This window comes from Paenibacillus sp. SEL1 (assembly GCF_054602535.1).
Genome location: NZ_CM137723.1, coordinates 2,925,172 through 3,122,500, shown reverse-complemented (window position 1 = coordinate 3,122,500; position 197,329 = coordinate 2,925,172). Strand labels below are relative to the sequence as shown.

The 197,329-nt window shown below is 44.9% G+C and carries 144 protein-coding genes, 4 pseudogenes and 1 riboswitch (1 of these 149 cut by a window edge); of the genes and pseudogenes, 36 read left to right on the top strand and 112 right to left on the bottom strand.

Annotation, left to right across the window (positions count from 1 at the left end; genetic code table 11):
* Positions 1–117 precede the first annotated feature (117 nt).
* Positions 118–236: pseudogene (locus ACYCSE_RS14160) on the bottom strand (amidohydrolase family protein); the annotation flags it as partial.
* A 38-nt stretch (positions 237–274) separates the two neighbouring features.
* Positions 275–1,426 (bottom strand): epoxide hydrolase family protein, encoded by a 1,152-nt coding sequence (locus tag ACYCSE_RS14155; protein ID WP_069291225.1) that lies wholly within the window; start codon positions 1,424–1,426, stop codon positions 275–277.
* Positions 1,427–1,965: 539 nt separating this feature from the next.
* Between ACYCSE_RS14155 and ACYCSE_RS14150 the strand changes: the two genes are divergently transcribed.
* A complete protein-coding gene (locus ACYCSE_RS14150; protein ID WP_322176398.1) occupies positions 1,966–3,282 on the top strand; it encodes an erythromycin esterase family protein in 1,317 nt (438 codons plus the stop codon).
* 122 nt (positions 3,283–3,404) lie between these two features.
* On the opposite strand, the gene ACYCSE_RS14145 is transcribed toward ACYCSE_RS14150, so the two are convergent.
* The 3 genes from ACYCSE_RS14145 to ACYCSE_RS14135 form a co-directional block, all read right to left on the bottom strand.
* Entirely contained in the window at positions 3,405–3,671 is a 267-nt protein-coding gene (locus ACYCSE_RS14145; protein ID WP_061831736.1) for a dihydrofolate reductase family protein, read from the bottom strand.
* Between the two features lie 174 nt (positions 3,672–3,845).
* A complete protein-coding gene (locus tag ACYCSE_RS14140) occupies positions 3,846–4,598 on the bottom strand; it encodes an alpha/beta fold hydrolase (RefSeq protein WP_459698450.1) in 753 nt (250 codons plus the stop codon).
* A 574-nt stretch (positions 4,599–5,172) separates the two neighbouring features.
* Positions 5,173–5,859: a TetR/AcrR family transcriptional regulator gene (locus ACYCSE_RS14135; protein ID WP_235307428.1), complete on the bottom strand. Its 687-nt coding sequence runs from the start codon at positions 5,857–5,859 to the stop codon at positions 5,173–5,175.
* Positions 5,860–6,005: 146 nt separating this feature from the next.
* On the opposite strand from ACYCSE_RS14135, the gene ACYCSE_RS14130 reads away from it, so the two are divergent.
* Entirely contained in the window at positions 6,006–7,358 is a 1,353-nt protein-coding gene (locus ACYCSE_RS14130) for an MATE family efflux transporter (protein ID WP_459698449.1), read from the top strand.
* 124 nt (positions 7,359–7,482) lie between these two features.
* Here the strand turns inward: ACYCSE_RS14130 and ACYCSE_RS14125 are convergent.
* Positions 7,483–7,875: pseudogene (locus ACYCSE_RS14125) on the bottom strand (SUMF1/EgtB/PvdO family nonheme iron enzyme); the annotation flags it as partial.
* 323 nt (positions 7,876–8,198) lie between these two features.
* The gene (locus tag ACYCSE_RS14120) at positions 8,199–8,837 is read right to left on the bottom strand and encodes a glycoside hydrolase family 11 protein (protein WP_061831741.1); all 639 of its coding nucleotides are present in this window, start codon (positions 8,835–8,837) and stop codon (positions 8,199–8,201) included.
* Between the two features lie 441 nt (positions 8,838–9,278).
* Between ACYCSE_RS14120 and ACYCSE_RS14115 the strand changes: the two genes are divergently transcribed.
* Positions 9,279–9,566 (top strand): DUF6809 family protein, encoded by a 288-nt coding sequence (locus tag ACYCSE_RS14115; protein WP_039272531.1) that lies wholly within the window; start codon positions 9,279–9,281, stop codon positions 9,564–9,566.
* Between the two features lie 166 nt (positions 9,567–9,732).
* Here the strand turns inward: ACYCSE_RS14115 and ACYCSE_RS14110 are convergent, their stop codons facing one another.
* The 5 genes from ACYCSE_RS14110 to ACYCSE_RS14090 form a co-directional block, all read right to left on the bottom strand.
* Positions 9,733–10,338, bottom strand: a complete 606-nt coding sequence (locus ACYCSE_RS14110) for a TetR/AcrR family transcriptional regulator (protein WP_069291221.1) — start codon at positions 10,336–10,338, stop codon at positions 9,733–9,735.
* 6 nt (positions 10,339–10,344) lie between these two features.
* Positions 10,345–10,950: a VC0807 family protein gene (locus ACYCSE_RS14105; protein WP_061831743.1), complete on the bottom strand. Its 606-nt coding sequence runs from the start codon at positions 10,948–10,950 to the stop codon at positions 10,345–10,347.
* A 270-nt stretch (positions 10,951–11,220) separates the two neighbouring features.
* A complete protein-coding gene (locus ACYCSE_RS14100) occupies positions 11,221–11,973 on the bottom strand; it encodes an amino acid ABC transporter ATP-binding protein (RefSeq protein ID WP_459698448.1) in 753 nt (250 codons plus the stop codon).
* Positions 11,974–11,988: 15 nt separating this feature from the next.
* Positions 11,989–12,648, bottom strand: coding sequence for an amino acid ABC transporter permease (locus ACYCSE_RS14095; protein WP_023987212.1), 660 nt, complete (start codon positions 12,646–12,648; stop codon positions 11,989–11,991).
* Positions 12,649–12,688: 40 nt separating this feature from the next.
* Positions 12,689–13,456: an amino acid ABC transporter substrate-binding protein gene (locus ACYCSE_RS14090; protein ID WP_028542078.1), complete on the bottom strand. Its 768-nt coding sequence runs from the start codon at positions 13,454–13,456 to the stop codon at positions 12,689–12,691.
* Between the two features lie 317 nt (positions 13,457–13,773).
* Between ACYCSE_RS14090 and ACYCSE_RS14085 the strand changes: the two genes are divergently transcribed.
* From ACYCSE_RS14085 to ACYCSE_RS14070, 4 genes are all read left to right on the top strand, one after another.
* A complete protein-coding gene (locus ACYCSE_RS14085; RefSeq protein ID WP_459698447.1) occupies positions 13,774–14,700 on the top strand; it encodes an ABC transporter permease in 927 nt (308 codons plus the stop codon).
* Between the two features lies 1 nt (position 14,701).
* Positions 14,702–15,652 carry an ABC transporter permease gene (locus tag ACYCSE_RS14080; protein ID WP_459698446.1) on the top strand — a complete coding sequence of 317 codons (951 nt, stop codon included), beginning with the start codon at positions 14,702–14,704 and terminating at the stop codon, positions 15,650–15,652.
* Between the two features lie 196 nt (positions 15,653–15,848).
* Complete coding sequence (locus ACYCSE_RS14075) at positions 15,849–17,492, top strand: peptide ABC transporter substrate-binding protein (protein ID WP_442436421.1); 1,644 nt, start codon at positions 15,849–15,851, stop codon at positions 17,490–17,492.
* A complete protein-coding gene (locus tag ACYCSE_RS14070) occupies positions 17,492–17,872 on the top strand; it encodes a DUF3899 domain-containing protein (protein ID WP_459698445.1) in 381 nt (126 codons plus the stop codon). Before ACYCSE_RS14075 ends, ACYCSE_RS14070 begins: the two co-directional genes overlap by 1 nt.
* Before the next feature lie 245 nt (positions 17,873–18,117).
* On the opposite strand, the gene ACYCSE_RS14065 is transcribed toward ACYCSE_RS14070, so the two are convergent.
* From ACYCSE_RS14065 to ACYCSE_RS13990, 16 genes are all read right to left on the bottom strand, one after another.
* Positions 18,118–18,795, bottom strand: coding sequence for a vWA domain-containing protein (locus ACYCSE_RS14065; protein WP_061831748.1), 678 nt, complete (start codon positions 18,793–18,795; stop codon positions 18,118–18,120).
* Positions 18,796–18,838: 43 nt separating this feature from the next.
* Positions 18,839–19,384, bottom strand: a complete 546-nt coding sequence (locus tag ACYCSE_RS14060; protein WP_061831749.1) for a hypothetical protein — start codon at positions 19,382–19,384, stop codon at positions 18,839–18,841.
* Positions 19,385–19,722: 338 nt separating this feature from the next.
* Positions 19,723–20,823: a toxic anion resistance protein gene (locus ACYCSE_RS14055; protein ID WP_061831750.1), complete on the bottom strand. Its 1,101-nt coding sequence runs from the start codon at positions 20,821–20,823 to the stop codon at positions 19,723–19,725.
* Between the two features lie 98 nt (positions 20,824–20,921).
* Positions 20,922–21,602, bottom strand: coding sequence for a hypothetical protein (locus ACYCSE_RS14050; protein ID WP_459698444.1), 681 nt, complete (start codon positions 21,600–21,602; stop codon positions 20,922–20,924).
* A gap of 58 nt (positions 21,603–21,660) precedes the next feature.
* On the bottom strand, positions 21,661–22,692 hold the full coding sequence (locus ACYCSE_RS14045) for an ATP-grasp domain-containing protein (protein WP_459698443.1): 1,032 nt from the start codon (positions 22,690–22,692) through the stop codon (positions 21,661–21,663).
* A gap of 17 nt (positions 22,693–22,709) precedes the next feature.
* Complete coding sequence (locus ACYCSE_RS14040) at positions 22,710–23,546, bottom strand: HAD family hydrolase (protein ID WP_235307418.1); 837 nt, start codon at positions 23,544–23,546, stop codon at positions 22,710–22,712.
* On the bottom strand, positions 23,543–24,694 hold the full coding sequence (locus ACYCSE_RS14035) for a cysteine protease StiP family protein (RefSeq protein WP_250267542.1): 1,152 nt from the start codon (positions 24,692–24,694) through the stop codon (positions 23,543–23,545). Before ACYCSE_RS14035 ends, ACYCSE_RS14040 begins: the two co-directional genes overlap by 4 nt.
* Positions 24,691–26,037 carry a phosphoribosyltransferase family protein gene (locus tag ACYCSE_RS14030; protein ID WP_459702519.1) on the bottom strand — a complete coding sequence of 449 codons (1,347 nt, stop codon included), beginning with the start codon at positions 26,035–26,037 and terminating at the stop codon, positions 24,691–24,693. The genes ACYCSE_RS14035 and ACYCSE_RS14030 overlap by 4 nt, the downstream gene beginning before the upstream one ends.
* 52 nt (positions 26,038–26,089) lie before the next feature.
* Positions 26,090–27,277 (bottom strand): HpcH/HpaI aldolase/citrate lyase family protein, encoded by a 1,188-nt coding sequence (locus ACYCSE_RS14025; protein ID WP_061831755.1) that lies wholly within the window; start codon positions 27,275–27,277, stop codon positions 26,090–26,092.
* Positions 27,278–27,444: 167 nt separating this feature from the next.
* Complete coding sequence (locus ACYCSE_RS14020) at positions 27,445–28,179, bottom strand: TerC family protein (RefSeq protein WP_023987196.1); 735 nt, start codon at positions 28,177–28,179, stop codon at positions 27,445–27,447.
* A gap of 26 nt (positions 28,180–28,205) precedes the next feature.
* Positions 28,206–29,474, bottom strand: coding sequence for a TerD family protein (locus tag ACYCSE_RS14015; RefSeq protein WP_459698442.1), 1,269 nt, complete (start codon positions 29,472–29,474; stop codon positions 28,206–28,208).
* A gap of 102 nt (positions 29,475–29,576) precedes the next feature.
* Positions 29,577–30,158: a TerD family protein gene (locus tag ACYCSE_RS14010; RefSeq protein ID WP_023987194.1), complete on the bottom strand. Its 582-nt coding sequence runs from the start codon at positions 30,156–30,158 to the stop codon at positions 29,577–29,579.
* A gap of 32 nt (positions 30,159–30,190) precedes the next feature.
* Entirely contained in the window at positions 30,191–30,766 is a 576-nt protein-coding gene (locus tag ACYCSE_RS14005) for a TerD family protein (RefSeq protein ID WP_013308970.1), read from the bottom strand.
* A gap of 46 nt (positions 30,767–30,812) precedes the next feature.
* A complete protein-coding gene (locus tag ACYCSE_RS14000; RefSeq protein WP_013308969.1) occupies positions 30,813–31,406 on the bottom strand; it encodes a TerD family protein in 594 nt (197 codons plus the stop codon).
* A 28-nt stretch (positions 31,407–31,434) separates the two neighbouring features.
* Positions 31,435–31,881, bottom strand: a complete 447-nt coding sequence (locus ACYCSE_RS13995; RefSeq protein WP_160789139.1) for a tellurite resistance TerB family protein — start codon at positions 31,879–31,881, stop codon at positions 31,435–31,437.
* Positions 31,882–32,362: 481 nt separating this feature from the next.
* Positions 32,363–34,150: a hybrid sensor histidine kinase/response regulator transcription factor gene (locus ACYCSE_RS13990; protein ID WP_254351895.1), complete on the bottom strand. Its 1,788-nt coding sequence runs from the start codon at positions 34,148–34,150 to the stop codon at positions 32,363–32,365.
* Positions 34,151–34,296: 146 nt separating this feature from the next.
* Here ACYCSE_RS13990 and ACYCSE_RS13985 point away from each other — a divergent pair, with 146 nt between their 5' ends.
* From ACYCSE_RS13985 to ACYCSE_RS13975, 3 genes are read left to right on the top strand one after another with little or no spacing between them, the layout of a single operon-like run.
* Positions 34,297–35,208 carry an ABC transporter ATP-binding protein gene (locus ACYCSE_RS13985; RefSeq protein WP_025679827.1) on the top strand — a complete coding sequence of 304 codons (912 nt, stop codon included), beginning with the start codon at positions 34,297–34,299 and terminating at the stop codon, positions 35,206–35,208.
* The gene (locus ACYCSE_RS13980; RefSeq protein ID WP_254351894.1) at positions 35,205–36,140 is read left to right on the top strand and encodes an ABC transporter permease; all 936 of its coding nucleotides are present in this window, start codon (positions 35,205–35,207) and stop codon (positions 36,138–36,140) included. Before ACYCSE_RS13985 ends, ACYCSE_RS13980 begins: the two co-directional genes overlap by 4 nt.
* A gap of 35 nt (positions 36,141–36,175) precedes the next feature.
* A complete protein-coding gene (locus tag ACYCSE_RS13975; protein WP_254351893.1) occupies positions 36,176–36,874 on the top strand; it encodes a DUF4097 family beta strand repeat-containing protein in 699 nt (232 codons plus the stop codon).
* Between the two features lie 119 nt (positions 36,875–36,993).
* Here ACYCSE_RS13975 and ACYCSE_RS13970 read toward each other — a convergent pair.
* The 7 genes from ACYCSE_RS13970 to ACYCSE_RS13940 form a co-directional block, all read right to left on the bottom strand.
* Positions 36,994–38,354, bottom strand: a protein-coding gene (locus tag ACYCSE_RS13970) for an IS1182 family transposase (RefSeq protein WP_459698441.1) whose coding sequence is annotated in 2 segments (ribosomal slippage) — positions 36,994–37,787 and positions 37,787–38,354 — 1,362 coding nt in all. Because the reading frame shifts where the segments join, the coding sequence is not laid out codon by codon here.
* Positions 38,355–38,531: 177 nt separating this feature from the next.
* The gene (locus ACYCSE_RS13965; protein ID WP_254351114.1) at positions 38,532–39,839 is read right to left on the bottom strand and encodes an MFS transporter; all 1,308 of its coding nucleotides are present in this window, start codon (positions 39,837–39,839) and stop codon (positions 38,532–38,534) included.
* A gap of 29 nt (positions 39,840–39,868) precedes the next feature.
* Positions 39,869–52,411 carry an amino acid adenylation domain-containing protein gene (locus ACYCSE_RS13960; RefSeq protein WP_459698440.1) on the bottom strand — a complete coding sequence of 4,181 codons (12,543 nt, stop codon included), beginning with the start codon at positions 52,409–52,411 and terminating at the stop codon, positions 39,869–39,871.
* Positions 52,412–52,421: 10 nt separating this feature from the next.
* Positions 52,422–60,188, bottom strand: coding sequence for an amino acid adenylation domain-containing protein (locus tag ACYCSE_RS13955; protein WP_459698439.1), 7,767 nt, complete (start codon positions 60,186–60,188; stop codon positions 52,422–52,424).
* A 16-nt stretch (positions 60,189–60,204) separates the two neighbouring features.
* Positions 60,205–75,954, bottom strand: coding sequence for an amino acid adenylation domain-containing protein (locus tag ACYCSE_RS13950; RefSeq protein ID WP_459698438.1), 15,750 nt, complete (start codon positions 75,952–75,954; stop codon positions 60,205–60,207).
* An 80-nt stretch (positions 75,955–76,034) separates the two neighbouring features.
* Complete coding sequence (gene fabD, locus ACYCSE_RS13945; protein WP_459698437.1) at positions 76,035–77,246, bottom strand: ACP S-malonyltransferase; 1,212 nt, start codon at positions 77,244–77,246, stop codon at positions 76,035–76,037.
* Positions 77,247–78,052: 806 nt separating this feature from the next.
* A complete protein-coding gene (locus tag ACYCSE_RS13940) occupies positions 78,053–79,084 on the bottom strand; it encodes a WXG100 family type VII secretion target (protein WP_459698436.1) in 1,032 nt (343 codons plus the stop codon).
* 198 nt (positions 79,085–79,282) lie between these two features.
* Here ACYCSE_RS13940 and ACYCSE_RS13935 point away from each other — a divergent pair, with 198 nt between their 5' ends.
* Both ACYCSE_RS13935 and ACYCSE_RS13930 read left to right on the top strand, forming a co-directional pair.
* Positions 79,283–80,065, top strand: coding sequence for a Cof-type HAD-IIB family hydrolase (locus tag ACYCSE_RS13935; RefSeq protein ID WP_254327137.1), 783 nt, complete (start codon positions 79,283–79,285; stop codon positions 80,063–80,065).
* A gap of 89 nt (positions 80,066–80,154) precedes the next feature.
* The gene (locus ACYCSE_RS13930; RefSeq protein ID WP_039272492.1) at positions 80,155–80,943 is read left to right on the top strand and encodes a formate/nitrite transporter family protein; all 789 of its coding nucleotides are present in this window, start codon (positions 80,155–80,157) and stop codon (positions 80,941–80,943) included.
* A gap of 76 nt (positions 80,944–81,019) precedes the next feature.
* On the opposite strand, the gene ACYCSE_RS13925 is transcribed toward ACYCSE_RS13930, so the two are convergent.
* From ACYCSE_RS13925 to ACYCSE_RS13870, 12 genes are all read right to left on the bottom strand, one after another.
* Positions 81,020–81,265, bottom strand: a complete 246-nt coding sequence (locus ACYCSE_RS13925; protein WP_023987189.1) for an HPr family phosphocarrier protein — start codon at positions 81,263–81,265, stop codon at positions 81,020–81,022.
* Positions 81,266–81,355: 90 nt separating this feature from the next.
* The gene (locus tag ACYCSE_RS13920; RefSeq protein ID WP_459702518.1) at positions 81,356–82,303 is read right to left on the bottom strand and encodes a DL-endopeptidase inhibitor IseA family protein; all 948 of its coding nucleotides are present in this window, start codon (positions 82,301–82,303) and stop codon (positions 81,356–81,358) included.
* 111 nt (positions 82,304–82,414) lie between these two features.
* Positions 82,415–82,648: a hypothetical protein gene (locus ACYCSE_RS13915; protein WP_023987187.1), complete on the bottom strand. Its 234-nt coding sequence runs from the start codon at positions 82,646–82,648 to the stop codon at positions 82,415–82,417.
* 174 nt (positions 82,649–82,822) lie between these two features.
* Complete coding sequence (locus tag ACYCSE_RS13910; RefSeq protein WP_459698435.1) at positions 82,823–84,688, bottom strand: rhamnogalacturonan lyase; 1,866 nt, start codon at positions 84,686–84,688, stop codon at positions 82,823–82,825.
* Positions 84,689–84,845: 157 nt separating this feature from the next.
* Positions 84,846–85,403 (bottom strand): SLOG family protein, encoded by a 558-nt coding sequence (locus ACYCSE_RS13905; RefSeq protein ID WP_039272489.1) that lies wholly within the window; start codon positions 85,401–85,403, stop codon positions 84,846–84,848.
* Positions 85,404–85,612: 209 nt separating this feature from the next.
* The gene (locus ACYCSE_RS13900) at positions 85,613–85,954 is read right to left on the bottom strand and encodes an iron-sulfur cluster biosynthesis family protein (RefSeq protein WP_069291208.1); all 342 of its coding nucleotides are present in this window, start codon (positions 85,952–85,954) and stop codon (positions 85,613–85,615) included.
* 218 nt (positions 85,955–86,172) lie between these two features.
* Positions 86,173–88,095 carry an IucA/IucC family protein gene (locus ACYCSE_RS13895; RefSeq protein ID WP_459698434.1) on the bottom strand — a complete coding sequence of 641 codons (1,923 nt, stop codon included), beginning with the start codon at positions 88,093–88,095 and terminating at the stop codon, positions 86,173–86,175.
* Complete coding sequence (locus tag ACYCSE_RS13890) at positions 88,055–89,308, bottom strand: type III PLP-dependent enzyme (protein WP_459698433.1); 1,254 nt, start codon at positions 89,306–89,308, stop codon at positions 88,055–88,057. The genes ACYCSE_RS13895 and ACYCSE_RS13890 overlap by 41 nt, the downstream gene beginning before the upstream one ends.
* Positions 89,305–90,081: an HpcH/HpaI aldolase family protein gene (locus ACYCSE_RS13885; protein ID WP_459698432.1), complete on the bottom strand. Its 777-nt coding sequence runs from the start codon at positions 90,079–90,081 to the stop codon at positions 89,305–89,307. Before ACYCSE_RS13885 ends, ACYCSE_RS13890 begins: the two co-directional genes overlap by 4 nt.
* Positions 90,078–91,862: an IucA/IucC family protein gene (locus ACYCSE_RS13880; RefSeq protein WP_459698431.1), complete on the bottom strand. Its 1,785-nt coding sequence runs from the start codon at positions 91,860–91,862 to the stop codon at positions 90,078–90,080. Before ACYCSE_RS13880 ends, ACYCSE_RS13885 begins: the two co-directional genes overlap by 4 nt.
* The gene (locus tag ACYCSE_RS13875) at positions 91,850–93,568 is read right to left on the bottom strand and encodes an IucA/IucC family protein (protein WP_459702517.1); all 1,719 of its coding nucleotides are present in this window, start codon (positions 93,566–93,568) and stop codon (positions 91,850–91,852) included. The genes ACYCSE_RS13880 and ACYCSE_RS13875 overlap by 13 nt, the downstream gene beginning before the upstream one ends.
* A gap of 311 nt (positions 93,569–93,879) precedes the next feature.
* Positions 93,880–94,905: an ATP-grasp domain-containing protein gene (locus ACYCSE_RS13870; RefSeq protein WP_459698430.1), complete on the bottom strand. Its 1,026-nt coding sequence runs from the start codon at positions 94,903–94,905 to the stop codon at positions 93,880–93,882.
* A gap of 600 nt (positions 94,906–95,505) precedes the next feature.
* Between ACYCSE_RS13870 and ACYCSE_RS13865 the strand changes: the two genes are divergently transcribed.
* Complete coding sequence (locus ACYCSE_RS13865; protein WP_459698429.1) at positions 95,506–96,138, top strand: GNAT family N-acetyltransferase; 633 nt, start codon at positions 95,506–95,508, stop codon at positions 96,136–96,138.
* A 22-nt stretch (positions 96,139–96,160) separates the two neighbouring features.
* On the opposite strand, the gene ACYCSE_RS13860 is transcribed toward ACYCSE_RS13865, so the two are convergent.
* The 22 genes and pseudogenes from ACYCSE_RS13860 to ACYCSE_RS13755 all read right to left on the bottom strand — a co-directional run bounded on the left by ACYCSE_RS13860 (position 96,161) and on the right by ACYCSE_RS13755 (position 128,171).
* Positions 96,161–96,970: a MerR family transcriptional regulator gene (locus tag ACYCSE_RS13860; RefSeq protein ID WP_061830581.1), complete on the bottom strand. Its 810-nt coding sequence runs from the start codon at positions 96,968–96,970 to the stop codon at positions 96,161–96,163.
* Positions 96,971–98,196: 1,226 nt separating this feature from the next.
* Positions 98,197–98,979, bottom strand: coding sequence for an IucA/IucC family C-terminal-domain containing protein (locus ACYCSE_RS13855; protein WP_459698428.1), 783 nt, complete (start codon positions 98,977–98,979; stop codon positions 98,197–98,199).
* Positions 98,948–99,769: an ABC transporter ATP-binding protein gene (locus ACYCSE_RS13850; RefSeq protein ID WP_025722914.1), complete on the bottom strand. Its 822-nt coding sequence runs from the start codon at positions 99,767–99,769 to the stop codon at positions 98,948–98,950. Before ACYCSE_RS13850 ends, ACYCSE_RS13855 begins: the two co-directional genes overlap by 32 nt.
* Before the next feature lie 13 nt (positions 99,770–99,782).
* The gene (locus ACYCSE_RS13845; protein WP_348621657.1) at positions 99,783–100,826 is read right to left on the bottom strand and encodes a FecCD family ABC transporter permease; all 1,044 of its coding nucleotides are present in this window, start codon (positions 100,824–100,826) and stop codon (positions 99,783–99,785) included.
* Positions 100,823–101,836: a FecCD family ABC transporter permease gene (locus ACYCSE_RS13840; protein ID WP_459698427.1), complete on the bottom strand. Its 1,014-nt coding sequence runs from the start codon at positions 101,834–101,836 to the stop codon at positions 100,823–100,825. The genes ACYCSE_RS13845 and ACYCSE_RS13840 overlap by 4 nt, the downstream gene beginning before the upstream one ends.
* 93 nt (positions 101,837–101,929) lie before the next feature.
* Positions 101,930–102,931 carry an ABC transporter substrate-binding protein gene (locus tag ACYCSE_RS13835; RefSeq protein ID WP_061830591.1) on the bottom strand — a complete coding sequence of 334 codons (1,002 nt, stop codon included), beginning with the start codon at positions 102,929–102,931 and terminating at the stop codon, positions 101,930–101,932.
* A 1,001-nt stretch (positions 102,932–103,932) separates the two neighbouring features.
* Positions 103,933–105,450 carry a glycoside hydrolase family 30 protein gene (locus ACYCSE_RS13830; RefSeq protein WP_459698426.1) on the bottom strand — a complete coding sequence of 506 codons (1,518 nt, stop codon included), beginning with the start codon at positions 105,448–105,450 and terminating at the stop codon, positions 103,933–103,935.
* Positions 105,451–105,625: 175 nt separating this feature from the next.
* Positions 105,626–108,355 (bottom strand): glycoside hydrolase family 3 C-terminal domain-containing protein, encoded by a 2,730-nt coding sequence (locus ACYCSE_RS13825; protein WP_459698425.1) that lies wholly within the window; start codon positions 108,353–108,355, stop codon positions 105,626–105,628.
* Between the two features lie 609 nt (positions 108,356–108,964).
* Positions 108,965–109,948 carry a Gfo/Idh/MocA family protein gene (locus tag ACYCSE_RS13820; protein WP_459698424.1) on the bottom strand — a complete coding sequence of 328 codons (984 nt, stop codon included), beginning with the start codon at positions 109,946–109,948 and terminating at the stop codon, positions 108,965–108,967.
* A 141-nt stretch (positions 109,949–110,089) separates the two neighbouring features.
* Positions 110,090–110,584 carry a GNAT family N-acetyltransferase gene (locus ACYCSE_RS13815; RefSeq protein WP_459698423.1) on the bottom strand — a complete coding sequence of 165 codons (495 nt, stop codon included), beginning with the start codon at positions 110,582–110,584 and terminating at the stop codon, positions 110,090–110,092.
* 234 nt (positions 110,585–110,818) lie between these two features.
* On the bottom strand, positions 110,819–115,786 hold the full coding sequence (locus ACYCSE_RS13810) for a DUF5724 domain-containing protein (protein ID WP_459698422.1): 4,968 nt from the start codon (positions 115,784–115,786) through the stop codon (positions 110,819–110,821).
* 15 nt (positions 115,787–115,801) lie between these two features.
* Positions 115,802–116,221 (bottom strand): hypothetical protein, encoded by a 420-nt coding sequence (locus ACYCSE_RS13805; protein WP_254329646.1) that lies wholly within the window; start codon positions 116,219–116,221, stop codon positions 115,802–115,804.
* A 345-nt stretch (positions 116,222–116,566) separates the two neighbouring features.
* Positions 116,567–117,424, bottom strand: coding sequence for a MetQ/NlpA family ABC transporter substrate-binding protein (locus tag ACYCSE_RS13800; RefSeq protein ID WP_061830605.1), 858 nt, complete (start codon positions 117,422–117,424; stop codon positions 116,567–116,569).
* Positions 117,425–117,700: 276 nt separating this feature from the next.
* Positions 117,701–118,372 carry a methionine ABC transporter permease gene (locus tag ACYCSE_RS13795; protein WP_459698421.1) on the bottom strand — a complete coding sequence of 224 codons (672 nt, stop codon included), beginning with the start codon at positions 118,370–118,372 and terminating at the stop codon, positions 117,701–117,703.
* A complete protein-coding gene (locus ACYCSE_RS13790) occupies positions 118,365–119,090 on the bottom strand; it encodes a methionine ABC transporter ATP-binding protein (RefSeq protein WP_013308946.1) in 726 nt (241 codons plus the stop codon). Before ACYCSE_RS13790 ends, ACYCSE_RS13795 begins: the two co-directional genes overlap by 8 nt.
* Before the next feature lie 139 nt (positions 119,091–119,229).
* On the bottom strand, positions 119,230–120,021 hold the full coding sequence (locus ACYCSE_RS13785) for an energy-coupling factor transporter transmembrane component T family protein (protein WP_459698420.1): 792 nt from the start codon (positions 120,019–120,021) through the stop codon (positions 119,230–119,232).
* A complete protein-coding gene (locus ACYCSE_RS13780; RefSeq protein ID WP_459698419.1) occupies positions 119,996–121,447 on the bottom strand; it encodes an ABC transporter ATP-binding protein in 1,452 nt (483 codons plus the stop codon). The genes ACYCSE_RS13785 and ACYCSE_RS13780 overlap by 26 nt, the downstream gene beginning before the upstream one ends.
* Complete coding sequence (locus ACYCSE_RS13775; RefSeq protein ID WP_061830613.1) at positions 121,447–122,043, bottom strand: ECF transporter S component; 597 nt, start codon at positions 122,041–122,043, stop codon at positions 121,447–121,449. The genes ACYCSE_RS13780 and ACYCSE_RS13775 overlap by 1 nt, the downstream gene beginning before the upstream one ends.
* Before the next feature lie 404 nt (positions 122,044–122,447).
* A pseudogene (locus ACYCSE_RS13770) lies at positions 122,448–123,244 on the bottom strand (TatD family hydrolase).
* A 20-nt stretch (positions 123,245–123,264) separates the two neighbouring features.
* A complete protein-coding gene (locus ACYCSE_RS13765; RefSeq protein ID WP_459698418.1) occupies positions 123,265–125,874 on the bottom strand; it encodes a polynucleotide kinase-phosphatase in 2,610 nt (869 codons plus the stop codon).
* The gene (locus ACYCSE_RS13760) at positions 125,871–127,331 is read right to left on the bottom strand and encodes a 3' terminal RNA ribose 2'-O-methyltransferase Hen1 (protein WP_459698417.1); all 1,461 of its coding nucleotides are present in this window, start codon (positions 127,329–127,331) and stop codon (positions 125,871–125,873) included. Before ACYCSE_RS13760 ends, ACYCSE_RS13765 begins: the two co-directional genes overlap by 4 nt.
* A 21-nt stretch (positions 127,332–127,352) precedes the next feature.
* Entirely contained in the window at positions 127,353–128,171 is an 819-nt protein-coding gene (locus ACYCSE_RS13755) for a nucleotidyltransferase domain-containing protein (protein ID WP_459698416.1), read from the bottom strand.
* A gap of 316 nt (positions 128,172–128,487) precedes the next feature.
* On the opposite strand from ACYCSE_RS13755, the gene ACYCSE_RS13750 reads away from it, so the two are divergent.
* Together ACYCSE_RS13750 and ACYCSE_RS13745 are read left to right on the top strand one after the other, a co-directional pair.
* On the top strand, positions 128,488–129,813 hold the full coding sequence (locus tag ACYCSE_RS13750; protein WP_459698415.1) for a helix-turn-helix transcriptional regulator: 1,326 nt from the start codon (positions 128,488–128,490) through the stop codon (positions 129,811–129,813).
* A complete protein-coding gene (locus ACYCSE_RS13745; protein ID WP_459698414.1) occupies positions 129,788–130,588 on the top strand; it encodes a WYL domain-containing protein in 801 nt (266 codons plus the stop codon). Before ACYCSE_RS13750 ends, ACYCSE_RS13745 begins: the two co-directional genes overlap by 26 nt.
* Positions 130,589–130,746: 158 nt before the next feature.
* On the opposite strand, the gene ACYCSE_RS13740 is transcribed toward ACYCSE_RS13745, so the two are convergent.
* Positions 130,747–131,724 carry an aldo/keto reductase gene (locus ACYCSE_RS13740; RefSeq protein WP_459698413.1) on the bottom strand — a complete coding sequence of 326 codons (978 nt, stop codon included), beginning with the start codon at positions 131,722–131,724 and terminating at the stop codon, positions 130,747–130,749.
* 132 nt (positions 131,725–131,856) lie between these two features.
* The gene (gene cysK / locus ACYCSE_RS13735) at positions 131,857–132,780 is read right to left on the bottom strand and encodes a cysteine synthase A (RefSeq protein WP_459698412.1); all 924 of its coding nucleotides are present in this window, start codon (positions 132,778–132,780) and stop codon (positions 131,857–131,859) included.
* 216 nt (positions 132,781–132,996) lie between these two features.
* Between cysK and ACYCSE_RS13730 the strand changes: the two genes are divergently transcribed.
* The 3 genes and pseudogenes from ACYCSE_RS13730 (at position 132,997) to ACYCSE_RS13720 (ending at position 134,725) form a co-directional block, all read left to right on the top strand.
* Complete coding sequence (locus tag ACYCSE_RS13730) at positions 132,997–134,205, top strand: MFS transporter (RefSeq protein WP_459698411.1); 1,209 nt, start codon at positions 132,997–132,999, stop codon at positions 134,203–134,205.
* 174 nt (positions 134,206–134,379) lie between these two features.
* Positions 134,380–134,553 (top strand): annotated as a pseudogene (locus ACYCSE_RS13725) (hypothetical protein); the annotation flags it as partial.
* Positions 134,554–134,572: 19 nt separating this feature from the next.
* A complete protein-coding gene (locus ACYCSE_RS13720) occupies positions 134,573–134,725 on the top strand; it encodes a hypothetical protein (RefSeq protein ID WP_250267512.1) in 153 nt (50 codons plus the stop codon).
* A gap of 354 nt (positions 134,726–135,079) precedes the next feature.
* Here ACYCSE_RS13720 and ACYCSE_RS13715 read toward each other — a convergent pair whose 3' ends face one another.
* The 3 genes from ACYCSE_RS13715 to ACYCSE_RS13705 form a co-directional block, all read right to left on the bottom strand.
* Positions 135,080–136,078: a glycosyltransferase gene (locus ACYCSE_RS13715; protein ID WP_025721310.1), complete on the bottom strand. Its 999-nt coding sequence runs from the start codon at positions 136,076–136,078 to the stop codon at positions 135,080–135,082.
* Positions 136,079–136,132: 54 nt separating this feature from the next.
* A complete protein-coding gene (locus ACYCSE_RS13710; RefSeq protein WP_172828343.1) occupies positions 136,133–137,170 on the bottom strand; it encodes an aminoglycoside phosphotransferase family protein in 1,038 nt (345 codons plus the stop codon).
* Between the two features lie 145 nt (positions 137,171–137,315).
* Positions 137,316–138,008: a pectate lyase gene (locus ACYCSE_RS13705; RefSeq protein WP_061830632.1), complete on the bottom strand. Its 693-nt coding sequence runs from the start codon at positions 138,006–138,008 to the stop codon at positions 137,316–137,318.
* Between the two features lie 554 nt (positions 138,009–138,562).
* Here ACYCSE_RS13705 and ACYCSE_RS13700 point away from each other — a divergent pair.
* Positions 138,563–139,135, top strand: coding sequence for a shikimate kinase (locus ACYCSE_RS13700; RefSeq protein WP_029517614.1), 573 nt, complete (start codon positions 138,563–138,565; stop codon positions 139,133–139,135).
* Between the two features lie 104 nt (positions 139,136–139,239).
* On the opposite strand, the gene aroD is transcribed toward ACYCSE_RS13700, so the two are convergent.
* The 3 genes from aroD to ACYCSE_RS13685 form a co-directional block, all read right to left on the bottom strand.
* A complete protein-coding gene (aroD, locus tag ACYCSE_RS13695) occupies positions 139,240–140,004 on the bottom strand; it encodes a type I 3-dehydroquinate dehydratase (RefSeq protein WP_459698410.1) in 765 nt (254 codons plus the stop codon).
* 103 nt (positions 140,005–140,107) lie between these two features.
* Positions 140,108–141,370: an MFS transporter gene (locus ACYCSE_RS13690; RefSeq protein WP_459698409.1), complete on the bottom strand. Its 1,263-nt coding sequence runs from the start codon at positions 141,368–141,370 to the stop codon at positions 140,108–140,110.
* A 130-nt stretch (positions 141,371–141,500) separates the two neighbouring features.
* Entirely contained in the window at positions 141,501–142,412 is a 912-nt protein-coding gene (locus ACYCSE_RS13685; protein ID WP_459698408.1) for a LysR family transcriptional regulator, read from the bottom strand.
* A 216-nt stretch (positions 142,413–142,628) separates the two neighbouring features.
* Between ACYCSE_RS13685 and ACYCSE_RS13680 the strand changes: the two genes are divergently transcribed.
* Positions 142,629–143,819, top strand: a complete 1,191-nt coding sequence (locus ACYCSE_RS13680) for an MFS transporter (protein ID WP_459698407.1) — start codon at positions 142,629–142,631, stop codon at positions 143,817–143,819.
* A 29-nt stretch (positions 143,820–143,848) separates the two neighbouring features.
* Positions 143,849–144,739 (top strand): shikimate dehydrogenase, encoded by an 891-nt coding sequence (locus ACYCSE_RS13675; protein ID WP_023987138.1) that lies wholly within the window; start codon positions 143,849–143,851, stop codon positions 144,737–144,739.
* A 116-nt stretch (positions 144,740–144,855) separates the two neighbouring features.
* Here the strand turns inward: ACYCSE_RS13675 and ACYCSE_RS13670 are convergent, their stop codons facing one another.
* The 9 genes from ACYCSE_RS13670 to desA form a co-directional block, all read right to left on the bottom strand.
* A complete protein-coding gene (locus ACYCSE_RS13670) occupies positions 144,856–146,082 on the bottom strand; it encodes an RtcB family protein (protein WP_459698406.1) in 1,227 nt (408 codons plus the stop codon).
* Positions 146,083–146,308: 226 nt separating this feature from the next.
* A complete protein-coding gene (locus tag ACYCSE_RS13665; protein WP_459698405.1) occupies positions 146,309–147,748 on the bottom strand; it encodes a purple acid phosphatase family protein in 1,440 nt (479 codons plus the stop codon).
* Between the two features lie 323 nt (positions 147,749–148,071).
* Positions 148,072–149,073 carry a Gfo/Idh/MocA family protein gene (locus ACYCSE_RS13660; RefSeq protein WP_459702516.1) on the bottom strand — a complete coding sequence of 334 codons (1,002 nt, stop codon included), beginning with the start codon at positions 149,071–149,073 and terminating at the stop codon, positions 148,072–148,074.
* Positions 149,074–149,263: 190 nt separating this feature from the next.
* Positions 149,264–150,184, bottom strand: coding sequence for an Rpn family recombination-promoting nuclease/putative transposase (locus tag ACYCSE_RS13655; RefSeq protein WP_459698404.1), 921 nt, complete (start codon positions 150,182–150,184; stop codon positions 149,264–149,266).
* A 205-nt stretch (positions 150,185–150,389) separates the two neighbouring features.
* Entirely contained in the window at positions 150,390–151,031 is a 642-nt protein-coding gene (locus tag ACYCSE_RS13650; RefSeq protein WP_459698403.1) for a deoxynucleoside kinase, read from the bottom strand.
* Complete coding sequence (locus ACYCSE_RS13645; RefSeq protein WP_061830657.1) at positions 151,031–151,651, bottom strand: deoxynucleoside kinase; 621 nt, start codon at positions 151,649–151,651, stop codon at positions 151,031–151,033. The genes ACYCSE_RS13650 and ACYCSE_RS13645 overlap by 1 nt, the downstream gene beginning before the upstream one ends.
* A gap of 146 nt (positions 151,652–151,797) precedes the next feature.
* Positions 151,798–152,397 carry a response regulator transcription factor gene (locus tag ACYCSE_RS13640; protein WP_017426246.1) on the bottom strand — a complete coding sequence of 200 codons (600 nt, stop codon included), beginning with the start codon at positions 152,395–152,397 and terminating at the stop codon, positions 151,798–151,800.
* On the bottom strand, positions 152,394–153,527 hold the full coding sequence (locus ACYCSE_RS13635) for a sensor histidine kinase (protein ID WP_250259325.1): 1,134 nt from the start codon (positions 153,525–153,527) through the stop codon (positions 152,394–152,396). Before ACYCSE_RS13635 ends, ACYCSE_RS13640 begins: the two co-directional genes overlap by 4 nt.
* 68 nt (positions 153,528–153,595) lie before the next feature.
* Entirely contained in the window at positions 153,596–154,657 is a 1,062-nt protein-coding gene (gene desA, locus ACYCSE_RS13630) for a Delta(5) desaturase DesA (RefSeq protein WP_013308916.1), read from the bottom strand.
* Between the two features lie 213 nt (positions 154,658–154,870).
* Positions 154,871–154,955, top strand: a riboswitch (ZMP/ZTP riboswitch).
* Between the two features lie 111 nt (positions 154,956–155,066).
* On the opposite strand from desA, the gene ACYCSE_RS13625 reads away from it, so the two are divergent.
* Together ACYCSE_RS13625 and ACYCSE_RS13620 are read left to right on the top strand one after the other, a co-directional pair.
* Positions 155,067–155,933, top strand: a complete 867-nt coding sequence (locus tag ACYCSE_RS13625) for a bifunctional 5,10-methylenetetrahydrofolate dehydrogenase/5,10-methenyltetrahydrofolate cyclohydrolase (RefSeq protein ID WP_322174343.1) — start codon at positions 155,067–155,069, stop codon at positions 155,931–155,933.
* Positions 155,930–156,565: a cyclodeaminase/cyclohydrolase family protein gene (locus tag ACYCSE_RS13620; protein ID WP_459698402.1), complete on the top strand. Its 636-nt coding sequence runs from the start codon at positions 155,930–155,932 to the stop codon at positions 156,563–156,565. Before ACYCSE_RS13625 ends, ACYCSE_RS13620 begins: the two co-directional genes overlap by 4 nt.
* Positions 156,566–156,784: 219 nt before the next feature.
* On the opposite strand, the gene ACYCSE_RS13615 is transcribed toward ACYCSE_RS13620, so the two are convergent.
* Both ACYCSE_RS13615 and ACYCSE_RS13610 read right to left on the bottom strand, forming a co-directional pair.
* A complete protein-coding gene (locus ACYCSE_RS13615; RefSeq protein WP_235307361.1) occupies positions 156,785–157,777 on the bottom strand; it encodes an ABC transporter substrate-binding protein in 993 nt (330 codons plus the stop codon).
* A 194-nt stretch (positions 157,778–157,971) separates the two neighbouring features.
* Positions 157,972–158,364 (bottom strand): winged helix-turn-helix transcriptional regulator, encoded by a 393-nt coding sequence (locus tag ACYCSE_RS13610; RefSeq protein ID WP_165179453.1) that lies wholly within the window; start codon positions 158,362–158,364, stop codon positions 157,972–157,974.
* A gap of 143 nt (positions 158,365–158,507) precedes the next feature.
* Between ACYCSE_RS13610 and ACYCSE_RS13605 the strand changes: the two genes are divergently transcribed.
* Complete coding sequence (locus tag ACYCSE_RS13605) at positions 158,508–159,182, top strand: NAD(P)H-dependent oxidoreductase (RefSeq protein WP_061831600.1); 675 nt, start codon at positions 158,508–158,510, stop codon at positions 159,180–159,182.
* 111 nt (positions 159,183–159,293) lie between these two features.
* On the opposite strand, the gene ACYCSE_RS13600 is transcribed toward ACYCSE_RS13605, so the two are convergent.
* The 5 genes from ACYCSE_RS13600 to ACYCSE_RS13580 all read right to left on the bottom strand — a co-directional run bounded on the left by ACYCSE_RS13600 (position 159,294) and on the right by ACYCSE_RS13580 (position 166,982).
* The gene (locus ACYCSE_RS13600; RefSeq protein WP_459698401.1) at positions 159,294–162,161 is read right to left on the bottom strand and encodes an S-layer homology domain-containing protein; all 2,868 of its coding nucleotides are present in this window, start codon (positions 162,159–162,161) and stop codon (positions 159,294–159,296) included.
* 421 nt (positions 162,162–162,582) lie between these two features.
* Positions 162,583–163,290, bottom strand: coding sequence for a hypothetical protein (locus ACYCSE_RS13595; protein WP_440723390.1), 708 nt, complete (start codon positions 163,288–163,290; stop codon positions 162,583–162,585).
* Between the two features lie 878 nt (positions 163,291–164,168).
* On the bottom strand, positions 164,169–165,548 hold the full coding sequence (locus tag ACYCSE_RS13590) for an amino acid permease (RefSeq protein WP_061831603.1): 1,380 nt from the start codon (positions 165,546–165,548) through the stop codon (positions 164,169–164,171).
* Positions 165,549–166,019: 471 nt separating this feature from the next.
* Positions 166,020–166,466, bottom strand: coding sequence for a GNAT family N-acetyltransferase (locus ACYCSE_RS13585; protein WP_459698400.1), 447 nt, complete (start codon positions 166,464–166,466; stop codon positions 166,020–166,022).
* A gap of 48 nt (positions 166,467–166,514) precedes the next feature.
* Positions 166,515–166,982 (bottom strand): MarR family winged helix-turn-helix transcriptional regulator, encoded by a 468-nt coding sequence (locus tag ACYCSE_RS13580; protein WP_459698399.1) that lies wholly within the window; start codon positions 166,980–166,982, stop codon positions 166,515–166,517.
* A gap of 199 nt (positions 166,983–167,181) precedes the next feature.
* On the opposite strand from ACYCSE_RS13580, the gene ACYCSE_RS13575 reads away from it, so the two are divergent.
* The 6 genes from ACYCSE_RS13575 to ACYCSE_RS13550 all read left to right on the top strand — a co-directional run bounded on the left by ACYCSE_RS13575 (position 167,182) and on the right by ACYCSE_RS13550 (position 172,543).
* Positions 167,182–168,057, top strand: a complete 876-nt coding sequence (locus tag ACYCSE_RS13575) for an SDR family NAD(P)-dependent oxidoreductase (RefSeq protein WP_459698398.1) — start codon at positions 167,182–167,184, stop codon at positions 168,055–168,057.
* Between the two features lie 169 nt (positions 168,058–168,226).
* The gene (locus ACYCSE_RS13570; protein ID WP_250259333.1) at positions 168,227–168,907 is read left to right on the top strand and encodes a hypothetical protein; all 681 of its coding nucleotides are present in this window, start codon (positions 168,227–168,229) and stop codon (positions 168,905–168,907) included.
* Positions 168,904–170,319 carry a phage baseplate assembly protein V gene (locus ACYCSE_RS13565; protein WP_061831607.1) on the top strand — a complete coding sequence of 472 codons (1,416 nt, stop codon included), beginning with the start codon at positions 168,904–168,906 and terminating at the stop codon, positions 170,317–170,319. The genes ACYCSE_RS13570 and ACYCSE_RS13565 overlap by 4 nt, the downstream gene beginning before the upstream one ends.
* 12 nt (positions 170,320–170,331) lie before the next feature.
* Positions 170,332–171,594: a pentapeptide repeat-containing protein gene (locus ACYCSE_RS13560; protein WP_459698397.1), complete on the top strand. Its 1,263-nt coding sequence runs from the start codon at positions 170,332–170,334 to the stop codon at positions 171,592–171,594.
* Positions 171,591–172,121 carry a hypothetical protein gene (locus tag ACYCSE_RS13555; RefSeq protein ID WP_459698396.1) on the top strand — a complete coding sequence of 177 codons (531 nt, stop codon included), beginning with the start codon at positions 171,591–171,593 and terminating at the stop codon, positions 172,119–172,121. Before ACYCSE_RS13560 ends, ACYCSE_RS13555 begins: the two co-directional genes overlap by 4 nt.
* A gap of 5 nt (positions 172,122–172,126) precedes the next feature.
* Entirely contained in the window at positions 172,127–172,543 is a 417-nt protein-coding gene (locus tag ACYCSE_RS13550; RefSeq protein ID WP_013308879.1) for a DUF4280 domain-containing protein, read from the top strand.
* Between the two features lie 104 nt (positions 172,544–172,647).
* Here the strand turns inward: ACYCSE_RS13550 and ACYCSE_RS13545 are convergent, their stop codons facing one another.
* Complete coding sequence (locus tag ACYCSE_RS13545) at positions 172,648–174,126, bottom strand: protein adenylyltransferase SelO (RefSeq protein ID WP_459698395.1); 1,479 nt, start codon at positions 174,124–174,126, stop codon at positions 172,648–172,650.
* A 101-nt stretch (positions 174,127–174,227) separates the two neighbouring features.
* Entirely contained in the window at positions 174,228–174,674 is a 447-nt protein-coding gene (locus tag ACYCSE_RS13540; protein ID WP_459698394.1) for a VOC family protein, read from the bottom strand.
* 112 nt (positions 174,675–174,786) lie between these two features.
* Here ACYCSE_RS13540 and ACYCSE_RS13535 point away from each other — a divergent pair, with 112 nt between their 5' ends.
* Complete coding sequence (locus ACYCSE_RS13535) at positions 174,787–175,725, top strand: helix-turn-helix transcriptional regulator (RefSeq protein WP_459698393.1); 939 nt, start codon at positions 174,787–174,789, stop codon at positions 175,723–175,725.
* Between the two features lie 91 nt (positions 175,726–175,816).
* On the opposite strand, the gene ACYCSE_RS13530 is transcribed toward ACYCSE_RS13535, so the two are convergent.
* From ACYCSE_RS13530 to ACYCSE_RS13520, 3 genes are all read right to left on the bottom strand, one after another.
* Positions 175,817–176,188 carry a hypothetical protein gene (locus tag ACYCSE_RS13530; protein WP_231109497.1) on the bottom strand — a complete coding sequence of 124 codons (372 nt, stop codon included), beginning with the start codon at positions 176,186–176,188 and terminating at the stop codon, positions 175,817–175,819.
* 160 nt (positions 176,189–176,348) lie between these two features.
* Positions 176,349–178,523, bottom strand: coding sequence for a 1,3-beta-galactosyl-N-acetylhexosamine phosphorylase (gene gnpA / locus ACYCSE_RS13525; RefSeq protein WP_459698392.1), 2,175 nt, complete (start codon positions 178,521–178,523; stop codon positions 176,349–176,351).
* A 12-nt stretch (positions 178,524–178,535) separates the two neighbouring features.
* Positions 178,536–179,555 (bottom strand): glycoside hydrolase family 88/105 protein, encoded by a 1,020-nt coding sequence (locus tag ACYCSE_RS13520; protein WP_459698391.1) that lies wholly within the window; start codon positions 179,553–179,555, stop codon positions 178,536–178,538.
* A 317-nt stretch (positions 179,556–179,872) separates the two neighbouring features.
* On the opposite strand from ACYCSE_RS13520, the gene ACYCSE_RS13515 reads away from it, so the two are divergent.
* Complete coding sequence (locus ACYCSE_RS13515; protein WP_459698390.1) at positions 179,873–180,814, top strand: helix-turn-helix domain-containing protein; 942 nt, start codon at positions 179,873–179,875, stop codon at positions 180,812–180,814.
* 305 nt (positions 180,815–181,119) lie between these two features.
* Positions 181,120–182,550: a pyridoxal phosphate-dependent decarboxylase family protein gene (locus tag ACYCSE_RS13510; RefSeq protein ID WP_459698389.1), complete on the top strand. Its 1,431-nt coding sequence runs from the start codon at positions 181,120–181,122 to the stop codon at positions 182,548–182,550.
* Between the two features lie 250 nt (positions 182,551–182,800).
* On the opposite strand, the gene ACYCSE_RS13505 is transcribed toward ACYCSE_RS13510, so the two are convergent.
* From ACYCSE_RS13505 to ACYCSE_RS13475, 7 genes are all read right to left on the bottom strand, one after another.
* On the bottom strand, positions 182,801–183,370 hold the full coding sequence (locus ACYCSE_RS13505) for an SF0329 family protein (protein ID WP_459698388.1): 570 nt from the start codon (positions 183,368–183,370) through the stop codon (positions 182,801–182,803).
* A 54-nt stretch (positions 183,371–183,424) separates the two neighbouring features.
* On the bottom strand, positions 183,425–184,414 hold the full coding sequence (locus ACYCSE_RS13500) for a tRNA dihydrouridine synthase (RefSeq protein ID WP_459698387.1): 990 nt from the start codon (positions 184,412–184,414) through the stop codon (positions 183,425–183,427).
* A 360-nt stretch (positions 184,415–184,774) separates the two neighbouring features.
* Positions 184,775–185,071: an N-6 DNA methylase gene (locus ACYCSE_RS13495; protein ID WP_459698386.1), complete on the bottom strand. Its 297-nt coding sequence runs from the start codon at positions 185,069–185,071 to the stop codon at positions 184,775–184,777.
* 13 nt (positions 185,072–185,084) lie between these two features.
* Positions 185,085–186,680 carry a 23S rRNA (uracil(1939)-C(5))-methyltransferase RlmD gene (gene rlmD / locus ACYCSE_RS13490; protein ID WP_459698385.1) on the bottom strand — a complete coding sequence of 532 codons (1,596 nt, stop codon included), beginning with the start codon at positions 186,678–186,680 and terminating at the stop codon, positions 185,085–185,087.
* A gap of 222 nt (positions 186,681–186,902) precedes the next feature.
* Complete coding sequence (locus ACYCSE_RS13485; protein WP_013308843.1) at positions 186,903–187,784, bottom strand: diacylglycerol kinase; 882 nt, start codon at positions 187,782–187,784, stop codon at positions 186,903–186,905.
* A 173-nt stretch (positions 187,785–187,957) separates the two neighbouring features.
* Positions 187,958–188,746: a sirohydrochlorin chelatase gene (locus tag ACYCSE_RS13480; protein WP_459698384.1), complete on the bottom strand. Its 789-nt coding sequence runs from the start codon at positions 188,744–188,746 to the stop codon at positions 187,958–187,960.
* Positions 188,746–189,036: a YerC/YecD family TrpR-related protein gene (locus tag ACYCSE_RS13475; protein WP_007428885.1), complete on the bottom strand. Its 291-nt coding sequence runs from the start codon at positions 189,034–189,036 to the stop codon at positions 188,746–188,748. The genes ACYCSE_RS13480 and ACYCSE_RS13475 overlap by 1 nt, the downstream gene beginning before the upstream one ends.
* A 228-nt stretch (positions 189,037–189,264) precedes the next feature.
* Here ACYCSE_RS13475 and ACYCSE_RS13470 point away from each other — a divergent pair, with 228 nt between their 5' ends.
* Positions 189,265–189,780: a hypothetical protein gene (locus ACYCSE_RS13470; protein WP_061830840.1), complete on the top strand. Its 516-nt coding sequence runs from the start codon at positions 189,265–189,267 to the stop codon at positions 189,778–189,780.
* A 6-nt stretch (positions 189,781–189,786) separates the two neighbouring features.
* Here the strand turns inward: ACYCSE_RS13470 and corA are convergent, their stop codons facing one another.
* From corA to ACYCSE_RS13450, 4 genes are all read right to left on the bottom strand, one after another.
* Positions 189,787–190,746: a magnesium/cobalt transporter CorA gene (gene corA / locus ACYCSE_RS13465; protein WP_459698383.1), complete on the bottom strand. Its 960-nt coding sequence runs from the start codon at positions 190,744–190,746 to the stop codon at positions 189,787–189,789.
* A gap of 170 nt (positions 190,747–190,916) precedes the next feature.
* Positions 190,917–191,345: a GNAT family N-acetyltransferase gene (locus ACYCSE_RS13460; RefSeq protein WP_459698382.1), complete on the bottom strand. Its 429-nt coding sequence runs from the start codon at positions 191,343–191,345 to the stop codon at positions 190,917–190,919.
* A gap of 318 nt (positions 191,346–191,663) precedes the next feature.
* Positions 191,664–192,392: an amino acid ABC transporter ATP-binding protein gene (locus tag ACYCSE_RS13455; protein ID WP_061830844.1), complete on the bottom strand. Its 729-nt coding sequence runs from the start codon at positions 192,390–192,392 to the stop codon at positions 191,664–191,666.
* Positions 192,385–193,833, bottom strand: a complete 1,449-nt coding sequence (locus tag ACYCSE_RS13450) for an amino acid ABC transporter substrate-binding protein/permease (protein ID WP_250267478.1) — start codon at positions 193,831–193,833, stop codon at positions 192,385–192,387. The genes ACYCSE_RS13455 and ACYCSE_RS13450 overlap by 8 nt, the downstream gene beginning before the upstream one ends.
* Before the next feature lie 63 nt (positions 193,834–193,896).
* On the opposite strand from ACYCSE_RS13450, the gene ACYCSE_RS13445 reads away from it, so the two are divergent.
* On the top strand, positions 193,897–194,040 hold the full coding sequence (locus ACYCSE_RS13445) for a hypothetical protein (protein ID WP_318628219.1): 144 nt from the start codon (positions 193,897–193,899) through the stop codon (positions 194,038–194,040).
* A 32-nt stretch (positions 194,041–194,072) separates the two neighbouring features.
* Here the strand turns inward: ACYCSE_RS13445 and ACYCSE_RS13440 are convergent, their stop codons facing one another.
* The 3 genes from ACYCSE_RS13440 to ACYCSE_RS13430 form a co-directional block, all read right to left on the bottom strand.
* Positions 194,073–195,062 (bottom strand): inorganic phosphate transporter, encoded by a 990-nt coding sequence (locus tag ACYCSE_RS13440; RefSeq protein ID WP_039272398.1) that lies wholly within the window; start codon positions 195,060–195,062, stop codon positions 194,073–194,075.
* Between the two features lie 14 nt (positions 195,063–195,076).
* Positions 195,077–195,691 carry a DUF47 domain-containing protein gene (locus ACYCSE_RS13435; protein ID WP_007428879.1) on the bottom strand — a complete coding sequence of 205 codons (615 nt, stop codon included), beginning with the start codon at positions 195,689–195,691 and terminating at the stop codon, positions 195,077–195,079.
* A 188-nt stretch (positions 195,692–195,879) separates the two neighbouring features.
* Positions 195,880–196,974 carry a DUF3048 domain-containing protein gene (locus ACYCSE_RS13430; protein ID WP_459698381.1) on the bottom strand — a complete coding sequence of 365 codons (1,095 nt, stop codon included), beginning with the start codon at positions 196,972–196,974 and terminating at the stop codon, positions 195,880–195,882.
* A 249-nt stretch (positions 196,975–197,223) separates the two neighbouring features.
* Here ACYCSE_RS13430 and ACYCSE_RS13425 point away from each other — a divergent pair, with 249 nt between their 5' ends.
* Positions 197,224–197,329, top strand: partial view of a DoxX family membrane protein gene (locus ACYCSE_RS13425; RefSeq protein WP_459698380.1) — the start only. It continues 413 nt past the right edge of the window; the window shows 106 of its 519 coding nt (coding positions 1–106); the start codon lies at positions 197,224–197,226; its stop codon lies off the right edge, out of view.

The window sequence follows — 197,329 nt, the reverse complement described above, 5'->3', positions numbered from 1 at the left end:
TCCTATCGGCCTCAGCTGGTAAGTTGGTCCTACTAGACCTAACATAAAATAGCTGCCACGGCAACCTTTTTGTTTCAACTTAATGTACCCGTTAGCGTGTCAGTGCGCATTTTAAAATTATTCGAAATACCTTTTAATAGCATTCGAATAAAAGATTTTATCCGTAGTTTTTTCATCAAACAAACGCTGAATCAATTGGATGTTCGCACATACTCAAAAGGTCTTTTTGCTCTTGAATATTATTCTAAGGTATCTGCTCCATCATAAACACTCACTATTCCACTCTATAAGGCTTGTAGAAGGTACGAATTTCTTGGGCTAAAAGCTCTGGCTCTTCCATGGCCGTAAAATGTCCACCACGAGCCATGGTAGTCCAGCGAGTTATATTTAAATTGCGTACTGCCCAGTCTTTTGGTGGTAATACTATATCTGCTGGGAATAATGCAACCCCAGTTGGTACTTTTATATAGCCTAATGACGGCAGAGAATGTGAATTTTCGTAATACATCTGCGTTGACGACCCGATTGTGTTAGTAAGCCAATAAACCATGATATGCGTAATGAGTTCATCTTCGCTAAATCTTTGACGGAGGTCACCTCCACAATCACTCCAAGCTCGGAATTTTTCAATAATCCAACCGGCTAAGCCTGCTGGTGAATCAGAAAGTCCATACGCAAGAGTCTGTGGACGTGTCGATTGTATCGACATGTACCCTCCCTCTAGAGAAAGCCATTCTAATGCTCTTTTCTTGTATTGAAGTTCTTCCTCTGAAAGTTTTACCTGCTCATGGGACGTAAGTAGATCTCTTATGATACCAATATCTGTTAGGTGAATCCCGAATAAAAGTTCAGGATGATTCGATGCCAGATATCTCGTAACTCCGGAACCTATATCCCCACCTGCTGCAGCAAACTTATCGTATCCTAATTCTTTTGTCATTAATTTAGCCCACATCTCGGAAACCTGATAATTGTTGACACCAGGATGGTCAGGAGAGCTAGAGAACGCAAAACCAGGTAATGAAGGGACAATGACATCGAAAGAATCCTTAGGATCACCTCCATAGCTAGCTGGATCTGTAAGAAGAGGAATAATCTTCTGATATCTAAGGTAACTATCTGGCCATCCGTGGGTTAGAATAATGGGCATGGGATTGGGACCCTTTCCGTACTCATGAACAAAGTGCACATCAATTCCATTGATGTTGCAGCGAAACTGGGAAAAACGGTTTAACTGAGATTCTTGTTCGCGCCAATCATACTGTTCTCGCCAATACGAAACAAGGGATTTTAAATAAGTTAAATCAACACCTCGATCCCAGCCTGAGTTTTCCAATTGATCCGGCCAGCGGATGTGGTGTAATCTTCTTTTCAAATCATCAAGGACTTCATCTGCAATGTGAATATGAAAACGTTCAACGGACATTATATTTCTCCTCCTTTTTTGCGCACATCTTAATGATATCCCTTGAACTGCTGTGGTACTATGCTAAAAATCGGGCATCTTTTTCGCCGTGGAGGACTTTAGTAACCTTCCTTATCCTCAACGTTTTACAATTATCTTAATTACTTCATCCTTTTGTTATGATTTCCAATTTCTCAACACCATATCACTTTCCGAAGCGCAAGGTTATTTTCCAACTGGTCCGAGAATACAAACAGGTCTTTCGCTGTTTCAACGCGATCCTCTCTTTTTAAGCGTTCCCCATGTAACCGAAAAAGCATATCCAATTTTATTTGAATGGTTTTTAGACTAATGCAAATGGCATCCGATTTTCTGAATCAGCTGTGCCTCTATTTATTTATCGAGATTACTTCGTCACGCTATCCTGCCCGTTAGATCAATTCAAATTTTGCCCGGACCAGACTTACCCGGGCTTATCACTAAGGGAGGCATGTTTTGGGTTAATGAATGGACAAATCGGAAATAATTCACTCATACCGTCTAAAGGAGGGAACAAATTCATGAATTTTAATGATAATCTATCAGAGCAGAATGCATATTTGAAAGAGCTGAATGCCTTATTTATCCCATTGGACGGAATGGAGAATCTAGACCGCATAGTTAAGGCCATCGGAGATGCAGATATTGTGCTGCTTGGCGAGGCGAGCCATGGGACGTCTGATTTTTACCGAGTTCGGGCCGAGCTTTCGAAGAAGCTAATTGCAAGCAAGGGATTTAACATTATCGGCGTGGAAGGAGACTGGCCCTCTGCTTATCGATTGAACCGGTATGTTAAAGGAATGAAGGGGGCCGATTCTTCGGCAACCGATGCACTGGGTGATTTTACTCGCTGGCCGACCTGGATGTGGGCGAATACGGATATTCGTGATTTCGCGGAGTGGCTGAAGGATTACAATGAGGTAAATCAAGGGGGCGGCAGTGGCTGTCCCAAGGTTGGATTTTATGGCATCGATATGTACTCGTTATGGGAATCGATGGAGGCAATCATCGGTTATTTGGAGGAGACCAAGTCTCCCCAGCTGGAACAGGCCCGCAGGACATATGCCTGTTTTGATCCATATAGCAGGGACCATCAGGCTTATGGCATTGCGGCAGGATTGCTCTCGGAGAGCTGTGAGAAAGAAGTGGTTGAGCTACTGAAGCAGATTCAGAGCCGGCGCATGACGTATCCGGGAAGTGAGGAAGAGCTGAATGCGGAGGTGAACATGCTCGTCACTTCCAGTTCGGAGGCCTATTATCGTACGATGGTCCAGGGAGGCCCGCAGTCCTGGAATATACGGGACAGACATATGGTTGAATCACTGAAGCGAATCATGTCCTATTACGGCGCCTCGGCAAAGGCTATTGTCTGGGAGCATAATACGCATATCGGTGATGCGCGGGCAACGGATATGATGGCTGATGGCATGGTCAATGTGGGTCAGCTGCTGCGGGAGGATCCAGAACATCGTGTGTTTGCTGTTGGCTTCGGGACCTATCAGGGCGAGGTACTGGCCGGAAGAGCTTGGGGAGCTCCGGTTGAGAAAATGACCGTGCCGCCCGGACAGCCAGGAAGCTGGGAGTATTGCATGCACCGGGCGGGAGGCGGCCGGAATGGCGTGGTAATGCTCTCCGATGCATCTTCCATGCTGCATACGGTCATTGGCCACCGTGCCATCGGTGTTGTATATGAGCCTGCTCATGAGCGATTCGGCAATTACGTGCCTTCCAGCATGGCGGATCGTTATGATGCGTTTGTTCATCTCGACCGGACCATCTCCCTTCAGCCACTGCCTATCCTTCAGCCGGTTGCAACGGATGCTTTATTTTCAGAATAACAGCTCGCAAGAACCGTCTGTGGGATGCAGGGTAGCTGGGTATAGTTTACCGTCAGGCTCCGGATTATAATTATAAGACTGGCTCCAATATAAAACAGCGGCAGGCTCAGACTTTGTTTTTATCAGTCTGAGCCTTGGTGAAAAACGTTATCTTCTTTTGATGGAGGGTACGTCAATTCAACTGCTCCCGAATGTAAGGTCTTGGTATAGACATGCTTAAGAGACATCGTCTTGATGTTATCTGTAAACAAACGCTTTCCACTCACCCATATAAACGGAAAGATCATGATCCGAAACTCGTCGACGAGATCATGCTTCATCAGCTTCCTAACTAACTCGCCGCTTCCAAGCACCAAGATGTTACTTCCGGGTTGCTCTTTGAGGTTCAAAACTTCTTCCTTGAGATCCCCTTGAGACGAGGGTTGCGTCCAATTTATCTGGTGTTGCGTTTTCCTTCTTTAAAATGATTCGAGCAAAGAATCCAGTTTCAGAAGTGGAAATTTCTTATCACCCCATTATAATACTTTGATTCAAGAGAGACCCAATCTATTCATGTATGGTTCTCATCTGTGACAAAACTGTCGGATACTAGTTGCTAGTTCTTCCGCATGAGTAAGAACAAGCATATGATCAGCTCCTTTGATTTCGGCAAACCTAATCTCAGGTACACGCTTGAAGTGCTCGGCGATATTATACATATCCGGCCATTCTATTGTTCCTTGTATAAATAACGTACTCGCTGCAATGTTCTCTAAACGTTCAATCGAAGGCGGCTCTGGCCAAAGGACATCAAAGCTCCTCCACTCGGTAAATACCCTTGTCATGTAGTGAGTATGCATTTCACTCAGAAATCTCCGGTGGGGGCTAGCCATCGTAGCCCGATAGATCGGTCCGGCTAAAGACAACTCTACAAGTTTTGAAATATCGGGAGCGGCCGCATTCACCGATGCTATATAATTGGTAAATTCTTGCGAATATGCAAACCCCGTTAATGAAGGGGCAATCACCACTAGCCGCTCAACCATAGAAGGATATGATAACGCAAAATCAGTCGCGACTTGCCCACCGATGGAATGGCCAACAAGTGTGACAAGATCCAGTCCGAGATGTTCGAGAAGTTTGCGCAAATCCTCCACAAGTGAAGTCGGCTCTTGCATAGCAGGCGAGCGGCCGGTTCCTCGACCATCGAAGGTAATGACCTTGAATGATTTTGCCAATTCAGGCACCATATATCTCCATACCCTTGAGTCGACACCTCCCGAGTGAATCATGACTATAGGGACTCCATTCCCTTCGATTTCGTAAAAAAGTTCCACCTTGTTCCCCTCCCCAGTGAGGTAATATTTTCTTGATTAGCATTTTAATCATGACTGAACATACAGTCTATATTAAAAAAAGATATCCACATCGAAAAAAAACAATATCTCATTGAATGCCGCGTGATTTGCGGCTTGGAGAGCTACTTTACGTAAATCAGAAGTTCTTACAAGACTTAAAACACCGAAATCCTTGAGCGGGTAAAACTTACATTGATATGAAGTCACTTTGAATAACTGCCCTTTAGTTGAATAGCGGCGGATATCAAAAGCGAATTCTTCGCTATTACGTGCTAAAAAAATCGGTGATAAAGTTCTCTTTTCTGTAATGTACTCCAGTACTAGTTAATCTATCATTATTTTATATGACAATAACATCAACTTTATAAATGCTTCTTTTGATTTTATGCTTAGTAATTGAGTTGAAGATACCTATTTCCTGTCTTGATGATTAATACAAGTAAATCACGTTTACAAAGGACAAAAGACAGACAGAAGATTATAAATTCACTAACAATTTAGGGTAAACGTAACCTAATTGAAACCGCCCATCCAATAACCGGATGGGCGGTTTTTACATACTACTTTCCTGCTCCTTTATCACCTGCTCAACCCCCAACAGAATCAGCTTCAATCCGAACTCAAACGCTCCGTCGGTCCCCATCAGCTCGAACAGCCCGTTCGTGAACATCCTCCGGAATAGTCCCACTTCTGTCTCGCTCATGGAATTCAGAAGGTGAATCATCTCCTCACCCGGAAGCGCTCCCTGGTCCTTGAGGATAGCGGAGACATTACGCTCATGCTGATAATCGTCTAGGACGAAGTAGGAGACATAGTTCACAAGCGTAGTAACCACTTGTATTTTCTGCTCTTGCTCAAGCGGCGTCGACTCCACGCAGAGTAGCATACGGTTGGTGAACCGGATGATGTCCGGTTCGTGGGGCAGCGTCATCATCATGAGCTGCGTGGAGCAGGGGTACCGGTAGAGCACACTCCGCATCGTTACCGCAAGCCCCGTCAGCTGCTCCTTCCAGTCCCCCTCGGAATGAAACTCCTCCAGAATCATTTTCGATACCTGGTTGGCCAAGCGCTGATAGAGATTCTGCTTGCTCTTGAAGTACCAGTACAAAGAGGGAGCCTGAATCCCTAGCCGGTCGGCCAATCGTCTCATACTGAATTTCTCGATACCCTCCTCTCCAAGAAGCTCCCACGAGGCTTCCAAAATCTTATCCTCCGAAATTTGAGGCTGCTTTTTTTTCATCGGTATCCGCCCTTTTATCTAACAGTGTAAGTTTATGCTTTACAGGTTCATAGGTTCATAGGTTCATGATATCATCTAACACTGTAAGGCACAACCTAACAGTGTTAGACTGAAGGACAAAATAAATAAAGAAAGTAGTGACTCGCATGGATGCAGAAAACCTCCATTACTTTGAAAAAGCACCGGTCGCAAAAGCCGTAGCTCACTTCGCTGTACCGATGATGCTAGGTACGTCAATGAATGTCATCTATTCCATCTTAAATGCCTATTTCCTTGGTACACTGGGCAATACTGCCATGTTAACCGCACTCGCACTAACCTTGCCGTTATTCGCGATCATTATGGCGCTAGGCAACTTGATAGGCATGGGTAGCGGCACATTCATCTCTCGTTTGCTGGGAGAGAAAAAATATGACGATGTGAAGCATGTGTCTTCATTCGCCTTTTACAGCAGTTTAGTTCTCGGTCTTATCGTGATGGCGGTCGGTCTCCCGTTGATCGATCCAATCGTTCATGGCCTCGGGGCAACAACTAGCTCCTTCGGATTCACGAAGGACTATGTCACGATTATGCTTATTGGTTCACCATTCGTCGTATTATTCTTCACGCTAGAGAATATCGTGCGCTCCGAGGGTGCAGCAATCACATCGATGATCGGAATGATTCTCAGTGTTGTCGTGAATATTATTCTCGACGCGCTAGTCATCTTCGTCTTCCATTGGGGCGTGATCGGCGTTGCGTCTGCTACGGTCATCTCTAACTTGGTTGCGAGTGCATTCTACACCTTCCATATGGGATATAAGAGCCAATTCTTAACCGTCTCCGTAAAATGGTTTAAAGCTACCACGGATATTCTGAACAATGTATTCAAAATCGGAGTTCCCGTCTTTGTTATGAGTAGCTTCTTGGGTGCAATGTCGCTCATCTTTAACCATTTTCTTGTCGATTATGGGGATCAGGCCGTAGCGGCTTACGGAATTTCATCACGCTTATTGCAATTTCCTGAGTTTGTTCTGATGGGCTTATGCGAGGGAGTCGTGCCGTTGATTGCCTTCTCTTTTACAGCGAATAAATTACGCATGAAACATACCATTGGATTTACAATCAAAGCTATTGTGGCGTTTGCAATCGTGTTTGGTGTTATCGTCTATCTGATATCCGACCACTTAATTGGTTTATTTACGAGTGACCCGCAATTAATTGAAATGGGTAGCTACATTCTACATGTGACGTTCTTATCCTTGTTCATTACAGGAATGACCTCGCTGTTTACCGGTATCTTTCAAGCAACAGCGCAAGGAACCGCCGCGTTTATTATGTCAGTTATTCAAGGAGTTACTCTGATTCCTGTGTTGTATATTGCTAATCGAATGAACGGATTCCACGGGGTGGTCTGGTCGCTTGTCATTTCGGATGCCGTTGCGTTCCTTGTTGGTGCCACCATGCTGTATGTTCTGCGGACCAAATTGCAGCCGGATTTGGATAATTTAGTACAGTAAAAAACATATAACACGCAAGAAGGCAGGATAGGACACTCCCCGACCCTGTCTTCTCGGTGGGGTAGAACTGTACTAACCTAAACTGCCCGTTAGTTTAACCTTCATTTGTAGTGCCTTATTCCGACTATTCTCTACGAGCTATACGAAACCCTTGATCGGGACCAAAGCCATTCGCATCGAACTTGCCTCGGAATGATATCTCGTTGTTGCTGACGTTGCCGGACATATCGTATATTCCTAACTCGTTGGGTTTCTGGGTACCTATTGATTTTGTTTTATTATTGTTGCTCTCGATGATAGGCCAGTTCCAGTCTCCAGATAAGTATTTGTCTCCGGCATTTTTCCAATACCATGCGACCTCGTCGGCATTATTGCTTCCGCTGTATGTGTAGCCCTTGCTCGCCTGACCTCCGCCTGCTGCATATTCCCACTTTACTTCTGTAGGCAATCGGTAACTGTTAGCTCCCTCGTTGATCGTTGCTGTCCATTTTATATTATCGTTATCATTCTTATTGTCGCTATTAAAATAAACATTAATAGCTTTCTCATGGATAGATATCCTTTAAGCTGATAGGAAAAATAGTAGGCCGTGATGGCCTGCAACTCGCCTCCAGCAGCGTCGAAGGCCGTTCGCCTGGCAGGAAACGGCCTTCAACGCATCCGCACTGACGGATAGACTGGAGGGGAACGGTCATCGGCCTGTCTACAATACTTAGGGCTCGGTGAGTCCTCCATGATCGATTCATTTAAACCCTATCTATCAGACAGCTCTCAAAACCCGCTTATCCCGTGAGACAGTCCCAACCGCGCCTGTTCGTTGAACAGCTTGCAGTTGAGTGGTTACCACACCGTTACGTTAGAGCTCCCGCTACTCTGATACCCCTCTGTCGCCAACACCTGGTAAGACCAGTTACTTCCCAGATTCATTCCTTTGCTCGCCCATGCTTTCACGTGGTTGCTGAAAGTGATTGTGGAGTTGCCCCCGGTCGGTCTCTTCGACTGTCGAACACTCCAGTACTGAATAAACGTCGTTTTTTCGCCTTCAATGGAAGGTGCGTCGTATCGCATTGTTGTGTAGATATCATATGTGCCCCCATCACTGGTCACCGTACCTTTATACGTTCCGGTAGGTCGATAAGTACCCCAGCTATCAACGACGTAATATTCGATGAGTGAGTTTCTCGTCCACCCGTAGAGAGCCAAATATCCATTACCGGACGGCGCCCAGACACCGGCATTGTAGTTGATCGTTCTGTTTGGCGATCCAGTAGTCCAGCCTTTGCCGACAACAAAATTCCCGGTATCCTTCCATGTTACGCTGTAATTACCGCCTGATCCATTAACAGCATTGACCGTCCCACCGCCATCGGTCCAATTTTGCCAATAGTCTGTCGCTGCACTTGAGGTTGTTGCAAACAACCCAAAACTCATGGAAGCTGCAAGAACTACCGTCATCATTTTCTTACTAAAATTAAACATACTCTACCTCCTAAAATTTTTGTGTTTGTCCCTACACTTGCTTGTTGGTTGGTTCTCTTTGCAGTATATCATCTATACGTTCCATATTCCGTATTTTTTTACTTTAACCTCCTTTCTAAGTGAAATTATAGAATAATAGCGTTTGCATATAAACCTAGCAAATTAAAGCTTTAACTCTATTATGTTTAGCTTTCTTTGAATTTTATAGAATAATTCCAGTATTACAGCGATGGGAAGCAACACCCGGCAGCGTAGTGGCGCCTCATGTACATTTACAACTCAGCTTATATACTAAAAAAACTTTATGCAAATAACGCATAAATATCAATATGCATCCATCACATGCTGTAAAATGTGCTTGGGTGATTAGCAGTGCATAATGGGAATTCTCGATTCACGTGAGGACAAACACTTAACTTTTCATAGGAGGTATGATAAAAAATGATTTTGGAGGATATGTATTATGGGAAATGGCGTCCTAGTGAACAGATAAATTCAACCGACCCTGAATCTCAAAAAGTGAATCAAAAAATTAGTGATCTCATGGAGATGTTGAAAAGCAAATTACCAGCAGTCGAGTTTGAGTCAATTGAAGTCATGTTTGATTTATTAAGCGAGTCAACTTCCCTGCACTCCGCAGCAGCATTCATTCACGGGTACCGGGCGGGGGCATTAACGATGATTGAAGTATTTAGCGAGGACAAAGAAATTGTTGATCCTAATAGATAGATAATGGAGGAGTTATGGTGGTGAGCCCGCTACGCATGCAGATTGTTCTTCCGATCGCTGTTATCCCTAGATTTCTCCTCAGTAGAATATAAACTTAAAGGTAAAATCCAGGGATAGCTGAACGAATGGAGTACTTTAAGAGAATTTCAGACGAATGGAGGGGCTCCTAGCCTCTTCCTGCGCCCAGCGCATTCATCAAGAACTCATAAATTTCCAGTTCGTTGATTTTATCGCCATCGGTCACTATGTTATGCTGAACTTGCAGTCCGTTCTTGAACACGGTGAACATCCGAGCTGTCCTGTCCGCATCGATTGAAACAGGGATAGCTCCATTCTGCTGTCCGACTTCGATCCACGTTTTGGCAGTGAGGATAGATGCTTCATGATAACGTTTCAGAATGCCAGCCACGGCGGGCTTATCCTGTTGGCTGAGTAGATAAATAAAAATCAGGCTGGCAGCGCTGTCCCCACTACCGATGTTACGAAGCCGTTCAGTTAAGGTGTTAAGCGGGGATTTGATTCCTTCTGGTCCTGCGGGAGTCCGGGCGACAGATTCAAAAAAGCGCTGATTGGTTTTCTCCATTCCCGCCTCCAGAATCATACCGAACAATTCATCTTTGCTTTTGACATAATGGTAAATGGCTCCTTTAGTCAGTCCGCTGCGATCCGCAATATCCTGTAGTGTCGTCGCCCGACAGCCTTTCTCCATAATCATCTTTTCGGCAATCTCAAGCAGCTTTTTTAGACTGTCGTTCATCGCTTTATCTTGCATAATCTTTTACCTCCCGTTTGTCTGTCTTTTTATTCGTCTAATGAAGCTCATATTCCACCAAATCGTCAATCCAATAAGCCCATAGGTGAAGAACGGCGATACGACCAGAAAGGTCGATATCGACAGGGAATACACCAGCACTACTTTGATGAAGGCTTCCAACAGCAGGCTAAATCCCCACACCGCCGTTATCAGGCGAAAGTTAAACCGATAGCGCGGAAGTCCCTCCCATTTATCGTTCATCTGAGGATCATGGCCTGTAAATCTCTCGGCAAAATAATAAATCAATGGTCGGCCAAAAAACAGCGAGCCTAGAAACACCATTCCCATAATACCAGTTACATAAGACTCACGCAGCAAAATGAAGCGTTCGTCACCGCCCAAGAGAACGGCCACGACGCCAAGAATCAGGCCGAGAAAGATGAAACCGGAGAACGCATCCGCCTTGCGCGTCCGTATAAGGCTGTAGAGCGAGTCGCATAGCGGTACGAGGGCAGCGATGGACAGAGCGATCAGACTGCTTGTGTGCGGAATTAACAAACGGTAAGCCAGATAAGGCAGTAAAATATTGATGATTAACGTAAAGATGATTTCGTTGCGAGATTTATTCATGGTCGATTCATCCTCTCATGGTTCAAAACCTACCTTCGGTAGGTATCTTTCATTTTACATACCTTCGGTAGGTATGTAAAGATTAAAAATAATAATCTGTATACGAACCTCAATCTACATATTGCCCAAATGTGGCTACACAGTTCGCATACTCTATGACTACAAAAAGGAGATGGCATTTGCCATCTCCCTTGCTTTTATTCTTCCCTCATACTTCCTGCTTAAAAACATATTGCTCACGGACACACACTCTAACAAGCAACTATATTTTTAATCCCCCACCCGATTCAAAAACACCTTCGTCCGTTCCAGCTGAGGATTGCCAAAAATCTGCTCTGGTGTACCGGATTCTGCAATTTCGCCATTATCCATAAAAATGACACGATCCGCCACATCTCTCGCAAAGTTCATCTCGTGGGTCACGATGACCATCGTCATATGTTCCTCAGCCAGCTTTTTGATAACTCGCAGCACCTCACCCGTCAGCTCGGGATCAAGGGCCGAAGTTGGCTCATCAAACAGTAAAATATCAGGGTTCATCATCATTGCCCGGGCAATCGCCACGCGCTGCTTCTGCCCTCCCGACAGTCGGGATGGATACGCATCTGCTTTATCTGCCAAACCGACTTTAGTCAGCAACTCAGCGCTTTGACGACGTAGCTCAGCCTTGCTCACCTTCTTCACCAGCTTCGGAGCCAGCTCCAGATTATCCTGCACCGTCAAGTGAGGGAACAGATTAAAATGCTGGAACACCATGCCCATACCGGTGGTAATGCCCTTAATGTCGCCTGCCGGAGCGTACTGACCGTTTTCCACCAGTGCTTTATCATGAATGCGGATCGTCCCGCCTGTCACATCTTCCAGGTGTACCAAACTACGGAGCATGGTACTTTTTCCTGAACCTGAAGGACCGATGACGGCTACAACCTCGCCGGCTTTAACGTTAAAGCTCACTCTTTTCAGAACGTCGAGCTTGCCGAATGATTTTTTCAAATCGGTTACTTCTATTGCGTTAGTATTCATATCCCGACATTCCTTTTACTCGAATTTAAAACGTTTTTCCAGCGCCCTGAAGAATAGCGTCAGCACCAAAGCTAACAACAAATAAATAACCGCCGCTACAACATAAGGTACAATCGAGAAATCACGGTTTACAGCCGTATTGGCAAAATGCAGCAGTTCTGGTACCGCTACTGCATACAGTAGTGCCGTATCTTTTACCAGTGTTGTCGCTTCATTGGTCACCGCAGGCAAAGCAATCCGTACCATTTGCGGCACAATGACTCTAATCAGCGTCTGCGACTTGCTCAAGCCCAGCACTTGCGAAGCCTCGTATTGCCCTTTATCAATCGACAACATCCCGCCTCTAAAAATTTCTGCAAAATAAGCCGCATAATTCAGTACAAACGCCAGTACCGCAGCCGTTGTCCGGTCCAATACCAGATACTCCCCAATGACAGGCAACATCGGCAGACCAAAACAAAAGAACAATAATTGCAGCAATAGCGGCGTACCGCGTATAACATAAATGTACGTATGCATCAGCCAGGCGATTGGCTTAATCCGGCTTTTGGCCAGCAACGTAACGATAAAACCCAATGGAATAGACAAGATGAGCGTGATGAAAAATAAAATAACCGTCATCTGTGCCCCTTCAAGCATAGGCTTCATAATTCGCAAAATATATTCCATACTCATGACCTTCGACTCCTAAACCCTTAGTTCAATACACTACATATTAATTTAATACTTTATCTTCACCAAACCACTTTTTCGAAATTTCAGCAGCTTTTCCGTTCTTGTGCAGCTCATCCAAAGCAGATTGCAGCTGCGTCAACAGCTCTTCATTTCCTTTTTTCACGCCGATGCCGTATTCCTCAGGGGCCAATGATTCATCAAGCAGCTTATACGTCCCTTGTTCCTTCGACATATAATACTTGGCAACGACTTCATCAATGACAACCGCATCCAGACGTCCGGTTTTCAAGTCTGTCAAAGCGAGAACATTATCCGGGAACTCGGACACTTGCTTCAATTTACTTTTGATCGGATTTGCATCCAATGCATCGGCTGCTGAAGACAGCGTCTGGAGTCCGACCGTTTTGCCCGTCAGATCAGCCAGCTTGGAAAGACTGGAAGTAGCCGGAATGACAATCACCTGACTGTTTTTCAGATATGGCTTCGTGAACAGCACTTTTTCCTTACGCTCATCCGTAATGGTGTATCCATTCCAAATGAGATCAATACGTCCGCTGTTCAGCTCGGATTCTTTGGCAGACCAGTCAATCGGCTGAAATTCCACCTGTTTACCCATTTGTTCCCCGGCCGCTTTCGCATAATCAATATCAAAGCCGGTCAGCTCGTTATTTTCATCTCTAAAGCCCATCGGGGCGAATTTATCATCAATTCCAATAATCAATTTACTGTCATCCTTACCACCGGAACATCCGGCCAACACGATCATCATCAATCCAATTAACATCGTAAACATGGCTGCTTTTCTCATCTTATTCCCCTCCAACAATGGTGACCCCCGTATCCAAGAACAGGTGGCAAACGCTTTAGTTCGTTAACACGTTATCAGAGTATCATCATAACATACCGCAGGATACTCGTCGAGAGGAATAAGCGGAATCTTAGCCTTATATAAATGGAAAACCTGTGACGAAAATTTGACCTGTGTTCTATAATGTAAAACTTACCTTGACATGTCACCTAAACCGTCTTATCATTTCCTAGTATTCTTATATACTTTTATTTATTTTAAAATTTCAACAGCAATAGTATGTAAATCAGCTTGATAGACAGGAGAAATAAAGCCCCATGTACATTTTAAAACGTCTCTTTACGATGTTCATTACGTTGTGGATTATCGTCACTTTAACGTTTATCATCATGCACATCATTCCGGGTGATCCGTTCTCGAACGATTCCAAAACCATTCCGGAAGCGGTATTGCATAATATGCGTGCCAGGTACAATCTGGACAAGCCGCTCGCTGTGCAGTATGTGTTGTATCTCAAAAATCTGCTAGTGCTGGACATGGGCCCGTCTATTCAATCGAAAACGACGGACGTCAATATGCTCATTGCCCGAGGTTTTCCACCTTCTGCATTGCTGGGTATTCAATCCATCGTGGTCGCAATTATTGCCGGTATTTCGCTCGGAACGCTGGCTGCTCTACACCATAATCGACCACTGGATTATATCTCGATGTTTATCGCGATTGTTGGTATTTCCGTACCCAGCTTCATATTGGCACCGCTGTTAATCAAGTATGTTGCCGTCCAATGGCATCTGCTTCCGGTCGCCTCATGGGGAACCTGGCAGCATACGGTACTTCCGTCGCTGGCTCTCGCTGTTTCACCGCTTGCCGTTATCGCCCGTTTTATGCGGACGAGTATGCTGGAAGTCATGCATGAGGAGTACATACGCACTGCCAAAGCGAAAGGGTTGTCCTCTTGGGCAGTAGTCCTTCGTCACGGATTACGCAATGCGTTGATTCCGGTGCTTTCCTTTATCGGACCGCTATTCGCTTCCGTCATTACAGGTACCTTTGTCGTTGAAAAAATATTCGCCATTCCCGGCATCGGTAAATACTTCGTAGATAGTATCTTTAACCGGGATTATCCAGTGATTATGGGGACGACCATTTTCTACAGTGCCATTCTGGTCGTCACTTTATTTTTAATTGATATTTCCTATCGCCTTGTCGATCCACGAATTAAATTAGTCAGCAAAGGAGATTAACATGAAAGCAGCACCTACTGTCGAAAAGGACAGCCTGTTCAGTCTTGTAGATCGTAGCCAGATCCCCACCCCTACGTTGACCAGACCCAAAGAATCACCCTGGCGAGATCGGCTACGCAGACTTTTTAACAACAAGCTTGCTCTGTTGGGGCTTTCCCTACTAATCATGATTATTGTGCTGGCGATTGTTGGACCTTCCATGGTTCCCTATGCACCCAGTGATCAATCCCTTTTGAAAACGAATCTCTCTCCTTCGAAAGAGCATTGGTTTGGCACGGATGATCTGGGGAGGGACGTATGGGCACGGACATGGGCCGGAGCTAGAATTTCACTCATGATCGGCTTTGCCGCTGCCGCCATTGATTTGGTACTTGGTATTCTCGTCGGCTGCATTGCTGGCTATTGTGCCGGGCACGGCAAAACGGGCGACCGAATCGACAATGTCCTAATGCGTATTATTGAAATTCTGTACAGTATTCCTTATCTGCTGGTCATCATTCTGCTGCTCGTCATTATGAAGCCGGGACTGCTCACGATGATTATTGCATTATCCATTACTGGCTGGGTCGGTATGGCCCGTGTAGTGCGTGGGCAAATCTTACAGCTGAAGCAGCAAGAATATGTGTTAGCAGCCCGTAGCTTGGGGACATCTCATTCGCGTATTATCTTCAGACATTTGCTACCAAACGCAGCGGCAATCATTATCGTGAATTTGACGTTCACTATTCCGTCGGCTATTTTTGCCGAATCATTCCTGAGCTTTCTCGGTCTGGGGATTCAGTCTCCTTCGGCCAGCTGGGGGACGATGGCTAACGATTCACTTGGCGTTATTTTAAGCGGTCAATGGTGGCGCCTATTTTTCCCCGGGCTGATGATATCGCTCACCATGCTGGCGTTCAATACACTTGGAGACGGGCTTCAGGATGCACTTGACCCGCGCTCACAACATTAACAATGTAGAGATCGAAATTGGACAAGGAGGGGTGTCACCATGATCCGCAGCTTCTTGCCTAACCGCAGGAAAAACGGCAATTCCTTTATCGAAGTGCGCACACGCGGCATACCTGCGGGAAAGGAGGATGAATAACCCCCGATATGGTGTACCTTATTTTTGGCATAACTAATCACAGTAATGGAGGAAAACCACGATGAAAAAAATGCATTGGATGACGATCATCTTACTTTTGGCCGTAACGGCTTTGGCTGGATGCTCTGGCACCACGGACAAAACAGCAAGCAACGACCCGTCCGCTGCGCCTCAAGCAGATATCCCGCAAGAAATTACTGCCAACCTGGCAGGTGGAGAGCCTTATACGCTAGACCCTGCTTTCGCATCAGATACAACGTCCTACTTTGTAATTGATAACTTGTACGAAGGGCTATATACATACGATAAGGCCGGTAAAATCGTAGAAGGCGCTGCCAGCAAAGTAGACGTATCTCCTGACGGTAAAACCTACACCTTTACGATCCGTGACGGCGCAAAATGGTCGAATGGTGACCCACTGACAGCTAAGGATTTTGAATACTCCTGGAAACGGGTACTGAATCCGAAAACAGCTGCCTACGATCCTTCTGCCCTCTACTACATCAAAGGTGCCGAAGCTTACAACACAGGCAAAGGTAAAATTGAAGACGTGGGTGTTACAGCCAAAGATGATAAAACTCTGGTAGTTGAGCTGAAATCACCGCTGAGCTTCTTCCCAACGATCGCAGTGGGTCATGCCTATCTGCCAGTAAACCAATCGGTTGTTGAGAAAAATGACAAATGGGCAGCAGAAGCGGGCACAATGGTCGGCAACGGTGCGTATGTAGCCAAGGAATGGAAACATAACGAGCAGATTACGCTGGCGAAAAACGATCAATTCTGGAACAAAGATGCCATTACAATGGCAACGATTAATTTTAAAATGGTTCAAGACTCCACAACTTATTATCAAATGTATAAAACGGGCGATCTGGATCTGATTTTGAGCCTTCCCGTAGATACCCTGGATCAGGAAAAGAGCAACAAGGAATTCCTGTCGCATCCATCTTTCAGTGTGTATACCTATTCTTTTAACGTAAAACAAAAGCCGTTTGACAATAAAAAAATCAGACAGGCCATTGCCTACGCGATTGACCGCGAAGCACTGGCTACCAGCGTAACCAAAGGTGGCGAAACTCCGGCTTACGGTTATGTTCCATACGGAACAACAACGCCATCCGGCAAGGACTTCCGTGATGAAGCACCGAAAAAATACTATGAGTTTGACGCTGCGAAAGCGAAGCAATTGCTGGCCGAAGGTCTGAAAGAAGAAGGTTTGACCCAGCTGCCACCGATTACCTTTAAATACAACACTTCGGACAAGCATAAAAAAGTAGCTGAAGCGATTCAGGAAATGCTGAAAACGAACCTGGGCGTTGCAGTGACGCTGGAGAATCAAGAATGGAAAACGTACATTGATACCTTTAAACAAAAGAACTTCCAGATCGCTCGTATGGGCTGGGAAGGAAACTTCCTGGATCCACTCGGCGTATTGGGGCATTATACTTCCAAAAATTCGAACAACTTTACCAACTGGAGCAACCCGGAGTATGACAAACTGATCGAATCCTCAACCTTTGAGCTTGATCCGGCAAAACGCTTTGAACAGCTTCATCAGGCAGAAGACGTATTGATGGAAGATCTGCCGATTATTCCGATCCAGTTCTCTGCGGACACTGCATTAATCAGCCCTAAGATTCAAGGTATCGTATTTGATGCTCGTTCGAACCCAGACCTGCGCTTTGCGAAACGGGTCGAAAAATAATGATTTTACGTTTCGGGCTCACTGCCCTGATTGTCGGTACTTTAGGATTTCTGTACGCCATCCCCCATCTCTTGTATGGTCGTGAAAACATGGCTACTGCAAATCTGCTATTCCTGTTGGGGTTGCTGGGCTTGGTGATCGGTGCAATCTCCCACGTTCTGCAAAGTGGTTTTCTAACCCTCTTCCTGCGGGGATTTGCCGACATCAGACAGTTGTTCATTCGTCAATCCAAGGCATTGCAGGAGGAAAATGAACGTTTGCGTTCCGATGAATCTCTGTCAGCCTGGAAAACATCCATGATCCGCCACCTTAAGGTATATACTTCGGGGTGCGGGGCGGGGCTTATCCTTTGCTCGATGATATTAATGGGGATAAGTTAGGGGGGTATGAGAAGCTTTCTTGCGGTTGATGGGCGCTGCGCGTGCAGATTGTTCTTCCGATCGCTTCGCTTCTTCAGAACAATTCTGCCCGCTCCGCTGGCAACCGCCGTAGAGCTTCTATACGTTTTAGAGGTGTGTAAAGAAAAGAGAGAGTTTCGCAAAGCGTTTGCTAGCGTAACTCTCTCTTTTTGCATTTTTTATATATTAAGCTTTGAGAAGGGCTCATAGTACAACACTTAGTAGCCTTAATAAATCTGCTTTTCCTTCGCTTCCTGTAACCATGATGGGAACTCGTTAAGCAATAGTTCGTACAATTCATTGTCTTCCATAGATTCGATATCTTGAATTTGGAAGAAGTTAGCGTTATCTACCACACGGCCTTCTATATTGTCCAGCTTCTTTAATACGCCAAAATCGGATTCACCCACACCGATAAATTGCCAGAAAATCGGCTCTCCTGACGAATCAATGACTGCGTTGTCGATATTATCTCCTTTTCCACGCTTCACACCGCCATCATTAATAAAAATAACAAAGGCCGGATCAGAAGAGGGTTCTTCCTTGGTGTATTTGGCGATAACATCGCGCATCACAGGTGGCTCATCATTACGACCGAACTTGGGCAAATAATCATTGGACAAAATATGTTTTTCAACATAGTTGTCAACGTCATTTTCGGTAACGGACGGCAAACGTGAAAAACGGTGATCATACACCCATACGTCCAGTACACCATCATCATCCAAAGAACTCGCTACTGCAACAATTCGTTCCAACACCTTTTGAACAGTACCATTTTTGTACAAACTTCTCATAGATCCTGAAATATCGAGCACCAATCCAACTCTTGCAGTTACATTTGTTAGATTCTTTTTAGTCAGTACCAGTTGCGCATTCTTTTTAAGTAAAGAAATACTGCTCATGTTCCCCACGCTCCTCTATGATGTATACCCTAGCCCGTCTAGTCTACCATCTGCGTCGTTCGTCGCCTCTCAGGGGAAAGTCGCTCAATTCTCCGAGTTGGTCATGTGCAGCCTTATAAATGCGAAGAATAGCTTGTACCTTGTTAAAATCATTGTCTTCCGGGCCGAATCCTTCCATATACATTTTTTGAATGATGTTTTGGAAGAAATCTATACGCTCGCGAACGGAATCCTGCTCTATTTGCAGTACCTCTTCAAAGCTGTGTGTCTCAGCAAAATCAGACAGCTCATCAAATTCCTGTTCCTGATATCGATCTCCCCGAGTTTCGGGGTTGAGATCAATAGAGGTACGCAAGGTTGATAATAAAATATTTTCGCGCGCCAGCATGACATGAAAATCTTTGTTCTTAAACAGATCCGTAACGATCAGACGGCACATTTCCTTGTTCTGCAGTAGAATCCCGTCAAAAGGATGCAGCGTCCACACACCGTAGTTAAAAAATAAATTAAAATTGAAGCTACTGCTTCCATACTGATATACAATGTTGATTTTCGATTCGTCGATGATTTCAAATGAAAATTCCAGCATGCATTCTCCTTTGGGATTCCAATATTTAACTCTATCCTATCAGAAAATGCATGATTTTCAATAAAAAATTTTATTTCACAGAATCATTTAACTCCACAATTGAATCTGCTTTTTCGCTACTGACAGCTACGAGTAAATAGACAATCACACACCCTAAAATAAAGGACATCATACGCTCGCTCTCTCCTTTTGTCATTCGCTTTTTAAGAGTTTATGCACGAGAATGCTATGTATGTTCATCATGTCCTTTATTAGCTGCTGCCAAACCAAAAAAAGACGCCTTTCGGAGTCATCCTGGCGTCTTTTTCATAGATTGGGTCTATTATTCTACATTGTCATCAGTTCAAAAACGAGCTTAGACCCTCAGAGGAATTGCTATCCTTCAGCGGTTTGGATGGTTCTTTCCCTTCGATCCCCAGACGTTGGCTAAGGTTGGCATTAATTGCTGTCATTTTACTTGTATAATCGTGGCAGCTTTCAATAATCCGACGGTTTGATTTTTCAGACAGATCCAAAGCAGATACCAAATCACCAATCGCCTGATTCACAGCCTCCAGTGACATAGAAGGCTTGCTAAGCAAATCTGTCGTTCTCTCGGTCGTCGTTTTGAGAAGCTTCGCATTTTCCTTGAATTGATCTTCAATCGTACGGTTGGTCGCATCGACGGCTGAAATGATTTTATCCTGATCCGCCAGCGCCATCGCGATCATAGCCGATACAGTGATCAGATTCGATGTTTTATCAATCGCATTATTTACAGAATCAATCAGTTTATCATTATTATCATTAATAATATCCGTTGCTGCAATCGCCTGATTGTATAATAAAATCATTTCAGTCATTGACTGCGTACGAGTAACCACCTTGCGTAATCCCCGCTCCAAATGAGGCTTACGGTTTTCGTTTTCCGGCTTGGCAATCTCGGTCTCAAACAGTTCTTTCAAGCGATTACCAAAGGCAATCTTCGTCTGTAAATTGTAGATTTCTTCAATGGAAGCCTTCTTCAACTGTCTCATGCTGACGATGTTTTCTTCCAGATTATCCTTACCATCTCTCAAGGCAGTAATGATTTTCTCGATGTTCGTCTTCACCGACTGATACTTGTAAATGTAGTTTTTTAACGGGCTTTTACGCAGAAGCTTGCCAAAAAAGCTCATATTTTTGCTCTGCTGGAGCGTTTCGCATTCATCACGTAGCTTTAAGATCATATTGGATACCTCAGCCCGATCACCGGACATGAGGTCGTTTACCGGACGATCCAGCATTTTAAGGGTCTGCCCCGCACGTTCCTGCGTTTTAACCCCCAGCTTACCGATATCATCCATTAAAGTATCCAGGCTCATGACATCGCTTTGTGATACCTTCTGAATCAGCTGTGAAGCCTCCTCAGTCACCTTTTGTTCATCTTCTTTTTTCAATTCAGCCCATGGGGTCGCCATACGCTACCTCCTATTCTGAAAACAACTGTTACCCAAATCTAATCGTTGTTATTCAGAGCAGCTATTCTGCTACTTTTTTTATTTTCTCAAAAAATCGCCTACAATTCGGAACTGCTATATCGCTGGTGAATAAGCTCCGCTTTGCTCTGTAATTCCAGCAGATCCTTATGCTCCACCGTGGACACAATTACCGATATTTTGCTGTCCACATCCCGTAATCCGTTTAATAACGTCCTCCGGTTGGTCCGCTTCGCATCGCCGCTGAGCCGAAGAAACGGATTAATCAGTCCGTTCAAATCCTTCAAAATCAATCTCCGAACCGTATGATTCACTTCGCTGTTGTTCAGTTCATGCAAAAGCGGAATGACCCGCTGCAAACGTGCAAATAGAGCCAGCGCCTTCTCGACAATCTCGTTATCAAGCGCATCCTTCTGTCCCTCGGAGATCACCATATCCTCCAGTACCTCCAAATACTCCATCACCTGAGCAAATTCACTACTCACCTGATCTGGTTGACGTACTTGTCCTGTCATAGACTCCGGTCGAACGGCAGCTTCCTTTTCATGCTGCTGTGTCTCATCGACCTGCTCTTGCACCACCGGAATCACGGAACCGGTCAGATTGGGGCGAGGATGGCGAACAGCCATGATGGCGCTGTATCCTCCCAAACCAATGATCGGAATCGCCAAACACACAAACAGTGGCAACCAAAAACTTAGTAAAAGCGCAATCAGGTAGCTGACCACAGCAATCGTGGCACCCCACATTTTTGACGTCATAGCTTGTACCTCCTGACGTAAACCCTTACCATATTGTAGAAAACAATATTTGTGTGTGTCAATGTACGGATTTACGTATGGTGATTGGCTGCTCGATATGACTGGCTAAAATGTCGTATTGCGGATGAAGTGAACCGATCTCATGACCCAAAGCCGATTTCACCGCTAGATAAGGAAAATTGATACCCGACAAACATGATACATGAAGTCCTCCGGACATCCGCGGATTGATCTCTAGCAACTTGGCATGCTCGCCGTTATATTTTACCTGAATGTTATAATTGTACGGAATGTGATACGCCTCAGCGACCTTATGTGCCACCTCCAACAGCTCGGGATGCTGCTCCAGCAGCCGTAATCGTCCTCCTGCCTTCCTACGCGGAACTGCCGCTAGCAGCTTTCCGTTCCGGTGAGCCAGGCAGTCAATACTGTATTCGTATCCCTCCAGCAGCTCCATCACCATCAGATTGGGAAATGATTCTGTGGATGACAATACGCGATGTGCCTCCTCGAACGAAATATGATTCAGCGCATGGCCGAACAGCTCCTCCAGCGGATTACGTTCATTGTTAATGATACGAAAGCCCATCCCGCCTTCTGCATTACATGGCTTGAAGCATACCTTATGCCCAAGTGCTATTAACGACTCATAAGCCTGTTTAAACTGCTCGGCATTGCTGGCAATGGCATAATCGGGAATCGTGACAATATTCTTTTGACGAATGGATTCATAAAACATATCCTTTTCCATCAGTTGCTCCAGCAGTTCGGTATCTTGGCATACCATTACTTTTGTCCCAATATCATCGAACAAATAAAGATGCTTGCTAATATCGAGCATATTCCACCGTGGGATAAAGACATCAATTCCGTGCCGCCTGCAAAAATCAGCGCAAAACCGTGCGTACTCCACACCACTTGTGCGAGGCTCTACTTCAGCTACATCACTGGCCTGTAGCGCCATGTGCTGCGGATCAGAGTGCGTCGCATAGATCTCGAACGGAATACCGTCCTCATTGTTACGAATAGCATTCATATAATGATACGCCACTGAAAACCAGCGGTTAAAATACACCTTAACCTTCTTCACAGAGCCACGTCCCCTATCTATTCTGAAAATGAAGTTTGAGCTGCGAATACACTCCGGTGTATTGCATGAACATACGCCATGATTTCGTCCGCTGCATAAACCCCCGACACTTCTGTAAAACGGTAATTGACCTCCAGCTTATCCCGTAGCTGTTCCCGATACAATTCACCATGACGCGGAGCAATCGCATAATCGGCATAGTCCAGCAGACAACGGTCTAGCAAAGAGTCACCGGACGCAACCACGGCCCCTCCATTCGTGAGATTGCGGATGTGCTCCACGGCTGCTTGTTTATTCACGGCCGCAGGTACCAGATACACCTTACGACCTTGAATGGATACCTCCCAGCCCATTTCACGCATGATTCGCGCCTTCTCCAGCACCTGTTCCAGCGGCATACGATCCCGTTCAATCATGAAAGCATAGAATAACTCATCGCAAAAGCGCTCGTTTACCACCCAGTCTTCATGCAGCACCTGTCCGAACACCTGACGTGCTTCTTCCGCATGAGCACCATCACGGCGTACTTGTTCATGAATACGCCGATTCCACTCTCGATCCACCTCGCCTCCGACGATGATGTTTCCACCATTACTCGTCACGGCATATGCGGGAACCAACTCCGTCTGAAACACAGTGATTCGTCGATACTGTTCTATCGTCCGAGTTGTCACGGGCATAAACATCACATCTTCAGGCAGTGTCTTTAGCCATTGCAGGGCTTGTTCAGAAATAAAAGCCGACGTTGCCCCGTCTATCTGTTCCGCAGGCAACAGCCCAGGGGACTCCAGCGGTACGCCAAGCGAACGCTTGGAGTAAATCAGTGTCTGATCCAGATCACTTGCGTAGATCATTCTTGTCCCCCCTTGAGCGGCTTGATAATTCCGCAGCAGGAATAAGTCAATCCTTCAAATACCTCTACAGGCACTCCACGGTCCTTGGCCAGCAGCATAATATGCTGAAGATTCGGATTATCTTCGCGGTCAATCAGAATTTTCCATGGCACCCTGCGCAGCAGTACACGAGTCGTCTCCCCCACTCCGGGCTTGACCAGATTGATATCCCGAATACCAAATGCCTGCTGAATCGCCTCTATATCCCGTAAGCCCTGCCATGTCACCGCAGGCGGATTCAATGTCATTTGTTCTGCATATGCAACTGCCGTTTCAGCCACGTCTTGAAAGTACCCAGATATCGTATCCACAAACGTATTAGACTGATCCACTGACCGCCAGGATTCATAAAATTTGGCTCCATGGAAATCGTCCGGGCCTATAAGATCATCGCGTAATACCGTCCGACTCATCAAACCGGATACAGTCGAATTCAGACAAGCACTTGGGATCAAATAATCTTCTCGTGTACCGAAGGTCTCCGAACATCTGCCCGGATCGGCCAACACCGCCAGATCATCATTTAGACGCAACCCGTAATCCGCGTTCATCTCACGACAGGCCTCAATCAATACCTGGCGAATCGCCCCTTTCCCCGTCCAGCCATCGACAAACTGAAGTTCAATCCCCAGCCCATGCTGCTGTAAAATGTATAAAATCGCATTCCGGTCAATGCCTTTGCCACGAATAATAGAAATGCTGTAATGCGGCAAGGATACGCTATACTTCCAGTCAATATAACGCTTGATCAGGATACCAATGGGCGTCCCTGCTCTAGCCAGAGAAACAATCGCCGTGTTCAGGCCTCTTTTTCTCACAATCATCTCAGCCACAGAAGCTGCCGCTAATGCAACCTTTTTGGCAGATTGGGCAAGCGTTTCGTGAAACAGTGCAATATACTCTGCTGTGGGCTCGTATTCCACTGGTAGCATTTCTGAATAATGGACTCCCGACTGAATCGCCTCTTCACGATCCTCCGTCCCTTTTTCCAATGTAACCCGGCTCAAATCCTTCAATAAAAAAGTGACATCCGAGGCAGGATAACTGCCCAGCGGTTCGGGCGGATGAATGTTCTTCTGCTGTATTTGCTCCATAAGTGCTTGCTTCATATCCGCGCTCCTTTACTCTCCTGTCTAGTTAAACCGTTAAAATAAACAACATGCACTTTATCGCAGCCCAGACGGGTCAAAGCCTCCAGCATGGGGTTCATCCGCTCTGGGTCTGACTCCCTTTCCATCAAAACGAATATTTCGTCATACTGACCGGGGTCTACATTATAAATAAAATTGCGTACCGTACTGTCCTCAGGCGAAGGATATGTCACCCCACAAGCGACGCCATACCCTTCTTCTCGGTGGGGATACACCGGGCTGCGTGTCGTCGATTGAAAATACACATCCGGGCCTAACTCTGCTGCAATCCGCATTGGAATGTACATGAATTCCCCCGTGCCCATAACCAGCGTGCGTTGCCCAGAACGAAGTTGGTTCAGTCGTTCAGCTGTACGCGTGATTTCTGCATCCAATGCTGAATTGTCAGCGGATTGTAGACCAAAACGGCCTGAATATTTTAGATAAGGAGCTGTATTGGCATACCCGTCTGTTGACATGGAGCTGTGTACTACCCGTTCAAAACTTGAAGTATCCTTTTCAAAACGGTGGTCAATTACTCCAGAAGCGTCTTTATTAACCTCTGCCATGCTAGTGGCTGCATGTTCTGAGTGCCCAGCCTGTCCGGCATATTCTACGTGATCTAGGATCGGTACACCCTGTACCTCAATCTTTCCTTTGAGCAAGCTTAAAGGCGTAATCGTAATGCCTAGCTCTGCCTCCAGGTCAGTGAAAGCCTGCTCGTCGCTGTCTGTCCGCCAATCCAATAACGAAGCAATCATATACTGTTTACGCGGAAAATGCTCCTGAATATCCCGTATGATATTAAGCGTTGTTTTTCCCGTCGTAATTTCATCATCTACCAGCACAATCGGGCCATCTCCCGCAAAAGCATCTTCATCCAGTGCATAGCAACGATGATCAACAGCGTGCGAATGCTCTTCTTCAAACCGAATAATAGGCCGAAGGCCCGGAATATCCTCGCGCGTCGTATGAATATACGAGGCTCCGTCGTCAAACAACCGATACATGCTGTGTCCCAGTGCTGTAGCCGTCTCGGCAAAACCAACAAACTTGATCGGCTCTGTAAAAGCAAAAGCTAAACGCTCATCCATCAACTTTCGGTAGGCCTCTTTCGCATAGTCCGGGTCAAGAAGTCCTCTCACGGCCTCTCCTATCAGTTCATCCATCTGTTGTCCTGCTTGTGGGACAAGCTCCTTATATAGTAGAATCGCCAGCGCCGCACCACTGAGCAGAGAGGTGTATGGGTTTACCGGAATATGCTTGCCCAGCACCTTGCTGACAAATAAAAACGAACGCTTTTTATTGACCCGTGCCGCCATCGCAAACAGCTTGTCCACAGGAAGGCGGAATGGATTATGTGTCTCCGTAATTTTAACGCTGAACTGCTCCAGAATTGGCAGCAGATGTGTTTTCGTGGTTGGGTAAGAGACTGACAAAATGTTGTTGTTCATGTAACACCCCGTATACTTTTGATCTATTGATAATACGATGAGCCCAATTCAAATGCGGCTTAATTTCATTCATTTTGTTGGCATAGGTACTTTTGAATACACCCAGACTACCGTCGTTACGCTCAACAATTTCAAGTGCATCCATATACTCTTCATGTGTCACCGCATACATGGCCTGTACCGGTTTAATATGGGAGGGATGGATAATCGTTTTGCCAATAATCCCATTCTCTTTGTCCATCATGACTTCTCGAATCAGTCCATCTACGGCATCTGAGATGAAGTCCAACCGCAAGTGTCGTCCCGGCTTTCCAAGTGCATCTTCGAAAGGAGACACTCTTAATTGAGGTTTAAAGACACGTTCTCGGTGAGAGAAATATTCCCATACAGGACCGGAAATGACATAATTTGAGCCCACGCGTCCAAACAAGTTAATAATATCTGCGATGCAATCCCGAATGACGGCAATTTCATAAATCGTAATATCCGGGCTGCGTCTCAGTCCATACAGGCTGGAGAAATCAGTTGCCCCAATTCGTACATTGAGCACATATTCCTGGTACTCGTCCAAAATTTCTTTAATCGACAGTAGCTCATTCCAGCGGGTTTCCCGATAAATAATTTTGGAGCTTTCAAGAATCGGTAATCCATACAGCACAGGCATGTTGCTTTCGCTTCCTGCCCCTGTATGCATATTCCGGTTATATTCAGCAATGAGTGCAAAATACGCTCGTCCATTATCCGAAGAGAACTTGGGTAAGACAAAGCCCGTGAGCAGCGACAAAGATTCACCCAAACCGTTCAGTAGTCGTTCCAACTGCTCCACAGAGCGCACACGCACAAATAACAAAGGTAATTGCTGTTCACTCATCATCCCCGTCCGTACATAGGACAATAGTTGAAGCAGCTGCTGTGCCAGCGATTGTTCTGCCTGTCCGACCTGCTGATCCCCTATAGCATCCTCCAGATCCAGAATGACCGTTGTTAGTCCTTCATGTTTTCCATTTTTGATCTCTTCTGCTACTTCCGAGCGGGTCGCTGGCATGTACAAAGCCGCTCCTATCGCATAAGCCAATATACTTTTGGGAGAACGGTTATGAAACTCCAACGGTGGAGTATAAAAGATCGCTTCTACTTCCTCAGAGGTTAAATCATTAAAATATTTCAGGGCCCTTCCCCTCCTCTTGCTCTTTCTTGCCTGACTGAAGCCCTGTGCTTCGGGTATAAAAGAAATCCCCCCTTAGTTTCAGGAGGGATTTCGCTATACTTTGTACATTAAGCCTCTTTGTCGGCCTTTTTCTTTCTTTTCGCCGAGCTGATAACCATTGTGCCTACAAAGACAGCAATCAAAATGCCGAAGAATAAAACCTGCGACATATGAAAGCCAAAAGCAGCAGCCAGCATTTTACCCCCGATAATGGCGATCATAATAAAGGCTGTCTGTTCCAGTTCCGGAAATTTATCAATGAGCTTGAGGAACACTTGAGCAACACCACGCATCATCAGAACGCCGAGAATACCACCCAGGAACAGAACCCATACTTTCTCGCTCACACCGAAAGCGGCAATGACGCTGTCAATACTGAAGGCAATATCCATCAGTTCGACCATTAATACGGTTTTCCAAAAAGAAGTAGGTTTGTTTTTCACTTCTCCATCACCTTCGGACTTGAATAAGCCCTTATAAGCGATATAGAGCAAATAAGCCGCACCCAGTACCTTAATCAGGGTGAACTTAATCAGGAATGTACCCAAGCCGATAGCCAGGAACCTGAATATATATGCACCCAAAATCCCGTAAAATAAGGCTCTCTTCTGTTGTTCCTTAGGTAAGTGTTTAACCATAACTGCGAGAACCAAGGCGTTATCCGCCGATAAAAGTCCTTCCAGCAAAATGAGAGTTCCTATAATCCCCCAACTCACTGGATCAGTAAGCGTAGCTACAACATCACTCCATGAAAAGAAATGGCCGTAGTTTTCGCTGATATTTTTAAACAAATCATTCAACATGAAAAGAGTGCCTCCGATAATTCAATTTATTTGCTGCCCTGCGACCAGCGCATGCCCCAGTTATATGCCCGATCCAACTCACGATGACCGCCATAGAACTGCACGAGTCTTTCAATGCTGAACGTTTCATCGTTTACATTTTGAATCATGGCAATTGCACACATCCCTTTGCGATTGTCATGTTCATTCATGTGAACGATAATGTCCGGCCCATCCTTCTGGTACAGCGTGACTACCCCGTCCGCTTGTGACCAGTTCGTGACTCCTTCATAGATGAAGGTAAACACCAAAATTCGCTTAATTTCAGAAATTTTAGCACCATTAATGCGAAGATTTTCCCCTGTTTTCACAGAGCCTGTACGGTCGTCGCCATCCAGAGCAATGTACGGGAAGCGATTTAGAGAACCGAAAACTTCCCCGAGCGCCTGCACAACGCCTTTATCTCCGTTCTTCATCTCATACAAGCAGCCCAAATCCAGATCGACACCCTTGGAGCCGCGATTGAAAAAGCCCTTGCTTTGCTGCACCTGGTTCCAGTTTAGATTGATCAGGATTTCACCCAATCCGCCTGAGCCTTTTTTCAGGTTGATGGTATCGCCCTTCTTCTTCAGCTCAATTTTCCGCAGATTCAGATTCTCCGGTGTTGCAGATGGCTCTGGCTTCGGAGCAGGTGGTACTGGTGGCGGCGTTGGTGCTGGCCGAGGCGCTGGAGACGGAGGTGTAGGCACTGGCGTGGGAGGAGCCGGATTATTTTCCACTTCAATCCCAAAATTAACGCACAACGCATCCAATCCACCGGAAAAGCCTGCGCCAATCGCGTTGAATTTCCATTCCCCGTTATGACGATACAATTCACCAATGACAATCGCCGTTTCCACGGTAAATCCACTGTCCAAATTAAACCGCAAAACCTCTCCGCTAACCGGATGAGCAAAACGAATGAACCCACCTTGAACCTGTCCAAAATTTTGCCGTTTCTGATCCGCATCATAAATCGTCAGCGTAAACGCAATCTTCTCAATATTTGCAGGAATTCGCGTCAGATCAAGGGCAAATTGCTTTTTGTCACCGGACTGTTGTCCGTCTGAATAGGTGATAAAGGGCGTGGTCGGATTGTTATAAAAAATTAAGTCCTCATCGCCCGATACTTTTCCTCCAGGCCCCAGCAAAAATGCCGAAGTATCCAGCTCCAGAGACGCTGGGGACTCCCAGCCAATCCCTACGTTGACATGGGTCAGGCCCGGATTTGTTTTCGTCAAATCCGCCTTCTGTCCCTTTACTACGATAACAGCCATGATTGTGTCACCTTTCTGTCGGTTTGTCATGTGCCAGCGTACGCTAATGTAATAGCTTAAAAAGAAAGGGTAGCGCCCTATGGACACCACCCCAAGTGGATATTATTGAGCGTCCAAGCCATAGTTTTTAGCAAGCGCACCCAATCCACCAGCAAAGCCACTACCGATAGCCTGGAATTTCCAGTCCGCATTCTGACGGTAAAATTCACAGAATACGACGGCCGTTTCGGTGGAGAAATCTTCTCCCAAATCGTAGCGCAGCACTTCACGATCTGTTGCCGCATCTACCACACGTACAAAAGCATTGGACACTTGACCAAAGTTTTGCGCGCGAGCCTCGTAATCATAAATGGTAACCGTGATCCCGATACGGTGGATGTTCGCAGGAATCTTCGAGAAATCAACGATGATTTGCTCGTCATCCCCATCGCCCTCACCTGTTCGGTTATCGCCCGTATGAGTAACCGATCCTGCTCCGCCTGTCGGGTTGTTGTAAAATACAAAATCATCCGCTGCTTTGGCTTTACCGTCTTCATAAAGTAGGAAAGCCGAAGCATCTAGGTCAAAGTCTGCGCCACCACTGTATTTATTCGTATCCCATCCAAGACCTACAACGACACGAGTCAAGCCGGGATTCGTTTTGGTCAGATCAATACGTTGTCCTTTGGAAAGGCTAATGGTCATTCCGCATACCTGCTTTCGTTGTATAGATTTTTTTATGCCAAACCGTAATCGCGCGTCAATCCTGCAAGACCATCTTGGTAGCCGCTACCAATGGCATTGAACTTCCACTCACCGCTATGACGATACAGTTCGCCTACAACAACGCCTGTTTCGATTGAGAAATCTTCTCCCAGATCAAAGCGGACCAATTCTTCATTGTTTGCTTCGTTTACGATACGAGCGTAAGCACGGGACACTTGTCCAAAGTTTTGGCTGCGTTCTTGTGCTTCATAGATTGTAATCGTAAAAGCGATCTTTTCAACGTTAGCTGGCACGCTACCCAAATCAATTTTAATTTGCTCGTCATCTCCGTCGCCATCACCTGTGCGGTTATCCCCTGTATGAACGACAGAACCGTTCTCATTTTGTGGGTTATTAAAAAAGACAAAGTTCTTATCGGATTCTACTTTACCTTCCGCATTAGCCAAAAATACGGATACGTCCAGGTCAAAATCTTTTCCGCCATCATATTTGTTTGTGTCCCAACCGAGACCAACCGTGATTTTGGACAAACCTGGATTTGTTTTCGTCAAATCAATTTTTTGACCTTTGGATAAGTTAATTGCCATGAGTAAGAACCCCTTTTCACATTAAGTTTTGTATGAGTAACTAACATTACATATAACGCTGAGCCAGCACATCAATATGTACGGCATGGGTTCCTTCACCGATTGCAGCAAACTTCCATTCGTTGTTATGACGATAGAGTTCTCCACAGACCAGTGCGGTCAGCCCCTCATAATTATCAGATAAATTAAACGTCACCAGTTCCTTGGAATTAGCACCATCCAGAATGCGGATATACGCCTTCTCGATCATGCCGAAATCCTGTTTCCGGTTTACGCAATCATATATATTCACAACAACAAGCACTTTGTCGACATTGGCAGGAATACGTGCCAGGTCAATCGCAATTTGTTCATCATCACCGTCGCCTTGTCCGGTCAGATTATCACCGGAATGCACGACAGAACCGCATGGACTTTTTTTATTGTGGAAACACACTACGTTATCTGACTGAGTCAGTTTTCCGTTGGCGTCCAGCAAAATGGCAGAAGCATCACAATCAATATTGGGTTGCTTCTTGAAGCCAAAAAATCCTTTGGACTGTACAGGGTCCCAACCCAATCCTGCTATAACCTTGGTTAGTCCTGTGTTTCCCTTGGTCAAATCAATTTTCTGGCCCTTGACCAGATTAATTACAGCCACTGATTAACACACCTCCCTTCCGTAAAATTTACAGACTAAATTCAGACGGATTCAAACCAAGCGCGCCGCAAATCTCAGCCACAACTCGCTGCTCATTGGCATCAAAGTCACCATCAGCTGCGCCAATAGCGCTACATACGCCAACGACGAGTCGGCCTACTTCAGGCTTGCCATTCAATTTACCAATCGCTTTCAGTGCTTCCTGTTTACCGATTTGAGGTGAAAATTCAAAGTTCGCTACATAGTGATTGAAACGGTTAATGACCTCACCCATATCAAACACTTTCAATTCTTCACTGATATTTATGTATCCGGCCATTTTTGTTTTCTCTTCCGGACTAATCGTACCGTCAGCAAATGCTACTAATGCACAGCCTGCAACAACAGCTTCCATAAAATCTTTATTCTTAAATTTTTTAACTTGGTCTCCAAGTCCTTTTTTAGTTGTATTCAACCAATTTTTAAATGTACTCATGGTTACCTCCACAATTACGTATTTGAGTAAAATGCATCCTAGTTAATTTCTTCCTTTACTATAACCTGAATTACGATCTTTTTCTACAATAATATACAAAAATACGGTAAATACGATCTATTTATTATTGGTATCCTCTCTATCTTTAGCCCTATTTTCTACATAAAACTCTCTCTTCCATCATCCATCATTTGGTACCCCAATTGCAAGTCTGTGAAATGGTAGAATCATATGAATATGTAGCAAAATACAATTCTGTTCTACAATACGGATTGACTAGGCCGGTTGCTGCACACACCTGCTGGATATCAACTGGCTACAAAAACAGCGTCGACCAAGTACAGGACGACGCTACTTAAATCTATTCAGGTCTATGATATAGCTACTCTTCTAATCCCCTAAGCTGAAAAGTCCTGTTTGACTCAGGACATTCTTTTTATGTTCTTTGAACAAGAACGCGTGTAGTCTATATATCTTGTTTTTACTTAGAGTCTGTGAGCAACTCAGTTTTAGCTTTTTCAATCGCTTCGTCACGACTCTGTACTTGCATTTTTGAGTATATAGTTGAAATGTAGTTTCGAACGGTTCCTTCAGACAAATGAACCTTACCTGCAATTGCTTTATAACGGTGCCCTTCAGTTAAACACTGTAGAATTTCCAACTCACGCTCTGTCAGTCCATAAGGGTTCTTCATCGTCCCCGTCATTTGCTGAAACAGTGTACTTGCTACTTCTTGCGTTATCATCGTTCCTCCATGGTGCACAAGCCGTATCGTATTAGCCAGCTCTCTTGGATCAATTGATTTTAGTAGATAACCTTCAGCACCCAAAGCAAGTGATTTCGTAGCATACGAAATGTCATCAAAGGTTGTGATCATAATTACACGTATGTTAGGCCAGCTTTCTTTAATTAACTTCGTCGCAGTAATACCGTCCATCTGGGGCATATGTACATCCATTAATACAACGTCTGGCGGATCGCTGGCACATTGATCTACAGCAACGTTTCCGTCTTCTGCCGTTTGAATTCGAAAATCAGGTTCGTTTTTGAGCAACAGGCCTAAACTGTCCCGAATGAGTAATTGATCATCCACCAACAATACCTTGATCTCTGGATTACTAACATCTGTATCCTGAAGTAATGGTATAGAACAGGTCACAATCGTTCCTTCACCTTCTTTGGAATGAAGGTATAGCTTGCCTTGAAGAGACGAAAGTCGCTCTTTCATTCCTGAAAGACCAAACCCGGACTTAATTTCGTCACTTCCCTTCCCATTGTCCTGCACCTGCAAAATGATCTGGTTACGGTCGTAGTGAAGAAGCACCTGAATAGAATTGGCATGCCCATGTCGGCTCGCATTAGTCAATAATTCTTGTAAACAGCGGTACAAGGTCAGTTTTGACTGTTTTAGTACAGGAAGCGGCTCCCCCATCGTTCTGAACACAACACGAATGGCAGTATTTTTTTTGAATTCATTAATTATATTTAGCAAGGATAAATCCAAAGAAGGATCTTCCTCCATAGGGTCCATCTGATGAACTTGCTTTCGGATATCTTCGAGCCCTGTTCGACCAAGTTGAAGAACAGATTGCAATCTTTCAATCCCCTCTCCAGAAGAGATATAAGGACGTAATGTTTCCATACCTAAGATAATGGAAGTGAATGTATGACCAATCGAGTCATGAAGCTCGCGTGACATGCGATATCTTTCTTCCAATAGTGTCATCTGTTCGACCTGAGTTGAATACTGCTCAAGGGTTTGATACTGCTTTTTTATTAATTCGAGTTTTTGTTTGATCCGATCTATAGAACGAAATGCCATTTGTAATCCGAAACCAATACCGTATACAAACGAAGCATCCACTAGGTTCTGGAATACGTCCTCTATCGTCCAATGAAATGCCCCTCTTCCTCCCAGACAAAACATCATCAACGCAAGAGGAAAAGTTGCCGCATGTGAACGGCCGCGGCTATAAAACGCAATCGTAAAAACAGCTGGCAAAAATAGCCGGACAAGCTCATATTGATGAGCAAATAGCAATGAAATTCCACCCACTAGAAATACTTCAGCCAACAAATACCATCGGTAATGAATTCGATCAATGAACAAAGGTAATGAATAGCAAACGAGAACAGTGATAAATACAACAGTGAAAGGGAAAGATGGGCGGTCTTGATACGATAGCAAAACAAAGCAAATCAACCACAAGATTCGGAATACAGCAACAATCCATTCCTGCCAAGACCAGCGCATATTGCATCCAAGCATGTAAGTACCCCATTCTTCTTTAATTAAGGTAATTTTTTCAATCTTTTCACATCATAACAAGGTCATGACATTTTGTCACTAGGGAGTATGACTGCGCTTCTGATACTTTATAGACAATCAAACTGTTGGCGGGGAGGGAATCGTTGTTGTCACTATTACAGATTCGTAATTTAAGTAAAAAGATTGGGAAGAGAACCATTGTTGAAGGATTGTCCTTGGATGTGAAGGCGGGAGAAATCATGGGTCTTGTTGGCCCAAATGGAGCGGGCAAGACGACCACTATTCGGATGATCGTAGGTTTAAGTTCAAAATCAGGAGGCCAGGTATTTATCCACGGCCAAGATATCGATCGCTCCTTCGAAAAGGCAATGAGACATGTAGGGGTTATCGTCGAAAACCCAGATCTGTACAAATATCTATCCGGCTATGACAATCTGATTCATTTCTCAAGAATGTCTCCAGGGGTTTCTTCGGAACGTATTCAGGAAGTAATCTCGCTCGTTGGACTTGAGGACAGCATTGATAAGAAAGTGGGAACTTATTCTCTAGGAATGAAGCAGCGACTGGGATTAGCCGTTGTTCTGGCCCATAAACCTTCCTTACTTGTGCTTGACGAGCCTACCAATGGTTTAGACCCAGCAGGAATAAGAGAGCTTCGGGAACATTTAATTAATCTGTCTCAAAAGGAAGGCGTTGGTGTTCTTATTTCTAGCCATCTTATGGCTGAAATGGAACTGATGTGTGATCAGGTAGCGATTTTAAATAAGGGAAAACTGATTGGTATTCATAATGTAGCTGAGATGATGGATAATCGGCTTGCTCCTGTTCGGTTTGAAGTAGACAGACCCGAATTGGCTCTTCCGGTATTCCAGTCCATGCTAGCGGGGAAAGAAATTATTGCAGATCAACAAACCCTACAAGTTGACATTACAAAGGATCAAATTCCGGGTATTACAAAAAAACTTATGGATACGGGGGTGAACATATACAGCGTTCAGATCACGAAACAGACACTAGAGGATAAATTTATTGAAATCACAGGGGGAATTGAAAAGTGATTCAGTTAATTTGCAATGAAAACATGAAGATTTATAAGCGTAAACGTACCTGGTTTATCATCATACTGCTTATTTTGTATGTATTAATCCAGATGGCCAATTTAAAAAGTTCTGGTATGACTGAGTACAATGAAGGCTGGAAAACGCTTTTACAGCATGAAAATTCGAAGCTAACGAGAGATGTAGCAAAGTCAGACGCTCTACCCATTGAGAAAAAAATGGCAGCAGAAAAAATTTTGATGAATCAGTATTATTTGGACCATAACATCGCTCCTCAATCTAATGCTTGGAGTTTTACAGTAAGTCAATCCAGAAATTTAATTGTAGGTATCTCTCTTTTAGCTCTTATCGTGGCTGGCGATATTGTAGCCTCTGAGTTTTCTGCCGGTACAATCAAATTTTTACTGACACGTTCAGCTACACGCTCGAAAATTTATTTTTCTAAATATATTGCAACTCTCTTGTTTGGGATATTTTTGGTTCTGCTCACTTTTCTGGCTGCCATATTTTTTGGTGGTTTAATGTTTGGCTTCAAGGGGATCGGCGATCCCTACTTATTCGTCAAAGATCAAACCATTCAGCAGGCAGATATGATTCAAGCCTTGTTAGGTGGGTTTTTATTTAATATACCTTTTATGGTTATCGTGTTGACATTTGCATTTATGATTTCTGCAGCATTTCGCAGTGTTACATTTTCTATTGTATTCTCTATGCTGGCAGCTATAGCAGGATTCGTCTTGAGTATCACCATGAATGGATGGTCTTGGACAAAATATTTTGTGTTTTCCAGCACAGATCTCAATCCTTATTTTTTTGGAACGACACCAGTGGAAGGAATGACCCTGGGCTTCTCACTGTTCCTCCTTCTACTTCATCTGGTCGCTATGCATCTCGTTTCATATCCTATTTTTACAAAACGGGATGTAATCTAAATCTATACTAACTATTTTGAAATGGAGTGATTGAAATGAAATGGCTCACTACTTTAGTGATAATCTCAATGTTACTGTTAACTGCGGCTTGTTCATCCAAACCTGCAACATCTTTAAACAAGGAACTTGAATTATCATCTGCCGGTATTTCCAGCTTAGTTTTAGATAATAGCAACGGTCAAATTGAAGTTGTCGGAAAAAACAATACAGATAAAATACAAGCCAGTGTCGTTGCTAATGGCAGCAACATGGATAAGCTAAAATTAAGTCTGGAGGGAAAAGATGGTGTAGCTACGCTTAATACTTTTTTCGAAGGCCAATTCATGTCAACAGGTCCCCAAACGGTTGATGTCAAGCTCACCATTCCGGAACAAATGAAACTAGAAATTAAACATCCGCACAGAGATGGAGATATTCAAGTAACGAATTTAGCCTCGGATGTAAGCATTGAAAATGTGAATGGTAATATCACGCTTAAAGAAATCGGTGGAGCCATTGATTTAACCAACAGAGATGGGGGAATTACTATTCAAAATAGCTCATCCGATGTCAATATTGAGAATGTAAACGGACATATTCAAGCAGATAAAATAGGGGGTACTGCATATATTGAGTTAGGTGACGGCTCTCTGGATATTGATCAAGTTGCAAAAGATGTTGTCATTATTCAGAGCGGCAATGGAAAAGTAAGCATCGGTGATGTGAAGGGGAAAGTGACTCAAAGCAAAAAATAACTGAAAGACCAAAAGGCCAACTTAAGTTGGCCTCAGATTGTCGAGAAACCCCGTCTTTTGAGACGTGGGTTTCTTTTTCTTTACATCATAAGGCTCTGGTCTCTGGAGAAACAGGGGGGTTACCCCTGTTTCTCCAGGCGATCCAGGTGGATCGCCATCTTCTTCATGTTCTGCACGGCTGCCGTCATAAGGGCTTGTTCCCTGACGTTTGGTAGACCGCGCAAACGGCAATAGCGAAACCCATGGAGCTCTTTGGCATCCGCGAAGCTTCGCTCAATCGTCTCTTTTCGTTTGCGGTACAGCCGTTTCCCGGATGGGCTTAGCCGGTTGCTCCGTACCCACTCTTTGCTGTCTTCCCAGACATGCCGAGTCACCACTTTGCGGTGGTTTCGAGACTGGGTACACTGGTCTAGCAGTGGGCAATGCTGGCACTGAGCTGGGTCAGAGGTATACTGCCGGTATCCCTTACGGTCCGTCGTTCGGTAGGGCAGTTCCTGTTGGGCTGGGCATCTATACACATTGCGTTTGGCATCGTATTCAAACTTCCATTTCGGAAACAGCCCTTGTCTGGGATGGAATCTTCGGTGAGCAATCACGGCAAAAATCTTTCGGTTTTGCAAACCTCGGCAAATCGGCGTCGTTAAATAACCTGAATCTAGCGCAACAGCTTCTACTTGAAAACCAAAGCGTTCTCTTTGTCGATCCAAACGGGACAAATAGGGGACAGAATCATGTACATTCCCCGGCGTCACATGCACATCCGTAATCAGATTGTACTTCATATCCACTGTGCGGTGGTCCAGATAGAAGAAGCCTTCAGGCTTGCCATCACGGATCATATAGCCGCTGTCCGGGTCTGTTTTGTTCACTTTAATTTCTTTTTCTTCGTTCACTTCCTCTCGGGATTTTAAGGCTTTTTTCCGTGGCTTTTCCGGTCCTCCTTCACCGCTTCGTTAAGCTCGTCCATATAGTCTTTGGTATTCTGCAACACTTGTTCTTTGGTGTACTGGTGCCTGTTAGCATTGGCTTTGACGTGTGTGGAATCGGTGACGAGAACACGCCCACCCACCATTCGGTGAGAGATCGCCTGCAGCACAATTTCATCGAAGATATCTTGAAAGATCGTGGTGTCTTTAAAGCGAGTGCGACGATTCCAGCTAATCGTCGTATGGTCTGGAACTTTATCCGTTAAGCCCAGCCCCAGGAACCAGCGATAAGCCAGGTTCGTCTGAATTTCACGCTCGAGTTGCCGTTCTGAGCGAATGCCATAGAAATAACCGAGAAAGATCATTTTAAACAACACGGTAGGATCAATGGCAGGACGCCCGTTGTCCGCACAATACAGCGGGCTTACCTTCTCATGAATAAAGGAGATGTCTATATATGTATCCACTTTACGAAGCAGATGATCTTGCGGTACCAGTTCTTCCAGAGAAACCAATTCAAAAGATTGTTGTTGGTCTCGATGAGGTCGCAGCATATCAACACCGTCCGTTCTACAATAGTTACCTATATTATACAACATTAACGCGGTGTCGTCTTAAATAAAATGAACATAAAAAAGCTGTCGAGATTTTCTCGACAGCCTGAGGCCAACTTAAGTTGGCCTTTCCATTAACATCAGGTCCTTCAATCACATTATAAGCAGAAATTCAGTTTATAATGCTGATACCCGTTCTTTTTCACCTACGCTATTAAGGACTGGTTCGGCATTTTGACTGAAAAAGTTACGTAATTCTTTGTTCTTATGAGCCATGATACCCATCACCAGAGCAACTATTCCCGAAGCCAGAGGAAGGTATACCCAATGGATTCTATCCAACAGTATTCCGTACAACCCGATTCCAAGCGGAGTTGCTAGCATAGTGATCGAGCTGATTACACCAAACACCCCGGCTCTGATATGGTCTGGAGTATACAGCTGCACATAAGATATCATGGGGACATTGCTCATCGAATTAAAAAATCCGGTTACTGCCAAAATCATAATGAAGATGAACGTCATCTGTATCAGGCTTCCTGCTGTTGAGGGAAACAATAATGGAAAACACCATGTTAGGAATAAGATGGCTTGAAGCTGAAACAGGATGAATATTTTGGTAATAACAAATTGATGTACTTTTCGACGTGAAACCACAATGGCTCCTGCAATGACTCCTATGAACCAGGCTCCTTGAATAACAGACAGTTGTTGAGCTGAAAGTTGAAGTTCCTGATAAGTCACATACGGTAGTACAACCTGGATTAATGGAGCGAGCATAAAATTGATGCCAACAAAGATGACAAGTAAATACATGATGGCTTTTTGCTTGTTTATATACGCAAACACGTCTTTTACGCTGTCTAAATAACTTGAGGATACCGTTTGTTCATCAGATTTCCTGAATTGTAACCATAGTTGCATTAATCCAGCCGAAATAAATGTTATTCCGTTAATCATCACAATCGTTTCCAAGCCCCAAGCTCGATAAGTAATTGCACCCAGGATCGGGCCAAGTACATTTATGATTGCTCCTATGCTTTGATAGGAAGAGTTTACGCTATGAACGTTTTCTCTTTCCACTAAGTTAGGAATTGAAGCGTTCAGCGTTAGGAACGTAAATGATTGAATTAAGCTTAATATAACGGAAAACACGGCGAGTAACATAACATTGGTTGAGTCCAACAAGAAAATGGGTAAAAAGATTAGTAACGCTATGCCGCTTAATATTTCGGTTATGACAAGCACTTTTTTCTTATTACTCCGGTCTATAACTACACCTGCAAAAATATTGACAAATACTCCGGGCAGAATGGATAAGCCTAACACCATTGAAAATACAGTGGCCGATCCGGTGATATCCAAAATATATAGACTTAAAGCAAACTTAAAAATCGAACTTCCTAGCTCGGATATAAGTCTGGTCACAGAAAAAATAAATAGATTCCGGCGAGCATAAAACAAGAATTCCTTTGGCTGATTCATGAGATCCCCCTATTCGGTTAGGGCAAGAGTTACAGAACGGTTGCCCAGCGTCTTTCCAATTGCTCCAAGGCACTTTGTAAATGATTCCGTACTATACTTTCGTCTTCTGAAAAAGGTAGAGTTAGTGCCACAAACAGATTAGACTCGCTATCATGCCAAACTTCGCATAAGATTCGTGTTCTTCCTTCAACATTGACATTACCCAGATCCACCGTTTGTAGGAGTTGATGCTCACTTCTCAGCTCACCAAGGAAATTAAATACAATTGGCATTCTATCCAAAGCCTGCTGCAAGTATCCTCCAGATAAAGGATAATCGTTCTGTACATCCGGATTATACATTAAGTTAGCAAAGCTGATATTATGTTCAGCTGCCCATTGAACACTTTGGCGAACCTGTTGTTCTAGAGATACCAGGTTTTGGTCTAAGTTAGTTAGTATCGGGATATGATCCACAAATTCACCAATAACATCATAGTAACGCTTTTCTCCAAAGCTTCGGCCATACTGCGTTACCCAAATTGGTACCTGACTAAGCTCGAAATACATTTTACAAAAAGCAGTAAACGTAAAGAATGCGATCTCCCAATGACTAGTGTTGTCCAAGTGAACTGCTCTCTCGGAAGATTTCAAATCCCAAATAACGGTTGTATGCCCTTCAAGTACTGCTTTTTGATCGACAAAATCAGTTATACGACCAATTGCACGATCAAACTTATCTAGACTATAGGTAGTTGCTAGTTCCAGATCGTCAACACCCTGAGGTCCTCCCATAATATGAGCTGTAAAATCAGAGTAACGATTTTTGCTCCCTTCAGGCGTTTCCTTTCCAGCTCGAACACATTCATAATAAGTGTTGAACTGGTGCTTAATAATCTCACTGCTCATAAAGTCAAAGATCGAGTGCGAAAAAGGTAATATGAGGATGTAGTCTTTCAGATTCTTTTTCACAATCAATATCCGATATAAGAGTGAATTGCTCAATTCATGCTTCTTGTAAAAATAAGGCCAGATGATATTATTCAGAATCACTTGCTGTGTATCTTCGTCATACATAGAGATATCCACCAGTGGTACAGGAAGATGATCCGGTGCTTCCCTTACCTGCCATTGCAAATCTCCGTTTTCTTCACACAGCGTACTTCTCATCAAATCTTGCTCTCGAATAATCTGCAGAATCGTTTCTTCCACATATTCCATGTTCATATGTTTTTCTAGTGGAATAATCGTGCCAGAAATATCACTGTGTTGGAGATGGTAGCGTTGTGTTGGAGAAACAGGCAGTCTCTCTATCACTCCTGGGTTTAGAATAGCTTTGGAGAAAACGTCCAAATCATTGTCAATTCTTTCTGTCCATATGCTCTTAATGTCTTCAAGATTGACCTTTTCTAGTCTCAGGGTTTCTTCTCCATGCCAAGTGATGTAATGAGGCTGGATCGATTCATCGCAATTCATGTCCAACAGTTCTATAATCTCTTTTTCGAAAGAAATGGCTCCATCTTCTAAATGCAGAACAATATAAGATTTTCCATTGAATTGCTCTTGTTGTATCCATCCCTTAACGTTCAGCTTTTGATGCAGCAACGCTATAATCTGATCAAATTGTTGGGCAAGTGCAGAATGGTTCTCTTCCATTCTTTCCACATGTAATGCCAACTCTCTGACCGTAGGGTATTGATAGATACTGCTCAACCGTAATTCACTACTCAAAATCCCCTGTAACCTGGATGCAAGCTGAATAGCCGTTAAAGAATGTCCTCCCAATTCAAAGAAGTTATCGTCGATACCCACATGTTCAACACCGAGTACACTCATCCAGATCTCAACTAATTCCTTTTCCAGTTCACTGCTAGGCTCTACATATTCCGTTCCGGTGCCAAACTCCAGCTCAATTTCTAATAGCATACGACGATTAATCTTACCACTCGACGTGAGCGGCATCTGATCCAAGAATACAAAATAAGCTGGAATCATATACTCTGGAACTGAGACAGATAGATTTTGTCGCAACATTGCCGTTGTCACATGAGGTTCGGCAACAAGATACCCACCCAAACTAGGCGTCCCCGTTCGGTCATCAGCACGGGCAAGCACTGCCGCTGCCCGAACTCCATCATGTGCAAGCAAAGCCGCCTCAATCTCACCCAGTTCGATCCGATACCCGCGGATTTTCACCTGATGATCGATTCTGCCCATATATTCGATATTTCCATCCGGCAACCATCTGGCCAGATCTCCTGTTCGGTACATCCGTCCTCCCGGCTCGTATGGATCTTCTACGAACTTCTCTTCCGTCAATTCCTCCCGGTTCACATATCCTCGTGCTACACAGTCGCCTCCAATATGCAGTTCACCAGGTATCCCTATCGGTTGCAAACGGTCCTTCTTGTCCAAAACGTACAATTTTACGTTATCAATCGGCTTCCCGATCGGAATGCTCTCCGGTTCATGCTCGGCAGGACAATCATAATACGCCACCTCCACAGTCGCTTCCGTTGGGCCATACAGATTGTGCAGCGTGGCACCTCCGCCGCCTATCAGGCGGTTAAACCGACGAACCTGCTCTGTCATCAGCGCTTCTCCGCTGGCAAATACACGTCGTACACTGTGCATTTTCCCCGCAGCTCCGCTGTGTTCCATATATTCCAGAAACGCTCCCAGCATCGACGGCACAAAATGCAATGCCGTTACCCGGTTAGCCTCAACCGTATCAGCTATTGTTGCCGGGTCCTTCTCTCCTCCCGGCTCCAAAAAGCATACCGTTGCCCCTTGGATAGCCCACGAGAATAATTCCCACAACGATACATCAAAGGTATACGGTGTCTTTTGCAGGATCACATCCTCCGCTCCAAACGGAATCCGCTTTTGCATCCAGTGCAGACGATTGATCAGCGAGGCGTGCTCAATCATGACTCCTTTGGGCTTACCCGTAGATCCCGAGGTGTAAATCACATACACCAAATCCGTCGAGCGATTGATTGATTCCGGATTCTTTTCTCTTCCTGTTTGCTCCTTTTCCTGTACCAGCATATCTTCGATAGCGATCAGTTCCCGGGTTGTTCCATGACAGCGAAGCTGCTCCGCTAACTCCTGCTGGGTCAATAAAATGGATGCTCCACTGTCCTCCAGCATGAACGCTAGTCGTTCTTCAGGGTCCTCTGGATTCAGCGGCAGATAGGCTCCACCTGCTTTCAAGATTCCTAGTAATCCGATAATCATCTCCAACGACCGGTGAACCGCGATCCCCACCACACGATCAGGTCCTACTCCTTTTTCCCGCAGCACATGAGCCAACCGATTCGCTTGGGCATTCAGCTCCTGATACGTTAGTTGCCGTCCTTTATAAAGGGCTGCCGGATGTTCCGGTGTTCGCTCCACCTGCTCCTCAAACAATTGATGGATTGTCTTCTCTCGCGGATAGATTGCTTTCGTATTGTTAAATTCATTCAAAATCACTTCTTTCTCTGGTAAAGAAGTTACTTCAATCGAGGATATACTCATCTCTGGATTATCCACGATTTGTCGGACTACGCCATTTAAATGATTTTTTATACGTTCCACAAATTCTCTACTTAAGGTATCAGCATTGTACAGAAATTTAATGTTCAGTTCTTCTTTCAGGGAAACAATAAGATTAAAGTCATAGTTTGTCTGTTCATAAAAGGCCATATCTCGCACGTGAATTTTCAGATTGTGCTTCTGAAGCGCCTCTTCTTCGCCATACTCAGGGTAATTTTCAAACACAATAATATGATCTAACAGGCTTTGCTTCAGCGTAGATATGGATTGAATGTCCGCTAACGATGTGTACTCATACTTAACAGAATCAATGGAGCTTTGTTGAGCTCTCTTGGCCATTTCAATGAAGCTTTCATTCTCCTCGCCATAAATTCGCACGGGAATAGTATTAATGAAAATACCTACCATGCTCTCAATGTCTGGGATTACTGGCGGTCGCCCTGAAACGACTGCTCCAAATACTACATCGTTGGTATTGTTATATCTTTGAAGCAATGCCCCCCATATGGATTGGAACAACGTGTTGACCGTAATCCGATTATGAGATGCAATCTCTGTTAATCGTCGTGTCAATGTTTGGTCTAACGAAAATTCCAGCTGACTCGTCTGGTAACCACCTTCTTTAGCCTGCAATTTGGACGTCTTTGGTATAACTGCACATTGCGTATATCCATCCAAAGCCTGTTTCCAATATTGCATGGCCTCCTCTTTGTCCTGCTTTTCCAGCCAACGAATATAAGTTGAATAAGCAGGGGCTGTTTCAGACTTAAGCGGTCTAACATTTTTCAATTCTAGATACATACTCATAAAATCGCGGTAGACAATTCCTACGCACCATCCATCCATAATCATATGATGGAAGGTCCACATCATAAGGAACTTATCAGGAGTTGTTTTTAATACATTTATACGTATTAGTGCTTCATTGGATAAATCAAATCCACGCAGAAGATCTTGCTTTTTGTAATCCTCTAGATAAGCGGTAATTTCTTGCTCATTCATCCCGGTAAGGTCATAATACCGAAACTCTGCATGCTGATGTTTACGCACTACTTGCCGAGGTTCACGTATACCGGTAAACACAAAATTCGTACGCAATACTTCATATTTTGCCAACAATTCTTGAAAACTCTGTTCCAGAAGTTCCTGCTGTAGTTCACCTTCCATTTCAATCGCGACTTGCTCCACATAAGCTGTAGTTTCCGGCTCCATCATGTAATGGAACAGCATTCCCTGCTGCATAGGTGTTAACGGGTAAATATGCTCTACCTGTTCAGTCCCACCAAACTGTGTGAGGATCTGATCTAACTCAGGAATAGAGAGAGTATGGTCTTGGTAATCAGATGGTGTGAGAACCTTCTGTGAAATGCTTGTACAGTGATTAATTAACATTTTTAAATGTTCAATATACATAAGGGATAATTGTTCAATAGCATGGTCTTCATGCTCGCCATGAATATATCCAAATTCAAGTAACAGTTGGTCTTGGGAAACAATACTGTTGATGTCCAGTGTAAAATGGCTTTCTCCCCCTTCACCAACAGAACGTCCCGGCGATAACGGTGACGATTCAAAGCTTCCCTCTTGCGTACCATCCATAAATTGTCCCAGATAATTAAAACTGATTTGTGGCTGTATGTTAAAATCTAAATCTTGAATATGCTCCACATCGGTCAAATACTTCAGAATTCCGTATCCAATCCCTCGATTAGGGATATGCCGAATCATTTCCTTAGTTCGCCGAATAACAGATGAAATATCTTCACCATCCCTCATATCCAGAACAACAGGAAACATCGAAGTAAACCAACCTATGGTTCGAGTAACATCAATCTCCTCCATAATCTCTTCCCTGCCATGTCCTTCAAGATTAATAGCGAAGATTTTACTACCCGCCCATTGCTTAATAGCCAATCCAAGCGCTGATAACAATAAGTCATTAATTTCGGTATTATAGGCCTGATGAGCAGTTCCAAGCAGTAGCTGTGTATCTTGCTTGTCCAACCGGACAGCTATACTCGTTCTTTCTTTTTTCACTCCACCCTCTTTAGTAACTGCTCTCTTCTGAGGAAATGGAGACTCACATTGAACACCTTCAATTTGCTGCCAATATGCCTTCTCCTTTAGCAAAGCCCGACTATTCGAATACTCTGCAAGTCGGTCAGACCAATACTGAAAAGAGTCCGTTTTATCCGGCAAAGTGATAGTCTCACCTTGTAATGCCTGGGTATATGCGCTCTCCAAATCCTCTAATAAGATTCGCCAGGAGACCCCATCAATAACTAAATGGTGAATAACAATCAGCAAATGCTGACCTTGATCTGTTTGGAACAAGCCAACCTGGATAATCTCGCCTGCTCTTAAGTCCATGGTAGCCTGTAGCCGACTAGCCTCTTCCTCAATCTTGCTTTCAGCATCGTTACTTCCTTGTAAATTATAAATATTTACATGAAGAGGCTTTAACTGCATTTCCGTATGATATTGGCAAACAGAACTCTGACCGATCTCATACGCCATTCGTAGGGCATCATGGTGAATAATAATATTCTCCAAAGCAGTTTTTAGGGCTTTTTCATCAAATACAACACTAGTAAACAACATAACCGCTTGATTAAAATGGTTCCGATCATCCTGTACATTTTCGAAGAACCATCTTTGGATTGGAGTTAGCTGTACCTCACCTGTTACCGCCTTCTGGTCAATGATTCTGGAACGACGTTGGACATATGGTGCTACTTGCTGAACAGTAGGGTGCTGAAATATGTCCTTCATATCCAGCTTTAATCCCTCTTGACTCAACCTTGCGATAACTTGAATGGCCTTAATAGAGTCTCCTCCAAGATCAAAAAAACTGTGACTAATTCCAATTCCCTCTTGTCCCAGCACGCCTTCCCAAATTTTGATCAACTTCTCTTCCGTAGGGCTTGTCGGTGGTTCATACAGCGTGCTTAAGTCTAAGTTGATATGAGGCTCTGGCAATTTCTTCTGATCCACCTTGCCATTAGCGTTGAGCGGCAAACTATCCAGCAGTATTAAGCTAGATGGCAGCATGTAATCTGGTAAATACTTCGCCAAGTAACGGCGAATAGCTGAAGTATTTAAATCCCCATCTGTCACCATATATGCAGAAATACGATTTTGACCGGATTGATCCAGTTTAGCTACAACTATTGCCTCTTTAATGCGTTCATGGGATAGTAGTTGATTTTCAATTTCTCCAAGCTCTATACGAAAACCCCTAATTTTCACCAGATGATCTTGGCGGCCTACAAATTCAATATTTCCATCTGGAAGCCATTTTGCAATGTCACCTGTTTTGTACATTTTCTCGCCTGGATTAAATGGATTGTCTATAAACTTTTCTTTTGTAAAATCAGGTAGGTTCAAATAGCCCCGGGATAGTGCATCCCCTGCTATACAAAGTTCTCCCGGTATACCAATAGGCTGCAATTTGAGATTTTTATCCAGAATATACACAGTAGTACCTGTAATCGGGACTCCAATTGGAATTGTACCTTGCCGTTCATGAATCCGATCTACACCATAACAGGTAGCAAAGACCGTGCTTTCGGTAGGACCGTACATGTGCAGCATTTTATTGGGCCCGATATGTTCAAACAACTTACTCACATGCGAAAGCGAAACCCGCTCTCCTCCAAAAAGTACTTTGCGAATTGTAGTAAAACATTCAATATTTGTTTCTATCAACGTGTTAAACAAGGCGGTAGTAACAAAAAATACCGAGACATTTTCATATCGAATTAAGGAAGACAGTTTTTCTGGATTCAGCATATTTTCTTTACGTAAGAGAACCAGCTTCGAACCATTGACCAGAGCACCGAATATATCAAAGACCGATCCGTCAAAGGCATAGTTAGATAGCTGCAAGAGAATATCCTGATCAGTAAGATCGATATAATTGGAATTTTTAATCAATCTTCCCACGTTATAATGCATGGTCAGATTTCCTTTTGGTTTACCTGTTGAGCCCGAAGTGTATAGCACATATGCCAAATCATCCGGTTCATTCACATAAGGTAAATTACTAGAATCTGAATCCTTAACGATAGTATCGAGCTGGTCCAAATCAAGGATTTCCCCTGTAAACCAATCTGCTTCTGCATCTTTCATAAAAGTTGATTCAGTCAGAACACGATTGGAAGCCAGTAATAGGGCTACCTTGCAATCGTATAGCATCAGACTAATTCGCTCCGCCGGATAATCTGGTGCCAGAGGGACATATGCACCCCCAGCCTTTAAAATCCCTAGGATTCCGGCTATCATTTCGAAAGATCGCTCTACCATAATGCCTACAAGCGTATTGGCCTGTACTCCTTTTTCTCTAAGCACTCTAGCAAGCTGATTCGCTTTTTCGTTTAACTCGCTGTAAGTCCATTGTTGTTCCTCAAACGATACCGCAATTCGATCGGGCGTCTTCGCTACCTGCTCTTCAAAGAGCTGATGCAGCAATTTTCGATCCTCTTTCTCGTTATAAGCAGGTACCGTATTAAATTTCCTTAACAGGATTTCTTCTTCAGATGTAGTAACCATGTTAACATCACTAATCTGGAGATCCGCAGAATCCACAATTGTCTGCAAAATCTGCAAATAATGCCTTGACATTCTCTCAATGCTTTCTTTGTGAAACAGCTTATTACAATAATCAATTCGAAAAGAGATTCCCTCTTGATTCGCTTCTGCTGTTAATGTTAAATCTACTTTGGCTATGCCAATTTCAACAGAATACGGCGATATGGATATCCCGTCAGCTTGCAGGTTTACCGAATCGGTATTTTCTAGAGAGAACATCGTATCAAACAGAGGATTTCGGCTTAGATCCCTGTGCAGTTCGAGCTTATCTACAAGATCTTCTATTGGGTAATCCTGATGTTCGAATGCTTCCAGGCTGTTTCTTTGCACCTCCAGTAGAAATTGCTTAAGCGTTTTGTCAGCAGCTGGGTGGTTACGCAACACAAGTGTATTAACGAACATCCCCATAATATTTTCTAAATCCGTATGATTACGACCTGCTATTGGAGACCCTATCACGACATCTTCCTGGCCTGAATATTTATGCAGCAATACGTTGTAAGCCGATAGCAGTACCATAAATAAAGTGGTCCGATTCTCTGCAACAAATTGTTGTAGATTTTCACTGAGTGTCTTGTCAGCTTGAAAAGAATACCGATCACCTTCAAAGCTTTGAACTTGAGGTCTCGTGAAGTCAGTTGGTAGATTTAGTACAGGAAGTTCATCCGAAAACAAGTCTAGCCAGTACTGTTCCTGCTTTATCAAGTGTCCCTCTTTGATCCACTCACTGTTCCAAACGGCGTAGTCTTTATATTGAATACGCAATGGTGACAGCGAGCTCCCGTGATACAATTTTGTGAAATCGTTAGCCAAAATGCTCATGGAAACGCCATCTGCAATAATATGGTGCATATCTACCATTAAGATGTGTCTATTGTCCGAAATACGCACCAGCTTCGCCCGCAACAAAGGAGCCAGACCTAAGTTAAACGGTCTTACAAACGTCTTGAATATCGCTTGAATCTGTTTGTCCTGTGCTTCTTTCCCGTCTTCATCAGCCTGTTGGAAACTCAGTTGAAATGGAACCTCACTATGGATTTTTTGTACTGGCTCCTGTGTGCTCCACTCAAATGATGTCCGCAATGCCTCATGTCTACGTACTAGATCCCTGAACACTCGCTCCAGCCGCTTAATGTCCAGATTTCCTTCCATCAGTAAGGCAAAGGGCATATTGTACGCTGTTTCTGCTCCTTCAAACTGTTGTAAAATCATTTGTCTCTTTTGAACGGATGTCACCGGATACGAATCACGTAGCTCAGTAGGAGCAATATCCACCATCTTCCCGGCTGCAACCTCTGGTCTGCAGATCAAAACACTCATTTCTTCGATTGTCGGATGTACAAAAATATCACGGAGCGGAATTTCAACTTGTAACAGCTTATTGATTCGAGACATGAGTCGAGTCGCCGTTAGTGAATGTCCACCCAGTTCAAAAAAGTTGTCATGTATACCGATGGAGGATATGTCTAACATCTTCTCCCAAATCTCCGCCAGTTTTCTTTCCGTTTCGTTCCTTGGTGCAACATATCTAGTGGTTCGCATCCTATGATCCGGTTCGGGTAGCGCTTTACGATTAACCTTACCACTGGACAGGTGCGGCATAACATCTAGTCGAACGAAATGACTCGGCACCATGTAATCCGGTATTAATGCCTTCAAGTGAGTCCTTAAAATAGATGTGTTCAAACCCTCTCCGCTTTCGAAATATGCACATAAATATTTGCCGCCATTCCGGTCATCAAGGGCCAGTACCGTCGCTGCCCTGACACCTTCGTACGCGAGCAAGGCCGCTTCAATCTCACCCAGTTCGATCCGGTAGCCCCGAATTTTCACTTGATGGTCGATCCGTCCCATATATTCAATGTTTCCATCCGGCAGCCATCTCGCCAAGTCTCCTGTCCGGTACATCCGTCCACCCGCCGCATATGGGTCCTCTACGAACTTCTCCTCCGTCAGTTCTTTTCGATTCACATATCCCCGGGCTACGCAGTCCCCTCCAATATGCAGTTCGCCCGGTACACCTATCGGCTGCAATCGATCTTTACTGTCCAAAATGTACAATTTCACGTTATCAATCGGCTTCCCGATTGGAATGCTCTCTGGCTCCTGCTCGACAGGACAGTCGTAATACGCTACCTCTACCGTCGCTTCTGTCGGTCCATACAGATTGTGCAGCGTGGCTCCTCCGGCTCCCAGCAAACGGTTAAACCGCCGGACGTGCTCTGTCATCAGCGCTTCCCCGCTGGCAAACACTCGCCGTACACTGCGCATTTTCCCGGCGGTTCCACTGTGCTCGATATACTCCAGGAACGCTCCCAGCATGGATGGCACAAAATGTATCGCCGTTACCCCGTTGGCCTCCACCGTTTCGGCTATCGTTGCCGGATCTTTTTCTCCTCCCGGCTCCAAAAAGCATACCGTTGCTCCCTGAATCGCCCACGAGAACAGCTCCCACAACGATACGTCAAAGGTATACGGTGTTTTTTGCAGAATGACATCCTTCGCTCCAAACGGAATTCGTTGTTCCATCCAGTGCAGACGGTTGATCAACGAAGCGTGCTCAATCATGACCCCCTTCGGCTTGCCTGTGGAGCCTGAGGTATAAATCACGTACACCAAATCGGTCGAGCGGTTAATAGGTTCCGGGTTCTTCTCGCATTCTTCTCCTGTAAGTTCCATCCCCTCCATCAGCAGATCTTCGATAGCGATCAGCTCGCGATCGGCTCCGTGCGGACGAAGGCGGTCCAACTGATCCCGCTGGGTCAGCAGGATAGATGCCCCGCTATCCTCCAGCATGAATCCCAGCCGTTCTTCCGGGTCCTCTGGATGTAGCGGCAGATACGCCCCGCCTGCCTTCAAAATCCCCAGCAGACCAACGATCATCTCCAGCGATCGATGAACTGCGATGCCCACCATCTGGTCGGGCCCGATCCCTTTCTTCCGCAGGACGTGAGCCACCCGATTCGCTTGGGCATTCAGCTCCCGGTACGTCAATTGCCGATCTTTGTATAGGGCTGCCGGATGTTCCGGTGTTCGCTCCACCTGCTCCTCAAACAATTGATGAATCGTCTTCTCCCTTGGATAAGGCGCAGCCGTCCCGTTGAATTTCTTCAAAATCAATTCTTTTTCTTCTGGTAGAATAATATCTATTTCGTTCAAAACTACATCAGCAGATGAAACCACAGTGCGGGCGATTTCTTCAACATGTCGACCTAATCGATCTATATATGCTGGTTCGTATAATAGACCGTTATAGCTGAATTTCATCCGCAGTTTCTCACCGGGGACAACGTTAAGGTTGAAGGAATAATTAGTTTGTTCAAAGCCAGCCATCTCCGAAACCGCTAAACTGTTTTCGTCCGCGTGATCGGGGGCCTCCTCCATACCCGGAAAGTTTTCAAAAGCCAAAATATGGTGTATCAGATTACTCTTCAACAAACTCCCCGCCTGAATATCAGCAAGAGGCACATAATGGTGCTCCCCCGCCTCCATAACCGAATGTTGTACATGCTGGACGAATTCCGAAAAAGCAAGATGATCCTCTTCACTTGATATACGCACTGGAATAGTATTGATAAATAGGCCCACCATATTTTCTGCTCCCGGAATATCTGACGGACGACCGGAAACGACAGAGCCAAATACCACGTCGCGGGTGTTGTTGTATTTCATCAATAGCAGACCCCAGATGGAGTGAAACAATGTACTCAAAGTAACCTTGAGTTCTTTGGCCAGTGATTCCAACTGACCTGTTAATTGCGAATCAAAGCTAAAGATTTGCTGCTGTGGATCGTAATCAACGTGGCTCCCTTTACCACTCGTAGGCAAGATGCTTTGCTGTTCAAAACCATCCAAATATCGCTCCCAAAACATAAGCGCTGTATCTGTATCCTGCTTGTCCAGCCATTTGAGGTATTTTTCATAAGAAGGAGCTTCACCTAGCTGAACTGGCTCATTTTTTTTCAATGATGTGTAGATCTGGAACCATTCTTTCAGAACGATTTCTAAGCACCATCCATCCATAATGATGTGATGAAAGCTAACGATCAGCTTGTATACATCAGACGCACACTGCAATATGGAGACCCGGAATAACTCATCCCGGGTGATATCAAATCCGTTGGCCTTATCACGTTGAACAAACTGTTCTATATAGGCCACCTGGTCAGATTGCGTTAGTGAAGAAATGTCTTCAAAGTGAATGGATGGATGCTTCTGCCGGAATACGATCAATTTAGGCTCTTCAATATTGACGTGAAAAACATTGCTGCGCAATATCTCATGGCGCTCAAATAGAACAGAAAGACTTTGGTCCAGAAGCTCTACCTCGAGTAAGCCGTTCAGGGTAAGACTCACTTGTTCAAAATAGGCGTACGAAGTTTGATCTAGCAGGCTATGGAACAAGATTCCTTGTTGCATCGGAGTTAATCGGAATATACTTTGAATTTGCAGATCTTTACTCATAAGCCACCGCCTAGGAAGATGTATTATTTTTATAGTAGGCCATAATCTCATCCAAATCGTTAATTGAAAGATTCTCATCGCTCACATCTGCGGGAGTCCATTCCTTCTCCTTCTTTTCAGAGCAATGCTCAATAATTTCTAGCAAACGACTTTGCAAGAAATTTCCCAATTTTTGAATACTCGATTCAGCATATTCACGACTGCTATACTCAATCCCGAGGGTTAATATCCCCTGTTCGATACTTCCATTAATATCAAGCACAAATGGTGTCTCGGTCTCCTCACTTACTGTTCGACCCGCAGAATACTTTGATTCGACAAATAAAGGCGCAACGGAGCCTGAATCAATCTGGCCGTGATAATTAAAGCGAATTTCAGGTGCAAAATTTCCCTGATTAGTACTTTTCAAATCGTGTAGGGTCATATATTCCAGAATTCCGAAGTCAATGCCCTTATTAGGAACACGTCGCAACGCTTCCTTGGTCAGCTTAATTTGGTAAGCTAAATCAGTATTATGCTTCATATCCAGATGAATAGGATACATCGTAGTAAACCAGCCGACCGTTCTGGTTATATCTATATCATCAAAAATCTGTTCCCGTCCGTGCCCTTCCAACAAAATGGTAAATTCGTCATCATCAGTCCAGTCTCTCAATGCCAGTCCAAAGGCTGTCAACAGTAGATCGTTTACATTCGTACTATAAGCCTTGTGTACATCCTTCTGTAGACGATCTGTTTGTTGCTTGGAAAGCCTTACGTTGCAGATTTCCAGGTCTTTCCCTCTTCTGTCAGCGGCCGGATAGTCTTTATGAAGCGGTTTACTGGCATGACGGATTACATTCTCCCAATAACGTTTGTAACGAGCTGGACGCCCACCCTTTGCATCATCACCAAGGCGATGGGTCCAATCCTTCCACGAATGGGTCTTCGCCTGAAAGAGGATTTCTTCATTATTAAGTGCCTGCATATACCCCTGCTCCAAATCTTCCAATAGAATTCTCCAAGAAACTCCATCTACCACCAAATGATGAATCGCGAGTAGTAAGTGATCACCTTGAGCGGTGTGAAACAACCCCGCTTGCACAAGCGGACCGTTTTCTAAATTCATGCGCCGCTGAATCGCTTCGCTGAGGGTCTGGATTGCTTCTTCAATGGATGACTCATGGCTTACATCCAGAGCAGTAAGAGCATATGCCTTTCGATTCGTACCATGAATGATGGGAATAATTTTGTCCTGATTCGCTGTATATGTCATTCGTAAGGCATCATGATGCTCAGTCAGCTTACACAACACCTGATCGACCAGTTCTTCCTTCCACCCATTTTGGCTATACAACATAACGGCCTGGTTCCAATAGTTGGATTCCGTGAACTTTTGCTCAAAAAACCATCGTTGGATAGGGGATAGCTCAGCCTCTCCTTCAATAATCCCTTGCTCGGCTTGAACACTGACTGCTCTTAGATCTGGAGTCAGGCTACCTATCGTTTGATGACGGAAAAGGTCCTTAATTTCCATGCGATATCCGTGCTTGCTTAGACGTGTGGAAATTTGAATAGCTTTAATCGAATCCCCGCCCAATTCAAAAAAGTTATGATTCGTTCCGATAGGAGCATAGCCAAGAACCTCTTGCCAGATTTCCACCATCAACGTTTCAACCTTATTGGAAGGAGGAATATAATCTACCTCAATCGACAGACTGTGATCAGGCTTAGGCAATGCTTTTCTGTCGATCTTGCCGCTCGATAGATAAGGCATAGCTTCCATAGATACGATATAAGCAGGCACCATATACTCGGGAAGGACTTCTTTAATACGAGCCTTTAATGCTTGTACATTGAATTCCTGGGCATGTTCAACATAGGCGCATAAATAACTTCCCCCAGAACGGTCATCACGAGCAAGCACTACGGCCGTCTGGACCCCTTCGTAGGCCAGTATTGCCGCTTCAATCTCACCCAGTTCGATCCGGTAGCCCCGAATTTTCACCTGATGGTCGATCCGACCCATATATTCAATGTTTCCATCCGGTAGCCATCTCGCCAAGTCTCCCGTCCGGTACATCCGTCCCCCTGCCGCATAGGGATCCGCTACGAACTTCTCCTCCGTCAGTTCTTTCCGATTTACATATCCTCGGGCTACGCAGTCCCCTCCAATATGTAGCTCGCCCGGTACGCCTATCGGCTGCAATCGGTCTTTATGGTCCAAAATATACAATTTCACGTTATCAATCGGCTTCCCGATCGGAATGCTCTCCGGTTCCTGCTCGGCAGGACAGTCGTAATACGCCACCTCTACCGTTGCCTCTGTCGGTCCATACAGGTTATGCAACGTGGCTCCTTCGGCTCCCAGCAAACGGTTAAATCGGCGGACATGTTCAGTTATCAGCGCTTCCCCGCTGGCAAATACTCGCCGGACACTGCGCATTTTCCTAGCGGCTCCGCTATGCTCGATATACTCCAGAAATGCTCCCAGCATGGATGGCACAAAATGAATCGCTGTTACCCCGTTGGCCTTCACCGTTTCGGCTATCGTTGCCGGGTCTTTCTCGCCTCCCGGCTCCAGAAAGCATACCGTCGCTCCCTGAATCGCCCACGAAAACAGCTCCCACAACGATACGTCAAAGGTGTAAGGCGTTTTTTGCAGGATCACATCCTCCGCTCCAAACGGAATTCGTTTTTCCATCCAGTGCAGACGGTTGATCAGCGATGCGTGCTCAATCATGACCCCCTTCGGCTTGCCGGTGGAGCCTGACGTATAAATCACGTACACCAAATCGGTTGAGCGGTTAACGGGTTCCGGGTTCTTCTCGCACTCTTCTCCTGTAAGCTCCATCCCCTCCATCAGCAGATCTTCGATAGCAATCAGCTCGCGATTGGCTCCGTGCGGATGAAGGCGGTCCAACTGATTCCGCTGGGTCAGCAGGATAGATGCCCCGCTATCCTCCAGCATGAATCCCAGCCGTTCTTCCGGGTCCTCTGGATGTAGCGGCAGATACGCCCCGCCTGCCTTCAAAATCCCCAGCAGGCCGACGATCATCTCCAGCGATCGATGAACTGCGATGCCCACCATCTGGTCGGGCCCGATCCCTTTCTTCCGTAGGACGTGAGCCACCCGATTCGCTTGGGCATTCAGCTCCCGGTACGTCAATTGCCGATCTTTGTATAGGGCTGCCGGATGTTCCGGTGTTCGCTCCACCTGCTCCTCAAACAATTGATGAATCGTCTTCTCCCTTGGATAAGGCGCAGCCGTCCCGTTGAATTTCTTCAAAATCAATTCTTTTTCTACCACTGTTAACAAATCGGTATCACCTATGGTTTGTGTGCTATTAGCTACAAACGACCTTAGCACCACCACCATATGATCCAAGAAGCGTTCGACAGTGTCCTTTTGGAACAAAGCACTGTTATACTCCAAATTCAAATGAAGGTAGCTACCTGTTTCTTCCGCACTCAAGGTTAAATCAAATCGGGAAACACCTGGATTGAACGGAAATGGTTTGAATTCCAATCCACTAGATTGTAGTGGCTGTCCTTTTGTATTTTGCATGACAAACATGGTGTCGAAGATCGGGCTTCGGCTCACATCTCTCCGCAGCGCAAGCTTTTCGACCAATTGCTCAAAGGGATATTCCTGATGCTCAAAAGCAGATAAAACCGTTTCCTTAACTTCGTCCAGAAAAGCTGAAAGACTCTTCTCCGCTGAAGGGCTAGTACGTAGTGCCAACGTATTAACAAACATGCCGACGATCTTTTCTGTATCTGGATGTCTTCTCCCAGCAACCGGTGTACCGATGACAATGTCGTCTTGTCGTGCATGCTTGGACAAAACAACGTTATATACAGCCAGTAAAATCATGAACAATGTACTTTGAGTTTCAGCTGCAAGTTTGTGAAGTGGCTCTGTTATATCATCGCCCAGGATTCGGGATACCGTGTTACCTTCATAGCTTTGAATAGACGGTCTTGGGAAATCCGTTGGTAGCTCCAGTACAGGCGGCTCATGTTTAAAGAGATCCAGCCAGTAGGATTCCTGCTCTTTAATAAATCCATGATTTATTTGCTCATTATGCCAGTTAGCATAATCTTTGTACTGAACGGATAGAGGCGGAAGCGCCCGTCCATCATATGATTTTACAAATTCATCCATAATAATAGACATAGAAACGCCGTCCGAAATAATATGGTGTAAATCAACCAGCAGCATATTTTTGTTCTCTGCCAACGGGATCAGCTCGCCTCTTAATAAAGGGGCACGGCTCAGGTCAAACGGTTGAACGAATTCACTTAGCACCGTTTCTATTTGCTGTTCCTCTGAATCCTCTTTGTTGGTCAGACTATGAATTTTCAACTCAAATTCTACTTCGTCATGTACGCTTTGAACCGGCTCTCCGTTGATCCATGAAAAAGAAGTGCGCAATGCTTCATGCCTGTGAATCAGAGTGTTGAAAGCCATTTTCAACCGTTCCTGATCCAGATGGCCTTGAACGAGCATGACAGAAGGCATATTGTAAACCAGTTCCGCTCCTTCAAGTTGATGCAATATCATCTGACGTCTTTGCGAGGAGGAAACTGGATAATAAGTTTGATCAGAAAGTAGAGCAATTTCGGTAAATGTACCTGCCCCTCTCCCGATTGTACATTCAATGAGTTTGCTCATGCTTTCCACAGTTGGGTACTCAAATATTTCACGCATAGGCAACTCGACCTGGAATTCTCGAATAATTTTCCCGATCAGTATTGTAGCCTTCAGCGAATGTCCACCCAGTTCAAAAAAATGGCTGTGTACACCTATGGGGCTCACATGCAGAATATCCTCCCACAAACGTACTAGACGAGTTTCTGTATCTGTTCGAGGAGCTACAACCCCCTGCTCCCGAATCACATGATGGGGCTCAGGAAGCGCTCCTCCGTTCACCTTTCCATTAGGCGTAAGAGGTATCGTAGCAATCTGTATCAGATGAGCAGGTACCATATACAAGGGCAGAGACGCTTTCAAATAGGATCGTATTTCCTGTGTTAAGAGTTCACGGTCCGAAACAATATAAGCGCATAAATACGTTTCGTCTTCTTGGTCTTTTCTAGATAGAACAACGGCTTCTCTGATGTCATGATGAGAGAGCAGGACCTTTTCGATTTCTCCAGTCTCAATACGATATCCACGGATTTTCACCTGGTGGTCTGTTCTTCCGAGATACTCCACATTGCCGTCGGGGAGCCACTTTGCCAAGTCCCCTGTCTTATACATGCGCTCTCCGAAAACGAATGGACTATCCGTGAATCTTTCGTCCGTTAGATCGGGTTGATTAATGTAGCCTAGGGCTACTCCTGTGCCAGCAATATGAAGTTCCCCCGGAATACCAACAGGAAGCAGTCTCCTCTCCTGATCCAAAATGTACAACCGGGTATTGTCAATAGGCTTACCAATTGGAATACTCTGCAAATCATCTCCATCCGGGCAATCAAACCATGTTGCATCCACTGTTGCCTCCGTTGGTCCGTATAAATTATGCAGAGTTGTGCCATTCGGCTTTCGAAGCAGAGTATTAAACCGTCTGGCTTGCTTTACTGTTAGTGCCTCCCCGCTAGCGAAAACTCGTTTAATACTGCTGAGTTTCCCCTCTGCTTGGTGCTGCTCAACATACTCCAAAAAAACAGACAACATGGAAGGCACAAAATGAAGGGTTGTAATTTTCTGTTCTGCCACCGTGTCCACCAGTAGCTTGGGATCCTTCTCCCCATCAGGTGGAAGAAAGTAGACTGAAGCTCCGGCTATAGCCCACCAAAATAGTTCCCATACAGAAACATCAAAAGTGTAAGGTGTTTTCTGTAAAATGATATCGTCCACACCAATCGGATACTTTTTTTGCATCCAATGAAGTCGATTCACTATAGAGGTGTGACGAATCATAACTCCTTTAGGCTTACCTGTAGAACCGGAAGTATAAATTACGTAAGCTACATCCTCCGGCCCACTGTAAGGTTCAAGATTAGTTTTTTCAGTTGCCCAGTCTGCTCCGATCGCAAGCACGCTGATATTCTGTGAAAGATCCTTCAATGTAGATTGGATTTCCTGCTGCACCAGCAGGATGGAAGCTCCGCTGTTACCCGCTATATATTGAATTCGTTCCAGAGGATCCTCTGGATTGATTGGCAAGTAAGCCCCTCCTGCCTTAAGAATAGCCATGATCCCGACTAGCATCTCCGGTGAGCGATAGGCTGCAATCCCAACAATCTGGCCGGTATGCACCCCTTTCATCCTCAAGACGCGAGCCAAGCGGTTAGCCCGTTCGTTCAATTCCAGATAAGTTAACCGCTCATCAGCGAATGCTGCTGCCAAACGATTCGGCGTCAGCGCCACCTGCTCTTCGAATAGCTGTTGAATCGTTTGACTTTGAGGATATAAGGCATCTGTATCATTAAAATCTCGCAGGATTCTGTATTTTTCCTCGCCAGAAAGCAAATCAATATCATCCACATTCATGTGCGGATTAGAAACTACCTGTTCAGCTATTTGTTTTAGGTGCAGTTCAATTCTTTCAATATCTGAAGCTTGATAAGCAATACTGTTATAGCCAAACTTAACCTTCAATTCTTTACCAGGAATGACTCCAATATTAAAATCATAATTCGTTTGCTCAAAGCCCTCGGTTTCCACAATTGAAACAAGCTGTTCTCCTTCACCACCAGCAAGCTCTTCAGTAATTGGATAGTTCTCGAACGCTATGATATGGTGGATCAAGCTCTTACCCAGTGGGGTTAGCATCTGAATATCAGCCAAGGATAGAAAATGGTACTTCCCCGATTCCATCATATTCTGCTGAAATTGCTTGATTATCTGGGAAAATGTTTGTGCTTCTTTATGACAAATACGTACAGGAATCGTATTAATAAATAATCCAACCATTTTCTCCGACCCTTCCAGCTCAGCTGGACGGCCGGAAACAACGGAACCAAATACCACATCTTTGGTGTTATTGTATCTTTGCAGCAACAGACCCCATATCCCATGAAATACAGAACTTAAGGTTACCTGATTTTGTTGTGCTATCATTTCCAAACCACGGGTTAACTGCTCGTCCAAGGTGAAAATATGGTTGTTCAGCTTGTAGCTTCCATCCTCAGTTGACTTGCTGCTAAGAGGTAAGCCACTTTGCTCTTCCACACCTGATAATTGTTGTTCCCAATAAGCAAGAGCTGTCTTCTTATTTTGCTGCCCTAACCAACTGATATACCGGCTATATGGAAATACTGCGTCCAATTTTGGCTTCTTCCCGAGAGAATAAGCTCTGTAAATTTGGAACAGATCCTTCGCAATTGTACCAATACACCAGCCATCCATAATGATGTGATGAAAGCTTAGAACCATTTTGCAGCTTGTATCACTTAATGCAAGAACACTTATCCGAATAAGGAGATCCTTTTCCAGATCAAAACGCATTTTTCGATCATTAATCGTAAAATTATCAACATATAAACGTTGTTCTGCTTCATTTAATTCTGTAATGTCTCTATAATCAATCGTTGCCTCTTTATTAGCCAGCACGACTTGTAACGGTTGGTCTGTTTCTTTAAAAACAAACACAGTCCGTAATACATCATAACGGTCAATTAGGGTTTGGAAGCTTTCCTTCAGCGTCTCTGCATTCAACCGTTCCTTTAAGGTAATGACCGTCTGATCAAAATATGCTTCTGAGTGCTCGTCTAAAATGGAGTGATATAGAAGCCCCTCCTGCATGGGTGTCAATGGATAAATGTTTTGAATGAGTGCGTTTCTCATACGGCTCACCACTTTGCTACAAGTTTAGTTTGTTACTTAAAAGTTGGGACAGGTTCTGAAACTCATCGATTGACAACTTGTCATAGAGAAAATCAGTTGGACTTTGTTCCGTTACTTGTTTGCTGCAGCAATGGTCGATTAGATTCGTCAAATGTTTTTGGAATAAATATAATAGTTGTTCAATGGTTTGTTGCTGGTATTCTTGCTTGTTATAGTTGCATGTAATAATTAACTGTTCACTCTCATTAATAATGCAGTTGATATCTAACGCTACGGATCTTTCCGTAAAGGGACTAGCCTCTTCTCCTGAAGAAAATTTAGAAAGTGTAAATACATCTGTATCTAGTTCCGTATCAAAACGCCCCATATAATTAAAGGCAATTTCAGGAGCGACTTGAAAGGCAGTCACACCAGACTCATTCACTTGAGCATAGTTTAATACCCCATACCCAAAGCCCTTGTTCGGTATCCTTCTAAGGCTATCTTTGATGTTCTTAATCTGATATGAAAGATCATGCGCATTGTCCACATCCAGTAAAAATGGATACATTGTTGTGAACCAACCAACGGTTCTGGAAATGTTCATTTCCTGAAACACTTCTTCTCGCCCATGCCCTTCAAGATAGATCAACACACGAGACTGCTGAGTCCATTCTTTGATACTTAATCCAAGAGCAGTGAGCAAAATGTCATTAATTTCAGTATTGTAGGCCTGGTGCACCTGTCTTAATAATTTACTAGTGTTCTCATTATCAAGTGAGACACTTACATTTTCGCTATCACGCAACATATTGGTTTCATAGGAGCTATCTTTAGGTAACGTTCCAGACTCGGTTTGCTCCAGCTGTGTCCAGTATTCCAGTTCTTGTGCCAGCTCCTCGCTTGTTGCATATTGGCTTATTTCTTGTGCCCAAGAGCGGTACGAATCTGTTTTGTCTGGCAAGAGTAGTGCTGCCCCCTGCTGATATTGCTGATAAAGGGACGTAAAATCTTGTAAAATAATTCTCCACGAAACCCCGTCAACTACCAGGTGATGAACTGCAATGAGCAGGTGATCTCCCTCAGCAGTCCGGAATAATCCCAGCTTCATTAAAGGGCCGATTGTGAGATCGAAGCTACTTTGAATAGCCGTTGCTTCTTGCTCAATCCATGCTTCTGCTGGTAGACCTTCAGGCAGTGATTTTATCGTCAAGGATAGTGGTTGATTATTTAGCCCTTCATTGTATTGAACGACGCGATCTTCTCTCTGACAGAATGTCATTCTTAAGGCATCATGCTGTTTAATGATGCAGTCAAATGCAGCCACAATCCCTTGCTCATCAAAACCGTCTTCGGAAAATAGCATGACGGACTGATTAAAATGCTGAGGACTTATCTTCTGTAGGTGGAAGAATCGCTGCTGTATTGGCGTTAAAGGCAGCTCTCCCTCAATAGCTTCCTGACTAATTTTCCGACGGATCACCTTAACGAATGGGCTCAATTGTCTAATCTGAGGGTACAAAAATAATTCTTTAATGCTTAGCTTGTAGCCATGTGTGTTCAAACGCGAGACGATTTGCAGACCCTTAATAGAGTCTCCTCCCAAATCAAAGAAGTTGTGAGTTGCACTCACGCCTGTTACGGCAAGCACTTCCTCCCATATTTGGGCCAGCAATACTTCAGTCTCACCTGTTGGTTCCACATACTCCACTTCTAAGGCACCACTCCAGTCAGGTTCAGGTAATGCTTTACGGTTAATCTTTCCGCCAGGTGTAATGGGGATCACGTCAAGCGGAACATACACCGAAGGTATCATGTAATCAGGAAGCTCCTTAGCCAACTGCATTTTGATATGATCCGTATCTAATGGATTAGCTGATACCACATACGCGCATAAATAAGAACTTCCCTTATTCTCTTTGACCATTACGACAGTTTCCTGAATATCAGCTATGCCTAAAAGATGATATTCAATTTCACTAAGCTCAATCCTGTAGCCGCGAATTTTGACCTGAAAATCGGATCTACCCAGGAAAGCAATGTTACCGTCAGGCAAGTATTTAGCTAAATCCCCCGTTTTATAGAGCTTTTCATAGCCAGGCATTGAATAAGGATTATCTATAAAGCTGGCCTTCGTTTTAGTCGGATCATTCAAATATCCAATCCCAAGCGGTGTACCTGCAATATACATTTCTCCTGTGATTCCTACGGGAACCCTTTTTAGTCCAGGGTCCAATATATAAATCTTGGTATTGGCAATTGGCTTTCCGATAGGAATTCTGTCTTCATCTCCTGTCACTTGATAAGCAACACAGCCTATACTTGCCTCCGTTGGACCATACAGGTTCGTGATTTGAACATGAGGAAAAATGGTTAAAAACGTATGAACCGTCGATGGCGTAATTTCTTCACCACCAAGAATAACTTGTTGAAGAGAATCCAATTGCTTGGTTCGAGGTGAATTTGGGTCCAACTGGTTGACAATAGCATTAAATACGGATGGAACGAAGTCTGTAAAAGAAATACGCTCCTGTTCAATGATATTCGTCATGTACGTAGCATCCACCGTCATGCCTGTTTCCGGCAACACGGTCGTTCCGCCGTTCATTAATGGCCAAAACAATTGCCATACCGCGCTGTCGTATACATGATGAGTCGTCTGGAGAACACTTTGTGCAGCCGATGTTCCAAAATAGTCGTTCATCCATAGAAAACGATTGGTGATTCCTTTATGGGCAGCAATAACTCCTTTGGGTTTGCCGGTTGAACCCGAAGTGAAGATTACATAGATTGGTGATTCCATATCTACATCTACTGCCGGGTTACTGATAGCGTTACTCCTCTTTTCGACTACAGAGCAGTCTATAACTAGATACTCTTCAGCATTTATTTCTGAACTGATAGGTGTACTTGAATTGACCAATAAGGTAGAACTTCCCAAATCCTGCAGGGCGCTCTGTAAGCGGTCAATAGGCCACTCTGTATCAAGAGGCGAAAAAGCAGCACCTGTTTTCATAACAGCCAGTATGGATACTACCAGTTCCAGGCTCCGTTCCATGAGTATAGGCACATAACTTCCTAGTCCAATTCCTTTAGCCAACAAATTGCTTGCTATCGCGTTCGCCTGATCATTTAACTCCTTGTAGGTCAGCACCTGATCTTGATAGATAACAGCTTTAGCATCCGGTCTTCTATCAGCCTGCTCCTCAATATAATGATGTATGGGTCTTGGCTGTGGATAAGCTGTATGAGTGCTGTTATACCGTTCCTCCATAGCAGCCGCTTCTGTTGCGCTTAGAAGATTAATATCAGTCAATGCCATATCAGCGTTTTGGACTACTTCCTCCAATACATTCAGGTAATGCTCGACGAGAAGCTCAATTGTTTCTTTTTTATACAGTTTTGTACTGTACTCAAATTCCAGATGAACTCTCCCAGCCTTTTGTTCGGCATTCAGTACAAGATCGAATTTGGAAATCCCCGTTTTAAACGGATATAGCTCAAAATTAAGGTTATCGGCTTGCCACTGCTGTGCATCCGTATTCATAAAGGAGAACATCGTGTCAAACAACGGATTTCGACTCAGGTCCCTCTTGATGGACAGCTTATCGACCAGTTCGGCAAATGAATACGATTGATTTTGCAGAGCTTGCAGCGTGTTTTCTTTTACTTCGTTCAAAAAGGTTTTGAAGCTCTTATGACTAACCGGATGGTTTCGAATAGCCAGGGTATTGACGAATAACCCTACGATCCCATTGGTATCTGCATGCGTCCGTCCAGATGTTGGAATGCCGATTACGATATCTTCCTGTCCCGCATATTTCCCCAGCAGCACATTATAGGCAGCAAATAGAAGCATAAAGAGTGTGCTATCTGTTTGAATACACGTGAGATTCAACTGTTCTATAAGCTTTTCGGACAGCTCGACTTTCACCATATCTCCAACAAAACTCTGCAATTGTGGCCGCTGATAGTCTGTAGGCAGATCTAGAACGGGAAGTTCTCCTTTATATTGATCAAGCCAATACTGTTCTTGCTTTGCATGAATTTCTGTATTCGATCTGAGCCAAGCAGAGTAATCTTTGTATTGAAGCGGTAAAGCGGGAAGTTCTTCTCCCTTGTACAGCTTGTTCCATTCGTTAATAATAGTGTCGATAGAAGTACCATCAGCTATCAAATGGTGCATATCAATAAGAAGCATAAACTTATCACGATCCATTTGAAGAAGCTCCGCCCGAAATAGTGGGGCTTTACCAACATCAAAAGGACGGATGAAATTATGGATCAATGTATCTATGCCCTTTGTCGTAATATCACCAGCAGCCCGGGCAAAGCCAAGTTCAAAGCTTACCTCTGGTTGTACAAATTGCACCGCTCTATCATCCACGTATCCGAACGAGGTCCGAAATGCTTCATGCCGGGCTAATAATTGTTCAAAGGTACGCTCCACTCTTCTTCGATCTACATGACCTTCGATCATCAATGCTGCCGACATGTTGTAAGCCACACCCGTCTCATCTAGCGGTAGCACGGCCAACAATCTGGATTGTGCTGGAGAAACCTCATAATAAGCTCCCTCAGTCACTGCCTCAATTCGTTGGTAATCTGTGGGTTTGGCAGCAAGAATCTTCTTGGAGAGCGCTTCGATTGTTGGTGCCCCAAATATATCTTGAGTTGAAATTTCGATATGAAAGACCTCGTTGATTTTCGCAGTCAACAGGGTCGCTTTCATCGAGTGCCCACCTATTTCAAAAAAATGATCGTGTATACCAATCGGAGAAATCTCCAGCAGATCCTGCCACATTTCGATCAATAGCTGCTCCGTTTCATTATTGGGCCCAACGTGCTGTAATTCTTCGCTAGAATGCTCCCCTGGTTCAGGTAATGCACTTTTACTAACTTTGCCGTTTGCTGTCAGCGGCATCGCATCCAACAAGAATACATGGGCTGGTACCATATAATGAGGCAGGCTTGACGACAGATAGTCTTTCAAAACATCTACTGTAACCGATTCCCGCAAAACGGCATAAGCGCATAAATACGGATTGTCATCTGTTCCTTTAATCACTACTGCTGCCTCTTTTACCGCTCTATGAGCCAACAATGTGCTTTCAATTTCACCTGGCTCAATCCGGTAGCCCCTGATTTTAACTTGTTGATCTGCGCGGCCAAGATACTCTAGCGTTCCGTCAGGTAACCATCTCGCTAAATCTCCTGTTCTGTAGAGCTTCATATTGTCCAAATAAGGGTGTGGGATAAATTTCTGCGCCGTAAGCTCAGGACGATTACGATATTCTCGCGCAATTCCTTTACCCCAAACGCATAATTCTCCTGGAAGTCCTATGGGCCGCAACTGCAAGTATTGATCCAGAATGAGAACGCCCGTATTAGGAATCGGCTTTCCAATACACCCCACTTCTTCAGGCCCAATATCTCGTAACATCGTTGTAACTACACTATTTTCTGTTGGACCATACTCATTGAACAATTGAATGCCAGGATGTTTGGCTTGGCTGGCTTCTATCAACCGTTTCGTTGCTTTCTCACCGCCTAACGTTACAACCTTGAGAGACTTGGCTTCATCTGGAGTCAGACCCTCTATAATAGACATGTACATGGAAGGAGTACACACGAGATGTGTAATATGATTTGATAAAATTAAGGTCTTCAGAGCCGATAATTCACTCAGTTCCTCATTCGTAGGCAGCACTACCGTACTTCCAGACAGCAGCGGAGTAAAAAAGGCACCCACAAAAGCATCAAATGAGCTAGACAGCATTGGCAGGATACGGTCTGCTGCTTCTAGTGCATATTCATTTATTCTCCAAGATAACGTATTTAATATCGCTCGATGCTCAATACAAACTCCTTTAGGAGTACCGGTTGAGCCCGATGTATAGATCACATATGCCAAATGACTTGAATCCGATTCCCACTTTGAAGACAACTTGCATTCTGTTTTATACCACTCATCATCGTCCATATTTAGGACTAAACCTTCATAAGTAGTAGCATTGTAATTAGATGAGTCATTCAACAACAGGAGAGCAGCCCCGCTATCCTCAAGCATAAAGTGAATTCGTTCTTCTGGATAAGAACTGTCGATTGGAAGATAGGCGCCACCGGCTTTTAAAATAGCCAACATACCAACGGCCAAATCTAATGAACGGCCCGCCATTAAGCCGACTACAGTTTCTGCCCCTACTCCCCGCTTCATTAATGCCCTCGCCAGCTGATTTGACTTCTCGTTCAGCTCTTTATAAGTAATTCCATGTCCCTGATGAATAACAGCCATATGATCAGGATTTTTGAGGGCTTGCTCTTCGAATTGCAAGTGCAGCGTCCCTGTTTTCTCCATCACAGATGAAGTGGGCAGATCGAAGGTATTAAAGCCATGTATTAGCTTCAACTTCTCTTCCTCAGGTAACCACTCCAACTTCGCAATCTCGCTCCAAGGTTGTTCTAAAATAGAACGTAATATTTGTATATAAAGGCTAGCAAGGCGGTCAATCGTTTCTGATCGGAACAATTGGGTACAATAGTTGAAACGTAAGGCTAGGCCCTCCTGCCATTCGTCAGCGCTTAACACCAAATCGAATTGGGAAATCCCTGGATTGAATTCACTCGGATGAAATTTTACTCCATTCGCTTCAAGAGAACTCATCTCAAAATTCTGCATGACAAACATCGTATCAAACAAAGGGTTTCGTCCTTGGTCACGACGGATATCCAGTCTCTCAATCAATGCCTCAAAAGGATAGTCCTGATAATCCATAGCTCGCAGAGTCGTTTCCTTGACCTCTTGCAAAAACGAATGAAAACTCCGCTGAGGAGACGGACGATTCCGCAAAGCTAACGTGTTGACAAACATTCCGATCATTGTTTCCGTGTCCGGATGCTGACGCCCTGCCACCGCCGTTCCTACAATAATATCTTCCTGACCCGTATACTTCGCGAGCAGTATATTATAAGCCGCAAGCAGGATCATAAAAGCCGTAGTCCCCGTATTTTTGGCAAGTTTTTTTAATTCTTCTGTCATTGTCGGAGTGATGCTATACGACAACACAGCCCCTTCGTAGCTTTGATGTAATGGTCTAGGGAAGTCCGTAGGCATTGCCAGTATAGGTAATTCTCCGTTCAAAACATTTTTCCAATAGTGTTCCTGTTCAAACAAACGGTTGCTAGTATATTGTTCCTTTTGCCAGACGACAAAATCTTTATATTGGATTTGTATTGGAGCTAATATTTCACTCCGATACAGTTGCACGAGTTCATTGAGGAAAATGGATAACGAAAGCCCATCTGCAATACTGTGATGCATATCCATAACCAACATATGTTTATTAGCTGCAAAGCGAAACAATTCTGCTCGGAAGAGTGGCCATTGGCGCAAATCAAACGGACGGACAAACAAGCGGCTCATCTCGTTTGCATCTTTCTCCAGTATTTCTGTGACTTTGATTTCAAAAGCCGACTCTTCATGAATCACTTGTACAATTTCGCCATCCACGATATTAAAAGAAGTACGAAATGATTCATGACGCCGAATCAAATCCAGGCAAGCCTTCTGAAGACGGGGGATGTCTAGATCCCCATCAATACGCACCTGGCCCGTAATATTGTAAGCTGTACCTATCCCCATATCCTGCAAGACAAACATACGTCTTTGAGCATCAGATATTGCATAATGCGTACATTCTTCAAGCTTTTTAATAGAGACGACTGTTCCTTGTTTTGCCCCTTCGATCACTTTGGCCAAAGCCGAAACTGTCTGTGAATGAAAAAGTACATTCAAGGGGATTCGTTTGCCAAACTCTTGATGAACTCTAGCAAGCAAGAGAGTCGCCTTTAACGAATCTCCTCCTAGATCAAAGAAATTGTCATCGGACCTAACACGATTTAATCCCAGCACCGTTTCCCAAATTTCCCCTACTCTTCTCTCCGTGGTACTAACTGCCTCAACAGCTTCTTTGCTAACAACTTGTTTCATAGTAGAAAGTTGCGACAAGTCTACATATCCCTTCGAATTCAAGGGCATTTGTTCAAGCTTAATGATCTGTTGAGGTACCCATTGTTCTTGCAAATGATTTCGCAATTGTTTGCGAAGGATATCCTCTATTCCATCATTAAGACTCGTAATGTAAGCAATCAAATGTGTGTCTGCCGTGCTCTCTGTACTCTGTGCTATAACTTGGCACTCGCTAATTTGTGGAATAGAGGTAATAAATCGTTCAAGCTGTTCAGTATATATGGCATGTCCTTTTATATAGGCTCGCTTCTGAACAGGTCCCAACAATCGCAATTCACCGTTTGCGGTTCGCAAAGCCAGGATTCCTGTCGGTAAATACCCTGAATTTTCGTAAGGAGATTCGTTTTCCTGTACTACATGCAATTCCCCGATCGTCCCCACAGGTGCAGGTTGCAGATAAGAATCCAGTAAATAGATGGCTCTTAGTGAATCATTGTCCGTGATGCCGCTGGATTCGAGTTCCACATAGTCACTGTAGTTTTTAACCCCATATTTCAGTTCATCCTGATTTAAGAGTGAGATATCTACAAAATCCCGTTCCTGCCCATCAGCAATCGTATTCAGGATGTGTAAAAAATACTCTGCCCAAATCTGCATTGTTTCCGGTGCGGCCAAGCTGGCTTTAATATCAAAATCAAACCAAAGCTCTCCCTCGACCTCCATCACATTGAGAAACATGTCATATTTGGAGTACAGGATCGTCGTCGGTATCAATTCCACGTCCAGTCCATGAAAATGAAAATTCTGTATCGGTCGATCCATATTGAAGATGACATTCATCTCAGGTATCCGTATGTTCTCAATACGCTCAATCAGATCAGCAAAAGAGTAGCTTTGAAGCGGTTCGACCTCCTGCATGACTCGCTTAACTTGTGCCATATACTTAAATAATGATTCTTTGCTGGTAATATGGCTCACAATCGGCAACATGTTAACACAGTTTCCGATCAAATTAATTTGTTCCATTCTAGACTGTCCAGAGGTAGGGATACCCACTACTATCGTTGTGTTTGCAGTTAAGCGATGCAGAAACACCTTATATGCAGTCAGCAGTGTAACAAACAAGCTGTTACCCGCTTTAATGCTAAGCTTTTTCAACTTTCTCGCCAGCGTACTGTCTGCCCGAATATTTATTCTTCTTCCTCTATACGATGGTTTCTTCATACCACCGTCCTCAGACGGAATGTCCATGGCGACAGGGACGGAATCCAATGTCCGTGTCCAGTAAGAAACTGCCTCACTCACTCCTGCATGTTCTAGTTCCAACTGTTGCCAAGCTTGAAATTCTCTGAATTTTGGCGGTACAGGCAACGTGACTATATTTTCACCTTTGCAGAAAGAAGTGTAGGCTTGCTCCCATTCACGGATAAACACTACCATCGACCAACCATCAGCAACAATATGATGAAATGTGAACACCACAATATGTTCTTCCGGTTGTAAACGTAAAATGTGAGTACGGAACAGTGGTTCTTTGGACGTCAAATCAAACGCCCTTTTCCCCTCTTCCTCAAACCATTGCTTGACCTTTTCTTCATGCTCTGATGGAGGAGATCCTGAGAGATCACTTAGTGATATGACCACATTCACGTTGTCAAGAACATGCTGTTCTTCGCCATCGAGGTCAATAACCGTCCGTAGCGACTCATGCCGGTTCACAATTGCTTGAACTGAACGTTTTACAGTATCAAGCTGCAGTTGACCCTGCATCCGCAAAGCTGCTATTTCATTGAACGCAGTGGATGAATCACTTCTGGATTGCGTAGCAAACCAAATTTGCTGCTGCTCCTTTGTTAAAGGGAACGATGAGGATTCGATGGGAACCACATTATTTTTTCGGTTTCCATTTCCATCCGGTGATGGCGTATTGTCAGGTAAGAATCCCCCTTTTCTCAATTCCTCCACGCTTTCCTTTACAGCCTGTGTAATTTGTTGAAGGTCCCCATCTGTATGAGCAGTCGATAAAAAGCAATTGCGACCTTCCCAAATGTAAATTCCCTTGTCAATCAGCAGATGGAAAAAGAGCTCAATGTCGCCAAACGAAACAAACCGGAATAGTGAGCCATAGTTCACCATGTGGATAGGTACACTATTTTGTTTAAAATAAGTATTCAGTGCTGCTACCCATTCGTTGGTTTTTCGGTTCAGTTGTTCCTGAAGATTCGACCCTTCAGACTTCAAATATTTCAAAGTCGCTAGAGCCGTGTGCATGGTCAGCGGATGCGTGCAGAAAGTACCGCCTACGAACGTTTTAATATTCGTATTTTCCGGATAGGAGTCGTCTCCGAACGACCATACACCTCCATCTACAGTGTCCATAAACTCTGAGCTTCCGGCGACAATGCCAACAGGCATACCTCCACCCGCCACTTTTCCGTAAGTAACTAGATCAGCTTTAATTCCAAACCAGGCCTGAGCACCTCCTGGATGAATTCTAAATCCTGTAATTACTTCATCAAAAATAAGTGCCGTTCCCGAATTTGCTGTTATCTCGCGAATTTGCTTCAAGAACTCCTTTGGTTGCAAATCCGGTCTGCGACTCTGTACAGGCTCCACCAATACGGCAGCAAGTTCATGTGCATAATGCCTGATAGTTTTTATAGAATCCGGATGATTATAAGGGAGTACAATTACATCCTCCATCATGCTCGAAGGAATTCCCGGTGCCATGGGCAAAGCCTCTCCCCCGCTTGAGTTCGGATCGGACACGGCCAGTACACCATCGAATGTTCCATGATAAGAACCAGCAAACAGCACTATTTTGGAGCGTCCTGTAGCCGCTCTAGCCAAACGTAAAGCGACCATAACAGCTTCTGACCCCGAATTGTAAAAGGCAACCCGCTCCACACCTGTCAGCTCGCTAATCAAGGCAGCAACCTCGCCTGCTGTATTCGACATAGGGCCGATCGAAGGCGTACGGTCGTGCACATTGCTCCGTAAAGTATCGGTTAGCCAAGCTGGGTTATGACCCAGTAAATGAACCCCGAAGCCCATAGTTAAATCAATGTACTCATTCCCATCCACGTCCCATATCCTTGAACCCGAAGCGCTCTCTGAAATGATTGGATATACGATTTCTTTCCAATAGGATCGGAACCCAGACACATGACGATTATTAGCATGAACCAGTCGACTTTCCTGTGTGTATTTCTTGGACCCGAGGGTTCGTTGAGTATATCGTTTAATAAAACGCTGTAAGAAATCATTTTGCCGCGCACTGTATCCACTTTCCTCACCGATCAGTAGAGGTTGATAGGGTACAAAAGGTTTGGATTCAGTAGTTGGATTCACTTTAATTGTAGAAGTGATAGGCACGTCAGTTGCCACAACATGCAGAGATGTAGGCTGAGCACTGACTGTGTCTTTGTTTGTGGTTAACGATGCTGCCTGAATAGTTCCTCCTTGGCCGCCACTAAGCATCTCCAGTTGTTTGGTCAACACTTGAGTAAGTCCCAGCTGTTGGTTGTTCAGTAATTCAATTTGTTGAGAGAGTAACTTTTCCAGGCCACCCAACTCGGACGAAGACTTTGCAGCAACCGTATTTTCCGGATTGGCTTCTATCCGATCATCGACCGTACTTAGAGCATCGGCAGCCGCAACTGATTGGGTGGTATATGTCAAATCTGAAATAAACGTTGTTAGACGATCCAGGTTTGTGACACTTTCAAAGAAATGGTTCATGGGAACATCCACATTAAATTGTTCTCTAATTTCTTTTTGAACTTGAACTAGCATAATGGAATCCAAGCCCATCTCTAGAAAATGCATCTGCTCATCCAGTTGTTCCACCGTAAAACCAGAAACTTTACTGATTACATCTTTTAATACTTTGGAAATCTTCGCTGTGTAGTCGATCTGATCTATAGCTTGCAGCTCTTTTGGATACGCGGACTCCATACGTCTCTCCTCCCTGCCTACGTTACTTATCTGCACTACTTTTGGAGTAAACCAGCAACGATTTTGTTCAAAAGGGTACAAAGGCAGCGACTGGATTATTTTAATATCATCCGCATAAAGCGCTTGCCATGGAATAGCCATACCTTTGACGTACAGTTCACCCAATTGACGTAGAGCGTGAATATCTGTATGTGCACTTGCTCTGATAGCTGTAATCAATCGACCTACCGTATCATCTTTTTCCCGTTTATGATCAACGCTCTGTTTATGAGAACCTATATACATATCAGGAACATTCTCTTGTTGGTTCCCTGAAGTCCATCGCTCCAACTTGTGTAATAAATCCTCTAGGCTGGAAGTAATAACTGCTAATTTATGCTCCATATGAGCTCTGCCGATATGTGTGGTATAGCACACCTGCTCCAAGGAAACCGCTGGATTTAGGCGTAAATAGTCCACATATTCCTCAACCAAATGATGCAGGCTTGTCTCATTTTTTGCGGAAACCGTGAAAAGATGAACACCATCTGGCGTGTTTACAGAATCATTATCTGTTCGCGTTTCTATAAACTCCTCCATAACAACATGAGCATTGGTCCCACTGAATCCAAAAGAACTTACTCCGCAGCGAAGTGGGGCATCATTTGAACTTAAATCGGCTACTTCTGTCGTCAAATAAAACGGCGACAATTCAAAATTAATACGGGAACTAGGTTTCTTAAAATGAACCAACGGAGGATTCTTCCTCGTTTGCAGCATCAGAACTGCTTTAATAAGACTGGATATTCCTGCTGCTTCAAATAAGTGACCAATATTGGGTTTGACAGAACCGATTGCACAAAATTGTTTTTTGTCCGTATATTTTTCAAAGGCTTGTGTCAATCCCGCAATCTCAATAGGGTCCCCCAGTTTAGTTCCCGTTCCATGAGCTTCGATAAATGACAGAGTTTCCGGGTGAATAGCCGCATCATTCCAAGCCGCCTCCACCACTTCTGCCTGTGCGGAAGGACTAGGCGCAGTAATTCCTACCGTTGTACCATCCTGATTCACCGCACTTCCTTTTATTACTGCATAAATACGGTCTCCGTCTTGCAAAGCTTGATCGAGAGGCTTCAACAGAACCGCTGCAACCCCTTCTCCTACACCTGTTCCATCCGCTTCTGCATCAAAGGTACGAGCTCTGTAATTTGGCGATTCCATATCTAGTCCCAGCTTCACTGGTAATAGCATCGTTCGGATTCCTCCGGCAATCGCCATCTTGCAATCCCCCGTCGCTAACGCCTTACAAGCCATATGAATCGCGACAAGTGAAGAGGAGCACGCCGTATCCACTGTTACTGCTGGACCTTTTAAATTAAGAAAGTAAGAAATCCGACTTGCCAGCACTGACGGTAAATTTCCAACAATATACTGGTGAAATTTGTCCGGTTCTCCTTTAGAGAGCATCCGCTCATAATCGTAGCCCACTTTTGAGAAGCCGACGTAAACTCCTACCTTTTGTCCATGAATTCGATCCCCTGCATAGCCCCCATCCTCAAGTGCATGCCATGCAGTCTGAAGGAATAATCTCTGATTTGGGTCCATATAGCTTGCTTCCACAGGACTCAGCTTGAAGAACGCATAGTCAAATTTATCAATTTCTTCTAGGAAGCCGCCTTCTATAAACTCTTCTTCTCTCTTCCTTTGATCCACAACTGATAAATAATCAATGGCGTCTTGCTTACGTTGAGAGCTTAAGTTCCCGATACAGTCATCGCCTTGAACAATATGATCCCAATACTGTGAAACAGATGAAGAACCAGGTAAGTCCAAAGAAAGCCCAATAATAGCCACGTCCTTGCTATGATTGTCATCCGTATCATCTGTAGGAATATGCTGTTGTTCAGAATCGGCAGGGTTCGCCAAAAATTCTGCCAAGTGAGCTATTGAGGGATGATCAAACAAATCGGTAACTGCAAGCTTAATCCCCAGCTGATTTTCAATTTTGTCTGTAATCTGAACCAGTTGTAGGGAATTGGCTCCTAAATCAAAATAGCTATCTCTCGTATCAACCTCTTCCCTAAGTAATACCTCGCAGCAAATATCGTGAAGTACTTTTTCGATCTCAAACGAAAGTGTAGGCAATTTTTGATTTTTGTTTTCTTGCTCCATGATCCCTTTTAAAATTATTGAAGTCTCCTGATAATGTCCCGCTTCATACTGAGCCGCAAGCTTATACCTCTGTAACTTCCCACTGGTCGTTTTGGGCATTTGCTTAATAGGTATAATATCGTGAACCGTCCATCCTCCATGACGATACAAATGTTTTTTTAATTGAGTTGCAATTGGAGAAAATTTTTCTATCGTCTTTTTGGATACGACAAATACCACAATTTCCTCTGATTCCATCCCATTTACACGAACTCCACACGCCGCCACACGATTAAGTTCGACTCCTTCTACTTCCTCAGCGATACGCTCGATGTCATGAGGGTAAACATTCTGTCCATTTACAAAGATAATATCCTTTGCTCTCCCTGTGACGACTAATTGACCTTCACGGAAGAATCCCAGATCGCCAGTTCTCACCCATCCGTCTAACGTCAAAAGTTTGAATGTCGAATCCTCGTTGTTATAGTATCCCTTTGTAACATTTTCACCTTTGATTTGTATGTGCCCAATAACGCGATCCGCCACTTCCTCATCCTCGTCATTGCATATTCTGATTTCACAATAATCTAACGACTCACCGACCACGACAAATGGCAGAGCATTATGAAAAGTCTTGTCTACCTCCAAAACGGACTCTCCAATGTTTAAGTGCTTACGATCAACATAAACGGTTATATATTCAGTATCGATTGGCGGGATAGCAACTGCAACCGATGCTTCTGCTAAACCATATGATGTTCGCATAGTCGTTTTTTTTAATCCAAAAGGAGCTAATTTGTCAAGAAAGGTGTCACACAATTCAGGAGAGATAGGTTCAGCACCATTTATGATGGCACGGATCTTGGACAGATTCCAGTTATTTACTTTTTCAGGTTTGAAAAATTGCATGAAATACTTATATCCGAAGTTTGGCGATGAAATAATGCTTACTTCATGTTCACTAGCTTTTTTTATCCAGAGTGCCGGCTGACGAATGAACAGCGAAGTCGGCATAATGTACTGATTCACTCCGGCAACTAATGGGGTAATATGATTGTAAATTAAACCCATATCATGGGTTAGAGGCATCCACTGCAAGAACGAATCTTTCTCTGTGACGACTGTCCTATTTATAATTCCACTTGTGTTATGAATGAGATTATGATGTGTAAGGATGACTCCCTTAGGATCACCTGTGGAACCGGAGGAAAACTGAATAAATGCTATATCCTCCAATTGAGGGGTGTGTATCTTTGCAAAGGATTGCTCGGGTTGTTCATGGTCTTGAAGAAGTAATTGATGACGATGGCGGATGTTTTCGAATAGGTCATCTTGGTTGCTTTTCAAAGTATATTTCTCAAGGTCTTTTAATATTTTGGGCTCGATGAGTAAAAAAGGATCGTTAAGAACATCCCAAATTTTAAAAAGTTTCATTCTATGCTCATCATTATTACCTATGCTGACAGGTACCGGGATCATGCCACCAAGAACACAAGCCCAAAATGCTTTTACAAAATGCCGATTACTTTCTATTTGAAATACAATTTCTTGTCCCTGTTTAACCCCTGCATCCTGAAGATTCTTTAAAAATGCTAGAGCTTCCCAATATAAATCTTTATAAGTAAGCGTAGTTTCGTTTTGATCCGACTCAATAAAGGTAATAAATTTATTGTCACACTTTCCCCGTTCTGTAATAACATCAACCAGTGTTTTAAACCTATTTGTATACATGCTATTCCCCCCGTATATCGTAAGATTTATTAGCTTCCAGCAATAAATTTACAATTTCCAACATCATTGATGAATCTTGTTTAGATCATATTAAGAATCGTCTGTTGTTCTTGTTCGGGAACTTGCTTGGTAGTGAGAATAGTACGGATTAACTCTAACACCTCTGTATTAACTGCATCATAAACGGTATCATTCTTATTATCTTGAAGTTGATTGATCCAATTTCTAATCTGCTGACTAGGGTAAACAACCCCCTCCATATGTTGTTTGTAATCCCCATTTCTATTTCGTGCAATAAGCGCCGCTGCAAATCCTTCTTCCAGACACTCAAGTGTAACTTTGCGTGTAGTTTGTCGCTTACTTAACCACTGTTCCACTTCTTTGAAAGAAGAACTTGTATTAACAGAAAAAGTGGAGATACTAGGATACCTTTCTTTCATCAGCTGTCCAAGTACTTTCCTTGGGCCTAATTCTAACGCTATGGCGATGCCGTTCTGGTATAAATAATCCATCGTATCTGTCCAGCGTACGGGACTTATCATTTGCTTGTACAGCAAGTCATAAATTGTGAATTCATCGTGTGGTAAGGCTGTTACATTGGAAACAACCGGCCACCGCCCCTTGCGCAGCGGGAATTTTCTTAGTTCTACGGCAAGCTTATCTGCTGCAGGCTTCATTAAAATACTGTGAAAAGGCCCGCTTACTGTTAAATAGTTAACTTTACTATGTTCTAAGCGATTTATTTGCTCCACTATTCGACTCATAGGTTCTTTATGTCCCGATAGCACGTACTGATTGTCCGAATTGTGACAAGCAATAGATACAATACCACTATCTGTAGATATCTCTTGACATAAGCTCTCCAGGATGGAAACAGAAACATTCCCAACAGCAACCATAGTCCCTACACCGTTAACTAGAGTCTGCTGCATGAACATTCCTCGTTTTCTTACAATTTGAAGTCCATCTTGAAAAGAGAAAAACCCGCTACACACCAATGCTGAGTATTCTCCTAAACTATGTCCGGCCAACAGTTGAGGTTCTAGTTCCAGTATCTCTCTGCTAGCATAATATGCAGCAAGGCTGGCAGTAAGCAAGGCTGGTTGGGCATTCATGGTCTGAAGAAGATCATCAGGCTCTCCCTCAAAACAAAGTTTTGAGAGTTTAATTCCTAAAGTATCATCCGCTTCTTCGAATAAACGCTTTACCATAGTAAAATTATTCCATAGTTCTTTACTCATTCCTACAAATTGCGAACCTTGTCCAGGAAAAATGAAAGATACTTTATTCATCTGAAAACCTCTTCTCCAGTAAGCTTGTAAGATATCCTGAATATGTGCACTTTTCAAATTTAACTTCTGTTGCAAGTTATACCCTTTATAGTATTAAAGCAGAAATTAATCATATACATAAAAATAAACAAATAATTATTTTAAAATAAAATAGATAATATGTAAGAATCACGCTCTTTTAACACTTAGGCAGTTCGTATTAATAATTTATAATTCGCTATTCCAACCAATGTTTTACACCTTTTACGAATTAAAATAACTATTTATTTCAATAAAGTCAATGAATAAGTCAACCTTCAAATGTTACATTTTTGTAAATAACAGGTCATAAAATGTAGAAATTTGTTGATTGTTATTACATAACGTCGTTTTCTTGAAAGAATAGTTTTTTTTCATTATTTTCATTACATAAAAATAAATAAAATTAAAATATGCATCTGTTAAATATTTTTAAATAGATGATATATATACATTAATATTATATTTTGTATTTATCCGAATTATAATATTAAACTCTTTTTTTGAACCTTGCTCTTGAGCTAAGTTCACTCTAATTTGGAACTAAAAAAATTAAAGAAATATATTAGTCATATGTTCTTTACTCCATGAAGTTACTGCTTAGATCATAAACACTATTTATCATTTAAATAACTCAAATGAATTTTAAAAATGTATGCACAAAAAATCTACAGACTTCTCCAGCTAGCGAGTTGACAGTTTCCAACTGCCGCTCACCTGTTCCAGAAAAAAGACTGTAGATTTTATAGATACTCCTATTCACGTTATTATCGTTCACAGCTCAAGACCTAATTATAATCCTCCCAATAGCGATACTCCATTTCATTCTCACCTTTGGTGACGATGATCATATTTTCAATATGTCCCGTTTCTTTATTCGTTCGGTAGATCATGGTACGGGTTTCGCCCTCATCGGGTACAGAGAAAAGTACTTTGTCACTGAGCATGCCGCCGCCAATGCCGACGACGTGTTCCCCCCAGCCGGAGGCTGCGCCAGAACCGATGCCCGAACCTGCCCCACTAACTCCAGCCCCGCGCGACAAAATAAGACCTATTCCATATCCGGTGACGGTCTGGGCCGTTTTACCTAGAGCATGCTCTCCGGCGGATTGGGTATGCTTTTGGACCCAGTAATCGTATTTATCCGTATTTTGCTCGTAACTCACAACATTCCCTTTTTTATCTATAGATATATCCGTCTTGCTTCCGTCTTTACCTGTCAGTTCGGTGACGGCGACAAGGGAATCGGATGTGATCTTAGAGGTCTCTCCTGTATTGTAATCTGTACGGGTAACCGAGTCTTCATATTGCAGCTGCAGGACATTCATCTGATCGTGAATTTTCTGCATAACCTGCTTGTCGCCGATGGCCTCGGCATTTTTCAGTAGCTCCTCATATTGATGATATTTATCCGCGTCTGCCTGATCCCATTCGTCTATGTTTTTTGGCTGCTTGGCAATTTCTCCACCATGATCTCCAGCCTCTCCACTGCCTGCCAGCGCTGCGCTAGCGTTCATTGCCGCTGCTAGGGCTGTCCAGAAGCCACGTGTGCTTTCACCATCCGTATTTCTAAATTTCGAAGCGATGCTTTTCAGTTCAATTTCAATGGATTGAACCTTATGTAATACCGAAGAAAGTGTATATTTAGCCGTACGATAGTCATTATAAAAACGATTCCTCTCCATACCATCCCACTGGCTGTGAAGGCGGTTCATTGTGCTATCCAGGCCGTTTAACTGGTTATACAGTGTGCCGTGGGCATTGGCAAATTGGGAAGCCACGTTGTCCAGCTGCTCCGGTGTGACTTGGATTTTTGTCATGGTGATCACATCCCATCTAAGAAAATAGGAGATAGAAATTATATTTTACAGTAATCCTTATTTCATATTGTAAGCTATAGAGGTCGGACATTCATGAGGATTTATACGTATTTGTGTATTCAGAAGCAGTTCCTTTGATATAATGAATCCATATGAGTTCATTTCGACAATACATTATTGAAAGTCAGGTGTATGGACATGTCAGACAAAAAAATTATCTTTTTTGATATCGACGGTACGTTACTGGACGATGACAAGAAAATGCCATTAACGGCAGAAAAGGCCGTCTTTGCTTTGAAAGAGCTGGGACATGAGGTGGCCATCGCAACAGGCCGTGCGCCTTTTATGTTCAAAGATATCCGCGAGCAGTTAGAAATTGATTCCTACGTTAGCTTTAATGGGCAATATGTCGTGCTTCGCGGGGAAGTGGTCGCTACCAATCCGCTGAACAGAGAAGCCTTGCAAGCGATGACCGATCTGGCTCTCACACATAATCATGCTCTCGTATATATGGATCATATGGATATGAAGGCCAATATTCCTAACGATGAGCTTGTGGAGAGATCGGTCCAAACGCTTAAGGCCAAGATTTCAGTTGGATACGATCCACTCTATTTCCAGGGAAGAGATATTTATCAGACGCTGTTGATGTGTACAGCAGAAGAAGAGCCTTTCTATGAAGCGGTATTCAAAGCGTTTGACTTTGTGCGCTGGCATCCGAGTTCTGTGGACGTTGTTCCTCATTCTGGCTCCAAAGCGAAGGGCATCCGCGAAATTACGTCCAGACTGGGTATTGCCGATGAAAATCAATACGCCTTTGGCGATGGCTTAAATGATGTGGAGATGCTGACAGCTATACATAACAGCGTCGCGATGGGCAACGGCTGTGATGAAGCCAAAGCCGCAGCTAAAATGGTCACAAAACGCGCAGATGAAGACGGTATTTTGTACGGACTGCAAAAACTTGGTTTGTTAAGCTAACAGGATTGCTGATAGACTGGACATGTTTTGGAAAAAATAAAGTCTGTTTAAAGACTTACATATGAGAAAATAGGAGGTTGTCCTTAAATATGGAGACGGAAGGCTTACGCAATGTCGAACAGCTAGCCATGAAGAAGTACAAAATTTACAAGCAGAGCCTACTCCGGTATTTGGCACGTTCCATGCTGGCGAGTATGTTCATCGGGTTCGGCGTTATTGTAGCCTTCAAGACGGGCAACTTTTTTTACATGGAGCATTCTCCATTCACTTATCCCATGGCGGCACTCACGTTCGGAGCGGCCATCATTCTGATCGCTTACGGCGGCGGGGATTTGTTTACAGGTAACACCTTCTATTACACTTATGCTGCGCTCCGTAAAAAGCTGCGCTGGGGGCAGGTGCTTCGATTATGGGCTGCCAGCTATGGCGGTAATTTGCTGGGTGCGGGGGTATTTGCACTCCTTATTTACTTGACCGGGCTGTTTGACTCCTCCAGCGTGAACAGCTTTCTACTGAGTGTGGTTGAGCATAAAATGGAAGCGCCTGCAATGCAGCTATTCTTCCGAGCTATTTTGTGTAATTGGCTGGTCTGTCTTGCCTTTTTTGTTCCAATGTTTATGAAGGAAAATGGCGCAAAGATGTTTGCCATGATGCTGTTTGTATTCTGCTTTTTCATTTCGGGATATGAGCATAGTGTGGCTAATATGTGTACTTTCGCCATTGCGCTCGTACTGGACCATCCGGGTACGGTTTCTGTCGCTGGCGTGATCCATAATCTCGTTCCGGTCACGCTCGGAAATCTGGTTGGCGGCGTGCTGCTTATGGGGGTTATGTACTATTCGGTGAATCTCCCGTTTTTAGACGAGGAAGAACACTAAAAAAAGAAGCCGTGGGACTTAGGTTCCACGGCTTCTTTGCGTTATTTTAGTAATAGAGCAGGTGCTTTCTTGCCTTTTATCCTTCTTGAGCAGGAAAATGGATAAATTCCTCCAACTCCTTGAACAGCTTCTTGGGATTAACATTGTCAGGTACAACCAGAGTTAGCGGTTCATCCAGCTTCAGCACATACATGCCTAAAATGGATTTGGCATCTGCCATGCCGCTTTTGCCATGAATCCAGATATCATAGGTATAATTCGAAACGATTTGATTGATTTTTTCAATATCCTTAACGTCTTTTACCTTGATGGGTGTCATCATTGCACAGCACTCCCCTGCATTGAATTGGGGCTTATGAAACAAGCCTTAACATCACTTTACCCCATATGAAGCTTGTTGCAAAATCTTAATTTAGAAAATGACATGCGGCGCGGAGCTGATTTTCCAGTAGCTGCCGACCTTTTCAAAATTCACGGTGATTTTCTCATTCGCCTGCTTGGTTTCTGCCGGATAAGGCACGGTCAGCAGATAGCTGCGCTTCACCGGAGTCATGGTCACCATTTTCGCCGTAGCCCGGTTGAACTCTAGCAAATTGCCACCATCTGCGTTCAACTGAGCTAGTCTGCCGTTAACTTCAACGAAAAATTTACCGACAAATTGCTCACTGGCCTGCTTTGTGTAGGCCTGCGTCAGATAGCTGATCAGCTTGGTCTTCGTGCCGATATCCTCGGACAGATAGCAGTAGCTTTTACCATTCAACTGGAACGACTCACCCACCGGGCTGCCACCACTGATCGCATACTGATAACGAGACTGCGCCTCCAGCACAAGCGGAACCGCACTCTCGTGATTCAGCTTGTCCAGCTGCGTCGGTTTCACGCTGGAAGCCGCGGCTGCTGGCGCCGAAGTGGACGGCTGTTGCGGCTTAGACGGCTTCACAGTCGACGGTACGGACGGAGCAGCCGCTGGCGCTACCGATGTAGATGGACGCTGTGCTGGTGCAGACGGAGCTACTGGTGTAGATGGACGCTGTACTGGTGCAGACGGAGCTACTGGTGTAGATGGACGCTGTACTGGTGCAGATGGAGCTGCGGGTGTAGCGGCTTTGGCAGAACCTGCGGCTGCGGCCGGGGTCGAGGCGGCTGGAACCGACGGCGCTTGCGCCGGGGCTGGCGTCGTAGCCGACGCAGACGCTGCTGGTGCTGGCACCTGAGCCGGGGCGGATGCGGACGGACTGGCCACGCTCGGTTGCGTCGCTTCCGCTGGAGCGGTCACGACGGGCGCGGCAGCGGCGGCCTGCGCCACGCTCATAAGTGTGGCCGCAATGCATAGTGCGGATAGCTTCGTATTTATTTTCATACTCATATACACCTCCATAATCATATGTCTGCATAAACTGCACACGTCTCTATTATAAGAATTTCACTTCTCGATTGGGTTGCTAAATTGTTTCTTTTTGCCTTTTTTTGTTCATTCTGCACGAAGTTTGTCCGTATTTGCCGGGGACGGTTGTTCTGACTGTTTCAACTGCTTTGCCTCCATCTCTTCCAAGGATAGCGACAGTTGCTTAACAGATCGGTCCAGCTCCTCCAATCTGCGACTCAAAGTGACGAGGATGTATTTTAACAGAATTAGACTTAATGCAGCAGGGAATCCGACATTAGTTACGAGCTCGATCATGCCTTCAGTCGTTAAAGAACTCACAGATTCCGCCTCCTTTTTCATACATATGTTCCACCAATAAGAACTAACGTTCCCGTTTTTTATGGAAATCATACTATCTTGTGGGCTGTCATGGCAAAAAGAGCTCCAATTAGCTTGGAGCCCTCTCTGTTTTTGTTCATTCTACCTGCTTTCAGACCACTACCGAACGACATATCAAGGAGTATATATATTCGGCTGCTGGGGCTTGGACATCCCTTCTCCCAGATAAAATCCGGTGTGCGGCGGCTGATTATAAGCTACGTTCTGCCAAACAACACTCAGGCGATACACTGGATCATGCATAAGCGTATAGAATCGATGTTCTGACTCGTATGGTGTTGTGTAGATACGCAGCGCCGAATTATCACTTTTGCGCCAAATGACTTCCTCACGCCAGTCACCGAACAGATCGGCCTGCAAGGACGGCGTTCCTTTGGTTCCGTTATTGGAACTCGTTCCTGTTGCCGTAAGCAAGTTGGAAGTAGTGGAGTTCATATAGTTCCACTTGTCTATTTTTCCAGCGCTTGATGAGGTATGATCCAGCAGTTCACGGAAGAGATCCCCATCCCACCAGATGCCAAAATTAATGGAAGACGGTAGCGTGTTGGTAATGAGCTGCCCCTTAGCTGAACGCAAACCAATACCCGGTGCCCACTGCTCGTTCCCTCTGGTCCGCGGGTCAATGTCTGCCGACATGCCTCTTCCAGTATCCTTGCCTGTATTTACGCCCCATAAAATATTTCCATTACGCGGGTCGTACATGGCAGCTCCGTAGGTGGCATTTTTGTCCTCGTTCACCTTGAACACTTCATAACCTGAACGGTCGGGGTCCAGATCGCCAACATGAAGTGCATCTCCATGTCCCATCCCCGTGTTAGCCAGCTTCGCTCCGTTATCGTCTACAACCAGTGAGCCATACACGATCTCATCCTTATCATCTCCATCCACATCCGCCACGCTCAAACTGTGGTTCCCCTGTCCAGCCGTTCCAGCATTGGTGGAGCTGTTGCTGTCAAAGGTCCAGCGTCGGCTCAGGTTGCCGTTCCGCCAATCATATGCGACCAGAACGGTGCGGGTGTAATAACCACGTGCCATCACAATGCTGGGTCTCACGCCATCCAGATAAGCAGCCCCGGCGAGAAAACGATCTACACGGTTACCATAATTATCTCCCCAGCTCGATACCGTTCCGCGCGGTGGCACATAGTCGATCGTACTAAGAGCCTTGCCTGTATCACCTGAGAACACAGTTAGAAACTCGGAACCTTTTAAAATATATCCACTCGTGTTTCGATGATCAGCCGAAGCGTCCCCAATCTTCACACCTGCACCATCTACCGTGCCGTCTGCTGTTTTACATACGATCTCTGCTTTACCATCTCCATCAAAATCGTAGACGAGAAATTGTGTGTAGTGGGCTCCAGCCCGTATGTTACGTCCCAGGTCGATCCGCCATTTGCGTGTTCCATCCAGCTCATATCCGTCCAAAAATACATTTCCCGTATAACCGGATTGCGAATTATCCTTGGCATTGGAAGGGTCCCATTTTAACACAATCTCATACTCGCCATCTCCATCGAGATCCCCTACGCTGGCATCATTGGCGTGGTACGTGTAGTTCACATTATCCGGGGTGGTGCCTCCCGCGGGCTGCTGGATCGGAACATCCAGATAGTTGTTGTTCCATACCTTCACCGCAGGGGAAGCGGCCTGCTCTGCTCCATTGACCACGGCACGAACGGTATACGAAGATGAGGTCGTACCTGCCTTGTCCAAAAAGTTGGTTCTCGATGTAATCGGCGCATCGTTCACCTTGCTTGTCCCTCTGTACAAATTAAAGCCGACCGAATCCGCTTCCGTGCCCAGCAAGCGCCAGCTCACCAGTACACCCTCAGGCACCTTAACAGCGACGGCTCCACGGTTTAGCTTTTCCATTTGCCTCGTAGAGGCAGCAGAGACCTGGCTATCCATCGGGGTGACCACTCCACTCAACATGACACCGAGACAGAGCAACGCAGCATACCGAAACCTTTTGTTCATCTGAATCATTAGCTCCTTTCATGGTTTGTATTTTCAATAAATTTATTTTATGTGACTGATAAGTTATTGTTGTTTAAATTTTATGATAGCGCTTACATAAATGTAAAGGGACGAGCACGTCCTTTTTGTTCAAAAATCCGGGCTAATGCTTTAAAAATCAGAGGTCCATGAATAATCTTTCTTCATCCGCGATGCTCTGGATATCCTCCGAGCTGATGCTGATATACTGATAGCCCTCTGCCTGTTGTTTTTTCAATGCAAGTTCCTTCATAAAACGTGGACTGCCCTCTCCGGCATCCTCATCGTAAACAAGCAATAAACCGTCTGTTTTACGGAAAAGGAGTTCATCCCGTGCCTTGAGTTGCCATATTCCCTGATAGGGCTGACGACTGACTACTCCCACATAGTCAACTTCGGCACAAATCTGCTGAAAATATTCCTTTTTGTCCTCTTTCCATTTCTCTTCCATATTTTGATAAGCCATCATAATAGAGCATTTCAGGTGGGGATATTGCTGTTTTAGTGCAGTAACGACCTCACAGGCCCACAAATCCACCCCGTATTGACCGGGGGTAATCACCCATTCCAGCCCTTCTTCAATCAGGGGAATAAGCCTGCCTGCAATCGCCTTTTTAATATATGGAATGCCTTCGTGCTTCTGACTGAAAATATTCAGCTCATGGGCACGATAGCCCGAAACGAGCAAGTTTTTCATCTTCTCAACGTCCTTCTCCGATTATCATAAAGGTTATTGTACCACTTCAGAGCAGCCTACTAAACACTTCGTTTTTTGGAGGAACGAATTGTATATAACGCAAAAGACGAACCTCTTCCAATTGGGCTGGATCAGGTTCGTCTTTTGGAGTTTGGTGCTAGTTCTGAATGGATGGTTTACCCATCGCTATTATCCTTTTCCATTCCATATCACTCCTCAGACGATTTTATGCGGACATCTTTAATTCTAATGTTGCTACTAAATATACCGGCATCACTGCTTAGCTTGAATGACGGGTAACTAGGGTCTGCCTCAAGCCGCATTCTGCTATCGAACTGCTGCTCCTGCTGGCGATCTACCCAAAAAGAATAAGGCTCAGACTGAACTACTTTATCAGTTGCATTCGGCGTAGTGACAACCAAGATGACAAGTACGCCATTGCATCCGCAATCCTCGGTGTCATAAAACAACTTGAACATTCCCGGTCGTCCTGAAAGGGCCATTTCTAGCCTTTCAACGGACAAGGAATCCAATTCTAAATGTATGCTCATGAGATGAATTCTCTCCTTTGTAAATGAGATGTTTGGAACCGTCAGCTCCATAAAGACTAAATTTTAACTATGTGTTCATTATAGTCATGTTTTAGTATGTGTCTATGTGACTGCACTCACTGCTATCAATGAACTCTTACCTAAAAAAGGCAACCCGATTACACCGGGTCACCTCCGTCATCGCTCACCCTATCTAAACTAACATTCTAGCCACAACTCTACCCTTTGTAAAAAGGATTATGACCTGTGCCTTTGCCCGATGGCATCGCCCCAGGCACACCGTCCGCTTCCAGCAGCGGACGGACAATGAGCTTCACCGGCCACTCCCTGCTCTCGAATACCGCTTGGAGCAGCTCGGCCCGGTCAGCTTCGGGAAGCGGCACCACCCGTAGCGCTTCCTTCCACGCCTGCTCGGTAATATCCCATAACTTCGCTTCCGGGATAGGATACACCTCGCTTAGCGCTTCCATGATTGCAGCCAGGTTCACCTGCGTACCCAGCGACTGCACGTAGAAGATCAGCTTGCGGATCGTCTCATTATACAAGCTGTTCGAGTATCCTGGCCGAATATGATAACCTGGGTCCGCAATGCCGTGTTTGTCCAGATACGGCTGATGCAAACGAACGGAGTCGTGGTCACGGAATAACAGGCTGTTCACCTGTCCGTCCTGCAAGACCACGCAGCAGTTCTGACCGTGAATTTCGGGTACAACGCCTACCTTGAACAGCCGCATCACCACATCATAGAATAACGCCGTCAGATCGGTGTAGAATCCTATAACCTCTTCACTGGTTAATTCTCTGCCCAGCAGGTCGGATAACATATGGCGACCTTCCAGCGTCACCCCAAGCGCAGCCATGGGAATGACCTGCACACCTTCTTCCAGCAACTTTGGCGGATAGATGCGAATCTGGGCGGCCAGATGGCGAGGATGATCATCGAACAATCCCATGGATTCAGGCATGTATCCCCACCAGTTCCGTTCCTCGCAGAGCCACACTTTACCTGCGAGCGATTCATCACAGGCCACCGCCTGTCGTAACATCTTCTCCCCAGCCAGACCATTCAGCAGCTTCACCACCGGGAGATAGCGGGCGGCCCCGAGAGACAACACACTGACCGGAAGCTTGAGCATCTGTGTGGATTCCTCCATCGGAGCCATCGAGCGCAGGGACGATGTCGCCTGCACCTCTCCCAATTCGATATCCAGTACAATGATGGTGCCGTCCGCGATTTCTCCAGTAAAACGCGGCAAGATGATATGCTCCATCTGCCATGGATGTACTGGCATGGGCATGTATTCTTGCAGATTCAGGCCTTTCCGGGCCAATTCTGCTTCCAGCCTGCTCCGCTGTTCTTCATCCAGTACATCCAGTGTGGACAGCCCTTCCTCACATCCCTGTTGTACGGCATCCCAACGCACCGCCACCCATCGCAGCGGGATCTCCTTCCTGAATTCCGCTGCATACCGGACCACATCCGCTTCCACGAATCCCACCTTGGCCTTAGAGGTGGGGTGAAATGGACGATCTCGCAGCGCTGCAACCTGCTCTCCCTTGATAAACCAATCGTAGGCATTGAACGGAACTTGTTCTCCCAGCCCTTGCACCTGCTGGAGTCCCAGTGCCAATTGCTCGGTGGCTATTTCCACGCCTGCCAAGAATTCCACAACCCCGGGATGCGCGTATGCTTCATCGGAAAGCGTCATCCGAAGCACAGCCTGTCCTACGACTGCTGGAGATTCAAGAAGCTTCCAGCCTCCATCCGGTGTCTCTCCATAGACAGGTGAACCTTGTACCCATTGATATCCCTGCCTTTTTCCTGCTTCCACCAGAAACAAAATCCCTTTCAGATGCAGCATAAGCTGTCCACTATGCCTACCTGTTCCATTCTCATCCTGCTTATCCTTGCCTGCGACATTGCCGTCGAGTCCGTCAGCTATTCCTCGTCCGCTCTGCGGAGGACCTCCATTACCATCCCCCAGAAACATTCGGCGGAACGGTTCTGGTGAAGTAGAGAGTTTAATGAACGGATGCCCTTCCAGCGGAAGTAATTTCTCGGCCAGAAATGCATTGATCAGATCCTCCATAATCCGCCGCTCAGCGTCTTGCAGACTGGCACGCTTCATCACTGTTGACATGGTTGTTGTCCTCCGTCAAATAATGGAATGCCGGGTGCGGATGACCCAGAAAATCATGATGCGAGATGGTCCAGCAATAGGCTCCCGACTTCTCGAACACAACAACATCGCCTACACGTAGCCGCTCTACTTCCGCATCTGAATGCATACGATCCTTGGGTGTGCATAGTTCTCCGACCACGTGAACTTTGTTGTCCCGTACCTCTGGTCTTGCAAACGAATGCCCCCAACGGTCCGTAGACATAATGTGAAATGGATGGTTGTGTCCCCATGACGCGGGCAGACGATTATGATGTGTACCTCCTCTTAACACGGCAAAATGCTGACCATGCGATGTTTTGATATCCGTAACCTCTGCCGCATAATAACCGTGGTCAGCGACAAGCATGCGACCCGGCTCGAAATACAACTGTATGCCGCGTGAAGCAAGGCGCCCTCTAGCTTCACTTCGCTCAATCAGGGATGTGAACAGGGACCAGTCGAACCCGGGGCTACCATCATATGTGACACCAAACCCGCCTCCAGCGTTAATTACTTCAAGATGCAGGTCATATGTCTGCTGCCACATCTCCGCCTTTTGCAAATACAGCTCGATCATCTCGGCATGCAGTCTTGCGTCCACATTGTTCGATAACGAGTGAAAATGAAATCCGCATAAACGCACCGAACCCGCACCTTCCTCACGAATGACCCGGACTGCTTCCTCCACGCTCTCCTCATCCATGCCGAATGGACTCGGACCACCGCCCATTACAATCCGGGTCCGTGGCAATGTGCTACTTCTCAGATTGATCCGCAGCAGAATGCGAACTTCCTCTCCTCTCCTTGTAGCAATGGCGATGACACGCCGCAGTTCCAGCAGGCTCTCCACATGAATAAAACGCACCTTATGCTCGATAGCCTGCTTCAACTCATTCTCTTTTTTCCCCGGACCACCAAACAGGATTGGAACCTCGCTACTTACGCTCCTCACCTTGAGCAACTCGCCAATGGAAGCTACCTCGAACCCGTGAACCCAGGGCAGCAAAGCCTCAATAATTCGAGAATCGGGATTGGCCTTTATGGCATAGAACAACCGTATGCCTCCGGGCAGCGTGTGCAGCATGTGACGGACCTGCTTCTGAATACCAGCCAGATCGTAGACATAAGCACATACCGGGTCTTCACTATCTCTTTGCAGTTCATGGATCATATTCCATACGCTTGATTTCATATCAGTCCACCCGCATTTCCATAGTCATTCCGTTTCTGTTCGTACGCCCGAAAAGCCGTATTCCGGTCATCGCCCAACACGTATATGTATACCCCCCGTTCCGCCCACAGCGCCATGCCTTCCTTGCTTCTGGCCACCGTTGCATACGGTACCTGGCACTGCTTCGCGGCTTCATGTAATGCACCTAGCGAACGTTGCACGTCTGGATGTTCCGTCTGCCACGGTACGCCAAGTGATTGCGACAGATCTGCCGCCCCCTCTAGGACCCAGCTCACCTGGGGATGAGATAGAATGCTCGCACTTTGCCGGACGCCCTCCACACTTTCGATCATCGGTACAACCATCACCTGTTCATTCGCTTCCTGAATATACCCAGTGAGTGGATACTTGCCGAATACCCCCGGACGCCCACTGTTCAGACTCCGCATGCCAAGCGGATGATAATACGCATGACGAACCGCTTCCTCCACCTGCTCCCGCTGTTCCACATGAGGTATGACGATGCCTTGTGCGCCGCAGTCCAATACCTTTAGAATCTCTGCTCGCTCTACCTTCGAGATGCGTACCAGCGGGGTCATCCCTGCCAGTTCCGCAGCACGAACCAGCTCTTCCACCGATTCCATATTCGTTACGGCATGTTCCAGGTCGATAATTACAAAATCATACTCCGCATGTCCAATCATCTCGATGATGACTGGATGCGGGATAGAGACAAAAAGGCCGAACACTGGCTGTTTACGTTCAATTTTCTCCTTCAGCGTGTTGGTTCTCATCCGAAAACGTCCTTCGCCAACTTCAACGGATTGCTGACCTTACGGAAATACAACTCCCCGTCCCCATACAGGCGGCGCTTGGTCATCTCTTCAATCAGCGCATCCTCGGCAAAAAGATCAAACCAGTCGAACCGCTCCTCATACTCCGGGTGCTCCCGCTGGTAGTCCATAATCGTAGCCGCGCACAGTTGCCAGAACGCTTCTTCCGTCAGACCGAACTTCTCCAGCGTCAGCGCAATATCCGTCATGCAGATAAAAAAGAACGCATCATACGTATAGTCCCGGACTTCCGACACATCACTTGCGTAGATAAAGGAATACCGATTGAACTTGCGATGGGTCTCCGGTTCGGGGTGCAGCTTCGGGGCTCTTTCTGGGTTCAGCAACTTCTCGGGTACATAGCGGACACCATCGTGAAGATCCTTGATGATGATCCGTTTCGGTAGTTCATTTTCCAGCACCAGAATGATATTCTGGGCATGCGATTCCAGCGCAATGCCGTGTGCATAGAGCAGATGAATAATGGGCAGCGATACCGTTCGAACGAGGGCTTCACTCCACTTCTGAATGCCATGACGCTCAACTGCACCCTGGATAAACGGTACCCCGTTCGACTGTACTAGCATAAGTGCATTTAAGGGCCAAGCTGTCTCGCCTTCTTGCAGATGAACAGATACATTTTCACGCCAGATCGCCCCGATTGTGCCATACGCTCGTTCATACTGGATTGCAGGCAAGTTCTCGTACCGGAGCGTGAGTCCCATGATTTCTTTCAGAATGGCAAACTGTTCCCGTTGCAGCAACTCATCCTCCCGAATCAGTGCTTCCAGCCAGTCGCTGATCAGCGGTGCATTCTGGGTCGTGTGTTGTGCGAGAATACGTGTACTGGACGTATTGGTAATACTCAGTGCCAGCTTGAGATAAGGCGCTTCTGGATTCATTCGGTTCGACAGGGAACGAATGGACTGCTGGGCGCGATAAGCTGCTGCCGAAGGGCCGAGAAAAACGATATCTTTGTCCATTCGTTGCCGGGCAAACACCGATTCCAGCTGGTGTTCCCATTGCCATGGATGAACAGGAATGAATATATAGCGATTCCCCTCAGTATCTTCCGACTGAAGCATCCGATCAAATCGGCTGATATCCGCCTCTGTGAGATGTTGTCTCACCAACTGTTCTGACGTGTAGCCTGTGGAGAGAGCCGTTTGCACAAGTCCTTCTTTCACGGCAATCCAGTATACGGTCACATCCGAGTTAAACTCTGGACCGTAAGCAAGATTGTCTTTTAGGGTGAAGCCAAGCCTCGACTTATAGCTTGGATGGTAGAGATGACCGTCGCTCATATGGCTTTCGAGGGCATCATAGTGTCGGTCTTTATCCGGAATCTTCTCAGGCAGCAAAGCCCGGCACTGGCTGTCCTTCGCCATCGTCTCCAGCAATTCCTGAATGAAGGCCGTCACATTCGCACCCTCTAGAAGGTTCAGTACCATTTCCTCCAGAAACAGATCCAGATCGGTGCAGGGCACGCCCTCTCTTCGAATCGAGCCCTTCGCCACCTTCACTCGGCCAAATGAAAATTTCTGCACCGCCTCACAGCTGTATGTCACAGCCTGCCCTGACGTATTCCGCCCCACAGTGCGCCATTCGTTCCCATCCACCTTACAGTCAAGGATACCCTCGAACCACATGGCTTCCAGCGTCTGCCGCATGATCCGTTCCTGTACATCCGTGTATACTGCCGTCTTGTGATCTTTCTCAGCCCTGTACCCTATGAACCCCACGCCACTTCACTCCCTATTCGGTTCATTATATTGCTCACCGGCACATACGCCGGGGTCTGACTGATCCCCCTGAGACAGCTCACCAGATTTTGTTTCGCCAGAAAACTGTCCGCGGTCAGCAAATGCTGCACATATACGTTTCCAGTTCGGTCTAGTTCCTCCACCAGCACTTCGCGGACCTTTGCCCAGAAATGTTCCTCCGGTACGTTCACATCCCTTGCCATCGCATGAATGAGGGAACCCAAATGATTGATGATAAAGTAATAGGATGTCCTCCCCCAAGCCTTGTCCCGTGGATAAAACAACAATCTAGAGGGATCGGTATCCACCTCATGCATCAGCTCCTCATCGACACTGACTCCTTCCAAGTCACGCACGATAAATGCCTCAGGCATTCCGTCTCTTAGCGTCACGAGAGTATTTTGCAAATGAGCTTCAAAGTGAATGCCTCGCTCTCCGGCCGCTCGTACAATGGGCAGCAAAGACAAGGTCAGATAACGTGCAAACCAGCGCTCGGCTTCAGCACGTACGCCACCCAGCATCGTCATGAGTCGTGATTGCATTCCCGGCAAGGGAGCTTCTACCAGACTCGACAGGACATATGTACATTCCGGGTCAAACTCAATCGGTCTGTATGCGACAGTAAAAAAACTCGTTAATTCTTCCCCCTGAAAATCACAAGTGGCTACACCTGTCTCATAGGCAATCTGCGTATGCTGATCTGGACCGAAGCAATTCTGCTGCCTCACGTACCTGGAGGCGTCCAGCGTCCTTCGCATCTGCTCCGCACTATTGGTGCGAATCATGTTGGTAATCTGTATGTTCAGCGACAGCTTGATATTGCAATTTAGCTCTGGAATATAGACGGTGCGTACCGAGGAGGTCGGATAGGCCTTCGGTCCACAGCTGCCTATCGGAATGAGTTTCCTGTCCAGAATATACTGCTGGACCTCGGACAAGCTCAACACGTACGTATACTGCCAGGGATGGACAGGCAGCAGTTCATACTCATCCCCATGCTCACCGCACTCCGCTTCCCAAACTTGTTCCACATGCCCGTGCAGGCTGGCATGCAGATTGATCCTGGTGGGATCATCTACCCATTCCTGCCTATATACGTCCTTCCTCACAGCAACGTAACAGAGTTGGAACGAGGTACGCAGTTCCGGGCTGTACATCCGTACGTCGTGTTCAGTGAAACCTTTGGAGTTTTTGGGAAACGGGTGAAAGGGATGTCCATACACCAGAGACTGTTCGGAAGTACAGTAATCATATATGCCAAGTCCAGCAGCCTGCTCGATATACAGCGCAAGATTATTCACACTGTTATCTACCTTTTCCGCAAAATCACGCACAGCAGCCACACGGGTCAACCCACCTTGCTCATGCCGACTGTTTCCATACGCCGTGTCTTTACTCAGCTCCCGGGTGATCCAGCGAACCAGGTCCTGATAATGCACCGCTTGCCCGTGAAGCTGTTGTATGCTTCGGTACTCATGCTCACCCATAGCCGAGTAATACGCGAATTGTCCGGTTATCGTCACCCCGCTGGCCTGAAAAGCAACTGCGTACGTCATCGCATCTGGATTAATCCGAATGTCGCCCTCCTTCTCCACCGCAAGCTCCCGGATATAACAATTGAGCAGCAACTTACAAGAGTGTACATTCGCCTGCTGCTCTGCTTCAGACCTGAGCCTGTTTTCCATCTCGAACAATGTTGCCAACCTTCTTTCGGGTTATAAATAAAACGAGGGACAAGGCCAACAGGATGGCACAGCCGAGAGCCTACTAACCTCTTTCAGTGCCGCCCATCGGGCCATATTCGCTGGTGTTCCGACCCCGGCAAGTCTTTAGCAGACCTATCATCCAGAGACCTGCACTGGTGACCGGCAGCAGAATGCTGGATGGATGCCACCGCTTGCGGCGGGTGGGCACCACATTCGAATGTACCGACCACACCATAGGAGCGAGAACAAAGTAAGCGGGACATTGAGCCACAACAGGCAATGAATTGCCCTTATTCTGCAATCGACTTTTCGAAATGATGTTCCATTTGAAAAAGATATTCCAGGTACAATCGGACGACATCACGTGTGGTTCCCCCAAAGGGAAAGACATGGTGCGTCAGGTCCGGCAATGCGTTGACTTCCAGAATGCCTCCCTGATCTGCTGTCAGCGGCTGGCCGATATCCCCACAACGGATATCAATGCCAGCCACATCAATCTGGAGAGCTTCTGCGGCTTTAATTGCCATTTGTGCATTATCAGGAAAAATCGCTTCCGTACAGTCCACATAAAACTCACTAATGTTTCCGGCGGCCGAATTGCGAAGATCATATAGCTCGATCTCTCTTCCTGCCGCAGGTACCTCCTCCAACGTGATTCCCTGTCCAAGCAGAACCTTTCGCAAAGGCTCTGCGTCTTCATCAATCTTGGGAAAGGCCTCGAACTTCCCTATACGGGTCTGCTGGATTCGCTGCTGATTCAACATTCGAATCAACGCCCCGATGGTTGAGGTGCCGTCCCCTTCTACAAAGACAGGCCGATACTCATTTACTGCTGCCACTTCCCCGTTAATGATCAGTACCCTATAATCCAAACCCGTTATGAATTGCTGTAGCATGATGCTGTTACTATGGGTACCCGCCCGGGCAATAGCCGCTTCCAGTTCCTCGTTTGTTCGAACGTCCAGTGTCACACCTGCACTGCCGCTTGCGTCCAGCGGCTTCACTACAATGGAACGATGCAGTTTCAGAAACTGCGCTGCCTTGTCACCCATTGCCTCGATAACGATAAACGGCGGCACAGGCATTCCCCGCTCATGCAGTAGCATATTACATACCTGCTTGTTCTTAGCGAGCAGTCCAGCGATCAAGGGTAGACGATGCGATCTGGTTTTATTAATGACTCTGCGCTTGTCCCCATAGGACAATTCCAGAAAATCTTCACATTCTGCGAGAAGTGGCTCGCAGGTCATTCCCATTTCTCTTGCTTTGCTTATGATGAGTCGGTTTTGCAGATTATGAATTCCTTTCGGAAACAATGAAAATCCTCCCCGACCGAATGAAGGCGTTCGCTCCTGGTTGTGCTTTCATCGGATTGATTTGATAGAAACAATATTGATAATGATTATCAGTTTCAAACAAAATCTATTTTATGGCAATTTCATTCACCTTGTCAATAATAAGCTTTTTAGGAAAAAAAAGATGTTTTTGCAGGGAGAGAATCCCCAAATGAAGGATTGTACATGGAACAATGGGCACAATGTGGGTTATAACATCAATTGAGACTAATTAAATTATCGAATGAGACAGCTTATAACATCCAAATGAGACAACGCAAATGCCCGTAAAGCGAGTAAAGACGGGAATAAAATGAAAAAAGATATTTTAACAAGATGAGTATCGACTTGTGGTATTAACCGTCGGCAGAATTTTGTTCTTTTTCAATATACTTACGGGCCTATTTTAGGGAATTTACATTTTTATTATACTAATGACGGCTTTCCTGAAATAAGGAGAGCTTTTTTTATTCAATAAACGGTTAGTTGAAAAAAAGCATTGCAATAAATACTTGACTCTCCCCATTAGAGGAGACATTAAACTCAATTTGTAAGCTAATCAATTAAAAGGAGGAAGTCAAAATGAACTTAGATATTAGAGACATTAGAAAAGAGGATATAGAACCTATTAAAGCAATTATTGCAGATACTTGGAACGCAAAAGATTTTATCGAGGATGAGAGCATCATAAATGCAGCAGTTACAATGATGTTCATAAGTCCAATATTAAACAGAAGTACTTTTGGAAGAGTAGCTACATTAGATGGAGAAGTCATTGGTGTAATTTTTGGTTCAAGAGTTGGTGAAGCAACATCTTATAGATTGCTACAAGAAGATTATACAAGTGAATTGCTACAACTCTTAAATCTAAATGACATAGAACGAAAAGTATTTGTTGAACTCACCTCCATGACTAATGAGGCAAACAGCAAGTTAATTAGAGGAAAAGAAAATGAGTTTCAGGGTTGCTTAGAATTCTTTGCTGTTTCTGAAGAAGCTAGAGGAAAAAAGGTAGGAAAAAAATTATTTAACGGGCTCATCTCTTACTTAAGAGATACAAAAGCAAATAAAATTTATCTGTATACAGACACAATGTGTAACTATGGATTCTATGACCATAATGGGTTTGTCCGTCTTGATGAAAAAGCAACTGTATTTAATCTACCTATCGGTAAACTCGAAAATACAAATTTTATTTATGAATACAAACTTTAAGCTAAAAGTCAGTCCACTTCATTTACGGGGTGGGCTTTAGACTTATTTGAAATTGGGAGAAGTGATTATATTGATTAAAAACATCTGTCACTAAATAAAACATATAAACCTTATTACACGTCAAACTGTTTTTCTTCAAATATTCTTTTACTAATTGAAATGTTTCAATTTCAGTATCTCTCGTACAATTAACAGTTAAATATTCTCCCTTGGGTAATTCAGGTACATTAGAGGTATCTTTAAGTAGTCTATAATCATCTGATGTTATTAGACGAAATACATCACTGATTTCCCAATTATCATAGTGACATGAAAAAATTAATCCATACTGAAACGTATGGGCTGCAAATTCGCCTAATTTTTCATCTAATTTATCGAATGACTTTATCTTATTAAGTTCTCCACCTTGTGTAGGTAAACTTAAAAAGTATCTGTCTTCAAATGTCTGAATATTAAATCCATTGTTCATAAGTTCATCTTCAGATGAATGAATAGCTGCCCTTAATAGTTCTATTCGTTTATTAAGTTGTTCTAATTTCTTTATTTCTTTATGAATTTCTTCTTTTTTCTGTTCTAAGTAAAGTTTAAGGTAATTAGTATCGGCTTTAGCAAATAAGGCTTTAATTTCTTTAACACTTACATTACTTTGCTTACAAATTTTTATAATATCCAGATAGATGAATTGATCAATTGTATAATAGCGATAACCGTTATTGGAATTAATGTATGCAGGTATCAACAAGCCAATATTATGATAATAACGTAAGGCTTTTATCGTAACATTTTTTAATCTAGAAACTTCCCCAATTGAAAAACACCTTTTATTATCCATAAATTCCTCCGATAAGTCTTATGTGCGAAAGTCGTTCTGCTGATGCATCAATTCCTGTCCTCCTAATAAATCACAAATTGTACTCTTATTCAACTAACAGGGAGGTTAGTAAAATAGGAATTAAACGGTTACTATCAAAAAGAAGTTCAACATTTGCTAATAAACTTACCGAAACGTGAGAGAGGACCACGCGTCCATAAAAACATTAATACATTACTAGCTAAATATCTAAAAGACTGTGAAAAACAAAATAGATTGTGTTCTATGGAAGATTTCTTTGTTCAGAGTGGTATTTCTCCTGGAACACTACATGATTCTGGTTTAAATCATTTGATTGCTGCTTCAAGAAAGTCTTTTTAAGAGAAAGATGACGAGACTCAAATATCTAAGTGTTGGAAAGCTGCTGAGCAATTTGAGTCACAATAGAGAACAAAGAAAAACTCAAAAAAGCAATCGAATATTTGAAAAATCATGATATAGCTATTTCGAAATCTTCCGTTATGAGAATTTCGGGTATTCCAGCTCATAAATTAATGGGAGTAAATGGAATATCCGACTACTATAGTGAGTTATTGGAGAGAAAATAAGAGTCCTAAAAAGTTTTTTTATATTTCAAACTAGGCTGTGTCCTCAAACTGCTCAACGAGGAATAAATAGGTTAAAAAAATTAGATGAATACACGATACGAAATCCAAGATGTTTCCACCTGAAAGAAAACCACAAGTAGGACATACCTCCGTGGACAAGCGACACATACTAAATACTATGCTTTGGGCGGCTCAATTGGTGCTCCATGGAGAAATCCACCAGATACCTTAAGAAGCATGTCCTTAGACAATCCGCCCAAATGGCGGATTGGGCATATCCTTACAAGACGGCTCCTATTCATAATTTTGATGAACAAAGCCCCAACACATTTGTGCGGCTACTTTACTTAAACCCAGAAACAGTTGAAAACACCTCCAAAAATAGGATTAAACAAGTAATCATAATGTCTCACTGCATCTTATAGAAAAAGCACGTTTATCCTACTAGATGTTATAAATATATTTGATTAATGTTATAAAAACATTCTAGGCATGGTTTAGTCTCAATTGATGATATAACCCCCACACAACAAATAAGGCAAGTTCTGAATTTCGTTATGTCATAAGCTTGCCTGTGCTATTCGCTGTATTGAGATGCAATGAAGTATAGGCTGGGGATGTGGATGATAATCATCGGTATTAATGCTTTAATTTGGGGCAGGTGGGGCAGTAATCTTCTGGATCATCTGCGGCGAGATAATAGAAACAACAAGTTTTGCGTACACGAATAGGTGTATCTGAGACAGCTGTTGCCCGTTTGGGCGTATTAAACTGCTTGAGCGGGTTACGAGATTCACCAAAGAGATGCGCAGGTGCATCACAAATTAGATAATGGAGGTCCTCTTCGACACGTTGCTTTTCTTCAGGCGTGGCTCCTTCGGCAAACTTGTTCTCATAGAGCCAGTATACGTAAATGGCCGTGTTCTCCCACAGGACTGAACGGGAAATCCGGGTTGCCTTGGACAGCGATTGCCATACCTTAGCCAGATTGCCGGCGAACATCTGTTCAATCACCTGATCTCTCCATACGCCACGCTGATCCGCCTCTGGTGAGGTCGTCTGCCAATCGGTCAGCCGAGCCTTGGGAAGCCATGCCTCTCCCTGATAACTGGATTCAATCGTGCCGTTGGCAATCTCATAATTCAGGCCTTTGTTGAAGCGTGACATGGCATAGAGACCCGAAGCTGTGATCAAGTAAGTATATCGTTTAGCAAAGAGCGATACAGTAGCCGTTTCGGAGTCCGTCTCAAAGATGCCTCTCACCCCTTGCAAATAGTTCAGGCTTTTGGACGGGTCCAGCAAGTCCGTAAATGGCATCGAAAATGTACGATCTGTCGAAGGCTCCCAGGTCAGACGGTATTCGGCAGCCAAGGCCTGCATCTCTTGATCATCAAGCCAAGTGGCTGTAGCGTGTGGTTTCATTTAACTTCCTTCCCTTCCCGTGCGGAATGCACATGGGTGTGCCAAACAGCGGATCAACCGCAATGTCGCACTCCATCTGGAAGACCGCGCGGACCATGTCCTGCGTAACAATGTCTTCCGGTTTTCCTTCCGCGTAGATGGACTTGTTGTGGACAGCCACAATATGGTGAGCATAGCGACACGCAAGATTCAGATCATGAAGCACCATCACTATGGTGCGCCCCTCCTGTTCATTCAAATCGAACAGCAGATCCAGAATATCAATCTGATGGGTCATATCCAGATAAGTCGTTGGTTCATCCAGCAGCAGGGTTTCTGTTCCCTGTGCGAGTGTCATCGCAATCCAGGCGCGCTGGCGTTGTCCGCCAGATAATGCGTCCACGGGCCGATCAGCCAGAGCAGTCAGATGTGTGGATTCCAGCGCAAGCCTGACCATGCGTTCGTCCTCACAGGACCACTGTTTCAGCCATGTCTGGTGTGGGTACCGCCCTTGCCGAACCAGTTGGTTTACCGTCAGTCCCTCTGGAGCAGAAGGACCTTGCGGCAGAATAGACATACGTCTTGAAATTTCCTTGGTAGGCAACTTCGCAATCTCCTCGCCATCCAGCAGTACCGAGCCTGAACTGGACTTCAGCAGTCGCGCCATCGTTCGCAGCAAGGTGGACTTCCCGCAACCGTTGCTGCCAATCAGGACAGTAGTTTTCCCCTTGGGAATAGTCAGGTTCAAATTCTCTATAATAGGCTCTGCGCCATAGGCGATCGTAAGGTCCTTGGCTTCCAGAATACTCACAGCATTCTCCTCCTCAAAACTGATTTCGATTCTTGAACAACAGATACAAGAAAAACGGTGCTCCTACCCCGGCGGTAAATACCCCTGCCGGAACATCGAGCGGCAGAAATACCGTACGGGCAATCAGATCAGCAGCAAACACAAGCAGGGCACCGACCAGTCCCGAAACGATGAGCATGCTGCCAAACATGCGCCCTACCAGCTTCCGGGCAATATGCGGCGCAATCAGACCGACAAAACCAATCGTCCCCGCGACAGCTACAGCAGCCCCGGCCAGCAGTACACTGCACAGTAGCAGCGCTGAACGATGACGCTGTACAGTGACCCCCAGCCCGGTGGCCAGATCATCCCCGAATTCCTGTGCGTTCAGACTGCGGGCAAACCAAATCGCCAACGGAAGCACGATTACAATCACCGGGATGATCGTTCTAACATCGGTCCACGATGCGCCATACACACTCCCCGTCAGCCAGATATACGCCTGACCAGCCGTATAGAATGGACTAAGGATCAGCATGAAGGTCGTCCCGGCCCCCGTAATGGCTGACACTCCGATTCCGATCAACACCAGCCGAATCGGGCTAACTCCTTTTTTCCAGGCAAGAAGATAGATGATGATTGCAGTAATCATCGCCCCCATAATGGCAAACAACGGCAACAGCTTGATACTGATGGTTCCACCCAGCAGGGTGACAAAACCTACAGCGGCAACGGCAGCTCCTCCCGTTATCCCGATCACATCCGGTGAAGCGAGCGGATTACGGATAATCCCCTGCAAGAGGGCACCAGACATGCCTAGTGCTGCACCAACAAGCAACGATAACAGCACACGCGGCAGCCTTAGCGTCAACACGACAAAGTCATGATCACCTGCGCCCAGACCGAAAATCGTCTGTAGCACATTCAGCGGAGATATAAAATCATTACCCACACTGGTTCCTGCAATGGATGCAATCAATACCAAAACCATACAGATTCCGATGATGAGCAGCGATTTGCGCTCCATTTGCAAGGATAACGTATCTTTTTTATTGCGAAAAGTAATCATCTTCCTCATATCTTCGTCCCCCCTTTGCGGGCAATATAGACGAAGAAGGGACCACCAATGAGCGCTGTCATAACGCCAAGCGGAACTTCCTGCGGCATGATGATCAGCCGTGCAACCACATCCGCTGCCAATAACAAAATGGCGCCGCCCAGAATACAGTAGGGAACAAGCCAGCGGTAGTCGTTGCCTACAAACGCCCGCATGATATGCGGTACGACTAATCCTACCAGACCAATCGAACCGGCCACCGCAACAGAACCACCGGCCAGTAATACTGTAACGGCTCCCATAAGTACCTTAACCAGTAGCACGTTCTGTCCCATGCCTTTCGCGATATCATCACCGGTCAAAAGCAGATTGATCGCCCGACCCATAAACAGGGATATCACAGCGGCAACCGTCATATATGGCAGTACAGGATAAAGCATATCAAGTGTTCGACCGCTCACTGAACCTGCAAGCCAGAACAACACGTCCTGTAATCCCGTTCCATCCAGCACCAGGATTGCCTGTGTGAACGAAGCAAAAAGTGCAGAGATAGCGGTACCCGCCAGCACAATCTTGATGGGAGTCAGACCATCACGACCGATGGACCCAAGCGCGTACACAATCACTGTTGCGAAGGTTGCCCCAGCAAAACCAAACCACATCATCGTACTGAGCGAGGACACCGACAGCACCACGATGGCAATAACGATAAAAAAAATGGCACCCGCATTGATCCCAAACACACTTGGTGAAGCGAGCGGATTACGAGTTAGCGCTTGCATGAGTCCTCCCGCCACCGCCAAACTTGCACCAACAACAGCGGCAAAAATTGTGCGTGGCAAACGTTCTGTCAGAAGTACGACATGCTCCACGGAGCTTTCGTCATAGTGTTGTAGTGCATTCACTGCTATTTGAAATGTTATGTGTGTACGCCCCAGTATCATGCTGGCTACACAGGCGAGTAATAGCAAAATGAATAAGCCGGATAGTCCATAAATTTTCGTACTTGCCTTCGTAAAAAGGGGAAACATATTCTCACTCTTTCATCCGTGAAATGCAAAAAGACCTGCCTGCCCATACGCTTCGTATACGAATGTCCTGGTACATGGCAGGTCTTGCTCCCATTAGTTCAGATTGAACTGCTTGTATAGGTCGTCCAGCATCATGTTGGCCGATGTGTATCCGCCCCCCATGTTCCAGGCCACTTCATCAACCTGTACTAGCTTATTATTCTTCACTGCATCGAGATTTTTCCAGAGCGGACTGCTGGTCCAATCCTTATAGTTTTTCTCAATAGCTTCTGTTTCCGTGCCTGAATTGAAGTTGAAGATCATATCTGCGTTCATATCCGGGATGTTCTCTTTCGAGGTCAACTCCACCCCCCAGGTGTCTTCATCATGTCCAGGCGGTCTGGTAAATCCAAGCTCTTTCAATATTTTTCCGGCGTATCCCATATAGAAAATGCGAACCTGATCGGCTCTAAAATTCGTAATAGTTGCTTCAATGGGAAGACGGTCACCCATTTTGCCTTTAAAATCCGCTACCCTTGCATCCCAATCAGCAAGCAACTTGTCCGACTGTTCCTTCATATTCATCGCTTCACCAGCCGTCTTTACCGTCTCTTTCCAGTCAAACAAAGTCTCGGTAACTACCGTTGGAGCAATCTGGGACAGTTGATCATAGATATCTTCATGTCTTGTTTTGGTGGCAATGATTAGATCCGGCTTCAATTTGTTGATCTCTTCCAGGTTCGGCTGTGATTCCTGACCTACTTGCGTCACACCATCCAGATCATCTCTCAAATATTTATATACGGGTTGCTGAACCCAGGATTCCACAACACCCGTTGGCTTAACACCAAGTGCAACAACAACATCATTGGCACCCTGGAACAAGGTTACAATCCTCTTCGGAGTTCCCTTAACTGTCGTTTCACCCATGGCATGTTTGATAACTCTGGTCTGCTCGTCCGCACCACTGCCTGCTGCATTGCTCTCATTACCACTTGCAGACTTACTTGAAGGGTCTGTTGTCCCTGTAGTTCCACCCGAGGCACAACCAGCCAGCACCGATATCAACAGAATAAGTGCTGTATAAATATGTAGCTTTTTGGTCAATCCAAACATGTAGTCCAACTCCCCCTTTTCATTCTAATTGATATTAAAAATCATTATCAATTGTATTGTAATTCAGTTGGGTACATTGTTCAAGCATATTGATACTGCTGCGGAAGAACTCCCCATGCCCCTGGTTTCATGTTGAAAATCTCCTTGTACAGTAAAGGCTTGGATCAATACAAAATGCTCAGTATTCAAAAAGGCGTAACCCACGATAGTTGATGGGTTACACCTTTATAAGAATTCATGACCTGTCTTCAAAAGACAGCGAGCTCAGACAAACACATCGATTAAGGTGTATGCCTGCCTACATATTGATAAGTACCTTTCGGGTATAGTTTCATGATATTTGAGTACATATGCGACCGTATTAAATTCATTTGGGTTATAGAAATGACCCTCTTGATTAAAATAGGCAACATTCGTCACATCCATGAAATCGTAAAAGGGGCTATTTATGATCAGATACGGTATTACTGGATTAACCGGATATAGTGCTATGCTGGATACGTTCATACGGTTCGTGTTTTTCATGAATTGGTGAACCTCCAGCTCATATCCTTCTAATTTATGAGAGAAGTCACATTCTCGGTTGTAAAACAATTGCAGCACGATGCGACCGTCTCCACCATCGACATATTGTAAAAAAACAAAAGAGATGCCTCCTGTGGTTCCTGATGAACCTGAAATATAGTCGCTCTGCCAGCAACTCCTACGACCTACTTAAGCTGGACTCTTAAAAAAGTCAAATAATGGGGTCCCCATGCCATACCTGCCAGCAACGTCACCATCAGCACTTTTTGCCATTCTTTATTCGTTTCTTGATTCATCAGACTATCCCCCGTAAACGGTTCATTCTTGTTATTAGTGAAAAGATCTTATCATCCGCCTCTGAATCAATTCTGAACAATATTAAAATTTTTTTCGCAGTCTGGGTTTTGTAGCAAATGAAAAAAAGAGCGCTCAGCCAGATGGGCTAAGCGCTCTAAAACGTTGATGTACAGGCCGTGTCAGGAAGCCGTAGGATTCCATTGAAAGGTAGCCGCGGACTTGGATGGAAGGGTAGATTTGAAAACCTTATTTCCATGCCGAACCTTAAATGTCTTTGTCTTCTCTCCCGTATTGGCGGCAATCAGGACAAGCGTACCGTCGGGGTTGCGATAGGCGACCGTTTCAATACTCCCACTATAATGTGTAGAATCAATACGTACCGCACCTGGACGGACGAATTTGCTGGCGTGCCCAATCGCATAGTACTCCACATTTTTCGTAACGGCACCGCTTAACGGGTCGATGGTTACTACACCTCTACAGTTGGCGCAACCTCCATTGGTCGGACCCCCGGACGGGTCAAGTGCGATATTCCAAAAGAGGACATTTTGCGACCAGTTTCGGGGTGCACCAATGATCAGCTTGGACATATCCCAGCTCAAATTATCTCCAAAGCCCGGACTCCACGCTCCCCCACTACATTCTGTCATATATACAGGCTTATCAGGGAAAGCATTATGCACATCTGTCATCGCTGTGGGCTCTCCTTTGTAGCAATGAAAGGCCGTTCCGTGCGTATAGTTTCGAGCCTGTTCATCTCCTAACACGGTCTTGGCATATTCGCTCCCTGTATCCCAGTTATGGTCAAAGGCAATAATGTGAGTAGATAAATGGTTTCGATTTAGGGTGGGACCCAGATATTGTTTAATAAAATTCGCCTGTTCTGCTGCTCCCATACTCATGCTGGGATACTTGGGCGTCGTGAATTCTGGCTCATTTTGAATGGAAATCGCCTGAATCGGAATTCCCTCGTTCGCATAAGCCTGTAGATAACGAACAAAATAGTCAGCATACGCCTGGTAGACGCGCGGATCGGTATAATCCAAATACCAGCCGTTATAAATCTGCTCCCCATATTTCATCCAGGGCGGAGCTGTCCATGGGGTTCCCATAATCTTTAAATCCTGGTTTCTTCTCAGGATTTGCTTCAACACATCGATCACATCCCGATCCTTGGCGATGGAGAAATGATTCAGCTCATAGTCCTTGCCTGTTGCCACATCGTCATAGGTATAGCTACCAGGCTGTCCCTGTTCATCTACGGAATAATCTGAGGCTCCAATGGTATGGCGAATATAACTTAGTTGAATGCCACTGGCTGTAAACAAATCATTTAGCAGCTGATCACGCTGATTGGCAGACATGCCATGATTCATCAGGTATGCGGACGAACCGGACACCGCTGCGCCAAATCCCTCCATCGTCTGATAATGAATATCTGGCTTAATCTCAATCGTCAGTGTATCCGCATTCGCTGCATTTTCTTTACTGTTATCCTTATCCCAACGGATCGGGGTTTGTTGGGTTAAGCGATTCGCCGGGTCGGGTGTTGTTAGCCACATGTTGACGTTATTTTCTGCTTTCGGCCCCGGAACATTCCGTATAGCCATATTGGCCAGGACCGCACAGATCAAAATGGCTACTGCAGCTATAAGCAGCCAGATGTCAGTACGTCGTTGCTTTTGGAGTTTTTTCATCTATATCCTCCTCTCCCCATCATTATCCTGTCCCCATCCTCCCTACTATTTCAGCTTTCACTTGGGTTTCCCTTTGCATACCTGTTGGACGTTTACATACCGATAGCAAAAAGAGAGCCGGTGCTTGTGCCCGTGCTCTCTTGAATATAACCATTTTAAAACAAATGTAACGGGATTACTTTTTTGCCTTTTCTGTAGAGGTTGCCGGAATCGTAACACTTCCTGTCAGTCGTAAATCCTGTGAGGAGCTGCCCACATAAATGGGCACTTCACCCGCTGGCATAACCCATGCTTTGGACTTTTCATCCCAATAAGAGAAAGCTTTCGGGTCGAGCTCAATGCGTACCTTCTTCTCTTGCCCCGGCTTTAACTCTACCTTGGACCAGCCTGCCAGTTGACGGGATGGAGTCTCTACGTTTGTCGGAAGCTTACCGCTGTACACCTGTACAACCTCAGCTCCGGCTGTTTTGCCAGTGTTCTTCAATTTTAGCGAAACTTCTACGGAACTCGTACGATCGGATTTTTTTCCACTCGCATGCTGTTTTGTTTTCAGATCACTATATCCGAATGTCGTATAGGATAAACCGTGTCCAAAGGAGAACGCCGGTTGAATACCCGATTTCTCATACCCACGATAGCCTACAAAAATACCATCTGAATAGTCACCTATACCGTTCACACCTGGAAACTTCTCTGGTGAGGACACGGGTGTAGACTGCTCGTTAACCGGGAAAGTTACCGGCAATTTACCAGAAGGATTCACATCACCGAATAAGACGCGCGCTATAGCATTTCCTTGCTCTTGTCCAGCAAACCATGCTTGTACGATGGAAGGGACTTTGTCCTGCCATGTATCCATTTGCACAGCTCTGCCACTCATTTGTACGACAATGGTTTTCGGATTTGCAGCCGCAACCGCACGGATCAGCCGATCCTGATTGTTCGGTAGTTCCATATCGGAACGCTCAACATATCCTTCGCTCTCATACGTACGCGTAACAACAATCGCAACATCCGATTTTTTCGCCAATTTCACAGCGTTGTCAATCAACTTATCTGACGTATCTGCCGGAGGTTCCCAGCCCAGACGAACCATACCACCGGAATCACGACCATTTGTCGGATAATCAGCGCGGTATTCAATACGTATCTTGTGCTTTTCACCCGCTTTAAGGGAGATGTTTTTCTTCGTAGTGCCCAGCTTTTCACCTTGATTATCCACCAATAGCTTATCGTCGAGATACAGCTTGCTTGATCCCAAACTGGTTAATGACAATGCATAGTCACCATCCTTGGGAGCTGCAATTGCCCCTGTCCAGCGTGCAGATATCAAGCCGTTCAGTGTCGTTGGTGTATTGGGAACTTTAGGGGACTTCGCATTGAAGCCCTGATAATTATAAAATCCAAGGTTCATATTGACTTGGTCATCATTGCGTACAAGAATCGGATTGCCTTCCATCTTGTTATTCTTCCAGTATTCGCCTCGAAGCCCCTGTTCGCCATCTCCATAAGTCGCATATCCAACACTGATATCCTCTTTCTGATCAGATGTAGTCAACAGTGAAGACGGAACAGCAGATGGCCCTGGCATAATGTCTCCTGCAGAGATCGGGTCTGTGCCCGGTGCATATTGGACGGTAACTCCTTTGCCGACACGATTGCGGATGCCCTCTAACGGACTCACGGTATACGTCGGGTTCACCAACGAACTGCCTCCGCCTGCCACAGTGCCGTTATCTGCATCGGGGCCAATCACAGCAATGGACTTGAGTTTATCTTTAGACAACGGTAATGCATTGTTTTTATTTTGAAGCAGTACCATACTTTCCTCAGCCAATTGACGGGCTGTCTTGCCATGGTCACGGGCATCAATTTGATTATTTTGAGCCGGGCGATCGAATAAACCTTTGCTGAACATTTGCACCAGAATGCGCCCAGCCTTATCATCAATCGTTTTTTCACTTACCTTGCCATTCTTAACAGCCGCCAGCAGCTGATCTCCCCATTTACCATATGGTGTCCCCGGTGTTTCCAGGTCCAATCCGCTATTTGCTGATTCGACTGTACTCAGGTTCGCACCGTAATCACTCATCACGAAGCCCTTGAATTGCAGCTCCTTCTTCAAGAGGTCCGTCAAAAGAGTTTTGTTCTCACAAGCAGACTCGCCGTTGACCTTGTTAAAGGAGCACATGGCCCCTCCCAAATCTGCCTTGGCGATGACTTCTTGGAACGGGCGTATGTAAATCTCATGCAACGCACGGTCACTGACTTTGACATTCGTCGTGAAGCGCTCCGTTTCCTGATTATTCATAAGGTAATGTTTCGCAGTCGCCAAAACAGGGTGGCTTTGTATACCTTTGACATAAGCGGTCGCCATTTGCGATTGCAGTAGCGGGTCCTCACCCATAGATTCAAAGTTTCGCGATCCCCATGGAATACGGGCAATATCCATCCCCGGTCCAAGCGCAACATTATGAGTTGTATTAAAAGCCTCGTCTCCGATCAAATCACCATACTGTTTGGCAGCTTGGGTATCCCACGTTGCAGCCAACGCAATTGGAGCAGGCAACGCAGTAGATTGCTTGTCCTGCACATCTGGATTGGCGATGCGCACACCCGCAGGTCCATCTGCCATCGTCAGCGCCGGAATACCCAACCGCTCCATCGAATTATTATAAAATCCATAGTAATTGTTGACCTTACCAGTCACCAAATCTATTTTTTCTTCCAGCGTCATTTCTTGCAGCAGCAACGCTGTCCGTTTCTCAGCCGACAGGGCCGTGTTCATCCAAGGCCGATCTGTCTGGCTTCCTGCCGCTCCTGCAATATTCATAGGTCCGATCACAACAGCCGCGATAACTGTCATCATCACCATACGGAACAACCATGTTGATTTCACTTTCACGTTTGTAACTCCTCCTTGATGTTAGGTCATGAGGTGAATGTCTATTCAACTCTCACAGGCTTGCAAAGGCTCTCGATCCTGCGAGCTCCGACAAGAATCGAGAGCTACGGGATAAGCAAGCAAGTCAGCAAAAGCCGCAATGGCTCAAGTGACACGTTTACCACCCTACCGTACATTTTCGAAAATTTCATTGAAAGTTTTTGGAAGTACAGCACTAGGACCTTCATTCTTCTCCATAAAAAGAGAGCGCTCACAATTCACTTAACTGATAATAAAATTACACTTTTGTAACTTTTTAATGACTATTTTTTAACTAATTTAAATTACAAAAAATGATTCATATGTCCCACTCTTGATTGACTCATATGGCGTTACCTATCGTGCGACCAAAGTCGCTATTTGGGAATTGGAAATAATTATGTATGAGGATTTTTCAAAAATCCCATAAGCGACTTCCAATGAACAAGATATAGATCGCAATGTTAATTCGTCTATATCTTGCACTTCGGAGCGACTGGAATCGAATTTTGCAAAATCCTAGTATAAAAAATAACGCTCACAAACAAAAAAAATTCCAGAGAACCTGAAAGGTCCCTGGAATTAATGTGATTATTCAAACGGATACCGAAGCCCCCACTGTGAACGAATCTGATCCATCAGTTTCATAATTCCTAATGATTCATCCAAAGAAATAGTAGAACTTTCGAGCAAGCCTTCGTGCAAGCAACGCCCGACTTCTTCTGCTTCAAAGGCATAGCCTGTAGAGGATCGGTCATCCTGAAAGTTTTGTGCCTCTTCACCGTCCACAACTAAAGTAGCCGATGTGCTGTTCAGGAATGACGGAATGTGGATATAGCCCTTTGTTCCATGGATGTATGCCTCATTCGTCAATCCGAGACGGACTGCCCCGTTAAGCATAGCCGTGCGTCCTTTTCCATAATCCAGCAAGATCGAAAATGTCTCGTCAACGCCTGTCTCCCCGATATGAGCAGTGCTCCATACATGCTCAGGTTCAGGGCCGAAGACCATTGAAGCAAAAGAAACCGGATAAATCCCTGCATCCAATAGAGCACCTCCGCCCAGCTCAGGGTTCAAAAGCCGCCCCTCCGGGTTCCAATCTATCCGAAAACCAAATTCCGCCTTAACCAGCTTTACCTCACCAATGTGTCCCGCATGTATCCACTCCCGCACTTGGCGAATCGGAGGCAAAAAACGTGTCCACATTGCTTCCATCAGGAATAGCTTACGCTCACGTGCAAAGCCGATCAGTTCCTCCAATTCTTTACTATTGACGGTGAAGGGTTTCTCACACAAGACCGCTTTCCCCGCCCGAAGAGCCGTCAGAACATTTTCTTTATGAAAAGGATGAGGAGTCCCTACGTAAATAGCATCTATCTCGGGATCTTGTGCTAATTCCTCATAGCTCCCGTAAGCCCTTGATATTTGATGCTTAGCTGCAAATTCGGTAGCGCTTTCAATAGTGCGTGATCCAACAGCATACCCTTCTCCATTCGTAACATGCGCCAAATCCGCCACAAATTGATCTGAGATCCAGCCTGTGCCGACAATTCCCCATTTAATCTTTTTGCTCATACGTATGTCCCTCCCAGCAATTTGGTTAACGTTGACTTACAACATACCCTTTTATTCTAGCAAACGCCTGTCCTAAACAAAAGAAGCATCTGCTAGACGACGGTTTCTTTTGTGGCCTAGCAGCATCTTCATTTATACCCATTATTGAATGACGTATCTGTAAAACTTTTTATCCACTTTCATGACTGGAAAACCAAGCGGCAATTCTCCAGGAGCTATACTAACAAAGCCGTTCTTCTCATAAAAACGATGAGCTGCTACGAATTGTGGTGTTGTTCCAAGATAGATTTCTTCAATAGACCTTTCCCTAGCCCATCCTATGGCATGATGCAATAATTGATTCGAAACATTGAATGTTTTACCTCTATAGTTTTGTTTTACAAACATCTTTCTGAGTGCTGTCTTACGGTTCCCAATATCTAACAAAGCTATAGTCCCTACTACGTTTCCTTCACTAAGAGCCACCCAGAAGTTGCCGTTACCACGCTGATAAAAGTTTTCAATATCAAGCAAATCTGGCTGATCTTCTTTGGTTATGGCGATATCATATTCATCTTTTTGAATATGTAAAATTAAATCAACAACTTGTGATTGATATTCGGTTGAGTACTCTTTTAGAAAGATATTATTAAACATCGTTATGTTCTCCTATGATCGTCAATTGTTATACTGTTAGATTCCTATCAAACCACAGAACCTAAAATATTACCCATATCTCCTTATTCGTGCTCGATAAACGCTCAATATTAAATAACTCAACCTCCGCAACTAAACTAAGTTTCCACCTACACAGTCGAGGATGCAAAATCATTGTTTAGGTGCGAACGTTGAGTTAATTATGAATCTATATATATATATCAGAATTCTATTCTACGCTTGAAGCTGTGTAAGAATTTGCGGGTCCTTGATCTTCTGATCCTCCGCCAACAACACAACTTTGGATAGAATCTCAGCTGTTCTTGGGTCCTCGTCCAGAAACGGCAGGAAGATGCGTCCACGATGCTGCGAATGCACCGGGATAATATGCAGTGCTCCCTTCGCTTGCTTGTAGACACCCCCGCTTCCCAGATGCACAGCATATTCGCCAAGAGTCCCATCTACACGTGCATAATTCCCATCCAAGCGTACATTGCTAATTTTCAGCAGGCGAAGTGATTCCTGCACAATAACCCTACGCATTTCAATGGTCGTCAGACTGGCCTCTGGATCAACGCCACCTACATGGGCAACACTGACGACCAGATCCACATCCCGCATAACTTCGGAGAACAGAACAGGAGGAACTTCGTTCAACGGTACGCTCTTATACGTTGTCCGATCAAAGAACTGCACTGTCTCCAGTGTAGGAGCCTCGGTATCCGCTGGTGAGAACCAGTCCGCCATGGCATACAGGTTCGCAATCAGATTCTCAGCATAGTACACCTTCTGAAGTCCGTCCTCATAGCTGACTGTCCATTGGCGACCTTTCAATAGGGATACCGTTTTATTCGGCTGTACCTGGTGTCCTGCATATCGACGGGAAACGGTCGCACTTGCACGTTCATCAGCATTCAGCAAGTACAGCTCACGGAACACCTGCTTAAATGGCTGGCGTATCTGGCGGTCGAATAAGTCCTTCTGGAAGTCGCTCCAACGACCACTTTCGAACAAATGAAGGGGATGGGCAATAATCAGCTTGTCCTCTTCTCCTATAGTATGCTGTTCAGCAAAAGAAGCCGTCAATACCAACGTTTCCTCATTAAAATATCCGAGGTGATCATCAGCCTTGAACACCAGTGTCCGCACCAACGGAGCAAGCACAGGATTACCCAGCAATCCTCTCAATTCCTTCACCATAAAGGTCGTACCAGACTCCATAGAGCGTTCCAATTCTTTGCGAGCTCTGCGGTACTGATCCACTAGATCTCCTTTAAGCTCCTTCAGCGACGTAACATACTCATCCTTCTTGAAACGAGCCGGAATGGATTTCAGCATCTTGCCTTTGCTGACAATTTCAATATCTGCCGCTCCTTCAGCATCAATGAAGAGCTGTACTGTTGTAGCCTCGTCCAAAGCATGTGGCTCAAAATAAGACCGAAGATCATCCAGCTTACGAGCTTCCATATCCCATACGAGACGGGTTACGTCATCATAGCCTGCGTTACGTGCCAAATTCCCGAGCGCAATCCGTGAAACGAGTGCCTCACTGGCCTTACGCTGTGCGCCGAATTTTTTGCTTTGTTCCAGAAACCTCTGGATAAAATCATAACGTTCGCGTACATCTGGTTCAGGCGGCTGAGCAAGTGGAATCAGACTGTAGGTCAGCAAATGGTCTTTGTTTCGCTTGTCCTCCACTGATTTTTCCATTTCACTCCGTTTGAGCTTACCCAGCGTCGCATCTGCAAACAACTGGGATCGACGATGATTGGCTCCAGCCGAAATATACTTGGCACAATCGTACAGCAGGTCAAAACGTTCCTCGCCCAACGTCTCATAGGCCTCATGAAACCAGTGAATATCGAAGGCACCATCATTAAAATCTTGTGGAGCAATCGGCGAGTAATGAGCTACAATCGTTTCCTTCTCGGCCGAAAAACCTTCATTGATATGCGCATGGAAATACCATGCCGCACTGCGCAGCCCTTCCCAACCGAGATAGTCTGCTACAATCTCAATCCACTGCGGTGCATACATAGCCGCCTCCAGCAGACGTTTATCTGTAATTTTAGTGTTCTTCAGCTTTTCCTTGAGCAACGTGGCATCCTCGCCATCACTCGGATAACATGCCTTGAGCAAGTGGCTGAACGATTCCTTTTTGGTAATACGATCACCGTAGCCGTACACATAACCACGCACAAACGTTTCCTTGTCGAGACCCTCCAGAATACGGATGAAATAATCCATACCTTCAAATTGGCTCAAGCCCATAACCTTTGGCGTAGCCTCGGTAGGCAAATCGCCTCGAACCAATTCAATCTCTAGCAGTCGATCAATAACCGTACGACGTATCTCCAAAAATTCTGGTCTGCTAGAAATCCATGTATTGCGGGCATTGGTTAAGGAACTCATATGTCTTCTGCTTTCACTACCAGCCAGCAGCTCCCGATACACTTCACCTACACCAATCAACCCTTTTTCATATGCTTTGAAGTAATCCTCCAGATCCAGCGGAGAATAAAAACGATTTTCCGCTCCTGGCAGTTCTGCGTAGTTCACAAAGGTATGGAAAAAGCGCTTAAAGGACTCATCATCATGGACCTGCCCCTTCTCCAGTGCCACCCACGGTCCAGACAATAGATGGAGCATTCCCATATCCTCTTCAGGTCTGTCCTTAGGCATGCCTTGCATTAGTGAATTTAAAGCAAGGTCAATTACGTCAAATGTTTGGTCACCGGATGTGTCCATAAAATAAGCATTAACTAGTGTGCTTACCTGATCGGAATAGGTCAGCTCTGCCATCCACTTCTGCACCTCGTTAATGCGATCCAAAGAATACATTTGCTCAGCGAAATCTTTACGCCATCCTTCCAGCAGCTTGTGCTTGCTTTGTTCTGAATAGTCCATGTTAAAAGAAAAGTATCGATAATAGCGATCCAGCGTTCGGTCCATAGGCTCTAATCGGTCATAAAAAACAAGCTCCAGCAGTTCACGCGCTTCCATGCCGCTTTCCTGCAAATAACGGTCCCACTCCTCATAGAGAGGATATAAAGACAGTCTGGAATCTACTTCTTCATCGATCTGAACCAGCCGTAGAGGGCGAAGGTTCGTCCCAATAAGCAATGTATCTTTGTAGCCCGAATAATACTCCGCAGTATATTCCACATCACGATGATGATGAACAAGCTCATCCAGTCCACTCAAGAACTGCTTGAGCTTCTCCAATGGACTAACAAAAACATCGGCCAATCGAAAATCACCCAGATCAACTTTCTCTTCCAACCAAGCTTCCTTGACATTCGGATCGTACAGTCCAAAACCGTTAGCCCCTGTATAAGCATCCTCCTGTCCCAGCTTGGACAGCAGTTGCTCCTCTTTGGTTGTAGGTTGCTGAATGATATCCGCCAAAGTCCGCAGGCTTTCATACTGTTCGGCACGATCCGGGTCTGCATATATCTTCGTCAATACTTCCAGTCCACCCAATCGTTGCAGCTCCACCTTAGCACGCAGCAAGCGTTCCAATGAGCCAGCGAGCGGCTCTTCCGATTGTGAGAGCAACACACCAATGACACTTTGGCGCAATGATCCCGTCTTGAGCTTTAATAAGGCTTCCATTTGTTGCATTTCTGGTTCCGACAGCGTCAGCTTACGCGCCTTGGCCACAGCGAACTCACGGATACTCATACTTTTGTCAGACAAACTGGAAAAAATAAAATCACGTTGTACCGCATCCTCAGGTTTTTGCACAAAATGGTTCAACAGTTCGCCACGCAGATTAGGGCTAATCTGTTCCTTTAAGGCTATGATTTCCCCAATCCAGGAAGCATCCATATCATAACCAGCGAGATACAGCATTTTTTGAATAGGTGCATCTGAGCGGTGATACAGATTAACAAAATCCAGCACCTTGGAGGGCTCGGTGGACTCACCCTTTTTCATATGTACAAACAGGTTATGAAGTCGTTCAAAATCCTTACGCCGCTCCTCTTTGCTCTCCAGCAAAGGAGTACGCACCACTTTAACGATCCGATCCGCGACCGTCCCGCCTTCTACCCATTCATAAAAATAATTGCTTGTATAGTTCGTCAGTATCCAATATTGAAGCTCTTGGTCCGTTTCACCCAGATATTCTCTCGCAATTCCGAGGCGCACATCCTTGTTGTCACTGTTAGACAGTACATACAGTGCTACGATCTTCTGGTAAGTTACTCCTTGTTCCATGAGTTTCCGAACCTGTCCATACAAATCACGTTCCTCATGTACTGCCGTAGCCCACAAACTCATATAAACTTCATTAGCATTTGAGCTGGTCAGCCATTCCTGGCGCAGTTCACTACGAGTCAATGCTTCATATGCCTGCTCGATCAGTTGGCGAACGACCCGCTGATTGGCGGATTCCAAGCCCATTCCCGTCCATACTGCAAGCGCCCGCACCACCGAACTGTAACGAATGAAGCCTTGGTCGATGATTACCTTCAACAGATATATTAGAGCCTCCGGGGTTCCTTCATCCATTTGTTCCACGATACTTTGGCGCAATCCCTCCTGGAGTTTGGCGGCTGCCAAGAGCTCGCCGATCATGCGATAATTCTCCTCCTGATGACTCAGGAGCATGCCTTTAATCATATTGCGCGTAAGTAACGCCGCCTGATTATCCCCATAAATAATAGCTTTTAACGCCTCAAGCACCTGTGAATTACCGTGATCCAGCTCATAAGCAATCCAGTCACCAATCGTTTCCTGAATCCGGTAATCTCTGCCTGGTTCATAATCCTTTTTTGTTAAATAATCCATTACGGAGAACCCGATACAGTCCATTCGGATCAACTGCACCATTCTTTTATAAACCCGGGAAGTATGGGCCGTAATATCCGAAGTGCGAAACGGTTTGCGCGCATACCCTGTGCTGTATGGATATTCAGTCACATGCTCCGTTAGATGTGCGAATACATCGCCTGCTGTTTGTCCAATTAGAGCATATAATACCTCTGTCAGTGGCTTAAACAGCGGTTCTCCGCTTTCTGTCGCCCGTTCTTTTAATATTCGCTGACATTCATTAAATGGCTCCTCGTTCTCCTGTATGTAATGAAGCTTACCTAGTTCCACAACATACTGAGCCAACTCCTGTTGTGGTCCATCCAGTTGCGCCGCGCGCTCCTTCAGTGTGGTGAAATATTCTTGCTCATTGTTCTCTTGATGCATGTTTCGTTTCCCCCTCTACCATAGGCCTCCAGCCAGCATTGTGAAGCGTATAAATACAATCTCATTCCCATCCTTAAGTGACAAAGGAGTATCGAGTTCAATAGTTTCCTCGTCACATACAAAAACTCTGTATAAACCATCTTCAAAAGCCTGCATCGCCGTGTTCACGGCATCCTTAATATCCGGGACACCATCATTATATATGGAACCGAATCCTACTTTGCCTATCTCGCCTTGTGCCTGTACTTCTTCTCCCGTAAGGAACGGAATCAGCGCGACACTCTCCTGCTTTTCCCGCAGCTTTTGAACATTCAGAGCAACGGTTGCAGTAATCAAATCTCGCAATGTTTCTGGAGCAGGACTCAGCTCTATTTCCTGTCGTGCGAGTGCGGGCTTGCGCTTTCCCAGACTTTTTACAGTTACAAACAGCTTCATGTCGTTCCCCTTCCTTTTTATTCACGCTTTTGGCCCGTTGTCAGCTGAATTTTTTGACCCATATAAAAACATCGTTAACAAAATCGAAAACGAATGTTTGTTCGTATTTTTATTTTAATATGTTCCTTATCATTACTCCATCGCCCTTTATGACCAAAATTCGCAGCGGTGCAACACCCTAAAACCTTAAAAAATAAGACTTTATACCCTGTTTTCGATAATTCCTTTCCATATTAAGGGTGAAGAAAAGACCTGCACAAGGGAGACCATCTGCTCTTCACAGACTTCCTTCCATTATACAGGTCGTATTTCATCATAAAACGATGTTTCAACATACTTATTTATTTAAAATGCTGGAACAACGCTGTCCTTGTAATTGTCCTCAAAAAATTTACGTACTTCCGGTCCAGTCATTCGCTTTGCCAGCTTTTGAATAGCATCGGAATCTGCATTATCCTTACGCGCTACCAGATTAATGGCAAAGTGCGTATCGTCTTTTTCGGTAATCAGCGCGTCCTTCTTCGGTGTCAGACCGAGCGGCTTGGCATATGCGGGATACATGGCAGCCATGTCCACATCATCCAGTGACCGCGCTAGCATCAACAAATCCACTTCTTTAAACACAAATTTTTTCTTATTTTCAATAATATCAGCCTGTGTAGCATTATAGCCTACGCCTTCTTTAAGCTTGATCAAACCATTTTGCTCCATCATTACTAAAGAACGTCCAGTATTGGCCGGGTCATTGGCAATGGCAATAGTCGCACCTTCCGGCAGGTCTTTAACGTTCTTGTATTTTTTGGAGTACGCGCCGTAAATGGCGTTGTAAATAGGTTTTATCGCCACCAAATCAGACTTGTTGCTTTCATTATATTGTTGCATAAAAGGAGCATGCTGAAAGAAGTTAGCATCTACTTCCCGGCTTGCCAATGCGTTGTTCGGTTGGATATTGTCTGAAAGCACGACGATTTCCAGATTGACTCCGTCCTGTTTAAGCAGCGGCTTCACGATATCCAGCACATCTGTCATCGGTGGGATTAGCGTTGCCACTTTCAAGGTCACTTCTTTTTGGGAATTTGCTTCTTTAGACTGTGTTTCTGGAGCAGCCTGCTTTTGACCACCGCATCCAGCAACCAGTAGCATAACGACAGCAAATAGTGTAAGTAATTTCAAGTTCGTTTTCATGTTGTTTTTCCGACTCATTTGATGAGGAACCTCCAAGTAAATTGTGATTAGGAAGATAAAAAATGAGTTACAGTGGGAGCCGCAGCCGCTTCGCGAATGATTGTTCTTCTGATCGCTGTTGAAATGGGATTCTCTCTGATTTGTAACACAATTTATAGGTTAGAATCCCATTTCAAAGGCGAACGCTGACGCTTCTCCAGAACAATTCTGCCCGCTCCGCTTTTGGGGTACTGTAAAGTCATTTTTATTTCCCATAGTGAGTTGTGCAAGTATAGTGAAAGTTACAATTCCACCTTACCGCTTGTCGATCCGGCGGGATATGGTGCTTCCGGTGAACTGGATCGTTTGTACGAAAATAATCATGACAACGATGGTGAACGTCATCAAGCCTGTTTCAAAACGCTGGTAACCGTAGCGGATGGCAAAATCGCCTACCCCGCCGCCGCCCACAATGCCCATCACCGTGGAGTAGGAGATGAAGCTAATGGTGGACGTGGTCAAACCCAGTACAAGCCCGGAACGAGCCTCCACGTACAGAAATTTAAAAATAAGCTGGAGGGTGGATGCCCCCATAGAAGTAGCGGCTTCAATTACACCTTTGGGCACCTCGAGCAATGATTGCTCCACCAGCCTCGAATAATAGGCGATGGCCACCACTGACAAGGGAACCGTTGCAGCCATCGTGCCCAGCGCCGTCCCTACGACCAGACGTGTAAATGGAATCATAAACACGACGAGCAGCAAAAATGGGAATGAGCGGATAATATTGACCACACTGTTCAATAGGGTGAACAGCAGTCGATTTTCATATTTTTGCCCTTTACCACACAAATACAAAATCGTTCCTGCCGGAAGCCCTAACAGTACAGCTGCTGCGATAGAAATCCCCACCATGATAAACGTCTCTCCGATGGCTTTCCATATCTCAGACTGATATTGCGCAATGATGCTCAGCATTTCATTCATCAGCTTCACCTGCTCCCGCTGTTGAACCTACCGCGGTGTCAGCTACACGCTGCGTTGAAAGTAGCTGCCCATCTCGCATTTCTGATACACGGGTACAAATATTGCGTACCACGTCCATATCGTGCGTTACGATTACAATAGTAACTCCCAGTTCACGGTTGATCTCCCGTAACACGCCCAAAATATCCGCGGTCGTCTGCGGATCAAGCGCCGAGGTTGGCTCATCACACAGCAGCACCGCAGGTCGATTCGCCAGCGCTCTGGCTATCGCCACACGTTGCTTTTGGCCTCCGCTCAGTTGTGCCGGATACTGTTCTGCTTTATCAGCTAAACCGACGAATTGCAGGCATTCGCGCACACGTTCCGCTCTCTCTTTTTTCGCGACACCTGCCAGCTCTAACGGCATTGCCACATTTCCACTGACCGTCCGATTGTGAACAAGATGATAATGCTGAAAAATCATCCCTATGGATCGCCGCGCTTCTCGGAGACGTTTTTCCGGCATGCGAGTCAGATCTTCCCCGTTTACAACCACGTTTCCCTCATCCGGCCTTTCCAATACATTCATCAACCGGAGCAACGTAGACTTGCCGGCACCGCTGGCACCTATGATACCGTGAATTTCCCCCTCTTCCACTTGAAGGGACACGGATTGAACCGCATGAAATTGGCCGCTTGAGGTGGTATAATGCTTGCTTACCTGATGCAGCGTAATCATGAAACTTGGCCTCCTGATGATCCATTTCTCAGGGAAAATGTAATAAGCCCGCCAGCCCGGGCGGGTCTGTACGAGCCGTCAATTCCCATTGCATTAATATACCACAGAGCAGAAAACGGGCAAAGCATTTTGACAACAATTAACGTACATCCCATACCCCTACATAAGGAAGGCGGATACCGAATCCCCAAGCCAGCGTAAGCATCAACACAAAATAGAGAATAAATAAAATATCTACAGCCGAATAGCCAATCGCATAATAATACGTGCGCTTGGTTTCATTAGCAAAACCCTTGGCTTCCATAGCAATAGCAATGCGCTGCGCACGCCGGATACTTTGAGCGAGCAGCGGAATCGCATATCTGCGGAGTGTGGCATACATATTCCATTTGGACACATGCTGATGCAAGCCTCGAATGCGATGAGCTTGTCTCAATGCCTGGAATTCCTCCACCATCATGGGCATCAACCGCATGGCTGCCAAGAAGCTGTACGCATACTTCGGAGGGAGCCTCCATTGCTGCATCAGTGAATAAAAAAGGTCCACCGGACGAGTCGTTAAACCAAACAGCAACCCTACCGCAGCCATACTCAGCGCACGAAAGCCCAGATGCATGCCTCGGTAAAAGCTTTCCTGCGTCACATGGATCAAGCCCCATGACCACCAGGTCGTCACCCCTTTGCCGAACATCATCATGCCCGTTGAAGTTGAAATAAACACCAATATAAAGGGAGATCCGTACAGCAGCAGCCGCTTCCATGGATGGCCTGACCAGGCAAGCAGCAGCAGCATAGTACACGCAACATTAAACATGACATTCGGATCATGGATGACTATAACGACCACAAACAGTATGGAAAACATAACGAGCTTTAAGCCCGGATTCACGCGATGCAGCCATGTTTTATGATGGGGAAAGGACAGGTTCATACTGTAGTTCCCCTTTCTGAATCCGCCATATATCGGTACAATATCGACGGACAATTTCCGGGTCATGCGTGACCATCACAATGGCCGTGCCTGCCGCTCTCAGCTGCTCCAACATATCCAGCATGACAAAGGTATTTTGCGCATCCTGACCAAAAGTCGGTTCATCCAGTAGCAACACTTCCGGCTCACGGATCATGGCCGTAGCAATACTCAACCGCCTTTTTTGGCCTAACGAAAGCTGATACGGATGACGCTCGTCCAGCCGCTCCAATCCGAACTGTACGAGCATCCGATCCACCCGCTCCCGGCACTGTTCAGCACTAAACAAGCTCTTGGGTAACGAATACTCTAGTTCCTTTCGTACGGTATGCGCTACGAATTGCAGCTCGGGATTTTGAAATGCGAAACCGATACGCTCTGCCAGTTGTTCCGTACTGCCTGCCTCAATCCCACACACGCTATAACGTCCCTGTGTGCGAAGTAAACGCATCATGGAGAGCAGCAGCGAGCTTTTGCCAGCCCCGTTTTCACCGACCACACCAATCCAGTCTCCAGGCTTCACCTGCGCATGCTCCACATAAATCACTGGACTTAAACTTCGGAGGCCGCTAAAATGTTCCAGCTCCAGCAAATCAGTCCCCGCACCATTCTGCTGTGTCACTGATTCACTCCAACGCGGCGAAGACGATTCATTCCATACTCCCGGGTACCACACCCCGTACTCAGACAATGCCTGCCGATGCACATGAAATACTTCTTCTGCCCTTCCATCCGCAATGATCTCCCCTTGAGCAGAAAGCACCACAATCCGATCCACATCATGGACGATTTCATTAATTTTATGCTCTACGATCACCAGTGTCTGGTCTACCGAAATATTGCGAATGGTATCCCACACCTGTGTAGTGCCTTCCTCGTCCAACAAAGCCGTCGGCTCATCCAGAAAAAGCACTTCTGGCTCCATAGCCAGCACAGACGCAATCGCCAAACGCTGCTTCATTCCCTGTGACATGTTGCCAATGGGCATGTGTATATCATCCGTCGATAGACCCACCTGTATCAGCAGCTCGCGAATACGGGATTGCATCTGTTCCCGGGGAACCTGATTATTTTCCAACACAAAAGCCAGTTCCTCGTCTGCATATGACATACAGAACTGCGTATCAGGATCTTGAAATACAATACCTGAGACACTTGGGATTACAGCAGCATCGCATTTCATGGGCACTTCTATCGTGCGTGGAATCAGACCGCTTAACACTTGGAGCAGCGTTGATTTACCGCATCCACTCGGTCCCAGTAGCAGCAGCTTTTCCCCCTTGTGGACAGACAAAGACATATTGTGAAAAAGCAGCTCTTGCTCACCGGGAAATTTCAACCGTAGACGGGTGATCGAAGCCACCACATCTTCGGTTGCCCGGCTCATCAATCCAGCCCCTTATAATCTTGTTCCGTTGCAGGTCTCAAACTTCGTGTAACTCCGGTTACCTCCAATGCCTTAGCCAGATAGAACGCGAATACCCCGGCAATCACAATACTGCCAATCATCCGAAAGCCAATATACAAAACATAGTTCCAGGTCGATAGCTGATCAATATACCCGTAACTGAAGTCTAAAATCAGAGAAGTGACAGCCGCCCCAGCCGCAGCTAGCGAAGCAACCCATAGGTTTGCGTTCCGATACAGAAAAGCCGCAAAAAACAGCTCCGCTCCCAAGCCTTGCAGCAGGCCATAGTATAAGGTGGACATGCCCCATTCGCTTCCCAAAAAAGCGCTGACCGTTGCCGCTGCCACCTCTGCCAAAATCGCAACACCCGGCTTGCGAATGATGAGATAAGCAAACGTGCCTGCCATAAACCACATGCCATACATCAACTGCTCGGCGTGTAGACCAAATGGTTTCATCAAATCATAGGCAGGTCCCCATATTTTGTAGACCAACCCGAACACAACAGATATCACAATCGTGACCAAAATATCAGTCAGCTTCAACCCTTTGGACGCTCTTACAGCAGTATTCATTATTGCGTGCTCCCCTTTTTCCTTATAATTGGCCTCTTGGCCGTAAAAAAAAGCTTGTCTGGAGCTGAATCTCCAGGCAAGCTTTATGCGCAGTAAAAGGTGAAGCACCATACAAAACATCATTCGTCGATATGCCTTATATAACCAGTAGTCTAAGCTACTACACTGATACCAAGCCAAAGTCAGGGTCAAGGTAAAATGCTAGGACATACATTGAATCTATCGACAACCGCAAAACAAGCGGCATTCCTGTATAGTGTTCTTGGTTTCTCTACGCTGGCATTACCCAGATCAGATTTCACGGTCAGTGGCAAGGGCCACCCTCTCAGCCTGACTTTCTCAAGCTCCCGACAATGCTCTTTTAATTCACTATAATATATACCACATCTATGGCTTTGACAATCCTATAATCCGAAGAAACGTTTGGCTGTCTCCGTCGTGGCGATTTCGATCTCCATCATGCTTCGACCTGTACATTCGGCAACCGTAGCAGCAATATGAGCGAGATACACGGGCTCATTACGCCCTTCTTTGGGCTTCACGGGCAAATTACGCGGGGTCAAAAATGGAGCATCCGTTTCAATCATCAGACGGTCCAAGGGAATATCTCTGACCAGTTCACGCAGATGTTTGCCACGCCGTTCGTCGCAAATCCAGCCGGTGATCCCGATATACAGTCCCATTTCTACATACGTATGCAATTCCTGTTCAGTGCCAGTAAAACAATGCACTACCGCTTTATCGACAAGCCCTTGATACTCCCGAAGCATAGCGACAAAGTCCTCATGTGCATCTCGTTCATGCAGAAATAACGGCATATTCAGCTCACCCGCCAGTTGGATTTGCTCCCCAAACCATCGACGCTGCACATCACGTGGCGAAAAATCACGGTTATAGTCCAATCCGCATTCCCCTATGGATACAACCTGCGGCTGACCCGCCAGCTGGCGGAGCTGCTGAATCGTGTCTGCGTTGCAGTCTTTGGCATCATGGGGATGCACGCCAGCTGTCGCATACAGCTGGCCCGGATAACGTGCTGCATACTGAGAAGCCTCCCGACTGCTGCGGACACTGGTCCCGGTAATAATCAGCGTGAAATCCCTACAGCCGCGGCTCTCTCTACCACCTGTTCCCGATCTGCATGAAACGAACGGTGCATCAAGTTCACACCAATATCAATTAACGGTGTACCCCTTTCCATCTCAATCCCTCCTTCGCAAACTACAATCTCGGATCAATCGGCTCCGATTCCAGAGATAGCGCGGCAAGGACGCATTCATGAATACGATCTACCGTATCCTTGCGGACAAAACGTTCCACGCCTTCCATACCAAGCGCTCCTTCCATCAGGGCATGACGCTCCTTTTTGTTCGTTCGACGCTGCTTCAGACGCTTTAAATTCTTAGGGGCAAGATAATCCATACCGTAAATGATGTGCAAATACTTGCGGCCTCTCACCTTGATTGCAGGCTGAATCATCTTGTCCCGATTTTTCATCAAAAAGCGTTCCGGTTTGATCACAATCCCCTCATGACCATCCTCTGTCATCTCGTTCCACCAGCGAATGACCTCTTCCTCGCTTGCTTCGTCCGTAATCACGCGATACTCTGTCTCCATAAACAGGGAAGACAGCCCAGCCAGCTCCCGGTTTTTCTCCATATGCCAAATATGAGAATGGTCGAAAAAAGTCTTTCCGCTGTGTGCCAGCGTATGGAACGGTGCGATACGAATTTCATCCAGACCGTCCACATCCCAGCAATATTTTTGAAAAGCCTCTTGAAAGGTTACAGCATTCGCGTACTTCTGTTCCATTTCCTCCAACCAGTCTCCAACCTCTCGACCTGCAACCTTCGCCTGCTTCAGCTTGTCTACCAGCTTACTGCGATCCAGCAGAGCTGCTTCCCCCACATGCGCATACTGTGCAGCAATCAGTTCCCGAGCCTTGAGATTCCACGGTACAATTTCCGCATCCAGCAACACAAAATCCGTCTGGTTCCGATCAAAATATCCAGCAGTCTGTAGATCCACATTCAGCTTCTCCAGCACTTGCTTCCCAAGGCTTTGTTCAAAGAAAGCTCTCCCGCTCCGACTGTAGATCGTGCCCAATGTCGGGTAGCCTACATGTTGAACAGCGGCCTGTTCGTTTTTGAATAATAGCAAAATAGCCCGGCTACCCATATGTTTTTTCTCGGCCACCATCGTTTGTACTCCTTGTCCACGATAATAAGCTAGCGCCTCACGGGGATGCTCCAGATATCCTGCCTCTGCAGACACCGCTGGAGCAGGACTCATCGTCGGTGGAATATACACCAGCTCCTCCATGGATACAGTCACATGTGACACGGTATCTATAGCGGATTTGATCCATTCTCCTTGTACGCGCACTTCGCCATACGATTCCGTCAGCACACTGTAACCAGCGATGAGCTTGCATAAATTCGGCGGGGAAAACCGTTTTCTCTGCCACCGGACAAGTGGGCTATCGGGATCATTCGCATAGTTCTCATGTGCCGGAACGCTGACAAATTCCTTTTCCGGATAACGATAAGCGGTCAGCATACCGCCAAATACCACACCCTGATCAATATTCACCGTCTGGTTCACAAGGGTAGGCTGCGGTCTCGGATCATGTCCCCATACTACTATTTCTCCCGATTCATGGTCTACGAACCAATCCTTACGGATCGGTCTTCCGTTCGCATCCTGCCCTTCCGTATCTCCATAGCGGCAATAATCAGAAATACGTGCCGACTGTTTGCCAATAAAATGATCCTTAATCCCGGCATGAGCCACGACCACGTGTCGCAATCCATTTCTGCCAAAAATAAGATGAGAAGGTGCATGTAGCAGAAAATCTCTCAACTCACTTCTAAGCTGTTCCGCCGCTACCTTGCCCGCTTTTTGTTCATACTTGGCCAGTTCCTCTGCAAATCGTTCATCCCCATGACTGAGAGTCACCTTTCTTCCATCGAGGTAACGGCAGATTTTCCAGCCATGATTGCTGTCAATCATATACGCTAGTCCAGCATCCACGTGCTTTTTCCAGAATTGCACCGCTTGTAACGATTCTGGACCACGGCTCATCACATCCCCGACAGATACTAGTCTTCTGCCATCTGGATGGTGGTATAGTCCTTCCGTATCTTCCGTATAACCTAGCCGCTCTATCACTTCCAGCATCTCACGGTAGCACCCATGGATATCACCAATGATGTCAATACCTGAGCCAATCTCATGAAATAGTGGCTGCGCACGGCGAACAAAGTTCATATCTTCTACATCCTTAAGGATATAGCAAGCGTTAAAGCCTTCCTCACGGATACCACGCAGGTTCCGCTTTAACAGCTGTGCCTGCTGCTTGACCCGTTGGCGGCCACGCGGATGCTCCCTGCCTAAATCACGTTCCAGCAGCACAGCTTCGGGTACATCCAGTACCCAGGCCATAACAGGAACATGCGCCTTGGCTGCCAGCTGTACATATTTTTGACGGTCCTCAGCATACAAATGGGTGGCATCCACAACCGTCAGTTTATTCAAGCGACAGCGCATAGCCAGAATCGTATCCATCGCCTCAAACGCCTTAGCTGACATTTGCTGATACTCATAGAACAGTACGTCCGATTCCAGCCTTGGAAGTCCACTCCAGTCTATAAATTCCGTATCTCCGACCAGCTTGCGAAAATGATCCGAGGATACCACTTCTGTCTCCAATAGAATCCCTTCGCTCACCAGCCTGTCCAATAATGTGGTTTTGCCACTGTTGGAGGCCCCAACCAACACAATCAGTCCAGCATGCGGTAAATGAATCGTACGTTTGGATGAATTGCTCATGCTTCCTTCTGCTCCTTTCTGCGCGTAAATATAGCCATTTGGGTCGGTTGTCCAAAGCCTTCGACCTCTTCTCCGATCCCCTTCAGCGCTACCGAATAAGGAGCTTCCGCAATCCACTGCTCACATCGTTCCTGAAACTCGCTTCTACTCCATTCAAAACGGTGATCGCCATGCCGCAGCTCTTGCTGATTCATACGATACACTTCATTATATTCACGATTGGGAGTCGTCACGATCAGCACGCCCGGCTGATACTCCGTCACAATCGTCTTCATCACCCGGTTCAGACGATGCTCATCCACATGCTCAATGACCTCACATAGAATCATCACATCTTTGCCCCGCAATTGTTCATCATAATAAAAGAGAGAGCCCATCATGGGTGTAGGGCTGATCGCGTCAGCATGCCTTTCCAGCTTGGCAAAACGCTCCATGGCTCTCACTTGTGCATACGCAGACGGCTCGACAGCCCAAATCTCTTCAATGCCCGTCATTCGGGCCATCCGAGCCGATAGCTTCCCTTCCCCTGAACCAAAATCTACGATTTTCTGTCTTCGAGGCAGCTTGCGAATCACATCCATAATGGCTTGATATCGCAGTTCATTCAGCCGTACAGTAGGCTGTTGCTTCCCTTCCTCCTGTGGCTGTTCTTGCTGTTGAACCTGTTCATGCTTATCCTTTTGAGCTTGGACAGTATCCTTTTCAATATGTTTTTTAGTGCTTTTTGTTTCAGCAGAAGCAGAATCAGATTGCTCAAATTGCTCAATCAGATTGGTAAAACGAAGCGTGCGTCGAATGATCAGCTCGCGTAATGGATGCTCTGGCAGCCAGCCCTCACCGTAACGTCTCAGCTTGTCAAACTCTTCTTCACTAATATAGTAGTGCTTATAATTATCCAGCACCGGAATCAACAGCAATAACTGACGAAGCGCATACTGCACCGTCTGATGACCATTTAACGTGACATATCTGACGGTGCTTCGATTTTTTAGCTGAAAAGAATAGTCCGCTTCCCCTCGTTCTATGGCCACTTGATAGCCCAGCGGAGCAAATAGTCCCTCCACCACAGAATCCGGCAAATCCGAAGCAACGGGCCCAAACGATAACTCCAGCGCAAAAGGGTGCGTCACCCATCCTACATAGTCTTCCTTGGGTTTGCCGTTCAGGGCCGTGCCAAGCGAGCCACGAATATAAGTGCAAAATAAGCTGCTGGTTACAAACTCCCGGTCATTAATATATTGTGTAATGTCATAGCTGTCTGGACTGTTTTTGACCAAATCAATCGAATCTGGCGAGGCCTGAATGACGATCTCAGCCTCTTCCTCGGTAAAAACGGTGTACACCATGCGTACACGTGCGCCTTTTTCTGTGCGATCATACGTATTGTAAGGATTCTTAGCAAGCAAATGCGAAATCACCCCTGCATGGGTTCCGGTTGCTTTTAGCGTGATGTGCATACTCCACTTCTCCTTCCCAGCTTATGCTTTCCATACTTCATTCACCGCAGCGCGGAACAAATCATCCAACTGCTGATCCCGTCCACTCTCCACTTGCTGAAGCAAGGGCGCCTTTTGTTCAAAATAAGCAATTTGCTGCTGGATAAAATCATTCACCACCGAAAGCTGTGGCTCAATATCCAGTTCCTCACCCGCTTTTTTACGTTGCAGCAAATGCCCGATCACCTGATAAAGTTCTGTATCTGACGGAATTAATTCCTCTAGCAAGTCTCCAAATTCAATCGGAGGCATGCTGTTGTAACGTTCAATCCAGCCACAGGCCAGCAGGGGGCGCAGCACGTAAAAATACTTTTTAATCTTCACCTGCTCTCCTTGCAAATAATCCCGATAGTTTCCTCGCGCCATATTCAGATAATGGTACATACAGGACTTCGGAGAGAAGGTTAACGGCGATATCGCACGAATCTGGTCAGCCACTGAATACTGCTCCAGATAGGGAATCGGAGATTGCAGCCATTCCAGCAAAGGCGGATTGGATTTGCGAAACAAATGGAGTGCCTTTTTCAAATCCCAGCCGTTCATATCCAGCAAATTGCTGATTGGCCGCTCAATTACATCCCGCTTATCAAAAATAGACAAATACCATTCTATGGGTCTTACATAGATAAATCGTACATCATAGTCACTGTCCTGTGAAGGAAACCCCCATGCCCGACTGCCTGATTCACAGGCGTATATAATACGTATTTGCTCCTCCTGCTCCAACGCGCGCAGCTCACGCAAAATCGTTTCGCGCATTTCTGGTTGAATGAAACCCTGCCCATGCTTCACATCTGTCATGTTGTTCCCTCCCTTATCATTAAAGTATTTCCCGAATCTGTTCTCTAATCGACTCATCCGTTTCATCTATTAATAAGCGGCGAAGACGCATAGCCGTTTCCTCTCCCGTCCAAACATGTTGCATCACCCTTCTGTTATGTATTGCTTCTTATTTCATCGTGCTATCTTATATCCCTATGATGCTTTATTTTGGAAGTCGTGAACATGGTGAAAGTATTACAAAGATGAATAAATTCCCTTTTTCCTGCATCCCTTCCCTGTTAGAATAAAGGGATACTTGCTTTCGGAGAACGGCAACAGAAACGGGGAATGCATCATGGCGAGAGAGAGTTTTGATAAAGAAATTCAATTCCTGCGTATGCTCACACTGACCAGCGGCGCTTATAATCGGCAGCAATTTGCAGACAGACTGGGCATTTCAGTGCATACCTTTGATAAAACAATCCGGCGTCTCAAGGAAATCGTCCAATCCGTACAACAACAGTTGCCTGAGGACCAAGGACATGATTTTAATGAGATGCTGCGCTTTAATTATTACGAATCCGCTGATCCATTACTTTTATTCTTGTTTCGGGCTAAATCGCTCAAGGAATCAGAAACCGTCCGCTTATCTCTTCTGCTGACAGCGCTACAGTCACAGCCTCTGACCACTATGGAATTGCTGGATGCTTGCTGCAACGGGCTGCCTTCCGACAGTTCGCTGCCAGATGAAAAAACGATTCGTTCCGATCTGAAATATCTGGTCGAAGTGGGCGTGGTTCGCAAGGAGCCCGGCGGCAGACCTTACCGCTATGCTGTCCGCAACGATCTGGTGACAGGACTGACGGACGAGGAATTACTGGACTTATATGATTTTGTAGACATTATGGCCAACACCCAGCTTCCCTCTGTTCAGGGATATCTGTTGCGAGATCATCTAAAAAAAGCTATGCGCCGTCAAGCCGGAGATCGGGATATGATTGAACCTTTTTTATATAAATACCACTATTATTCACGCATTCTGGACGAAGCCCATATTCATCCGCTTCTGCATGCCATTCGGCAACGTCGCTGTGTAACTTTTTTATATTTTTCGACATCCAAACGAAGCATGTACGGGTCACAGAACACAAACCCGCTGTTTGAAAAAGAGACGGAGGGCCGTGAACATACCATTCTGCCCCTGCAAGTCATCTATGATCATCAATATGGACGTTGGTATGTTCTTGGTCATGTAGGTGGTAAAGGAATCATGAAGTTTCGTATGGAGGGCATGACTCAATTGGTGGAGGGCAAGCCTGTACCAGAGCAGTTTCATGCCGATCTGCTAGCGTTGTTGGAAGAAAAAATGCGGTACAGCTGGCTTGTTGATACCGGTCGTCCTGTGAAGGTACGGGTACGTTTTTTTAATCCTGAGGGCGCGAAGCGTAACTTTATTCGGGAACGTGTGCTGTCACAGGGACAGTGGGGTATGATTGCGGAGGAAGAAAGTGAATCCTTTATCTATGAAATCACAGTGAATGGAATCACCGAGATTAAGCCGTGGATTCGCAGCTTTGGATCAAGCTGTGAGGTATTGGAGCCCCAGCGGCTGCGTAAGGAATTCAGACAGGAATGGAAGGAGCTGCAAGCCTATTATGAGCCTGTTCGAGAAAATATTTAACTATCAGATCGTCTCTCGGCTGGATGAATCGGGCGCTTTTGCTACCACATCACAGGAAAGAGTCTGGCTCCAATCTATGCTGACAGACTCGGCAGCAATAGAGGCTTTCACCCCGTCTACGCTTGATAAGCTTCGGCAGATGCTCACAGACGACGAGCCGCTGGAGGCCGATGGAAGTTTGCGGGAAAAAGCAGGTATCCCTGCTGTCTCGGTATATCATCCACTCCTGCGTGAATTGCGTCCCATTCTGCGGTCCCGTTCAGGCATCTGTATGACCTACAAACTGCGCAACGGACGCATGCATGAGCGAATGTCCGGTTTTCCATATAAGCTGGAGTTCTCCATGGTCAAAAAAGAATGGAGCCTGCTGTGGTATAACCGCAGACACCGCGCGCTCATGTCTACCAAGCTGTCTAATATCGTGAACATCACGGAAGATGAGCTTCTACCCAAAGAGGCCGAAAAATTCATCCAACGTATACTCGGTATACTGGAGTCGCGCAAGGAGCAAAGCATCATCGAAATTATTCCCATATACAACGGTGAAATGTCCCGTATTTTATATGCTTTTTCCTGCTTTGAAAAAGAGGTCGAATATGTTCAGGAAGCAGATACCTATCGTATTACGCTCACCTTCCAGGCAGACGAATGTGAATATGTGCTATCCAAAATCCGTTTCCTTGGCAGACGTGTCAAGGTCGTCCAAGGCTCCCGGCTGATCTCACGAATGAAGGAAACAACGGCCAAGGCCCTTGCACGCTACGAAGAGGAATAGCTACTGAGGCAATATGAGGTGCATCCATATAAATAGGCCCTCCCTCTGTCTGTTAATGAGACAAAGGGAGGGCCTATTTAAACTACAGTTCGTATAAACAAGGTCATACACGTACATCCACATACGCCTGCTATAACAAACGGGTCCGAAGTACGAGTTTATGGCAAGGCTTGTCCGCGCGCACTGACATACAATTCATACCATTCCTCACGGGTCATCAGCTCGCTCTGGCGTTCCGCATCCTGACATGCCTTGATTCGTTCAGGATTGGCGCTGCCAAGAACTGGCTGAATCCGTGCCGGATGTTTCATAAGCCAGCCAAGGACGATCGCTTCACGTGTCGTTTCCTTTTCAGAAGCTAGCTTCTGCACCAGTTCTGCCGTCTTAACGACATGCTCAGGCTGCCCTTCCAAAGGACCTCCGCTAAAACGTCCCTGCGCCAGCGGTCCCCAGGCTTGGAGCTGAATATCCTCGGTTTGGCAATATTCCAGCAAACCTTCGCCAAAATGTACATTTGTCCCTGCCTGCTGGTTCACATGTACTGTCTGATCTATAAAATGCAGATGCGCCAGACTCATCTCCAGTTGATTAGCGATCAGCGGCTCCGTTAAGCTCCGCTCCAGAAACCGAATTTGGCTTACATTCATATTGGAAACGCCAAAATGCCGTACTTTGCCAGATGTCTTAAGCTCGCTGAACGCCTTCGCTACTTCTTCCGGTTCTACCAGCGGATCAGGGCGATGCAGCAGCAGGATGTCCAAATATTCGGTACCCAGACGCTTCAGGATACCATCCACGGACTCCATAATATGAGCATATGAGAAATCAAAGCGGCCCGGGAGCGTACCATCTGGCAGAAAAATGCCGCATTTGGACTGAATTACGATTTGTTCACGCAAGCCCGGCTGTCCCTTTAAAATCCGGCCGAAAATCTCTTCCGCTTTCCCCATACGATAGATATCCGCATGATCGAACATCGTAATCCCAATGGATTGTGCAGCTTCTACAGCTCTTTCCGCTTCAACGACATGCTCCTGCGTAAACGGTGCATGGCTCCATTCTCCACCAAAAGGCATACAACCGAGCGCCAGCCAACTATCGGAGATTCCACGTTTCTGTAAAGGCATAATCTTCATGCTACTCCTCCTTCAACCCTCAAAATATTCCCTGCTTCATCCACATATGAATAGTTCGTGGAACCGCTATCACACACCTATTTTACCACTTACTTACGGTCGTGTATCACTTTGGTCCCCATCCACATCTTTTTATCCGAATATCCCCATGCTCAGATAACGTTCTCCGGTATCCGGGGCAATGCAAAGCACCCGTTTGCCTGCTCCCAAACGCCGCGCTTCCTGAATCGCCGTCCATATCGTAGCTCCGCTAGAGGGACCAACCAGAATCCCTTCCTGGGCAGCAATCGCCCGTGTCATTGCAATCGCATCCTCATCAGAAACCTGCACGATTTCGTCATACACTTCCGTATTCAGCACGGTGGGAACAAAGCCTGGACTGGTGCCAACCAGCTTATGTGGACCGGGTTTTCCTCCAGATAGCACTGGCGAACCCTTCGGCTCAACTACAACAATCCGCAGATCCGGCAAATGCTGACGTAGCACTTCACCTGTTCCCGTAATGGTACCGCCCGTTCCCGAAGAAGCGACGAACACATCCAGCTTCCCTTCCGTCTGTTCCAAAATTTCCAGTGCCGTCGTCGTGCGGTGGATATCGGGATTGGCCTCATTTTCAAATTGATGCGGGATAAAGCTCCCTTCAATTTCAGCCCCCAGTTCGAGTGCCTTGCGAATCGCTCCTGGCATCCGTTCTTCCGCTGGTGTCAGTACGACCTCAGCCCCGTAGGCTTTCAGAATATTGATCCGTTCCTTCGTCATATTCGAGGGCATCACCAAAATTGCACGGTAACCTCGGGCTGCCGCATTCATCGCAAGACCAATTCCCGTGTTGCCACTCGTCGGCTCAATAATGGTGCCTCCCGGCTTTAGATGTCCTGACTTTTCAGCCTCGGCAATCAGGTTGCCCGCCGCCCGATCTTTAACACTGCCGCTTGGATTAAAATACTCCAGCTTCACATACACTTCCGCATCCTGCGGCCCTGTGAGCCGTTGGAGTCTTACACAAGGTGTATCTCCTATTAAATCTGTAATACTATGTACCACTTTAGGTGCCATCGTTGTATCCTCCTTAGATCGTTCCTTACAGCGTTATTTACGATCTTAATATCATACTACCAAAATAACATACTTGGCTCCTTCCTACCTGTCGCTTTTGTAAATTACATAAAACTCATCAACTTAGTATGTAAAATTCTTGCAAAATGGGTCGCCAGATATCGCCTGTAATGATATACTCGCATTACTATTTTTCCAGGAGGATACAAGACACTTATGAGTAATCAACAAAATATGACAGCAAATCGCTTCCCCCCCTCCTTGCTGTGGTTAACCCTTGGTGCCTTCGCCATCGGCATGACCGAATTCGTCATTATGGGACTACTGCCCAATGTAGCCCATGATCTTCATGTTACGATTCCGCAAGCCGGGCAGTTAATCACCAGTTACGCGCTTGGTGTAGCCATTGGTGCGCCTGTGCTTACTGTATTAACCCATAAGGTTCCGCAAAAAAGGCTGCTATGCCTACTCATGACCATATTCATTTTAGGCAATCTTTTTTCCGTCATTGCTCCCAATTACGAATTTCTGATTGCGGCCCGTATGGCTACTGCATTATCGCACGGAACCTTTTTGGGAGCCGGTTCCCTGATCGCTGCCCGACTGGTTCGTCCTGACAAGCGCGCGGGTGCCATTTCTATGGTGCTGACCGGTTTGACCGTGGCGAACATTATTGGTGTGCCCTTTGGAACCTTTATCGGACAACAACTCGGCTGGCGTGCTTCCTTTGGAGCTATTGTGGTCATCGGCTTGATTTCTCTCTTTGGTATCATTCGTTACATTCCGGTAATTCACCAGGACAAGCCTTCCAGTCTCCAACAAGAAGTCAAAAGCCTGTTTAATCCAAAAGTGCTGCTGATGCTGCTCACAGGTGCAGTCGGTTGTGGTAGTCTGTTCACTGTCTTTACGTACATTACGCCTTTGCTTACGGACATTAGTGGCTTTGCCGAACATAGCATTACCTGGATTCTCGTCCTGTTTGGCCTAGGGGTAACGATCGGCAATATCGTTGGCGGCAAGCTTGCGGATTGGAGACTACTTCCATCTCTGATCGCAAACTATGCTGTACTGGCTATTATTTTGGCCATTCTGACATTTACGCTTCAAAGCAAGGTATTGGCCGTCATTACCGTCTTTATCTGGGGCATTGCTGCGTTCGGCATCATGCCGGGTATTCAGGTTCGCATCATGAATCTGGCCTATGAGGCTCCTCTGCTTGCCTCTACCTCCAGCCATTCCGCATTGAATCTGGGTAACGCAGGCGGCGCTTTTATCGGTGGAGTCGTTATTAATCAAATGGGGCTAGCCGCTATTCCATGGGTTGCATCGCTAATCACTGTCGGCGGCCTGCTACTCATGATAGTTAGCTACATTGTAGATCGTAAGACGGCTCCTACTAAAGCAACAGCGGAGATACAGTCATAGAATCGTTCTGTTTGTTGGAAAGTGTACAGCTATCAACCGGAGAACAATGAATGGCGGCATATCTCTAAAAACAGCAAGTTGGACGTAAACGATTGGTTCATTTTTCATAGATTGAGAGATATTGTCCACTCTCTTCTTCTAAATTCCTCATAGTATGCATTGCAATACCAATTTATGAGGAAAGAAGTGTGTATGATGAGCCTTTTTTTTACAAACAACACGAGTAACACGATCTATGCTGCCTATGCTTATCCTGATTCCGACTGTCATCCCATGAATTATTCTAAAATGGGCTGGTATCGGCTAGAGCCTGGTGATACGAGAGAAATATGGAGCGGGTCTGTAGGGGGAACCACATTCTATTATTATGCTGAAGATCACTCCAGAAATACATGGCGTGGCACGTACCGCACACGGCTTCCGAGAAATACTAGCCATGATTTTCATTGGTGTTGGAACGATAGCAGAGGATCATCCAGACGAGTGGGGATGCGCCGACTTGCCATTGATTCATCTGTAGACAATTACACTGTTGAGTTTAGCAGAACCAACCAAAGCTTACTGTCAACAAAGACAACTCGTAGAGCGTTACCTTCCAAATCGGAGGACTCCGGCATTAACAGAATTCCGAGAAGACCGACTCGATTTAAAAAAGGAACCCCAGTTCCAGTAAAGTCCAAACGATAAGTCAAAGAATTTGCCAATAAAAGGCGCAACCTGGTTGCAAACACTACAAAGCCATTTTGAAAAAACACAATGAACCGTAACCCGCAAGATGGACATTTTTTAAAAAAAGTGACCCCCTTGCGGGTTATTTTTATTTCACTCTGGACATTCAGACGCTTGTTGCAACCATAGTATTTTGCCTCGCCGTTCAGCTTAACCAATGATCAAAAAAGTCCCGATAGCCCTGCTTCATCACCTGACTTGAAAACTGTTCCATGGCGTATGCCTGATTTTCTGTAGAAACCCGACGCGGTGAGGCGGCAGCCATATTGACCAGCTCGAACCAGTTTTTCTCATTCCCTGAAAAAGAATGCGTAGAGCTGATATGTCCATAGCAAGGATGCTCTGGCTTCACGACGATTTTCCCCATAGCGAGCGCTTCGGTCAGCGGCATTGCGAATGTATCGAATTTGGAGCAGCTCCAATACACCTTCGCCGTGTTCATCAGTGCAAACACCTCATCTTGCGTCAACGCAAATTGAAGTTTAACATTGTCCGGGATATCGTACTTCTTCATACTTTCCTTGTAGCGTTCACCGCCAAACACCATATAGACATCCTTGTCAGGATTATGCCTCGCATACTCCAGCACCAAATCCGGACGTCGGTTCTCCTCATCTCTACCAATCCACATCACCCGGTTCTCTACCACTTGCGAGGGATCAAAATGCTTTTCCACCAGACGCTCATTGAATCCGATCGGGATGACTGTCACATCGGTTACGCCAAACTTCGAAGCCATCTCCTGCTTGAGAAAGGCAGTCTGTACAATAGCCTTGTCCACGATCTGATAAAAAGGCTTCATCATCTCATAGCCTGTAAGCGCCGGATCAGGAAAACTATGCGGAAAAAGCACGCTGTTTTTAAAAAACATATTCAAATAGGTAAAGCCAGATACCGTATAAATAACGTGCTCAATCTGCTGCTCATGGAGTTGGTCCAGTACGACGTCATAGTTGACCAGGTCGCCCTTTTCGTGCTCATAGCCCGGAAGCCAGTCATGGCTGCTCACATGGCGCTCCGGTGATACAAATACGATGTCCACTCCCAATTCCAACCCGATCTGCTTCAGACGCTCTGCAAAAATACGTGGACCCTGTGCTTCAGCAAATTGTATTTTTCTCATGACTAAACCGACTTTTTTCATGGATATATTCCCTACCTTCTTTGGCTAACTAAACACAGTCTATGTCTTAAGCTACTATCTACATTGTTGGGCTTGTCCCCAATCCATCATTGCTGCACATTGGTTCAAACAGGCTAACGTTTCATCCAACTGGGACTCTAATTGCTCTTTTGACCATTTGTCGGCGTTTCTATGCAGGTTCGTTCCAATCCTTTGCAAATCACTTGTGATTAACAACAGCATCCAGAGCGAAAATACCACCGCAAACATGCCATATTCCAGCATAAATGCCGTTCGATCCACTCTTTTCCCTAACAGCTCCAGCTGCTCCACGTATGTGTCCAGCATACGAATACGCAATTCGGACGTCATGCGTCGGGGAAACAACGGATGGGACATATCGATCAGATGATATACATCCCACAGCGGTGTGTTCAGATGAGCATGCTCCCAATCCAGTACCATAAGCCGTTCCCCGCTCAGCGCATAGTTCCCCGGATGAAGATCACCATGAGACAGTACAAGCTGCTGTGAAAAAGATACATGCTCCAGCTGTACATATATACGCCGCATCTGTTGCTTAGATAAACCCAGTGAGCTGCAAAGCTTTAACACATCCGGCTTGCGCGTGTATAGCTCGGAAACCATCTCCTGAATAAGTGGCTTTGGTCCCCGTAACGGCATCCCAGCAAAACGATCCGTCGGCAAAGCATGCCACCATGCAACAAGTCCAACAGCTCGCAATAAAGTTTCGTCTGCGTGTAGATGATGTAACGAACCAAGGTCCTCAAAAACCATCCATTCTCCTCCGCCATCCGCACCTGCATCAGACCAGGCTAGCAATCGAGGATAGATCGGTGATAACGCAGGAAGCACATGCTCATATACCCATCTCTCACGCCCCTCCTGACCATCGTTGGTTAGCGGTTTAAATATATAACTTTCAGAGGATGACACGTAAAAACGTTCCACATGCCGGCCATTCGTACCTGTATATAAAACCTCACGATTCCGCACCAGCGTATCATTTAAGGTGCCGTCAACATTCACATATTGATGAAAAGGATTCATAGCCACCCAACTTTTTTGTATAAAATGTAATAGCACGATCATATCACAGTCCTCGTTCCGAACGAAGCCCAGATCATCTTGGGGTAACTCGCTGCACCCAAAAAGGGGCTTGCCCAAGCAGATCACGCGACCTGTTGGCAGCCCCTTATCACATCCATACTCCTATCCTTACTCTATTCTATACCGATTAATATTGAGTATTGCCGGACTCGCTCGTATTACCAGACTTAAAGCCTTTGAACAATTGTTTCACATTGTGATAACGAGTGTTCGTAATTTTAGCTTTGCTGTTAGGACCATCCGATCTCAGGATCGAGTCCTTTACATTGGAAATATCCGAGTTATCCAAAGTCATATTCACTCTGAATGTAGAGCCCCCAAGTTGGCGAACCAGCTTTCCGATATCATCGGCTCTAAAGTTTTTAATGTTAATCGTGCCTTCGGCATTAATTTGGAATACTTTATCGTACGCATGGAACGCTCCACCGCCCGTAATGTTTACCGTGCCTGGTTCTTTAAGCGTCAAGGCATCTTCACCCACATCCTCCCACGTTACGTTGGAAATAGTTCCGTTGCCATATACATGCACACCATCCGCAGCAGGGGCAGCGATGGTCACATTTTTCAAAGTTGCATTATTTTCAAGCTTGAAAATAGGCTTTTGAGCCTCTTTCTGGCTTCCGTCTCCCAAAGTATCGGGATCAGCCACTACAGTCTTGCCTTTACCATCGTATACTTCTCCAGCTTTAACAAGTATGGTCTTATGAACGACTTCTGGTGCTGCATGTGCAGAATAATTGCCGACAAATAACGCGACCAACATTCCTGATAAAGCGATACTGATTCCCTTTTTCAATACTTTAGCTGTGTTTGTTTTCATTTCAATTCATCCCTCTCGTAGATATTTTTTATTGTTCCAATTCTTCGTTGACTAGAACGCGTAGACCGTATCACCACCTTCGTACAATGAACCCATTGACCGATACATGTCTATAAAGCATTATTATACTATTTGCATATGTATACTTGGTTTTTGGTTCAAAGTAACTTCATTCTATAAATTCAGGTACACACAAATTGTAAATAGAGCGATTACATTTACAATTTGTATAATTCTATTATAATCCTACTTCCAGTAATTTCAATATATTTTTCGGCAAAATATGTGTTATTTTTCAATTAAGTACACAATTTTGCCTTTTTTATACTTGTACAAAGTTGTTTTTCAGCGATTTACGCATCAGAAGACTTGAATATCTAGTCTCGTTGACTTACTCTAGATCACTATAATGGTATTCACAAGCTCTTTTCCGTCCTATACCTTATTTTTGATGTGATCTATACTATTGAATGACACGTTTGATGAACGTATAATGTATTTAGTGCTTTGAAGCGTTACATCTCAACATTACTGGTGAGAAAAGAGTGGTTATCGTGCAAAACAATAGTGAGATTCCGTTAAAAGAACAAAATATTGTGCTCATTGGCTTTATGGGTGTAGGCAAAACGACGATCGGTTCCCATCTAGCTCGCAAGCTGTATCGCGATTTCGTGGATATTGACCAGGAGATTGAACAAGAGTACAACATGCCAACAACCGAGATTTTCAAAACTTATGGAGAGAAACGTTTCCGTGAGATTGAAAAAGAGCATATTTTGAAGCTGTGCAGCAACACACGCCTTAAAATCATTTCCGTTGGCGGTGGTGCATTTTTACAGGAAGAGGTGAAGCAAGCTTGTTTGGCTTCATCGATTGTTTTCTTCTTGGATTTGAATTGGGATTCCTGGAAAGATCGGCTTAAGATGCTGATTGACACCCGCCCCAATCTACAAAACAAGACTTTAGGGGAAATTGAGGATCTTTTCCGTTCCAGACAGGACATTTACGCGGTGAATCACTCCAAGATCGATACGGATCAGTTGGATGCGGAAGAAGTCGCAGACTATATTATTCAAACGCTGAATCTAGGTTGGGAGTTATATGAACCTACTCGGGGATTGAATTAAGAGTTACACCAAAAAGGAGGGCTCCAGCGTGCTTACCGCATGGTGCCCTCCTTTTTGGTTCACTACGGATATATTACTGACTGGCGAGTAATGCTATCCATCTTTTAAGAATGGCTATGCAGCACCGTCAATATCTCTCTCAGTTCAGTGACAGGAATCTGCCCCGGAGCGGAAGCTTTCTTAGCAGCACCAAAGGTCAGAGCCGAACCAAACAGTTCTCCGGTCAAGCGGCTCACGACACCTTTCCCCGCCATCGACATCGTAATAATCGGCCGATCTGCATGCTCTTCTGCCATAATACGCGTGGCATCCAGCAAAGTGAGCACATCGGCTGTATTGGTCGGCATCACTGCTATCTTAGGCAGATCGCCTCCCAATTCCTGCGCCTTGCGTAACCGGGACACAATCTCCTCCTTCGACGGCGTCTTATGAAAATCATGATTAGATATAATCACATATACGTTATGCTTATGTGCTGCTTCTACCAGCGTCTTCACATCAGCTTCCTCATTAAAAAGCTCTACATCAATAAGTTCAACTTGTCCCGTTTCGGCTACTGTACGGTTCAATTCCACATAACTCGCCGCACTGATTTCCTTTTCTCCGCCTTCCCGAGCGCTACGGAACGTAAATACGAGCGGAACATTTGCTAAAATAGACCGAATTTCATGTAAGGCAGCTTTCACCTTTTCCAAATCCTCCACATGCTCGAAAAAATCGACTCTCCACTCCACGATATCCAGGTCGAGCGTACGCAAATAAGTGGCTTCTTCCTTCAACTGCTCCAACGTTTCTCCCACCATGGGCACACAAATTTTTGGCGCTCCTTCACCGATCAGAACATCTTTCACCTTTACGATTTTAGCCATCTCTATCTCACTCCCAAATTACAGTTTCAAGTCGAACATCTACAATAATTCATAGTATAACGCATTCTGAATAAGCATGCAGATGATTAGGTCCAGTCGTCATTTATTTGGTATCCAGTACGATTTTAGGGGACAATTTGCGACTTGCTGGAAAAACTAAACTGTACCGAAAATTAACAAACACCGCCAGTACGATCCCTAGCACATTCACAATAATAGCTAGCATAAAAACACTCGATATCTGAGAATGTTTCAAAAGAAAGCCTGTAAACACAGGAATGACCGTGTATGACAGCGAGGTTGCTGTATAAACAAACCCGGTAATCTGTCCTTTTCGTTGACTAAAAAATTCACTCATTACAGTTAACGTCAGCTGGAGTACACCCGATATTGAAAACCCAATGACACTCGCACAAATAATGGCCGCCGCCCCTGACTTGAAAAGAAGAAGCGCTCCAAAAGCCAACAAGGAAATACATGGATAAATAAGAATAATGTGAACAGGTTTAACCCATTTTCTTAACACAATTACCAATACAAACACGGAAATCAGCGAACCGACATTGTAATAAACTAATAATCTGAGAGACTCTGATTCGGTCATACCGATAAACTGTTGTCCAAAAGTAGGCAGCCATAATTGCACAATATAAAGCAAGGTAGGTCCCGTAAATCCGAGCAAGATAAGACATAGCCCCTCCTGCCAAAACCGCGGCTTACTTCGGTCATTTGTCTCCAATTTTCCCGTTTGCTCAACGCTTGATACAGAAGTATCACCAACTGGCTCCTTGGGTGACTGAACCCGCATGTCTGGGAACTTCATCTTGAACAAGTGAATTGCATTTAAAGCAAATATGAGGGCTGGTAAAAAGAAAGAGAACCCGTAGAAAATGTCGTGATTCATAAAAAAGATAATCATTAACGGCAAAAATGCCGCCCCGACGGATATAAAACCTCTCACCAACACTGTAGCCGAACCAGAGGATTGGGGGAAAGCTTCGATCAGCGCTGGATAAGTACCTGAATCAAGAAAAGAATTCGCTACACCTGCCAGCACTGCCAGTACGATCGCCATCTCAAAGCTGGGACTCAGCGGTATACCGACCAAGAATACAGCCATCAGTAGCCCTGCTGCCACAATAAACGGCTTACGACCATAACGGTCGGAGAGCACGCCGGATATGTACAGCGTAAACAGCCTGCCAAATCCCATCGCAGAAACCAAGAGACTGATGCCCGCCTGATCTGTATGCAAATGCTCTGTTAAAAAAGACATGTGGGACGCTAGCATAATATTAAACATGCCGAACAAAAGATAGTTTACATAAAGGCCTGTCGCCACTGGAAAAGAAGAACGTTTCATCATGAATCCACCTGCTTTTGTAAGTAAGTCTTGTAGTATTAAAAATGTGAATCATTTCACATTACCTGTGTCGATGATGAAGTATAGAACACATTTTAAGATTTATCAAGTTTAAATATTGCGGGACCTCAGCCTAGACGCGCTGATGCGTTTTCAGATAGAACTCCTTGCCGTAACTTAGTGCAAAGTTCCGAAAGTCCACTACTGCCGGGGATAAATATCTATTTTTGATGCTGGCTAGGTAGATAAAACGCTCGTATTCTGGATTTATAATAGGTAATGTTTTGACGTTAAAATAATCTAACGATGAAATGCGAGGCATAACCCCAATTCCGTAATTGACAGACACCAGTCCTGCCATTGCTGTATCCTCTTCAATCTCGCAAATAATCTGTGGCGTAACACCCGCTTTGGCGAACAAATTTTCAATAATGGGCCGGACCCCACTCTTTTTGTTAAAGAAGATCACCGGATAATCTGCCGTATCCTTAAGATCAATTTGGTCTAGAGTCGCCAGTGGATGTTCAGGCGAAACAATGACAACCAGTTCCTGCTGAGCCAACGGAATAAACTCCACATCCGGTTCATTTTCCATGTGAGAGCAGAACGCCACATCATAATGTTCCTGCTTTAGCCCCTGGATAATATCGTTCGTATTCCCTTGGTGAAACGAAAAGGAGATATCTTTATGGGCATCCAGAGCTGAAAAGGCTTGAATGATCGCTGGAATGAAGTGTGAGCCTAACGTGTAAATGAACGCCAAATCTATATTTCCATGGCTTGGACTCACTAACTCTCGTAAATTATGCTCTCCCTTTTCTAATTCATCCATCGCGTGCTCCACATACTTTAGGAAAAATCGTCCGTATTTGTTTAACCGAATATTTCTCCCCTGCTTCTCGAACAGATGAACTCCCAAATCTTTTTCTAATTCTGAAATCGCATGACTTAAACTGGGTTGAGTAATACATAGCCGCACAGCTGCCTGGGTAAAATGCTCCATCTCCGCAAGTACACGAAAATATTGTAAGTGCTTCAGGTTCATAATTATGTACTCTCCTTCTTTAATTCATATTTTAAATTATAGACCCAAACTATGAAAAACGATAAAAATATGCATTGGATTTATAATAACACTCCTTATATAATAATGACATAGAAAGAATGTGAATAATTTCACTTATATGTAGGCGTAATGTAATACAGCTGGACGATGCCTACCTAGGCCATTGATCTAAAATTTAAGTTGGGAGTTAGACTTATGAAAAATCCTTATATCAGAATGGCAGCAGGGCTTTACATCAACTATTTTCTTCTGGGTATGATCAATGTTATTCTATCGTCGAATATGAGCTTCCTGACCGTTCAATTGAACACGGATAAAGCAGCCATCGGCTATCTGGTGTCCGCGATTGGGATCGGTAAGCTGCTCGCTCTCGGGGTAGCCGGAAAAATGTCAGACAAATACGGAAGAAAACCACTCATTGTTATTGCATCATTTGCTTATTTAATCTTCCTGATCGGCATTCCGCTTGCGCCTAACTATACGTTGGCATTCGTGTTTGCTATTATCGCAGGGCTTTGCAACTCTATGATGGATGCAGGAACGTATCCTGCACTAATTGAAGGCTTTGGAAAAAAAGCCGGGTCTGCAACGGTACTGGTCAAAGCATCCATCTCAATCGGTGCCATTGTGATTCCGTTCATGATTGCATTCTTTATTAATCATGACATGTTCTATGGATACTCCTTCTTTATTCCAGCAGGGATTTATCTGCTGAACGGTATCTTCTTGTCGATGACAGCTTTCCCCAACCACAAAGCAGAGGAACAAAAGGCTTCAACCGAGGCTGCCCAATCCACAGATACTTTCCGCAGCGAGCCTAAGTTTTGGCAAGAAGGTTTATCTCTGATTATTATCGGTTTTACTTCTACTGTATTGTTCATGATCGTGCAGCTATGGCTTCCTACCTTTGGACAAGAGGCCCTGGGCATGGACAAAGCCAGTGCCATTAAACTGCTGAGCTACTATAGTATAGGTTCATTGGTTTCCGTTATCTTGTTAGCTGTGGTACTTGGTAGATTCATTAAACCGATTACTGTCATGATTGTATATCCGCTTATTGCCCTGCTTTCTTTGCTGGCTTTAATTACATTGCACAATCCTGTCGCTACTTTGATCAGTTCATTCCTGATCGGCTTGTCTACCGCAGGCATATTCCAAATTGCCCTCACGGTTATGACGGAATTTTTCCGCAAGAACAAAGGAACTACGACTTCTCTCGTGAACATAGCAGCCAGTCTTTCGTTCATCCTGATGCCTTTGGCTACCGGGGGCATGTCCAAAAGTTTAGGAATTACCTCGGTATTCATTCTGGATATTGCCATTGCCGTAGTCAGTATTTTGCTGGCCGTGTTTGTTGCTTATCGATATAAAAAAGTATTTCATTAAACCACACAGATTACTTGGAGGCTTATATTATGAAAAATGCTGGACGTATTGACGGAAGAACACAATTAATCGGACTGCTTGCTACGCCAATCGGACACTCTTTGTCCCCGGCTATGCATAATCTTGCGTTTGAAAAGCTGGGCCTAAATAACGCGTATATGGCCTTTGAAGTAGGAAATGAACAACTTGAAGAAGTGGTACGGGGGATGCGTGCTCTGAACATACGCGGTTATAACGTGTCCATGCCTAACAAAACAGCTATATTACAGTACCTTGACGAGCTGGACGACAGCGCTAAATTTACAGGTGCCGTCAACACCGTCGTAAACACAGATGGTAAACTGAAAGGCTACAGTACTGATGGATCTGGTTATGTTCGTAACTTGCGTGAACACGGTATTGACCTAAAAGGTAAGAAAATGACACTTGTCGGCTCTGGCGGCGCAGCTACACCGATTGCTATTGAAGCGGCTCAAGCAGGTCTGGCTGAAATTTCAATCTTTGCCCGTAACGATCAGTTCTTTGCTCGTGCAGAAGAGAATGTCCGTATTATTAATGAAGATATGAAACACACCCAAGTTAAGGCGAATATCTATCCATTGGAAAATCAAGAACAGCTACGTGAAGAGATCCGCACAAGTCATATTCTCGCTAACGGTACAGGTGTTGGTATGAAACCGCTGGAAGGCAAAAGTGTGATTGAAGATGTGTCCATGCTTCGTTCCGACCTGATCGTAACCGATGTAGTGTACAGCCCAGCTAAATCCAAGCTGATGGAGCAAGCAGAATCCGTAGGTGCAACCGCCATTAATGGTCTGGGCATGATGCTGTGGCAGGGCGCATTGGCCTTCGAACTGTGGACAGGCCAAGAGATGCCAGTCGCTTATATTAAAGAACAGCTTTTTGCTGATAAGCTGTAGACATAGAGCTGCTAACAAGTGCACTAAGCAATGAATTCCTTCTATTATATACTCATGCATGTACTCAAAAGACTATGCTCGGCGAATGAACACTTCTGCTGGGCATAGTCTTTTGATTAATCCTTATAAGGGTCAAATTCATTGGCCCCAGCCATGCATACCCCAATAGGCTTCAGTTCATGCATAACTTCTACAGTCTCGGAGTGAGCGTCCAGTACCTCGCGCAGTTTACGGTAGACGAACGGGCTTTCATCTGTACCGGCTCCGCGCAGCTCGACACCATAGTTCCGAACGGCCTCCTTCATCTGTACGTCCGTGATTTGTCCACCACTCCGTGTACGGGTTTTCCAATTCATTTTACCGGCTGCCTGGGTACGACTCATAATACGACCTGCGCCATGGACTGTACTATAGTAGGAATCCCGATTTTCTACCGTATCTCTTCCACGCACAATCACCGAAATATCGCCCATGCTTCCTCCAATAAATCCCATCTGGCCAGGTGCCGAGGGAGTGGCGCCTTTACGGACAACAATGGTGTCACGCCCATCATGCTGTTCTTTCCATGCGTAATTATGGTGATTATGCACAGTAAAGTCCGCTTCGGTTCCCATAATACCAAGCACTTGTTCTATCACATAGTCACGTCCCGCATACGCATAGCGTCCGGCAAGACGCATCGCACGATAGTACATGTCCCCCAGCTCACTGTTCATATCCAGCAGCACAGGCGGCTGATCCATATGCTCTCCCGGCGCCTTTCCGAGAAACTCTCGTCCAGCGGCCAAGTTTAGAAACCCACTTGCTGTTTTGTGGCCAAAGCCCCGACTGCCGAAATGATTGGCAATCCAGACCCGCCCTGTCGCTTCCTCCACGAATATATCAACAAAATGATTGCCACTCCCTACTGTACCCAGCTGTTCTCTCGCTAAGGACTTCAGTTTGTCATGTTCTTGTTTCCCTATCGCTGCATATACCGCCCAGTCCGGGTCATCGAACAGCTCATGGTCTACCTGAATCGCATTCACACGGCCTACGCCAAACGAAATATGACGTGCAATCTCATCCATCACGGCTGAAATACGCGGCATAATATCCGCTGCAAACAGCTTCGTTCTTACCGCCTTATTCCCGCAACCGATATCATACCCGACACCTGAAGGTGAAATTTGTCCGTCATACACCATCACACCGCCAATCGGCTGACTGTAGCCTTTATGATGATCTGCCATCAGCAGCGCCTGAATCACATTCCCGTTTTCGGCACATGTACGTGCTTGAGATAATGCTCCTGGATCAGGTGCTCCCCATACTCGTACTCCATTGATTTCTTGATAAGCCATCGTCGTTTCATCCCATATTTGCAATAAAATTTATATATGTAAAATTGAGTACTCTACTTTAAACTTTGGATCTGTTAATAGCATTATGTACGTTTTACCCGCTTCCGAACAGGGCGTAAGTATTACAAGTACAATAGTAGATATCCCCTAAGAAAATGAAAAAGGATACCCATGCAGCCAACCAGACTGTAGGATATCCTTTTATAATCATTTAGAAACTATGAAATCAATTATACCAATCTTTTTTGAGGATTCCGAATTGATCCACAATAAAAGGTTTGGCATCATTTTTGTTTTGATCAATTTCATACGTTACGGCTTTAAGTTTGTTTCCGTCTATGGTGATGCCAACAAAATTCTGTACCTGTCCTCGTGTAGGTCTACGATTGTCACTCGGATCTGGGCCATATACTGCCGCATGATTCTCTTCAGCTAGTTCAAAGAGATTATAGTACTTATCTCCAAGTTTTTCGCTTGGGTTCTTGTAGTAAACTTTGGGGCCAGCGGTTGCTGGGATGACATAGATACTTCCGTCTGGATTCACACTATATTCAATCGTCTTTTCATTTAACGTATCTTTTACTTTTGTTGGCGTTGTTGCTTTACCCTCTTGATTGATTGGTTTCGTACGTGCATAAATATGATCGTGCCCTTGCACAACAAAGTCGATATCCAGCTCGGCCATTAAAGGTGCAATCTGGTTACGAACTCCGTTACTATCTATGATGTCAGAGTCTGTTGCATGATTAGAGGTGGTATAGGGACCTTTATGAATGTTAACAATGATCCACTTTGCACCTGCCCTTTTGGCTGCCGCAGCATCTTTCTTTAACCATTCAACTTGATCTTCAGAAAAATTGGCATATTTCTCTGAGTCCTCATTGGAGTTCAGTACAATAAAGTGAGCATTGCTGTAATCAAAGGAGTAGTACGCTCCTGTTTTAGTAGCAGAACCAGCTGGTTCATTAATATTAAAGTGATCATAAAAAGCGTAGTTCTCATCCTCGTGATTACCTGCTGAAGAAACAATGGTTGTATTCAAAAGACTTTTTTGTGAATGTCCCAACAACCAGTCCCACTGCTCTTCTTTGGTACCGGTGTCTACAATATCTCCGTTGTGGACTACAAACTGAGCATTACCTACAGTTTGAAGTGCTTTTTCGAGCGTCTGTGAAGACAATATGGCTTCATCTTCGCTTTTTGCTTGTGTATCAGCTAGATCAATGAAGGTAAATTCACCGCTCTTAGGAGCCGTTTGAAACGTACCTGTTTCGCTCCATATCCCGCGCGCTGCATCACCCACACGATAATAATAAGTTGTGTTCGCTTGAAGACCTGTAGCTACGGCTTTATGGACAAGCTCTTCTGCAGAATTGGTCGATGGAGAGGAAGTGCCTTCAAATGTGATAGCTTTCGTAAAATCAGCTTCTGAATCCGTTTTCTTTATTACTTGAATAGTGCTGTTCGTGAGCAGTTTTGAAGTATACCAGGTAAACCCTTTGGAGCCTTTTGTGTCTCCATAAAATGTAGCTGTAATTTTACTAATACCATCTGTGTTCCCTGATGATTCAGCATAGACAGCCGAAGCAGACGGACCAGTAATCAAACCTAGCATAAGAGCAATAGACATAGATGTTGCTGACCATTTTTGAAACTTCTTAAACATGTGTACACTCCTCTTTGCGGTTAAATATGTAAAAGTTATAATTATGATCATAACAATCAATTGTTAATACGTTGTTTTTGGAAATATAGTACTTTGTAAAAATGAAGTTATGAGTGTGTTTTTATCCTACTTTGATCACCGAAGATTATGCTTTAAGTATATAAACCAAAAAAGGCCTACCGGATGTTTGCAAAGTTTGCGAAACCGGCAGCCCTTCTTCCTGTTCTAGGTGCTCTTGACATATAATATTAGACTGACCCCATATAAGAAGCAGTGACGGAGTCTTAGAAAGTTATTAAGGGATTTGTTAAATCGCTAACCAACTAATGTGCAGAAGTATTTTTCAAATCTGCTTCATAACGAAGGCCGAATTGTTGTCTTGCCTCCTCCATCACTTCAGCGACTGTAAGTGAACACTCCAAGGAGTTAATGGAACTGTTGCGTTCACCACTCTTGATCAAATCAATAAATTCCTGAATTTCATAATACATTGGCTCACGCGTCTGAGCTTTGGTTAGATCCTCAATTGTGCCGTCCCGATAATGAATTTTCACCTCATAGGGCTGGCTGATTTTGTCGATCACCATCGTTCCATTCTCACCCTGAATTTCAGCAGGCAGATAGGAATCTGTAATTTTGGAATACATGACGATAGCATCCATATCAGGATACTTCATCACGATACTGCCCTCGCCATCGACACCAGAGGATAAAAGTACACCAACCGCCCGAACCTCCTCAGGTTTGCCGAACAAAGTCACCATAGGATACAAACAATACACACCAAGGTCCATCAAGGAACCATTGGAAAAGGCCGGATTAAACGCATTCAATACCTTACCTTGCTTAAAAGCATCAAAGCGTGAGGAGTATTGACAATAGCTTGCAAAATAACGCCGAACCCGGCCTATTTTATACATATGATCCTTTATTATTTTAAAGTTAGGCATAAGTGTGGATTTAACGGCCTCCATCAGCAGAACATCGTTGTTGCGCGCGGCTTCGATCATGCTCTTCACCTCTGCTGCATTAGACGCAAAGGGTTTCTCACACAACACGTGCTTTCCGTGATTCATACATAAGATCGCCTGCTCCGCATGTAAGGAATTGGGGCTGGCAATATATACGGCATCGACCTGATCACTTGCGGCCATTTGCGCCAGGTCTGTAAAAACCTCCGGCTGGCTGTTATATTTGTCAGCAAAAGCTTTGCCCTTATCCTCTGTGCGTGAGTATACCGCCGTCAGGGAAAATTCGTCCGTCTCCATCGCAGCTTGAATAAACCTCTCTGTTATCCAGTTGGTTCCAATAATACCAAAACGCATCACAGTATCCCATCCTTCCCGTGAGTCATTACAAATTATATGTACCTATTCTCGCATTCCAGCCTAAACTTGTCCACTATACCGTTATTCATACCTCATGCCTCAACATGTTCGTTCGACAAAAAAAGACTGTAGTCTATCAGCATAATTTATACTGATTGTACCACAGTCCCTGTTATTTATTTGGGGTTTACACCTTCAGTGCACGAACTTCAGACTCGGATAAACCGGATGCTTTTGCAATCACTTCGATTTCAAGCCCCATACTCAGCATATTCCGTGCAATTTCAAACGCTTTTTGGCGCTCTCCCTCAACTTTCCCTTCAGCTTTACCTTCAGCTTTACCTTCAATCTTTCCCTCAGCCTTACCTAGCTTTAAGCCTTCTTCCCTTGCGCCTTCGATCATGGAAGCCTCATCATGCAGATACTTTTGTCGGGCTTCGTACTGTAAACGCGCCTCTTTATCCTGACTTAGAAACTCCAGCGTAGTCATCGCCTTTTTCAAACCAGGTTCATTCATGGCTAATACCTCCCATTGAGATGGATTACTTCCCTTTAGAAACAAAAGCCAATTGACCAAGCTACTGCCACCAGCCGGAATCTCGTACTCATCCAGTTTGGGCAGTTCCAAAAAATGCAACTCCATATCATCACTAAACGGAATGCCTGTACGGTCCTCTGTCAAATGAAACACATTATGATATCGGGTGTTCGGCAGGAAAGAGTAATTCAAAATGTTGATTGTTACACACTTTCTCAGCAGTTTGTAAGATTGGCCTTCGTATAATTGTCCCGCATACTGCTTACTCCAATAGAATAAGGTTCGTTTATCCATGTCATATTTATTAAAAAGTTGCATCTCCACATTAATAAGCTGACCTTCCGACGTTCTGGCTCGAATATCCAAAATAGACTGCTTATCACGCGGGGCGTCTTTATCCGTATACGGATTCAGAAGTATAATTTCTGTTAATGAAGGTTTCCCTGCCTCCTCAAAGGTACGATTTAGAAAAGTTAAAAGAACATCACGGTTTTCCTCGCTTCCGAAAATGCGCTTAAACAAAAAATCGTTGCGGGGGTCCAGCATTTCTACCAATAGAATCAGCTCCATCTGCTCATATTATACCACGCCAATGAATAAGAAAACACAACAAAGAACATATGTTCTCGTATTTATCAATCGATAATATATCATCTTTATGAGTGTCAAGCCATATTCCTGATGGATCATTTTCAGTATGCCTACCTGCACATATGTGCAAAGCTTTATAGATGTTAAACACGAAAAAACCGTCCTCGCGGACGGTCAATAATCTCTATTTTTTGGAGATAACCTTGCCTACTTCCGCCAAAATGGCGTCCATGGATGCAGGGTCGTGTACATCATACTCATCAATGTTCAGACGCAGCACAGGACAGGCATCAAATTCGTTGATCCAGTTGGAATATCTGCGATGCATTTGCTCCCAATAAGAACGCTCGGTCTGGATCTCCATCTCGCGACCACGCTCCTTAATCCGACTCAGTATGGAAGGCAAGCTGCCTTCCAAATAGATCAACACATCAGGGTGCGGGAAAAACGGTGTCATCACCATCGCCTCAAACAGGCTAGTATACGTTTCATAATCGGTAGGGTTCATCGTTCCCTGATCGGCATGCATTTTCGCAAAAATGCCTGTGTCCTCATAAATAGAACGATCCTGTACAAAACCTCCACCAGACAAGAAAATATTCTTTTGTTCCTTGAAGCGTTCCGCGAGAAAATAAATTTGCAAATGAAAGCTCCATCTTTCGAAATCGTGGTAAAATTTCTCCAGATAGGGATTATGATCAACCTGCTCCAAAGAGGTTTTAAAACCAAGACGTCCGGCCAAAGCACCAGTCAGTGTGGATTTACCTACACCCACTGTGCCCGCTACCGTAATCAGGGCATTCGCAGGAATGTTGTAATTATTCACTATATAAGCTCCTTTACATCGGAAACAATTTGTTTAAATTGTGCCTGATTTTCTACAAAATCAATTTCATTCCCGTTCACGGTCAATATACGAGGGGAAGGGGACTGTTCAGCGAGAAACTGCATGCCTTTATCATAATCTATGATCAATTGCTCCAGATAGGCGGGGTCCATCTCCTGTTCAAAAGAGCGTGCACGCTTGCGAATTCTCCCCAGCAAGGTATCCAAATCTGCTCTAATATAAATGATAATGTCCGGCTTAGGCATATCGTCTGTGAGCAAATGATAGATTTGACGATATTTTTCGAGCTTCACACCCTTAAGCGTACGTTCGGCAAAAATTAAATTCTTGTAGATATGGTAATCAGAAATAACGGGCTGAGCTTTCTCGATATATTGCAGACCGGTATCCTCCAGCTGCTTGTACCGATTGCAGAGAAAGAACATTTCCAGCTGAAAACTCCACTCATCTATATTTTGATAAAATTTATCGAGAAATGGGTTCTCCTCGACAATCTCTTTGATCATCGGCAAATGTAGCTCGGTTGAAAGCATCGAAGCTAACGTCGTTTTACCTGCTCCGATCGGCCCTTCAACGGCTATAAATGGGGCTTGTTTCATGGGGTTCTGCTCCTCCTTGTACTCCAGTCCATCCTGTGGACAACTATCCTATTGTATCACAAGGTAGTACGCTAAAGGCATACCAAATCTATGGATAAAACAAAAAAAACAGAGCGCTACATTTTGCTTCATAGCGTCTCTGTTTCTCATTTAAACCAACCTTTTTCATTAAAACGTGTAATTGCCTCAATCCGGTTACTGACACCCAGCTTATCGAGAATGACTGAAATATAATTGCGCACCGTCCCTGTCGTTAAATACAGTTCACCAGCAATCTCTTTTGTGTTCTTTCCGTCAGCGATGAGCGCTAAAACGGTCTTTTCACGCTCTGTTAGCGGGTTGACTTCGGCATAAGCATCATCGACCAGTTCCGGGGCATAGATACGCCGACCTGCCATAATACTTCGAATGGAGGAAGCCAGCTCTTCACTAGGACTGTCCTTGAGCAAATAACCGTGTGTCCCCGCCTTGATCGCTCGTTCAAAATACCCGGGACGGGCAAACGTAGTTAAAATCAGCACCTTGCAGTTCAAGCCTTTGAGTTCCTCAGCCGCATCCAATCCGCTCTTGATCGGCATTTCGATGTCCATAATGCATATATCGGGCTGGTGCAGCTTCACCAGTTCTATAGCTTCTTCCCCGTTGCTAGCTTTTCCGACTACTTTCATGTCCTCTTCCAAGTCCAGCAGGGAGGCTAGAGCACCCAGCAGCATACGCTGGTCCTCCGCGATGACAATTCGAATCATGGCCCCACCTCCTCATTCGGCTTTTCAGTGATATTGGGCACTTTAATGACCAAGGTCGTTCCCTGATCTGAACGCAGCTCCATACATCCGTTCACGAATTCGAGCCTTTCTTTCATACCTTTCAGGCCGTTTCCACGAAAGGTTCCATTTTCTCTCGTAATACCGACTCCATTATCCTGAATCCGAAGGGTTAATTCCTTACGAGACGGCTCAATGGTGATGGAACAAGCGGTGGCTCCACTGTGCTTAACCACATTTGTCACTGCTTCCTTCATACACATACTAAGGACATTTTCATTCATTAATGATGTATGCTCCAGCTTCGGGTCGCCCTCTAGAGTCAATTCAATGTGAGCAGCCTTTAAAATCTGCCGAATACGTAGCAGTTCATCCTCTAGTCGCATACCGCGCATTTGAGTAACCATTTCCCGCACCTCTTTTAGTGCGCTTCTCGCCGTGAGACGAACATCGTTAATTTCAGCATGGGCCCGCTCCGGGTACTGATCCATCAGTTTGCCCGCCAAATCGCTCTTCAGTCCGATGAGTGACAGCTTCTGACCTAAGGTATCGTGCAGGTCACGCGCAATTCTTTGCCGTTCCTCCAGCTTAATCAATTCCGATATTTTCTTATTGGCATCTTCTAATTGGACTTGGAGCCGATCACTTTTGTTGCGATTAAAATTCGTAATCGGAAGGAGAATCACACCGATCAGATTGAGCAGGATAAAAGGAATCTGTTTAATAAAAATGGGATTCTGAGAAACAAAACCGTAATTGATCAATCCAATCGTAATAACCATTAAAATGATATACAGCGTCGTAAATGCAGCCTTACTTTTAATATTACCGATCAGATAGGCGATAAATATGGAAAAATACATATAGCTAAACAGCAGTGTCATGGTAATCGATATGGCAATTTGTACACTGGTCCAAAAGTATATAAGCCAGCCTTTCGAGACAAAAGCCAATACATAACATGCAAAAAACACCAAAATAATAGCAGTACCCAGAATAATATGACTTGTAGATGAAGAGCTAAAGTAGTAAAAGGGCAGGATATAAAAGACGACCCACACATAAGGGCTAAGTCCCGTATTTCTTTGAAAAATCTGATACCATTTTTGCATCCTGCCCACCCTCTTCTACTTCACATGACTTATATCCCTTATCTTATCATACCAAGTTTCATACAACGTTATTTTCTTTCTGTGCTTACAACAGGTGTAGGGATGGGTTTCGTGACTGCAACACGTTTGCTGAGGAGCGGCTTCACTTGTTTAAAGGTCAAAAAGGTTTTCGTATTTTCATCCCAAAGGCGGAACTTCAAAGATTGCAGACTGCTACTCACTGTGATCGTGGTTGCTTTTTGAAGTAACGGTGTCGCTTCATGTGCTTTTTCCAAATTATAATTTGGCACTTTGGGGCTCAAATGATGAACGTGATGAAATCCGATATTCCCCGTGATCCATTGCAATACTTTAGGAAGCTTGTAGTAAGAACTGCCTTCTACGGCTGCATTAATATAACTCCACTCTTCATCGTGCTCAAAATACGAATCCTCAAATTGATGTTGTACATAGAACAACCAGATGCCCAACATACCGGATACAAAAAAGATAGGTGCCTGTACCAGAAGGAAGGCCTGCCATCCAATAGCCCAGCACAACAGTGCATACAATGCAACGATGGATATATTCGTCACATGAGTGTTCATTTTTTCCTTGCGTTTGGCTGTCTTGATATTAAAGCGATAGGAAATCAAAAAAGTATAGATCGGACCTAGTCCGAACATAACCCAAGGATTTCGATATATGCGATAGGCCAGCCGTGTCCATGTGGAAGCCTCTGTGTACTCTTCTACCGTAAGCACCCACATGTCACCTGTGCCTCTTTTATCCAGATTACTGCTGGTTGCATGGTGGATCGCATGACTATTTTTCCATTGATGATAAGGACAGAGCGTAATAATACCTGTAATCGTTCCCACAATGTCGTTCAGCTTGCGGCTTTTGAAGAAGGATTGATGACCACAATCATGAAAAATAATAAACGTCCGTACCACAAACCCTGATGCAACAATGGCAATGGGAAGCGTCAGCCAGTACGAAACCGACAGGCTAAGATAAGCAGCATACCACAATAGGATCAGTGGACCCAAAGTATTGATGAGTTGCAGAACGCTGGATTTCGTGTTTATTTTCTCGTAGGGAGCCATATTTTTTTTCAATTGGGCTAATGGGAGTTGTGTCATACTCATTATGATCCTCCTTTAAAATGACGCCTATACCTTGATCCTGTTAGGCGTACATGTTGATCTAATCTCAGTATAAGGTGAAGACTGTAGACGCTGTAGTCATAAACGTCAGCTCGGGTATATGACATTTGTCATATAGACAAGTAACATAACCCCTTTTCCAAATGTTCGCGGGTTTCTTTTCTGAGGATTATTTGTTAAAATATAAGACATAATAACGCTGTATGTGACTGGCGAAGTCAGTGGAATGAACCACGAGGGAGCATACAAAAAAAGCGTACCGTTCGCCTGGGAGAAGTATTTGCAGAGGATTCGTCTGTCTTGACGACCTTGTGCAAATACTTTTTTTCGTTTACAAGACCATGACACCCTGTTGATAAATCACGCGATAAATTCAGAGGAGGCTCGGACTATGGCTATTATCATGAAATCCAAAGAAGCAGCTGAGCAAGTATATGCAACGATCCGTTCACAGGTAGAAGAAATGAAGCAGCAAGGACACCGTCCCCATCTGGCGACCCTATTGGTAGAAGGTGATCCGGCATCTGCCTACTATGCCCGGACCAAGCAAAAAATAGCGGAGAAGCTGGGCATCTCATTTCATCTCCATACTTTTGATCGTCATGTTAGCGAAACCGAGCTACTGCACCTGATCAGCAGTCTGAACGATGCATCCCATGTACATGGTATTATGCTGGAACTGCCGCTTCCCCAACATCTTTCCGCCTCCGTTATTAAACAATCCATCGCCCCCTACAAGGATATTGATGGGATTACACCTGATAACAAGCTGGCTACCGTAACAGGTGACGCCGGACTATATCCCGCAACACCTCAAGCCTGTATCGAGCTGCTCAAGCATTACGGTCACACATTGGCAGGCAAAAATGTCACTCTCGTGGGCATCGGACAGACAGTGGGACTTCCCCTTTTCCACATGTTGCAAAGAGAAAATGCCACCGTTACCGCCTGTCATGCAGGAACACGTGATATTGCAGAGCATTTGAGCCATGCAGACATTGCCTTCGTCGCAGTCGGATGCCCTGATGTGATTACACAGGATATGGTTCATCCCGGTCTGATTTTGGTAGATGCGGGAATTAATGAGACGCTAGAGGGAAAAATAGTGGGGGATGCCGCTTTAGACGTTGGGGAAAAGGTCCATGCCATTTCTCCGGTTCCCGGCGGTGTTGGCACCTTAACAACTGCGATTTTGTATAAAAATCTGCTCAAAGCAATACATCTGCAACACTACTCCAGAGAGGTGGTCTATTCATGAGTGAACTGTCGTGGAATCATTCCATCGGGCATTTTCTAAAAGAGGCTGCAAGTGCAGCGCCTACCCCCGGCGGAGGAAGTGTATCCGCACTGGCTGCGGCACTAGGCGCGGCTATGACCTCCATGACCGCCAACCTTTCACAAGGAGAAAAATATGCGCATATCCATGAACAAATCACGGACGTCATTAGCAGCATGGAAAGATTGTCTACACATTGTGAGGAACTAATGGTCGCAGACATCCAATCCTTTGAACAGTACATGACCGCGCTGCGTTTGCCCAAGGAAACGGACGAAGAAAAGCGCTATCGTACCCATTCCTTACAGACAGCGGTGATCGCTGCCATTGAGGTACCCATGCGCCTGCTGGAAGTATGCCGGGACGGATTGTCACAAGCCTACAACATTGTGGAAATGTCCAATAAAAATGTGATTTCGGATCTTGGCATCGGCGCGATCTTGTTCGAAGCCGCCGCTCAATCTGCCCTGCTTACCGTCGACATTAACCTTGCTTCGCTGAAAGATTTGGATGTCAAATACTCCTATGAGACCAAGACAGCCGCAATCATCCGTGAAATCGGACAGATCAAAGAACAAACCTTGTTGATGGTGCGCAGTCGAATAGCGAATTAGATTGCTCGTAACCGTGTTTAACCTGTTCCAAAACATTTCTTCAAAAAAATAGCTGATTGGATACAAAAAGAAGATACTATTGAAATTACGACAAAATAGTAAATTAAAAACCAGTCCAAACATGATTCATGTTGGACTGGTTTTTAATGCTATATACTGCGTATAATATGCGAATTCCTATCTGTTTTGGGCAATTCATTACAACGCAGAATCTCACATCTATTGTTTAGCTTTATTCTCTTTTTCTCTTTCGACCAGCATATCTACGATCATATCAATTTGCCCGGTAATAGCGATTGGATCATAACGATAATACGTATCAAAATCGTTAAAGAACACTCTATTGTTCTTCACCGCTGGAAGATTCCCCCACACAGCGGACGACTTTAGTTGTTTGAGCGCGTCACCCTTTTTCTCGGGGTCATACGTAGTCAGGAACATATAATCTGCGTCATACTGTGGCAATACCTCCATCGAAAGCTGCACCGTTTGTTCCTTGGAGTTCACTGTTTTCTTTGGCATGTTCAGTTTAAGCGCATTGTATACAGCTTGGCCGCCGCGACCCGCATTGTCACCAAAGATCCAAAGTGCGTGCTTGTCCGTCAGCTCATACAAACCGAAAGTTGCCTTTTCGTCAATCACACCTTTAAGACGTGCGCGACCTTCAGCGGCCTTTTTATCAAATGCAGTAATAAATTGCTCGGCCTTCTCCTTTTCCCCAGTGATATCGCCGAACAGCTTGACCGTATCATAGATATTAGTCGTCGTACCGTACGGAATGTACAGGGTAGGTGCGATTTTAGACAAAGCCTCATAATTCGTATCCTTCATAACCACGATCAGATCGGGTTTGAGTTCCAGCGTCTTTTCCAAATTGGTCGGATCACCCACCTCTTTGGTTCCTTTTTCCTTCAGCAAATCGGTCAGAAAAGGATTTTGAAACGCAGTCGGCTCCACACCCACCACGTTAGCACCCACGGACAGCAATTCTCCGCCGTAAAAATCCGTTACAATGCGCTGTGGCTTAGCAGGAATTTGAATATCCCCTTTAACCGTTTTAAAGCTTCTAGTCTCTCCAGTAGTAGCCGACTCTTGCTTATCTTCTGAAGATGAAGCCGGACTACTTCCATTATTATTTCCGCCGCAAGCGCTGATGAATACAGACAATACAAGTAACATAGCTGTCATCATAAAATACGATTTTCTTTTCAACTGATTAGCCCCCTATATATTGTGGAGATGATCTCCAATACAGATGATAATGATTATCAATATCGTAAGAAATATATCAAGCGTCGTCCTTGCTGTCAACTGAAAAACGAACTTTGCATCATTTCACTTTAAAAAACAAAAGACCTGCCAAAAAATGATGGCCAGGTCTTTTTTCGTGGAGCCGTCTCAAAAACCTACACATTGGGGCTAGGCTGCTGAAGGCTGCTTTCTGATGATCGCTGTTTTGTTTTATATTCTTCTCCCCAATCCTTCATCAGGTTAATAATCGGGATCAGCGTTTTTCCAAATTCAGTTAGAGAGTATTCGACCTTAGGAGGAACCTGTTGGTAGACTTCACGGTGAACGACTCCGTCCTCTTCCAGCTCGCGCAATTGGAGTGTCAGCATACGCTGAGTAATTCCCGGACAGATCCGCCGAAAATCACTAAATCGCTTAGTCCCATACATGAGATGATATAGAATAATCCCTTTCCATTTGCCCCCAATCACGTCCAGCGTGAACTCAACTGGACACGCCTGATCATTTCCAGCGGTACATTCCCCAAAGCCGCCTTTCCGATTGCGCATAGGCTTTTCTCCTCCTTGGTATCATTTTATATACTACAGCACATTAATGTGCGTACTTCAAAAACGATCATGTATATTCTAATATTAAGCATGTCACTTGGTAAGCGTCAATTTTAATCACATCCATAAGGAGTGGAATAACGATGGAAACCTTAACTACTACTAAAGATCAAATCTTATCTGCATACGAGTTCAGACATGCAACGAAGGAATTTGATAGTCATAAGAAAATTAGCGATTCCGATTTTGATTTTATTCTTGAAACCGGTCGTTTATCTCCAAGCTCATTTGGCTTTGAACCTTGGAAATTTGTTGTCGTTCAGAGTAAAGCTATGCGTGAGAAGCTGCTGCCTTACTCTTGGGGGGCGCAAAAACAACTGCCAACAGCCAGCCATTTTGTACTCATCCTCTCTAGACTTCCTGAAGATATGGTAGCCTCCTCCGATTATATCAAGAGTATGATGGAGAACGTACAACAATTACCCGCTGAAGTGATTCAAGGCAGAGAAAAAGTGTATGATGCCTTTCTAAAATCTGATTTTGGGCTGGAGGAAAATAAAAGAGCCTTGTTCGAGTGGGGCTGCCGACAAACCTACATCGCACTGGGTAACATGATGACTGCCGCAGCTCAAATCGGCATTGATTCCTGTCCTATCGAAGGTTTTAATAAACAGGAAATCGAACGCATCCTCTCCGAAGAAGGCATCATGGATGCCGAGCATTTCGGTATTTCCTGTATGGTGGCATTTGGATACCGTCTGAACGAGCCGCGCGGCAAAACCCGGCGATCTGTAGATCAGGTTATTGAATGGGTGTAAAACGCGGAATATCCTTCTTTAAAGCAAAGGGCGCTCCAAGCCATTTCCATGGCTAGGGGCGCCCTCTTTACATAAAACTCAGTTCCTAAAAGTGTTGTCACTTCATAACGCCTACTGATAATTTACTTCTTCTGCAAAGTAAATATCCTTCAAACGATCCTTTACGCGTTGAATTTCATCTGCTGTTAAAGGAGCCGTTGGACATAGCTTGAAGTTCCTTCCGCTGACATAGCTTACGTCCGTGTGACCATCCAAGTTGTAGGCCATCTTCGGAACCGGTTTTCGGGTATAATCGGTAAAGTCAATAATGGACCATGCCGCATCTCCATCCTCTTTGGATAAAATAATCCGCTGTGAGGCATTTTCGGTCCACAAATAGCGTAGATTCGCTGGTGAATTATTGGAATCCATAGCCGTCTTAATACCTGAGCCTCTAAACATGAGCGTAAACTCCGTATGATCATTATTGGATCCTGCTACCGATTCATAAATCTGTTTCAGCCCGTCCACGCCTACAATCTCAACCTCACGGTCAACAGGGAAGTGATTCACAAAGTTCTCCCATATTGGGCCCATGTTATGGGTGTTGGCAAGTGCATTAATGTCCAAAATAATGGACAAGTAGTTGACTGTATTTATACGTTGATAAGGGTTATCCAAATATTGCTGTACTATATACAGTTGTGGTGCCGCATCCGTCTCCGTCACATACGGGTCACCCGGATGAAGAGTCCAGCGTGAGGAATCTTTGGTATAGCGTGATCCAATCGGATCAATCGTAACCGAGTTCATGAATACGGTACCGCTATTATCAGCAATTCCTTGTGCGGGAACAATCGGATTGTCCTTATGGGACCAGTAAGGCATCAAGGGTGAGCCCTCACCATACATGCCGTTGACATTATATTGTGTAGCCGACCATCCCATCGCGGATGTAATCCGATAGTGATCTTTAAGCCATTGAGTCTGTTCGGGATTCACCGTAAAGCTGGTCAATGATTTCGGAAGATACTTCCGATATTGGTCTGTATCCATGCTTTCAAACACGGATGGTGATCCCATTGTACCGGATTGGTGCAGCTCATTGAATGCATTGTAACGATACATGTATAGCCACTCACCCATCTTTGCTTCCCAAACAGGAAGCCCAGGCTCGGACTGGTTCGGGTACCCCGCCAGAATTCCGACTTCATCTCCATACTGATCGACGAATGCCAGAACCTGTTTAAGCTGTGGTCGATTCGCTTCTACAAAAACAAATCCATTTTGCAAGGCCCATGTCACTTTAATGTTGGGACCAAAGTGATCCATTAGCAATTGACGAGATTGCTTGATTTGGTCTACCGTAGTCGCGCTTCCCTGCAGCATGATGGAGACAGCAAAATATTGCTTTTTGCGTTCTCCAGGTTCTACCGTTAATTCCGCATCGGATGTGAGGTGAATTCCCTGGGATGGTGAATCAACTTCAATCTTTAATGGAATGACCGAGTTCACTGCCGGAATCAAATGCAGGTTGGCAATCTTTCCATCCTCGTCAAATATTCCTCTGGAATCCTCTACCCGAAGCTTCAAGTCTGACGGCAGTAATTCAGGAGCTATAACCTCTCCTTTAGCATTATGAAATACGTAGGACATATTCCAAGCAGCAGGATCTAAGGTTGCGGCCTCTGAAATGGTATACGTGGCCAAGTATACGGACCTGATTACGTTTGAAGGCTCTGCCGGTGGAGTCTTCCCTTTCACGATCAGCTTGGTCTGAGCTGTAAGGACCTGATAAGGTTTGGCAATAGTGACCTTCATTTCTACAGGAATGAGGCTGTCCGCAGCCGGAATATTTTCGGGATGTGCGATTTTCCCTTGTTCATCAAAAATACCTAACCTATCACTAAATGTGTACGTAACACTTGTGACGCTGGCAGCAGGAATGCTTACTGGTCGCCCTCCATTGTAGAGCTGAAAAGATAGCTGATACGAAGGGTACCTTTCCGGCTGATTTACCAGCTCCTGCGCCTTGATTACGACCTCATCTACCAGAAAATCCGAAGAATGATCCGGTGGAAGCACTGGTGGATCTGCCGGAATTACTGGTGGTTTGGGGTTAGGTCCCGGTGGTGTAACTGGCGGTTCCGGCTTCGGCTCCGGTGGTGTCACCGGCGACTCCGGTGAATCGGGGCTTGGGCGATGCTTTTTAGGCTCCTCAATTTCCGAATTCACAGGTTGTTGACTAATTTCCGGTGTCAAATCGACCGTGATCTTCTTCGATTCTTGTTGGCTGGCCGTCTGAGGTATCGCTACAGTTCCACTTCCTAATAACTCCAGCAAACGCTTGGCACGTTCTCTCAGACCTCCACCGCCTAACCATATCCGATAAGCAACCAGCGTGGCGTCCTGCCGTCTCACAGACTCTTTAGGATGGAAATAGTGATTCGTATCTCCCTCGATCAGTTCCAGCCGTTCCATCAGCCATACGCTCGTTTGTGCATAATCTGATATATCAGATTGATCCACAAAACTGGATATACCAACCGATCGGGTATCTTCAGTAACACCAAAATAGCGGGCATACCAAACGGCCATATCCTGACGAGTCATATTATGCTTGGCACCGAATAATTGATCACTAATTCCTTTCGTAATTCTCTCTTCCTGTAAGGCCTGTACATAAGGTAGAGCCCATGGTGACACATCACGAAAAGAAGTTACGCCTCTGTTATTCGATGTTCGCTTTAAGGTTTTAGCGAAAATGCTTGCCCATTCCTGTCGCGAGATAAAATGTAAAGGTCGAAAGCTCCCATCCTGATAACCCGTAACATAACCTTGAGCAGCCATGGTCTCAATCGCATCAGCTGCATAGGAATGTTCGATATCATTAAAGGCTCTGTCCGCAAAAACAGGCGCACTATGTATACAGAACAACCAGACAGCCAGTAAACCAGCCATGTAAAGCCTAATTTGTTTTAACTTTTTCTCATAATTCATTATTCGAGATTATTACACCTCCTTTACGAGATAGCACTGGGCCACTTTCACCTGTACCTTCATATCAACTTTGAAAATTAATCTCTTTTGTTTTCAAACGGTTTTTCATTACTGTTAACACCAAACTGTATATACTTGAATTATCGGAATAATCTCCCTAGGATTGAATAAAACCAGCAAAAAAAGTGGTTTTGGCAATCTAATGTCCTGTTTATTCACCATGTTTTTTAAGCCGTAATTCCCTATCACTAAACAATGGTTTTCATTGGTAATTAAATATTTATCACCTTTTTGAGTTACTATGTTGATCCCGTATACAAATAAAAAAAGAGATAACATCTGTATCCGCATTCGCTTGGAGAATACAAAATGTTATCTCGTTCTCGTGTACATATATACTTATTAATTCCTGTCTGCTCTTTTAATTCTCTTTAAACTCAGAACCCTTATAAACATAAAAGTAGCCGTTTAAAGTTCCGTTTTGCGGATAAGCAGCAGGATCTTTGTCTTTTATTTGGCCTACCAACTCTCGATTTATAAGCGTAGGAGGGCCTTCCTCAATTAGTGCTTCAGCAGACATTTCAGTGATTGGTTTTACTGTGCTGGACCAGAATGTAACTAAGTAGACATCGTCAGCATTAAAATGATAGCGTCCTTCACTTGGAGTTCCCTCATAAAACAGCTCTGCCAAAGAAGCTGCCTCAGACCCTCTCATAAAAATTCGAATCTCATCGGTTCCGTTCCATCTATAAGGAACTCCGCCTTTTGGATTAACGTATTCTACAGTTTCTGGCTCCTTATTGCTAATAAAATCAACAACTGCATATTGATAAACCTCATCCGTTACACTCTTGGTTGCAAATTCAGTTGTTTTCTCTGTTCGATAGCCACTGAACTTTCCATACACATTCGGGGTTATGCCAATAGCAGCTAAGGCCTTTTCCTGATCCATAAATCCAGCTCTTCCAGCTACTGGTGTCAGCCTGTAGGTCTTGACTTCAGTCCCCTTGTACTGATCCCAAGTGTATTCGTAATAATATTTCGCATAAGATACTCCACTGTTCCAGCCTACGGATAACAGCATGAGAATACCTATCATGAATACTAACGGCCATTTTTTCAACTTCATACCCTCACCCTCTTTTCTCCAAGTACACTCAAATCATCATTAGCATTATAGCTTTTCAATAAATCTATCAACAGTTAAATATTAGAAGAAAGTATGGATAAATTATGTCCTTTCCATATTAGCCTGTTCTCAAGATAATTTGAGCTTTCTCTCTCGGATCGGGTACGTATGGGTATTATTTCAAAAAATGACGATTTAAGCTATTGGCCTGTATTCTGCTGCTCGGTTGCTGCTTTGAGACGTTTTTCCATTTCCGTAGACACCATAATGTTTAATAGACCCATAAGATTATCGGTCTCATCCCTTGCTTTTTGATAGGCCGCAACGAAGGCTTTTTCATTCGCGGAAGGATTTTTAATGTCACCTAGTTTCTTCGCTTATACGACACCATTTTTCCTCCTCCTTTTTTTTGTATTTATTTGAAGTCCCACGGCCTGACCTTTAAAATATATAATGTACTAGGCGTTATATAGGAAGGGGGAGCTTATCTATGTTCAAGAAAATGGATATTTACCAAATCCTCACTTTAATATTTGCTGTAGTTGTTATGATCTCTTCCTTTTTATCACTCGCATACCCAGACACCTATAGGGACTCATACAAAATCGTGCAATTTTTTCTAGGGTTTATATTTTTATTTTCTGGAATTACAGAGCTTAAGGCTAACCGAAAGAGTATAGCAATAATCAACTTCTCCATTTTCGTTCTCACTTTTTTTGTATTTGTATTTACACTTGTAGTGCGAACAGGATAACCACAGGTTCTATACCTCAGTAACAACCCTTTCGTAGCCCCTCCCTCGTCATATAAAAGAAAAGCCGAGCGAACTCAGGATCATCTGAATTGCGCTCGGCAAATGTTACGTATTTAGCAATCTTTTAGTTTTCCTCTAATTCTTCAATTCTCTGCCGCTTTCCTATGCCAAAGACAAAATATCCAACAATGACGATCGCCATAAATGTTGCCCCGACAATCAACGACAAGCGTGTGTCTGGATTAAACCACATTCCAACGATCACAAGCAACAAAAAGACAATAGTGATGTAATTACTGATCGGAAAAAAACGAGATTTAAAGGTGTGATCCTTCATTTCGTCCTTCCACTTTTTCCTGAATTTAAATTGACTGATGGCTAATGCAAACCACGGTACCATGCCTGGAAGAACACTGGCGCTGTAAATATACAGAAACAGTTTGGAATCAGGCATTAAATAGTTAAATAACACCCCTACCAGCAGCAAGGAAATGGTCGTTATTATACTATTTCTAGGGACGCCGCTTGGAGAAACTTTCCCAAAGAACTTAGGAGCTTGTCCATTCTTAGCCAATGTATATAACATTCTGCCCGCACTGTAAATACCACTGTTACAACCAGACATTGCAGCTGTAAGTACAACAAAGTTAATGATACCCGCAGCAGCCACAATTCCTACCTTGGCAAAAGTCAGAACAAATGGGCTGCCGATCTCGCCTATTTGGTTCCAAGGATAAATCGTAACAATGACAAAGATTGCACCCACGTAGAAAATCAAAATACGCCAGATGATATTTTTAATGGCTTTTCGCAGTGTCATCTTCGGATTTTCAGCTTCACCTGCCGTAATACCTACCATCTCTATCCCTTGGTAAGCCGCTGTTACAATGCAGAGTGCAAATAGAAACCCTTTCAAACCACCTGCAAAGAAGCCTCCCTGGCTGTACAGATTGGAAAGACCTATCGGTTGTCCACCGTTACCGAGTCCAAAGAAGATCATCCCCGTACCAACTACTAGCATGAAGATAATGGCGACAATTTTAATCATCGCAAACCAAAACTCAAATTCCCCATAAAATTTCACAGCCGCCAAATTGGCCAATGCAATAATAATTACACCTGCCAAAGCCGGCAACCATTGCGGGATATCTGGGAACCAGTAGCCCACATATACCCCAATCGCAGTGACTTCTGCCATCCCTACGGTAACCCATAAAAACCAATAGCTCCAGGCGGTCAAGAAACCGGCTAAAGGGCTGATATATTTATGAGCAAATGTAGCGAATGAGCCTGTCACCGGTTCAAGAATCAGCATTTCCCCCATGATCCGCATGACAAAAAACATAATAATCCCAGCTAAGAGATATGCCAACAGCACTGAGGGACCTGCCCATTTTATCGTACTTGCCGACCCCATAAACAAACCGACGCCAATCGTACCTCCAAGCGCAATCAACTCAACGTGCCGTGGCTTTAGCCCTCTCGTTAATTGTTTCGATTCCAAAAGAACGCTCCCCTTCGTATATGTTCATCATCAAACGCTAATGATCCGGAAAACTGTCCTCAAACATTATTAATTTTTCAGACTGACGTGGTCGTGAGTGAACGACTACAAAGTAGTTCCACGATTCGTAAATATACAAGGAAACCACGTCCTATTTACCGTCCAAACCTTACTGTTTCTAAGACCGAGTCCGTAGCATTAGATGCATTGTATGACAAAAAACGCCTAAATACAACTGCTAATTAGCAGACATTTTTAGGCATGAAATGGAAAGGAAGGCTATTCATATTTTCTGAACAATGGTCAATTTAATGCAATGCATTAGAGTGCTAAACATACATATTTCTTCAATGATAAATATCACGATATTAAGCCTATTTGAAATCTGTATTCATCAGTGGAAAACATGAAATCCGAATGAAAGAGCAACATTTCAAACATTGCCTTGTGATATAACTAGTGAATATGTATTTATTTGAGATTTTTTATAAAATTTTTTTGATCCTTGGTAAACATATAGCCACGTCGTTCGTAGAACCTGTGAGCCTGTATCCGACTTGGATGAGATAACAGTTTGATCCCGGAAAATCCATGGGACTTCCCCCATTGTTCAAGACGCTCAATCAACATGCTACCTACACCTTGGTTTCTATACTTTTCTTTAACAACAAATCCTAGTAGATTTACCAAAGATTCAGAAAAAAGTAATTCATGGGGGCTTCCATGAATATATCCTAACACCTCGTTATTTTCTTCATAAACAAAGATCACATCTTTTGATTTCTTTATAATCATTTCGATCTTCTCTTTTACTTTTTCTTCAGGAAATAGATATAGATTTGGGTTAAAGTCTTGGTTCAACAAATAAATATCATGATAATCAGACACTCTAATTTCCCTAACATTTTTTTCTTTCACTTTTAAAATGCCTCCTTTTTTCATCATACGATGCTTTATGTTGAATCATTAATCCTCGCAATCATACCCGTTAAAACACTTCAGCATCTCGATGAACGCTTCAAGTTTAGAATCCTCCCATGTTGAAATACGTTGATAAAACTCTTTTTCTTTTTCTTTTAAAGCTTCCAAGGCTTTTTCACGACCATTGGCTGTCAGGGATATCAACACTCCCCGACGATCCTCAGGATGAGTTTCACTTTTTACATAATTCAAGTGTTTAAGCTGAGTAACAAGACGGCTGACAGAGCTTCGATCCATAGCGGTGGATTCCGCCAAAAATGTAGCGCTTGCCGGACCGTATGACAGGAGACAACGTACAATCAGAAAAGCTGCAGGTTGTAATGATGGATCGAAAAGTGCCGCAGTTTTTACATTGAGTGCATGCGACGCGCTTATAAGTGCATTAAGTTGTTCACCAAGATTCAGTTCTAATTGCTCTCTTGTAGAATCTGGATGTTGAGTTTTATGATCCATATGTCTCCACCTTATTTGAATGAATTCGAATATATATTTGACATATATCAATCAAAATACATATACTTGATATATATCAATCATATTTTCAACTTTGGTAAGTGTCAAGCAGAAGATCTACAGTATAAAGCATCCACAACCGTAAAGCTTAGACATGAATATGGATGTAATTGGATCAAGAATTTGGAGGATGATCTATATGTCGACATACCCGATTATTGTAATCACTGGTGCTACTAACGGTCTTGGACAATGGGTAGCAATTGAATTAGCCAAACGTGGGGCACATCTAGTCTTAACAGCCAGAAATAAAAAACGTGCTGAAACGACTAAAAATATTTTAAAAGATCTGGCGCCCAATACAAAGGTGGACTTTTTTTTCGGAGACCTGTCTCTTATGAAAGATGTCAAACGTATGGGAGATGAAATTAAAGCTAATTATCCAAAGATTGATGTATTAGTGAACAATGCTGGATTACATGGATTTGAACAGCGAATAACCTCAGAGGGTTTGGCAGAAATGATAGCCGTAAACTATCTTGCCCCGTGGCTGTTAACGCATACACTACTCAATTCACTAATGGGACCCGCAAATGCTAGGATCGTCAATGTGGCTTCTGAAGCATCACGCAACCATGGTGAATTAAAATTACCGGAGGATTTAACAGATACATCTGCATTTACCGCAAGAGGTTCATCTAAGATATACGGAAAGACTAAACTTCTTAATATCATGTTTACAGAAGAACTTGGACGTCAATTGGATGGAACCGGAATCGTAGTTAACGCACTTAATCCAGGCTTTAACGTTACCGGCCTTGGCCGTGAGTTAGGATTTTCTTCGATACTTGCAAAAATATTGAACGCTTTGCATATCGGAGACCCACGGAAAGGAGCAGACATCATTATTCGTTTAGCAACAGAATCCCAATATCAAGAAGTGACAGGCGGATATTTTAATGTTGGTACTGGTAAGCCGATTGTGCCGACATATCCTGGTGGGGATATCAAGATGCAACGCCTACTTTGGAGTACTACAACCGAATTATTACGGCAAAAAGGCGTTATGGAATGAAATAGAATCTAATATCGAACAATGCTCCTCCAACTACGAATGGTTCATTTTGTAAACTAAATCTCTCTTTTAACCGATAAATACATATGTTGGTTCTGTACTTAAATATCTCCTCTCATCTTTACATATTCAAGTACAAACGCGTATTTTTCCTAAAAGGGGGCTTTCTATGAACTATCTAGACGAGCATATACTTAGCCTCAAAGCTAAAATGGTGGATCAGAAGACAGCTAATAACGATAATGTGAAATCCATCCCAGCTCAAACTCAGAAATCGGAACAGGACGGTTCCATGTTTGAAGAAACAAAGCTACTTCATGTTGAAAATGATTATCTCACGTTGGAGCCCATTACAATACTACACGGAGAGATTGGTTTCTACATCCCCAAGTCCTTTACTCCTATGCCAATGGAGCAAGCTATAATCAAATATCCTTCAGAGCATCGACCAAAGGTCATTTATACCTCATCTGAGGAGACCATCAATATCACTTTTAATCCTACAGATACCGCTCTGGAAGCGGAAGAACTGCCCGATTTTGTAGAGCAAATGGCGGATATTCTACGGTCTGTACAACCGATTCGCAACTGGTTAGGTACCGAAATGGTCACCAACTGTTCCGGACTTTCAGTTGGACAGATTCGTTTTGTGGCGGCGGGGATCGACGGTAATCTATACAACGAAATGCTGCTCTTTATCCACAAGGGACGAGTTGTCATAGGTTCCTTTAGCTGTCTGGAGGCAGATCTCGAAGTCTGGTTACCTGTAGCGGAATACTGGGTTCAATCCCTTTCTGTCCTTCCACCCTCCGCCTATTCTATAAATGAGAAAGGAATGACTACACCATGAGTCTGGGATACGATCAAATTCAAATTCACCCTTATGAACAAATTGATCTAGAAGAGCTCACCTTAACGAAAAAAGTTAACGAGCATACTCGGCTTTATTTTACAGGTGTTATCCCCGAAGACTTGCAAGACAGTTACGTGGAAACGACAGAAAAAAATACCATCATTGAAGTCAGCCAACAAGATGAATCTGGCGCAAGCAAGCCGCTATTCAGTGGGATTGCCCTCTCGGTCGAGGTAAAAGTCGTGCGAGGTGTGTACTATCTGGAGGTGGAAGCCATTTCCCATACATACCGGATGGACATGAAGCAGCGTACTCGTTCTTTTCAGTATACGAAAATGACGATTCCTCAAATACTGGAGCACATTGGTAAGGACTATGAAGGACTGGATGTGATCGACGGGGCTACCGGCGGAGAAGCCATCGGACGGCTTGCCATTCAGTATCAGGAGACAGACTGGGCTTTTTTAAGACGCATAGCCTCCCGTTATCATACGAGTCTGATGCCTGTAGCTCGTTTTGACAGTCCCAAATTTTATTTTGGTATTGAGGACAGCCCTGCACAGGCGATACTGGATCATACCCGTTATACCGTACGTAAGCAATTGCTTCCTTTTCGTTATTTTCAGGAGAATGAACAGACCAAACTCAGTGAACATGATTTTATTTTTTATGAGGTAGAAACGGATGAGGTACTCGACTTGGGCGCTCAGTTGAATTTTCAGGGGCATAACCTGTATGTGATGGAAGCCTACACCGCCATGAGCCAAGGACTGCTGCGGCATCAGTATGTGTTGGGTTCTTACCAGGGATTTCGGCAAAAAAGCTACTACCAGGATAAGCTGGCAGGTGCCTCATTAAGCGGTATTGTGCTGGACGTACGTCAGGATCAAGTGCGCATTCATCTGGATTGTGATGAACAACAGGACACAAACCAAGCACACTGGTTCAACTATTCTACCGTGTACAGTGGCGGTGGCCATACCGGCTGGTACGTCATGCCAGAAAAAGGCGATTCAGTTTCCCTCTATTTCCCCGGTAGTCGGGAAGAAGACGGCGTAGCAGGTAGTGCCGTGAGACGGGCAGATCGCAAGAGTACGCATAACCATTTTTCCAATCCGCAAATGAAAATATGGCGTACCCCGCATGGCAAGGAAATTCGGCTAGGACCGGATGAACTGGTCGTTACAGGTAAAGACGGCGCCATTTATATCAAACTGGATGATAAAGAAGGCATTCATATTGCTAGCAGCAAACAAGTGAATATTACGGCGGGAGGCAATCTCAGCCTATCTGCGGGGAAGACAATGAGCCTGTCCGCAGGTAGTCAGCTCCGTATGGATTGTAATGGCAGTCATATCGAATTAAGTGGGTCGGCAGACATGAAAGGCAGCGAAGTGAAGTCAAATTAAGGATGATTAGAAATGGAAAAGCAAACAGATCTGTTAGATCAGCAACAAGCGGCTCTTCATCAAGCTTGGTCTTTCATCCGCAAAGAATGGGCATTGAAATGTAAATCAACTCAAACACAAAGATTACAGCATATAGTAGAACATTTTCGCGCCTTTTGTGAGCTGGTTCGGCAAAAACAACTCACAGGTCGTAAAGGTCATATTGGTTACATCACCTACTCTATGCTGCGCACCACATGGCTTGAACAGAAGCCCTTTTATCTTGTTGAAGCTACGGATGCCTTATGGATGCTTGATGCTGAGCCCGTTCAGTTGGAATACGATGCAAGTTGGATTTTTTTCTATTGGACTCAATTACGTGAACAGCTTGGGGCTGAAACTTTGAAGCAACAAGTCTCCCTTTCCGAACTTGAACTGGAACAGATCATGCTGGAAGCAGCGGGATATCTTCATACGATGATCGTTAGTCTGGTTCGTCAGGCTATGAAGCAAGCAGTCGACCTACCAGAGTTTGAGACGTTGGATCGTGAAGAAGCTTTTGAGATTCGCGTCGGAGAGTATATGGATCATAGTGTCTCCGTGTACCGGGAAGATCGAAGACCCATGGATGCAAACATAATAAAGTCTTGGCTGGAGGAAAAAGAAGAATCGGCCTACAGTTACCAAACCCTGTCTCAAGTTCAACTATCGGATGGAGATTACAGCTCCTTGGATTTTCGCTATACAGTCTTTCGCCAGATCGGGATGCAACAAAGTCGATTGCATCACTGTATCCTCGTAGGCACGGTATGGCAAGAAGCTCAGCTAGATGGAACCGACTTTTCGCACAGCCTGCTTCACGGAGCCGATTTCAGTGGCTGTTCCCTGCAAGAGGCTGTACTGGACGAAGTTTTAAGCAATAGCGAATATGGATCGGATGCTTGGCTGGATTGGGAACCGTTAGGATTGGATGGAGTGGATTTTACAAGAGCTAATTTACAGGGAGCTAGTTTTCAACATGCACAGCTTCAAGGAGCTGCTTTCCAAGATGCCGCGCTGCAAAGAGCTTTATTTAACGGCGCGGATCTAACAGGTGCCTGCTTTGTAGGAGCCGATGTTACTGACGCTTCGTTTATAGGTGCATGTTTAGTAAAAGCTAATTTTACAGGAGCAAAACTACACCGGGCAATCTTTACAGATGACCAACTAAGCCAAGCTATTGGCCTTGCTGCTGTAGAAACGCCACTGGCTACACAGATAACAGATGCAGTGAGTAAAGGGGGGTGGATGTCATGAGGTATTACAGACTCATGGTGGACGAGCGCGTAAAGCATCGGGTGGAGACTGCGCCCCTAGCTTCCTTGCAGGTGGAAGATATCCTTTCGGGTCATACCATTCAGACAGAGGACACACCCCTATTTTTAGCAGTACATACAGATCCACGAACCGTATATCCGGATTTTCTGGAGTTCCCTTTGCCGCTGGTTTCAGACTCCATGAAAGCCCTGTTGGAAAAATACATGCCAGAGCTGGAATGGAAGGCCGCTATACTTACCGATTTTCAGCAAGCCAGGCAGGATGTGTACTGGGTACTGCGTCCACCTGTGGTGGACTGTCTTTCCTCACAAACCGAGTGGTATCCCGACCATACCTTGAAGCAGCTGGTACTTAAGTACGGGAAAATCGAACCGTCTATATTTCGGATTGCCGGCTTGTTGGAAGCACATGTCTATATCAATCTCGCGGTAGCGGAAAGTCTGCTGCGTCGTCCATTTACAGGTGTTCGTGTGCAAAAAGTGGAGATGGCCACAAAGGAGGAATAATCCGTATGGAAGAAGCAAGTGTACAGCCTGGAACAGGTGCGAAAAAAAGCTATGTCGTGGCAGGTGCGATTTTAAGCTGTAGTTACGGTACACAGCCTACGCGTTTGAAGCGCCCTTTTAGCCATGGGGTGTATGTTAAAAATAAGGCACAGATGAATATTGGAGATTATGTACCTGGAGTGAACATAAAATCTTTTGGGAATTGCTCCAGTCCGCTGAATCCGGCTGTGCAAGCCAGTGAGATGGTTGATATTTATGGAGTGAAAAAGGCTCCGTGTATTCCTGTCCTTACGATGCCTTGGTTGAACGGAAAAAGCGACATGCGCATCGAAGGCCAGCCTGCTCTTACGCAGAACTGTACGCATCAATGTCTTTATTGCGGGCACATACAGATCGAAAATGACGGTCAGGAGCTGGATTAATCAGGTGCAACCTACCCCTATAAAAACAAAATGCGCTGGTGAGAGAATGGCTATCTTCTCCACCAACGCATGATATAGTTTATCTTCAAATCGTTCGCTCTGCATCAAGTACCACAAAAGGTTCGGTAAGGACAGATGGATTCCTCAGGCAATGTAGAGTAAATTTCCTGTTCGGTAGAGTAGGCATAAGGGTTCGAAAGAACTTCAAGAAGCTGTTCCATCACACGGTAGTCTTCTCGTTCCACCGCAGCTTCTAGTGCTTCTTCTACCCGGTGGTTGCGCGGAATGATTGCAGGATTACTGCTGCGCATCAGCTGACGCGAGGAGGCTTGTGATTCCTGCTGTCTGCCTAGCCTCGCCTGCCACTGCTCGTGCCACTGGGTGAATTCCCCAGTGCTGAACAGAACCGTATCCTCCAGCTGGTTCAAAGTTAGGGCACGGAAGGTATTGGTGTAGTCGGCACGATGCTTCTGCATGATACTCAGAAGCTCCTCAATAAGAGATTCATCCTCCTGCTCTTCGTTAAAGATCCCCAGCTTCGCCCGCATTCCTGCAAGCCAATGATGGTGAAACATTTTTACAAAATCTGAAATTGCATCCTCAGCCAGTGTGACAGCCTGCTCCCTGTTGTCATGCAGCAGTGGCAAGAGCGTCTCAGCAAATCTCGCGAGATTCCACGCAGCAATATGCGGCTGATTGGCATAAGCATAGCGTCCCTGCCTGTCGATGGAACTGAACACCGTCTCAGGATCATAGGTATCCATGAAGGCGCAAGGACCATAATCAATGGTTTCTCCGCTAAGGGTCATATTGTCGGTGTTCATCACCCCGTGAATAAAACCAACTAGCTGCCATTTGGCAATCAGCTCGGCTTGACGCTTAATCACTTCCTGAAGCAGTGCAAGGTAACGGTTTTCGTCATTGGCAACTTCCGGGTAGTGTCTTTCCAATGTATAATCAGCCAGAGCACGGAGATCTTGGGACGTGCCCCATGCTGAGACGTATTGAAAGGTTCCGACGCGAAGATGACTGGCAGCCACACGGGTCAGAATGGCTCCGGGCTGCTCGGTTTCCCGGATGATCGACTCACCCGTGGATACCACCGCCAAGCTGCGGGTGGTAGCAATATCCAGCGCATGCATCGCCTCACTGATGATGTATTCGCGAAGCATCGGACCAAGTGCCGCCCGGCCGTCACCACCACGGGAGTATGGCGTTCTGCCTGAGCCCTTGAGCTGAATATCAACCCGTTCACCCAAGGGAGTGATCTGTTCGCCAAGCAGCAGAGCACGACCGTCTCCTAACATGTTAAAATGCCCGAATTGATGCCCTGCGTAAGCTTGAGCAAGAGGTACGGCTCCTTCTGGAACCTGGTTTCCAGCCAGCTCCGCTACGCCATCATTCCTTTGCAGCGCTGTACCGTTCAACCCCAGTGATGCTGCCAACGGCTGATTAAGTATAATCAGCTTGGGTGAGCGGACAGGAGTCAGTTTAAGCTTTGTAAACAATGATTCCGGCAAACGAGAATAACTGTTGTCGAAGTTCCACCCTATTTGATCTGCTATTTCTTTTTTCTCCGTCATAGTGTCTCCTTTTCTGCTGCGGTATCTTAGGTTTTCCCATTTTAGTTTTTACTTCTGTCCATTTATTATCCAATTATGAAACATGGAAATTGCTTTTTTTATTATAATCGATTATCAAACATTAATTGTATTTGAATACCGAACGGGTCTTCAATAATACCGTAGGCTTGGCTAAACACATTATTAGATAAAGGCACAATAATTTTCACTCGATCATCTGTAATTAAGCTATCATAAAAACGTTTAATTTCTTCTAGGTCAGCACTTTGAATACATAATGAAGTGTTATTACCCACTGTATATTTTTCACTGATGTTCATTGTATCTTCTGCTATCATTACTTTTGATTTTCCGATGGATAAGACAGAATGAGAAATATAATTTTTATTTTCATCAGTAAGCTGTATGGAGCTGTCACGTTGGGCCATGTCTTGATAGGTAACAAGAAACAATTCCTTTGCGTTGAAATGTTTTTTGTAGAAATGTATAGCCTCTTTTGCCTTTCCGTTCATGGATAAGAAAATAGCTACTTCTAATGTTGTACTCATGGTATCAATCTCCTTTTATATGTGTAGATATCTTATGAATTTGATCTATTCCCTTGAACTTATTATCATATAAAAAGGTATCAAAATATGACACCTTTATAAGGAGATTTAGATGAAGAAATCAGAAAGATTAAATGACATGATCAGATACTTAAACAGTCGAGAGTTTTTTAATTTAAATGACCTAATGGATAAATACCATATCTCAAAAAGTACAGCTCTACGAGATATTAGTTCATTGGAACAATTAGGTATGCCTATTTTTTCGGAACATGGCAGACATGGACGATATGGTATCCTAAAAAATAGATTGTTATCCCCCATTATTTTTACGATGGATGAAGTGTATGCTCTGTACTTTGCAATGTTGACGTTAGAAGCTTATCAATCCACCCCCTTTCACTTAAGTGTTAATCAACTGAATGAAAAGTTTGAACACTGTCTTTCTAAAATACAAATAAACCAGATTCATAAAATGAAAAAGGTTCTACAATTTGAAATATATCAGCATAATCATGTTAGTCGCTATTTAGATAAAATTTTAACAAGCATTCTTAATGAGAGTACGTGTAAAGTTAAATATGTAAAAAATAATCAGAACAAAAGTTACTATGTTCAATTTTTCAAAATTTCCGCTAAGTTTGGTCAATGGTATGCTACTGGAATAGAGTTACATACGAATAAATATAGAGTTTTCAGATGTGATCGAATCACCTTTGTAGAAGAAGAGGAGAACAATTCTCGCTTTTCTATAGACGAACTCCTTAGTCGTTCATTAGAAATGTATCAATCTGAGAAGAGCATTGACTTTGAAGTAGAGATTGTAGAACAAGCCAAGGATATTTTTTATAAAGAACATTATCCTTCAATGAAAATAGAAAATGGTGATAAGACAGTCATTAAGGGATTTTATAATCCTGGAGAAGAGGAGTTTATCGCTCATTATTTTATGAGATATGGTCATTATGTACGATCAGTGAAGCCAGAATCTTTAAAACAGATTATTAAAGATAGAGTTGAGCACCTCTTACGCCACTATCAAAAATTATAAGATCATCGAAGGTTTGTTCAAAATTCCCTCTACATTTTAGCAAGGAAAAGAAGGCTCGAGCTCCTTTTCCTTGCTAACTATGACATTTGAATTATGGCTTCCGTTTGGCGATAACAGCATAGGATACCGTTCTTGTGAATCCAGTTGGATTCCATGCAGTAAATACCCATCTGTCTTCGGCCGCGGAATAATTATTGAGAAGAAACCCTTGTTCATTTCCAGAGAAAGTCCATGCACCGCTAATCAGATTGTAGGCGTTACCGTTAATCGTAGTGCTTCTAAAGCTATTAGGAGAAATAGTGATCGGAGCGAAAGTGAAGCGTGCGAATCCATCTCCAAGTTGAGTTACACGAATGGCTTTTTTAAGATTCATAACCACGTGACTTCTTTTCTTTAGCTTTCTTCCCAACTTTGCTTCCGCATTTTTAATTTTCATTAAGGTTGCCTTTCTCAAAGAAATCATCTCCTTAATTGTTCTACTTATAGTTAATGATGGGGTAGATACTTTTGAATGGACAAAATCCCCGGTAAATTAGCTTGATTTTCTGGAGGTGCTGAAACAAAAAGCCCTTCCTTAAAATAAAGGAGGGCTTGATACCGCTACTTCTCATTATTTTCCGTTCCTATACCGATTTTGTTAAGCCGATATGGGTGATCATGGTGTCATACGGATCTAATTCCATGGTTTGTTTGCCATATTCCGTTTCAATCGTCGTTCTTTGAAGTTGATCGCTATTGTTAATAACAACCAACATTTTACTTTCTGGATAATAAGCACACTCTGTATATAGGTTATCTGTAATGTACTTCGTTTCATGTAACTCATTGCCTGCAAACCGAATTATATTCAGCAGCAACCTTGTGTTTTCCCAGCTGAATTCGAAAGAAGGAAGGTAGATCCCCTTTCCTTTACCAAAGGCATGAGTAGACAATGCTATCATACCACTCGTTTCCTCCACTACCGCAGCTGACCCATCAGTAAGATAAATGCTATTCTTTGGCGTTATACTGGCTCCTTCAGGCACCAAACCATGCTCATCCCTAACCTCATAAGTCCATTTTCCATGACCTACTCTGGAGCCTGTATCCTCATCCAGTCCAAGAACATGTGCCATTCTGAAAAAGCTGTCGTGGCCTTCGACCGCAGAGGGCTGGTTGATGCCAATAAAGGTACCACCCTCATAAACCCATTTCGTCAGTAAGTCCACACACTTGTTGTCATTCCAGTGCTCCCCACCACTCCATGCTGAACCAGCAGAGCCGGCATTGATCACTACATCACAATCCTGTAGAATTCCCTGACGGATATCTTCAAAATCAATGAATTGCACTTCAATCGGCAATCCGGATAAAGCTTCATTGACATGAATCAAATCATGCATATACGTTTCATGGAAATGGCCGGACAATGTCCACGATCTCAATTTTCCCCAGCTATGCAGAATAGCTACCTTCGTCTTCATGTGATAGGGTTTGCCTTCATGATGTAGTTCTTTAATTTCTCTGAACTCATTGGCAATCTTTTCGATATAATCACAAAAATCCGGGTAAGGCTCTACAAGGTGCAAATATCCGCCCAGTCCAATCCGGTCAATAGGCTCCCGCAGCAAGGCGCGCCGGATATTAATCCAATACTTTTTGGCATCCAGCGTGGGATTTCCCCCTTCCATAAAGGTAGGAAGCCCGCCTAAACCAACTGGAAATAAGTATGGATGCAGCCGAATCTCATGCGTATTCACTTTTACACCTGAACAGAGCCTCGCCTCGTATCCTGAGAATACACATTTAATCAACCCGTCAAATCCAAACTCTTGAAAACGGTCATTGTAAGGCTCCATGCCAACCCAACTGTCATCATAAAAAACATAGGCAAGCTTGTCGTGCCTATGCACAATGTCAGTTAATTTCTTGCCAAATTCGATTACAAAATCATTGATAAATGCCATCCAATCCAGCTTGCGCTGCTCAGCCGGGATATGACTGACGCGGTATTTCCCGCCATTCACAAAATCCTCGGCAGTCATCGAATACCCGTATTTCTTGGCAAACAGATCAAGCGCTCTTGAACTTACCGTAAAATCGTATGAACCCCAGTCAGAGAACAGATGGCGATTGCGCTCATTACTGCCCCAGATCCAGGCGAAATTATAAAATAAGGAGGTAAACCGAACAACCGTGGTTTCCTTATGATGGAGACACCAATCTTCCATCCAAGCCAGCAGATATTTTTGCGTTTCTGCATAGATGGGATCAATCTGCATCAAATGCTCTTTGTCCCAATGATTCGTTGTGTGATTGTACATGGAAATCTCTTCCCAGATCCGGTAGGCCATAAAGCTTACCGTGTATTTATGCCAAGGAACAATTCCGGTAATGACCACATTTCCGGATTCCCTTTCATAATTCCACTGTTCTCTTGGAACTTCCTCTCCGGTCGTTCTGTCAAAAACCTGCCAATAATTAAACGCCTCTTTGGAATCATTAACTTTGAATTGTTCAGCAAAAAAATCCTCCATCAGATAGATGGATACATAATCTTGTACAGCTACCTTCGGATTTGTAATTAAAAAACACTGCTGCAGCTTATCCAATTGGTGGGACGCCCACTCATTATGATCTCTGATGATACAGATTGTCGAATATATGCCGTACCCAGCGTTAATAATCTCATCCGACAATTGCGTGCCGTCACTATCACGGATGATATCGGCACCCCACCGTTCAGCTAATTTCAGGGTCAGCGCCTCATAACCGGATTCTCCCGGTAGTGTAAAGTTCCCCGTAGTTTGTTTGGACAACTTGGTTCCCTCCTAATTCAACATATCAGACAGAAAGGCCAATGCCAGGCCTTGACCCCAGCCCTGAATCCAGTCTTTTGGAATATTGCGATACCCATCCCGATCTTTCATAACCGCTGTGCCGCCCGACACACCTAGTACCCGTCCGTCCTCGCTAATATGGTTCAAGATGCCCTCCAATGCCTTTTGCACGTATTTGGTATGCAGCGGATTGCCATTATTGATCATGGCCGCCGCGATTCCGCAAGATGCAGACACTTCTTCGTAGGACTCCTCGTCATCCAGTACCGTCCGCCACAGGCCGTTCTCCGTTTGAACCCCCTTCAGTGCCGCCAGTTGATCCCGAAGCGAACACTCCACGTCCATGCACTGCGGATATAAATACCAGTCTTTCAAATGAATTTTAACTTGCGACATGGTATAGGCTCCCCAAGCATTCGCTCTCCCCCAGAAAAATCCGGACATGTGGTCCTGCTTGACATTATTGTAGCCATGGTACCAGAAACCGCTACTAGGATCTTGCAGGTATTTGATATGCCAGTAATACTGATTTAAGGCATCCTGGATCATTGCCTCATCCTTTAATTTGGTTCCTACACGGAGCAGAAAAAATGCCGCCATAAACAACGTGTCCGCCCATGCCTGTTCTGGAAAATCATTAGCAACGGATACCGTATGCTGCAAAACATGGTCTCCAAACCTGAGAGCATGGTTCCGAATATAATCCACCTTGCTCATCACAATATCCCAATATTTCTGGTCCCCTGTTTCTTCATACAATGTGATCAGCATATGGCCCATAGCACATGTGTTTACCGTCCAGTGCGGCAGACCCAGCTCGATATATTCATCCGCCCACTGCTTAAGCATATTCAAATAGTCTTTATTACCTGTTTTTGTATAGGCCGTGGATACACCATAATAAGCCACACCGCAAGGCCAGTCCCACGTCAAATCCATCGCCATTGTTTTTCTGACGACTTTGTCGATAACTTTTAATATCTCTTCCTTGTCACAATTCAATTGAAGCATCTTTATTCCCCTCTCCTAGCGCACACGCCCCCAAAGGCGCTTGAGAGCTGTTTGTCGCCGTTTTGAAAACGCTTTACTTACTACATTGTACGCAGTAAAATAGTCTCCATCTAAGCATATTCGCAACAAAACTGCGCAATTCTAATCATTTATGTGAGGATTTTGCAAAAATCCAATAAGCGACTTCCAATAAACAATATATAGATCGAAATGGTCTAGTTCGTCTATATATTGCATCTTGGAGCGATTGGAATCGAATTTTGCAAAATCCTGATGTATATCTGCTGGTTAAAATCAAAGTCATGGGGGTATTGAATATGCCCAGAAAAAAGAAGCCCGTTATAGAATATCGGCACTACAGCTTGCCTATAAATTTCCCTGTCTTGCTATTAAGCGGTGAGCGTTGGAAGATTTCAGATATTAAAAGTGAGCATCTCCATTTCCATAACCATTTGGAGATTGGCATATGCTATTCAGATAGCGGCATCATGGAGATCAAAGGAGAATCTGTACCCTTCAAAGCGGGCGATGTGACCTTCATCCCCAGGTATCTTCCTCATACCACGTATAGTTCGCCAAATACAGCCAGTCTTTGGTCTTATATCTTTTTTTCGCCAGAGGACCTCTTTCAACATTCATTTAAAAGTGCTTACAGCAACTTCGAACCGAATTTGTGGGTGGTGAAGGGAATGAACTGTATATTGAATAAGGAGCAACATCCCAAGGTTTATACACTTGCGACTTCAATCGTAGAGGAATTAAAACAGCAGAATCCTTACTATCAGGAAAGTGCCTACGGCTTATTGCTATCCCTTTACATAGAACTCCTTAGAATTCATTCCAGGAATGAACTGTTGGCAGATCAAGAAACAGAGCATAGCCTGAAAAGCGATTTTGCCATTTCTCCAGTTCTGGAGTACATCACTAAAAACTATATGAACCCCATTACCATGGATTTTTTGGCCGATCTGTGCCATTTAAGTACAACTCATTTCCGAAGAAAATTCCATGAAATTATGGGGACGTCGCCTCTCGATTTCCTAAACAGCACCCGAATCGAAGAGGCTTGCAAGCAGTTAAAAAGCACGGAGGATTCTATTCTTTTGATCTCCGAACAAGTCGGTTTTCACTCCATTTCCAGCTTCAACCGTTGCTTTTCCAGGCTTATGGGAAAGCCGCCCAAAGAATGGCGTAAAGGGGCACAATCCGAAGCGCAATCTGCGAAAGCGTCTATACTGGAGTTTACGGGGTGGGTTTAGCATTACAGCAGAAATAAACTTGATAAAACGAACTCAATATTCTGGATATCAAACTAGCCATTTTCTGCTTTATATGATTAATCACATTTTGCAATGGATCTAGAAAAAGCATAAAATTCAAATCTTTTAACAACTCCATTCCAGCAAGCCCCGTTGTATAGCCATCTTCGACCTTGAAAATTAATTTATGTAATAGCCAAGTGCCTAAAAATAAACGTAATGATGAAATCGGTGAATCTCACAATATGACAACAGATGTTATATTATACTTTGGTTGAAGTTAAACAAAGGAGATGGAGATGCTTATGATGAATCAAGAACCAAATCAGCAATTAGGCGAGATTATTGAGCAGTTCATACATTCATTAATAGCAGAAAATAATAACATTCGATCTCAAAAAGTAATCAACATTGCAGATGAGGATACGATAGCTCATTTAAGGGGAATTGGTTTTCCGAAAAAAGGAAGACCGATACAAGAGGTCGTCGATGAAATGAGGAAAAACGTCTATCCTCACCAAACCTTCATGCAACACCCTCGCTTTTTCGCATTGGTTCCTGGTCCAATGTCTCTTTACTCGTGGTTAGGAGATATCATGACCAGCGCCTATAATACCCATGCCGGAAGCTGGATGCTGAGTTCGAGCGCAAGCCTTTTAGAGGGGGAAGTGATCCGGTGGATGTGTGACCAAGCAGGATATCCCAATACTGCTGGAGGCTTATTTCTGTCGGGCGGATCGCTGTCGAATTTGACCGCTTTAGCAGCTGCACGCAATGCAAAGTTATCCGAGCAGGAATATGCCATTGGAACTGCTTATGTTTCAGATCAAACTCATTCATCGGTCGCCAAAGGGTTACGCATCCTCGGATTCCGCAGTGATCAAATCAGGAAGGTTCCAAGTGATACAAATTTTCGTATGGATGTTTCAGCCTTAGAAAAAAAAATAATGGATGATCGAGCGGCTGGGATGAAGCCTTTTGCAATCATTGCCACGGCAGGCACAACCAATACGGGAAGCATTGACCCATTAAACGAAATTGCTGACCTATGTGAAAAACATAATATTTGGTTACACGTGGATGGAGCTTACGGTGCGTCGATTTTGGCTTCTTCGAAATATAAGTCTCTTTTGAGCGGGATATCGCGTTCAGATAGTATCGCCTGGGATGCACACAAATGGCTAATGCAGACCTATTCCTGTAGCGTGGTTTTAGCCAAAGAAAAGCAGCACCTCGAAAATTGCTTCAGCACCCATCCAGAGTATTTGAAAGATGCCGAGACTGATGAAGAACATATGAATTATTGGGATCTGGGTCCTGAGTTAACCCGGCCTGCTCGAAGTTTGAAACTATGGGTGACACTGCAAGCTTTAGGAACGAATGCTGTCAGTGAAGTTATAGAGCATGGAGTTCAACTCGCAGAATGGGCTGAAGATGAAATCAAAAAACATAATCATTGGGAGATTGTATGCCCCGCACAGTTAGCGATTGTTAATTTTCGATATGCGCCAACTGGATTATCTGAGCAAGAATTAGATTCACTCAACAAAAGGATCTCCCAAGAAATGGTGGCGAATGGATATGCCGCTGTGCTTACGACACAACTCAATGGAAAAACTGTCCTCCGAATCTGTGCAATTCACCCAGACACTACGGAACATGAGATAAGAAATACAATTCAGCTTTTATCGAATATAGCAAGATCATTAAATGAGAAAAAAGTTTTTTTGCGATGAAAAATTTTGAAACTATTTGCTACGATTTCTGTAAATAAACGAAAATTATCAGCATCACACAATTAAGAGGGGCACGCCGCCCCTCTTAACTTTTTTCCTGTACATCTTCCAAACTATTTGCCATTGTGCAATACAGTAACAATGAACAGCACCCAATCCTAAAACGTTATTTGAAATGCAGGAATATAGTCAAATTGCAGTGAGGACAACCCTGACACGACGTGCCCCCATCAATAGAAGTTATTTATTTTCATAACGTACTACGCCGTAGTTCATAAAAATACTGCACAATGGGATGCTTTAACTTCATCTTCTCGGTCATGTTTAATATTCGCTTTTTTCCAACTCGTCTGTCCACTAAAGCTAGAATATTCAATAAGATATCATTACTCTCTAAGCTGTCCTCTATAGAAGTAGTTAAAAACTTATTAGCTACAACATTAAAATTAGACTTGCTTAATGAGGCCTGTGCTGACAAAAGCTCCTTTGCATGCTCTGATATTTTTCTACCTCTTGCAATTACTTGTAGACGATCCTCCGGAACATTCCCATTAGTATCTTTTCTGATCGCTTCAATTTCTTCATTGCTGATAGGAACTTGGATATCTGGATCATTCTTGATTTCCAACTCCGTCTGATACCATTTGATTGGACTAGTGATATCATTCATATTGAGTATGTTCTTCTTATCTACAGTTATATAACAAATTCCAGATTTATCAGGTAAATAACGGTAACTGGTCGCTCGGTATTCGACCCTTCCGTCTAACGCAGGAGAGAGGAAGCTCTCCAGTTGTTGCTTCAATTTACTCCAGGACATATATCCTCCTATGTTTTCAATGCCTACTAACAGCCCGTCTCCCAACTTGGCAATTTAATTTCCACGTTCCTCTACCTCATCATGATCCTTGCTTCCAAACTCATCAAGCAATGTACGCACTTCGCTTGTTGATTTGGCGTTCATTAAGCTGTTTCTGAGTTCACTTGCCCCTCTGAATCCACGGACATATATTTTGAAGAAGCGGGCGAGAGGGCTGAACGAACGTGGCTCCTGCGCTGAATAATGATCATGGAGATCTAGATGAAGACGCAGCAGTTCAAGCAATTCCTCACTGCTGTGTTCCTTCGGCTCCTTCTCAAACGCAAATGGATTCTGGAAAATACCACGCCCAATCATAATGCCATCCACTCCATATTTCTCAACGAGCTTCAAGCCGGTCTGACGGTCCGGAATATCTCCGTTAATGGTCAGCAGTGTGTCTGGTGCCACCTCATCACGAAGTTTCTTAATCTCTGGAATCAGTTCCCAGTGAGCGTCTACTTTGCTCATTTCCTCTCTGGTCCGCAGATGAATAGAGAGATTAACGATGTCTTGTTTCAAAATATGGGTCAACCAGTCGCGCCATTCATCTACGGCAGTGAAACCGAGCCTTGTTTTTACACTCACGGGCAATCCCCCGGCTTTGGCGGCCTGAATGATATTCGCTGCGATTTCGGGACGGCAGATCAGGCCGCTTCCCTTCCCATTCTCGGCTACATTCGCTACAGGACAACCCATATTAATATCGATGCCTTTGAAGCCTTCTTTCGCCATACCGATGCTCATTTCACGAAAATATTCCGGCTTATCTCCCCAGATATGGGCCACCATGGGCTGTTCATCCTCTGTAAAAGTCAAACGCCCGCGTACACTTTTGTTCCCCTCCGGGTGACAATAACTCTCTGTATTCGCAAACTCCGTAAAAAACACATCCGGTCTGGCTGCTTCACTTACGACATGGCGAAACACAACATCCGTCACATCTTCCATCGGTGCCAGTATAAAAAAAGGTCGTGGCAAATCACGCCAAAAATTATTCGTCATATCAAAAACTCCTCTATAAATACCAGGACAAATCTTTGGTCCCAAAATGGTAAAGCTAACCTGTTCATGTCCTTGCTTCTTCTTCACATATAACATGTTTAAGCAACGTAGTTCAAACGGCAGTATATGTTAAGCATAGACATCTAAATGAGTATATCATACCCAAGAGAGGAGCAGACTCCCCAAAAGACTCGCAAAAAAAGGAAGAGCGCCACCCCTCCTTGCCATCTTCTATAACGTACTGCGCCGCAGTTCATAGAAATACTGCACGGCATAACTTCCCCCAGCTTACGCCGTTCCCAAGCGAATGGCTTAAAAAAAGAGCCGAGGAATAATATCCTTGACCCTTTTCGTCAATTTCTACACATGAATACCCAAAATTTTCAACTGTTCATTGATCTTAGCTTCAAGTTCCGCGATTTCTTGTTTATCTTGCTCTAAAAGCTTACTCACTTCGGCAAGGTCAATGACTTGCTCTTCTTCAAACGTATCCACATAGCGAGGAATATTTAAGTTAAACTCGTTTTCTTTGATTTCTTCAAGTGATGCCACGCGAGCATATTTATCAACATCCACACGATTTCGGTACGTTTCGATAATCTTATTGATGTTTTTATCAGTAAATTTGTTTTGATTTTTACCTTTTTCAAACGCCAATACACCTCAACTATTAGTCTTTTCTGACCAATAGTGAACAACACTCCACGTGCACCGTATGCGGAAACATATCTACGGGTTGCACTTCCACTGTACTATACCCGCCATCCTCCAATAGCCTTAAATCCCGCGCCAGTGTGCTTGGATTACAGGATACATACACCACGCGCTCTGGCTTCATCTCCAGAATGGTATCGAGCAGGCGTGGATCGCAGCCCTTACGGGGTGGATCGACGACGATAACGTCGGCGGTGATGCCTTGCTCTTTCCATGCAGGAATGACGTCCTCGGACGCGCCTACCTCAAATTTCACATTGCGCATTTCGTTCAACAGCGCATTGCTCCGTGCATCGTCGATGGCTTCTTTGACGATCTCCACCCCATACACCTGATCCGCATGCTGAGCGAGGAACAAAGAAATTGTGCCGATGCCGCAATACGCATCAATTACCGTTTCTTTGCCCGTGAGCCCGGCATATTCGACGGTTTTGCTATACAGCACTTCCGTTTGTACGGGATTCACCTGATAAAAGGATCGCGCGGAAATCGCAAACTGGACGTTTCCAATGTAATCGTAGATCACATCACGTCCCCACAGTACACGAGTCTCGTCGCCAAAAATAACGTTCGTTCGCTTCGTATTCACGTTCTGGCATATGCTTGCCACGTGTGGGATATGCTCACGAATACTGCCGATCCACGCATCTACGTGCGGAATATCTCGTCCATTCGTCACGAGCACCAGCATCATTTCCCCCGTGCGAAAAGCGGTCTTTACAACGACATGGCGCAACAGCCCGCGTCCAGTTTCTTCATTATATGCGCTGATGCCGAGCATTCGGCCAATCTCTTTGACACGTGCGACAACTTCGTCGTTGCGCTCGTCCTGAATGAGACAGGTGTTCATATCCACAATTCGATGGCTACCACGTGCGTAGAAACCGCCCACAAGCCCGCCCTCGGTGACACCGATCGGCACCTGGGCTTTGTTGCGGTATCGCCAAGGCTCACTCATACCGAGTGTAGGATGCACGACTACGCCATGTACACGCGACATGCTGTCGGCATTTCCATCCGCATTCATGGCCGAATCAGAAGTCGTGACTGTATCGGCCTCACCATCTGTATCTGCAGAAGCAGCCAAAACCTGTGCAGTATGCTCACTGGGCTCTGTAGCCACACTCAGCTTCCCGATACGCTCCAGCACATCCACGACATGCTGGCGTTTCCAGCTGAGCTGCGCTTCGTAGCTCATATGCTGGATCTGGCAGCCACCGCATTGATCGTAGATGGCGCACGGAGCTGCAATTCGGTCTGGGCTAGCCTGCGCGATATCCAGCAGCTTGGCATACCCATACTGCTTTTTCGTTTTCAGCACCTTTACTCGAACCTTTTCACCCGGTAACGCACCTGGAACGAACAGTGTAAAACCCTCGACACGTCCTACGCCCTCGCCATCGTGGTTCATGCCGATGATGTCTATCACGGCCTCATCGTTCTTTTGCACAGGCAGATCGCTACGCTCTACACTGGATCGAATACGATTGGATGGAGTTGCTGTTGCTGCATTCCGGCGGCTTTTTCCACGTCCGCTACGGTTATTCGTCATGATTGTCACTTCTTTCTGATCTTCTTTTTATGAGGTATTTTCCTTCGGACGTCTAATTAGAATGGTCATCTAAACATACAAACATCAACTCGAAAATGCCGTTACTCCCCACGGAGAACGGCAAGAACCAATATGCTCACACAAAAAAACAAATACCTACTCTGCATTCCATATACTATATTGCGTTGCCGCCCGGAAGCAGAAGTATTTCCTCATTATTCCTCACCGGAAAACATTCAAATGATGAGGTAAATTCCGGAAAGTCGCTGGCAAGGTACCGCCCAGTTCGCCATCCAGATTAAGCTGGACATAGCCGGGTGAGGTCACTTCCATGTAATCTGTTTTAAAATAAACAATCTTCTTATCCTGCAAATGCTCACCACGCAGAGCAAGTGTTACCAATCGGATCATTTCCGCCAGATTGCATTTCCGTACAGCGATGACGTCGAGCAGTCCATCATCTATTGTCGCCCCAGGAGCAAGCTTTTCAAACCCGCCCACCGAATTCGTATTCGCAATCAGGAAAAGCATAAACTCGTCGTGAATCACTTCCTGACCCGATGCCTTGATGATCAGCTCCTGTGGGGCAAGGCTGACCATCTTCTCCATACCTTTAAAATAATACGCCAACTGGCCAATCATCGTTTTTAGCTTACTCGGAACTTCATACGTAAGCTCGGTTAAAGTTCCCCCGCCTGCAATGTTGATAAAGTAGCGGTCGTTCGCTTTTCCGATATCCAGTGGCTTCGGATTTTGACGAATAACGAGGTCGCAATAATCCTCCCAGTGCTTGGGGATGCCCAGTGCTCTGGCGAAATCATTCGTCGTCCCCAGAGGAAACACACCTAGGGGCGGGCGGTTTTCTCTTTCAGCCATCCCGTTAATGACCTCATACAATGTACCGTCGCCACCAGCGGCGATAATCATGTCATACCCACGCTCAATGGCCTCTATTGCGGCACGCGTTGCGTCCCCTTCACCCGTAGTTGCATGGCAAGAGGCTTCAATACCCCCTTCATCTAGGCGCTGCAAAACATCCGCAAGACGACGCTTCATTTCCTCACGCCCAGAGGTCGGATTATAGATTAATCTAGCTCTTTTCATTCCGTTACGCCACCCGTATATTTAATGATATTTATATTCACATAGCAGTTCATCACATTCAGTCTGTACAAAATATCATCATACTGGAAAAAGACCTCTTTTACAATAAAAGAAGCCAGACTTTGCCCAAATAAGGAAATTTAAGGCTAAAATGACGCTATAGCCGAACCAGACTACCTATGACTTGACCTTGCTTGCTTCTGCACACTTTGCAATAATTCACGAATTTGTCTATCCATCCAGCTTGTGAGCAAAGGATGCGGTAATAAAGGGTCTCCTGAATAACGGTATTCGAGTCCCTGCAAGCGTTTAGGAATCATACGACTTGTAAAATATCCCGAACTCAAAAATAGCGGTGCCACAATAACATCATGACCCCGCTCCTGATTCCAATACGCTGCCTTGTCGTACACACTCTCGGGGTTTAGCAAAGCGTGGTCCGTGATGATACCGCTCACGCTTTGCACCGTACGGGCCAACGAAGAAATCCCCTGCTCCCAGCGCTGAAAAAAGCCGTTGTGCACACTGCCGTGACCTACGAGTAAAATAACCTCTCTCGCAGGGTCGGCTGATAGCGGGCGAACCTTGTCCCATACCATGCGGGCAACATCTTCTCCGTCATCCAGCGGGCTGCCAAAATGCACTTGCGCCTTCAGTCGAAACGGCTCCAAATCTGTTTCTTTGTCCGGCGCATCTTTGACACCCAGCGCATAGCTAATCTCATCTACATGCGTACTGCCTGATGACACAAACAAAGGTATAACCAATATATCTGTTACACTCAAGGCTTCCAGACGGTCAATACCATTTTGAATCAATCTTCCTTTAACCGTTTCCAAAAATGAAACCTCTATCGGCATTTCTTCCGACAAATGAAGCTTCGCAACTGCCTGATCCACCTGTTCCACCCAATATGGCTCCCTAGAGCCATGGCTGATTACCAGTATCCCAGGGCTCCGCATTAGCGTCCCAGACGTTCCAGAGTCATTTTGTACCCGTCATTACCATAGTTCAGACAACGTTTAACACGTGAAATGGTAGCTGTACTGGCCCCCGTCTCTGCTTCAATCTGATTATATGTGCTGCCTTTGCCTAGCATACGGGCAACCTCTAGACGTTGGGAGAGGGATTGAATTTCATTAATCGTGCACAGATCATCAAAAAATACATAGCACTCTTCCAAATTTTTAAGAGTTAAAATAGCTTCGAACAATTGATCAATACTTTTATCATTAAGCTTTTTAAGCTGCATGGATTATCATCTCCCAAGGTTACGATCTCTCCTCATTGTACCCGAGGAATAGTCGGTTTTTCAAGCATTAACGGTTTCACGCATTACAGAACAACATTACATGACCATAGAAACGTACCGTACGAATGCCCAAATCCGCTTTTATACCTGATTTCGGGGCACGCGCCTAAACCCACTGTGCGTTTGTAACATACAGTAGAGTATCAACCTGCAAAGGAATGTGATCTCATGCCTGGACACTACTATCATCGGAGGCCGCTACAGCGTTCTCTTTCCGATCCGTATAGTTCATCTCCTTATCCCGGACTCGATCCATACAACGAGGTTCCGCAAGCCGGTTCTTCCGGGCTGGTTCCTTACGAGGCGCCAGCGAGTATTACGGATTCTGCCGTAGTCACACCAGACCCGGTTCCAGCCAAAGGAGGACTGCTTGGGGGTCTTGGCAACCTCGGTAATCTTAACGAAATCAAAGGCTTCATTGACCGTATGGGCGGTATTGATGGAATTGTTGCTACGGTCGGCAAGGTGCAAAAGGTTATGTCTAGTGTGCAGCAATTTGCTCCAATGGCGAAGCTGATTATGGGCTCGCTCCCAGCATTCGGCAAATCCGCGAGCAAAAATTCTGCCACAGATATCACCGAGGAATTGGATGAATACACACCACCACGCCCACGCCGGAAAAAGACGCAGCGCAAAAGCACCACTACCCCGCGTAGACGTCCGCGCAAGCGCAAAAGAAAGTAGATTATACTATTTGAACCAGCCTCGGCGCATAAACCAGACCACCATTGCAACACTCAACAAAAACATGAAGAACAGTACGCCAAAATATCCATATTCCCAGCCCAACTCGGGCATATTCGAAAAATTCATACCATAAATTCCTGCAATCAGCGTCAAGGGCATAAAGACGGTCGTAATTACGGTCAGCGTCTTCATAATTGAATTCATGCGATTGGAATTGAGCGATATATAACTGTCCCTCAGGTCGGCTGTCATCTCGCGGTCGGCCTCCAGCATGTCTGTCAGCTTCAATAAATGATCATATATATCGGTAAAATAAGCCATATGATCTCCTTGGCCCTGCACATGCTGCGAATTCAAAACTCGGTACATCAGATCACGCATGGGTACGATGGTACGGCGTAGCTTGAGCAGCCTGCCACGCAGGTCAAACACCTGCTTCATTAATTCCTCTACGGATTCGCGACCGCCCAAGCCCTCCAGCTCGGCCAATTCATCCTCAATCATAAAAAGGCTCGGAAAATAGTTATCTACCAGCTTGTCCATCACCGTGTAGGCTGCAGACAGCGGCCCTCGCGACCATATTTTACGTTCATTCGCATGCTGGACAATCCGCTCCCAGGCTTGATCCAGCTCCTCTAACTCATGATGGTGATATGTAACCAAAAAACGACTGCTAATAAACATATCCACTTCTTCCGCAGCTAACGTATCTACATCAAGCGCATGCACGACCAGAAACTGCACATCCTCGTAATAATCCAATTTGGGACGTTGCAGAACATGCATACAATCCTCCACAGCCAATGGGTGAAAATGAAAATAACTCGTCAGCAGCTCCGTCTCTCGATCTGTAGGCTCGCTAAAATCTACCCACATCCATATGTAATCCTCCATGACGATCTGATCCAATGGTTTCCCCACTGTTACCTGATGATCATGACCTATAGTCAATGTACGTATCACCGTACGTCCCCCTCGCTTACACTTCCGTCTGTTATGTTATTTATATTTTATATAAGCCAATTAACATTATACAAATCTCAAGTCCTGTATTCCTTTTAATAAAGAAAAGGATATCTCCGGGCCAACATGCCTCCCAAGATATCCTTATAAAATAATCAATTCATTGTAGATTAAATCCTTTTCACAAACCCTGTGCTTGTCGCTTCATATCCTAATCGGCGATAAAAATGATGGGCATCCTGTCGCTCACTTCGATTACCACTGTTCAAAGCAATGGCAACCACCCCGTTCTCTTTAGCCCAAGCTTCCGCTTCCTCATTTAACGCCTTCCCGATGCCTTTATTACGATGTTTTGAATCCATCACAAAAACGACGATACGCGCGTATTTTTCATTTCTTTCATAAAAGATATCCGCATGTAGCCCAACCATCCCAACGACTTCCCCTTCATCTTCAGCCACCAGAGTATGGTAGTTAGGGTCAGAAGCGATACGATCATATCTCATCTTCATATCTTCTACAGTCGTAGGATAACCAAGCTCCTCCATTAGATAAGCCAAAGCCGGAATATCCTCATGATGAGCAGTCCTTATCTTCAAAGCAAGCCCTCCACTTATGAAAATAAACATCAAAAATGAAAAATCTCACTCGCGCCCTCTTCCCCTGCACCCACTCATTCAAAAGTGAGGCAGGCTCTTTGCACGAAAAGGGACTACTCAGCGAGCAGTAGCGTAGCGGTCCATTTGAATCTGTAGAAGCGGTAGCGTTCGCCTTTGCCTCTGAATTTTCACCTAATAAGGTCTTATATAATCCAAAAATTCAGGGGCAACAGCGATCGAAAGATCAAATGGATCGCGGAGCGTCTCACAACGAGATCCCCGCCTACAAACACAAACCCTGCCTCACTTTTAATCCTCTTACAATACCTTCTCCAAGAAACTAATAGTCCGCTCGTTTTTCGGATTACCAAATACCTCTTGTGGCGTTCCTTCTTCTACGATGTAACCACCGTCCATAAACACAACACGGTCGCTTACTTCGCGTGCAAAACCCATCTCATGCGTTACGATCATCATCGTCATGCCTTCACGCGCCAGATCTTTCATTACGCCCAGCACTTCGCCTACCATTTCAGGATCGAGCGCCGAGGTCGGCTCGTCGAACAGCATAATGTCTGGATTCATTGCCAGCGCACGTGCAATCGCCACACGCTGCTTCTGACCGCCGGAAAGCTGTCCTGGCAGTGCATCTGCCTTATCGGCCAACCCTACACGATCCAGCAGCTTCATAGCCGTTTCCCGGGCCTCTGCCTTGGACTGTTTCCCCAGTTCAGTCGGCGCGAACATAATGTTCTTGAGCACGGTCATATGCGGAAACAAATTAAAATGTTGAAATACCATACCTATATTTTCACGGACTTTGTTAATGTCCACGTTTTTGTCACTCAAGTTGTAGTCATCCACAATGACCTCACCTGCGGTAATTTCTTCAAGCATGTTCATACAACGCAAAAACGTACTTTTTCCCGAACCAGAGGGGCCAATGACACATACAACCTCGCCTTCACGTACTTGCATGTCGATGCCCTTTAGCACTTGATTACTACCATAGCTTTTTTTCAGGTTTTTAACGATAATTTTACCCACGGCGAACTCTCCCTTCAAGACGGTTGGAAATTTTGGTCAGGACTGTAATGACGATAAGATACATCACCGCTACTACCAGCCAAATATCAAAGGATTGGAATGTCCGCGCAATAATGATCTTACCCGATTGGGTCAACTCGACCAGACCGATAACAGACAAAATGGACGTATCCTTCAACGTAATAACCAACTGATTGATAAACGACGGGATCATGATTTTCACAGCTTGTGGCAAAATGATTTTAAGCATAGCCGTCCGATAGGGTAGACCAAGCGAACGAGCTGCTTCCATTTGTCCCGGATCAATGGACTGAATACCACCACGGATAATCTCAGTTACATACGCACCCGCATTCAGGGATAATGTCAGTACAGCCGCGACAAAAAGCGGCATTTTGAAATCCAGTGCCTGTGGAATACCAAAGTAAATAAAGAAAGCAAGCACGATCAGCGGAATACCGCGGAATATATCGACGAATACAGTTGCAATACCACGGAACACCTTGTTATGGCTTACTTTCATAAAGCCAAACACCAACCCTAGGATAAAGGCTACGAGTAAAGATACAAGTGTGTACAGCAACGTATTTCCCATGCCCTTAATCAGCGAAGGCAGCGAAGCGGAAATCAGTCCCCAGCGGCTGGTCTCTACAGGCGCCACACCTTTGCCCGATTCGCCAAGGTATTTAGCCAAAATTTTATCGTATTCCCCGCTATTGCGCAGATTAACAAGCCCTGCATTAAATTTCTCCAGCAACTCCTGGTTCTTGCCTTGGTTAACAGCAAACCCGTAAGAAGCACCTTTTTCCTTATCTGTTACCAGCTTAAGGCCGTTATTCTGGTTTACACCGTATGCCAGTACCGGATAGTCATCAAAGCAGGCAACCGAATTACCTGTTTTGACTTCATCATACATTTGAGAAGAATCATCGAACGGTACTGTAGTAAAGCCGTATTTGGCCTTAATCGATTCTGCGAATGTGTAACCTTCCGTTCCTGTTTTGACAGCGACACGCTGTCCTTTCAAGTCCTCATAGCGTTTAACCGTATCATTATCCTTGCGGACCGCCATGACGACGCCTGAATCAAAATAAGGCTCGGAAAAATCAAATTTCCGCTTACGTTCATCGGTAATACTCATCCCGGCAATGACACCATCCACTTGATTCGTTTCAAGGGCCTGCACTGCCGCGTTAAAGCCAAGAGGCTTAATCGTATATTCAAAATTCTGATCCTTGGCAATAGCTGCCAGCAAATCCATGTCGATTCCGACAAATTTACCATCTACATCTTCAAACTCAAAAGGCGCGAACGTTGTATCCGTGCCGATATCATACTTTGTTTTATTTTCTGCATGTGCCACTACACCGAAATTACCGGACAGGGCAACCACAAAAAACAAACAAATCATGAGTGCTATTAGTTTTCTAGATTTTTGCATAATTTCCTCCAGTCAGTTGAACGGTTCAAAGTTTTCTGTTTATTCTACAGGAGTTATTAAAAATTGACTACTTTGATGTCAGGTATTTTTGAAAAACGTTTCATGGAACTATCTGGATGTGTAAACTTTGAAGAAGCCGTTTTGCCCCAGAATGCCAATAAGCCCCTGCCGCAAAAAGCGGACGGAAGCTTATTGTGTATTCTATAGTGTGTACCTATTTTTCAAGAAATAATAATGAGCTAGAAAAGAATTTTGAAAATCAATCCAGATAACAGCGCAGCAATTGGTATCGTTATAACCCAAGTAATAATAATTCGACCGGCCAGCGACCAACGCACAGCGGAAAAACGCTTCGCAGAACCCACACCCAAAATAGCCGAAGTAATGGCATGAGTGGTACTTACGGGTAAATGAAGCAATGTAGCTGTGAAAATAACAGAGGCTCCCGAAATGTCGGCTGCGAATCCGTTAATTGGCTCGATTTTAAAAATCTTGGTTCCCATCGTCTTGATGATTTTCCAGCCCCCGATAGACGTACCCAGCGCCATGGCTGTTGCGGCTGAAATTTTCACCCACATGGGTACTTCCAAATGGTCCTGATACCCCGCCGAAACGAGTGCGAATGTAATAATCCCCATCGCCTTTTGAGCATCATTCGTACCATGCGTAAACGACTGAAGCGCTGCCGTAATGACCTGCATTGTACGAAACCCTTTGTTTACCGTATGCGGACTACGACGAGCGAAGATGTATTTTAAAATTATCATCACGATGTAACCGACAACAAAAGCAATCAACGGGGAGAAAATAAGTCCTTCGACAATCCCGATGAAGCCGCTCCAGTTTAATTTATCCGATCCCGCACCTACATACACCGCTCCAGCCAATGCACCAATTAGTGCATGAGAAGAGGATGAAGGAATACCGAACCACCAGGTTAAGAGGTTCCAGATAATCGCAGCGATCAGCGTCGCAATGACGATATCAATTCCATTCGTAAGCTTGGTTGGATCAGCGACACTTCCACCAATGGTCTTCGCAACGCCTGTAAACAATATTGCCCCGAGAAAGTTCATGACTGCAGCCATAATAATCGCACGTCGCGGGGTCAATGCACGGGTCGATACCGAAGTTGCAATCGCGTTCGCCGTATCATGAAAACCATTAATAAAATCAAATGCCAGAGCAAGAAAAATAACAATACCCAATACCAGTAAACTTGTATCCATGTAAAAGGACTCCCTTACGAGTTACGCATAATGATGGATTCCAGCATATTTGCAACATCCTCGCATGAATCCGTTGTCGTTTCAAGGCGTTCGTACAATTCTTTGCGTTTAATCAGTTCAATAGGGTCAGTTACAGTTGCAAACAGGTTTTTGATGCAAATACGCAATAATTCATCCCCCTGATTTTCCAAATCATTCAGGCGAATAGTGTATTCACGAATGGCCAGCAATTTTTTCTGCGAAAGCAAATGTACAGCTTTCTGAATTTCGTAAGCTGATTGACGCAGAATATCAGCGAACTGCACAATATACTCGTCCGGCTCCGTAATGTTGTACATATAAAAACGAGAAGCCGTCGCTTCAAGACCGTCCAACACATCATCCATGGTTGTTGTCAGTTCCATGATGTCGTCGCGTTCCAACGGCGTAATGAAGGTCTTGTTCAGCTCAGTAATAATCGTGTGTGTGTAATCATCACACTTATTTTCATACTTCTTCATTTCATTTGTAAACAAAGTCACATCCTGAAGATTTGAAGTATGTTGGGCAAAATAATCGGCTGCTTGCACGATCGTATCTGCCATATTTTCCAACGTCTCGAAGAATATATCCTTTTTCTTCAATCTCATAACGATTACCCCTTTACGAAAATATCCGCAACCTGTTTCGACTGCAATAGACAACCTTTGCTATCTTATCACACTCATCAATGTTTTTGTAATGTTTGTAAAAGCAAATTTCATGACATACGTATACAGTGCCCGACATGGAAGGTCATTATCCGACAATTTCTTCCTAAAAAGGTGTATTTCGTTTTCTAATTTGCTGCTATGGTTACATGTTCCTTTAGTGAAGTATCTGCAGGTACCACATGTATATAGGATGTACCTGGCGTTAACGGGATTTCAACCCCATTTTTCATAAAACGAATCGCATTGCCTGGTGTTTGCTGCCATTCAGCCTGTATTAACTGTCCTTGTTGAAACACCATGGCCTGTCCACTGCCGTCCAGCTCAACACTTAATCTGCCCACATCATCCAACGTTCGATGTCTAGCGCTCATTACAATAACATTGGCTGCTGAGAGCTGTTGGTTATTATTTTGATCCACATGTGACTTTTCGTTCACAAAACGCTTATATTGTTGATTCGCTGGATTATAGGTATAAGATACCCGATAGCTTTTAAGCAAAAAACGAATTTGCAAAGATGCTGCTGTCTCGTCCACCATAACTGGGGTTTCACCGGATTTAAGGTAAGAATATACTGGAACGTCCGTATGCTTGGCATACCCTTTACTATCGCTTCCTTTGCGCAGTCTGTTCACGTCTGTGTATAAATTATGTGGAGGACGACGATCTTTGCTTCGCCAGAAGTAAGCCCCTCCATTTGAAATCTCATCCAGATGTTCCTTCCGCTGCTGCTGTAAAATCGCATAGGCATCTGTGCTTCCCCCTGCGTGTATAGGCAACGCACCATAGGTTTCGCCCAGCTCAATCAAATACGGTCGAATGCTACGGACCGGTCCGATCTTTACATCTCCACCATGACTTTGGAAAAAAGCGACCAGACGGGTAATCCCGCCTTCTGCAAGAACTTCATATACCATGTCTGCCTGGCTAAGTCCTGCCTGTGGACGTGCAGCCGGAGCATTGTTAATCATGACAGCGAGCGGCCGCTCCAAAACAGGCTGCTCCACCGGAAGACCGGTAAGCGGAGCTGTAAATGCCGGAATAGACTGCTCCTTCGGCGGTTCAAGTGCCTCCTTCTCTGTTACTTGCTTGGTCGGTTGGGGAACGGAATCAGATTCACCCGTATTCGACATAGCAGTACAAGACATCAGCGTCATGCATAACAGAGCTGAGGCCATCACACGCAACCAATGATTTCGTTGGGAAATGGGCCTGGACAAGTTCATCCCTCCACTTAGTTATTTTTCTCATTATAAGCTTTATTTCCTGTTTTTGTCTTGATTGAAGCGTAACCACTCTATAGAATACTTATCTAAAGACATTAAAATTTAAAAAATATTCAGACTTTGTGATTTTTATCACAAATAACTGTAACTGAACCTACTACAATAAAGGTGTAGCAAAGATGATCATCCCCAACAAAATGAAATACAACCAACATTATAGATTAAGAAAGAGGAGTGGTTTGAATGTTTAACAGCTGGTTACGTGAAAACAAAGTCGCAATGTGGTTGCTGACTGTAGTACGGGTTTATCTAGGTTATGAATGGATGACCCACGGACTTGAAAAGCTGA

Bases quoted from the DNA above. Each gene is read 5' to 3' on its own strand.
- ACYCSE_RS13715 (WP_025721310.1), bottom strand. From the start codon at position 136,078: ATGAAAAAAGTCGGTTTAGTCATGAGAAAAATACAATTTGCTGAAGCA.
- ACYCSE_RS13940 (WP_459698436.1), bottom strand. From the start codon at position 79,084: ATGACAAAAATCCAAGTCACACCGGAGCAGCTGGACAACGTGGCTTCC.
- ACYCSE_RS13810 (WP_459698422.1), bottom strand. From the start codon at position 115,786: ATGCATCAAGAGAACAATGAGCAAGAATATTTCACCACACTGAAGGAG.
- ACYCSE_RS13785 (WP_459698420.1), bottom strand. From the start codon at position 120,021: ATGAACCTGTCCTTTCCCCATCATAAAACATGGCTGCATCGCGTGAAT.
- ACYCSE_RS13480 (WP_459698384.1), bottom strand. From the start codon at position 188,746: ATGCGGAGCCCTGGGATACTGGTAATCAGCCATGGCTCTAGGGAGCCA.
- ACYCSE_RS13930 (WP_039272492.1), top strand. From the start codon at position 80,155: ATGGAGACGGAAGGCTTACGCAATGTCGAACAGCTAGCCATGAAGAAG.
- ACYCSE_RS13655 (WP_459698404.1), bottom strand. From the start codon at position 150,184: ATGGAGCTGATTCTATTGGTAGAAATGCTGGACCCCCGCAACGATTTT.
- ACYCSE_RS14130 (WP_459698449.1), top strand. From the start codon at position 6,006: ATGGATGCAGAAAACCTCCATTACTTTGAAAAAGCACCGGTCGCAAAA.
- ACYCSE_RS14115 (WP_039272531.1), top strand. From the start codon at position 9,279: ATGATTTTGGAGGATATGTATTATGGGAAATGGCGTCCTAGTGAACAG.
- ACYCSE_RS13845 (WP_348621657.1), bottom strand. From the start codon at position 100,826: ATGAGGAAGATGATTACTTTTCGCAATAAAAAAGATACGTTATCCTTG.
- ACYCSE_RS14155 (WP_069291225.1), bottom strand. From the start codon at position 1,426: ATGTCCGTTGAACGTTTTCATATTCACATTGCAGATGAAGTCCTTGAT.
- ACYCSE_RS13750 (WP_459698415.1), top strand. From the start codon at position 128,488: ATGGCGAGAGAGAGTTTTGATAAAGAAATTCAATTCCTGCGTATGCTC.
- ACYCSE_RS13865 (WP_459698429.1), top strand. From the start codon at position 95,506: ATGAACTTAGATATTAGAGACATTAGAAAAGAGGATATAGAACCTATT.
- ACYCSE_RS13900 (WP_069291208.1), bottom strand. From the start codon at position 85,954: ATGAGCATACATTTAGAATTGGATTCCTTGTCCGTTGAAAGGCTAGAA.
- ACYCSE_RS13475 (WP_007428885.1), bottom strand. From the start codon at position 189,036: ATGCAGCTTAAAAAGCTTAATGATAAAAGTATTGATCAATTGTTCGAA.
- ACYCSE_RS13815 (WP_459698423.1), bottom strand. From the start codon at position 110,584: ATGTTTAATAATATCTTTCTAAAAGAGTACTCAACCGAATATCAATCA.
- ACYCSE_RS13705 (WP_061830632.1), bottom strand. From the start codon at position 138,008: ATGAAAACAAACACAGCTAAAGTATTGAAAAAGGGAATCAGTATCGCT.
- ACYCSE_RS13925 (WP_023987189.1), bottom strand. From the start codon at position 81,265: ATGATGACACCCATCAAGGTAAAAGACGTTAAGGATATTGAAAAAATC.
- ACYCSE_RS13640 (WP_017426246.1), bottom strand. From the start codon at position 152,397: ATGATTCGAATTGTCATCGCGGAGGACCAGCGTATGCTGCTGGGTGCT.
- ACYCSE_RS13500 (WP_459698387.1), bottom strand. From the start codon at position 184,414: ATGACGAATAATTTTTGGCGTGATTTGCCACGACCTTTTTTTATACTG.
- ACYCSE_RS14150 (WP_322176398.1), top strand. From the start codon at position 1,966: ATGAATTTTAATGATAATCTATCAGAGCAGAATGCATATTTGAAAGAG.
- ACYCSE_RS13760 (WP_459698417.1), bottom strand. From the start codon at position 127,331: ATGCACATCACGCTAAAAGCAACCGGAACCCATGCAGGGGTGATTTCG.
- ACYCSE_RS13595 (WP_440723390.1), bottom strand. From the start codon at position 163,290: ATGAAGTTGAAAAAATGGCCGTTAGTATTCATGATAGGTATTCTCATG.
- ACYCSE_RS13875 (WP_459702517.1), bottom strand. From the start codon at position 93,568: ATGGAAAACAGGCTCAGGTCTGAAGCAGAGCAGCAGGCGAATGTACAC.
- ACYCSE_RS14120 (WP_061831741.1), bottom strand. From the start codon at position 8,837: ATGTTTAATTTTAGTAAGAAAATGATGACGGTAGTTCTTGCAGCTTCC.
- ACYCSE_RS13505 (WP_459698388.1), bottom strand. From the start codon at position 183,370: ATGTCCTGGAGTAAATTGAAGCAACAACTGGAGAGCTTCCTCTCTCCT.
- ACYCSE_RS13665 (WP_459698405.1), bottom strand. From the start codon at position 147,748: ATGTTTAAGAAGTTTCAAAAATGGTCAGCAACATCTATGTCTATTGCT.
- ACYCSE_RS13625 (WP_322174343.1), top strand. From the start codon at position 155,067: ATGGCTATTATCATGAAATCCAAAGAAGCAGCTGAGCAAGTATATGCA.
- ACYCSE_RS13840 (WP_459698427.1), bottom strand. From the start codon at position 101,836: ATGTTTCCCCTTTTTACGAAGGCAAGTACGAAAATTTATGGACTATCC.
- ACYCSE_RS13895 (WP_459698434.1), bottom strand. From the start codon at position 88,095: ATGTCAACAGTGATGAAGCGTGCCAGTCTGCAAGACGCTGAGCGGCGG.
- ACYCSE_RS14075 (WP_442436421.1), top strand. From the start codon at position 15,849: ATGAAAAAAATGCATTGGATGACGATCATCTTACTTTTGGCCGTAACG.
- ACYCSE_RS13965 (WP_254351114.1), bottom strand. From the start codon at position 39,839: ATGAATCAGCCAAAGGAATTCTTGTTTTATGCTCGCCGGAATCTATTT.
- ACYCSE_RS13710 (WP_172828343.1), bottom strand. From the start codon at position 137,170: ATGATCGTGCTATTACATTTTATACAAAAAAGTTGGGTGGCTATGAAT.
- ACYCSE_RS14040 (WP_235307418.1), bottom strand. From the start codon at position 23,546: ATGATCTACGCAAGTGATCTGGATCAGACACTGATTTACTCCAAGCGT.
- ACYCSE_RS13545 (WP_459698395.1), bottom strand. From the start codon at position 174,126: ATGACGGAGAAAAAAGAAATAGCAGATCAAATAGGGTGGAACTTCGAC.
- ACYCSE_RS13535 (WP_459698393.1), top strand. From the start codon at position 174,787: ATGAAGAAATCAGAAAGATTAAATGACATGATCAGATACTTAAACAGT.
- ACYCSE_RS13510 (WP_459698389.1), top strand. From the start codon at position 181,120: ATGATGAATCAAGAACCAAATCAGCAATTAGGCGAGATTATTGAGCAG.
- rlmD (WP_459698385.1), bottom strand. From the start codon at position 186,680: ATGACGAATAACCGTAGCGGACGTGGAAAAAGCCGCCGGAATGCAGCA.
- ACYCSE_RS13470 (WP_061830840.1), top strand. From the start codon at position 189,265: ATGCCTGGACACTACTATCATCGGAGGCCGCTACAGCGTTCTCTTTCC.
- ACYCSE_RS14085 (WP_459698447.1), top strand. From the start codon at position 13,774: ATGTACATTTTAAAACGTCTCTTTACGATGTTCATTACGTTGTGGATT.
- ACYCSE_RS13600 (WP_459698401.1), bottom strand. From the start codon at position 162,161: ATGAATTATGAGAAAAAGTTAAAACAAATTAGGCTTTACATGGCTGGT.
- ACYCSE_RS13635 (WP_250259325.1), bottom strand. From the start codon at position 153,527: ATGCAAAAATGGTATCAGATTTTTCAAAGAAATACGGGACTTAGCCCT.
- ACYCSE_RS14070 (WP_459698445.1), top strand. From the start codon at position 17,492: ATGATTTTACGTTTCGGGCTCACTGCCCTGATTGTCGGTACTTTAGGA.
- ACYCSE_RS13800 (WP_061830605.1), bottom strand. From the start codon at position 117,424: ATGAGTCGGAAAAACAACATGAAAACGAACTTGAAATTACTTACACTA.
- ACYCSE_RS13805 (WP_254329646.1), bottom strand. From the start codon at position 116,221: ATGAAGCTGTTTGTAACTGTAAAAAGTCTGGGAAAGCGCAAGCCCGCA.
- ACYCSE_RS13885 (WP_459698432.1), bottom strand. From the start codon at position 90,081: ATGAGAACCAACACGCTGAAGGAGAAAATTGAACGTAAACAGCCAGTG.
- fabD (WP_459698437.1), bottom strand. From the start codon at position 77,246: ATGAATAAAGTATCTTTCATTTTTCCTGGACAAGGTTCGCAATTTGTA.
- ACYCSE_RS13905 (WP_039272489.1), bottom strand. From the start codon at position 85,403: ATGAAAAACTTGCTCGTTTCGGGCTATCGTGCCCATGAGCTGAATATT.
- ACYCSE_RS13950 (WP_459698438.1), bottom strand. From the start codon at position 75,954: ATGTATACAAATAGGTTTAAAACACTGGTTGATGTTATTACAGAACGG.
- ACYCSE_RS13515 (WP_459698390.1), top strand. From the start codon at position 179,873: ATGCCCAGAAAAAAGAAGCCCGTTATAGAATATCGGCACTACAGCTTG.
- ACYCSE_RS13675 (WP_023987138.1), top strand. From the start codon at position 143,849: ATGAAAAATGCTGGACGTATTGACGGAAGAACACAATTAATCGGACTG.
- ACYCSE_RS13540 (WP_459698394.1), bottom strand. From the start codon at position 174,674: ATGAGTACAACATTAGAAGTAGCTATTTTCTTATCCATGAACGGAAAG.
- ACYCSE_RS13550 (WP_013308879.1), top strand. From the start codon at position 172,127: ATGGAAGAAGCAAGTGTACAGCCTGGAACAGGTGCGAAAAAAAGCTAT.
- ACYCSE_RS14055 (WP_061831750.1), bottom strand. From the start codon at position 20,823: ATGGCGACCCCATGGGCTGAATTGAAAAAAGAAGATGAACAAAAGGTG.
- ACYCSE_RS14090 (WP_028542078.1), bottom strand. From the start codon at position 13,456: ATGAGAAAAGCAGCCATGTTTACGATGTTAATTGGATTGATGATGATC.
- ACYCSE_RS13690 (WP_459698409.1), bottom strand. From the start codon at position 141,370: ATGATGAAACGTTCTTCTTTTCCAGTGGCGACAGGCCTTTATGTAAAC.
- ACYCSE_RS13530 (WP_231109497.1), bottom strand. From the start codon at position 176,188: ATGATTTCTTTGAGAAAGGCAACCTTAATGAAAATTAAAAATGCGGAA.
- ACYCSE_RS13790 (WP_013308946.1), bottom strand. From the start codon at position 119,090: ATGATTACGCTGCATCAGGTAAGCAAGCATTATACCACCTCAAGCGGC.
- ACYCSE_RS13890 (WP_459698433.1), bottom strand. From the start codon at position 89,308: ATGAAATCAAGCGTATGGAATATGATCCATGAACTGCAAAGAGATAGT.
- ACYCSE_RS13855 (WP_459698428.1), bottom strand. From the start codon at position 98,979: ATGAAACCACACGCTACAGCCACTTGGCTTGATGATCAAGAGATGCAG.
- ACYCSE_RS13575 (WP_459698398.1), top strand. From the start codon at position 167,182: ATGTCGACATACCCGATTATTGTAATCACTGGTGCTACTAACGGTCTT.
- ACYCSE_RS13745 (WP_459698414.1), top strand. From the start codon at position 129,788: ATGAGCCTGTTCGAGAAAATATTTAACTATCAGATCGTCTCTCGGCTG.
- ACYCSE_RS13660 (WP_459702516.1), bottom strand. From the start codon at position 149,073: ATGCGTTTTGGTATTATTGGAACCAACTGGATAACAGAGAGGTTTATT.
- ACYCSE_RS13740 (WP_459698413.1), bottom strand. From the start codon at position 131,724: ATGAAGATTATGCCTTTACAGAAACGTGGAATCTCCGATAGTTGGCTG.
- ACYCSE_RS13795 (WP_459698421.1), bottom strand. From the start codon at position 118,372: ATGAATGAAATGCTGAGCATCATTGCGCAATATCAGTCTGAGATATGG.
- ACYCSE_RS13555 (WP_459698396.1), top strand. From the start codon at position 171,591: ATGAGGTATTACAGACTCATGGTGGACGAGCGCGTAAAGCATCGGGTG.
- ACYCSE_RS14020 (WP_023987196.1), bottom strand. From the start codon at position 28,179: ATGTTGAATGATTTGTTTAAAAATATCAGCGAAAACTACGGCCATTTC.
- ACYCSE_RS13720 (WP_250267512.1), top strand. From the start codon at position 134,573: ATGCTGAAGATCACTCCAGAAATACATGGCGTGGCACGTACCGCACAC.
- ACYCSE_RS13780 (WP_459698419.1), bottom strand. From the start codon at position 121,447: ATGAGCCGGGCAACCGAAGATGTGGTGGCTTCGATCACCCGTCTACGG.
- ACYCSE_RS13670 (WP_459698406.1), bottom strand. From the start codon at position 146,082: ATGGCTTATCAAGAAATCAATGGAGTACGAGTATGGGGAGCACCTGAT.
- ACYCSE_RS14030 (WP_459702519.1), bottom strand. From the start codon at position 26,037: ATGGCGGCACGGGTCAATAAAAAGCGTTCGTTTTTATTTGTCAGCAAG.
- ACYCSE_RS13775 (WP_061830613.1), bottom strand. From the start codon at position 122,043: ATGAATACTGCTGTAAGAGCGTCCAAAGGGTTGAAGCTGACTGATATT.
- ACYCSE_RS13680 (WP_459698407.1), top strand. From the start codon at position 142,629: ATGAAAAATCCTTATATCAGAATGGCAGCAGGGCTTTACATCAACTAT.
- ACYCSE_RS13910 (WP_459698435.1), bottom strand. From the start codon at position 84,688: ATGAACAAAAGGTTTCGGTATGCTGCGTTGCTCTGTCTCGGTGTCATG.
- ACYCSE_RS13485 (WP_013308843.1), bottom strand. From the start codon at position 187,784: ATGAAAAGAGCTAGATTAATCTATAATCCGACCTCTGGGCGTGAGGAA.
- ACYCSE_RS13565 (WP_061831607.1), top strand. From the start codon at position 168,904: ATGAGTCTGGGATACGATCAAATTCAAATTCACCCTTATGAACAAATT.
- ACYCSE_RS14100 (WP_459698448.1), bottom strand. From the start codon at position 11,973: ATGAATACTAACGCAATAGAAGTAACCGATTTGAAAAAATCATTCGGC.
- ACYCSE_RS13570 (WP_250259333.1), top strand. From the start codon at position 168,227: ATGAACTATCTAGACGAGCATATACTTAGCCTCAAAGCTAAAATGGTG.
- ACYCSE_RS13605 (WP_061831600.1), top strand. From the start codon at position 158,508: ATGGAAACCTTAACTACTACTAAAGATCAAATCTTATCTGCATACGAG.
- cysK (WP_459698412.1), bottom strand. From the start codon at position 132,780: ATGGCACCTAAAGTGGTACATAGTATTACAGATTTAATAGGAGATACA.
- ACYCSE_RS13610 (WP_165179453.1), bottom strand. From the start codon at position 158,364: ATGCGCAATCGGAAAGGCGGCTTTGGGGAATGTACCGCTGGAAATGAT.
- ACYCSE_RS14105 (WP_061831743.1), bottom strand. From the start codon at position 10,950: ATGAATAAATCTCGCAACGAAATCATCTTTACGTTAATCATCAATATT.
- ACYCSE_RS14080 (WP_459698446.1), top strand. From the start codon at position 14,702: ATGAAAGCAGCACCTACTGTCGAAAAGGACAGCCTGTTCAGTCTTGTA.
- ACYCSE_RS13560 (WP_459698397.1), top strand. From the start codon at position 170,332: ATGGAAAAGCAAACAGATCTGTTAGATCAGCAACAAGCGGCTCTTCAT.
- ACYCSE_RS13435 (WP_007428879.1), bottom strand. From the start codon at position 195,691: ATGAGATTGAAGAAAAAGGATATATTCTTCGAGACGTTGGAAAATATG.
- ACYCSE_RS13645 (WP_061830657.1), bottom strand. From the start codon at position 151,651: ATGAAACAAGCCCCATTTATAGCCGTTGAAGGGCCGATCGGAGCAGGT.
- aroD (WP_459698410.1), bottom strand. From the start codon at position 140,004: ATGGCTAAAATCGTAAAGGTGAAAGATGTTCTGATCGGTGAAGGAGCG.
- ACYCSE_RS13990 (WP_254351895.1), bottom strand. From the start codon at position 34,150: ATGCTTGGATGCAATATGCGCTGGTCTTGGCAGGAATGGATTGTTGCT.
- ACYCSE_RS13755 (WP_459698416.1), bottom strand. From the start codon at position 128,171: ATGACAGATGTGAAGCATGGGCAGGGTTTCATTCAACCAGAAATGCGC.
- ACYCSE_RS14005 (WP_013308970.1), bottom strand. From the start codon at position 30,766: ATGGCAATTAACTTATCCAAAGGTCAAAAAATTGATTTGACGAAAACA.
- ACYCSE_RS13520 (WP_459698391.1), bottom strand. From the start codon at position 179,555: ATGCTTCAATTGAATTGTGACAAGGAAGAGATATTAAAAGTTATCGAC.
- ACYCSE_RS14015 (WP_459698442.1), bottom strand. From the start codon at position 29,474: ATGGCTGTTATCGTAGTAAAGGGACAGAAGGCGGATTTGACGAAAACA.
- ACYCSE_RS13835 (WP_061830591.1), bottom strand. From the start codon at position 102,931: ATGTTTGGATTGACCAAAAAGCTACATATTTATACAGCACTTATTCTG.
- ACYCSE_RS13995 (WP_160789139.1), bottom strand. From the start codon at position 31,881: ATGAGTACATTTAAAAATTGGTTGAATACAACTAAAAAAGGACTTGGA.
- ACYCSE_RS13450 (WP_250267478.1), bottom strand. From the start codon at position 193,833: ATGCAAAAATCTAGAAAACTAATAGCACTCATGATTTGTTTGTTTTTT.
- ACYCSE_RS13765 (WP_459698418.1), bottom strand. From the start codon at position 125,874: ATGAGCAATTCATCCAAACGTACGATTCATTTACCGCATGCTGGACTG.
- ACYCSE_RS13685 (WP_459698408.1), bottom strand. From the start codon at position 142,412: ATGAACCTGAAGCACTTACAATATTTTCGTGTACTTGCGGAGATGGAG.
- ACYCSE_RS14110 (WP_069291221.1), bottom strand. From the start codon at position 10,338: ATGCAAGATAAAGCGATGAACGACAGTCTAAAAAAGCTGCTTGAGATT.
- ACYCSE_RS13860 (WP_061830581.1), bottom strand. From the start codon at position 96,970: ATGGATAATAAAAGGTGTTTTTCAATTGGGGAAGTTTCTAGATTAAAA.
- ACYCSE_RS13975 (WP_254351893.1), top strand. From the start codon at position 36,176: ATGAAATGGCTCACTACTTTAGTGATAATCTCAATGTTACTGTTAACT.
- ACYCSE_RS14065 (WP_061831748.1), bottom strand. From the start codon at position 18,795: ATGAGCAGTATTTCTTTACTTAAAAAGAATGCGCAACTGGTACTGACT.
- ACYCSE_RS14050 (WP_459698444.1), bottom strand. From the start codon at position 21,602: ATGACGTCAAAAATGTGGGGTGCCACGATTGCTGTGGTCAGCTACCTG.
- ACYCSE_RS14135 (WP_235307428.1), bottom strand. From the start codon at position 5,859: ATGAAAAAAAAGCAGCCTCAAATTTCGGAGGATAAGATTTTGGAAGCC.
- ACYCSE_RS13935 (WP_254327137.1), top strand. From the start codon at position 79,283: ATGTCAGACAAAAAAATTATCTTTTTTGATATCGACGGTACGTTACTG.
- ACYCSE_RS13820 (WP_459698424.1), bottom strand. From the start codon at position 109,948: ATGAGCAAAAAGATTAAATGGGGAATTGTCGGCACAGGCTGGATCTCA.
- ACYCSE_RS13920 (WP_459702518.1), bottom strand. From the start codon at position 82,303: ATGAAAATAAATACGAAGCTATCCGCACTATGCATTGCGGCCACACTT.
- ACYCSE_RS13960 (WP_459698440.1), bottom strand. From the start codon at position 52,411: ATGAGTAAAGATCTGCAAATTCAAAGTATATTCCGATTAACTCCGATG.
- ACYCSE_RS14095 (WP_023987212.1), bottom strand. From the start codon at position 12,648: ATGAGTATGGAATATATTTTGCGAATTATGAAGCCTATGCTTGAAGGG.
- ACYCSE_RS13620 (WP_459698402.1), top strand. From the start codon at position 155,930: ATGAGTGAACTGTCGTGGAATCATTCCATCGGGCATTTTCTAAAAGAG.
- ACYCSE_RS13955 (WP_459698439.1), bottom strand. From the start codon at position 60,188: ATGAGAAACGCACTCATTCAAAACATTTATCCATTGACACCCATGCAG.
- ACYCSE_RS13730 (WP_459698411.1), top strand. From the start codon at position 132,997: ATGAGTAATCAACAAAATATGACAGCAAATCGCTTCCCCCCCTCCTTG.
- desA (WP_013308916.1), bottom strand. From the start codon at position 154,657: ATGAGTATGACACAACTCCCATTAGCCCAATTGAAAAAAAATATGGCT.
- ACYCSE_RS13830 (WP_459698426.1), bottom strand. From the start codon at position 105,450: ATGAAAAAACTCCAAAAGCAACGACGTACTGACATCTGGCTGCTTATA.
- ACYCSE_RS14035 (WP_250267542.1), bottom strand. From the start codon at position 24,694: ATGAAGCAAGCACTTATGGAGCAAATACAGCAGAAGAACATTCATCCG.
- ACYCSE_RS13580 (WP_459698399.1), bottom strand. From the start codon at position 166,982: ATGGATCATAAAACTCAACATCCAGATTCTACAAGAGAGCAATTAGAA.
- ACYCSE_RS14010 (WP_023987194.1), bottom strand. From the start codon at position 30,158: ATGACCATTAGCCTTTCCAAAGGACAACGTATTGATCTGACCAAAACG.
- ACYCSE_RS14060 (WP_061831749.1), bottom strand. From the start codon at position 19,384: ATGCTGGAATTTTCATTTGAAATCATCGACGAATCGAAAATCAACATT.
- ACYCSE_RS13440 (WP_039272398.1), bottom strand. From the start codon at position 195,062: ATGGATACAAGTTTACTGGTATTGGGTATTGTTATTTTTCTTGCTCTG.